The following is a 230686-nucleotide window of genomic DNA, read 5'->3' as shown; positions in this document are numbered from 1 at the left end:
TGGTGTTGCAGCGCACCCAGGTTCTGGACGCGATGCACTGCGCCCAGGAGAAGTCCCGCATGGTCTCGCTCGCGCAGCGACTCGGTGGCACCGCGCTGGGGTGGGACGCGCTACAGCCCCCGGCATCGCCTGACTAAGCTTCGCGGCGGAGGGCACACCGGTGCCCGGTAGGGAGCGGCATGCGGCGAGGTCAGGTGCGATGAACGCGACTCGAGTGGTGGACGGGACGGGGACCACCTGGTCGTCGGTCCTCGGTGTGCTGACTGCCGGGCACGATCTCTCGCGCGAACAAGCACAGTGGGCGATGGAGGAGATCTTCTCCGACAACGCGACCGCCGCGCAGATCGCCGCCTTCGGTGTCGCGCTGAAGATGAAGGGGGAAACCCCTGACGAGCTGCGCGCGCTCGCGGACACCATGCTCGGCTACGCCCGGCTCGTGCCCGTCGACAACGACGTGGTCGACGTCGTCGGCACCGGCGGTGACCGCGCCGACACCGTGAACATCTCGACGATGGCGGCGATCGTCGTCGCGGCGTCCGGCATCCGCGTCGTCAAGCACGGCAACCGGGCGGCATCGTCGAAGAGCGGTGGCGCCGACGTGCTCGAGGCACTGGGCGTCCACATCGACCTCGGGCCGGAGGCGGTGGCCCAGTCGGTCGCCGAGGCAGGCATCGGTTTCTGCTTCGCGCCGGTCTACCACCCCGCGCTCCGGTTCGCCGCGGCCCCGCGCAAGCAGATCGGCATCCCGACAGCGTTCAACGTGCTGGGGCCGCTGACCAACCCGGCGCGCCCGCGCGCGGGTCTGATCGGATGCGCTTTCGAGAACCTCGTCGGCACGGTCGCCGGTGTGCTCGCCCAGCGCGGGAACTCCGCGCTGGTGGTACGCGGCGACGACGGCCTCGACGAACTCACCACCTCGACCACATCCACCGTCCACATCGTGCGGGACGGCGAGGTCCGGGTCGTCACCCTCGACCCGACCGATCTCGGCATCACCCGGGTACCGCTCGAGGCGCTACGCGGCGGAGACGCAGAGAAGAATGCCGCCATCGCCCGCGCGGTCCTGGCGGGGGAGACCGGGCCGGTGCGCGACGCGGTCCTGCTGAACGCGGCCGGTGCGATCGCGGCGTTCCGGGGCATCGGCGACAGTCTCGAGGAGGCGCTCGCGGCCGGACTCGAGGCCGCTGCTGCCGCGATCGACACCGGCCGGGCCGAAGAAGTCCTGCGCACGTGGTCCGAGGTGACCACCCGGCTCGGTGCCGCGCCGGGAATATAAGGAGTACGCGAACGGAGTGTGGGCCCGGACTCTTCGGAGTCCGGGCCCACACTCGTCCGCCGGGCGGATCAGCTACCGATCGAGAAACCCGCGTCCACGTCCGCGCTGGAGTAGGACTGGAAAGCGATGTGCGTGACGGTCTTCGTCACGCCTTCGACCTTGTTGATGCCGCGCGTGACCACTTCGGCGATCTGCTCGTGGTCGCGGACGCGCACCAGGGCCACCAGGTCGACGTCCCCGGCGCACGAGTACACCTTGTCTACCCCGGCCAGGTCGGCCACCGCTTGCGCGGTCTCCGGAATGCGGTGCGCTTCGGCGTCGATCAGGACGATGGCGTTGATCATGAGGGCTCCTTGCCTTCCTCGGGTTCCATCAGACTAGGTGGTCGTCCGCTCGTCGGGCGCCACCGCCGATACCGCGCGGGCGTCACGTGCCTTCTCGGCCCACTCGTTCCAGCGACCGGCGCCGAGAGCCGGTTCGCACCACCCGTGGCTGGTGCGGACGATACGGACGCCCCCGGAGTCCAGCCAGCGTGCCACCAGACCCAGTTCTTCGGGTGAGGCGCCCCGGAACGGCCCCGGGATCGGTCGCACCGTCTCCGCAGACGCGACGATCGCGTCCACCACCGGCATCGGCGGCACCCCCCGAGGCGCCACCCCGGCGGAGGCGAGTCTTCCCGCCCGCACGACCGCGAACTCCCACCCGCCCTCGTCGCGTGGACGCGCCGCGACGAGTTCGTCCACCGCGGCGAGCGCGGCGAGTCGCTGGGTGCGTCGCAGGGCCAGCAGCGTGCCGGCCGCGCGGTCGCGCAGACGTGCCGCATTCTCGAACAGTTCGTCGAGAACGAGCCGGTCGAGCCGGCCGTGCAGGTCGCGGAGAACCTCGTCGTCGCTACCCCGGATCACGGCGCGGGCCCGTTCGACCTGCGTCGAGTAAGCGGCCGCGTCCTGAACTCCGAAGGTCGCGGCTGCACACGCACCCACGGCCTCGGGCAGGCACCGGTCCCCGTGCTTGCCGGTACGGCCGATCCGGCGCGTACAGGTGCGGATCCCGCACAGTTCGGCGAGGTGGGCCGCGACCTCGGACGCCGCTGTGCGCGCCGAGAACGGCCCGATCGCATCGGTCGCGGGGGTGCGGCTGACCGCGAAACGCGGGAACGGGTCGTCTGTGAGCACGATCCACCACCCGCGGGTGGGGTACTTCGAGCGGCGGTTGTAGGGCGGCGCATGCGCTGCGAGCAACCGGAGTTCGCGCACACCCGCTTCGAGGCCGTGGGCGCACTCGACGTGGTCGATGCGGGTGGTCACCGCGACCATTTCACGCAGTCGTGGACGCGTCTCCGACCCGGTGAAGTAGGAGCGGACCCGGCGGTGGAGATCGACGGCGGTGCCGACGTAGAGCACTTCGTCCGACGGTCCGCGGAACATGTAGACACCCGGTCGCCGGGGCAGGTGCGCGGCGAGCGTGCGCTTGGCCCGTTGTTCGCTGGTGACGGCCGGGATGTAGTCCCGGAGCTCGGTGAGACTGTGGACGCCGAGATTGCCGACGCGCTCGATGAGCGCGTGCAGGACGTCCACGGTGGCGCGGGCGTCGTCGAGCGCGCGGTGTGTCGGCTGCGTCGAGACGCGGAAGAGCTGGGCGAGCGCCGAGAGTTTCACCGAGGGTGCCTCGTCGCGGCCCAGGACGCGACGCGCCAGTTTGACTGTGCAGACCACGGGGAAACGCGGCCACGCCGCGCCGCAGTGGGCAGTCGCGGCCTTGAGGAAACCGACATCGAATCCGGCGTTGTGGGCGACGAGTACCGAACCCGCGGCGAACTCGAGAAACGCCGGCAGCACCTCGTCGATCTTCGGTGCGGCGTACACCATCGCGGTGGTGATGCCGGTGAGCTGCACGATGTGCGGTGGGATCGCACGCCCCGGGTCCACCAGCGTCGCGAACTCGCCGAGGACCTCTCCGCCCCGGATCTTGACCGCGCCGATCTCGGTGATCGCGTCGTCGCCTGCCCGGCCCCCGGTGGTTTCCAAGTCGACGACGACGAAGGTGGTGTCTCGGAGCGGGGTGTCCAATTCGTCGAAGCCGAGCTGGACTCCGCGCCCGGATTCGGTGAACCGTGGCGGCGACGTCATGCGGCGAGCCTAGGAATCGGCACCGACACGGCCTCCGGCCCCTCCGTCACGGCCCGTGCCCGGGCCGTGACATCACCTCGGAAAACGACGCCGGCAGGGGTGTGGACGGGCGCAAGAGACGAGCGTCACAGGGGTCTTTCGGTTTGGGACACAGGGCCGTTGGACTGCCTCGAAACATACCGATCGGCCCGCCCCCGCGGCCGCGCCGGCACGGGGCGGCCGCGAGGGCGCACCCGCCGGGAGAATGGGCCGGAGACCTGGGAAAGCGTCCGCACGGACGTCGTGGGAACCGGGGTGGACCCCGCCGCGGCGCGCGCGGCGCGCGAGGTAAAGCAGACCGGTCGTTATTGCTTCGTTACCGAAGGGGAGCGTCCGGCGTAAAAGTGACGAAAATTAAACCAAAAGGGACAATGCTCACGCGAGGCACTCGACTTCTCCGTTGCCGTTTCGTAATCTTCTCGAGACCAAGCGGAGAGTTTTCCGGCCCACTCCCGTGTCGGAGCCGCTCGGTCACCGCCTAATCGGAGGCTCCAGTCGCGGAGCATCCGAGCCGGGGACCCACTTAGTACCTGGGGTGAATCCCTTCAGCCGCTCGCCGGCGAAGGGTAGGGCTGACTTCCGGCCCGAACCCGTCAGCTAACTCGGTCGGCGGGTGAACGGAAGAAATGGAGCACCCCCCTCGTGGTTTCGCAGAACAACAAGCGCACCGTTCGGCGCGCGCTCGTCGCCGGAGCCATCGCGCTCGGCGCAGTTACCGTCTCGGCCGGCCCCGCCATGGCGGACACCGTCACCATCCCCGGTGTGGGATCCTTCGACCTCCCCGCCGGCGTCACCCTGCCGCCCGAGGTCGCCAACCTCATCCCCCAGCAGGCCGGAACCGCCCCCGCGCCTGCGGCATTCACCGCTCCGTACACCTCGGTCGGCCAGCGTGCGGCCGACGCCGCCCAGAGCAAGATCGGGTCCCCCTACGTGTACGGCGCCGCCGGCCCGAACTCGTTCGACTGCTCCGGTCTCGTGCAGTGGGCCTACCAGCAGGCCGGACTGAACGTTCCCCGCACCAGCTACGACCAGGCATCTGCCGGTCAGGCCGTGAACATCTCCGACCTGATGCCGGGCGATGTCGTGTCGTTCTACGGCGGAAGCCACACCGGGATCTACGTCGGTGGCGGCAACATCGTGCACGCGTCCACCTCGAGCCAGCCGGTGAAGATCGCGCCGCTCGACTCGATGCCGGTCGATGGAGCACGCCGCTTCTGATCCGTCGGTATGCAGCTACGTGAGGGTGGGTCCGGCTCAGGCCGGGCCCACCCTCACGTCGTAGTCCGGGTTGCGCCACCGGGTAGACACAAACGTATGCCGTTCCGTAACCTCATCGAGACCTTTGGAAAGGATGCGCCTTCGTGGTTTCCGATAGGACGAAGCAGGCAATTCGTGCGTTGCTGGCGGTTGCGGTCTTGATGGCACTGGCCGTCTCCACCTCGCCCGCGGGGGCGCAGCCGGTGGACGACAGCCCCACAGCAAAGCTCGAACACCTGGCGGACCTGTCCCGTCGGTCCGAACAGACCACCGAAGCCCTTCACAACGCCGGGCTGGACCTCGAGAAGAAGATCGCCGACCAGCAGTCCACCGAGGCGGTCGCCGCCGAGGACCGCGACGCGCTGGATCTGGCGCGCGCCGAGGTCGCCCGGTTCAAGCCCACCGTGGACAAACTCACGCAGGCGAACTACCGGGGTGCCCGCACCAACCGGCTCTTCGCCCTCATGGTCAGTGATTCCCCGCAGCAGATGCTCGACCAGATGGTGCTGCTCGACGTCCTCGGCGCCCAGACGGCCCGCGACGTCGAACGATTCAAGGTCGCCACGGCCGCGGCCGCCGAAGTGGCCGCCTCGTCACAGCGATCTGCGGAAGCCGCCGCCGTCGCCGCCGAGGAGGCACAGGTACTCCGGGACGATCTGCAACGCCGCAAGGCCGAACTCGAAGCCGATATCGCCGGCGTCCTCGACGCCTTCGACGCGCTGAGCGACCAGGAAAAGGAAGTGCTCGCGGGCACTCCCTTCCCGCCCGGTCTCGACGCCGACACGATCCTGCAGCACCTCGTCCCCGGCACCGGTGGGGGAGCGCTCCGCGCTGCCATGACCCGGATCGGCGACCCGTACGTGTGGGGCGCGACCGGACCGAACCAGTTCGACTGCTCGGGTCTCGTCGTGTGGGCGTACAACCAGGTGGGCAAGACCCTGCCGCGCTCGAGCCAGGCCCAGGCACAGGGTGGCATTCCCGTCTCGCGCGACAACCTTCAGCCCGGCGACGTGGTGATCTTCTACGACGACGCCTCCCACGTGGGCCTCTACGCGGGCGACGGCAACATCGTGCACGCGTCCACGTTCGGTGTGCCGGTGAAGGTGCAGTCGATGGCAAGCTTCCCTTTCCACAGCGCACGCCGCTACTGACCGGGCGGGCGGCCCCTTACACTGGCCGCCGTGCCTGCGCCTGCGTCGACAAACCGTCATCGGCGGTGGGAACGTCTCGGCTTGGCCGGGCTCGTCCTCGCCGTCGTCACTGCCGGTGTGCTGCTCGTCGTCGCACCCGCGGACTCGGCCGACACCGATCAGACGACCCGCACCGAACTGCAGTCGCTGGTCGATCGCTGGGCGGATGCGGTGCGCCGCGCCGACCGCGACGCGCTGGCGTCGGTGATCGACCCGGCCGCCACAGCGCTGCTCGAGTCCGAAACGCTGCGCGCGGAGTCGCTCCGGGCGGTGCCCCTCGCCGATTTCGGATACGAGATGGGACCCGAACCGGACCTCGACGTACCCACGACGCTCACCGCCGCGTTCGGCGCGGACCCGGTGCGCGCGCACATCGTCTATCTCCGCTACGCGGTCGACGGCGTAGACGAGGAACCGACCCGCCGTCCCGTCACGGCGTTGTTCGTCGAGCGGTCCGGCGGATGGCTGCTCGCAGACGATGCACCCGTGATCCCCGGCGCGGTCACGTGGCGCGGCCCCTGGGACCACGGACCCCTCCACGTCGCGGAGGTCGCGACCGCCGGAGGCCGCTCGCTGGTGATAGGACCCACCGACCGCCACGACCTCATCGAGGCGACGGCGACCGAACTCGACTCCGCCGTCGACGCCGTCTCCGAAGTATGGGGAGAGGAATGGTCACGGCGCGCCCTCGTCGTCGCGACGGGATCGCGGGAGGAATTCACACACCAGGTGGGAACCCGCCACGACGGCGAGGAAATCGCGGCCGTCGCCGTCTCGGACGCCGTCCGGCCGGGGACGGACACCGCGACCGGGCAGCGGATCGTCTTCGCTCCGGATGCCGGGGAACGCCTCACCCGTCAGGGTCTGCGCGCACTGCTGCGGCACGAGATGGTGCACATCGCCACCCGGACCGAGACGGTCGACGGCTCCCCGCTGTGGGTCCTCGAGGGATATGCCGACTACATCGGGTACCGCGGAACGGGCACGGACCCCGCGGGCGGCGTCACCGCGAACGACCTTCGCCGGATCGCACCGACCCTCGTCCAGGATTCCCTCCGCAACGGCCTGCCCCGTGCGCTACCCGACGATGCCGAGTTCACCGCCGGTCAGGGCGCACGCAGCGCCTACGAGAAGGCGTGGTCGGTCGCGGCATTCACCGCCGAGGAGTTCGGCGTCGACAGTTTGACGTCGCTGTACCGGGCGCTCTCGACGGGACCGGCCGAGCCGGACGAGGTCGACGACGCGCTCCGGGAGGTCGTGGGACTCGGGACCGGCGACTACGTCGGCCGGTGGGGCGACTGGGTCTCCGAACGACTCACCGTGGGCTGAGCCGACCCGTCCATCCGGACCCGGTCCGGACATCGCTACGGTGTAGCCATGTCGCGAACTCTGCTGGTCACGAATGACTTTCCGCCCCGACCCGGCGGTATCCAGTCGTACCTGCAGGCGTTCGCCGGCCAGTTGCGTGCCGAGGATCTCGTTGTCTATGCGCCTCGCTGGCGCGGGGACAGTCACGTGACGTTCGACGCGCAGCAGCCGTACGAGGTGGTGCGGCATCCCACGACACTGATGCTCCCCACCCCGGACGTCGCTCGACGCGCCGCGCGGCTCGTGTCCGAGTACGGCTGCGACAGCGTGTGGTTCGGAGCATCCGCACCGCTGGCGCTGATGGCTCCCGCCATGCGACGCGCCGGGGCGCAGCGCGTGATCGCGAGTACCCACGGTCACGAGGTCGGCTGGTCGATGGTGCCGGGCGGACGTCAGGCGCTACGCCGGATCGGCGACCACACCGACACCATCACCTATGTGAGCCGCTACACGCGCAGCCGATTCGCGTCGGCTTTCGGCCCGCATGCCGCGCTCGAGCATCTCCCGTCGGGGGTGGACACCGACGTCTTCTGCCCGGACCCGGTCGCACGCGCCGAGTTGCGGGCCCGGTACCGGCTCGGCGACCGCCCGACGGTGCTGTGCCTGTCGCGGCTCGTCCCGCGCAAAGGCCAGGACATGCTGATCCGCGCGCTGCCCGAGATCCGGCGCCGGATCGACGGCGCGGTCCTCGTCATCGTCGGCGGTGGCCCCTACGAGGACCGGCTCCGCGACCTCGCGCACCGCACCGGTGTCACCGACCACGTCGTCTTCACCGGTGGCGTTCCCGCCGCCGAACTCGCGGCGCATCACACCATCGCCGACGTGTTCGCCATGCCGTGCCGGACCCGGGGTGGGGGACTCGATGTCGAAGGACTCGGCATCGTGTATCTCGAAGCGTCCGCGACGGGTGTCCCCGTGGTCGCGGGGCGGTCCGGGGGCGCGCCCGAAACCGTGCGGGACGGGGAGACCGGGTTCGTCGTCGACGGCACGTCCGTGACCGCGATCGCGACAGCCGTCAGCGGGATCCTCGCCGACCGGGACCGGGCCGCGGCGATGGGTGCGGCGGGACGCGAATGGGTCTCGACAGAGTGGCGATGGGACGTCCTGGGCGCAAAGCTGCGCCGGCTCCTCGAGGTGGACCCCGCGCCTTCGGCGACGGATCCCGATCGGCGGGGCGACGGACGGACACCGTCGGCGGATATGTGAAGCTGTCCCCGTGAGCAGCATTCAGGTGGCGGACCAAACCTTCATCGCCGCACCCCCGGAACGGATCGCGACCGCCCTGGCGTCGCCCGCGCGATGGCGCGAGTGGTGGCCCGAGCTCGCGCTCACGGTCCGGGAGGACCGAGCCGAGAAGGGCATCCGGTGGGCCGTCGCAGGCCCGCTGAACGGCACGATGGAAGTGTGGATCGAACCGGTTCTCGACGGAGCCGTCGTCCACTACTTCCTGCACTGTGAACCGACGGGTGTCGCGCCGTCGCGCATCGCATCGCTGAACATCGCCGGCATCACCCGCGAGCGGCGCGTCGCGGGAAAGAAGATGGCGTTCGAGGTGAAGGCACGCCTCGAGGCGGGTCGTCCGGCGGGCGAATCCCCGCGCCTGTGAGGTCGTAGCCGCCGGATACGGTGTGTGGTAGACAACGGCGACGGCGCCGAGCGCGCCGTGTCGGGTGGACGGACGAAAGGGAGCATTCATCGCATGGCCGATAAGACCAAGAGGTCGATCACCATCGATGCGCCGGCCGATCGGGTCATGGCTGTCATCGCCGACTTCGCCGCCTACCCGACATGGGTCGAAGCCGCCAAAACCGTCGAGGTACTGAGCACCGGGCCGGACGGTCTCGCCGACCGGGTCCGCTTCGTGCTCGACGCCGGAATCGTGAAGGACACGTACGTCCTGCGATACCAGTGGGCCGAAGACGGCCGCGCCGTGAGCTGGGAACTCGAATCCGGAGAGATCCAGAAGGCGCAGTCCGGCTCGTACGTTCTCAACGACACCCCGGACGGCGGAACGGTCGTCGACTACCAGCTCACCGTGGACGTCAACATCCCGATGATCGGACTGTTCAAGCGCAAGGCGGAGAAGGTCATCACCGACACCGCGCTCAAGGAACTGAAGAAGCAGGTGGAGGGCTGAGCACCTCGAGCGAGGCCACCCCCGCGCGCGTGCGTGTGTTCTTCGGCAAGGGCGGAGCAGGCAAGACCACGCTGGCCGCGGCGACGGCGCTCGGCATCGCCCGCACCGGCGCACCGGTGCTCATCGCCTCGATCGACCAGGCGCATTCGCTGTCCGGCGTCCTCGACGTCGCCCCCGGTGAAGGTGTGCGCTCGGCAGGCGACGGAGTCGACCTGATCGAGGTCGATTCGCTCGCGTTGCTCGAGCAACGCTTCGCGAGCCTGGCGTCGCTGGCGTCCATCGCCGCGGGCCACGAGCACGGCGACCGCTTCGCTCTGCCCGCGCCCGAAGAACTCACCGGCCTTCCCGGGGTGGAGGAACTGCTCGCCCTCTCGGAAGTGGCGCGATTGGCCGACAGCGGACGCTGGCACACCGTGATCGTCGACGCCCCCGCATCGGCCGACGCGGTGCGCATGCTCGCGGCGCCGCGCACGATCTCGGATTACATGGACCGCATCTGGCCGCAGCACAGCCGCGTCGAGGCGGCGATCGGACCGGACCCGCGCCTGACGGTCGTCGTGGCGTTGTTCGACCGGATTCTCTCCGGGATCGGGGCCACCCGCGACCTGTTCGAGAACCCGGACAGGACCACCGCCGTGCTCGTCTCCACTCCCGACCGTGCGGGTCGTGCGGAGATGGTCCGGCTCCGCTCGTGGGCCGCTCTGATCGGCCTGACACTCGAGGCCGTCGTCGCCAACGGGATCGTGCCGGCATTCGACGGCGACGGTCCGGCAGCCGGGTGGCTCGCGCGCCGGCGTGCCGACCAACTGGCGGTGCTCGACGAGATGACCTCGATCGTCACCGAGGTGCCGGTGGTCGGGTGTGAGCAACGCGACGAAGAACCGGTAGGGTGGGCGTCTCTCGGAGACCTGGCGACCGATATCCGGGATCTCTGCGATCCGGCCACCCTTCGCGACGGCGTGGAACGGGTTCGCGTACAGCACGAATCGGGGACGGGGGTGGACGCGGTGTATGCGATGCGGATGTATCTGCCGCTGGCGGACCCGGCGTCGCTGACATTGGGACGAGTCGACGACCACCTGGTGGTCGGTGCCGACGGCATCCGCCGCCGGGTGCACCTCGCCTCGGTGCTGCGCAGATGCACGGTGTCCGACGCGGAGTTCGACGGCACCGATCTGCTCGTGCGCTTCGTGCCCGACCCGGCGGTGTGGCCGCAGTGAGCAAGAACGACCACGACGCCCTCCTCGCCGACTTGCGGGTCCTGGCCGACACGGTTCTCGACTACATGGACGGCGTGGCCGAACAACTTGCCGGTCGCGGCGACGTCCCGGACCCGGTTCCGGAGAAGGCGGCAGCGCACGCCGACGCAGGCGAATCCGGGCGGCCGGCGACCACCGGATGCTCCTGGTGCCCGGTGTGTGCGGTGGCGGCGCTGGTCAACGGCGAGAACCACGAGTTGCTCACACGCCTCGCGTCCCAGCTCGCGGCGTTCATCGCGCTGGTACGCGAACTGCTCGCGCGGTATCTCCCACCGCGGCCCGACCCGTCGGCGCCCACGGATCCGACGCCCCCGGAGCCTCGCGACAACGGCGGGGGATTCGTGCCGATTTCCGTCACCATCCGCCCCTGACCCCGCAGGCTGTAGGTATGAACCTGGACCCGCGGCAGCGCGATTCATCCGACCGCCACACGATCGGAATCGATGTGGGCGGCACCAGCATCCGCGCTGCGGTGGTGAACCGTGGCGGCGAAGTGGTCGATTCGGTGCGAGCGCAGACTCCCGGGTCGGCCCCCGTACTCGAGGACGCCCTGCACCGCGTCGTACGGCAGCTCGCCGAACGTAACGATGTCGCTGCGGTCGGTCTTGCGGTCGCGGGATTCCTCACGGCCGACTGCACCACCGTGCGGTTCGCGCCGCATCTCCCGTGGGTCGGTGCCCCGGTCGGGGCGACGCTCACCGAGAGATTCGGGTTGCCCGTAGTGCTCGAGCACGACGCCAACGCCGCGGCGTGGGCCGAGTACCGGTTCGGGGCGGCGGCCGGGAGCAGAGTCGCGGTGGTCGTCGCACTCGGAACCGGAATCGGTGCCGCCCTGCTCATCGACGGCCGGCTGTACCGCGGGGCCTACGGCGTCGCGCCGGAACTCGGCCATCTCCAGGTGGTGCCGGACGGGCGGCCGTGCCCGTGCGGCAAGCGCGGGTGCTGGGAAAGATACTGCAGCGGAACAGCACTCGTCGATACCGCGGTCGAGATGCTTGCCGCGGACCCCGGCAGGTCTCAGCTCGCGGCACACGTCGCCGCCGATCCCGGTTCGCTCACCGGGCGCCGGATCGCCGGCGCCGCGCAGGACGGCGACCCACTCGCGGTGGCCGCGATCGCGGAGTTCGCCCGGTGGCTCGGGCTGGGACTGGCGATGGTGGCCGACATCTACGACCCCGAAATCATCGTGGTGGGAGGCGGGGTGTCCGGCTCGGCGTCGTTGTTCCTCGACGACGCCCGAGAGCACTACGCCGCCGCGACCACCGGTGCCGGGCATCGGCCTCTCGCGCGGGTCCGCGTGACCCAACTCGGCGACGCGGCTGGGCTCGTCGGGGCGGCGGACCTCGCCCGCGCGGCGATCGAGGGGTGAGATCCTCGTCACCTCGGCGGCGTATGCGTGGGGCCGGGCACGTTGCCGATGTGCGTGTGGTGGGCGCATCGTCGTAGAGTCGACCGACGGGCCGGTTGTGCTGCCCGCACCGATCTATGTCGGGGACCGATCTATGTCGGGGAAGGATGCCATGTGGTACTGGCTGTTGAAGTACGTTCTGCTGGGCCCGCTGCTCTTGCTGATGGGACGCCCGAAATTCGAAGGCGGCGAGCATATTCCCGTCAACGGTCCGGCCATCCTGGCGAGTAATCACCGCGCGGTCCTCGACTCGTTCTACCTTCCCCTCCTGGTGCGGCGGCGGATCACCTTCCTCGCCAAGAGCGAGTACTTCACCGGCACGGGCCTCAAGGGTCGCTTCCAGCGCTGGTTCTTCTCCGCGGCCGGCCAGGTGCCCATCGACCGCACCAGCGCCGATGCCGCGCAGGACGCTCTCGCGGCCGGCATCCGCGTCCTCGGTCAGCAGAAACTCCTCGGCATCTACCCGGAGGGCACCCGCTCGCCCGACGGGCGTCTGTACAAGGGCAAGACCGGCCTCGCCCGGCTCGCGCTCGAGACCGGCGTCCCCGTCATTCCGGTTGCGATGATCGGGACCGACCAGATGAACCCCATCGGATCCAAGATGTGGCGTCCGGCGAAGGTCACCGTACGCATCGGCAAGCCCATCGACTTCTCGCGTTTCGAAGGGATGGGCGGCAACCGGTTCGTCGAGCGCACCGTCACCGACGAAGTCATGTACGCGCTCATGCAGTTGTCGGGCCAGGAGTACGTCGACATCTATGCGGCCTCCCTCAAGGAGCCGAAGCCCCAGGACATCGCGGAAGGGAAGGCTGCCGTCGAGCCTCCCGCGGCGGATCGCCTGCCCGACACCCAAGCGGGCTGATCGCGCCGCGACCCCGCGGGCACGCTCGCCGGTCCCACCGGCATAATGTGAGTACGTGCGCTACTTCTACGACTGCGAGTTCATCGAGGACGGTCGAACCATCGAACTCGTATCGATCGGTGTCGCCTGCGAAGACGGACGCGAGTTCTACGCGGTGTCAACGGAGTTCGATCCCGACCGGGCCGGGGAGTGGGTGCGCCGCAATGTTCTCCCGAAGCTGCCTCCTCGGTCGCATCCCGCGTGGCGTTCGCGCGAGCGGATCCGCGACGACCTGCTGAAGTTCCTCGTTCCCAGGCCGGGCGTCCAGCCGGAACTCTGGGCGTGGATCGGCGCATACGACCACGTCGTCCTGGTGCAATTGTGGGGAACCATGCCGGAACTGCCGGAGGTACTCCCGAGGTACACGCGCGAACTGCGCCAGCACTGGGAATACGCAGGCCGGCCCCCGCTGCCCCGGGTCCCGGACGACAACCACGACGCGCTCGCCGACGCCCGCCACAACCTCGCGAAGTTCGAGGCGATCGAGGTCGCGCGCCGCTCCCGGTGACACCGCGATACGGGGTGATCGCACGGCAGAGCGCGCCGGGTCATATCCTGGTTCTGTGAACTGGACTGTGGACGTGCCGATCGACCGCTTGCCCGAACTGCCTCCACTTCCGGCGGAGCTGCGCGACCAACTCGACGCGGCGCTCGCCAAGCCGGCGTTGCAACAGCCGAGCTGGCCGGAAGATCAGGCGGCCGCGATGCGGACCGTGCTCGAGAGCGTGCCCCCGATCACCGTGCCGAGCGAGGTCGAGGAGCTGCAGCGACAGCTCGCGTCCGTCGCCCGCGGTGAGGCCTTCCTCCTGCAGGGAGGCGACTGCGCGGAGACGTTCGCCGACAACACCGAACCGCATATCAAGGGCAACATCCGCACACTGCTGCAGATGGCCGTCGTCCTCACCTACGGCGCGTCGACGCCGGTGGTCAAGGTCGCGCGGATCGCCGGTCAGTACGCCAAGCCCCGCTCGTCCGACACGGATGCGCTGGGCCTGAAGTCCTACCGCGGCGACATGATCAACTCCCTCGTCGCCGAGGAGAGTGTGCGCGCACACGACCCGTCGCGGCTGATACGCGCCTACGCCAACGCGAGTGCCGCGATGAACCTCGTGCGCGCCGCCACCGCCGCCGGTGAGGCCGACCTGCACCGCGTGCACGACTGGAACCGCGCCTTCGTGGCGTCGTCGCCGGCCGGTGCGCGGTACGAGGCGCTCGCCTCCGAGATCGACCGCGGCCTGCGCTTCATGGATGCCTGCGGCGTGGTCGACCCCAACCTGCGGGCCGCGACCATCTTCGCCAGCCACGAGGCACTCGTCCTCGACTACGAGCGCGCGATGTTGCGTCTCGACACCTCCGGTGACGAACCGCGTCTGTACGACCTGTCGGCGCACTTCCTGTGGATCGGCGACCGCACCCGTCAGCTCGACGGAGCGCACATCGCGTTCGCCGAACTGCTGTCGAACCCGATCGGCCTGAAGATCGGCCCGTCGACGACACCGGAGATGGCCGCCGAATACGTCGAGCGCCTCGACCCCACCAACAAGCCCGGTCGCCTGACGCTGATCTCCCGTATGGGTCACGGGAAGGTCCGGGACGTGCTGCCCGGTATCGTCGCGGCCGTCGAGGCCACCGGCCACAAGGTGATCTGGCAGTGCGATCCGATGCACGGCAACACCCACGAGGCATCGACCGGGTACAAGACCCGCCACTTCGACCGCATCGTCGACGAGGTCCAGGGCTTCTTCGAGGTGCATCGTGCGCTCGGCACCCACCCCGGCGGCATCCACATCGAACTCACCGGCGAGAACGTCACCGAGTGCCTCGGCGGCGCTCAGGACATCTCCGACCTCGACCTGCACGGTCGGTACGAAACGGCGTGCGACCCCCGGCTCAACACCCAGCAGTCGATCGAACTGGCGTTCCTCGTCGCCGAGATGCTGCGGGGCTAGCACTCCACCCCGGATACGGCTCCGCCCCGGATATCACTACCCCCGGTGGCGGAACCGATCAGGGCAGCGCGGTCAGAGTGATCGTGCTGCCCTCTTCGGCGCGACCGTTCGCACCCGGGCTCTGAGCGATCACCACCGAACGGTCGGAGTCGGCGACCTGCCGCACCGACACGTCGAACCCCAGTTCCTGCAGTTCGTCCCGTGCCGAGCCGACGGACCGTCCGAGCATCGACGGCACCTTGACCGCGTTGGACACCAGCAAAGTCAGAGTGCTGCCCGCGCGGACTTCGGTACCCGCCTCCGGATCGGTGCCCGCGACCCGACCGCCGTCGACCTCGGGATCGAACACCTCCCGCACGTCCTGCACCGTCAGGCCGGCTTCGTCCAGGATGCGCCGGGCCTCGTCGACGGTCCGCCCGGCGAGGTCGGGCAGGTCCACCGGCGGGGAACCCTTGCTCACCACCACTTTGACCTGCGATCCGACGGGCAGGACTGTCCCCGGCGCCGGATCGAGCGCCGCGACACCACCCTCGGGGACTGTCGTGCTGAATGCGCTTCCGCCGTCCACGGGCTCGAACGTGCGCCGGCGCAATTCGTCCTCGACGACCGACAGCTCCCCTGATCCGGCGACATTCGGAACCGTGGGCGGCCCCAGCGAGACCAGTAGCGCGACGGAGTTGCCGTCCGGGACACGGGAGCCCGTCGGGGGATCGGTGCCCAGCACCGTCTCGGGCGGGATGTCGTCGGAATACTCGCCGCGTACCTCGGCCGTCAGCCCGGCCGCTTCGATCGCGGAGACCGCGGCCGCGCGGTCCAGGCCGTTGACCGTCGGTACGTCCGTGAGCCGGCCGGCGCCGAGCCACCATCCCGCAACGCCCATGAACAGGGCCAGTACGAGAATTGCCGCGATCCACCCCACCACCGAGCGCCGGTGCCGATGATGCTCGTGCGCGTAGTCGGGCTGCGGCGCGGGCTGCTCCGGGTCGGAGCGAGGGTGCGGCTGCGTGACGACCTTGGTGTGCATCGTGCGGGTGGGATGCAGATCGGCCTGCGGCACCGCGCCGGGATCCGCGGGGGCGCCCTGCTCGGGTACGGCCGGGTGGACGGCGGTGGGAGCGTGCGACGACGTCGACTCCGGTGACGAGATCACCGTCGTGGCAGGTTCTGCCCGGGACGCCGCACCTCCCGCAGCAGCAGCAGGAGCTGCGGCAGCGGGCGCAGCGCTGGTCGCGAGAGCCGACCGGCGCGGAGCCGGTACACGGTAACGGGGAAGATCGAGCGCTTCACACGCCTCGTTGAGCGCGCGGGCCATCGCTTCGGCGTCGTCGAACCGTTCGCCGGGCTCGCGTTCGGTGGCGCGCCGCACCAACTCGTCGAATTCCTCGGGCACCCCGTCGATCCAGGACCCCGGATCGGGCACGTCCTTCTCGACGCGCTGGTACGCCACGGACAGTGACGTGTCGCCGGAGAAGGGCGTGCGGCCGGTGAGCATCTCGAACACGAGGACACCGGCGGAGTAGACGTCGCTCCGGGCGTCCGCACTCCCGGCGGTGACCTGCTCGGGAGACAGGTACGCCGCCGTGCCGAGGATGACGCTGCGCGAGGTGGTGGTGGCCGCCGCGACCGCCCGGACCAGACCGAAGTCGGCGATCTTGACCTCTCCGGCCTCGGAGATGAGAACGTTCTCGGGTTTGACGTCGCGGTGCACGAGACCCGCGCGGTGGGCGACAGCCAGCGCTCCGAGGACGGGCGCGGCGACGGCAGCGGCGGCGTGCGGCGGCATCGGCCCGCGTTCGCGGAGCAGTTCGCGCAGCGTGCCGCCTTCGACCAGTTCCATGACCAGGAAAACGTGGTCACCATCCTGGCCTTGGTCGTATACGGCGACGAGACCGGGATGGTTGAGTCGTGCGACGGCGCGTGCCTCGAACTCGAAGCGGGCAAGGAACTGCGGATCGGCCGCGAACTGCGGATCCATGACCTTCACCGCGACCGGACGATCGAGACGCAGATCTGTCGCGCGGTAGACCGTGGACATCCCGCCGCGCGCAATCCGCGATTCGATGCGATAGCGCCGATCGAGCACGACGCCGACCATTCGGTCGCCTCCAGCGGTCACCCGGTGTACTCCCGTCTCTGGTGTGGAACATCGGTGTGGAGCATTGATGTGGAACATCGACAACCGGCACCGGACGCGACTGCCGTGGTACCGGCGAGACGGAGTACGTCGTCGCCTGCGCGGAAGCCGATCTCGTCCTCTGTAGATGGTAGCCAGCCCACAAAAGCGGCAGCCGCGTAGATGGCTGCGGGTGGGCGACGATACCGTGGAGCAGTGAGTTCGATTCCCTATTGCGACGACGTCCTCGACCCCTCCATATCGGTCTATCAGCTCGTCGACGTGGCAAAACGCCTCGACGTCCCGATTGTCCGCGTGCACCAGATGCTGCGCGACCGGCAGTTGCTCGCCTTCAAGCGCAACCGTGTCCCCGTGGTACCCAAGGCATTCTTCGGCGACGACGGGCAGGTACTCCGCCAGCTTCGCGGCCTTCTCGCCCTGCTCCACGACGGTGGATTCCGCGACGAAGAGATCCTCGAGTGGCTCTTCCAGGAAGACGACACGCTGCCGGGTGACTGCCCGATCGCCGCGCTGCACACCGACTCGGCGCGCGAGGTCATGCGGCGCGCTCAGGCTGCCGCCATCTGACGGACGCCCCGACCGATCCCGCGACGAACTGCGTGAGCACGACCGCGGCGCGGGTGCGCCGCGGGACCGTCACTCGCCGGTCCAGAACCCGGAAGCCGCTCGCCTCGACCTCGTCGAGGATTCGCCCGTAGAGCACGAACGCGGCACGGATGCCCGGTCGCACCCGGTCGGGTAGCAGATCCAGACCCGGTTCGGCCTTGCGGTATTCGGCGCGGGCCAGCGCGACCGCGTGGGCCAGAGCCCGCCGGACACGGGGATGCACCGTGCCGGTGCGGCGGCCTTCCCGCAGCAGTTCGACATCGACCCCGAACGACGCCCACAGCTCGACCGGAAGGTAGAGACGGTCGCGGTCGAGATCCTCACCGACGTCGCGGATGAAGTTCGTGAGCTGGAATGCCGTGCCCAGCGCGGAGGCGTGCGGCACCGCGTCCGGGTCGTCGACGCCGAACACCGGGAGCAGTTCGAGACCGATCACCACGGCGGAGCCGTACATGTAGTCGTACAACTCGGCCATGTCGCGGTAGTGGCTGTGGTGCTCGGGCGTACCGGGCACATCCATGCGCATCGATCGGAGGAACGCCTCGAAATAGGCGATCGGAACATCGTATCGGCGCACCGTCTCGGCGAGAGCACGCAGTACGAGGCCCAGTTCGTCCGGCCGGCCCGGTTCTCCGGCGAGAGCGGCCCGGAACCGGCGCTCTGTGGCGGCGAGCCCGCGGGCGGCCTCGACGGGATCGTCGACCGCGGTCACGTCGACGAGGTCGTCGACCACCCGCGCGAACCCGTACAGGGCGTGGACCGCGCGTCGCTGCGAGGCCGGGAGCAGCCGCGCCGCGAGGTGGTACGTGCGCCCGTGCTCCGCGGTGAGACGAGCACAGTGTGCGAACGCCGCGTCGAGGTCGTCGGGGCGTGGTCGGGGAGCCTGCGGATCGAACACTCCGGTGATCAGGCCCCGCCGACAGGTGCGGAGCCCGGACCCTCGACCTGTGCGGTGCGGGACCGCGAACTCAGGCGCAGCGGGTCGCGGGTGGTCAGCGACCGAGCGGCGATGACGGCTGCCACCACAGCGAGCGCCACGTGCGCGATGTTGTACATGCCGATCGAACCGTCGGGATTGAAGACCAGCATGAGCCATGTGGACAGGGCGACCAGGATCATCAGGGTGCGATCCGACATGGCGAAGGCCGCGGCCACCGCGAGCGGCCACGAGTAGTACCAGGGCAGCGCTGCCGGGGACAGCAACGTCACGGCGGTGAGAGCCACGACGATGCCCAGCACGGCGTCGCGTTCGGTGCGGCGGAATCGCCACCATGCCCACACGAGGATCACCACGAGCGCGACCGCACACAGCATGCGGGTGACATCGAGGATCGATCCGAGTCGCCACGGCGTGATCCAGGTGCCCACGTGCGCCACCATGGTGGGGAGCGAGAGCCAGTTGATGATCTTCGAAGATCCGGACAGCGCCGTGAGCCAGCCGATACCCACGCCGGCGAGGAGCGAGGCACCGCCGAAGACCGCCACGAACACCGCGAATCCGGCGGCCGCCGCCTTGAAGAACAACCGCACCGGGGCCGCCGGTTCGCGCCCCTCGGCGAGCGCCCGGTCGCGTTCGTGGATCATCCACACCCAGACCAGGAACGGCAGCGCGATCCCGGCGGTGGCCTTGATCGCAGCACCCGCCGACACCAGGGCGATGCCGCCGACATGGCGGCCCTGGAGGACGAGCACGATGCCCGCCGTCATCAGACCGACCATGAGCAGTTCGTTGTGGACGCCACCGACGAGGTGGATGAGCACGAGGGGATTGAGCACCGCGAGCCACAGGGCGATCGCCGGGTTGCCGCCCATGCGGCGTGCGAGGCGGGGCACGGCCCAGGCCATGAGGAACAGGCCCGGCAGCATCGTCACCCGCCACAACCAGGTGCCCGACACGACATTGTCGCCGGTGACGGCCGTGATGCCGGAACCGAGCAGCAGGTGCACCGGACCGTACGGCGTGGTCGTGGTGGTCCATACGTTGCTCACGTTGTCGAGCAGGACGCCGGGGTTGACCACCGGGCCGTCGGTGTAAGGATCGAAACCGGCCCGCAGCATCGCACCCTGCGCCAGATACGAATATGCGTCGCGACTGAACATCGGCGTGGCGACGAGGAGCGGCGCGGTCCAGGCGGGCAGCACGGTCCACAGGTCGCGGAGGCCGACCGTGCCGGCGAGCGTCGCGCGCCCCACGCGGACCCACGCGCCGATCATGATCAGCACGCCCACCCAGAGGATGATCATCGACAGCAGTTGACCGTGACCGAACCGCAGCCACGACAGGAACATCTCTTCGAGAAGCGGGTCCTGCCGCCGGACGCTACCGGCGCCGAAGCTGCCGAACGTCATCAGCACCGAACCGCAGGTCCCGAGGAGGGCTGCGTTGCCGGCGGGGCTCCGCAGAAAGGCTGTGACCCTGCCGGCCGACGTTCCGCCGTCCGGCGCCCGGTTCTTCGAGACAGGGAGGTCAGAGGGTGGGGACGCTGCCGAATCCGCCGCCGATCGGTCCTGCGGGTCGGCGTCGGGGGCGGCGGGGGACGACATGGGTGTGGGTTCCTCCCCGGAAGCGGTGCCGGCGCGGAGCGCAGGGTCTGGCGAACGATGTTGACGAACAGGTGCTGACGAACGGTGACAGTTTAGTGGAGGCGTGATGTCCCCGGCTCCCTAGTCCGTCGGGTCCGCGGGACCCCGAGCCGTTCGGCGGCCAGCCGTCCCGACATGAGCACAGTGGGGACACCGACTCCGGGAACCGTATCCGACCCCGCGAGCACAACATTCGGGAACCGCGGATCGACATTGCGACGACGGAACGGCCCCGTCTGGCGGAACACGTGCGCCGCGGCGAACGGGCTTCCGGCGATCATGCCCCGGGCGTGCCACGTGGCCGGCGTGTCGACGTGGTCGACCCGGAACTCGTTCGCGACGCCGCGGTAGCCGCGCGACTCCAGCACCGCGAGCAGTTCCCGGCGGTACGGGCCGGACAGCGCGGACCAGTCGAACGGCGCGCTGTCGAGACTCGGGCACGGTGCGAGCACCGAGAGCGGTTCGTGTTCTCTGCCGTCACGCTCGAGCAACTGTCCCGGATCGGACAGAGCGGGCCGGGTGATGAGCAGAGACGGATCCGACATCAGCCGTCCACGGCCTCGCCGCCGGGTGATCTCGGCGAACGTGCGTTCCCACGCGCCACCGAAATCGATGACGTGGTGATGCCGGGCGCTCCATGCGCCCGAGACCGCGGTGGGGACGGTGCCGTGCAGCACGACCGCCGACGGTGCGGCGAGCGTCCGGCGACGCCGGCGCGCGGGCAGCAGGCTGTCCACCACGGGCGAGCCCGGCGTGAGCACCACGGCGTCGCATGCGTAACGGTCACCCCCCGCCGTGGATACCGCTGTGACACGCCCCGTGTCGACATCGAGCGCCGTGACCTCGCTGCCGAGGTGCAGGCGCCCGCCCGCACCGACGAACGCTGCGGCCATGGTCCGGGCGATCTGGCGCATCCCACCCTCGACGGTGTACACACCGAGTGTGGTGTCCATGTGCGCGATCGCCCCGTACACCGCGAGTGCCTGCGCGGGAGCGACCCCCGCGTAGAGCGCCTGGAACGTGAAGACCCGCCGCAGCCGCGGGTCGGTGACCCGGCGGCCCACCTGAGTGCCGAGTCGGCCGAACCCGCCGATCCGGAGCAGACGCAGCAGGTCGCGGACGGCGGCCGGAGAGGAGACGAGGTCGAGCGGCGAATCGAAATTCGCGTCCATGAAGCGGTCGTACTCCGCGTCGAAGATGTCCGCGAGCCACGCGCGCAGGCGCAGATACCGCTTCGCTTCCTCGGCTCCGCACACTCGCGTGATCTCGGCGGTCATCGCGTCCGGGTCCGAGTGGACGTCGAGGGTGCTGCCGTCGTCGAACCGGGCGTGATAGGCGGGGGAGAGCCGGCTCGTACGCAGTGGCGGATCCACGGAACCGGCATCGGCACCCACTGCGGCGAGTGCGTCGGCGATCAGTTCCGGCATCGTCAGCACCGTCGCGCCGTTGTCGATCTCGTAACCCGGGCCGGTGTACGTCCCGACGCAGCCCCCGACGGTGTCGGCGCGCTCGAGGACGGTGACCTCTTTCCCGGCGCCACGGAGGTGCAGGGCGGCGGCGAGGCCGGCGAGGCCCGCACCGACCACGACCACCCGGTGGGCTCCGGGCACGACGCGCGTGCCGGTCATCAGGCGGCGCGGCGCGTCGCGGCGACCGCCGACGCACGTAACCGCGCTTTGCCCTCCTCGGTGGCGCCGGACGCGTCGAGAGCCTCGAACGCGCTGTCGGTGAGGGCCGTGATCCGCTGCTCGACCTTGTCGACTGCGCCGAGGTCGACGAGCACGCCGCGGATCTCCTCGACCTGATCGTCCGTGAGGTCGGCGCCGATCGCCTCGCGCAGCGCTCGCGCGACAGCCGGGTCGGTCGCGTCCGCGGACTCGAGCGCAAGTGCGAGCAGTACGGTGCGCTTGCCGGACCGGAGGTCGTCTCCGGACGGCTTACCGGTGACGGCGGGGTCGCCGAAAACTCCCAGTAGGTCGTCGCGAAGCTGGAATGCGAGACCGATGTCGGTGCCGAACCGGCGATAGGCGGCGATCAGGTCGTCGTCGGCGCCGGCGAGCACCGCACCGATGTGCAGCGGGCGCTCGATCGTGTACGCCGCGGTCTTGTACCGGTTCACGCGCGTCGCGGACTCGACCGTCTCGTCCGACGCGACCTCACCGACGATGTCGAGGTACTGGCCACCGAGGACTTCGGTCCGCATCGCCGACCACACCGGCGTCACCCGTGCGAGTTGCTCGGCGGACAATCCCGATTCCCGCAGCATGTCGTCGGCCCAGACGAGAGCGAGGTCGCCGACCAGGATGGCAGCGGCCTCACCGAACTGCTCCGCCGAACCCTGCCACCCGGCGTTGCGGTGCCCGCTCGCGAACTCGACGTGCACGGTCGGAAAGCCCCGGCGGGTGGTCGACGCGTCGATGATGTCGTCGTGGACGAGCGCACCGGCCTGCACCAATTCGAGGGCCGAGCAGGCGCGCAGCACGGCGTCGGCGTCAGGTCCGGCCGGATCGCCGCCGGCGCCGAGCCAGCCGGTCCAGGCGAACGACGGCCGGACCCGCTTTCCGCCGCGCAGCACGAACGACTGGAGTGTCGCGACGGCGTCGCGGTATCCACCGCCGACCGAGTCGACCAGTTCGGCGCGGGTGGCGAAGAACTGCCGCAGGGCGTCCTCGACGAGTCCGGGGAGTGAGGGGGCGGGCACGGGATCGGCTCCGGTGGACAGGACAAACCTCCTGGTCGATGTGCACGGCACCGTCGGACGACCACGGTCCCGGCACCGCGGTCCACCCTATCCGGCCCCCGCAGGGGTCGCCGCGGACCGGACGCGAATGCCCGCGCCTTATGCTGAACGCGTGGAAAACGATCTGGTCAGGGCGACCGAGGACAGCGGAGAGTCCCGCACCCCATCCATCGTGGACCGTCTCGGTGCCACACGGTCCGGCAGGATTCCGTTCTCGGTCGAGTTCTCCCCGCCCCGGGACGCCGACGCCGAGGCGCGACTGTGGCGAGCCGTGCGCGCGTTCGAGCGCCTCGGCCCCGCCTTCGTGTCCATGACGTACGGCGCCGGTGGATCGACCCGGGACCGTACCGTTCGCGTCACCGGCGACCTCGCCGAAGAAACCACGATGCTCCCCGTCGCCCACCTCACCGCGGTGGGGCACAGCGTCGACGAGATCCGCGCGATGGTCGGTGCCTATGCCGACCGCGGCATCACCAATATTCTCGCGCTCCGTGGCGACCCGCCGGGAAATCCGCTCGGCGAATGGGAGAAGCACCCCGACGGTCTCGAGCACGCCGACGAACTCGTGCGACTGGTGCGCGACCTCGGCGACTTCCACGTCGGAGTGGCCTCGTTCCCGGAGGGGCACCACCGCTCGCCGGACCTCGACCACGACACCCGCTACCTCGTACAGAAGTTGCGTGCGGGTGCCGAGTACTCGATCACGCAGATGTTCTTCGATGTCGAGCACTACCTGCGACTGCGCGACCGGGTCGCCGCGTGCGATCCCGAACAGGCGGCCAAGCCGATCATTCCGGAGATCATGCCGATCACCTCGCTGCGCTCGGCGCGCCGGAGCCTCGAGCTGTCCGGTTCGAAGCTGCCCGCCGCGCTCGAGGAGCGGTTGGTCCGCGCAGCCGGAGACGGGCCCGAAGAGAATCGCGCCGCTGTGCGCGAGGTGGGCATCGAGGTCGCGACCGAGATGTGCGAGCGGCTGATCGCGGAAGGCGCGCCCTGCCTGCACTTCATCACGCTGAATTTCGCCCGCGCGACCAGCGAGGTGCTCTCGCGGCTCGGGATCGAGGTCCGTTCCTCCGTGCCGGCCGGGCAGCCGGTCTGAGACCCGGCCCGCCCGATCCCCGGGTCACGGCAGCAGGCGGTCCTTCCATACCGCGCGACCCGCGCTGCGGGCCCGCACGGATGCGGCGGTCAGCCACCCGAAGATGACGACGGACACCGGATGCGCGGCGATACCGAGGGCGTCCGCCGCGTCCAGGCGCTCGCCCCGCTCCGTCGATCGCGCGACCGCGCGGGACAACAGCGCCGCGCCGGCGCCGAGCACCCCCCAGCGGCGAGTGCGGCCACGCCCCGCCACCGCGGCGACGCCGGGAACGACGTAGGCGACTGCGTATGCCGTCACGACGGCTGCCGCGCCTGCCGGTGATCCGAACGCCGACCACAACCACCGCGTGTAGCCGCCGGTCAGCGCATGTCGGCCCTCGTACATCCGGCACGACACGAGCGGCCCGCCCGCCGCGACGACGGTGGTGCGCCCGGACCGCCGCAACGTCCGCGCCAGGTCGAGGTCCTCGGTCGGACTCGCCGCGACCGCGGAATGGCCCCCGATCGCGCGGTAGTCGGCCGTATCGAACGCGAGGAACTGACCACAGGCGACGGCCATCGACGGACGACGGGTGCGATGGGCGACCGCGACCGGCAGTATCGAGAACCAGGACCAGAACAGCAACGGCTGCACGAGACGCTCGGTCACGGTGCCGGCAACCTGGTACGGCCACGGCGACACCAGTGCCGCCGATCGTGACCGGAGAAGTGTGACCGCCGCGGCGATCGCGCCCGGCCGTAGCCGGACATCGGCGTCGATGAAGACCACGACACCGGTCTCGTCCGGGTGGGACTCGGAGAAGGCGCGCTCGCACGCCGCGGCTTTTCCGGTCCAGCCGTCCGGGGGCGGCGTGCTCGATCGCACCACCGTGATCCGCGGATCGCTGTCCGCCGCGCGTCGTGCGATCTCGAAGGTGCCGTCGGAGGAGTCGTCGTCGAGCACGAGCACCCGCAGCCGCGGAACACCGCGCTGTTCCCGGAGGTCGGCGATCACGGATGCGATCCGGGGTGCCTCGTCGCGGGCCGGGACCACCACGGTCACCGATTCGGTGACGGCGGCTCCCTCGCGCAGGCGAGGCAGAGCGAACCGGTTGGCGGCCGCGACGACCGCTCCGTAGAGAGCGGCACCGGCGCCCAGCGCGACCACTCGGCGGGGGAGGCGGACCCGGCTCAGGATCGGTCCTCGTCGTCGGGCACCGTGGTGCGCCGGCGTACCGGGTCGCGGGTCCACCAGGCGAGTACGCCGACCAGGAGCGCGACACCGAATGTTGCACCCGCCATGATTCCGGCCCATCCGGCCAGGCCCCGGGTGTTCGGGTCGGAGTAGCGCACCTCGGCCCGCAGGGTGCTCACCTCTCCGGCGGGCAGCTTCCACGTCACGATGGAGTCGGATTCACGCGTGCCGTTGGTGGTCGCGACCCGGGCGGGGAAGGCGAGCGTGAACTGCACGTCGGTGCCCAGCGACGGGGCCGATTCGAGGTCGACCCGGCCGTTGAGCGAGACCAGGTCCCCGTTGCGCTGGAGGTTGAGCTGGAGCATCCCCGCACCCTGCTCGGACATCGTCATCAGCTGTTGCACATCGCCGAACGTCAGACCGCTGAAGTAGACCTGGCTGCCCACATAGCCGTCCTGCTCGTATTGCTGGACCTGGACCTTGCCCTCCAGCGACGGGGGTGCCACGAGCTGTGGGCCGGCGTCTTCCTCGTCGGCGGGAATGGTCGCGGCGACGATCTGCCCCGACACACGGTCGTCGGACGAGATACCCATCGACGCCTGGACCCGCAGACAACCGGTGAGGAACGGAAGGGCGAGAAGGACGAGGCCCGCGACCGCGAGGGCGCGGCGGACAGACATGGTGGACTGCTGCACGGGGAATATGGTGCCAGGCGCGGTCACGGTCGGCGGGCCATCCGGGTCGTTGCGGCGAGTCGCACCTCGGAGTCGTCCGGTGGCGTGGACACGAGGGACCGCAGTAGCGGAACGCCGAGAATCCCCATGACGACGAGACCGTAGATCGCGGAAAAGCGGAGTTCGGACGCCTGGAGGAACACGGTGTGGGCAAGGGCGGAGCCGAGCCACGTCCACAGGAACAACGCGATCGGGACGGTGTCGTGCCGGGGTGAGAGGCGTCTCGAGCGGGAGTCGAACACCAGAAGGACTGTGGCCATCGCCGCGGCGACCACCACCCAGCCCGCGTAGTTGGTGGGGGGAATGTGCGCGATGCCCGGCAGACCACCGCCGTTGCACCACACCCACTGGCCGTCCGCGACCATCTGGGGATCGAGGTACAGGTCCCAGCCCACCATCCCGACGGTGACCGCGGCGACGCGGCCCGGGGCCGTACGGGTGATGCGCGTGGCGACACACCACACGGGGTAGAGGCCGGCGGTCCAGGCGAGGGGAACCACGAGCGGTACGTCCGCCACGGCCGGACCGATCCGGTCGACCGCGTAGGCATAGCAGCCGTACGGGTAGCCGGTGGCGGTCCCGATCACCTCGGAGGCGAAACCCCCGCCCGCGGAGACCACGAACAGCACCGCGGCCCACCCGAGGCCGCGGCGCGCGGCGGCATGGGTGAGGGACGCTGCGGCGAGCAGGAGTACCACCGCGACCGTGACCCGGTCCCGCGCGGTTCCCTCGGTGAGCGGATAGGCGATCTGGGCGGCCACAGCGCCCGCGGCCAGTGCGACCGGCACGGCCGTCTGCCACGCCGGGACCCTCCGCCCGGTGCCGGCATCGGTCACCGGGAGATCCGGTTCCAGGTCCGCCGCAGTACACCGCCCCGTGCATCCGCGAGCACCGTGCGCGCGGCACTGCGGCCACTGGCGCCGGAGACCCCGCCGCCCGGGTGGGTCGACGCGCCCGTGAGATACATACCGGGAGCGTCGGGCACCCGGTAGCCGGACAGTTCGGGCAGCGGACGCCACAGGAACATCTGGTCGAGCGACATCTCGACGTGCATCACGTTGCCGCCCAGCAGTCCCAGTTCGCTCTCGATCGAGGCGGGAGTCTGCACGTACCGGTGCCGGACACTGTCGGTGAAACCGGGTGCGCGCAATTCCATCTCCGCGAGGATCCGGTCCGTCTCGCTCTCGGCGACCTCGTCCCAGGTGCGTCCACCGCTGAGCCGGTACGGATGCCACTGCGACCACAGGGTCACCTGGTGCTCGCCCTCGGGGGCGATCGTGGGGTCGATCGCGGAGAAGCTCATCCCGAGCACGGCGGGGCGCGGCGGCAGTTCTCCTGCCATCGCAGCACCGTGTGCGAGGCGAAGGTGTGCGCGATCGTCGACGAGCAGTTGCAGGCCGGTGGTGGTGTCGGCGGGTTCGTCGGCGCCGAGGTAGCGGGGAAGAGCATCGGTGCCGAGGCGGAGCACCATTCCGATGCCCGGTCCCACCCGTACCGCGCGGCGCCAGCGTGTCAGTGTGTCGGGGTCGTAGCCGCCCTGCCCGAGCAGTTCGAGGGTGGTGAGGATGTGGCAGCCGGCGATCACGGTGCGAGCGGTGAAGGTGCTCCCCGACGCGGTGCGCACCGTCCACGTCGACCCGGTCCGGCGGATCTCGGTGACGGCATCTCCGCAGGTGACCGATCCGCCGTCCGATTCGAGGCGGGACAGGAGCGCCTGGGTCAAGGCGCCGCTCCCGCCGATCGCGCGGCCCGGTGGAAGCGTGTGCATCAGCGCGGCGAAGCCGACCATGGCGGCGGTGCCGGGTTCGGACATCGGCGGCCCGGACTGTGCGCCGAACCAGGCGAGCGCGGCCTTGAGCGGTTCGTCGTCGAAGTACTCGTCGAGGAGGGTGTCGCCCGTGGTCAGGAAGCGGCGCGACAGTGCGCTGCCGCCGTCCTTCGCGTCGAGACCCCAGAACGACGACAGCAGATGCCGGCCGGTCGGGGGGTTCGCAAACGACTTCATGACGGCGGCGCTGCGCGGTCCCCAGTCGGTCACGAAGCGGCGGTAGGCGTCGGCCTCCCGTTTGCCGGCTGCCTTTTCGATCGACACGCACGTCCGGTCGAGGTCGCGGTGGAACACGATCCCGGGACGGTCGGTGTTCGGAGGCGGCGGCGCGAAGGCCCAGGGATCACAGTCCAGATACCTCAGCCCGTGTGCGGCGAGGTCGAGTTCCTCCACGATGCCGGAGTGCCGCACCATGATGTGCGCCGACGACCCGCGGTCCACCGCGTAGCCGGGAAATCGTTCGACGGTGGACACGGCCCCGCCCGGCACGGTGTCACGTTCGAGCACGTGGACCGACCAGCCCTCCCGGGCCAGATAACACGCCGATACCAGCGCGTTGTGTCCCGAGCCGACGACGAGGGTATCCAGAACTGGCGTCATGAGGGTCCTGTCGAAGCGGGAGGGGCGAGATGTGGTTCGAGCGGAAGCGTGCGGCCGAGGACGGCGAAGGGCCGCGCGTCGCCGGTGAAGACGAATCTACGTACGACGTCCACGAAACCGAAGCTCCGGTACAGCCGCCACGCACGATTGTCCTCGCCCGGGACCTCCGGGGTGGAGAGCAGCACGGTGCGTTCGGTGCGGTCGCGGAGAAGTCGGTACAGCAGGGACCGGCCGAGGCCGAGGCCCTGGATATCGGGTCGCACGTGCAGTTCGGTGAGTTCGAAATAGTCACCGAGGATCGACTCTATGTAGTCCTGCGTCCGGCCCGTGTGCCGCATCCCCGTGCGGACCTGCTGGTTCCACCACTGGTGCGGGTCGCCGCGGTATCCGTAGGCGATGCCGACGAAGGTTCCGGGGTCCTCGGGAAGCGCGACCGCGACGGCCTGCCATCCGGCGCGCCCGGCATGTTCGGACCACATCGGTGCGCGATGCTGCTCCGTCCCGCGCGGGTATCTCATCGCGGCTACGTAGACCGCCAGCAATTGGGGCAGGTGTGCCCGGAACGCCGCGGGGGACAGGTCGACGAAGATCGGTGCGCCGCGAGAGGGCTCGGGACGACGGTCGTTGCCCGTCTCGGCGGGCGGTTCGTTCGATGGGTTCACAGAGGATCGATGCTCGTCTGGGATCGGGGGCCGCCTTCTCTTGACGGGTTGTCGGTGGGTCCGGTTATCATTCAATACGTCGAACGCATGTTCGATACCGGTGATCCGGTGATGTTCGAGGGAAGCGAACATCCCCGGATCACTCCGGGCTACTACCGGAACACCGGTAATACCACCATCGAGACCACGGTGGTGGGTGGCACTACCGGACACCGGTGGTGAGGTCGAGGAGGTGCACGGCATGTCCACCATAGATTTCGGCATACGAGGACCACGCCACGTTCCGGGCGAGTCGTCCCGCGGCGCCGCGCGATGCACCGGGCATTCGACATCCGCCCGCGCGGCCACGCTGCTCCGCAAGGCGGACGCACTTCTGTCCGCGGCTGCCGGTGCGGACGCCCCTCCCGAGCGCTTCCGGCTCGCCTATCTCGCTGCGCTGCGAGGTGCGGGCGCGGTGGTGGCGGCGGCGGAGCTGCGCGCCCCGGCTCGTCCGCTGCGGCGGCCCGGCACACGCAACGCGTGGGTCCTGATGGCGCGCGCCGACGAGTCGTTCGCGGTCTGGGCGGACTACTTCGCCGATCGCTCCGCCACGCGCACCGCGGTCGAAGCCGGGGTGGCGCGAGCGGTGGATGTCGACGACGCCGGCGAGTTCTACGACGAGGTGGGCCGCTTCCTCCACGACGTCGAGGACTATCTCGCCAGTGAAGAAGGTGCCGAAATCGCCTCTACGCGGTGACTTTTGTCCCCATCCGCCTCCCATTTTCGTGAGCCGTCCGGGAACTCGGCCACAGAGTTGGTGGTCCCGGGAGAGATGTACTCGTATTATCAACACCAGGCGGCCGTCAAAGTCGGCCCCCCGTCGGATTCACCCAGAATTCGGTGGCCACCGTTTAGTGCCGGGGGAGGTACCGTGCCACTCTCCGAGCACGAGCAGCGCATGCTCGATCAGATCGAGAGCGCGCTCTATGCTGAGGACCCCAAGTTCGCCTCGACCGTCCGCGGGAAGCGGCTGGGGATGGCGTCGAACCGACATCGGCTACAGGCCGGTGTGCTGTTCGTCTTGGGATTGACACTGTTGATCGCTGGAGTCGCGTTGCCGGTCAAGCCCGGTGGATTCCCGGTCATCAGTTTGCTCGGGTTTCTGGTGATGTTCGCGGCTGGTGTTCTGCTCCTGGTAGGCGGTCGTCGACGATCGAATACGGGAGACGCACCCACCCGGCCTGCTTCCGGGAGGACCGGCGGTACCGGACCTCGGGGCGGAAAGAAATCCGGCGGAGGGTTCACCCACCGGATGGAGGAGCGCTTCCGAAGGCGCTTCGAACAAGACTGACGCATCACCGCTTCACACGTATTACGGCGCGACCCGACGGGTCGCGCCGTAGTCGTGTCCGGGGAGGTCAGCGGCCTGCGGGCGGCCTGGTGCGGCCGTATCTCCACGACGCCCCACCTTCCGGCTCGGTGTCCTCGACGGTCGTCCGACGTTGTCGCGCCACCAGGGCTTTTGTCCGGCTGCGTGTGATGGAGATCGCACTGGAACGTCGGCGTGTTCGGGGCCGCCGGCCGGGTGACGAAATCGCCCCCACTTTCCGCCACTACGGGTGAGCTGGAACTTTTGCCGCAACACACGCGAAACGGGTGCGGTAATCGGGCTGCGGTGGGGGAAAGTGGGGTACTGTGGGTCGCGGCGGGAGGCAGGCTGAGCCCGTCATAGACGAAAGATCCGTCCGACCAAGGCGGGAGGTGCCGAGTGTTCCTCGGTACCTACACGCCGAAGCTGGACGACAAGGGCCGGCTCACGCTGCCGGCCAAATACCGAGACGAGCTGGCGGGAGGGCTGATGATCACCAAGGGGCAGGATCACAGCCTCACCGTGTTCCCTCGGGAAGAGTTCGCTGCCTTGGCGGAGCGCGCTGCGGGTGCTTCTCGCAGCAACCCCCAGGCTCGCGCGTTCCTTCGGAGCCTCGCTTCGGGAACGGACGAGCAGCGTCCGGACGGTCAGGGCCGCATCACGTTGTCCTCGGCGCACCGCAAGTACGCGGGGCTCACCAAGGACTGTGTGGTGATCGGCTCGGTCAAGTATCTGGAGATCTGGGACGCCGAGGCGTGGGACAGCTACTTGGCCGAACACGAAGAGGACTTCTCCGAAGCGAGAGACGAGGCACTGCGCGACATCCTGTGACCGCGACATCTCGTGACGGAGCCACGGCTGCGCGGCGAATGCCGCGAGGTCTCTGCCCGACGCCGGCCCTGACGCACTTCCCCAGCGCCAGGTCCGGACAGGGAAGCCCTGACGCACTTCCCCAGCGTCAGGTCTCCCTCGCTCGGACAGAGACCTCGAGGCATTCGCCGTCGCCGTATCCGGAACCGGTGCGACACCGAGCATCTCGAACGAGTAACCGACAGACCGTATGCGGCCCGAGCAGGATTCCGGAGGAGACATGGTGGACGGCGAGGACGAGTCGACCGCGGACGAGCACGGAGAATTCGGGCATGTCCCCGTCCTTCTCGGCCGGGCCGTCGAGATCCTCGGCCCCGCGATCGAAGCGGTGGGCCCCGGTGGCGAAGGTGCGGTCTACGTCGACGCCACGCTCGGTCTCGGTGGGCACGCCGAGCACTTTCTGAGAACCTATCCGGGTCTTCGCCTCGTCGGACTCGACCGCGACCCGGATGCGCTGTCGATCGCGCAGAACCGGCTTGCTGAGTTCGCCGATCGCACCGACTTCGTGCACACGCGATACGACGGCTTCGCCGACGCGCTCGAGCAGTGCGGCCTCGACAGCGTCGGGTCCGTGCACGCCGTTCTGTTCGACCTCGGAGTCTCGTCGATGCAACTCGACGAGGCGGAACGCGGTTTCGCGTACTCCAAGGACGCTCCCCTCGACATGCGGATGGATCCCACCACGGGCATCACGGCCGCGGACGTGCTCAATACCTACAGTCACGGCGACCTCGCGAGGATCCTCCACACGTACGGGGAGGAACGCTTCGCGGGCAAGATCGCCTCCGACATCGTCCGTACCCGGGAGAAGACCCCGTTCCGCACCAGCGGCGAACTCGTCGAACTGCTCTACCGGGCGATCCCTGCTGCGGCGCGACGTACCGGCGGCCACCCCGCCAAGCGGACGTTCCAGGCGCTACGCGTCGAGGTCAACAGCGAACTCGACTCGCTGCGTGACGCGATTCCCGAGGCTCTCGACGCGTTGGCGGTGGGCGGCAGGATCGTCTTCATGTCGTACCAGTCCCTCGAAGACCGAGTGGTGAAGCAGGAACTCGCTCCTCGCGCGAAATCGCGCAGCCCCGAGGGACTCCCGGTGGAACTGCCGGGGATGGGACCCGAGCTTCGCATGTTGACCCGTGGCGCCGAACGCGCCTCGGACGACGAGATCGAGATCAACCCACGTTCGGCTCCCGTCCGCCTGCGTGCTGCAGAACGAATCGCCAGGAGGTAACCGATGACCGTACAGGTGGCGTCGTCGCCCCACCGCGGGCCGGCTCGATCCACGGCGGCGCAACGCGCATATCAGCGCCGGAACCAGCGCGCCGCGCAACTCGGTGTGCCTGTGGCGCAGACGCGCGGACGTACCACCGGAGGCGGTCGTGTCCGGACCCGAATCCCGTTCGTGGCTACCATTCTGGCCCTGCTCGGGGTGGGTATGGCCGCGACGCTCCTGCTCACGAGCGGTGCCGCGGAGGACACCTACCACCTGAGTACCGCGCGCGCCCACAACGAGACTTTGATTCAGCAACGAGCAGTGCTGCAGCGCGACGTCGAGGCAGGAAACTCCGCACCGGTACTCGCCGTGGAAGCCGCGAAGCTCGGCATGATCCCCAGTTCGCAGGTGGCGCGGATCGTCGTCGCCGAGGACGGATCCGTCCGCGTCGTGGGAGAAGCCGTCCCTGCGCAGGGCGCTCCTCCGGCTCCGCTCAACCGCGGGCGGGCGAGCACCGAGACACGTGGGCAAGCGCCCCTGTCGGGTAGTGCCGGCGTCGAAAACCCGCGCCCGCTGTCCGAGGTCGGTGAAGAACCGACCCCGCGCCCGAGCGGAACGGACGCGCTGGCCGAGAACGCTGCGCCCCGCCCGGCGAACCCGCAGACCGCCACGCCGGAGCTCCCGAATGCCGGGGCCCCCGGAGTGGAAGCGGAACAATTGGTTCCCGTGAGCGAGATGCCCCGACCCGAGGACGCCGCGCCGCAGGCCGCCGAGGCTCTGGGCGCCGGGCAACCGGCGGAGCCCGAGGACGGGCGCCGGTGACGCGAGGCTCCACCTCTCGCCGTGTACCGCCGGGTCGTGCGACACCGGCAGCACGCGGCGGCGCCCGACGCGCTCGACAGGCTCCGGCTCGTGGTGGCTCCACCGGCTTCGAGTTCCGGAACCGGATCGGGCGCGGGGTCATGTTCTTGGCGTTGGCCGCCGTCGCCGTGCAGTTGCTGGTGGTCCAGGTGTTCCAAGCGCCGACGCTGTCGGCCGAGGCTGCGAGCCAGCGGACCACCCGTCTCGTCGAACCTGCGACCCGGGGGACGATCGGCGACCGCAACGGGAACCCGATCGCCTACACGATGGAAGCGAAAGCGCTGACTTTTCAACCGGTCCGCGTCCGAAAAGAACTGGAAGAAGCACGCGAGAAGGACCCGTCGGCGCCTGCGACCGACGAATACCTCGAGGGCGTCGCCAAGGCAGTGCACAAGGCACTCGGTACGGCGGCACCCGAGAAGGACGTGCTGGAGAAACTCGAAAGCGACGAGAGTTTCGTCTATCTCGCGCGCGGGGTCGACCCGGGTGTCGCAGCCGAGATCGTCGAGGAATACGACATGGTCGGTCTCGAACGGCAGGACATCCGGCTGTATCCGGGCGGTTCCCTCGCCGCGAACATCGTGGGCGCGACGGGCTGGGACGGACACGGTCTCATCGGCCTCGAAGCCTCGATGGATTCGATGCTGGCCGGTACGGACGGTTCGTCGACGTACGACCGGGGTTCCGACGGTGCGGTGATCCCGGGCAGTTGGCGTGACCGGCAACCCGCCGTGAACGGATCGTCCGTCGAACTCACCATCGACAACGACATCCAGTACTACGTCCAGCAGCAGGTGCAACGTGCCCGCGACCTGTCGGGTGCGAAGAACGCGTCGGCCGTCGTCCTGGACGCGCACACCGGCCAGGTGCTCGCGATGTCCAACGACAACACGTTCGACCCGTCGATCGGCGTGGCCAACAACCCGCCCGACGCGGAGCAGGGCAACCTCGCGGTGAGTTCCCCGTTCGAGCCCGGGTCGGTGAACAAGATCATCACTGCTGCCGCGGCCATCGAGGACGGCCTCACCACCCCCGCCGAGGTACTCCAGGTGCCCGGCACCATCACCATGTCCGGTGCCACGGTCAAGGACGCGTGGGACCACGGGGTGGTCCCGTACACCACGACCGGCGTGTTCGGAAAGTCCTCGAACGTGGGCACACTGATGCTCGCGGAGCGGGTCGGTGAGGACCGCTACGCCGAAATGCTGAACCTGTTCGGACTCGGGCAGCGCACCGAGGTGGGCCTGCCGGGCGAATCCGCCGGCCTGGTACCCAGCCGCGAGCAGTGGTCCGGTGGCACCTTCGCGAACCTGCCCATCGGGCAGGGCCTGTCGATGACGTTGTTGCAGATGACGAGCATCTACCAGGCGATTGCGAACGACGGCGAACGCGTACCTCCGCGGATCGTCCGGGCGACGATCGGACCGGACGGGTCTCGCGAGGAGACACCGCGGCCGGACCCGGTGCGTGTCGTGAGCCCGCAGACCGCCGCGACCGTGCGCGACATGTTCCGGTCGGTGGTGCAGGACGACACCGGTAACCAGCGCGGGACGGGCACCGGAGCCGCGATCGAGGGTTACCAGATTTCGGGTAAGACGGGCACCGCCCAGCAGATCGACCAGAACTGCAAGTGCTACTCGAATTCGGACTACTGGATCACCTTCGCCGGTATCGCCCCGGCGGACGATCCTCGGTACGTCGTCGGGATCATGCTCGACGCACCGACGCGCAGTGCCGACGGGTCCGGCGGTCAATCGGCCGCGCCGCTGTTCCGCGACATCGCGTCGTGGTTGCTGCAGCGCACCGGAGTGCCGCTGTCCACCGATCCGGGGAGCAAGTTGATCCTGCAGATCGACTGATCGTCCGACCGCCTGCTGCCCTTGCCCCGGCACGTCGGTAACGTGATACGCCGGAACGAACGCAACCGTTGAGCCCGGCAGCGAGACGCTGCGGCGATAGTGAGAGGAACCTGGTGCCTGTGTCATCGAGTCCGGATCCGACGCCTCCGGAGGAGGGCCGTCGGCCCGAACATCCACCGGTGACGCGGATCGAGGATCTCGCCGCCGCGATCGGCGCCGAGCTGACCGCGGTGGGGAACGAAGCGCCGGCCGGGGACACCTCGGTGACCGGCATCGATCTCCGGGCACAGGGCATCCGACCCGGCGATATCTTCGCGGCCCTGCCCGGTGCACGCGCGCACGGCGCGTCCTTCGCAGCCGAGGCCCTCGACCGGGGTGCCGTCGCCGTCCTCACCGATGCGGAGGGATGCGACCTCGTCGCTGCGGTCGCGTCCGGCCCCGTCGCGGTCCTGGTGCATCCTGATCCTCGTTCGGTACTGGGCGCTGCCTCGGCGACGGTGTACGGACATCCGTCCCGCCGGATGCGCGTCGTCGGCATCACCGGCACCTCCGGCAAGACGACCACCGCCTATCTCGTCGAAGCGGGGCTGTCCGCGGCCGGGCATGTCGCCGGTCTGGTGGGCACCGTCGAGACCCGCATCGACGGCATCCGGATACCCAGCGCCCTGACGACGCCGGAAGCTCCCCAACTCCACGCTCTGTTCGCCGTCATGCTCGAACGCGGTGTCGACACCGTGGTGATGGAGGTGTCGAGCCATGCGCTGGCGCTCGGACGCGTCGACGCCACGGACTTCGACGTCGGTGCGTTCACCAATCTGTCGCAGGATCACCTCGACTTCCACAAGGACTTCGAGGATTACTTCGGCGCGAAAGCGCGACTGTTCGCGCACGACTCCCCGGTGCGAGCCGCCCGCGCGGTGGTATGCGTGGACGATCCCTGGGGCGAGCGGATGGCCGAGGTCGCCGCGACCGGCCGCGCCGGCGAGGACGCGGTGTGGACGCTCGGCACCGCACCGGGGACCCCGGCCGATTGGACGGTTTCCGACCCGACCACCGACCCCGACGGAGCGCAGGACTTCACGCTGACCGGACCCGCCGGCGACGGGCACCGCATGTCGGTCGCTCTGCCCGGGCGGTACAACGTCACCAACGCCGCCCTGGCGGCAGCGATCTGCGCTGCCGTGGGCGCCGACCTCGACGCCGCGATCCGCGGCATCGCCACCGTCTCGGTTCCCGGCCGGGTCGAACGTGTCGAGCGAGGACAGGACTTTCTCGCGATCGTGGACTACGCCCACAAACCCGCGGCTCTCTCGGCGGTGGTGGACACTCTGCGCGGCAGCGCCACCGGCCGGATCGCGGTCGTCGTCGGGGCCGGAGGAGACCGCGACCGCGGTAAGCGACCGCTCATGGGCGAGGTCGCCGCTCGCGGAGCCGATCTGCTCATCGTCACCGACGACAACCCCCGCAGCGAGAACGCCGCCGCGATCCGCGCGGCGGTGCTCGACGGGGCATGGGCCGTCCCCGACACCGAACGCGGTGACATCCTCGAGATCGGCGACCGTGCGGCCGCCATCGATGCCGCCGTGCAGTGGGCCCGCCCGGGGGATGTCGTCCTCGTCGCCGGTAAAGGCCACGAGACCGGTCAGGAAATAGACGGCACGAAGCATCCTTTCGACGACCGAGAGGTGCTGGCCGCGTCCATCGACCGCCGCGGCACCTCCGGGTACGACGGTCACATCCCGCCCGCTGTGGGCGGTCCGCATCACGGAGGCACTGCATGATCCCGATGACACTCGAACGCATCGCGGAGGTGGTCGGGGGAACGCTCTACGACACCGATGATCCGTCCGCCGAGGTGACCGGCACGGTGGAGTTCGATTCCCGGAAGATCGGCCCCGGGGGCCTGTTCCTCGCGCTGCCCGGCGCCCGGTCGGACGGCCACGACCACGCGGCCGCAGCGATCGAGGCCGGGGCGGTCGCGGTGCTTGCGGCGCGACCGGTCGGTGTTCCCGCGATCGTGGTGCCGGCGCTCGCCCCCACCGACACCAACGCGCTCGCCCTCGAGCACGACGCCGACGGTTCGGGCGCTGCGGTCCTCGCGGCGCTGGCCGCTCTGGCACGGTCGGTCGTCGACACCCTCACCGCACGCGGGCTGACGGTCGTCGGCGTCACCGGATCTGCCGGCAAGACGTCGACCAAGGATCTGCTCGCGGCGGTGCTCTCACCCCTCGGCCCGGTGATCGCCCCGCCCGGATCGTTCAACAATGAACTGGGTCATCCGTGGACGGCGTTGCGCGCCACCGAGGACACCCGGTTCCTCGTGCTGGAGATGTCCGCGCGTGGTCGCGGGCACATCGCGACACTCGCCGCCATCGCACCGCCGAAGATCGGCGTGGTGCTCAACGTCGGCACCGCGCACCTCGGCGAGTTCGGGTCGCAGGAAGTCATCGCCCAAACAAAGGGCGAACTGGTCGAGGCACTGCCCGACGCCTCGGAGGGTGGCGTCGCGGTGCTCAACGCAGACGATCTCCTCGTGGCGCAGATGGCAGCGCGGACAACGGCACGCGTGGTGTGGGTCGGCAGCGGAGACACTGCCCATATCCGCGCCGAGGACGTGCGCCTCGACGACGAGGCGAGGGCGTCGTTCACCGCCGTCTTCCGCGAGGACGCGGGGGAGCGCCGCGTACCGGTGACCCTCGCGGTGCACGGTGAGCACCAGGTCTCCAACGCCCTGTCGGCCCTCGCCGTCGCGGTCGAGTGCGGTGCGACCCCCGAGCAGGCCGCCGGCGCTCTCGCCGCCGCATCGCCCGTATCGGCGCACCGTATGGCGGTGCGCACGCGCGCCGACGGCGTCACGATCATCGACGACGCCTACAACGCCAACCCGGATTCGATGCGGGCGGGTATCAAAGCACTGGTGACGATGGCGCGAGCCGGAAACACCCGTCGCCGCACCTTCGCGGTGCTCGGCGAGATGGCAGAACTCGGCGACGACTCCGTCGTCCAGCACGACGCGATCGGCCGCCTCGCGGTCCGGCTCGACGTCAGCCGCGTCATCGCGGTCGGACCCACGAGACAGGTCCGTGGCCTCTACCAGGGCGCTGTGATGGAAGGATCCTGGGGCGAGGAAGCCTGCCACGTGCCCGACGCGGACGCGGCGATCGCTCTCCTCCGTGAAGAACTGGAGCCGGGCGACATCGTTCTCGTCAAGGCGTCACAATCGGTCGGACTGTGGGCGGTGGCCGATGCGCTGCTCGGCGACCCCGCCGACAACACCGCTGCTACGGGGACGGAGGACGCCCGGTGAGACAGATTCTCTTTGCCGCAGGTATCGCACTTGCGGTGTCGATCCTGCTCACCCCGGTCCTCATCAAAGCCTTCTCCCGGCAGGGCTTCGGCCAGGAGATCCGGGTGGAGGGCCCGCAGAGCCATCAGGCCAAGCGCGGCACGCCCACGATGGGCGGCGTCGCGATTCTCGCCGGCCTGTGGGCCGGATACTGGGGGTCGCACCTGATCGGCCTGGGCTACGACGCTCAGGGACCCACGGCGTCGGGCCTGCTCGTCCTCGGCCTGACCACCGCATTGGGCGGCGTCGGTTTCCTCGACGACTTCATCAAGATCCGCAAGCAGCGCAACCTGGGTCTGAACAAGACGGCCAAGCTCGTCGGCCAGCTGGTCGCAGCCGTGGCCTTCGGCATCCTCGCGCTGCAGTTCCGCAACAGTGACGGACTGACGCCCGCCAGCACCGACCTGTCGTACGTGCGCGACATCGCCACGGTGTCGATGGGTTCGATCGTGTTCATTCTCTTCGTCTATCTGCTGGTCAGCGCGTGGTCGAACGCGGTGAACCTCACGGACGGGCTCGACGGGCTCGCCGCGGGATCGATGGCGCTCGTGCTCGGTGCGTACGTGATCATCACGTTCTGGCAGTACCGCAACGCGTGCGTGGTCGAACCGACCGCCGGGTGCTACGACGTCCGCGACCCGCTCGACCTCGCGCTGCTGTGCGCGGCCGCAGCGGCCGCGTGCATCGGCTTCCTGTGGTGGAACGCCGCTCCCGCGAAGATCTTCATGGGCGACACCGGTTCGCTCGCGCTCGGCGGGATGCTCGCCGGTCTGTCGGTCACCACCCGTACCGAACTGCTCATGGTCGTCATCGGCGCGCTGTTCGTCGCCGAAGCCGCATCGGTGGTCATCCAGGTGGCGGTGTTCCGCTCCAGCCGACGGCGCGTGTTCCGCATGGCGCCGTTCCACCACCACTTCGAACTCGGCGGATGGGCGGAAACCACGGTCATCATCCGGTTCTGGTTGCTCGCCGCCATCGCCTCGGCGATCGGCCTCGCCCTGTTCTACAGCGAGTACCTCGCGGCGATCGGGGACTGACGCCATGACCTACGATCTCGAGCGACTGCGCGGAGCCCGCGTCCTCGTCGCGGGTGCCGGGGTGTCGGGCCGGGCGACGATCGCGCCGCTGTCCCATCTCGGCGCCCACGTCACCGTCACGGACCGCAACGCCGATGCGCTGGCACGGTGCGCCGAACTGGGAGCCGACACGGTCGAGCTGGACCGCCTGCTCGAAGACAACACGTCGCTGCGTGATTTCGCCCTGGTCGTCACGAGCCCCGGTTTTCCGCCGAGCGCACCGCTGTTGTCGCGGGCGGCCGGTGCCGCCCTTCCCATCTGGGGCGATATCGAGTTGTCGTGGCGCATCGACCGGGCGGAGATCTACGGTCCTGCCCGCAGGTGGCTGGTGGTGACGGGCACCAACGGCAAGACCACCACGACGACGATGCTGCACGCGATCCTCGAGGCTGCCGGGATCCCCAGCGCGGCCTGCGGCAACATCGGTCTGCCGGTGCTCGACGTGCTTCGCCGCAGTGAGCCCCGCGCGGACGTGCTGGCCGTCGAACTGTCGTCGTTCCAGCTGCATTGGGCTCCGTCGGTGCGGCCCGACGCCGGCGTGATCCTCAACATCGCCGAAGACCATCTCGACTGGCACGGCGGCATCGAGAACTACATCGAGGCGAAGCTTCGCGCGCTGACCGGGACCGTCGGGGTGCTCGGACTCGACGACCCCATCGCAGGGTCGCTGCGCGACCGATCGCGCGCCGTCTTCACCGTCGGATTCACGCTCGGCTATCCCGATGCCGGCGAACTCGGGATCAGCGGCGACGTTCTCGTCGACCGCGCATTCGCGGACTCCGCGGTGCTCGCGTCCGTCGACGACGTCACACCGCCGGGGCCCGCGGGCCTGTCCGATGCGCTGGCGGCAGCGGCGCTCGCCCGTGCCATCGACGTCCCGGAATCGGCCGTGCACGACGGACTGCTGCGGCACCGGGTCGGGCCGCATCGCGCCGCACCCGTCGGGGTCGTCGACCAGGTCCACTACATCGACGACTCGAAGGCCACCAACCCGCACGCCGCGCGCAGTTCACTTCTCGCCCACGATCGCGTGGTGTGGATCGCTGGAGGCCTCCTCAAAGGCGCCCGCGTCGACGATCTCGTGGTCGAAGTGGCACCGCGGCTCTCCGCGGTGGTGCTGCTCGGACGTGACGCCGGGGAGATTGCCGACGCACTCACGCGACACGCACCCGAGGTCCCCGTGGTGCTGGTGGACACGCGCGACGATGGTGCGATGACCAGTGAGCTCGCCGGAGAGGCGCGTGGGCAGGCCGGACCGAGACGAGTCGCCGTGCCCGGCGCCGACGCCCCCACGGCGATGCGTGTCGCCGTGCAGGAGGCCGCCGCGCTCGCCCGGCCCGGTGAGGCGGTGTTGCTGGCACCGGCCGCCGCGTCGCTCGACATGTTCGCCGACTACGCGCAACGCGGTCGCAGTTTCGTCGCCGCTGTGGAAGAACTCCGCCGGGGCGGGACCGAGCGGTGATCTCGAAGCCAGGCCGAGCGTCCCGACGTCCGGCCGTGGAGGCCCGTGGCGGGCGGCTCGGCGCGTGGATGGCCCGGCCACTCGCATCGTTCCACCTCGTGGTGACGATCGCCGTGCTGCTCACCGTGCTCGGCCTGGTGATGGTGCTGTCGTCGTCCAGCGTCGGGGCCGTGGTGTCGGTGGGGTCCGCCTACGGGCTGTTCACCTCCCAGCTGGTCTTCGCCGCGATCGGCATGGTCATCTTCTATATCGCGTTGCAGATACCGGTCCGGTTGCTGCGCAAGTACTCGTTCGTCGCATTCGCAGCGTCGGTCGCCGCGCTCGTCCTGGTGCTCATCCCCGGCATCGGCACCCTCTCGCAGGGCACACGAGGCTGGTTCGTCGTCTTCGGAGTGTCCCTGCAGCCGTCCGAGGTCGCCAAGATCACGCTCGCATTGTGGGGCGCCCACCTGCTGGCATCGCGACGCGCAGAGAACTCCACGCTCAAGGAGATGCTCGTCCCGCTCCTCCCCGCCGCGCTGGTCGTGACGGGGCTGATCGTGTTGCAGCCCGACCTCGGTACCACGGTGTCGCTGGTCATCATCGTGCTGGCGCTGCTGTGGTTCGCCGGGTTGCCGCTCAAGGTGTACCTCGGGATGCTCGGGACCGCGGTCGCGCTCGCGGCGATCCTCGCGGTCACCGCCGGTTACCGCTCACAGCGCGTGCGCGCCTTCTTCAATCCGGGCGACGACCCCCAGGGCATCGGATATCAGGCACGCCAGGCCAAGTTCTCGCTGGCGGACGGGGGGCTGTGGGGCCGCGGCCTCGGCCAGAGCCGCGCGAAGTGGAGCTACCTTCCGAACGCGCACAACGACTTCATCTTCGCGATCATCGGCGAAGAACTCGGTTTTCTCGGCGGCGCCGCGGTCATCGGCCTGTTCGGCCTGTTCGCCTTCGTCGGGCTCCGCATCGCGATGCGGTCGGTCGACCCGTTCCTGCGTCTGTTCACCGCCACGGCGACCACCTGGATCATCGGCCAGGCCTTCATCAACATCGGCTACGTCGTCGGTGTGCTCCCCGTGACGGGTCTCCAGTTGCCGCTGGTGTCCGCCGGTGGCACCTCGACCGCGACGACACTTCTCATGTTCGGGCTGATCGCCAATGCTGCCCGCCACGAACCGGAGGCCATCGCCGCACTCCAGGCGGGCCAGGACGGCCGGTTCGCGCGGCTGATCCGGTTGCGGCAACCGGAACCGTACCTGCCGCCCCGGGGCGGAACGCGTACCGTCACAGCACGGGCAGCCCAGCGCCGTGGAGACCCGCGGGCCGCCGGCCGCGACGACCGTGGCCGTTCTGCCGGTGCCGGTACCCGGACGCGCCGCGCGCCCGCCCGGGTGGACGGCGCACCCACGCGCAGAGCCGAACCCGCACGGGAATCGGCCCGTGCCGCCCGTCAGAAGACCGCCCGCACCACACGCGGTGCGAATGGACGAACCGGAGAGCGAGGGAATCGTAGGTGAGTGGGGAGAAGTCTGCCCTGTCCGTGGTGGTGGCCGGAGGTGGGACCGCCGGCCACATCGAACCGGCACTCGCCGTGGCCGATGCCGTCCGGGAACTCGTGCCCGATGCGAGGATCACCGCGCTCGGCACCGCGCGCGGATTGGAGACGACGCTCGTGCCGCGGCGCGGGTATCCCCTCGAGCTGATCCCGCCGGTGCCCCTGCCCCGCAAGCCGACCCTCGACCTGGCGAAGCTGCCCGCCCGTGTGGTGGCCTCGGTGCGCCGCACCCGCGAAATCCTCGACGAGGTCGATGCCGACATCGTCGTCGGGTTCGGTGGATACGTCGCGTTGCCCGCCTATCTCGCCGCCGGCGCCGGACCGCTCCGGAGGCGGCGTCGCATCCCCGTGATCGTGCACGAGGCCAACGCGAGCGCCGGTATTGCGAATCGGATCGGCGCGCTGCGCGCCGAACGGGTACTCGCGGCAGTGCCGGGATCGGGGATCCTCCGCCGCGGTGACGCGCAGATCGTCGGTATTCCGGTGCGCTCGTCCATCACCCGTCTCGACCGTCGTGCGCTGCGGGCTGAGGCGCGCCGCCACTTCGGGCTGCCCGACGACGTGCCGGTACTGCTCGTCTTCGGCGGATCCCAGGGCGCACGCTCGATCAACGAGGCAGTCGTCGGGGCATCCGGCGCGCTGGCCGAGGCGGGGATCGCCGTGCTGCATGCGCACGGTCCGAAGAACACCGTGAGCGTTCCTTCCCATCCCGGCCATGCGACCGCGCCGTACGTCGCGGTGCCGTACCTCGAGCGCATGGACCTCGCCTACTCGGCGGCCGACGCCGTCGTGTGCCGTTCGGGTGCGATGACCGTCGCGGAGGTGTCGGCCGTGGGACTGCCCGCGGTATACGTGCCGCTTCCACACGGAAACGGGGAACAGGCACTCAACGCCCGTCCCGTCGCCGCCGCCGGGGGTGCGATGATTGTCGCGGACGGCGATCTGACGCCCGAGTACATCGCCGGCACTGTGGTCCCGCTCCTGCGCGACCGGCAGCGAATCGACGAGATGGGCCGGCGTGCGGGCGCGGCCGGACACCGCAGTGCCGCCGACGAAGTGGCACGAATCGTGCTGGACGTGGCCGGTACGGAACCGAACAGGAGCGAACGATGAGTGCGCAGTTGCCCGCAGAACTCCAGCGGGTGCACATGGTCGGGATCGGCGGCGCCGGAATGTCCGGTATCGCACGCATCCTCCTGGCTCGCGGCGGACAGGTATCCGGGTCGGATGCGAAGGAGAGCCGCGGCGTGCTCGCACTGCGAGCGCGCGGCGCCCAGGTTCGCATCGGGCACGACGCCGGTGCCCTCGACCTGCTCGAGGGCGGTCCGACCGCGGTGGTGACCACGTTCGCCGCGATCCCGCAGAACAATCCCGAACTGGTCGCGGCACGGCAGCGCGGTATCCCGATCCTGCTGCGGCCTACGGTCCTCGCATCGTTGATGCGCGGGCACCGGACCTTCCTCGTCTCCGGTACGCACGGCAAGACCTCGACCACGTCGATGCTGGTGGTCGCGCTGCAGCACTGCGGGTTCGACCCGTCCTTCGCGGTCGGCGGTGAACTCAACGAATCCGGCACCAACGCCCATCACGGCAGTGGGGACGTCTTCGTCGCCGAGGCCGACGAGAGCGACGGCTCGCTCCTGCAGTACGACCCCGACACCATCATCGTCACGAACATCGAGCCCGACCATCTGGACTACTTCGGCACTCCCGAGGCCTACACCCGCGTGTTCGACGACTTCGTCGCGCGCCTGCCCGAAGGTGGGCTGCTCGTGGTGTGTCTCGACGACCCGGGTTCGGCCGCGCTCGCCGAGCGTGTCGTCGCGTCGGGCCGCCGCGACCTGCGGATCCTCGGGTACGGCACGTCCGATGTCATCGGCACGGATCCCGAATACCGTGGCGTGCCTGTGGGCGTGCGACTGCTGGACTGGGAAGCCAAGGACATCGGCGGTGTCGCCGAGTTCCATCTCACCGGTGAAGAGGGTCCGCGCACGGTGCGCCTGTCGGTGCCCGGCCGGCACATGGCGCTCAACGCTCTCGCGGCGTTGCTCGGGGCACTCGACGCCGGTGCCCAGGTCGACGAAGCGATCGAGGGTCTCGCGGGATTCGGTGGGGTACACCGCCGTTTCCAGTACACCGGCCGCGAACACGGCGTGCGGGTGTTCGACGACTACGCGCACCATCCCACCGAGGTCCGGGCCGTTCTGGCCGCAGCCGCCGAACTGGTCGCGGGGGAACCGCTGCGGTACACCGAATCCGGGACGGAACGTCCCCGGGTGATCGTGGTGTTCCAGCCCCATCTGTATTCGCGGACAGAGACGTTCGCCACCGAGTTCGGTGCCGCGCTCGATCTCGCGGACGAGGTGGTCGTCCTCGACGTGTACGGAGCCCGTGAGGAACCGATTCCGGGGGTGAGCGGCGCACTGGTCGCGCGGGCGGTGACCAAACCGGTGCACTATCAACCGGATCTGTCCGCGGTGCCCCGTCAGGTGGCGAACCTCAGCCGACCCGGTGACATCGTGATCACCATGGGCGCGGGCGATGTCACGATGCTCGGCCGGCAGATTCTCGACGCCCTGCACAGCCGGCCCAGCCGGTTCCGGTCCACCGCTTCCGGACCGGAGTCGGCAGGCTCGTGACGCCCTCCTCCACCCGAACGCGGGATCGACGCGACCGCAACACCGCCCGGCGCCCGTCGGGTCGTTCCGTGCGGGTGCGAACGGTGTTCCTCGGCGCCGGTGTCGTGGTGGCATTGCTCGCCGCGATCGCCGTCGCCTGGTTCTCGCCGCTGTTGTCGGTGCGCACCATCGACGTCGAAGGAATCGGCGTCGTGACACGGGAAGAGGTGCTCGACGCGCTCGCGGTCGCAGAAGGCACACCGCTGCTCCAGGTCGATACCGCCGCGGCAGCGCAGCGCGTCGCGACTCTCCCGCGTGCGGCGTCCGTCCGGGTGCAGCGTGAGTACCCGTCGTCGGTGCGGGTGACAGTCACCGAGCGTCAAGCGGTCCTGTATTTCGAGGCGTCCGACGGCACCCACTCGGTCGACGCCGAGGGCGTCGATTTCGCGGTCGAACCACCGCCGCTCCTGACTCCCCGTCTCGTCACCGCGACACCGGGCACCGGCGATCCCGCGACGGTGGCCGCGGTGCGCGTGCTCGACGTGCTGCCACCGGAACTCGGTGTGCAGGTCGACGCCGTGGAAGCCCGCTCGGAGACGGATATCTCGCTCGTTCTGGCGGACGGCCGGGTGGTGGTGTGGGGGAGTGTGGAAAGATCGGAACGCAAGGCAGCGGTGATTCTTCCGTTGCTCACCCAGCCAGGTCAGCAGTTCGATGTCGCCAGCCCGGACCTCCCGACGGTCCGCTGAGGAGATCGCCGCGAAATTCGTGCGCTCTCTCCGGCGAGTCCACTAGCAAATCCCCGTTGTGGTGCCATAGCGTTTCGAACCAGTCGCGCACTTGACATCACCTTCAAGCTATGGTTGAGGGTTTTCACGGTGGCGGCGACATCGATTGATCGAAGCGTGACCCGAAAACCCAGGAAGGCGAGAGCCCATGACGCCCCCGCACAACTACCTCGCCGTAATCAAGGTCGTCGGTATCGGCGGTGGCGGCGTGAACGCGGTCAACCGCATGATCGAGCAGGGACTCAAAGGAGTCGAGTTCATTGCCGTCAACACCGACGCGCAGGCTCTGCTGATGTCCGACGCCGACGTCAAACTCGACGTCGGCCGTGAACTGACCCGCGGACTCGGCGCCGGCGCCGACCCCGAGGTGGGCCGCAAGGCCGCCGAGGACCACAAGGACGAGATCGAAGAGGTGCTCAAGGGCGCCGACATGGTCTTCGTGACTGCCGGCGAGGGCGGCGGAACCGGCACCGGTGGCGCACCCGTCGTCGCGAGCATCGCCCGCAAACTCGGCGCCCTCACCGTCGGCGTCGTCACGCGTCCCTTCTCGTTCGAAGGCAAGCGGCGCGGGAGCCAGGCAGACAACGGCATCCAGTCGCTGCGCGAATCCTGCGACACGCTCATCGTGATCCCCAACGACCGGCTGCTCCAGCTCGGGGACGCCGCGGTGAGCCTCATGGACGCCTTCCGTTCCGCCGACGAGGTGCTCCTCAACGGCGTTCAGGGCATCACCGACCTCATCACCACCCCGGGTCTGATCAACGTCGACTTCGCCGACGTGAAGGGCGTGATGTCCGGCGCGGGATCCGCACTCATGGGTATCGGCTCGTCGCGGGGTGAGGGTCGCGCGATCAAGGCCGCCGAGGCCGCGATCAATTCGCCGCTGCTCGAAGCGTCGATGGAAGGCGCACGGGGCGTGCTGCTCTCCATCGCCGGCGGTTCGGATCTCGGCCTGTTCGAGATCAACGAAGCGGCATCGCTCGTGCAGGAAGCCGCGCACATCGACGCCAACATCATCTTCGGCACGGTCATCGACGACTCGCTCGGAGACGAGGTGCGGGTCACCGTAATCGCCGCCGGCTTCGATGCCGGCACTCCCGCCCGCCGACCGGTGGAATCCGCTCAGCCGGCACAGACCACCACCCGCTCCGCGGGCATCGGGGCCGGTCGGGCCGGTGAACTCGGCCGTTCCGAGCGTGAGAACGCGGACGCGGTCTCGTCCCGGGAACCCGCTTCCACGCCGGTGGGCGGCGGTCTTCCGCCGACGACCGGTGGCGCTCAGCCGCGTCCCGTCGACGACGAGGACGACGGCGACGACGTGGACGTGCCGATCTTCATGCGCCGTTGACCGATTCGCACACCGGGTTGCGTTCTCGCCGGGTCGTGACCACACGAGCCGGCGGGATCTCGGCCCCGCCCTACGACAGTTTCAACCTCGCCGGCCATGTCGGCGACGATCCCGCGGCTGTGGCCGCCAATCGTCGCCGGCTGGCATCGGTGATCGGCTTGCCCGAAGAACGCTTCGTCTGGATGGAGCAGATCCACAGCCGGAACGTGACGGTGGTGGACGGCCCGGTGCAGGGGGAGGTTCCCGCAACCGACGCCCTCGTGACACGGGCGACGGATCTTGCCCTCGTTGCCCTCAGCGCCGACTGTGTGTCGATTCTGCTGTCGGACGACGAGGCGGGGGTCATCGCGGCGGTGCACGCGGGGCGTGTCGGTGCCCGGATCGGGATCCTCCCGCGCGTACTCGACGTGATGCGCGATCTCGGCGCACGACCGGAACGCATTGCCGCGCTGCTCGGTCCGGCCGCCAGTGGGGCCAACTACGAGGTTCCGGCCGCGATGCGTGACGACGTGGAGGCGCATCTCCCCGGCAGCGCCACCCGAACAGCCCGTGGCACACCCGGTCTCGACCTCCGCGCGGGACTGAGGAGGCAACTCCTCGACCACGGTGTCACCTCGGTCGCCGAGGACCCGCGGTGCACGATCGAGGATCCGATGTTGTTCAGCCACCGGCGCAGTGCGCCCACCGGCCGGTTCGCCTCGGTGATCTGGCTCGAGGACACCACCGCGGGCGGTGCGAAGGAGGACCCGGCGTGAACTCGGCCGAACAATCCCCGCAGGATCGCCGCGTGGAGCTTTCCGGCCGATTGCAGGCGGTGCGAGAGCGTCTCGCTGCTGCAGCCCGCGCGGCAGGACGCGATCCGTCGGAGGTCTCACTGTTGGTGGTGACCAAATATTTTCCCGTCACCGATGCGGTTTTGCTCCACGAACTGGGTTGCCGCGCTTTCGGGGAGTCCCGGGAGCAGGAGGCGGCGGCGAAGATCGCGCAGTTCCGCGAGAGGGTGCCGGACGAGGTCGAGTGGCACATGATCGGCCGACTCCAACGGAACAAGGCGCGTGCCGTCGCACGCTGGGCGCACACGGTCCATTCGGTCGACAGTCTTCGGCTCGCCGGCGCTCTCGCCAAAGGTGCTGCCGCCGCGCAAGATTCAGGGGAACGCTCCACGCCGGTCCGGGTGCTGCTCCAGATCAGCCTCGACGGCGACCGCGAGCGCGGTGGGGTGGTCGCCGACGAACTGGACTCCCTTGCCGATGCCGTCGCCGATTCCGGTGAGCTCGAACTCGGGGGAGTGATGGGTGTCCCGCCACTCGGGTGGGAACCGGACGCGGCCTTCGAACGCCTGGCGGAACTGCACGCGCGGTTGCTCCAGCGATATCCCGGCGCGACGGAGCTGTCGGCGGGCATGTCGGGTGATCTTGAACACGCGGTGCGATGGGGATCCACTTGTGTGCGTGTCGGAACGGCTGTGCTGGGTATACGGCCGTTAGCCTGATGGGAACCGCCACGTGAGGGAAGGGCGATCGATGAGCACGCTCCACAAGTTCAAGGCCTACTTCGGAATGGTGCCGCTCGAGGATTACGAGGACGATTACCTCGATGATCCGTCGAGTGCGCGCCGTGAGCGGGATCGCGACTACGGCGAACCGCCGTACTCCTCGTACGCCCCGTCGCACCGCGACGAGTACCCGCCCGTCCGGCGTGACGACAGCGTCCGTGAATTCGCGGACGACGACTTCGATCGCTACGAACCGCCGGCCCGGGCTCCCCGGGTCGAGCCGATCACGGCGCGGGCACCCCGATCCGTAGCGCCGGCACGTGTGCCGGCCCGTTCGGCGCTCGGCGCCGAAGCTCGACTCGACCGCGTGGAACCCCGCCGCGGCGCTCTGTTCGACGAAGGTGGACCGTTGTCGAAGATCACCACCCTGCGACCCCGGGATTACGGGGAGGCACGCACCATCGGCGAGCGGTTCCGCGATGGCACGCCGGTGATCATGGATCTGGTGGAGATGAGCAACGCCGACGCCAAGCGACTCGTCGACTTCGCGGCCGGCCTCGCCTTCGCCTTGCGGGGTTCTTTCGACAAGGTCGCGACGAAAGTGTTCCTTCTCTCGCCCGCAGATATCGACGTCTCCGCCGAAGAACGCAAGCGCATCGCGGAGACCGGCTTCTACAACCAGCAGTAACCGACGCGCGCCGTCACCCTCACGGCTCGCGAACACGCCCGGCCATGATGCAGATCACTGCAGGCCGGGCGTTTCGGTTTGGCTAGCTTGTGTTCGTCGGGCATTGTGGAAACGTGGCCGTATTCGAGGTGCTCTGGTTCCTGCTCTTCATCTTCTGGCTTCTGCTGATCGGGCGGATCATCGTCGAGTTCATCAGGACTTTCGCTCGGGACTGGAAGCCCTCGGGTTTCGTCGTGGTGGTGCTCGAGGCAATCTTCACCGTCACCGATCCGCCGGTGAAGTTGTTGCGGCGGTTGATTCCGCCGCTCAATCTCGGCGGTGTCCGGCTCGACCTTTCGATCATGGTCCTGCTGTTCATCGTGTACTTCCTCATGGCGTTCCTGCCGCGTGGCGGGGTTGTATGACGCGCCGTCCCGGCGCGGCCACGAGGCTCGTGACGACCGCGATGTGCCAGAATGGGAAGCCGGATACAGTGAGTTTTGATACGCGTGACGCACTGTCGATAACACCGAACGCCTGCTTGACCGCTTATTTGACGCGTGAAGGGACCCTTCCATGCCGCTGACACCAGCTGATGTGCACAATGTCGCGTTCAGCAAGCCCCCTATCGGGAAGCGCGGATACAACGAGGACGAGGTCGACGCATTCCTCGATCTCGTCGAGCAGGAATTGACCTCCCTGATCGAGGAGAACGCCGACCTCCGTCAGCGCGTGGCCGAACTCGACCAGGAACTGGCCGAGGCCAAGAAGGCCCCGCGCTCGGCCTCCTCCGCTCCGGCAGCCCAGGCCAAGCCCGAGCCGGCACGGGTGGTCGAGACTGCGAAGCCGGAACCCGCACCGACGCCGGCGCCCGTGGCGGCTGCCGCGCCGACGAGCGGTGACGCCAGCATGCAGGCCGCCAAGGTGCTCGGACTTGCCCAGGAGATGGCCGACCGGCTCACCGGCGACGCCAAGACCGAGGCCGAAGAGCTCGTACGCAACGCGCGGACGAACTCGGAGCAGCTCGTCTCCGACGCGCGGACGCGCAGCGAAGCGATGATTGCCGACGCACGCCAGAAGTCCGACGCGATGCTGTCGGATGCGCGTACCCGGTCCGAGACGCAACTGCGTCAGGCCAAGGAGAAGGCCGATGCCCTCCAAGCCGACGCGGAGAAGAAGCACACCGAGATCATGGCGACGATCAACCAGCAGCGTTCGGTGCTGGAAGGACGAATCGAGCAGCTCAAGACGTTCGAGCGCGAGTACCGCGTCCGCCTGAAGTCGTACCTCGAATCGCAGCTCGAGGAACTCGAGCAGCGTGGCTCCGCGGTGCCCGTCGACGGCGGCCAGGATGCGTTCAATCAGTCCAATTCCTCGTCCTTCGGTTCCACGTCCTTCGCGAAGGGCACCAACTGACCGAGCTCTACGGTCGCTGTTGCCCCGCGGTTGAGGAGGAGCGTCGTGCTGGTCGTGACGCTGGTGCTCGCAGCAATCGGATTCGGTCTTCTCGTCATTGCGCTGATGACCGGTTCGGTGGTGTGGGCGTGGGGCTGCATCGCGGTGTGCGTGGTGGGGGCGGTGCTCCTGCTGGTCAGCGCACTCGGCGCGCGTAACGCGTCGGCAGGCGATCGCGCCGCCCGAACGGGCCGCTCGACGTCTCGCACGCCGAAGAAGGCCCCGGAAGACCAGGGTTCCTCGGACGAGTGATCGCTCCCTACAATGGGAAGCGCACAATCGTCGAAGATGAGCAGTACCCCCGCACAGCGGGGCGGCGTCGATCCGGCCATCACCGGGGAGCCTTCGGAAGAACAGCGATGCACCGCTCGTGTGGGCACCGCTCAGTAGAACCGAACGGGTGGGCCCGTCACAGCCCGAAGAACGAGTGGCTCGTTCCGCAGGAGCGAGCAAGCGGGGTGGTACCGCGGTGACCGTGCGAAGGGCACGGTGATCGTCCCCGTGCCGGAAGACACAGGCACGGAGGTATCAACGCTGTGACCGACAATCACGCTGCATCGGATCGCACCCCGGAACCCACGGCGACGCCGGTGGAAGGCAGCGGGTATCCCCGAGTGGACTACGGGCTCCCGCGCGATTCCGGCGTCGACTTTCCCGACCTCGAGGAACGGGTCCTCGCACACTGGGCGAAGGACGACACGTTCCGGGCGTCGCTCGAGCACCGCGCCGGCGCCGAGGACTACGTGTTCTACGACGGCCCGCCGTTCGCGAACGGTCTGCCGCACTACGGCCATCTCCTCACCGGGTACGTCAAGGACCTCGTGCCGCGGTTCCAGACCATGCGCGGCAAGAGGGTCGATCGCCGATTCGGGTGGGACTGCCACGGACTTCCCGCCGAGCTCGAGGCGGAGAAGCAACTCGGCATCACCGACAAGTCGCAGATCGACACGATGGGTCTGGCGGAGTTCAACGAGTACTGCAAGCAGTCGGTGCTGCGGTACACGGGCGAGTGGCGCGACTATGTCACCCGGCAGGCCCGGTGGGTCGACTTCGACAACGACTACAAGACGCTGGACCTGGACTTCATGGAGTCGGTCATGTGGGCGTTCAAGTCGTTGTACGACAAGGGCCTGATCTACCAGGGTTTCCGCGTGCTGCCCTACAGCTGGTACGAGCAGACTCCCTTGTCCAACCAGGAGACCCGTCTCGACGACGCGTACAAGATGCGTCAGGACCCGGCCGTCACCGTGGACATGGTGCTGCGGGCACCGGGCAGCGAGCTCGACGGGGCGAACGCGCTGATCTGGACCACGACGCCGTGGACGCTGCCGTCCAACCTCGCGATCGCGGTACACCCCGACATCACCTATGTCGCGGTGCGGGCGGGCAGCGGTGACGAGGCCAAGACCTATCTGCTCGCGAAGGACCGGCTCGGCCATTACAGCCGCGAGCTCGGAGACGAGCCGGAGGTGCTCGCCGAGTACACCGGAGCGGATCTGGTCGGTCTCGCGTACGAGCCGCCGTTCGATTTCTTCGTCGGCCGGGACAACGCGCACCAGGTGATCGCCGCCGACTACGTCACCACCGACTCCGGTACCGGAATCGTCCACCTCGCACCGGCTTTCGGTGAAGAGGACATGGAGTACTGCCAGCGCAACGGCATCGAACTGGTGCAGCCGCTCGACCCGGGTGGCAAGTTCACCTCGATGGTGCCGCCGTACGAGGGCCTCCAGGTCTTCGACGCCAACCCGGTCATCATCAAGGACCTCAAGGCCGCCGGAAAACTCTTGCGCCACGAGACGATCGAGCACTCGTACCCGCATTCCTGGCGTTCGGGCCAGCCACTGATCTACATGGCGGTGCCGTCGTGGTTCGTCGCGGTCACCGAGTTCCGCGACCGCATGGTCGAGCTGAACAAGCAGATCACCTGGGTGCCCGAACACATCCGCGACGGACAGTTCGGTAAGTGGCTCGAGGGTGCACGCGACTGGAACATCAGCCGGAACCGCTACTGGGGCAGCCCGATCCCGGTCTGGGTGTCGGACAACCCGGAGTATCCCCGAGTGGACGTCTACGGCTCGCTCGACGAACTCGAGCGTGACTTCGGCGTGCGGCCCGACGATCTGCACCGGCCCATGATCGACCTGCTCACCCGGCCCAATCCCGACGATCCCACCGGGGCGTCGACGATGCGCCGGGTTCCCGAGGTGCTCGACTGCTGGTTCGAATCGGGCTCGATGCCGTTCGCGCAGGTGCACTACCCGTTCGAGAACACCGACTGGTTCGACTCGCACTTCCCCGGCGATTTCATCGTCGAGTACAACGGGCAGACGCGCGGCTGGTTCTACACGCTGCACGTCCTCGCGACCGCGCTGTTCGACCGTCCGGCGTTCAAAACCGTTGCTGCCCATGGCATCGTCCTCGGCGAGGACGGCCTCAAGATGAGCAAGTCGAAGGGCAACTACCCCGACGTCAACGAGGTGTTCTCCCGCGACGGCTCCGACGCCATGCGGTGGTTCCTCATGTCGTCGCCCATCCTGCGCGGCGGCAACCTGGTCGTCACCGAGCAGGGCATCCGCGAGGGCGTGCGACAGGCGCTGCTGCCGCTGTGGAACGCATGGAGCTTCCTGCAGCTGTACGCGTCGACCCCCGGAACGTGGCGCACCGACTCGTCGAACGTCCTCGACCGGTACATCCTGGCCAAGCTGGCCGAGACCCGCGACGTCATCACCGACGCGCTCGAGGCCGTGGACATCGCCGGTGCCTGCGACGAGTTGCGCACATTCTGTGACGCACTGACCAACTGGTACGTGCGACGGTCCCGCTCGCGGTTCTGGGACGAGGACCGCGACGCGATCGACACCCTGCACACGGTCCTCGAAGTCGTGACGCGGCTCGCGGCGCCGCTCCTGCCGCTGGCCACCGAAGTGATCTGGCGTGGGCTGACCGGCGAGCGCTCGGTGCATCTCGCCGACTGGCCCACCGCGGAGGAACTGCCCGCCGATCCCGCGCTCGTCACCGCGATGGACGAGGTTCGCGGTGTCTGCTCGACGGTGCTGTCGCTGCGCAAGGCACAGCATCTCCGCGTGCGGCTGCCGTTGCCGCTCGTCACGGTCGCGACCCCGGGCTCGGCGCACCTCGAACCGTTCGTCGACCTGATCAAGGACGAGGTCAACGTCAAGAAGGTCGTGACCACCGACGACGTGGAAGCGCACGGCCGCTTCGAGATCGCGGTGAACGCACGGGTCGCCGGACCGCGCCTCGGTAAGGACGTCCAGAAGGTCATCAAGGCAGTCAAGGCAGGGGACTGGACCGAGTCCGAGGACGGCGTCGTCACCGCAGCCGGCATCGAGTTGCTGCCGGAGGAGTACACGAGCAGGCTCGTCGCGGCGGAACCGGAATCGACCGCCGCACTGCCCGACGGCAACGGGCTCGTCGTCCTCGACACGGCCGTGTCCGAGGAACTCGAGGCCGAGGGCTGGGCCAAGGACCGCATCCGGGAGCTGCAGGACGCGCGCCGCAACCTGGGTCTGGATGTGTCCGACCGGATCTCGGTGCAGTTCGAGGTTCCCGCAGACCGCGCCGAGTGGGCGGCCCGGCACCGTGATCTGATCGCCGGTGAAGTCCTCGCGACGACGTTCGACCTCGGCCCCGCCGGACCGGACTCGATCGAGCTGGGTGAAGGAGTCCGCGCGTCCATCACCAAGGCGTGAATGCGCGGGCGGGCAGGCGTGAGCGCGTCGGTGTGGGGCTCTAACCTGGAGATGTGCCCGCCTCCGTGAGTCGGCGCTGGGTTCTGCACCTGGACCTCGACGCGTTCTTCGCGTCCGCCGAGCAACTGACCCGGCCGACCCTTCGGGGTCGGCCGGTGCTCGTCGGTGGGCTCGGTGCCCGCGGCGTCGTCGCGGGCGCGAGTTACGAGGCTCGTGTGTACGGCGCGGGCTCCGCCATGCCGATGAGCCGCGCACGCCGGCTCATCGGAGCGTCGGCAGTGGTGCTGCCACCGCGGGGGGTGGTCTACCACCACCTGAGTTCGGTCGTGTTCGAGACCTTGCGTGCCCACGTGCCGGTGCTCGAGACCCTGTCCCTCGACGAAGCGTTCGCCGAACCGACCGGGCTCGCGGGAGCGTCCGCCGCCGAGGTCGAGCGGTTCTGCACGGAACTGCGCGCACACGTGCTCGAGCGCACCGGACTGGTTGCCTCCATCGGGGCGGGTTCGGGAAAGCAGATCGCCAAGATCGGGTCGGGTCTCGCGAAGCCCGACGGACTTCTCGTCGTTCCGCCCGACGAGGAATTGGCGCTGCTGCACGGTCTTCCGGTCCGCAAGCTGTGGGGTATCGGACCGGTCTCGGAAGAGCGGCTGCGCAAGCTCGGAATCGACACCATCGGCGATCTCGCATCGATGCCGGTCGCGGAAGCCGCGTCCATCCTCGGGCCCACCGTGGGCCCGGGGCTGCACCGGCTCGCCAACGGGCACGACGACCGGCCCGTCGCGGAGCGGGCCGAAGCCAAACAGATCAGCGCCGAAACCACCTACGCCACCGACATCGTCGCGCTCCCGGACCTGCGACGCGCCATCTCGGCGAGTGCGCTCGCGGCGCACACCCGGCTGTGCAAAGACGGTCGTGCCGCGCGCACGGTGGTGCTCAAGCTGCGGAAATCCGACATGTCGGTGCTGACCCGGTCCTCGACGCTGCCGTACGCCACCGAAGACCTGCAGGTGCTCACCGCGGCCGCGCAACGGCTCTCCCTCGACCCGCTCGACATCGGCCCGATCCGCCTCGTAGGGGTCGGCTTCGCCGGATTGTCGGCGTCGGTGCAGGACACCTTGTTCCCGGAACTGGACCGGTCGGACGGCGATGCGCCGGACACCGTCGCCGATGACGCGGATCTCCCGGCGATCGCGCCGGTGCTCGCGGACCGGTGGCGTCCGGGAACGGATGTGTTCCATCCCGAATACGGGCACGGGTGGGTGCAGGGAGCGGGCCACGGGGTCGTCACCGTGCGATTCGAGACCCGCTCGACGGGACCGGGACCTGCTCGTACACTCCCTGAAGACGACTCGCGTCTCGAGATGGCCGATCCGCTGGCGAGCTTGAACTGACACGGGTTCTCACTACCCTCACGGTGTTCTTACTACCGCCGGGTACTGTTGCGGACGATCGCAACCGGATGAACCGGGCACGAATACTCGTGCACGACCGAGAAACGAGAAGGACGACAAGTTGAAGCTTCGCAAGATCACCGTGGCCACGGTGGCGCTCGCCGCCGCCCTCACGATGTCCGCCTGCAGCTCGGATGACGGAGGTAGCACCGAGACCACCGCGAAGACCACGACGGCAACCACGACGACCGAGGTCGTTGCGGACTACCCGCCCGTCCCGACCCCGGAGGAACTGCAGGCCTCGCTCGACCGCGCGTTCGACGAGACCGTGCCCGCCGAGGAGAAGACCGACCTGGTGCAGGGCGCCGAGCTCGATCCCACCCTGATCGACCAGGTCGCCATCGCTGCGAAGCAGGCCGGTGCGGTGATCACCATCATCGACGTCAACGACAACGAGAACGGCACCGCCACCGCCGGCATCGAAACCCAGCTCGGCGACCAGGTCGCCACCGGCACCGTCGATTTCGTCGCGGAGGACGGTGTCTGGAAGCTGTCGAAGAACAACGCCTGCGGCATCGTCGCGGCCGCGCAGCTGCAGACCCCTGCCTGCCCCTGATATCCCTGCCCGACCCTGATACAAGGGTTAGGCACAGAACGGTGCCCTACGCGGATTTCCGCGTAGGGCACCGTTTTTCGCTGTTCGGACCCGCTCAGTTCTCGGGGGAGTGCCATTCCACGCGGTCGACCTGCGACTGCGCGAGCCGGGTGGTGACGTCGGGGTCGACGTAGACCTGGTCGCCCGACAGCACGAGTGTCCCCTCGACGGGCAACGGAAGCATCGGATCGAATGTCATGCTGCCTTCCCCGGCCATCGTGTAGTGCTCGATGTCGAGTTGGCCCTGTCCGTTGGGCAGCATCCACACCGAGCCCTGCGGTGTCTGCTCGACCCGGACGTCGACGGTGACGCGCTCGTCGTCGTCGGAGACCAGCGTGGCGGTGCTCACCTGGTCGATCGTGACGCCGGCGCTCATCACCTGCTGACGGATCTGCCACACCGCGCCCACGCCGATCTCGGCGTCCGGGAACGAGACCATGCGGTACACGGACTGATAGAACGCCTGCTCGATCGCGGAGCGGGCGACGTTCGCCGTTTCCACCGTCGGCGCCAATCGGAGTGCACTGATCGCACCGGTCGGGGCGACCGTCAGCCCGGCCCGGGAGCCGGCAGCGTCGGCGAGCGCCGACGCGAGCATCGGATCGGGCGACGTCCCTTCGCCGAGAACGATGTCGACGAGCGTGCTCGGCTGGGTGTCGGAGACCGCCTGCGTCACCGACGCGGCGAGGGGAAGGTTGAGTTCGGGAGTGGAGAAGTCCTGACGTGGCTCTTTGTCGATCTGCTGGAACACCTCCGAGCGGGTGGTCAGCACGACGTTCTGCTCGACGTCGGCCGGAGGTGCGAGCCGCACCACCGCGCGGGGCTCGCTGCCCGCCTCCAACACCGTGGTCGTCACCGCGGATACGGGCACCGTCACCTCGGAGGATGTCGCCGCGGATGTAGCAGGGGCGCCCTCCGAAGAATCGCCGCATCCGGTGACGAACGCGGCGAGGGAGAGAACGGCGGCGAGGGCACACGGCCTCGGGTGAGGGAATCTGGACAGCACAGGCACATCACCAGGGTAGCCACGGCGGGAGGGGTGACCGCTCACTCGTGCGGGTAGGGGATGATGTAAAGGTGACTGACGAAGCTTCCCGCCCCGATCCCGCGGGCGATCCCGCTGTGCCGAGGGCGGTGGAGACGCCCACGCCCGACGCGGTAGCGGCACCCCTGCCCGAGGCGGTAGCGGCCCCCCTGCCCGAGGCGGTAGCGGCACCCCTGCCCGACGCGGCAGAGGAACCCTTGGACGGCGCGGTGAAGTCCCCGGTCGGTCGTCGGGCGACCCGCGCCCTCTTCGTCCTCGCGTTCCTGATCTACGTGGCGGACCTCGTGACGAAGGTGCTCGCCGTCCGCTTCATCGATCCTGCCGATCCGGTGTCCATCGTCGGCGACACGGTGACGCTCACGCTCGTCCGTAATCCCGGTGCCGCGTTCTCCATGGCCACGGGCATGACCTGGCTGCTGACCATCGTCGCGATCGGCGTGGTCATCGGCGTGATCAAGATCGGGAGGACACTGCAGTCGCGCTGGTGGGCGCTGGGCCTCGGCCTGGTACTCGGCGGGGCGCTGGGCAACCTCACCGACCGCCTCTTCCGTTCCCCCGGCCCGCTGCAGGGTCACGTGGTGGACTTCGTGTCGGTCGGATGGTGGCCGGTGTTCAACGTCGCCGACTCCGCGATCGTGTGCGGAGCGATCCTCCTCGTCGCGCTGACCGTGTTCGGTATCGAGCCGAACGGCAGCAGGTCCACGAAATCCGACACCACCGGAAAGGAAAGCCGCCAGTGAGGGAAACCCGGTCGATGCCTGTACCCGACGGGCTCGACGGGATGCGTGTCGACGCCGGCCTCGCCCGCCTGCTCGGTTTGTCCCGTACCGCCGTCGCCGCACTCACCGAGGAGGGCGCCGTCCTCGTGGACGGGACGCCCGTCGGCAAGTCCGATCGTCTCTCGGCCGGGTCGTGGCTCGAGGTCGAACTCCCCGAGCCGCCGCGTCCGCTGACCATCGAGCCACAGCCCGTCGAGGGCATGGAAATCCTGTACGCCGACGACGACATCGTCGCGGTCGACAAGCCCGTCGGGGTGGCGGCGCACGCGAGCGTGGGGTGGACCGGGCCGACCGTCATCGGCGGTCTCGCAGCCGCAGGGTTCCGCATCTCCACGTCCGGTCTGCACGAACGGCAGGGCATCGTGCACCGTCTCGACGTCGGGACTTCGGGGGTGATGGTCGTGGCGACCTCCGAGCGGGCCTACACCGTGCTCAAACGCGCCTTCAAGCAGCGCACCATCGACAAGCGGTACCACGCGCTGGTGCAGGGCCACCCGGATCCGAGCAGCGGCACCATCGACGCACCCATCGGCCGGCACCGCAGCAGCGACTGGAAATTCACCGTGGCCGCGGACGGCAAGCCCAGCGTCACCCACTACGACACCATCGAAGCGTTCCAGGCCGCGAGCCTGCTCGACGTCCACCTCGAGACCGGCCGCACGCACCAGATCCGGGTGCACTTCTCGGCGTTGCGGCACCCGTGCTGCGGCGACCTCACCTACGGTGCCGACCCGCGCCTCGCGGCCAGGCTCGGTCTCGAGCGCCAGTGGCTGCACGCAAAGTCGCTGGGGTTCGCGCACCCGACCCAGGGGCAGTGGATCGAGATCGAGAGCAAGTACCCGGCCGATCTGGAACACGCACTCGACGTGCTCCGCAGCGCCTGACCGATGAGGCGCGCGCTCCCGTGGGCGGCTGTCGCCGTCCTCGTTCTCGCCGTGCTCGTCGCAGGGTGGCTCTCGCCCGTGCGGCCCGCCTCGGTACGGAGCGACGGCCTCGGTCCGGACAGCGGTGAACTCGTCGCCGACTATCTCGCACGCGCCGACGCGAGCCTTGCCGACGCGGAACGCGAACCGGACGCCCCGCACTGGGGCCTGATCTCGTTCGAGCGGGAGGTCGACACGGCCGCCGTCGCGGCTCTGCCCGGGCAACTGCGGATCGCGCAGGTGTTGTTTCGCGTTCCGATCGACCGAGTGCAGACGCCGCTCGTCCCGGTGGCCGTGTCGGCGCATCCGGAGGCGCTGCGCAAGGCTCCGCTCGTGGCGGCGGGACGGTTGCGTCTCCAGTCGTCCGGTCCCGACCGGGCCGCGCGGATCGCGGCGGTGTCGGCGGACCGGCTGGCCGCGGGCTGTGCCTGCGTCGTCGGCGTCGCGGTGCGGGGCACCGCCGCACAGTTGCGTGCCGCCGCCGACGACCCGGCAGTACGCGCGGTGGAAGTACTCCCGTCCGATGCCGTCGCGGGACGTTTCTCCCTGATCCCGCTGCTGCCCGAGCATGCCGAGACCGTCGTGCCCGGCCCGGACGACGCCGAACCCTGAGATCGTCCGCCCTCGGCGTGAGCCGGGATCGTCGCAGCCGTACGGTGTCCTCGTGAACCGCCCGACCGCTCCCGTTCTGCGCACAGGCGTGCTGTGCGGCCTCGGCGCATACCTGTCCTGGGGGCTTTTTCCCGCCTTCTTCGGGCTTCTCGCGCCGGCCGGTGCCATCGAGATCCTCGCGCACCGGGTGCTGTGGACGCTCGTGCTCATGGTCGTCGTGCTCGCCGTGATGGGCAGGCTCGGTTCGCTGCGCGGCCTGTCCCTGCGCACCTGGGCACTCGTCGCGGCGGCCTCGGCGGCGATCGCGGTCAACTGGGGCACCTACATCTACGGGGTCACGTCGGGGCGCGTCGTCGAAACCGCACTGGGGTACTTCATCAATCCGCTCGTGAGCGTGCTGTTCGGCGTGCTGTTCTTCCGCGAGCGGCTGCGGCCGGCCCAGATCGCTGCGCTCGTGCTCGCGGTGTGTGCGGTCCTGGTCATCACCGTCGATTACGGGCGGCCCCCGGTCCTGGCGCTGACGCTGGCGCTGTCGTTCGCGTTGTACGGAGTGATCAAGAAGGTCGTGCCACTCGACCCGAGGACATCGCTGGCGGGGGAGGGCGTGGTCGCGGCTCCGTTCGCGCTGGGATACGTGATCTTTCTCGCTGTGACGGGGACCGGCACCTTCATCGGTTTCGGCGCGGGTCACACCGCTTTGCTGATGTCCGCCGGGGTGGTCACCGCCGTGCCGTTGCTGTTGTTCGGGGCTGCCGCCCAACGCGTTCCGCTGGCTACGCTGGGGATGTTGCAGTACCTGACGCCCAGCCTGCAGATGGCGTGGGGGGTACTCGTGCTCCACGAGGACATGCCGGCGTCGCGGTGGATCGGTTTCGTCCTGATCTGGGTGGCCCTTGTGGTGTACAGCACCGACGCGCTGATCCGGTCGCGTCGTGGGCGCGCCGCGGTCAAGGCTGTCGGTAGCTCGGCTTAGACTCGTCGGTGCCCACAGACATCCCGGGAGAGGCACGCGTGGCTGACTCGTTCGTTCATCTGCACAACCACACCGAGTACTCGATGCTCGACGGCGCCGCCAAGGTCGGCCCGTTGTTCGCCGAGGCGCAGCGGCTGGGGATGACGGCCGTCGGCATGACCGACCACGGAAACATGTACGGCGCCAGCGAGTTCTACAACGTCGCCAAGAAGTACGACATCAAGCCCATCATCGGTATCGAGGCATACGTCGCGCCCGGCTCCCGCTTCGACACCAAGCGTGTCAAGTGGGGCGACCCGAGCCAGAAGTCCGACGACGTCTCCGGCTCGGGTGCCTATACCCACATGACGATGGTCGCGGAGAACGCCACCGGCCTGCGGAACCTGTTCAAGTTGTCCTCCCTGGCCTCGATCGAGGGCCAGTTGGGCAAGTGGGCGCGCATGGACGAAGAACTCATCGCGTCGCACGCCGAGGGCATCATCGCCACCACCGGCTGTCCGTCGGGCGAGATCCAGACCCGCCTGCGGCTCGGCCACGACCGCGAGGCCCTCGAGGCCGCAGCGAAGTGGCAGGAGATCTGGGGCAAGGACAACTTCTTCCTCGAACTGATGGATCACGGTCTGTCCATCGAACGCCGGGTCCGTGAGGGCCTGCTCGAGATCGGCAACAAGCTCGGTATCCCGCCGCTGGCCACCAACGACTGCCACTACGTGACCAAGGACGCCGCGGAGAACCACGAAGCGCTGCTGTGCATCCAGACCGGCAAGACGCTCTCCGATCCCACCCGGTTCAAGTTCGACGGTGACGGCTACTACCTCAAGTCCGCCGACGAGATGCGCGCCATCTGGGACGCCGAGGTGCCCGGCGCGTGCGACAACTCGGTGCTGATCGGCGAACGCGTGCAGCCGTACGACGACGTGTGGACCCACCGCGACCGCATGCCGATCTTCCCGGTGCCCGAAGGCCACACCCAGGAGAGCTTCCTGCGCCACGAGGTGATGCGCGGACTCGACCGCAGGTTCCCGTCCGGCCCGCCGCAGGAGTACCTCGCACGCGCCGACTACGAGATCGGCGTCATCAACGAGATGGGCTTCCCGGCCTACTTCCTCGTCGTCGGCGACCTGATCAATCACGCTCGGGAGGTCGGTATCCGGGTCGGACCCGGTCGTGGTTCGGCCGCGGGTTCGCTCGTCGCCTACGCGATGGGCATCACCAACATCGATCCCATCCCGCACGGACTGCTCTTCGAGCGATTCCTCAACCCCGAGCGCGTGTCGATGCCCGATATCGATATCGACTTCGACGACCGCCGCCGCGGCGAGATGGTGCGGTACGCCTCGGAGAAGTGGGGCACCGACAAGGTGGCGCAGGTCATCACGTTCGGCACCATCAAGACCAAAGCTGCGATCAAGGACTCCGCCCGAGTGCAGTTCGGGCAGCCCGGTTTCGCCATCGCGGACCAGATCACCAAGGCGCTGCCGCCGCCGATCATGGCAAAGGACATCTCGGTGTCCGGCATCACCGATCCGAGCCACGAGCGGTACAAGGAAGCCGTCGAGGTGCGCGCGCTGATCGACTCGAACCCCGACGTGCGGAAGATCTACGAGACCGCGAAAGGTCTCGAAGGCCTGATCCGTAACGCGGGCGTGCACGCCTGCGCGGTGATCATGTCGTCCGAGCCGCTGATGGACGCGATCCCGCTGTGGAAGCGTGCGCAGGACGGCGCGATCATCACCGGCTGGGACTACCCGTCGTGCGAGGCCATCGGCCTGCTCAAGATGGACTTCCTCGGGCTGCGCAACCTCACCGTGATCGGTGACGCGATCGAGAACATCAAGGTCAACCGCGGGATCGATCTCGATCTCGACACTCTTCCGCTCGAAGACCCGGCGACCTACGAACTCCTCGCGCGCGGCGACACCCTCGGCGTGTTCCAGCTCGACGGCAGCGCCATGCGCGATCTGCTGCGCCGGATGCAGCCCACCGGCTTCGAGGACATCGTCGCCGTCCTGGCGTTGTATCGCCCCGGCCCGATGGGCATGAACGCCCACAACGACTACGCCGACCGTAAGAACGGCCGGCAGCAGGTCACCCCGATTCATCCCGAGCTAGAGGAACCGCTCAAGGAGATCCTCTCCGACACCTACGGTCTGATCGTCTACCAGGAGCAGATCATGCAGATCGCTCAGAAGGTGGCCGGTTATTCGCTCGGGCAGGCCGACATCCTCCGGCGCGCCATGGGTAAGAAGAAGCTCTCGGTGCTCGAGGAAGCGTATGCGGGCTTCCGGGAAGGCATGCTGAAGAACGGCTTCTCCGAGCCGGCGATCAAGGCCCTGTGGGACACGATCCTCCCGTTCGCGGGTTACGCGTTCAACAAGTCGCACGCAGCCGGCTACGGTCTCGTCTCCTTCTGGACGGCGTACCTGAAGGCGAACTACCCCGCCGAGTACATGGCGGGTCTGCTCACCTCGGTCGGCGACGACAAGGACAAGGCCGCGATCTACCTGTCCGACTGCCGCAAGATGGGCATCACCGTGCTGCCCCCCGACGTCAACGAGTCGCACACCAACTTCATGTCGGTGGGTGAGGACATCCGGTTCGGGCTCGGCGCGGTGCGCAACGTGGGCACCAACGTCGTGGCATCGATCATCAAGGCCCGTGAGGAGAAGGGGAGGTTCACCGACTTCTCCGACTACCTCGACAAGATCGACACGGTCGCCTGCTCGAAGAAGGTCACCGAATCTCTCATCAAGGCAGGCGGTTTCGATTCGCTCGGGCATCCCCGTAAGGGATTGATGCTCGTGCACGCCGACGCGATCGACGCGGTGATGAGCACCAAGAAGGCCGAGGCCATCGGCCAGTTCGACCTGTTCGGCGGCGCCGACGCCGACGAGTCGGTCGCGTCGGTGTTCAACGTGAAGATCCCCGACGAGGAGTGGGACAGCAAGCATCGTCTCGCGCTCGAACGCGAGATGCTCGGTCTCTACGTCTCGGGGCATCCCCTCAACGGTGTCGAGCACGTACTCGCCGCCCAATCCGACACGCACATTCCGGCGATCCTCGAGGGCGGGTTCAAGGACGGTACGCAGGTCACCGTCGGCGGCATCCTCGCGTCGGTGAACCGGCGCATCAACAAGAACGGTCTCGCGTGGGCGTCGGCTCAGCTCGAAGACCTCACCGGCGGCATCGAGGTGCTCTTCTTCCCGCAGGCCTACGCCGTCTACGGCATGGACGTCGTCGAGGACTCGGTTGTGCTCGTCAAGGCGCGGGTCTCCGTCCGCGACGACCGCATCTCGTTGATCGCCAACGACCTCGCCGTACCCGACCTGTCCCAGATCGGGGTCGCGAAACCGGTGTCGGTGTCGATGCCGACACGGCTGTGCACTCCCGACAAGGTCGGGGCGCTGAAGAATGTGCTCACGAGGCATCCGGGGACGGCCGATGTGAACGTGCGACTGATCACGGGGAGCAAGGTCACGGTGCTCCGACTCGACGACAGCCTGCGCGTCGAACCGTCGTCCGCACTGATGGGTGACCTGAAGGCGCTGCTCGGTCCCAGCTGTCTGGCGACCTGACCGGGGTGGGGGCGCGGTACCGGGGCAGTCCCGTCCGGACAGTTACGAGCGCCGGTGATACGCCCGGCGGACCCACCAGACGAGCGTGGTGGCTGCTGCGGCAGTGAGCACCGCGGTCTGTGCGGTGCCGGTGAGGACGAGCAGCGCCACGAGTACCAGGAACCCGACTGCGAGGGCCTCGAGTTTGTACATCGGCCATGCGGAACCGGCGATGTCGATGTGGCTGTCGCGCGCAGCGTCACGGGTCGGCGACTCGAGTGTCGTCATCGCACCTCCTGCGGGTCGGGAAAGCCTTCTGTCAGGGTAGTCGCATCCGAGAATTCGGGTCAACGAACTTTCGGACGGACGTGTGGCGGATCACGGGAACGTGTTCACTGGGTGCATGCCCCTTACCGGAGAATATGAACCCAGCCCCTCGTCCTGGGCGGCCGATCAGGTCGCGACCTACGAGTCGTCGGGCGGTACCGAGGGCACCACCCTCGGCGGCAGGCCTGTGGTGATCCTGACAACTCGCGGTGCCAAGACCGGCAAGCTGCGCAAGACCCCGTTGATGCGGGTCGAACACGACGGCACGTATGCCGTCGTCGCCTCGCTCGGGGGCGCTCCCAAGAATCCGGTGTGGTACTACAACGTCGTCGCAGATCCGCACGTCGAATTGCGCGACGGCACCGAGGTCTACGACATGATCGCCCGCGAAGTGCACGGTGACGAGAAGGCGCTGTGGTGGGAGCGGGCGGTCGAGGCGTACCCCGACTACGCCGACTATCAGACCAAGACGGAGCGTGCCATCCCCGTTTTCGTCCTCGAGCGGACCTAGCACGATGGCCGGGCGCACCGTCGCGGACCAGCTTGTGGCTCAGCTCGTCGATGCCGGCGTCCGCCGGATCTACGGCATTGTGGGCGACAGCCTCAATCCGGTCGTCGATGCGGTGCGCCGCACCGGCGGCGCCGCCCGGGGTGGCATCGACTGGATCCACGTGCGCCACGAGGAGGCGGCCGCGTTCGCGGCGTCGGCCGACGCGCAGATCACCGGTGAACTGGCTGTGTGCGCAGGTTCCTGCGGTCCGGGAAACCTCCACCTGATCAACGGGCTGTACGACGCCCACCGGTCGGGCGCCCCTGTCCTGGCGATCGCGTCCCACATCCCGTCGACGCAGATCGGAACGGCCTATTTCCAGGAGACCCACCCTGACCGGTTGTTCGTCGAATGCTCGGCCTATACCGAATTGATCGGCGCGGCCGCGCAAGCGCCGCGCGTCGTGCACAGCGCGATGGCGCATGCCCTGGCAGCCCCGGGTGTGGCGGTGGCGATCCTGCCCGGCGACATCGCCGCGCTGCCTGCGGCTGGTACGGCACCGCGCCTCGTCCGCACGGGCGCACCCACGCTCGTTCCCGATCCCGCCGACGTCCATGCGCTCGCCGAGGCCGTCAACGCAGCGGACAAGATCGCGATCTTTGCCGGCGAAGGGGTGCGGGGAGCGCGCGAGGAGTTGCTCGCGCTCGCCGATACGGTCGCGGCGCCGATCGGGCACAGCCTGCGCGGTAAGGAATGGATTCAGTACGAGAACCCGTTCGACGTGGGAATGACCGGCCTGCTCGGATACGGCGCCGCACACGACGGTATGCACGGTGCGGATCTGCTGCTGCTCATCGGTACCGATTTCCCGTACGACCAGTTCCTTCCCGATGTCCGGACCGCCCAGATCGACATCGATGCCGCGAGGCTGGGCCGCCGCACCGAGCTTTCGCTCGCGGTGCACGGGGACGCGGCCGCAACCATGCGTGCCCTGCAACCCCTGATCCAGCGCAAGACCGACCGGGGATTTCTGGAACACACCCTCCAGCGGCATCGCGATCTGATGGAGAAAGTCGTCGGGGCGTACACGACACCGGTGGGCCAGCGAAAGCCCATCCATCCCGAGTATGCGGCCTCGATCCTCGACGACGTCGCAGCGGACGACGCGGTGTTCACAGCGGACACCGGGATGTGCAACGTGTGGTCCGCCCGGTACCTGAACCCGAACGGCCGACGGCGATTTCTGGCGTCGGCCCTGCACGGTTCGATGGCCAACGCATTGCCGCACGCGATCGGCGCACAGATCGCCGCACCCGGACGGCAGGTCGTGTCCGTGAGCGGCGACGGCGGACTGGCGATGCTGCTCGGGGAACTGATAACGGTGGCGATGCACCGGCTTCCCATCAAGATCGTCTTGTTCGACAATTCGACCCTCGGGATGGTCAAACTCGAAATGCTGGTCGACGGTCTCGCGGACTTCGGGGTCGACGTCCCGGCGGTGGACTATGCGAAGGTGGCCGACGCGCTGGGGTTCTTCACCCGCCGCGTGGAAGATCCGGGCGACGTGGAGCACGCGCTGCGGGATGCGTTCGCCCAGCCGGGACCGGCGCTGATCGATGTGGTCACCGACCCACGAGCGTTGTCGCTCCCGCCGACGATCACCGGAGAACAGGTCAAGGGCTTCGCCCTGGCCATGTCGAAAGTCGTCATGAACGGGGGAGTGGGCGAAGCCGTGCAGATGGCGAAGTCGAACCTTCGCAACGTGCCGAGGCCGTCGCAGTTCGGCTCCTGACCGGGGCGTCCCGTGGCGTCCGAGAGGCGCGGGTGGGGGTCCCGCGTTGTCGCGCAACCACAGGTAGTGGCAGCATTGACCGGTGACCTCCACCGCGCGAACAGCAGAACCGACACACGAGACGACCGTGCCCAGCGCGGCTGACATCGATGCGGCTGCCGAGCGAATTTCCGCGGTCGTCGCCCCGACCCCCCTCGAACCGAACCCCCGTCTGTCCGCGCTGACCGGCGCCCACGTCTACCTCAAACGCGAGGACCTCACGCGGGTGCGGTCGTTCAAGTTGCGCGGCGCCTACAACGCAATGGCTCAACTCGACGCCAGCGAGCGTGCGGCCGGGGTGGTCACCGCGAGCGCCGGCAACCATGCGCAGGGTGTGGCATACGCCTGCCGCGCGATGGGAATCACCGGCCGTATCTACGTTCCGACGCGCACCCCGAAGCAGAAGCGCGACCGTATCCGTGCGCACGGTGGTGATTTCGTCGAGCTCATCGGTGTCGGCGACACCTTCGACGCGGCGGCCGCCGCGGCCGCCGCAGATGTCGCGCGGACCGGCGCGACGATGATCCCGCCGTTCGACGACGCGCGTACCGCAGCCGGGCAGGGCACCATCGCCCGCGAAATCCTGGAACAGTTGCACGGAGACCTCGACGTGCTCATCGTGCCGGTCGGCGGAGGCGGACTCATCGCCGGACTCGCGGCGTACCTGCGCGAACGATCGCCGCACACATCCATCGTCGGTGTCGAGCCTGCCGGTGCGGCGTCGATGACCGCTGCGCTGGTCGCGGGTGGTCCGGTGACGTTGCCGGAGGTCGAACCGTTCGTGGACGGCGCCGCGGTCAAACGGATCGGTGATCTTCCGTACGCCGTGGTCTCCCGTCTCGGCGCGGAGGTCGTCACCCACTCGAACCTTCCGCTCGTGGCCGCGCTGCGCCGGGAGGGTCTCGGCAGCGGGCCGTTCGGGTTGGCGCAGGTCGACGAGGGAGCGATCTGCACCGCCATGCTCGAGCTGTACCAGAACGAAGGAGTCATCGCGGAGCCTGCCGGCGCGCTGGCAGTGACCGCGCTCGAGTCACTCGCGGTGCAGCCGGGAGCCAATGTCGTGTGCCTGGTGTCCGGTGGCAACAACGACGTCTCGCGCTACGGCGAGATCATCGAGAGGTCGCTCGTGCACCGTGGTCTCAAGCACTACTTCCTCGTGGATTTCCCGCAGGAGCCCGGATCGTTGCGCCGGTTCCTCGACGAGGTGCTCGGCCCCGACGACGACATCACCCTGTTCGAGTACGTCAAGCGCAACAACCGCGAGACGGGTGCGGCGCTGGTCGGTATCGAACTCGGTGCGGCAGAGAATCTTTCGTCTCTGCTTCATCGGATGGACGCGTCGCCTGTCGAGGCGCAGCGGCTCGAGCCCGGGTCGCCGGCCTACCGTTATCTGACGTAGGCCGGCGTCCCCGCCGACGGAGATTTCTCGTCAGACGAGCGGTTCCGATCGGGTCGCGCCGGTACGGGATTCGAGAATCACGAAGGAATGTCCCGGCACGAGCACTGCGGATTCGGTGCGATTGACGGTCGGTTCGTCCCACCACAGGATGGGGCGCCCTCCGACCGGTACCGTCACCGGATCCGGTCCGAGATTGCACACCACTCGTAATGCCCCACGGTACAAGGTGATCCAGCGTTCCTCTTCGTCGTAGGTGACGTGGAGATGCTCGAGCCACGGATCGCTGACTTCTGCCCGCGCGCGGCGCAGCGCGATCAGCTCCCGGTAACAGTCCAGCAGTCGTGCGTGCTCGGGTGCGGTGCGCTCGTCCCAGTTCAGTTTCGAGACCTCGAAGGTGGCCGGATCCTGCGGATTGGGAACGTCCTCGGTGTTCCACCCGTGTTCACCGAACTCCCGGCGCCGGCCCTCCACGACCGCCGCGGCGAGTTCCGGTTCGGGATGCGAGGTGAAGTAGCGGAACGGTGTACCGGCACCCCATTCTTCGCCCATGAACAGCATCGGCGTATACGGCGAGGTGAGGACGAGAGCAGCCCGAACGGCGAGCTGCCCCGCGTCGAGATAGGCACCGGGCCGGTCGCCGAGCGCCCGGTTGCCGATCTGGTCGTGGGTGCACGTGTAGGCGACCAGTGAACTCGCGGGCGTGCGGCGGATATCGAGGGGCCGACCGTGTATCCGCCCGCGGAACGTCGAATACGTTCCGGCATGGAAGAACCCGTGTCCCAGTGTCTGCGCCAGGCATTCGAGAGTCCCGAAATCGCCGTAGTAGCCCTGACGTTCCCCCGACACGGCGGTGTGGATCGCATGGTGGATGTCGTCGGCCCACTGTGCTTGCAACCCGTACCCGCCACCGGAGCGCGGGGTGATCATGCGGGGATCGTTGAGGTCGCTCTCGGCGATGAGGCTCAGTGGGCGTCCGAGATGCGTGGAGAGACGGAATGTTTCGACCGCCAGTTCCTCCAGAAGGTGGGTCGCGGTGTGGTCGAGGAGGGCGTGAACCGCGTCGAGCCGGAGCGCGTCGATGTGGAAGTCCCGGAACCAGCGGAGTGCGTTGTCGAGGATGTACCTGCGGACCTCGCCGGAGTCCGTGCCGTCGAGATTGATGCTGTCGCCCCAGATGCCCGGGGCGGGCGCCACATACGGGCCGAACCTGCCGAGATAGTTGCCCGACGGGCCGAGATGGTTGTAGACCACGTCCAGCGCCACCGCGATACCTCGCGCGTGCGCAGCGTCGACGAAACGTTGCAGTGCGGCCGGGCCGCCGTAGGGCTCGTGCACCGCGTACCACAACACACCGTCGTAGCCCCATCCATGGGGACCGTTGAAGGCGTTGACCGGCATGAGTTCGACGAAGCCGACACCGAGATCGGCGAGTTCGTCGAGCCGGCCGATCGCCGCGTCGAGCGTGCCCTCCTCGGTGAACGTGCCGATGTGAAGTTCGTAGAGGACGCTGCCCGGGAGTTGCCGGCCGGTCCACAACCGGTCGGACCACCCGCCGGGGTCGACGGCATGGAGTTGTGACAGACCGTGCACCCCGTCGGGTTGCCTCGGAGAGCGGGGGTCCGGGAGCACCGTGTCGGTGTCGCCGTCGAGGACGAAGCCGTATCGGGCGTCGGGAGGGACGTCGACTTCGGCACGCCACCACCCTCGCCTGTCACGCTCCATGGGATGAAGAGCCTCGTCGGCGTACAACTGCACTGATGATGGGATCGGGGCCCAGACCTCGAAGGTATGCACCACACCAGCATGCCGTGTGTTCGCCTGCGGTGCAGCGTGTCACCTACGCCGGGACCGATTTCGGCGCGTCGGCGCTGCACCCGGTGCTGCTAGGGTGATCGTGATGTCCGAGCCCGTCCGAAGAACCTACAGCTCGCCGCTCAGAGAAGAAGCGGCGCGCCGGACCAGGGCCGCGATCCGCGGTGCAGCGGCGCGCCTCTTCGTTCGCGACGGATACGTGAGCACCACGGTGCGGCACATCGCCGAAGAGGCAGGTGTCGCGGTGCGGACCGTCTTCACCGCCTACCCCGGTGGAAAGGCAGATCTGTTTCGCGAAGCCCTCGACGAAGCCGTCGCAGGCCCCGGCGACACGTCGGCAACTCAGGGGCGTCCCACCGTGCGGCGACCCGGTGACCGCCCGATGACCGAGGCCGACCTGATCGTCGAGCGGGTCGTCGACTACGGCGCCGAGATGCTCGAACGTGCCGGCGGGCTCCTCATGACTTCCGTCGAGTCGTCGGGGGCCGACCCCGATATGCGCCGGTTCGCGGAAGAAGACGCACGTGCGACCGCCGACAACGCGCGCACCATCGCGGAAGGCCTGTACGAGGGCGGCTGGCTGCGTCCCGACATCACCGCCGAGCACGCCGCCGACGTGCTGTACACACTCATCTCGCCGCAGGTGCACTCGCTGTTACGCCGTGATTGTGGATGGGACATCGCGCATTACCGCTCGTGGCTCGCGTCGACGCTCCGTGCGACACTTCTCCGCTGACCGGGTCTACCGGCCACCGTCGGCGTCGAGGTAGAGCCAGTCGCCGTTCTCCCGCACGAACCGGCTGTGCTCGTGCATCGAGTCGGACACTCCTGCGTGCGTCCAGTGGGCGCGGAACTCGACGGTGCCTTCCGCGTGGAGGAAACCCCCGCCGGTAGTGTGCAGGATTTCCAGACCGGTCCAGTGTTGTCCGGGATCCAGGTCGAGGCGTGCGGGCCGGGTGGACGGGTGCCAGGTGCGACGGAGATAGTCGACATCGCCGAGGACGAACGCGGTGTACCGCGACCGCATCAGTTGTTCGGCGGTCGGTGCGCTGCGCCCGGCGAGAAATACTCCGCAGCATTCGCCCAGGGGGATACCGCGCCCGCACGGGCACGCGGTGTCGGCGGAATGCACAGAATTCTGACGGCGTCGGACCATCGCGCCATTGTCCCACTGCCGCAGATCCCTCACCGAGGGGCGTGTGGTGGTGCAGAATGCCGACCATGCACGCTCAGCGATACGTCGGGGTGGTCGGACCGGGTGAGGCCACGCCCGAGCAGCGACGGATCGCCCGCACGCTGGGCGGTCTGCTCGCGGGGCGCCGCGCGATCGTGGTGACCGGGGGATTGGGCGGGGTGATGGCCGCGGCGTCCCGGGGCGCGATCGAGGCGGGCGGCACCACCGTCGGATTCCTCCCCGGTGACGATCGTGCCGACGGCAATCCGTATCTGACGGTGGCGATCCCCACCGGACTGGGCGAGATGCGTAACGCGCTTCTCGTCCGCAGTTGTGACGCTCTCGTGGTCGTCGGCGGCAGTTGGGGGACGATGAGTGAAATCGCGCTCGCGGTGCGAACGGGTGTGCCTGTCTTCTCCGTCGGCGGATGGAAGATGCCCGCTGGTGGCGTGCTCGACGTCGAATCTCCGGCCGAGGCGGTGGAGTGCGTGCACGCGCTGCTGTGGCGCCAAGAACCCCGGTAAGGCGCGCAGCACCGGCCATCCGATGGGATGGCCGGTGCTGCAACGGATGCCGAGAGGAGACGGCGCCGTGTTTCCTGGTCCGGTACGGACGTCTACGAGTTCGCGAGTTCGTAACGCCGGCGGTACTCGCTCTTGGACGTCTCGCTGATGTCGACGTCCGTGGCCCGGGCGCGCAGAGCACCGACCGTCGCCTGCTCACGAGGGATGTGGGCGAACGGGTCCCAATCGAAGAACCGCGCGGCGTTACCGAAGGTGATCTTGTCGATCTCCTCGTCGGTGCACTCGGAGGCGACCAGTTCCTCCATGAGCATCTCGGGGGAGTTCGGCCACGTCGAGTCCGAGTGCGGGTAGTCGCATTCCCACGCGATGGTGTCGATGCCCAAGTGGTTGCGGTTGTTCAGGCCGCTCGGCTCGGTGATGTAGCACGCCAGGAAGTTCTTGCGCCACACGTCCGTCGGGGTCATACCCGTGGGCAGGAAGCTCACTCCCGTCCACGACTGGTTGACGATGTGCCGCTCGAGACGGTCGAGCCACGGAGCCACCCAGCCCACGCCGCCCTCGCTCATGGCGAATTTGAGGTCCGGGAACTTCCGGAAGACCCCGCTCAGCATGACGTCGTTCGCGGCGATCGTGGAGATGAGCGGCGTCAGCACCATCATGTCGTCGATGTTGAAGCCTTCGGGCCGCTTGACCAGGCTGAAGCCGCCACCGATGTGCAGGCTGAGCACGATGTTGTGGTCGACGCAGGCCTTGAAGATCGGGTCCCAGTAGCCGGACTTGAAGTCCGGGTAACCTTCGCCGACACCGTAGGGAGTTTCGGGGATGCTGATCGAGCGGCAGCCCATGGCGGCGAGTCGCGCGATCTCCTTGACGGATTCGTCGACGTCGAAGAACGGGATGATGCCGAGCGGGATGAATCGTCCCGGGTGGGCGTTGGGGACCTCACCGACGACCCAGTCGTTGAACGCCTTACAGGCGGCGAGGGACAGTTTCTTGTCGGGAAGGCTCGCCAGGTGGGTGCCGGCGAAGCCGGGGAAGGTGGCGAACAGTGTGGCGGCGAGGGTGCCGTTGGCATCCATATCGCGGACGCGCATGTCCATGTCGTAGACGCCGGGACGCATTTCGGCGTATCCGGTGGGGTCCATGCCCCATTCGCTCTTGGGCCAGGAGACGACGGCGTTGAGGCCGGAGCTTCCCACGACCTTGTCCTGGAACAGCCAGGCTTGCACGTTGGGATTGCGCGGATGGGCGGTCAGGCGCGGTGCCTGGTCCATCAGGCTCTTGGGGAAATACTTTTCGAAGATGTCAGCCGGTTCCACGACGTGGTCGTCGATGCTGATCATCACCATGTCATCAATGTTCATTTGGGTCCGTTCCTCTCCTGTCCTGCGCGGTGAGCGCTCGCAGCGATCCCGGTCACACAAGAGAATATCGCTTCCATGCACGAGAATCGGGTTCAACACTACTGAAAATGGTGCTTCTTGGGAATCCTCGGCCGCCGGAGGTCGGGTTGGCCGTCGTTCCGGTAGGGGAGGTGGGTCCGGGGGAATGTCCGGCGCCCGCTCACCGCGCTGTCCCGTGCCGATAGGTTCCCCTTCGATGAATTCGCTGAAATGCCAGTTCAGCGACAGTTTTCGGGGCCGAAGACGCTAGGATCGGCCGCATGGTCCGGCACCGTCGACGAGGATGTTCCGCGGTGCGGCAGAGGAGGTCGTGGGGCAGACGAGGTCACCCGGCGAGAGGCAGCCGGTTCCGGGGGTCAGGGAGGACGTAGTGGTGGCGCAGAGCGGAAGAGTTCCCCCTGCCGGTCGAGGACAGCGATCCGGCGACGGGGGCCGAGCGGTGGGCCGACTGGACAGCGGAGCAGAAGTGGGAGACGGCTCGGACGGTGCGGGACCCGGATCGGTGGCGGACGCAGAACGTCCGGCCGAACCCGATTGCGGTGCGTTGCTGAGAACGCCTCGGCGACCGAGCAGCTCTGTGGTCTCGACGGTGACGACCGGCCTGACGCCGCGGATCTCGTCTCCCTCGGCGAGCGCCTGACCGGCCTCCGCGTGCAGTGGCGTGAGCTGCACGACCTGGAAGCTCGACTCCGCAGCGAATTACACGCCTCGGGCATCGAGCCGGAGGTTGTGCCGAAGCGGGCGGTGCGTGACATCGCAACGGCCCGACCTTCCTGGCGGGAGCACCCGGTCACCGCCCGTCAATTGCAGATCCTCGAACGGCTCGAAGCCGAGACGGATGCGACGTTTCCGGCTGGGGCGACCAGCACCCGTGGCCAGGCCTACGACCTGATCGCCTCGTTGCTGGCCGGCAACATCCCGCAGGCGCAGATCAGGGACCGGCTCGCAGGACCGCTGTTCATGTTCGGCCCCGAGCCACTCCCGACCGCACCTCCGACCAGGACACCCGCGCCGGTAGCAACCGTGCCGAGGTCGAAAGCCGTGCCGGGGCGCCGTTACGACACCGCACGGTACGTGCTGACACGCCCGCTGACAGCGCGCAGCCCGCTCGACTGCCTCGACGAACCGGACGCGGAGGCCGACGCCGTAGCGAAGTCCGAAGTCGACCGCCCCGACCGGTTCTTCTCATGGGCGGACGGGCAGTTCAAGGTCATGCTGTTGGTCGCCCTGGCCGACCTGATGACCGATCGTGCATTCCGCGACGACACGTTCGTCGTCTTCAGGGCGATGCTCGAAGACCCGAGAGCCTGGGGGGAACTCGGCCACTACGCCGCCGAGGCGTTGTGGGAATCCCGCACCGGCCGGCCGGTGCAGAGCCCGGTCACCGCTGAGGTGACCGACACGATCGTCGAGGCGCGCACCGGTCCGGCACGAGCCGTCGAAGAGCACTTCCTCGACACCGTCCGCCGCGCACTCGACGCGCGGGCGTCTGCACTTCTCGACACCGTCGAGCAGCGCAGCCGACACATCGACGCGATTCAGGACGGTATCGACCAGGCCGCAATCGTCGAGGTCGAGAAGTGGTCGACGAGGGGCCGCACCGCTTACGACCCGGCCGACCCGCTGATGCTGCCGCAACCCGACGTCGACCCGCAGGTCGCCGCCACGATCTCGAAGGTGCGCAACCGCACGGCACGCCAAGCGATCCGCGACCAGTGGTTCCACGGCGTCGAGCTGGCGCGATTCGAATACACCACCGAGGCGCGGCACGCTCTCATCGCCGATGTCGCAGTCGACCCTCGGCTCGTCGATCGGGTCGGGGGACGTCGTCCGGATTATCTGTCGGCCGTCGTCGGTGACTACGCCAGAGTCTTGATCGCCGAAGCTGCCCGCGGTGCATCGCCCTTGCGGCAGTCCGCGGCGAAGGCTCTGCTCGGGGACCATCATCCGCTGCCGATCGAAATGTTCGAACTGGCCTATGCCCAATGGGACCGCATCCACGGACCGGAACCGACCTGGGACGAGGCTGTCGCCGGTGAGTGGACGGCCTGGATGACGATGCAGTTGCGGCGTGATCCGCTGATCGGCTCGTGGGCGGGGCTGCCGATGTCGCCGCGCGCGCCGATGATCGAGATCGGCGTCGAGACCGCCTTTGCGGTCGTCGCCGAAGAACGCCCCGATCTGGTCGATGCGACCTCGGACATTCCGCGTGCGCGTCTGGCTGCCGAGCTGCGCGGGAACATCATCCCGAATCTGCCTGCACCCGACAGGCCGGATACCTCCGCATCGTTCACCGATGCCGGTGGATACTGTGCGTTGCGCTTGATCGACCATGTGGAGTCCGAGCGCCGCTACTTCCCGGTCCTCGGATGGGACTACACGCTCGACGGCGGTGCCTCGTTCACACAATGCGGCCACAATGCTCGGGTGGCGCTCGGCGCGATACTCGAGGCACGCGACAAGCCGGTGCCGGACTGGATCGAGCGCGTCTACCGCCCCTACGCCCAGGCTGATCCCACCTCATGACCGGGGTTACCGATTACGCCCGGAACGACGAATCGCAACGCGATCGCGGAATTGGTTGAAGAAGAGGGGCTTTCACCGATCGCAGGCACGGGCACGGCAGTGCTTGCGCGGAACCGGATTGCACTGCGCCGCAGTAGGATTCCTCCGGTAGATTCACTATCCCTTCGTGAAGAATGACGTTCTGTAATGAGAGAACATTAGTATTACGCCCACGTATCCGCAAGGATTTCCGGGGAGTTACTTTCCGAGTCGCCGAATTGCTTGGTGCCGTTGACAAATGGCCGATGCTCCATGACAGTGGGCGTGCACCGGGCGGCTTTGCTCCTCGAACCCGGTGCGATGTCATCTGTTTTGTCGGGCGCGCAGCGCTCGAATCGAGTTCTGTCGATCCGTTGCACTGCGCATGGGTGGATGTGTGCGCGTGTGGTTCGGGTCGCCCCTTGTTCCTCACGTCGAGAGGTCCCCATGTTCCGACCCCACCGCTTCCTACCCGCGATCGCGGCGGCCTGCGCCGCTGCCCTTCTGCTGACCTCCTGTGGCGGCGCCGAATCCGGCAACGTCGCCTCCGCGGCAGGCGCCGATGCCGGCGACCCTGTAGCGGGCGGCACCCTCCGCACGATCCAGATGGGCGAGCCGCGCAGCCTGGATCCCGCCGCACTCTCCAATACCTGGGCGCACCAGCCCGTGCTCGGCAACGCGCTCTACGGAACGCTGATGATCAACAATCTCGACACCCTCGACATCGAGTACAAGATGGCGACCGACTTCGCCACCACGGACGGGGGAGCGACCTTCGACCTCGTCCTGCGCCCCGGGCTGACGTTCACGGACGGCACACCGCTCGACGCGGCTGCGGTCAAGTTCAACTGGGACCGGCTGCGCGACCCCGCGCTCGGATCGACCGCGATCCGGCAGGCCGCACAGGTGGCGTCTTCGGAGGTCGTCGATCCGACCACACTGAGGATTGCTCTGGCGGCACCCAATCCGCATTTTCCGCAGGGCATGCTCACTACCTCGATGAACTGGATCGCCTCGCCGGCCGCACTGCAGAAGGGAGCGGCGGAGTTCGACCGTGAGCCTGTGGGCGCCGGGCCGTTCTCCTTGGAGAACTGGGTGCGGGGTGACTCGATCGATCTGGTGAAGAACCCGGACTTCTGGGACGCTCCCAAGCCGTACCTCGACAAGCTCACCGTCCGCACCGTGGCCGACAACTCCCAGCGGTTCAACATGATCTCCACCGGCGGCGCCGATCTGTCTCTCGAAGCGAGCTGGGGAACTCTGGCCAAGGCGGACGCAGCGGGTATCCCCGCCGAGGTCGTACCCGCAGGTGGCGGTCAGATCATGATCATGAACTCGGCGCGCGCGCCCTTCGACGATGTGCGGGCCCGCCGGGCGGTATCCCTGGCAGCAGACCTCGACGCCCTCAACAGCGTCGTCTTCAACGGCGAGGGTGAGATCCCCGAGACCCTGTTCCCCGAGGGCTCCCCGTACTTCGCCGACATCCCGCTCGCGACGAGCGACAAGGAGACCGCGCAGCAACTGTTCGACGAACTGGCAGCAGAAGGCAAGCCGGTTTCGTTCACCTTCATGTCCTACCCCACGCAGGAAACGAAGGCGGCCGCCGAGTCGCTGCAGGCGCAACTCGGTGCGTTCGACAACGTCGAGGTCAAGGTCGAGGTGGTGGACTACGCCGCGGCGACGGCCCGCGCCGGCTCGCGCGACTTCGACATGGTGATCTCCTCTGCGATCACTCAGGATCCGGACTACGCGCTGTGGACCGCATTCCACGGTGACTCTCCCGGAAACTTCTCGGGTCTCGACGACCCGGAACTCAACGACGCCTTGGATGCCGGCCGCGTCGCCGAAGGGGCGGACGAGCGCAAGGCAGCGTACGAGACAGCACAGAAGCGGCTCGTCGACTTGGTGCCCGGTATCTGGTACACCAAGGCCGCGCCCGCGGTGGTCTACAACGAGAACGTCCACGGCGTCCGGATGTTCACCCTCGGCTCACCGATGCCCGAAGAAATGTGGATGACGAACTGATCCGGTTCGTCACGGGAAAGGTGAAGCGATGGAACTGTCTTCGGCACGGCATGCATTCGTCACCGGCGGGGCCAGCGGGATCGGGCTCGGAATCGTCGACGCGCTGACGCAGCACGGGATCTCCGTGACGATCGCCGATATCGATCGGCAGGCTGTCGAGGCGGTGACGGCCGAGCGGGGGCCCGCGATCTGCGGAGTCGGTCTGGATGTTCGCGATCGCGACTCCTGGGCGCAGGCGAAGGCCGACGCCGAATCGGTGTTCGGACCGGTGGACATTCTCGTCAACAACGCCGGGATCGGGTTCAACGGCCGCGACGTGGTGGATACGGACGCGGACGTTTTCGACCTGCTCGTTGCGATCGATCTGGCGGGAGTGTTCCACGGCGTCACCGCATTCGGTGCACAGATGCGGGATGCGGGGCACGGGCACATCGTCAACACGGCGTCGGTCATGGGGCTCACGGCGGGTGCTCCGGGCCGCGGTGCCTACAGCGCGGTGAAGAGTGCCGTCGTCTCCCTGTCGGAGGCGCTCCGTGCCGAGATGGCGTCACACGGCGTGGGCGTGTCCGTGCTGTGCCCGGGACTCGTGAGGTCGAACCTCGATGCGAACACCACCCGGTTGGGAGGGCATGTGGAGGATGCTTCACACATCAAAGGCGCGGGAGATGTAGGGATGACACCGGCCGCGGCAGGGGCCTGCGTAGTGCGGGGGATCGCCGAGGATCTGCCCTACATCGTCACGCACCCGGAATATCTCGGGTACATCGAGAAGCGAATGGACGCCATCAGAGCCGCGGTGGAGGCAGTGGCCGCGGTGGAGATCGGGAGCGGAGCAGGGCCGGTGGCCTGACCTGGCCGGCCGGTGCGCTGCTGAGTGGGAACAGTTCGAAAGACAAGTATTCTTGACATGAAATGACAAGCAGGCTTTACTTCTGGCATGCCGGAGACATCGAGAGGCAACAAGGTCCGCGAGCTGCGCAAGCAGGCGCGCCTCACGCAGGCCGAACTCGGTACGGCAGTCGGGGTAAGCCGTCAGAGCATCGTCTCGACCGAGAAGGGTGATTACGCACCGAGTGTCTACCTCGCTCTGCGACTCGCTCGCACCCTCGGTACCACTGTCGAAGAACTGTTCCCACTCAACCCGGAGGGGCTCCCATGACCGCGTTTCTCAAGGCTGCTCGTGTCGTCGCCGACCTCGACGACGACTTCTACCACGACGAACGGCAACGCGATGTCTGGAACGAGGCCTCCGCGGTGGGGTTCCAGCTGTTCCAGTGGTGTGCCCTTGTGGTCGGGGCCGTCCTGCCGTGGGTCGCGGGCCGGGCCGGTGCCCACATCGCGATCGGTGTTCTGGCCACGTGGTTCGTCCTCTCGATGGTGACCATCGCCTATGCCCGCGCTCGAGATGTCGACGTCTACGCCACCGCGAAAACGCTACGTCCGCGAACCGTTTTCGCGGTCGTGCTCTACCTGGCCGGTGTCGCCGGCATCTACGTGGAACTCGCGAACCCCGTCGGCTACGACAGCGCGACCTGGGCAGGTATGGCCGTGGGGGCGTTCGTCGGCGCCGGTGCGGTGGCGGCTGTTCTGGTGTGGGTCCGCCGCCGCGACCGGCGCCGCGAAGCCGAGGAAGCAGCGCGGGACGAAACCGAGGTGTGAGCACGGAGCCCGCAAGTTTCGGTTAGTTTTTGCCCGCTGTGCGGGCATTTAACCACCAAGGTCAACAGACATCATCTCAGTCGCGCACCAGCGCCGCCACCGGCAGCGCTGCGAAAAGATCTGCGGGCCGGACGGTTCCGGAGAATTGCCGTCCCGAGATCGCATCTGTCCAGGATCCGGGCGGGAGGTGGAACACCGTGTCGCCCCAGCCCGTCGCAGCGAGAGCCGCGGTATGCCGCATCGACAAGGCGAGCACATCGACGTCGTCGGCCGTCGGGCCACGGCCGAATGCCAGGACGTGCTCGGCTCCGGGCCCCGCCGCGAACAACGGGACGTACGCGCCGTCCACGAAACTCTCCGACTTCTCCCGGCGCAGCCGCAGCGCACTCTTCACGACCGTGAACTTCGCGGGCACCGAACCGGATTCGCCGAGCAAGCCCTTGCGGATCGCGAAATCGACCGGACGCCGGTTGTCTGGGTCGACGAGGGAGTCGTCCCACAGTTCCGTCCCCTGGTAGACATCGGGAACGCCCGGCCCGAGAAGCTGCAGGAGCTTCTGCCCGAGGGATGCCGCGGCGACATGCTGCTCGAGTTCGGCGACCAGTCCGGTGAGAGCCACACCGACGGGTCCGCCGCACACGGCATCGAGCCAGTCCGTGACGGCGCCCTCGAACTCCGCGTCGACCTCTGTCCACGTGGAGCGGGTGCCGTTCTCGCGCAGCGCTTTCGTGGCGTAATTGTGGAGCCGCTCGCGCAGTTCCCCGGTGACAACACCGTCGGCCGGCCACACCCCGAACAGTGTCTGCCAGAGGAACAGCCCGATGGCGGCGTCGGGCGGCGGCGCGATCGCATTCCATTCGCCGAGCCGCTGTGACCACAGGTCGGAGACCTGGGACAGCACTCCGATACGAGCGCGCACGTCCTCGCTGCGTTTGGTGTCATGTGTCGACAACGTCGTCATCGCGCGGGGAAGACGACGTGCACGTTGGGTCCAGGAAAGGTGGAATTCGGCTGCGCCGAGGGAGAAGCGGCCCGGCTGCCCGCCGACTTCCTGCAGGGACACGAGCCGGGCAGCCCGGTAGAACAGGCAGTCCTCCACCGCTTTCGCGGTTGCCGCGCCACAGACCTGGCCGAAGCGTGCGGCTGCTTCGCCTCCGGTCGCGAGCGCCGTTGTGAGCATCCGGAGGGCGGGCTCGAGGTCCGGCTTCTCCCGGGCGACCTCGCCGACGATGCGGGGGAGCATCGTGGCGAGCGGAGCATAGTCGGCGCGGTAGACGGGCACCCGCGCCGCGACCGTGGTCACCGCATCGCGCAGGACTGCGTCCGAGAGTTCCTGTGCGGAGCCGGCCGCGCCGTATCCGGCGGTGTCCTTCCGGATCGCGCGGACGAGCCGGGCCACCTCCGGAGCAAGTCCGGACCGCAGCACCGAGCACTTGAGGTCGCGTTCCTGGGAATGCAACCACGCGGCGTCCCCGTCGGAGCCGGTGTAGGTCCGGGACACCGCGGTGAGCGCCTTGTCGCCGCGGGGGTCGACGAACACCGCGGCGAGTTCGTCGAGTGCGTCGTACCCCGTGGTGCCGTCGACCGGCAACGTCATGTCGAGGGGCTCACCCTCGGCGAGGATCTTTTCGATCACCAGCCAGCGCTGCGGTCCGATCAAGGAGCGCAGGCGCTCGAGGTACGCCGACGGATCGGCGAGACCGTCGGGATGGTCGACCCGCAGGCCGTCGACGAGGTCGTCGTCGATCCACGACGCGACCTGGGCGTGCACCGCGTCGAACACCCGCGGATCCTCGACCCGCACCGCGGCCAGGTCGTCCACGGTGAAGAAGCGCCGGTATCCGATCAACCCCGAATCCCAGGGCACCAGCCGGTACGCCTGGCGTGCATGGATTTCGGCCGGGGTTCCGTCGTCGGTTCCCGGTGCGATCGGGAATCGCTTGTCGTAGTACGCGAGTACGGGTTCGTCACCCGTGCGATCCACCGTCAGTTCCTGCACCGCGTCGGCGGAACCCAGCACCGGAAGGGCGATCCGGCCGTCGGCGCCGTTGTCCTCCGACCAGTCGATGTCGAAGAACGACGCGTACGCCGAGTCGCGGCCTCGCCGCAGCACGTCCCACCACCAGGCGTTCTGGCGCGGGTCGCCTACGCCCACATGGTTGGGGACGATGTCGACGATCACGCCCATTCCGCGCGAGCGCACCTCTCGTACGAGGTGTTCGAAACCCGCACGCCCCCCGAGTGCCGGCGACACCGTGGACGGATCGACGACGTCGTATCCGTGATTCGATCCGGTGGTGGCAGTGAGCAGGGGAGACAGGTACACATGCGAGATCCCGAGGCCGTCGAGATAGTCGACGATGGAGACGGCGTCGGCGAACGTGAACGCGTCACCTCGCATCTGCAGCCGGTAGGTGGACAGCAACGGGAGTGAGGTCATGCGGTCCTCCGCAGCACCACCATCGAACGTGCTTCGACCAGGATCGGCTTTCCTGCGGTGACGCTGAACTCCCGCACGCCGTCCGCGACATCGGTATCGATTGCCACGGACCATTCGTCCGCGTGCGCGCCGTCGGGAGTCACGAACTCGATCGGTTCGTGGTGGGCGTTGAAGCACAACAGGAACGAAGTGTCGACGACGCGTTGCCCGCGCTGGTCCGGTTCGGGGATGCCCTCTCCGTTGAGGAACACCGCGAGCGACTTGCCGAAACCGCTGTCCCAGTGCTCTGGGGTCATCTCTTCCCCGGAGGGAGTGAGCCACGCGATGTCGCGGGACTGGTCGCCGCTGCGGATCGGCCGGCCCTCGAAGAAGCGACGACGCCGGAACACCGGATGCTCGGTTCGCAGCGCGATGACATTGCGGGTGAACGCCACCAGATCGGCATTGGCCTCCGCGAGAGACCAATCCATCCACGACAATTCGTTGTCCTGGCAGTACACGTTGTTGTTGCCGCGCTGGCTGCGCCCCATCTCGTCGCCGTGCGCGAGCATCGGGGTGCCCTGCGACAGCACCAGCGTGGCGAGGATGTTGCGCTGCTGTCGCGCCCGCAGAGTCAGGACCTCGGGATCGTCGGTCGGACCTTCGACGCCGCAGTTCCACGACCGATTGTGCGACTCGCCGTCCCGGTTGTCCTCACCGTTGGCGTCGTTGTGCTTGTCGTTGTAGGACACCAGATCCGCGAGTGTGAAGCCGTCGTGCGCGGTCACGAAGTTGATGGACGCGCCGGGACGCCGGCCGGTGTCCTCGTACAGGTCGGACGAGCCGGTCAGGCGGGAGGCGAATTCCCCGAGGGTCGACGGCTCGCTGCGCCAGTAATCGCGCACCGTGTCGCGGTACTTGCCGTTCCACTCGGTCCACAGGCTGGGGAAGTTGCCCACCTGGTAACCGCCTTCGCCGATGTCCCACGGCTCGGCGATGAGCTTTACCTGCGAGACCACCGGATCCTGTTGTACCAGATCGAAGAACGCCGACAGCCGGTCCACATCGTGCAGTTCGCGGGCGAGCGTGGATGCGAGGTCGAACCGGAAACCGTCGACGTGCATCTCCGTGACCCAGTACCGCAACGAATCCATGATCAGCTGGAGAGTGTGGGGATGCCGGGCGTTGAGGCTGTTGCCGGTCCCGGTGTAGTCCATGTAATGGGTCTTGTCGTCGTCCACGAGACGGTAGTACGCGGCATTGTCGATTCCCCGGAAGCTGATGGTCGGCCCGAGGTGGTTGCCCTCGGCGGTGTGGTTGTACACGACATCGAGGATCACCTCGATTCCCGCTTCGTGGAACGCGCGGACCATAGCCTTGAACTCGGCAACCGCCTCGCTCGGCTTCGACGACGACGAGTACTCCGTGTGCGGGGCGAAGAACCCGAAGGTGTTGTAGCCCCAGTAGTTGCGCAGACCCTGGTCCAGGAGCACCTGGTCGTGCATGAACTGGTGCACGGGCATCAGTTCGATCGCGGTGACCCCGAGGTCGAGCAGGTGGTCGATGACGGCGGGATGGGCGAGACCCGCGTAGGTGCCGCGCAGGTATTCGGGGACGTCGGGATGCGTGGCCGTCATCCCCTTGACGTGTGCCTCGTAGATCACCGTCTCGTTGTAGGGGCGCCGGGGATGCCGGTCGTTCGCCCAGTCGAAGAACGGGTTGATCACCACCGTCGTCATGGTGTGGCCGAGGGAGTCGAGCTGGGGGAAGTCGGCGTCCGGCGCGCCCGATTCCGCGCTCTCGTCGCTGTCGGACTCTGCGTCCGTGTCCGAGGGCAGCGCGTACGAGAACAACGACGCGTCCCCGTCGAAGTCACCGTCGAAGGCCTTGCCGTAGGGGTCGAGCAGCAGCTTGCTCGGATCGCACCGGTGGCCGTTCTCGGGGTCGTAGGGGCCGTGGACCCGGTATCCGTACCGCTGGCCCGGCGAGACCGTGGGCAGATATGCGTGCCACACGTAGCCGTCGACCTCTTCGAGCGGAATGCGGGTCTCGGTGCCCTCACGCGAGATCAGGCACAGTTCGACTTTTTCGGCGATTTCGGAGAACAGTGCGAAGTTCGTTCCGGCGCCGTCGTACGTCGCACCGAGGGGGTAGGCACTACCGGGCCACACAGGGATCGGCTCCGGTGTTTCTTCGCTGGTATCCGTGGGGCTGGGCTGCATGACTGCACAGTAGCCGCACCCGGGCACATGAACTCGCCGGGCGTTCACCACCAGCCGGTAGCGGGACCCAGTTGCGCCTCGAGATCGGGTGTCATCGTGCGCACGTACGTCGTCGTGAGGTGGTTCTCGTCACGGTAGATCAGCACATTGCCCTCGACGACGCGGCAGAGCTCGGGCCGGCACAGGGAATCCGACAGGTCGATCAAGCTCACGTTGGGGGAGAAGGCCGAGGCCTCGATCGCCGGGTCGACCGGGTCGAGGGCGTCGGCGCGCGCCACCGCACACGAGTCGGAGTTACCGCCACCTGCAAGGCAATCGGCAGCCCGGTAGCTCATGTCGTCGTGGAACAACCACGGGTTGTCGCGGATCGCGACGACGGGGATGCCGTACTCGTCGAGTGTGCGCCACAGGTCGACGTACCAGAACGGGGTGAAATCGCCGGGCCCCTCGCCTTCGTCCTTCGTCCGCGTCGATGTGGTGAACAGGTAGTCGGGAGGATCGGCCTGGAGTTCTGCCAGCACCTTCACCGACCATGTGTCGCACTCCACCGTCGGAGATTCCTCCGTGAGCTCCGCGAGCGGGTCCGAGAGCGGGCACCCCACCTTGAGATAGGTGTCGAGCCGGAAGCCGTGTTTCTTGCCGAGGGTGTCGAGTGCCGCGAGCCAGTGCTCGGAGTGGGAGCCTCCGGCGAGCACCATTCTCCGGGTCGACAACGGGTCGCCGTAGGTGCACGTCAGCGGTTCGCGGTTGGTGTGCTGGGCGATGCAGTGGTCGAGCGTCGCCGGCGGCAGATCCCGGTGTGCGACGAGCAGCGGGGGCTGGACGGGCTGCGGCTCGACGTCGACGAAGCCCTTCAGCGCAGCAGCACCGGGATACAGGTCGGGTGACAGTGCCACCACGCGCTCGAGGACATCGTCCTGACGGGCAACGTGGGTTGTCCAGCTTGCGGTCGCGGCCACGAGTGCGACACCGGCCACTGTGACGGACGCCACGAGAACCTTGCGGGTGCGGCCGGACTCGGACCGGCGGATCGGGTTCTCCAGCCATCGCGTGGTGGCCTCCGCGAGCGCGAGAGACACGGCGATCACGCCGAGGCCGCCGAGCAACCCGACCGAGGGCCTGTCCCGGAGCACCAGGTAGCCGATGAGTACCGGCCAGTGCCATAGATAGAGGGCGTAGGCGACGGCTCCGAGCCGTACCAGCGGGACGCTCGACAGCACCCGCGCGGTCGGTGTGTCGGCAACGCTGTCCCCGGCCCGGGTGTTACCGGCCACGACCAGCGCCATGGCCGCGCCGACCGGCACGAGCGCCCACGGTCCCGGGAAGAGACTGTTGCCGTCGAGGACGACACCACAGGCACACAGCACCGCCAGACCCACGACGCCCAGAACGATCCGCGCCGGACGGGGGACCCGCAGCCACGGGGCCACACAGGCGAGCACTCCGCCGAGTGTGAGCTCCCACATCCGGGCGGCGCTGTCGTAGTAGAGCCACGACTGGGGCACGTCAGCCAGGACGGCGTATGTGAGGGAGGCGACGGTGAGAATCGTGAGCAGCGCCGCGAGGGGAGCGCGGGCGGGTATCGATCTGCGTCGCAGGAACCACGTCGCGCCGAACACCACGATCAGTGCGCCGATGTAGAACTGGCCCTGGACCGAGATCGACCACAGGTGCTGCAGCGGGCTGACCATCGGGTCGGCCGCCAGGTAATCACTCGCTGTGCGCGCGAGATGCCAGTTCTGCATGAACAGCAGCGACGCACCGGTCTGCTCGGCGACGCGGAACCACTGCGTATACGGCAGCAGCGCCACAGCCGCGACGGTCGTCCCCAGCAGCACGAGCACCAGCGGCGGGAGCAGTCGCCTGCCCACCCGCCGCAACACCGGTCGCGGGTCCAGCGGGGCGTGCGACTCGGCAACCCGGAGCAGGGTGCCGACGAAGAAGAAACCGGAGAGCGCGAGGAAGACGTCGACACCGCCCGACACGCGTCCGAACCAGACGTGGAAGACCACGACGAGGGCGATCGCAAGGCCCCGCACGCCGTCGAGATCGGCGCGATACCCGAGACGGGTGCCCGGTGCCGCAGTGGCCTCCGGGGCCCGGTCCGAGGTGCGGACTGGCATACGTGTACTCCTCAGCGTCGTGGACTCGGCGGTGCCTCGGGCGGGACGCCGTGGAACACGCGAGCAGTTCTCCTGTGACCTTGGTACCCAGGAACTTGGGCAGACTACGTCCAATGCACCCGCCGATTCCAACCGCCTACAGTCGTGCCGTGGTTTCTCCCCGCATGTCCGCCGACCGGATCCGCACGCTCGACGCCGATCATCTGTGGCACCCGTACGGCGCGTTTCCGGCCTGCACGGAACCCCTGGTGGTGGACCGTGCGGCCGGTACGAGGCTGGTGCTCGCGGACGGACGCGAGCTTGTCGACGGCATGAGTTCGTGGTGGGCGGCGGTGCACGGTTACCGGCATCCGGTGCTCGACGCCGCGGTGACCGATCAGCTCGCGAAGATGAGTCACGTCATGTTCGGCGGACTCACCCACGCTCCGGCGGCGAGGCTCGCGGAGTTGCTCGTCGACATCTCGCCGGAGGGCCTGGACAAAGTGTTTCTCGCCGACTCCGGATCGGTGTCGGTCGAGGTGGCCGTGAAGATCGCGTTGCAGTATCAGCGGGCTGTCGGCCGTCCCGAGCGACATCGCCTCCTCACGTGGCGGGGTGGGTACCACGGGGACACGCTCGCCCCCATGAGCGTGTGCGACCCGGAGGGCGGCATGCACGCGATGTGGACGGACGTGCTGGCCAGGCAGGTTTTCGCGCCGGCGCCTCCCCGCGCGTTCGATCCCGGTTACGTCGCTGCCTTCGAGTCGGTCCTGACCGAGCACGCGCACGAACTCGCCGGGGTGATCGTCGAACCTGTCGTGCAGGGGGCGGGAGGTATGCGCTTCCACGACCCGGCGTACCTGCGCGAGTTGCGGCGCATGTGCGACGAACACGGATTGGTACTGATCTTCGACGAGATCGCGACCGGGTTCGGGCGGACCGGGGAGATGTTCGCCGCCGACCACGCCGGCGTCGCGCCCGACCTGATGTGTGTGGGGAAGGCGCTGACGGGCGGCTACCTGACCCTGGCGGCAGTGCTTTGCACGACGCACGTCGCAGAAACGATCAGTGCCGGGGAGGGCGGCGGTGTCATGCACGGGCCCACCTTCATGGCGAATCCACTCGCGTGCGCCGTCGCGGTCGCGTCGACCGAGCTTCTGTTGTCGCGGGACTGGCGGGCCGAGGTGGCCGATCTCACTGCCGGGCTCGTGTCCGGGCTGGCGACGGCGCGCGATCTTCCGGGAGTGACCGACGTGCGGGTGCTCGGCGGAATCGGGGTGGTCGAAACCCGGGAACCGGTCGACATGCGGGCGGCGACCGCGGCGGCGGTGGAGGCGGGCGTCTGGCTGCGGCCGTTCCGGAATCTCGTCTACACGATGCCGCCGTACGTGTGCACGCCGGAGGATGTCGCCGCGATCACCGCGGGTGTGGTCGCTGCGGCTGCCACGGTGCGGGGCTGAACACCCGGGGCTGAACACCCGGGGCTTCCGTACTTGAACACTGTTCAAGTACGGTGTGGCCATGTCCACACCCGCCGGTCTCGCCTGGCTCGACCACGCCGCGGAACGGCGACGGGTCGCCGGTCTGCACCGAGAACTCGTTCCCCGCACCGTCGCCGCACCGATCGTCGATCTCGCATCCAACGACTACCTCGGGCTCGTCCGCCATCCGGAGGTGCTGGCCGCGGCGACGGCCGCGCTACGCCGCTGGGGCGGCGGTGCCACCGGATCGCGACTGGTTACGGGCACCACCGCCGAACACGAGTTGCTCGAACGCGAACTCGCCGAGTTCACCGGCGCAGAAACCGGATTGGTGTTCTCGAGCGGATACGCCGCCAACCTCGGCGCTGTCACCGCGCTGGCGGGCAGGGACACCGTCGTCGTCTCCGACGCGGGATGCCACGCATCGCTCGTCGACGCGTGCCGGCTGTCCCGGTCGAGGATCGTCGTCACCCCGCACGGTGACGTCCGGGCGGTCGCCGGCGCCCTCGCCGCACGCACCGAACCGCGGGCGCTGGTCCTCACCGATTCGGTGTTCAGCACCGACGGCGACCTTGCCCCGCTGCGCGACCTGCACGAAGCGTGCCGCACCCACGGCGCACTCCTCCTCGTCGACGAAGCTCACGGGATCGGGGTCCGGGGAGCGGGCGGCCGCGGGCTCGTCCACGAGACTGGCCTGGCCGGGCAGCCGGACGTGATCGTCACCGCCACCCTGTCGAAATCGCTGGCCTCCCAAGGGGGTGTGGTTCTCGCGGACGCCCGGGTGCGTGAACACCTGATCGACACCGCCCGCACGTTCATCTTCGACACCGGACTCGCTCCCGCCGCGGTCGGTGCCGCGCGCGGAGCCCTGAAGGTGCTGCGCGCCGAGCCCGGACTCGCCGGCGCGGTCCTCGAGCAGGCGGCGCATCTCGCCCGGGTGACGGGTGTACTGCCGCCACCCTCCGCGGTGGTGTCGGTGATCCTCGGCGACCCGCACGTCGCGGCACGTGCGGCCCGGCGATGCCGCGAGCGCGGCGTGCATGTGGGCTGTTTCCGCCCGCCCTCGGTGCCCGAGGGAACCTCCCGCCTGCGCCTGACCGCACGGGCGAATCTCTCCGAGCACGAACGCTCGCTGGTGGACTCCGTACTCGCCGAGGTAGTGGCCGAGGCCCGCACGTGACCACGCTGTGTATCACCGGCACATCCACCGGAGTCGGAAAAACCGTCGTGACCGCCGCGCTCGCGTCACTCGCCACGAACCGGGGACTGCGGGTCGCGGTGTGCAAGCCGGCGCAGACCGGGGTCGGCGACGGCGAACCCGGCGACCTCGCCGAGATCGTCCGGCTCACCGGAACCGATATCGAGACCGTCGAACTCGCCCGATACCCCGACCCACTCGCGCCCGACACCGCAGCCCGGCGCTCGGGACGGCCGTTGCTCGATCTCGACCGAACCGTCGACGCGGTGCGTGCGCTCGAGGACACCGCCGACCTCGTCCTCGTCGAAGGCGCCGGCGGCGTGCTGGTCCGTCTCGGTGCCGCCGGGTTCACACTCGTCGATCTCGCCGGGGCGCTCGGCGCACCGACGGTGGTGGTCGTGGCCGCGGGCCTCGGAACCCTCAATCACAGCGCGCTGACCGTCGGGGCGCTGCGCGCGGCCGCCGTGGAATGCCGCGGACTCGTCATCGGCAGCAGTCCTGCCACACCGGATCTGGCGGAGCGCTGCAACGTCGGTGACCTGCCCGCGGTCACGGGTGTTCCACTGCTCGGTTCCGTACCCGAAGGGGCGGCCGCCCTCACGTCCGCGGAGTTCGCGCGCGCTGCGCCCCGCTGGTTGCGTGACGTTCCGGTCTAGGACGGCGAGTGCGCCACCACCCGGATACCGACTCCCGCGAACCCGGTGCGTCGCACCTCGTCGATCACGAATCCGGCCCGTTGCAGGTAGACGACGGGGTCGCGGGTGAGGTGATCTGCTCCGAACCGAATCGACACAGGTTCGAGCACGCGCATCGCCGCTGTCACCGCTCTGCTGGTGGAAGGGCCGTGCTCGGCGAGCACGACCTTGCCGCCGGGCACGAGTACACGCATCGCTTCACGCGCGGCCGACTCCGGATCGGGGATGGTGCAGAACGTGAGCGTCGACAGCACGGTGTCGACCGATGTGTCCGGGACGGAGAGCGACTGCACGTCGCCGCGGACCACGGCGCAGTGGTCGAGCCCGTATTCCTCGATGCGCCGCCGCGCCAGCCGCAACATGCCCTCGGAGAGGTCCACCCCGAGGACTTCGGTGACATCCGGCCCGTACAGGGGCAGATTGAGCCCCGTACCGACGGCGATGTCGAGCACTCGGCCACGGGCCTGCTCGACCGCCCATTGCCGGGGACGGCCGAGCAGGCGTCGCTCGACGACACCGATCTGCGAGTCGTATCGATCGGCCATGGCGTCGAAGACCTGCGCAATTCGTGCGTTGTCCGGCTGCGCCACGAGCCCTCCGTTCCGGGTGCCGGTGTGCGAGGGAAGGCAACCGCTCTTCGCAAACCGGAAACGGCTCGGGAGTACGCACACCTGTCGTAGTGTGAATGCAATCACATGGAGTCGGCGGGCGTCGGCGTGCCGACCGTTTTCCTCGGAGGTACGGATGTCCACCACCGATATGCACGAGCTGCAGAACGCGATCGGCCAGCTACGCCGATGCGTCGGGTCGCTACGGTCGCGCTACGGCGACGCCGCGCCGGTCCGCAGGCTCACCAACGACCTCGACCGGCTCGACATCGACGCGCGTGACTTCCAGGAGACACCGCCGCGTTCGCTGTGGGCGGCATCCGAGGACCGCATCCCGATTCCGGATTCGCCCTACGACGAGTCGTTGTTCCGCGGAGTCGACGCCGACGACGAAGGACTCGGCGGATTGCACGGGGAGCGGTGAGCGCCCCTGCCGGCGCCGGGGTCCGAAGTGCGGCCCGGGCGCGCATCGCCGCGCGCACATTACGGACCGATCGGTGGTGGCAGACACCTGCGCTGACCGTTCTCGGTCTGGCCGCGTTCATCGTCTACGCCACCGTGCGGTCGTTCACGCGCTCTGCCTACTGGGTCGACGAGTACCACTACCTCACGCCGTTCTATTCACCGTGTGTCAGCGCCTCGTGTTTGCCGGGTTCGTCGCACTTCGGCGTGTGGGTCGGCGAACTCCCGCGGTGGATTCCGCTGGCGTTCGTCTCGCTGCCGTTCCTGCTGCTGTTCCGGCTCACCTGCTACTACTACCGCAAGGCGTACTACCGGTCGTTCTGGTTGTCGCCACCGGCCTGCGGTGTTGCGGAACCGCACCGGACGTATACCGGCGAAACCCGATTCCCCCTCATCGTGCAGAACTCGCACCGCTACTTCTTCTACATCGGGTTCGTCATCTCGCTGGTCAACACGTACGACGCGATACTCGCGTTCCACAGTCCGAGCGGCTTCGGGTTCGGACTCGGGAACGTGATCCTGGTCGTGAACGTGATCTTGTTGTGGGGGTACACGCTCTCTTGTCACTCCTGCCGGCACGTCACCGGTGGCAGGCTCAAGCATTTTTCGAAACACCCTGTGCGCTACAAGATCTGGACGTTCGTCTCGAAGATCAATGCGCGGCACATGCAGTTCGCGTGGATCACTCTGGGCACGCTGGTCCTCACCGACTTCTACATCATGCTCGTCGCGAGCGGCACCATCTCCGACCTCCGATTCATCGGCTGACAGACCGGTACGACCGGCACCACACGAGGCACGACGCGATACGGAAAGGCACTACACATGGGGGAAGTCGAGCGGCACGACTACGACGTGGTCGTGATCGGAGCGGGGGGAGCCGGACTGCGGGCGGTCATCGAGGCTCGGCAACGCGGACTGAGGGTCGCGGTCGTCTGCAAGTCGCTCTTCGGCAAGGCCCACACCGTGATGGCGGAAGGCGGGTGCGCCGCCGCGATGGGCAACGCCAACTCGCGCGACTCCTGGCAGGTCCACTTCAAGGACACGATGCGCGGCGGAAAGTTCCTCAACAACTGGCGCATGGCAGAACTGCACGCCCGTGAGGCGCCGGACCGGGTCTGGGAACTCGAAACCTACGGGGCGCTGTTCGACCGCACCCCGGACGGGCGGATCAGCCAGCGCAACTTCGGCGGGCACACCTATCCGCGACTCGCCCACGTCGGCGACCGGACCGGCCTCGAACTGATCCGCACGATGCAGCAGAAGATCGTCTCGCTGCAACAGGAGGACTTCGCCGCGACCGGCGACTACGAGGCGAAGGTGAGGGTGTTCTCCGAATGCACCATCACCGAACTCCTTCTCGACGGGCAGGGCCGCGTCGCGGGCGCCTTCGGATACTGGCGGGAATCGGGCAGGTTCGTCCAGTTCACGGCGCCGGCCGTCGTCATCGCGACCGGGGGAATCGGCAAATCCTGGAAGGTGACCTCCAACTCGTGGGAGTACACCGGGGACGGGCACGCCCTCGCGCTGCGTGCCGGTGCCTCACTGATCAACATGGAATTCGTCCAGTTCCACCCCACGGGCATGATCTGGCCGCCGAGCGTGAAGGGCATCCTCGTCACCGAAGGGGTCCGCGGTGACGGCGGTGTCCTGAAGAACTCCGAAGGGGAGCGGTTCATGTTCTCCTACGTCCCGCCGGTGTTCAAAGGGCAGTACGCGGAGACGCCCGAGGAGGCGGACCGCTGGTACGAGGATCAGGAGAACAATCTCCGCACGCCCGACCTGTTGCCGCGCGACGAAGTGGCACGGGCCATCAACTCCGAGGTCAAAGCGGGTCGCGCCACCCCGCACGGAGGCGTATTCCTCGATATCGCGTCGCGGATGCCCAGCGCGGAGATCATCCGGCGATTGCCGTCCATGCATCACCAGTTCCTCGAACTCGCGGACGTCGACATCACCCGGGAGGCGATGGAGGTCGGCCCGACATGCCACTACGTGATGGGCGGCATCGAGGTCGATCCCGACACCGGCGCGGCGTCGGTACCGGGCCTGTTCGCGGCAGGGGAGTGCTCGGGAGGGATGCACGGATCCAATCGTCTCGGCGGTAACTCGCTGTCGGATCTGCTGGTATTCGGCCGTCGTGCAGGGCTCGGTGCCGCCGACTACGTGCACGGTCTCACCACCCGGCCCGAAGTAGCCGACGAGGCGGTGGAAGAGGCGGCCCGCACAGTGCTCTCACCGTTCGATCCCGCCGACCACGACGAGGTGGAGAACCCGTACACGCTGCACCAGCGGCTGCAGGGCGTGATGCACGACCTCGTGGGCATCATCCGCACAGCCGACGAGGTGGAACGCGCGCTCGCGGAACTCGACGACCTGCGCGCGCGGATCCCCAACATTGCGGTGGAGGGGAACCGGCAGTACAACCCGGGCTGGCACCTCGCGCTGGATCTGCGGAACATGCTGCTCGTGTGTGAGTGCGTGGCGCGGGCGGCGTTGCTGCGCACCGAGAGTCGCGGCGGTCACACGCGCGACGACCATCCCTCGATGGACGCGAACTGGCGGCGGACACTGCTGGTGTGCCGCAAGTCCGGAGAGGACCGCATCATCCCGCAGGTGTCCGTCGAACGGGAAGAGCAGACCCCGATGGATCCGGAACTGCTCGAACTCTTCGATATCGAGGAACTCGCCAAGTACTACACCGACGAGGAACTCGCCGGTCACCCCGGACGGAGGCACTGAGATGGCCGACAGTGAGGGCTACACCGCCGAGTTCAGGATCTGGCGCGGCGACCGCGACGGCGGGGAACTGCAGGAGTATTCGGTGCGGGTCAACGAGGGTGAGGTGGTCCTCGACATCCTCCACCGACTCCAGGCCACCCAGGTGCCCGACCTCGCGGTGCGATGGAACTGCAAGGCCGGCAAGTGCGGGTCGTGCTCGGCGGAGATCAACGGGCGCCCGCGTCTGACGTGCATGACCCGTATGTCGCTCTTCGAGACGGACGATCCGATCGTCGTCACGCCCTTACGGGGTTTCCCGGTCATCCGTGACCTCGTCACCGACGTGTCGGGCAACTACGCCAAGGCCCGGGAGGTTCCGGCGTTCGCGCCTCCCCCGGACCTCGCGCCGGGGGAGTACCGCATGCAGCAGATCGATGTGGAACGCTCGCAGGAATTCCGCAAATGCATCGAATGCTTCTTGTGTCAGAACGTATGTCACGTGACGCGCGACCACGAGGAGAACCGGCCCGCGTTCGCGGGACCCCGGTTCTTCATCCGCCTCGCCGAACTCGACATGCATCCGCTCGACGTCGCGGACCGGCGCGACCTCGCTCAGGACGAAGCCGGACTCGGCCTCTGCAACATCACCAAATGCTGCACCGAGGTCTGCCCCGAATACATCCACATCACCGACAACGCCATCATCCCGATGAAGGAACGGGTGGCCGGTCGCCGGTACGACCCGGTCGTGTGGCTGGGCAACAAGCTGTTCCGGCGCTGACCTACCCGCGCGGTCGTCAGCTGACGCGCTCGCTCAGAAGCGGCACCAACTGCTCGAGCGCGAACGGAATCGACAGGGCCGAGTTCAGCGAGATGGCGTTGGCGATGTCGCTGCCGCTGTCGAGGACGAGGAAACGGCCGTCCCGCACGGCAGGAAGCTGCTGGAACAAGGGGTTGTCGGTGACCTCGGAGGTCTCGACGAAGATCGGCAGCACGACGAGCAGGTCGGCGTCGAGCATGCCCAGGTTCTCCTCCGAGACCGGGATGAAGAAGCTGTCCGTCTCCACGGCCTCCACGGCCGGGTTGTTGACGAACCCGAGGTCCTGCAGGAACTGCACGCGCGCGTCGCCGGAGACGTACGCACCCCATCCGTCCGAGGTGTAGGCGGCGACGGTGACGGTCTTGCCGGCGAACTCCGGATGCTCCGCCGCCGCGGTGGCGAACTGTTCGTCGATGTCCGCGACCACTTCGGCACCCTTGTCGGGGACGCCGAGCGCGGAGGCCACCATCGAGATCTGCTCGTCGCGCGGCGTCAGATATGCCGTGGCGCCCTTCGGGGGACCGACCGTGGTGGCGATCGCCGAGAGCGTGTCGTACCGGCCCTGATCGCCCGAACTGGCGGTGTCGAGGATGAGATCGGGTGCCAATGCGGCGATCTGCTCGAAGGACGGGTCGACGGTACCGATGATCTCCGGAGACTCCGAGTAGCCGTTCTCGACCCACGGGCCGACTCCGTCGCCACCGAAGGCCAGCCAGTCGCTCGCGCCGACGGGCTGGACGCCGAGCGCCAGTGCGGTCTCCGCGTCGCCCCATCCGAGGGCGGCGACGCGCTCGGGCTGTGATTCGACGGTCACATCACCGAACATGGTGGCGATGGTGGCGGGAAACGCTCCGGATCCGTTGTTGCTCGTCTCGTCGGCCGAATCGCTGTCGGTCGAGCCGCACGCTCCCACGGCGAGCGTGGTGGCCGCCATCAGCGCCACAAGTCGGAGTTTCACAGGTGTCCTCGTTTCACTTGCCGGTGCACGTCGTATGTGCGTTAGGTGATCCTAACCCCCGGTGGGGGCGGCACGGTATCTCGGCGGCCGAGTTACATCGACTGTGCCCATCGACCGATATCGCCACGTTCGAGCGCGAGTGCGAGCAGGTCCGGGAAACGGTCCGGGGTGCACGCGAACGCCGGCACGCCCAGAGCGCCGAGCGCCGCCGCATTGTCCCGGTCGAACGCCGGAGCGCCGTCGTCCGACAGCGCGAGCAACACCACCACCTGGACCCCGGCGGCGAGCATCTCGCGCACCCGGGAGAGCATTTCGGCCCGGATGCCGCCCTCGTACAAGTCGGAGATCAGCACGAACAGCGAGTCCGTGGGGCGCGTGATGAGGGTCCGGCTGTAGGCGATCGCCCGGTTGATGTCGGTGCCCCCACCCAGTTGCGTGCCGAACAGCACGTCGACAGGGTCGGTGAGCTTGCCCGTGAGGTCCACCACGGCGGTGTCGAAGACGACGAGGGAGGTACGCAGCGCCTGCATCGAGGCGAGCACCGCAGCGAAGACCGCCGCGTACACCACGCTCGACGCCATCGATCCCGACTGGTCCACGGCGAGCACCACGTCCCGCTGCACCGCCTGGGAGCGTCGTCCGAAGCCGACGAGACGCTGCGGAACCACGGTGCGATAGTCGGGTTGGTAGTGCGCCAGATTGGCGCGGATCGTGCGGTGCCAGTCGATGTCGCGAGTTTTCGGATTCGAGGTCCGGGACGATCGGTCGAGCGCTCCCGACACCGCGGTCCGGGTGCGCTGGGCGATGCGTTCCTCGACCTCACGGACGACTTTTCCGACGACTGCTCGTGCTGTCGCCCTGGTGGTCTCGGGCATCACTTTGTTGAGGCTCAGCAGGGTGCCGACGAGATGCACGTCGGGTTCGACGGCGTCGAGCAGTTCCGGTTCGAGCAGCAGCCTGTCGAGTCCGAGGCGGTCGACCGCGTCGCGCTGCATCACCTGCACGACCGTCGTCGGAAAATACGTGCGGATGTCGCCGAGCCAGCGTGCGACCTTCGGGGCCGAGGCGCCCAGCCCGCCGCTGCGCGGTCCGCCGGTCCCGTCCGCGTCGGTGTCGTACAGCGCGGCGAGGGCCGCGTCCATCGCCGAATCGGTTCCCGCGCCCAGCGCGGTGGTGGATTCTTCCGCGGCATCGCCGAGCAGAAGTCGCCAGCGCCGCATTCGCTCGTCGAATTCCGTTGTCATGCCGGGACCCCCAGAATCAAGGCGGTTGCCGCGACTGCGCGACGGCCGCGTTCGGCGTCGAGTGCCGCAGAGGTGCGGTGCTCGGGGCCCCCTCGCACAGCCCGGCCGAGCAGGCTGCGTTCCCCGTGCGCGAACGAACCGAACGTGCGTCGCAGCACGGGCAGGACGTCGACGAATTCCTCGGAGCGCAGACCCGACACCCACGTGTCGATCAGGGACAGCAGATCGCGGTCGTGCACGAGCAGCAGCCCTCCACCGCCGACGAATCCGTCGATCCAGCGTGCCTTCGCGGCCGCCGCGGACCCGACCGACAAGGCGCGGGCGACCCGCACCGCGGTCGCGCGTTCGTCCAATCTCCCCACATCGCGAAGCATCCGGACCGTCCGGCCGGTGAGCACGCCGTCGACATCGTCGCGGTCGCACACCGAAGCGAGCGTGTCGAGCCAGCGGTCCGTCGCGCCGGGATCGTCGCGCAGCGCCAGCGCCGTGTGCACCTCGTCGACGGCGTTTCGTACCGCGTCGGCGGCGTCGGTGTCGAGCCCGGTGACGGCGGACGGCAGGCCCGCGCAGACGCGAGCGAGGACCGCATCGGCGACATGCACCAGCGAGGACAGATCGGTCCCGCGCACATCGCCGTAGCGGACCGTACGGATCAGCGACGGGAGTGCCGACATCAGATGCAGCACATCGTGATCGAGCGCGGCGGCCGCGTCGATCGCAGTGACCAGTTGGGGCACCGCGTCGCGCAGATCCGCGAGCAATGCCTGTTCGAGCAGGTCGGTGACCTCGCCGAGCGTGGTGCCCGCGGTCCGGGCGCGGTCGAGCACCGTGGCTGATGCGGCGGCCTCGACGGTGGTGCCCCACCGGGACGCCTCCACGATGGCGACCGCCAGTTCCGGATCCCATTGCAGCGACCAGGTCTCGCGAAACGTTCCCGTCGAACGCACCGCGCTCTCGGCCGGTAGCGCCCACTCGATCCCGAGCAGCGACAACTTGTGCAACAGGCGGGATCGTTGCAGATCGAGATCTTTGCGGAGGTCGAGGTCCAGCTTCTTGGCGATCGGGGCGCGTTTGAGCCGAAGGCTTTTCGAGCGCGCCTGCAGGTCGGCGTCCAGCGGAACCGTCGGGGTGTCCTCGGGAACCGCGCCGAGTGCTTCTCCGATCACGAGTGTGCGCGCCACGAAGTCGAGCAGCACCTCGTCGCCGTCGCACAGGACCGCACGGGTGGCCTCGACGGCCTCCGCCAAACCGGGCACTGCACGGCCGCGCAGCGCCGCGAGCGTATCGGCGAGGCGGGTCGCTTCGATGACATGCGCGCTCGAGACCGGGAGGTCTTCCTCGCGCAACACCCGCGCGACGCGGGTGAACCAGCGTGCGGTCGTGTCGTCCGGGTAGCGGAAGAGGTGGTCGTACCAGCCGGGCGAGGTGATGCCGGCGCCGTAGCCGGACGCGGCAGAGAGCCGCGAATGGGTCCACGGCACCCACGTGAGCGCCGCTTTCACCTTCGGAAGACCTCTGAGCACGCGCGCGTCCGGCGCCGCCGGACCGAGCGGGCCGCTCAGGGCGGGCGCGTGCATCGCCCCGCACACGACGGCAATGTTGCGGGCACCGGCCTTGACGGCCGTGCGCAACACCTGCCGCATGTGGGCTTCGCGGCGCGCCGTGTGCTCGTCGAGTTCCACGTCGGCGCGCAAGGCCGCCATCGCCGCAGTGATCTCGTCGAACGCTCCGGCCCCCGACTCCTCCTCCGCCGAGGCATGCTCGATCACGGCATCCCACCACTGCTCGAAGTCGTCGTAACCCGCCGCGGACGCCAGCGCCGCGAGCGGGTCGGTGCGCTCCGCAGATTCCGGAGAACGGTCCGCGGCCAACGATACTGCCGCCGGAAGGTCGCAGAAGCGCACGTCGGCGTCGTGCAGGATCGCCCAGCGCAATGCCTGCCACTCCGGCGAGAACGCCGCGAACGGCCAGAACGCCGCGCGCGCGGGTTCGTCGCGCACGTAGGCGAGCAGCGCGACCGGCGGTTGCATCTCGTCGGATGCGGCAAGGGCGAGGAACGGATCGGCGTCGGCCGGTCCCTCGATCAGGACGGTGTCGGGCTCGAACTCCGCGAGGGCGCGCAGCACCGCCCGCGCCGACCCCGGCCCGTGGTGCCGGATGCCGAAGACCCGGATTTCGGCGCCGTCGCTCACCCGGTGATCTCCCGGCATGCGCGATAGAAGTCCGCCCACTCGGGACGCTCCCGCACGACCGCCTCGAGATATTCGCTCCACACCACGCGGTCGGCCACCGGGTCCTTCACCACCGACCCGAGGATGCCCGCGGCGATGTCGGTGGAGCGCAGCACTCCGTCACCGAAGTGCGCCGAGAGCGCCAGCCCGCCGGTGACCACGGAGATCGCTTCGGCGGTCGACAAGGTGCCGGACGGCGACTTGAGTTTGGTGCGTCCGTCGGTGGTCACACCCTGGCGCAGTTCCCGGAACACAGTGACCACGCGCCGGATCTCCTCGGCCGCAGCAGGGATCTTCGGAAGCTCGAGCGAGGTTCCGAGTTGTTCGACGCGACTGGTCACGATCGCGACCTCGTCCTCTTCGCTGGCGGGCAGGGGGAGCACCACGGTGTTGAATCGTCGTCGCAGCGCCGAGGACAGTTCGTTGACGCCCCGATCGCGATCGTTGGCGGTGGCGATCACGTTGAAGCCCTTGCTCGCCTGCACTTCGATGCCGAGTTCGGCGACGGGCAGCGTCTTTTCCGACAGGATCGTGATGAGGGCGTCCTGCACGTCCGCGGGGATGCGGGTGAGTTCCTCGATGCGGGCGATGGCACCGTCGCGCATCGCCGTCATGATCGGCGACGGGACGAGCGCGTCCGCAGACGGTCCTTCGGCGAGCAGTCGCGCGTAGTTCCAGCCGTAGCGGACCGAGTCCTCGGACGTGCCGGCCGTGCCCTGGACCAGTCGAGTCGACGACCCGCTGATCGCAGCGGAAAGATGTTCGGACACCCACGTTTTGGCGGTACCCGGGACACCGAGCAGCAACAAGGCGCGGTCGGTGGCGAGGGTGGCCACCGCGACCTCCATCAGACGTCGCGGGCCCACATACTTGGGGCTGACGACGGTGCCGTCGGACAGTTCGCCGCCCAGCAGGTACGTCACCACCGCCCACGGCGACAGGTGCCAGGACGGCGGGCGGGGCCGGTCGTCGAGCCGCGCCAGCGCCGCGAGTTCGTGCGCGTACTGCTGCTCCGCATGGGGGCGCAACAGCGTTGGTTCGGAAACGGCGTCGGTCAACTCAGCTCCTCGTGAAGGGTCTTGCGCAGGGTCAAGGTGTCGGCGGCCGTCGCGAACAGGTTCAGCCGGTCGAGGTGGTCGGTGCGGTTCGCGGCGTCGGCGAGCAGTTCGGTGAGCTCGAACGGTGCGCGATGCGCGATCAGCGCGAGGATCGTCCGGAACGAGCGGACGCCGGTTCCCTCATCGCCGTACAGCGCGATGAGTACCTTCTCCGCCAGATCCCGGGGCCACGGCGCGGGGAGAGCGCCGAGCAGGTCGGGGTCGAGCAGGGCGCGGCCGGCCGAGTCGTGCAGATGCGCCACCAGTACGGGGCGGGGCAGCGCCTGCGCGACGTCGGCACCGACCGTGCCGTCGCGGCGCAGCAGTGCGGCGGCCCATTCTCCGTTGCGATGCAGAGCAGTGGCCGCGGCCCAGCCCGCGTCGAGCGCCTCGCGTGCGGGTTCGCCGACGCGGTACCCGAGTACCTGCCGGGCGGTCGGAGCGATGTGCTGCCACGCGGACGGAGGAGCGGAGGACACGACCGTCGTCAGCCGGCGCATCGCGACACCACCCGGCCGGGAGGCGCCCTCGTCCACGCCGTCGCGCAGCGCTTCCGCGTCGAGTCGGTCCGGGACCTCGACCACGAGATCGCCGTCGTCGACGCGTGTCCACTCCCGCACCCGCCGGGACATCCGCTCGGCAAAAGCGGAGTGGGGAAGGCGGCGCAGCAACCCGAGGGCGGTCGCGCGGACCTTGCGGCTGCGGTCGTCGAGCGCGTGCTCGAGCAAGGCTTCGTCGTGCTCGCCGAGGCCGGTCGTCAGCAGTTCGAGCAGGGCAGCCCGCTGCGCCGCCGTCTCCGACGACCACGACGCCGTCAGTCGCGCTGCGGCGGCGTGGGGGTCGGCGGCCCGCGCCACCGCGAACCATCGGCGGCGCTGCGCAGGCGAGCCGTGCAGCCAGAGTCGTTCGTCGGCCGGGTCGGGTGTGACGAGGTGGGACCACTCCGGGTTGAGTGCTGCCACCCATTGGCCGCGGGCGCCGGCGAGGCGCAGCAGGTGCTCGCGGTGTGGGGTGTCGGGCGCGGCGAACCACAGCAGATCCACCACGATCTCGTGCGGTGCCCGGAACCGCTCGGCGAGCGCGAACCATTCCGGAAGAAGGGGCGAGCGGACGACGAGCAGTCCACGCAACCGCTCGGCTGCCGCCGGTGGGAGCGTGAGGCGGTCGTCGTCCGGGGCAGGGCTCGGCAGTGTGCGCACCGTGGGGAGGGTCGCGGCGGTGAGGAACGCGGACTCGAGGGCGGCGGCCGCGAGCAGACGCGAAGCCGGATCGCCGGTCAGCGCCGTCGCCGCGTCGGCGGTGTGCAGCGTCGACGTTGCCGGTGCCGAGCGGGCTGTGCCGAGCAGCGCCGCGGTCGACAGGGTTTCGAAGGTCTCCGTCACAGTGACAACTCCTGTCCTGCCGTGAACAACGACGCCGGTGCCAGGCGGGTACCGTCCCAGTCTCCGCATACCGTCAGCGGGTGGCCACCCGCGACCGTGAGTAGTCGCCACCGCGTGTCGTCGTCACCGCCGAGCGGCAGCGCGCGACCGTGCCGGTCGACGAGGTGCCAGGACCCGTCCGATCCGACCGGAACGACGCTGTCGAGCAGCATCGGCCACGAGCGGATCCACGGGTCGGCGCCCAGCACACGGGCGTACTCGTCGAGTGCCGCATCGAAATCCGGTGCGGTCCCGGGCAAGGAGGCAGGCAGCGTGGTGAACGGTTCGGGATCGGCGTACCGCTCGCCGACGAGCGCGCGGAGCGGTGCGGCACCGGGATAGAAATGCAGGTCGGCGTCGACGAGCATGCCCGGCGGGGGAGTCGCGTCGGGGAACCGGGCGGTGCCGTGGGAGAAATCCAGAAGGATCGCCCAGCGTCCGGTGTCGCGGCCACGTAACCACACCTTGCGGGTGAACAGTCGGCTGTCCTCGGAGATGCGGGTCGCGAGTACCTGCCATCGGTCGCGGACGGGCGGCTCGGAACGCACGTCGTCGGCGCGGGTGGGGAATCCGAGGTGGGTGCGCACCGACCGCGCGAGAGGGTCGGGCAGGTCGTCGATCTGCCGGTACGCGACCACCAGCAGATGCAGACGCGCGTACTCGGTGAGCACCCGGGCGGGCCAGTCCACCTCGGTCGCGACGACCCCGGCGAGAGCGCGCAGTGTCGAGGCGACGCCGGGGACCTGCGCATCGACCATGCGAGCCGCGATGTCGTCGTAGGTGGAGTACCCGTGGTCGACGGCACCGAGACCGCTGCGGATCCGGTCGGTCAGCCAGCGGTCGAGTTCGTCGAGCCCGGCGGCCGCGCGCTCGGCGCGGCGCTGGACGGTCGCCGGATCGGGAGCCTTTGCGGGTTCGTCGCCCGGCTCATCCGGGGGAGTGGTCTGCGCGGCGCGTGACGCGAGCCATTCGGTGACCGAGCCGGGTGGGTCAGCCTTCGGCACCATGCCGTCGGACCAGCGCATGAGCAGGGCGAGTGCGTGCTTGCACGGGAGTTTCCGGCTCGGGCACGTGCATGTGTAGGCGGGGCCGTCGAGGTCGATCGCGGTGCGGTAGACAGCGGTGCCCCGGCCGCGGCATTCGCCCCAGAGCGCGCCGTCCTGCCGCCCCGTATCGATCCACCCCGACACCAGTCCGCGCGCAGCGGTCAGCGAGGACGGATCAGGTGCGGCGGCAGCGATCCGATCGGGGGGCCAGGGGCTTGTCACGTCCTGAGAACGTACGGCAGGGTTCCGACAGCGACCGAATCGTCAGGATGTGGCACGGGTGTTCAAACGCCTCCGGATGCCGTCGACGAAGAGTGTCAGGCCGAAGTCGAAACGGATGGCGGGATCACCGTCGAGGAGATCGTCGTCCGAGGTCGGCGCCGTCTCCGTCGCGACATCGGGCGATACCGGCCCCCGCGTCAGCGCGCCGAGTTCGGCGAGTTGCGCGCGGGACTGCTCGTCGACGGTGTGGCCGAGTACATAGTGCAGCAGCGCGTAACCGGCGAGTTCGGCGTGCGCGCGGGAAAGCCCTCCGCGCTGCGCCGCGGCGACGAACGCATCGCGGGCGCGGGAAGTGGTCAGCCGCGACGCGTAGGTGGATGCGACGAGTTCGGCGCCGTCGCGATGGGCGAGCAGAGCGGAGCGCAACCGGTGGGCGAGTTCGGTGAGCGCATCGTCCCAGTCGGGGGAGTCCGGTTCCGCGTCGACGCCGTCGAGGATGCGGTCGGCCATCGCGCCGAGAAGAGTCTGTTTGTTGGGGAAATGCCAGTACAGCGCGCCGGGCTGAACGCCGAGCGAGGTGGCGAGCTTGCGCATTGTGAGGTCGCCGAGCCCGTATTCGTCGAGGATCGCCATGGCGCCGTCGAGAACGTCGCCGCGTCGCAACTGCACCGTGTCCGCTCCTGTCCGTCCCGCTGTGTCTGGGCCTCCCGTTGACAGTATCGGACCCCCCACCTAACCTGAACGCCGTTCAATTGAACACCGTTCAAGTTTTCTCATGTCAGGAGACGCAGTGACCCAGGCGCCCGCTCGCACCGACATCCTCGACCTCGCTCGCGACCAGGTACTCCGGGGCGGGGTCGGGTTCGACCGCGACCGGATGCTCGACGTGCTCCGCCTGCCCGACTCCCGGCTCGAGGAACTACTCGACGTCGCGCACGACGTCCGCATGGCGTGGTGCGGACCGGAGGTGGAGGTCGAAGGCATCGTCAGCCTCAAGACCGGCGGCTGCCCCGAGGACTGCCACTTCTGCTCCCAGTCCGGCCTGTTCGCCTCACCGGTGCGCGCCGCGCGCCTCGACATCCCGTCGCTCGTGGAAGCCGCCAAGCAGACTGCCAAGACCGGCGCCACCGAGTTCTGCATCGTCGCCGCCGTGCGCGGCCCCGACGAGCGGTTGATGGCCCAGGTCGCCGCCGGCGTCGAGGCGATTCGCAACGAGGTCGACATCCAGGTCGCGTGTTCCCTCGGCATGCTCACCCAGGACCAGGTCGACCAACTCGCGGCCATGGGCGTCCACCGCTACAACCACAACCTCGAAACCGCGCGCTCGTACTTCAACCACGTCGTCACCACCCACACCTGGGAGGAACGATTCGAGACACTCCGCATGGTGAAAGAGGCCGGCATGGAGGTGTGCTGCGGCGGCATTCTCGGGATGGGCGAAACCTTGGAGCAGCGAGCAGAATTCGCGGCTGACCTCGCGTCGGTCGAACCCGACGAGGTGCCGCTGAACTTCCTCGATCCGCGGCCCGGCACGCCGTTCGCAGATCGGGAGGTGCTCCCGGCCACCGAGGCACTCAAGGCGATTGCGGCATTCCGGCTCGCCCTGCCGCGCACCATCCTCCGGTTCGCCGGCGGCCGCGAAATCACCCTCGGTGATCTCGGTGCGAAGCAGGGCATGCTCGGCGGCGTCAACGCCGTCATCGTCGGCAACTACCTCACCACCCTCGGGCGTCGTGCCGAAACCGACCTCGACCTGCTCGTCGATCTGCGGATGCCGATCAAGGCACTCGGCGAAAGTATCTGACGTGTTCGACGCGTACACCGGTGCCGAACTCGTCGACGGTCTCGAGGTCGAGAGCCGCCGGGGAGTTCGGCTGGGTCTCGAACCACCCCGGTACTGCACGCTGTGTGGTCGGCGGATGGTCGTGCAGGTCATCCCCGACGGATGGTGGGCGCGGTGTTCACGCCACGGCATCATCGATTCGTCCCGCAACGAGCAACGCTGACCGGAAGGCGATCAGAGGTCCGAATCCGGCGAGGAAGGTGGTACCTGCCGGACGACGCGGGCGGGCACGCCCGCAGCCACCACGTTCGGCGGCAGATCGCGCGTCACCACCGCTCCGGCCCCGACAACAGTGTTCTCGCCGATCGTCACTCCGGGACAGACGATCACGCCGCCCCCCAGCCACACGTTGTCGCCGATGGTGATCGGTTCGGCAGCTTCCCATTTCGCGCGCCGCAGTTCGGCATCGAGAGGGTGGGTGGGTGTGAGCAACTGGACGTTGGGTCCGATCTGCACATCGGCGCCGATCGAGATCCGCGCGACGTCCAGCATGACCGCTCCGAAGTTGACGAAGGTTCGCGGCCCGATCGTGATGTTGTATCCGTAGTCCACATACAGCGGGGCGCGCACTTCGGCACCCTCGCCCAATGATCCGACCAGGGCCGCCAAGATCGCTCGCCGGGCTGCGGGATCCGTGACGCTTAGATAAGGGAATTGAGGTCATCGAACCCACTCGCTCGAGTCGAACCGTATGAATGTTATGACGACCGGTTCAACTCCTGCGACGCCTTCGTTGCTTCCGTTGTCCAGGAATCACAACAGCCAGGCGGTCCCGTCATTCAATGGGGCCGTTGGGATGTGTACATCACATTGATGATGAGAGTGCAGGCACGTCAGCCGACCGGAGTGATGTTTGTGGACACCGAGGTCGTCAAGGTTCTGCCAGATTCCGTGGCCGGTACGTTGACGCTCAACTTGCGACAGTTCCCGCCTGGCGTGACTGCGGGAAACCAGATCGGAAGCTGGCAGATTCCGGTTGCAGAAGGACAACCCGGATTCAACGAACAAGTTGATATCGACTCGCCCTACGCAGGGTATTACCAGGAAGTATCCGATTTCGCGACGGACTGGGTTCTGGACACGCCGGTTCCTGGCATGGCGCAATCCACTGGAACGCAATACACAGATATCGTATTGCGCTGCGACAACGCGGTCGGCGCTTTCCCGGGATGTGTGAATCCTGACTACACTCCCACCCTCACATTCACCGGTCTTTCTTATATCAATATGAATATCGGTAATCATCAATCCAACACTGGGGTGGGGGCGACATGGGGAACGCCTTTGCACCGAGGGGAATCTCCTCTCGCGGCTGTCGCCAACAGGGATGCCGCCTGCAATACCAATCGGGACGAAGCACTCGGGGAGCCGCCGGACGGAATGGTCGACCCGTCCTGTGATGAGTATCCCTTTGCTTCTTCGGTCGAGGGCGGTGGAGCCGCAAGCGTCCTGTGGGTTCCTCTGGCGGAAAACCTTTCGCAGGGTGGGCAGACAAGCACTTTCTACCAGAACAACAGGGTTATGCCTGGGGATGCGTTCTTCGTGGATTACACGTAGAAGTGCACTGATACCGACAGCTTTCCGATAGGGACTGTTCCGCAGCAAATACCACCAAGGAGTCAAGCGGAGATGAAAACGTTCAAGAGAAGAATGTCTATGGTCGCGGCAGCGGCGGCCGCGTTCGGAATGCTCGGAGCTGGCACCGCCCATGCCGACACACTGACTGGATGGGTGGGCCCGGCCGGATCCAATAGTGCTGGGGTGATATTTCTGAATACCTCGACGATCATCAATTCCCCGAACCTGAGGGCAGAATCGAAGATCTACTCATCATTCGGCCAGACCGTCCCCAGTGGCGAGATCGGTGTACGGGCGCGGTTGTTCAGTAGCGGAGCGTTGTGTGAAGCGACCACCTACAGGTACAACACCGGGCCGGTCGCTCAGTTCACATACGGCACGACGAACACCTGTGGAGCTGGTTGGTACAACAGCCATGGATTCACCGCAGTGTGGGACGGCACCAGCACCTACAAGGAAGCACTGACGTTCCCGACCGATCCGCTGTGGTGGGAACCCGCGGCAGCCCGCAGCTCGACCACTGAACCCGAAGTCACCCCGGCGTCGATCCCCAGCGGCACGAACGCGGATGGCCTCACCTATGGATCTGGTGCGTCAGCCACGACGGAGGCGGACTTTCCGGACCTGGTAGCGGCGATCGGAGATGACGGGACGACACTGGGTTTCGTTCGCAAGTCCGATTTGGTCGAGGCTCCTGCTGCGAATCCAGAGGAAGCCAGCGCCGGTGCGAACGCTGGACGAACTGTTCCGCTTTTCGACGAGGACGGGCAAACGCAGGTGGGATCGTTCACACTGAGCTGATATTCACTGCGGCTTGATGCAGATGCCGTTCGTGGTGACCGAGGATTAATAATTGTCGCCACGAACGGCATCGTGTTTTGTGGTCCGTGTGATGCCCTTGCAGAATGGAGAGTGCTGTGTCCTTCCCCGACGTTGAGTTTCCCTTGTTCCGGCTCGAGTACAGCAACGACGAAGTGTGGACCGAGATCGTGCAGGGGGCACTGGGTGTCGGGTCTGAGCGCACCGATCCGCTGACTGTCGTCGAAGGCCCGGAGTTCGATGGTGTGGATGTGGACGAGCTGTTGGCCCGCCTCAACGAGGACGATCCGGGCTATCTGTTCGTTGCCGTGGCGGACGAGCGGACCATCGAGGACCTGGAGCATCCGTTTCTGATCATCGCCGCCGCTAAACCATCGAGCAGACTGCGGGTCTCCGCGGACGCGGTGGCCTCTGTCGCCTCCAACCTGTTGCTAGGCAATCTGAGTCTCAAGGACTTCACGGCGGCCTCGGACTCGACCGGGACCTATCGGGCACCGGAGCGCGCCGAGGAGCCCCAGGAGCGGACCGTTCAGGTGGACGAGATCGTCGAGGTGATGGGACAGGGGCCGTGGCCGGGCCCGCTCGAAGCGTTTCGCATAGATCTGCTCGACTACCGTGCGCGGGCCGGATTCCGGGTGTTCACAACGCTCATCGACGCACAGAGCGCGCGGGAACGAAAGTCCAAACGCCCGGTGTCGTACTACGCGAAGTACTGGGATGTGTACGGACATAACGAATATCTCGACGCGTTGCGTGAGTCCGGTCGGGTGCTGGCCTTCTCGATCCACCTTCCGACCGGATTCAGCGGGAGCCGGTGGGACGCGATACTCGACCCGTCCACCCTTCGGGTGCTTGGTGCCGAGCGGTGGTTGAAGCACAGCATGTAAAGCTGATCGATGAGAGAACCAGCTGGCGAACCGACTGCGGCGACACGCAGGGACGTGTCATCAATGCAGTTCAACGCCCTGTTCTCTTCCCAGCTCTCGGGAGCCGTCGGTGGTCACGACTAGCGTTTGTGGTGTACCTGCGAGGGCGGAGGTCTGATCGTGTGTGGACGATATGCAAGTCCCACCCCGATATCTGCCTTCCCCCAGCACTGGAGGTGATCTGCTCGCGGTGTATGACGCGGCCGCGGCGGTGGGGGAGGAGCTGCCGCCGTCGTACAACGTCGCCCCGACACAGCAGGTGAACGTGGTGCTCGAACGCGCGCCCCGCGACGAACCCGGTGCCTAACCTGTCCGAATGGTCAACTCCCAGGTCACATGGGGTTTGCCGTCGTGGGCGAAGGATCCGAAGATCGGGTCGCGGATGATCAACGCCCGGTCGGAGACGATCACGAGCATTATCTGCCCGTGACTCGTCGATTGGCGATGTGGGTAGGCTTCTGAGCTGCCAAGCGTGCCCACAAGCGGTTCGGAGCCGATTCGAGGTACCTTCGGCACGAGTTTGCAGGTGCATCCACTGCCGGCCGGATGCTTGAAGTGCTCGAGCATCATGTCGGCGTCGTCGCTGATCTTCCGACCGCCTTCGGATACTTGGCCGCCAACCTGGCTGCAGCGCAACCGCTCGACCGGGTGTGAGGTGACGGCGAAAGTCGCGTCGGCCGGCGTTCAGTCCCGAGTCGCTGACCGGCGATTCGACGTATCGGACGTTGCGGCGGATTCGTCATCACGACGGGTCAGCATTGTGCGCATCCGGGTCGGTTCGTCGACGTACACGCTGATGCGACTGATCTTTTCGGTTTTTCGCCGGGAGGGTAGGAGAGCGGGGAGTCGAGCGGGGACCGGGCGGGCAAGAGTCAGATCGACGTTCGTCCCGTCGGGGTTGGGGAGGTACAGGCGATCGTCCTTGATTGCCGGCGCGGTCTCGGTGAAGCGGCGGCCGACGGTGACCGATTCGATGTCGACCCGATCGACAACAGCCACCACCGAGCCGGATTGACGGAGAACAAGCGACGTGTCGGTCAGGTAGTGCGGGTTGGTGCGATGAATCGCCAAGTAGCCGAACAGCGCGAGCATCGACCAGACCGAGACGACCGCGAGGCTCACTCGAAGCCACATCCACGGCAGAAGCAGATGCAGCACCACGATCTCGACGACGGTTGCGACCGCGAAGGCCACCGGCAGCACGAGCGTTCCTTTGTGCGCACCGAGAACGATCGCGCCCGGTTCGACTCCGGAATGACGTCCACGGATCCACAGCCACAGCGCTCGGTACGCCCTGATCTCGGCGCGGATGAACAACCGGATCGGAGAATGGCCGAGCGCGGCCGCGACCGCGTCCCGAAGCCCGGCACCGTCGCGGCACTGGATCACGATCGCAAGGAGAAACGCGATGATCACCGCGCACCCGAGAGGAACCTCCACTGCCACGAACAACAGCACCGCCTGACGCGTACTGATCACACCGGCCACCAACAAGGTGGCGTCGACAACGAGAACGACCGCCGTCACCACTTGCGTCACTCGTTCGAATCGTCGAATCCGGTCGATCACCATCAGATGTCCTCAGGATTGGAGGACCGGGTGAACAGTTCTCGCTGCACCCGGAGAATGACCTCACGTTGTGCGGGGTCGGGAATCAGTTCGTCGAGCGCCAAAGTCCCGGCAACCCCGCCACCCTCCTCGTCGGCACCGTCGGAGGGCTCGATGATCCCCATCTGTTGTTGATCGAAGAACTCGAGAAGTCGCGCTGCGAGTGCATCGATCTCCGACTCGACCGAGTCCGGGCTGCACCCTTCGAGTTGTGACCACTGCGCAAGTAGCTTCAGGTACCGCTCGCGCCGGAGGTCGTCGATCATCGTTGCCTCGTAGCCCGTGAGCAGGAACTCGGGCGCGCTCCCCGACATCGAGAGGACTTCGACGAGGTCCCGGTCCAGCCGAAGAGCCGAACCGACCTCGACGGACGGAGCGCCGTCGATGGCGTCGGACAAGGCCGTGGCCAGTCCCGCGGGCAGCGCTGAGATCGGATTGCCGCGATCAACCTCGGCGAGCATCGCGGTGAGCTGCATCTTCTTGCGTGCGAGGATGTTCTGTTCCTTCTCGATGCCGGCGATCAAAGCCCGAAGGTCCGCGGCGACGTCGCGTTCGTCTTCACTCGATCTTTCGTCGGAGAGGATGGCGGCGACCGACCCGAGAGGAACTCCACTGGTCGCCAGCCAGCGGATTCGCATCAAGCGGACAGCGTCGGTGAGGGTGTATTCACGGTAGCCGTTGGATCGACGCCGCGGCTCGTTCAGCAGGCCGAGTCGGTGGTAGTGCCGCACGGTTCGCGTCGTTGTGCCGGCAAATCCGGCGAGCTGGCCTATTCGCATGAATCAAGTCTCAACCATGACGCAAGGTCAAGGTCAAGGGTTCCCCTGCCCACACCGGCGCTTTCGAGGAGTCGCCCGGCACGACGACCTCGCACCCAGCTGCGGGGACTGTCGCTGTTCTCTTCTCTTTGTTTCAAACCTGTTGGCCCGTAAACAACCCCGCGTGTTCTGTGAACCGGGCTGCAATGGGGACGAAACATCGCCTCGGTAGCTTGGGCGGTCCAACACCGACCGGAGGCTCATTGTGCCCGAACAGTTCTCACGAAATGCGGCAGAACTTCTCACGAGGGGTCTCGGCCGTCGCCGGTTCATTCAGAGCGTGGTAGCGGTCGGCGCCGGTGTGGGTGTGGCCGGGGCCGCCGCGGCATGCTCGGACGCATCAGCGGGACCGACAGTCTCCTCACCTGCTCTGCCGTATGCCGGCGGGGTTCCGATCCTGCAGCCGGGCCAAGGTGACCGGTCCGGCGACATATACCTGGGATCGCTCCCCGACGAAGTGCTCTGGGGCTACGTGCCGAATGTGCACACCAGTCCGGTGGTCCGGATGAGGTCGGGACAGACAATCACCATCGACACCGTCTCCCACGAGGGAATACTCGAAGACCAGGGCCGCAACCCCATCGACTACTTCGGTACGAAAGGTGTCGCCGCCGGCGACGTGCTCCAGGACGCTGCGGCGATCGCCGCCGAATACAACCGCACACCACGTGATTTCGGCAAGGATGGACCCCACGTAGTCACCGGACCGGTCTTCGTCGAAGGTGCCGAACCCGGCGATGTCCTCAAGATCGAGACATTGGAGATCATCCCCCGAGTCCCGTACGGTGTCGTCTCCAGTCGGCACGGCAAGGGTGCGCTTGCGAGGACCGGTGACGGTGGCGCACCCGCGGGTATAGACACAACCGAAGTGATGCCACCGGTCTCCACAGACGGGCGAGCCGGTGCCGATCCCACCTCGCACGGCAACGTATCGGTCTTCACGACCATCGAAAACGGGCTGGGGGTCATGCCCTTCGGGCAGAACTCTCGCGTCCAGTTTCCGCTCCGCCCGTTCATGGGCATGATGGGCGTCGCATTTTCCACCGACGCCGATCCGACCTCACCCAACTCGAACTCGATTCCGCCGACACTGGGTGGTGGCAACATCGATATCCGGTTGCTGGGCGAAGGTTCTTCCTTCTACCTACCCGTCTTCGCCCCCGGCGCACTCTTCTACGTCGGTGACCCGCACATGGCGATGGGGGACGGTGAAGTGGCGCTCACCGCAATGGAAGGTTCACTGCGCGGGACCTTCCGACTGACCGTCTGCAAACCAGGATCGGGAGATGCACCGAGTGTCGCCTACGGCTACCCGTTCGCGGAAACAACCGAGTCTTGGATCCCCATCGGGCTGTCCGACCCCGACGGCGCGATCGACGGTCAGGGCAGTGACCTCAATGTTGCGATGCGGAGGGCTGTCGTCAATGCTCTGGACTTCCTCGAAAAGGACCAGGGCATGGCCCGCGCGACCGCGTACGCATATCTCTCGGCAGCGGCCGACTTCACGGTGTCGCAGGTGGTCGACCGGACCGTGGGCGTTCACGGCCAAATCTACAAGGATCATTTCAGCTGATCATTGCGTGCGGCGGACGGCGCCGTTCGCGTGCAGAAGGGCGAGCTTCCTCACTTGTTCGCGCCTGGTCGAGGAGTGCAGTGACCAGCCTTGCAGTGCGCCGCGAACCGACCAACCAATCGTCGAGATCTGCCGCGACGAGATGCCGATCCTGCTCTCGACCGGTTGTCAGCGGCGTGTCACCCACTTGTTGGCCAACCGGTTGAGCCTTGCGGGTGAGCACTGCGCGACTGCGGCGAGCACTCGCGCCTGCCATCCCACCGTACGGTGCACCCCGCCCCAGGCGCGCCCCGCATTGTGGCGGCCGAGGATTGTGCCCGTGACGTCGACGTAAATGATCAGGCGGTGCCGTTTTCCCGGGGTTTCCTCGAACGGACCCGTCGACAGGATTGCAGTCCCTGATCATCGCGTTGGTTGCCAGGTGTGATGATCCTGGCAACCAACGCGCATAGTGGCGAAGGCTCGATCGAGGGCGAAATGCGCGACTTCTAGCGGCGCCGCCGAACGGACTCGCGCTGTAGAGCGGATTCCCTCATCGGAGCTTTCATACGCTCGGACGCGACCCGCCGACAATGCCTTCCGCTTCGATCTCAACCTTGAGTCCGGGTTCGACCAACGCGCACACCTGCACGAGAGTGGAACACGGGAAATCGCCGACGAACATTTCCGCGCGAGCGCGACCAACGGCAACCTTGTCGGCGATATCGGTGAGGTACACCCGTAGGACGAGGATGTCGTCGACGACCGCCCCGCAGGCTTCGGTCAATTCCTGTACACGTCGGAAGGCCTCGACCGCCTGTGCATAGGCGTCCTCACGGCCCACCACACCCTCGGGCGAACCGGCATGCATGCCGGAGATGAAAAATCTGTCGCCAACGACCCGCGCGTTGGAGAACATGCCGGGCCGGGGAGCGTCCGGGACGCCGATAGCGGAAATGCGAGTCATGTCGTGGCCGTCCGTGCATCCGATTCGCGGGTCAAACGTTCCCGGACGGGAACGAAGTCGTAAGTCGGGTAAAACTCGGTGGTGAACACGCCCCATGCGCGTCGTTCGAGTTCCACGTTCACCGAATTCAACTTCGATGCCGGAAGCCGGAGCGTGACGATCTGGCCCAGGCCCATCGCGACCACCCATGACACGATCTCGCAACCTTCGGGCGGGAATCCGTGCCACCAGTCGGCTTCGTCGAGTTTGCCCTGCAGTTCGCCCATGTTCTGCGACTGGTCGTGCCGTAGGAACACCGTCAGCATCAAGGTGCCCGAACCGGAGGTATTCATGTCCGCCGGAATAGTCGCGGTTTCAGTAGTGGTCATACGAGCTCACCGGCCAGGATCGCGGCCTGCTTCTTCGCATCCGCCCGGTAGATGCGCCGGATGCGCGACACCCCGAGGTCGTGCTGGTAGAGGTGTTCGTCGACATCGGCGTCGTCGGCGAGTACTTCGAGCACGACACGATCCTGCTCGAGAACCTCCCAGTGTTTTGCCTCGAGGCGCGTGCGATACAGGAAGCGCCACACCTCTCGCTCCCATCCCTGCACTTTGCGGGTGCGCCAGTGGAAGATCGCCGAGTTGTGCTCGTCGACGGGGCAGGACATACCCACGATTCCGAAGACTCCTCCGGGGCCGGCATTTTCGGCGTATGGAATCTCCAGGTCGACGTAGTCCATGGATCCGCGGACGTACTCGACCCAGTCGAAGTTCTTGCCACGCTGGTCGGTCTTCTCGAAGAAGAAGCCGCGGTCGGTTTCACGGATTCGGAAGCGTGCAGAGGTGTCTCCTGCAAACATCGAGTGCGAATCGCGATGCAGGAACGCACCATGCATGGGGTCGAGAACATTGTCCATGTAGAACCGCCACGGGCCCGCCCACTCGGCGTAGTTGGGAAACCACGAGTGTTCAGGTGACGCGAGGCGGTCAGGCAGAATGAATGGAGTCGGTTCGGAGTCGGCGGTGAGCGGGACGAACGCGAAGATGGTGTCGGCGGCTTCGACAACCTTCAGCGACACTGTGGCCTGCTTGCCTTCGAGAGCGCAACCCGGCATGCCGGGGACCGAAACGACCTTGCCGGTGCCGTCGACCTGGACGCCGTGGTACGCGCACGCGACCCGATCGCCGAGGTGCTGTCCGACGGACAGCGGGGCGCTGCGATGGGGACACCGATCTTCGAGCATGTGAACGACGCCCTGCGCGTCACGGAACAGCAGCCAGTCGATATTGAGTCGCTTGACCTTCTTCATCTCCCCGGACCCGACCATGCGAGAGGGAAGAATGGGGTACCAGCGGTCGCGCAGGCCGTACTTTGCCAGATCGTCGGCAGTCATCTCGCCGCGGATACCCACTGCGCGGCGGGAGCCGCCTCCGGTGCCGGTCGTTGAAGCGGTAGTGGTTGTAATCGTGGTCATGTCACTCTCCCAAACGTCGCATCTCGGCACGGAAGTTCTCTTCGGTCCAGTCCCCTCCATCGGGTGCGTGCAGACCAAGACCATTCAGGCTGGCAACGAGACCGGGTAGGTCATGGATGCCCTTGCCGAAGACCTCCATGATCGAACCGGAGAGCTTCATTTCGTAAGGGGTGAATGGCTCGAGGTGTGTCTGGTGCGCATCGAGGTACTGAGTAGTCGAGTCAGGCACGTGGGTTCTCCTGTCGGTTCGAGCTGTAAGCGGGTGGAGCACCGGAGTCTGCGAGACCCTCGGCGATGATGGTGAACGAGGTGACCCATTCGTTGAACGACGTCGGCCGCTCTTGATGGGCAGGGACGCGGCAACCGTCGATGACCACGAAGACGCCGTTGTCGATGCCACCGGCGATGGTTTGGGGCTGTTCGAGACAGGTCTCGTCACCGGCCTCGGGTACCGATGCGATGACGAGGGTCGGTGCAACGACCGTCCGTAGGAGATCCCGGTAGTCCTCGGATTCCGATGGCACAGCGGGATCGCCGAGAAGAAGACTGAGAACGAGTTCGGGCCGGCGGGTCGCGAACACGATCGCACCGTAGGCTGCGGGCCCGGTGGCCAGCAGATGAGACCGGCCATGCTCGACGAATCCTCCTGTCACTTCGTCCAGCCACCGTTCCAAGGAGTCGGTCTCGGCGATATCGAGCACCGTTTGGGTGCCGATGGGGAGCGCAGCGAGTGCGCGGATCTGGTCGGCGAAGTGGTCGGTCACTCCGGGGCCGTCGTGGACGCAGAGGATAGGTTCCCGCCGTTCGTCGTCGACGACGTTCCGCCCCGGGACAATGGTGCTTGCACCCACGCTGCTCACCTTCGGTCCTCTGCGACAGGGATGTGGACCGGCGGAGTGAACGCGCCCGGCGTAGGTGTCACTGCGGCGACATCGACCTCGATCAGTGCGGGACCGTGGGTTTCGATCGCCTCGCGCAGCGCCTTCTCGAAATGTCCTGGGCCTTGGACGATTTCGTAGGGCAGATCCATCGAAGCAGCGAGCAGATCGAACCGAGGTGTGTAGAGGTCGACGCCTGCGCGATCGAAGCCATTGGATTCCTGCATGTTTCGCAGCACTCCGTAACCGCCGTCGTTGAAGACGACGACTGTGCACCACGCGCCGCTGCCCGCCAGCGAGGCGAGCTCACCGAGATGAACGGCGAGACCACCGTCGCCGGCGATCACGACGGTGGGCACATGTGGACGTGCGAGAGCAGCTCCGATACCCATAGCCAGCCCCTGGCCGATTCCGCCGCCTAGCGGGAAGATGTTGGTGCCTCGTTCGTAGAAGGGAAGTAGCCTGTTTCCCCATTGACTGGACGGAATGGTCACGTCGCGTGCGACGACGGATTCACGAGGCAGCACCGTGCGGAGACCTTCGCAGATTTCGGCGTAACCACCGATGAAAGCTTTCAGACTCGAGCGCACCCCGTGTCGGGTGTCCGTCACCTTCTCCGCCCAGTTGGCTTCGGCTGCTGTGTGGGTGATCGAGGCATCGATGGCGGCGAGCGTCCGGGCGGCGTCGCCGATGATGCCGACGGTTGCCGGGTACACGCGTCCGACAGCTTCAGGATCGATGTCGATCTGAATCTGCGTTGCAGGCAGTTTCAGGTGGTAACTTCTGGTCTCGTTGGAACGGAAGTGCGTTCCGATGGCCAGGAGAAGATCCGATTCCTCGAGCAGCGACGCGGCGTCCGCATGTGTGGCGAAGTTGCCGATGACCAGCTCGTCGTCCTCCGGCACGATGGCGCGCCCGGAGTTGCTGGTGAACAGGCCCGCACCGAGTTTGTGGAGCAGTGAGGACAATTCGTCGCGTGCACCTGCGGCTCCGCCGCCGACCCAGATGAGGGGACGCTTCGCCTGTGCGAGCAGAGCCACGGCCGCGGCGATACCGGTATGGTCCAACGCGGGGAATGGGGCCGGCTCGAACTCGTACGGACGTTGTTCATCGGGTCGTGCGAGGTACTGCAGATCGGAAGGCCATTCGACGCTGGCCGGCCCGTATGGGGCACTGTCGATCGCTGAGATGGCTTCTTCGAGAACTGCTTCGACTTCCTTCGCATCGAGGATAGTTTTGGCGAACTTGGATACTGCGTCGAGCATCTGGAGTTGCTTGGGAACTTCGTGGATGACGCCTCGACACGTGCCGAGATACTCGCTCTCGATCTGTCCGGTGACATGGAGGACCCGGCTTCCGGCGGTCAACGCTTCTACCATCGATCCCGCGGCGTTGCCTGCTCCGGTACCGGTGCTGGTTATCGCGACTCCGATCTTGCCGGACGCGCGCGCGTATCCGTCGGCTGCGTTGACGACGGCGGCTTCGTGGCGCATCTCGACGAAGTTGAGTTCACGAGCCACGGCCTCGACGAGGGGAAGGTTGTGGATGCTTATCACGCCGAATGCGGTGTCGACGCCGTGCCGACGCATGACCTCGACCAGTACGTCACCGCCCGTGGGCTTCTTCCCCTCGGTGCTTTTGCTGGGTGTCATGGTGTCCTCCGTAGTACTCGATGGTTGTGAACGCTCGTCAGAGGTAGCGGCTGACGCCTCCGCCGACGTCGATCGACGCGCCGGTCGTGTAACTGCTCAGGGGCGACAGCAAAGTCACGATGTGGAAGGCAACCTCTTCGGCCCGGCCGAATCGGCCGAGTGCAATGCCCCGGTCGGCCGCGATCTCGGCGCTCCAGGCGTCGTAATCGAGATCGGTCTCGGAGTCCTCGAAGCGGCGTCGCCACTGTCCGGTGTCGATCAAACCGAGCAGTACCGAATTCACTCGCGTCCCGTCCTGAGCGAGTTCTCCGGCCATCGTATGCGTCAAGTTGAGGAGCGCGGCACGTGCCGCGGATGTGACGGCGAGCCGTTCTTCCGGTTGACGGGACAGTATGGCGTTGACGTTCACGACGGCGCCGGCGGTGGACGCGGCGAGTGCCTCACGCGCTGCGCGTACGACATTCCAGGTGCCGAAGATCTTGAGGTCGAACTCTTCCCGGATTTGATCATCGGCCGTGTCCGGCAACCGAGCCATGAGCGAGCGCCCAGCGTTGCAGACCACCCCGTCGATCCGACCGAAGTGCCCCACGGCGTCGCCGACGAACGTTTCGACGGCTGCGCGATCGGTGACGTCACAGCTTCCGGTGAAAACGCGATCGGAGTCGAGTCCCACGATGGTGGAAAGGGCATCGACCAATCGGTCCGCATCGCGGGCACAGGAAACGATATTCGCGCCTTCATCAGCGAGGTACCGGACGGTGGCAAGCCCGATACCCGAGCTGGCACCCGTTACGAGCACTGTGCGACCCGCTAGACCCAAGTCCATGATCGGCTCCTTCTCAGTTCATTACGAATCCACCGTCGACCACGATGGTCTGGCCGGTGATGTAGGCGGCGGCGTCGGACAACAGGAACTCGACGGTGCCGGCGACATCGTCGGGTGTCTGTTCGCGAGTTAGCGATCGGTTGTTCTCGTAGAGTGCGTATCTCGATGCCGGCACGGTCTCGGTCGCTTCGACGCGCGTAAGGCCGGGGGCCACGGCATTGACCCGAAGGCCGTGCGGTCCACCGTCTCGCGCCATCGTGCGGGTCATCGCCATAACTGCTCCCTTGGAACTCGTGTAGTGCACGAGGCGAGGTGAGCCGTAGAGCGCGGCGTCCGAGGCAACGTTGACGATCGCCGATTGCTCCCGCTCGGCCATCTGGGCGAAAAAGTGCTTGCTGACGAGCCAGGTGCCATAACTGTTCACGGTCATCACCCGCAGGAAGAAGTCTTCGTCGAGCTCCCAGAACGCGTCTCCACCCACGCCGTCGGCCAGGGCGGCATTGTTAACCAGGCCGTCGGCGCCTCCCAATTGGGCCACACGCTCCGTAAGGGCAATCACGGAATCGCGGTCTGCGATGTCGGTGACGATCCCCGCGACGTCGTATCCTCGACCGCGCAGATTCTTCTCCGCCGACTCGACGAGGTCGGGACGCTTTTCGGCGATCACGATCCGATTTCCCGAAGCGGCAAGCCGTTCGGCGATGGAGAACCCGAGACCACGTCCGCCTCCGGTTACGACGATCAATTTGCTCACTGCTGCACTCCTTCGTGGAAGGTGGTGATGTGGGCAGCCATCGCGTCGGGCTGTTCCTGCAGGGCGGCGTGTCCCGCCTCGAGGATCAGTCCGAAGCGGGCTCCGGGAATGGCGTCGGCGAGCAGTCGCGATTCGGCGACCCCCGTGATGACATCGTGTTCTCCGACGAGGACGAGGGTCGGTGCAGAGATGCGATGCAGATCCGGCCCGACATTCGAGGACGCCATGAATTGGGCTGCCGCCCGGTATCCGGGAATGCGGACAGTGGCCATGTCCTCCCGCACCGCTGCTTCGACGGACGGGTGATGACTGGGGGAGAGGAGTCGCTCCGCCCGACATTCTGCGAAGTGCTCGGCTCCGAATTGTTCGAGTTCGGTCACGCGGGAGAGCATTGCGGAGGATTTCTCCACCGATGTGCCCGATCCTCGGGTGCTGTCGGCGAGGATCAGGGAGCGAAACCGGGCAGGGTTCCGGAGGGCTGCACGCATGGCAATCACGCCGCCCCATGAGGTTCCGAACAGGTGAGCAGACTCGATGCCGAGATCGTCCAGGACGTTCTCGAGCACCACGCTGTGGTCGAGAACCTCATCGGCCGGGTCGAGCGAACGCCCGTAGCCCGGTGCGTCCCAGCAGATGGTGCGATAGCCGTGGCGTGTCAGACGAACGGCGAGCTCGGCACTCGAGCGGGCGCTGCCCCCGATTCCGTGCATCAGGACTATCGGTTCTGCGTCGTGGGCCCCGCGGATATCGAGTGCGACACCATGTCGGGTGACGTGTGTGTCCGCAGCACTCGCGTGTTCGGTCGCGATCATGAGGAACTCACTCTGAACCGATGAAGTAGTCGTCGATACCTGTGACCACTTCATCCCGGTGTCCCAGGTCGGCGAGGCCGGCCATCGCGGTTCGGACGCCCGTCGTGGGCGGGCCGGCGGTACCCCACTGGTCGGACAGTTCGGGGACACGACGCCATGTGCGGCAAAGCCACGAGTCCTCGTCGACCTGGGCGACTTCCGACGTGTATTCGCACACCAATCCGGCCGGGTCGGTGAAGTAGGAGAAGGTGTTGTCTCCCGGTCCGTGACGTCCCGGGCCCCACTGGGGTTCGATACCGTGGTGTTTGAGACTTCCGAGTCCGCGCATGAAGTGGTCGACACTGTGCATCTCGTAGGCGACGTGGTTGACGGACGGCCACGGTGCTTGGTTGAGGGCGATGACGTGGTGATCGGCATTGCATCGCAGAAAGGTCATCTGATGCTCGGACCAGTCAGAGATGCGCATCCCGAGGACTTCGACGTAGAAATCGGCCATGAGGTCGATATCGGTGGTGTTGAGCACCACGTGTGCGACCTTTCGGGGGATCGCCCTTCGTCCGGCGGGTTCCTGCTGCGGGACTGCATGCGTGTCGGCCGAGAGTTGGATGGCTCGGCCTTCAGGGTCCACGAGCGTCATCCCGTAGCCACCGGCGGCATCCTCGAGTCGCCCCGGTGGTCGAAGAATCGGAATGCCGATCTGCTCCAATCGTCGTGCAGCTTCGTCGATCGCCCGCGGTGTCTCGACGGCGAAGCTGATCTGATCGAGCCGATTCTGTTCAGCCGTAACCAATCGCAGTACATGATGCTCGTCGCCTGTGGCGCGCAACCAGAAGCGCCCTGCGTCGGCTTCGACCGTCGAGAGTCCCCAGACCTCGTGATAGAAGTCCCGCGAAGCCTGCGGATCGGGGACTCCGAGCGAAACCGATCGCAGTGCGCGCATGCGGACCACGGGTTCCTCGCTGTAGCGCATGTTTCCTCTTTCCGGTGGTGGAGCGTGTCTAGAGGTCGATGACGAGTTCTGCCGATCGGCATCGTGAAACGCACGGAAGCATGGTCGTTCCGGATGCGTGTTCGTCGGGACTGAGCACGAAGTCCCGATGGTCGACGTCGCCTTTGACAACGCCGATTTCACAGCTTCCGCAAATGCCCTCGGTGCACGATGAAGGCACGGGGAGGCCGGCCGACATGAGTGCATCGAGAACGGAGGTATTCGCATCGACGGTGATGCGCTGCCCGTTCGAGGAAATGACCACATCGAATGCGGTGTCGTCGCCGTCCGGGTTCACTGGCTGCTCGGGAGCCTTGAAACGCTCGATCCGAAGTCGCGCCGGGTCGTCCAACGCTTCTGCGCACGCATTCATCAACGGCTCCGGTCCGCAGCAGTACACGGTCGCGGTGGCCGGATGAGACGCCATCAGTGCACCAAGGTCGGGAAACGATCCGTTCGCCTCGTCGTCGGCGTGAATGGTGACCCGATCCACGGGAAAACCGGCGATCTCCTCGAGGTACGCCATGGTGGTACGCGACCGGCCAGTGTAGAGCAGGTGCCACTCTTTGTTTTGCTGCTGGAGGCGGCGGGTCATCGCAAGGATCGGAGTGATGCCGATACCGCCGGCGACGAGAACGTGATGCTCGGCGCGCTCGTCCAATCCGAAGGCATTGCGCGGGACGTCCACCTGGAGTGTCGCGCCCACGGGAAGTGCGTCGTGGACGGCGACACTCCCGCCGCGGGAGTCGGGCTTACGGAGGACGGCGACCGTCCAACGTCCCCGGTCCGATGGATCGGAGCACAAGGAGTACTCCCGGAGAAGCCCGTTCGGCAGGTGCAGGGCGATGTGTGCGCCCGGTTCCCAGCTCGGTAGGTCGTTGCCGGTCGGGTCGACCAGCGTGACACTCGTGACTCCTTCGGCTTCGTAGGTCTTCTGGTGGACCCGCAGAATTCTGTTCTCGGACATCAGGTTCTCCGTCCTTCGATAGCCCGCCGCCGGTCTCAGCGAGTGATACCGTGCATCGGCGAGCTCGGCGGGTAGGTCGGGAGCTGCGGCTTCGCGGTGCCGATGATGACGCAGAAGAGAGCGTCGGTGTCGCCGACGTTCTTCAGGCTGCGAGGCACTCCGGCGGGAACGCGGATCAGGTCGCGGTAACCGAGTGTCCGCTTCGCTGTCTTGGTGCCGTCTTCCACGTCGTGAACGGCGACCTCGAGATTTCCCTCCAGTACGAAGAAGACCTCTTCGACGTCGTGGTGGGTGTGCTCGGGACCGATGGCACCGACGGGCAGGCGCATGTTCGAGAAGGTGAAGTGGTCGGCCTTGATGGTGCGCGAATCGCCTTCGTGGTTTCCTGTGGCACCGGATCCGATGTAGCGGATCTGCGCGCGACGGAACTCTTCGCCGCCCTTCTCTGCCTGGAAGGCCAAGGTGTTCCAATCCTCGTAACGGGACGAAGCCGTGGCGATGCACGAGTCGATCAGCTCGTCGAGATCGGTTACCTGGTTCGAAGATTCAGTGGTAGTCATGGAATTTCACCTTTCGTGGAGAGTTTCAGGTCAGGCAGCGGTGTTCTTGTGCGCGATCGCTTCGATCTCAACGGTCGCTCCGTAGGGCAGCGCCGCGACCTGGACGAAGGACCGCGCGGGGCGAGGCTCGGAGAAAACGGTCTCGTAGTGGGCGTTCGCTTCGTCGCGCAGGGAGACGTCGGTGACGAAATAGGTGGTCTTGACGACGTCTTCGAGCGTCATGTGGACCGTGGCGAGACGCTCGCTCAATCGGTCGACCGCAGCCTGAAGCGCCTCCCGTCGTCCCTCCACGGCAACACCGTCGGTGTCGATGGACAGTGCGCCCGAGACGAATCCGAAACCCGCTTTTTCGAAAGCCGGGCTGTAAGGATGTGCGTTCACAGCAGTTCCTTCCTTTACTCGCTCTTCGGCGCGGCCCACGGAAGAGCACGACCGGAGAGATCGAGGTAGATGCTCTTCTGGTTCATGTACGAGCGGATTCCGTCGCGGCCCTTCTCGGTTCCGATGCCGCTGTCCTTGAGTCCGCTGAACGGCGTCGATATGGAGAATTGCTTGTAGGTATTGATCCAAACGGTCCCGGCCTGCACCGCCTTGGCGACCCGCCAGGCGCGCCGGTAGTCTGCGGTCCAGATGCCGCAGGCGAGTCCGAACACAGTGTCATTGGCTTGTTCGACCAGGTCGGCCTCGTCATCGAAAGGAAGGACGACGGCAACCGGTCCGAAGACCTCCTCTTGGCAAATGGTCGAGGTGTTCTCGACTCCCGTGAGGACGGTCGGCAAGTAGTAGGCACCGCGGGCCAGTCGGGGATCATCGGGAATTGCACCACCACACAACACCTGTGCTCCGTCGGCGACTGCTTTCTCGACCATTTCGGCGACGCTGTCGCGGTGGGAGAAGTTGATCAGCGGTGCGACCTGCGTGTCGGCTTCGGTCCCCGGCCCGACACGTAGTGTTCGGGTGGCGGCCACGAGCCGTTCGATGAACACATCATACTTGTTGCGCTGCACGAATACTCGGGAGCCGGCGATGCAGCTCTGCCCGGAGGATGAGAAAACGCCGAACAGGATCCCCGCGATCGCCTGGTCGATATCGGCGTCGTCGAAAACGATGGTGGGAGATTTTCCGCCGAGTTCGAGGGTGACCGGCATCAATTTTTCGGCGGCAACGTGAGCGAGTGCTCGTCCGGTGGTAGTGCCGCCGGTAAACGAAAGCCTGCCGACTCGCGGATGGCGAGCGAGAGCGGCGCCGACGGTATGGCCCGCTCCGGGAAGGACGGACATCACACCGGCGGGTAGACCGGCACGTTCACAGATGCGTGCCAGCAACAGTGTCACCCAGGGCGCCCATACGGGGGGTTTCGCGATCACAGCGTTGCCGGCTGCGAGTGCCGGGGCGATCTTCTGTGCGTCGGATGCGATGGGGGAGTTCCACGGCGTGATTGCGGCGATGACGCCGATGGGTTCGTGGGTTGCGAAGGTCAGGTAAGAGCCGCGGGAGGGTGTGATGGCATCCTCCATGGTTTCGAGTGCGGCAGCCATATAGCGGAACGTGCCGGCGGCGCTGCGTGCGAGTGCGGCGGTTTCGGCGAGTGTCTTGCCGGTGTCGATGGTCTGCAGGCGGGAGATCCGGCCGATCTCGTTGTCGATCTCATCTCCGATGCGATGCAGGATGAGTGCTCGCTCATGCGGAAGGGCGTTCGCCCAGCCGGATTCACGAATTGCGCGATGTCCTGCGTCGACGGCGAGGTCGACATCGTCGGCGGTCGCGGCGTGCAAGGTGGCGAAGATTTCGCCGGTCGCGGGATCGACCGACTCGATCAGTTGACCGGTCCCTCGGGTCCACTGTCCTGCCACGAAGATCTCGTCGATGGTGTCGGCAGCGAAGGTGCCCGGACGACCGGAGGTCGTGACGGGAGTATGTGTCGGTGCATTCATGGTCGGTAATCCGTTCTTGTCGGAAGCTGCACTGCCGAGAGGTTCGCTGCTCTTCCCTCCCTGTAGTTCACTACCAAGAGTCTGAGCTAAAAGATATTTTCCGTCAAGGTAATACGGTTAAATCGCGGTAAAGAGATCCGGCCGAAGACGTCATGGAACCCGTTCTCAGCCAATCAGGTTGGGGCGGCGAGTACGAGCAGCGAGTGTGCGGAGAATCGAGTAGGGCACCACTGCGCTCGTCCGGGGGTTGCCCTCTGACGGCAGATTCTCGATCCGTATGGAATAGCGCCCTACCGGGCCCGCGGCTTCCACTTCGTGCCGAGTCAGCGTCGCCGCGGGGTCGGCGTACAACTCGACGGTCACGTTGGTGCCGGCGCGCCGGCCACCCACCGCGAAAGCGACTGCAGCTGCGACGTTGAGCGACGCCGGGAACAGTCTGGCGGCGTCGGCGGGTGTGCCGGAGAAGACCAGTACCGGTCCGTCCGTGTGGACGATGCGCGCCACCTCAGCGTCGCCCATCCACGGTTGGATCAGAGCGCCGGGGCTCTTGGTGGACCGCACGAGAACGGAGTCGAACGGTGCTGCGTCGGCCGCGGCAGCCAGCACGTCGAGGCCGCCGATCGCCCCGTTCGTGCATACGAGCGTCCCGGGATGGGGTCGTTCCAGCATCGACGCGAGTTCGGCGTCGTACAGGGCACCCACCGACGAGACGATGAGGTCGCACCCCGAATCCAGAATCCGTTCCGCGTTCGCGCGCAATGCATCTCTACCTGCGCATTCCACCACGACCTCGGCGGATTGCAGCGCGTCGTCGAGGTCCATCACGAGTGCCGGAGCATCCACGACGGGTGACCGGCTGGTGACGGCCACCAGTTCGGCGCCGGCAACGGCCCCTTCGGCAAGGCGTTGTGCGACGATCCTTCCGATCGTCCCGTAGCCCATCACGGCGACCTTCATTCGGCCGGTGTTGGTCCCGGGTGCCTGTCCCGGGCGCACCGGCATCATCGTCCGGATCATTTCCGTCCTGCCTCGACGATCGCGGCGTGCACCCGTGCCGGAGTCATCGGGAGAGCGGTCAGCTGTGCTCCGCACGCGTCGGCGATCGCCTGCGCGATCGCGGGAGCAACCGGAAGCATGCCACCTTCTCCCATGCCCTTGGCCCCGAACGGCCCAGCGCCGTGGCCTTGTTCCTGAGTGATGGAGACGAATCGCTCGGGAATGTCCTCGGCCAGTGGCACCCGGTAGAGGAGTGCCTCGGCGTTGAGGAACTCCCCGGTGTCGCTGTAGCGCATCTCCTCGAACATCGCCTGAGCGAGACCGAACACCGCGGCTCCCTCGTCCTGACCCCGGCATCCGATCTTGTTCACGATCTTTCCGGCGTCACCACTGACCACGAGTTGTAGTACGTCGACCCTGCCGGTTTCGGTGTCGACCTCGACCTCTGCAGCGGCCCAACCGATCTCCCAGAACACGCACTGAGCTTCCAACGGGGCGCGATGGGAATTGCGTGCCTTGAAGAAGCCTTCTGAAGAGAACTCGAAGCCGGTGCCCCCGAACACCGCAACAATTGCAGGTGCGAGTGGGTGTACTTCCCCGTCCGGGGTATGGACGGCCCAGTCCTTCAGGAATGCAGTACCGGGATCGATATCGAGGTGCTCACCCGCCCAGGCGAGTACTTGATCGCGGAGTCTTCTTGCCGCGTCCTCCACGGCCTGGCCCATCACCGCGATACCGGACGAGGCATTGGTGCCCTGATCGAACGGCGCGGTGTCGGTATCGATTTTCGTATAGTGGACGCGCAGTGGGTCGGTACCGAGAACCTCCGCCACGATCTGGCACAAGGCGGAATGGCCACCCTGCCCCATCTCGGTGAGCGCACAGTTGAGCAGCACGTCGCCGCGAGTGGTGACCTTGACGCGCGCCGTCGCGGGCTTGTTGACGCCGCCGCCGTCCTTGACGCCGACGGCGACACCCATTCCACGTCGCTTTGTACCGGTCCGGGGAGACCGGTCGCGTTCGTGGTAGCCGACAGCTCCCGCGACGAGGCGCAATCCCGCGGCAAGATCGGAATCGATGTGCGACTCGCCGGGTACGAACTCCTCACCCAGCATTTTGACATTCTTGAGTCGAAGTTCGTACGGATCGATGCCAAGGCGTTCGGCTATGAGATCGACCTGTCGTTCGCTGGCCCATGTCGCCTGCGTGCCGCCGAAGCCGCGCATCGCGCCGGCAGGAACGGTGTTGGTGGTGACCACCTGACACACCGAGTCGATGTGCTTCCAACGGTAAGCGCCGGGCATCCGGTAGCCGGCCTTCTCCGCGACGAGTGGACTGTGCTCCGTGTGGGCACCGCCGTTGAGCAGGACCAGCGATTTCCGGGCGACGAAGGTGCCGTCTGCTTTCACTCCGGAGCGCACCGTAAGCGTCGCGGCGTGCTGAGACACCGTGAAAAACACCTCTTCGGTCGTCATCGCGAATCGCACCGCCCGCCCGCCACACAATTGCGACAACCGGATTGCGACAGGATCGGCCTTCGGCCCGTTCTTGGCACCGAATCCACCTCCGATAAACGGGACGTGCACGCGGACCCGATTCTCCGGAATGGTGAAGATCCGGGCGAGTTCCTTCCGCAGGTTGAAGGGCGACTGGGTGCTGGTCCACACTTCGATCTCTTCGGCGTTGGCCTCGGCGATCGTGACGAACGGTTCGAGATGCATGTGGTTCATCCGCGAGTAGTGGAAAGTGTCTTCGAAGATGTGGTCGCACTCGTCCCAGACATCAGGATCGCCGGTGCGGTAGCAGAATTCGTAAGGGACATTGCGTGAAGGGCGGAGGGATGCGGATGCCCCGTCGCCGTAGACGGGGAGAGCCCCGAACGGTACCTCCGGGTGAATCACCGGAGCGGATTCGTCCAATGCCTCGTGGACGTCGAACACAGCCGGTAGTGGCTCGTACTCCACCTCGATGAGATCGAGGGCAGCAAACGCGGTGCGTTCGTCGTCGGCGGCGACCGCGGCCACGATGTCACCGACGTAGCGTACTGCGTCCATGGCGACGGTCGGCTGATCCTTGACCATCGTGCCGTACGGCTGGAGGTCGGCCGCCTCCGTCCGGGTCAGAACGGCCCGGACACCCGGCAATGCTCGTGCCGCCGACGCGTCGATGGTAAGAATCCTGGCGTGTGCATGGGGGCTTCGCAGTACCTTGGCGTGCAACATGCCCGGACGGACGAGGTCGGCGCCGAAAACGGCTTTGCCGGTGACTTTGGCGCGAGCATCCATGCGGGGGCGGTCCCGGCCGATCAACTCGTGCGCGGCCGGGACGGTGGGAAGAGACCGAACCCGGTAACCGCCGATCGAGTCCGGATCGACAACGTGCTCGAAGGATTCGATGGAGGTCATGCCTCCTCCCCTCGGCCACAACCGCGGGCAGTGAGTTCGGCAGCGCGTTCCACGGACTCGAGGATCATCTCGTATCCGGTGCAACGACACGTATTGGACGAGATCCACTCTCGGATGATCCCGCGATCCGGCTTCGGTTCATGTCGGAGCAAACCGGTGGCGACCATCAGCATGCCGGATGTGCAGTAACCACACTGGCATCCGCCACACTCCGCAAAAGCCTGCTGCTGTGGTGACAAAGTGCCGTCAGGGGCTGCGAGGCCTTCGACGGTCTCGACCACCTTGCCGTCGACGGCGAAGGCGAATGTCGAACACGATGCGACCGGTACGTCATCGACGAGGACCGTGCAGGCTCCGCACACGCCGCGCTCGCACGACGCACGCACACCGTGGCAGTCGAAGTCATTGCGAAGCACGCCCAACAGCGTCATGTTCGACGCCACCGCGACGGAGCGCTTCTCACCGTTGAGTGTGAAGTCGAGGGTTGCGCTCGTCTCACCTTCGTCGAGTTCGGTCATCACGTGTTCCTTCGTTTCGTCACATTCTCCAGAAGCCTGCGCACCAGCACGGACACCAAGTGACGCCGATACTCGGCGGATCCGGTGTAGTCGGCGCACTCGTCCGGAAGCTGTTCGGCGAGCAGTTGCCCGGTAGCAAACGCATCGATCATGGCGAGGTCGTCGACCAGGGTGTGGAGGACGTAACCGGACCGGTATTCGGATCCGGCGACCGCCCGCACGGCCAGTCCACCGGCCACGCGCCGTACCGCGAGAGCGACGGTCGCGGTGGGCCGCATCGAACGCTCGTATCCGAACCACACGAGGTCGGAAGTGTCGATCTCTACTACCTCGAGGAGTCGTCCGGTTGGGTCGCATACACGCCGAGCGTCGAGCGCACTCAACATGAGGTGCATCTCGTACCGTGTCCGTCCGGCCATGAGGTTTCCACCGATGGTGCCGGTGTACCGGATCCGGATCGTGGCAATCGAAGACCACGCGGTAGCGAAATTCGGGATTGCTTGGATCACCGTAGGATTCGACGATCCCTGGTGGTGGCTGACAGTAGAGCCGATCTTCAGGACCCCGTCGGTGTTCATGCTGATCCGCCGCAATTCATCCACCTGCTGCAACGAGATCAAACGTTCGATGCGCTCACCCTCACGGATTCGGGCGAACAGGTCGCTGCATCCAGCGGCGAGGGTCGACTCGGGATGGCGGGCGACGAGTTGCCTGGCGGTCGCGAGGTCGGACGGCTGGTGCAGAACGAACGGCGGCATCCCGGACTGGTTCTGGGCGATCAAGCCGGCGCCCGCCATCTGCATTCGCATCAGACTTCCTCGGCTCGGCGGAGCAGGCGGGTCACGTGTGCCCTGATCTCGACGAAGCGCGGATCTTCCTTGGTTTCGATCTGGTCGCGCGGGCGGGGGAGGTCCACTTCGATGGTTTCCGCGACGACGCTCGGCGGCTTGGACAACACGATGATGTGGTCTGCCAGGTAGACGCTTTCGTCGATGTCGTGCGTGACCACGAGAACTGTGACCCCGAGCTTTGCCTGGATCGAGAGCAGCAGGTCTTCGAGGTCGGCTCGGGTCTGTGCATCCACCGATGCGTACGGCTCATCCATCAGCAGCAATGTGGGATGGCACGCGAGAGCACGGGCGATCGCGACGCGTTGCTGCATGCCACCGGACATCTGCCAGGGGTAGAGCTTCTCTTTACCGGAGAGACCGACGGCATCGATCGCCTCCTGCACGCGAACTTTGCGTTCGGCGGCGGGCAGATGCTTGAGGGGGAATGCGATGTTCTTGTCGACGTGCATCCACGGGAAGAGGGAGCGCGAGTAGTCCTGGAACACCATTGCCAGTCCGTCCGGCACTCCGTCGACGTATTCCCCGTTGAAGGTCACCGTGCCGTCGGACGGGACATCCAATCCGCTGATGATGCGCAATAGGGTCGACTTGCCGCAACCGGAGGGCCCGACGATGACACTGACCTTGCCGGCCGGTACGTCGGCGGTGATCGACCGGACCGCGAGGTTGGTGCCGTAGGTCTTCGATACTCCGACGAGAGCGAGTTCGGCGGACGCAGTTCGGTTGAGTTCGGTGCTAGTCATTTTGTTCGGTCACTCCTCGATGCCAGGCCAAGGCACGTCGTTCGACGGCCACGAATACGAGATTCATGAAGACACCGAGGGCAGCGAGCACGATGAGCACGGACCAGAACCCGGTGTAGTCGAAATTGCGCTGGGTCATCACAAGTTGGTAACCCAGTCCGTTCTCCGCCTTCTGCAGTTCGGAGATGATCATGATGATGAGAGAAAGCGACATGGCGGTGCGCACCCCGGCGAAAATTTTGGGGGCTGCGCCGGGAAGCACGATCTTGGTGAGGACATCCCATCGGGAGATCTTGAAGATTGCCGCTGCTTGCGTACGACCGGTGCCGATGGACTGAACACCGTCGATGGTGTTGAAGAGGATCGGCCACACCACCGAGAATGCGATCAGAAAGATCTTCGGGCTGTCACCCGTGCCGAAGAGCAAGAAGAACACTCCGAGGAGGGCGGGTGAGGGGAGTGAGCGCCCGAGATGGATGAGCGGCGCGAAAAGTGCTGTGAGCACGGGATTGATACCGAGTGCGATACCCAGGCCGACACCGATCGTCACGGCGAGTGCCAGGCCCGCCAGCGCTCGGTAGACGCTGGGAAACAGGTGCTCGATGGTGGCGTCGCCGAGGAACAGGTGCCCGGCGTCGGTGCTCAAGAAATCGGTGAACACCCGCGTGAAGGCGTCGAAGGGATTGGCGACGAAAAGCGAGCCGATCTCCGACTCGGACAATCCATACCACGCGGCGAGGAGAAGGACCGGGACGATGATACGAATTCCTGCTCGCCCGGCAAGACGAGTCGCTACCTGGGAAGCGCGTCGAGGTGCGCTGGTCACCGGCGAAAGGCGCACCTCTATCGGTAGGTCGTTGTCGTGAAGGTCGTTGATCACCACGTCAGATGCTTTCGTGACTGTCACTGTGCCAGCCCCTTCTTCCAAGCAAAGAGTCGGTTGTCGACGAGGGCGAGGGCGCCGCTGACGAGCACACCGAGCACACCCGCGACAAGTGTTGCGGCATAAACGATGTCGAGATTGGTGGCATTGGCGCTGTTCACCAGGATGAATCCGCCGATTCCCTCACCGTTGCCGATGAGCAGTTCGGCGCTCACCGCGACGATCAAACCGATGGAGGCCGCGACCCGTATTCCGGTGAAGGCAAAAGGAAGCGCGCTGGGAATCTTGATCCGGAACAGGATGCCCAGCTGGGTCAGCCCCAGTGTCCGTGCGGTCTGTACAGCTGTGGCATCCGCGCCACGCACCCCGTACAGAGTATTGAGCAGAACCGGCCAGACGCAGGCCAGGGCGACCGTTACGGAGAGCGGAAACATACCTGCGCCGAACAGCAGCACGAGGATCGGACCCACTGCGACGGAGGGCAGTACGCGGAAGACCTCAACGGGGAATTCGAACGCCCGGAAGACGGTGCCGAAGGCCCCCATCATGCTGCCCAGGAGAACGCCGACAACCGTTGCCATCACCACACCCAGCAGCCACTCCTGGAGCGTGAAAGATACTGCGATCCAGAAGTTTGTGTCGCCGAAGAGAGCTCCGACTCCGCTCAGCACGTTGGAGGGGATAGGAAGCCCCGCCTTGTCCGTCACCCCACTTCGGAGTACGAGCTCAGCGAGGACACACAACCCCACGGTGCCGATGACTCCGTAGGTGAATTGTTTGCTGCGGTCGAGTGGTTCGTTGAGCAGCTTCATCTGGGATCAGTCCTCCGAAGAGTCGGGGAGGATGTAGGTGTGTTCGACGATGTCGTAGTCGTCCGGGACAAGCCCCTGTTCCTTCAGCATGCTCGCGACGTGCTCGAGGCCGTCGAGATCGGGCGTGGACCGGAAGTCGGGCAGGACCATCGTCTCGGCGACGTCGTCGGAGACCCGTGTGACGGCGGGGAGCCAACTCCTGAACCCTTTTTCGTCCTCGGACATCTCGGCGCCTGCGGCATAGATCGCGCGGGCGAATGCAGCGGTGGTATCGGGGTTTTCGGAAACAAACTTGTCGCCGGCGACGAACGTTGACGCGGCGAGGTGTTCGTTGGGGCCGGACGTAACGTCGGCGATGACGCGCATCCCGGCGTTCTTCGCGGCGGAAGCGAACGGTTCTGGCGCGTACCCGGCATCGATCGATCCTGCCTGGACGCCCGGGATCATCTCGGGAAAGGGTACCTCGATGAAGGAGGGCTCGATGTCCTTGCCCAGGCTCCTCACCAGATTGTTGAAGGTGACGTCGCCGATGTTGCGAGTCGTGTTGGTACCTAACGTCTTGCCGTGAAGATCATCGATCGTGTCGATGGGTGAGTTCGGATTGACGAAAACGATGCCACTACCCAGCCCGAGCGACGAGGTGTGCGTGACGTTGGTGACCGGCGCGCCCTGTGCCTGCATGATCGAAGCGGAAATCGAGTTCGAGATCGCGAAGTCGAGTTCACCGGTGGCGACCTTCTGGATACCGATCGGACCGCCCTGGATGGGCTCGAGGGTAACCTTCAGTCCTTCTGCCTCGAACAATCCTTTTTCCTCCGCCCAGTAGACCGCCGCGTAATCGGCGAGAGGGAGGACGCCGACGGTCAAGTCGGTTTTCTCGAGCTCACCATCGGCGGTGCCTGCTGGGGCTCCGCTGGTGGAGCACGCACTGAGAAGCAATGCGCTGCAGGCTGCGAAGGCGGTGATGCCAAGGCGGAACTTCGTCATCGGGTCTCTCCAATTCGAGGGCGGAGAACTCTGAGCGAGAAACTCCTAAGCGCCAAAATGCTTGTTGGAAAGATTCCTACTTTGCTTAGGGCTAAGAGGCAAGGGGTCGACGGTGTTTTGCCTACTCTTTTACGTGTTGGTTACCCAGCGCGGTCGCCGCAAGTCCCTCAGCCCGACCCCTGGCCCCCCGGGCATCACCCGTGGTCAGGGGGTGTTCTGCGACGATTCACCCCGACACGCTGCAGTCCGGATTCAAATATCGCCCGGATCGGTCGCGACTTGAAGGGAGTCTTCGAGTTCGGAGAGGAGATCTGCGAGACGGGCTCTCGTGTCCGCGTCCAGGGGTGCCAGCATCCTCTGCAACTTTGTGAAGTGAGCATCTGCGATCTCGTCCACGAGTTTGCGACCGGCTTCGGTCAGGGCAACGTAGACAACGCGAGCGTCGTCGGCATCCCGCACGCGCGTGACCAGCCCTGCTGCCTCGAGGCGATTGACCCGGAGGGTGAGGCCGCCAGTCGTGACGAGAGTCTGTCTGGCAAGCTCACCGGCGGTGCATCGGTGGTCGGGTTCCGACCGCCGAAGGGCAGCGAGCACGTCGAAACCTGCCTCGTGGATACCGAATGCTTCGAATCCGGCATTGATCTCCTGGCGGTACAACAGGTAGCTACGGTGCAGACGACCGAACACCTCCAAGGCGGAGACGTCGAGTTCGGGGCGTACATGCGCCCATCCTCGGATGATGTCCTTGACGCCGTCGGGAGTTTCTCCAGCTTGGGCCACGTTCGCTCCTGTTCGTTGAGAGTGTCGGGTCGCCGCGGTGCGCATCGGTGGGGCACCAGGTATGGTCGCGACCTTGGGGAGCTCGGCAACTTCGATATCCAGTCTGCGGCGTCGTCGTTGAAGGTTCGGCGCCGGTGCGTTCGACGCGCCCCGGCGCTTAACTTAGCGGAAAGTTACTACAATGACGATGTCCACAGGGCATGCGGACCACCTTCAATCAATCGGACCATTCGGTGGTCTGATCGCCACCATGATTGATGTAGGTGCGTGGCAGCCGATCGCGGACTCCGTCACCGGCTCATGTTTCATGACGCCCTGGCTGGCTCAGCGCCACGGTACGTGCCTAACCCGCAGTTGGGTCCCGGGCTGATCAGGAGAAAGCTGTGCTCGAGTGACGCCGGGACGAGATCGTGCTCGACACCAACAATTACATGCCCTGTCGCGACGGCCACTTTCCCACCGTCGATTCGGGCGAGAAGGCGGCGCACGAACTTCGGCAGGAGCAGCTACCGCTTTCGAAGGTGGCCAAGGCGTTCATTCACATCCAAGCGCCCCGCCTCCTCACGTCCGCGAAGCCGGCGGGTAGCCCTGACCGTCACGCGCTCTCGGTCTCGGGCGACTTCCCCGGTGCCGTCGAATTGGTCACCAGGTTGTACGACGACTTCGGGTTCGACACCGTCGACAACAGCCCGCTCAGCGAGTCGTGGCGCAGCGGTCCCGGCCGACCGGCGTGGCTCGCACACGAAGACCAGACGCGAGAACAGTTGGCCGCCAACCTTGCCGGAGCGCAGCGACCCGGGCACACGTGAGTCGCGCTTTTCCGAGAACTCTCCGCAGTAATTCCCGCCCTGCCGTGAGCCGGTTGTCAGCGGCGTGTCACCCACTGGTTGGCCAGTCGATTTAGCCTTGCCGGTGAGCACTGCGCGACCGCAGCGAGCACTCGCGCCTGCCATCCCACCGCCCGGTGCACCCGCCCCCAAGTACGCCCCGGGCGGGTTGCCTCGTAGATCTCGGCGGCGACATCGTCGGGAGTGAGGTGGATGCCCAGCGTGCGGACGGCACCGACGTTCATGTCGTGCGTCATCGCGGTGTCGACGAACAGCGGCCACAACGCGAACACCCGGATGTCGTACCGGCTCCATTCGAGTTCGAGAGCTTCCGTCAGGCCGCGTACCGCGAACTTCGTCGCGCTGTACGTGGCGAGGTCACGTTGCCCGTAGATCGCCGACGCCGAACAGAGGTTGACCACCTGCGCGCCCGGCGTGCGGCGCAAGTATTCGAACGCAGTGTGGCAGCCGAGGATTGCGCCCGTGACGTTCACGTCGACGATCCGGCGGTGCCGTTCGGCGGGGGTGTCCTCGAACGGCCCGGACGAGAGGATGCCGGCGTTGTTGACGAGGATGTCGAGCCGACCGTCCGGGCAGAACTCCGACAGGGCACGGGCCCAGGCGTCGGCGTCGGTGACGTCGAGAATGCCTGTGACGATGTCGGGCTGCGCGTCGGCGAGGCTGTGCAGCCCCGATGCGTCGACGTCGAAGGCGCCGACGCGGTAGCCGTGTCGCGCGAACTGCAGTGCGGTGGCCCGGCCGATTCCGGATGCGGCGCCGGTGACGAACACGCTGGGTTTGCTCATGGGAGGAGCCTAGACACCGCGACTCGGTTTACGCGCCGGCTGAGTACCCTTCGTCGACGCTGGTTTTGAACGAAGCCCGCGCATCCGCTCGGCCATAAAGTTTTGACGACCGCCTCCGGCGGCTCGGTCTTTCCTGGACCGGTGTCGAACTGATCGAGTGGGAGACGCACGCGATCCTCGGTTCGTAGTTTGTGATCTTCTCCGAGAACGAAATTCTGCGGCCGGCAGCGTGATGGACTCCGCCCGACCGAAGTCCCCCACGAAGGGTGAGAATTCATGTCTACTCCGATCCGTCGACGCATCGTCGCAGCTGGATTCGCGGCCGCGGCTGTAATAGCAGGAGTGACGACGGGAACCGGCACGGCGGCAGGGGAAACGAAAGTGCCGCTTACTCAGCCTTGTTTCAGCCTGAGTCCCTACATTCTCGATCAGCCGTACGTACAGACCAGCGTCACCGTCGACCAACGGGTGTCGGGGAGTGTCGTCGTGACCCTCGGGACGGCATCGTCCTTCTGGTTCCTCGCGGGCGGTTACAACACGGATATCCGCCTCGACTGGCACAACACCGACACCGGCGCCCGGGGAACGGAAAACACATCGATCCGCTCCACTGTCCCTGCCGGTACGGCGACTTTCTTCTTGGGCACGGGACCTGGCCGGGTCGAATTCACGTTCCGTGCAGTCAACAGCCTTCCGTTGTGGAGCATCCCGACCAACACGTGCCGCGGCGTGATCGACGTGTGGTGAGCGTTCCGCACCCGCATCGGCGCAGCCATGATCACAACCATCGCGGGGGTCCGATCCCGGCGTTGTCGACGTAACGGCTGCCCGCGCCTTAGATGACAGGCAGTCTGCCTTGTACTTCGACCGGGGACACTGCTGATCGGGTGCGGGCGTCAACGATTCAGATGCTGCATGATCTCTCGATGATCGCGATCCGTGTGGGCTGGATTCTCATGGCCGCCATAGTTGTGCTGCTCGGAATCGGTGCAGCTACCGGCCCGATGCTGCAGATTACGGATTGCGAGTTGGACATGTACTCGCCGGAAGTCCCGAATCGTGAGGTCTGCAACGCTTCGATCCAAAGTTACTTCGGGAATGTGATCGTGCCTGTGCTTGCGCTGCCGGTTTTCGTGTGCCTGATACCTGTGTTCATGCCGCGCCAGCGTGTTGCCCGGCTGACCACGGCCGCATTTTTCGTTTTTCCAGCCGTGGGGGTTTTCGCTCTCGTCTTCTCATGGAAGCCGACCTTGCTCGATCTGTTCGGTTTCTTCTGGCCTGCCGGGTTCCTGGCGGTGCTCGTGACCAGCCTCGCTCAACTGGTGAACCTTCGACGGAACGGCCCCGGCCCTCTGCAACTTCTACCGTGACTCGTCGCCGAGCATCGGAAGCGGCACGCCGGGGTCAGTTTTCATTCGCCGCCACGGGTCAACCGCCAGTCGCCGTCGACACACCCCACTCATCGTCGGGGGTTGCCCCGGCACTCATCGGTGGCCTTATTCGCGGCATGCGGTGAGGGCGGCGCAATCGGCTGAGGAGGTGGCAGTGCCGGTCTCGCTGTGGGATCGATAGGGAAGGAGTCGGTTACACGAGTTAACCATGATGAAACCGCCATCGCGTTTCTTGCCACTATCGTGTGTTTCACGCCAGCGATCGGCGCGCTTCCCCCGACACGGCCGGATCACCGGCCTCGTTCGAAGGACTCCTCATGGTCGAAACACGCATCGTGCCAACTTTCCTGGTTACAGCAGATTTCTGGAAGTCGCTGCCGCAGATGTCCACCGACGAGTTTCCCGGCACACAGGGATACATCGACGACGTCTACCCGAACCCCGGAGGGTCGGACATGGCCGCCGGTTACTTCGCCCTGCAGCCCACCGATGCACCGCTCGACTACCTGTACGAATACGACGAGATGAAGGTCGTGCTGGAAGGAGAGTTCCGGCTCGAGAACCTCGACACCGGCCAGGTGGCCACCGCACGCGCCAGGGACGCGATCTTCTTCCCGAAGGGTTCCCGGATCCGCTTCACAACCCCGGAAGGCGCGCTCGCCTTCTATGTCGGCCAACGCACCTTCGCGCCGTAGGGATACGTCATGAGCGTGTGTATGGAAACCACGAGCGTGCCGCGCTGGCACGAGGAGCAGCACATCGCCGAAGGCGGGCGGGCCGTGACCATCCTTTCCTTCGGTGACGCTGCAACCGAGCATGCGCGAAAAGTTCTGCCCGCCTTCCCTGGTCGCCGAGTGGACTGGTTACGGCTTGCGACGAACTGGAACGGCGCGTCGGCGGACACACTCCGCCGCCGGCTCTCGGCGGCGCGCGTGGGATTCCGACTCGTGCTCGTCGGTGGAGAAGCGCCGGTGCTTTCCGCCCGCGCGGAGGCTGTAGCTGCGGGATTGCTCGATGACGAGATCCTGCCGATCACGATCGGCAGCGAAGCACGCACCGTCTATTGCGCGCATTGCCACTCCACCCACCTCGCCTCGGTCGGGATCGGACAGGTCACCGCCTGCCCGACCTGCACGGTGGAACTGGTTGTCTATCACCATGTGTCGCGTCATCACGGCGCTTATCTGGGTTACATGTTCGATGCGGAGGAGCGTTGATGACACTGGCAGCAGGGACCGACGTCCGATCCTCGGTCGACGAGACGAGCCTCGTGCTCACCGTTGCCGAGGTCGTACCGCTTACGCAGGGGGTCCGGCACGTGCGCTGCGCCGACGCCGCGGGACGCACGCTTCCATCGTTCACGCCAGGCAGCCACCTGGTGCTCTCGTGCGGCACCGGCGTCGACGGGCGTCCACGCCGCAACGCGTATTCGCTCACGGGTCCCGAGTTCGAACCCGACCACTATTCGATTTCTGTGCGCCTCGACGAGCACGGCCGGGGCGGATCTCGATGGGTCCACGAACTCGGGGTCGGGCAAGTGGTGCGGGCGGGGATGCCCCGCAGCGCTTTCGCCCCGGTCCTCACCGCGCGCCACCACGTGCTCGTCGCGGGCGGTATCGGTGTGACACCGATCCTGTCGCACGTGCGTGCCGCGCGAAAATGGGGACGGTCCTTCGAGGTGCACTACATCTTCCGCGAGGGCGACGGGCCGTACCTCGAGGACCTGCGCGAACTCTGCCGTGACCGGTTGCATATCTACAACACGCCGGAGAGTTTCTGGGCGCACATGGAACCGGCGTTGCTCGACCAGCCGCTCGGCACCCACCTGTACGTGTGCGGCCCGCCCGGCCTGATCGACGCGCTCACCGGCAGGGCTCGCCAAGACGGGTGGCCAGACGCGCGCGTGCACTACGAACACTTCGGTGTCGGCGATCTCGACCCCGGAAACCCGTTCACCGCCCATTTGGGCCGCACCGGTGTGGACGTCACCGTCGATTCGGGAGTCAGCCTCCTCGAAGCTCTCGAATCGGAAGGACTGGCGGTGCCCAGCCTCTGCCGTCAGGGAGTGTGCGGCGAGTGCCGTCTACCGGTGAGGGGCGGCGGGGTCGACCACCGTGACATGTACCTGAGCGAAGCCGAGAAGGCCGTCGGCGACTGCATGATGCCGTGTGTTTCCCGCGCTCGCGGTGAGCGATTGGAGCTGGACCTGTGAGCGCGATAGCAGACCGCGGGATTCTTCCGGAGCGGATTGTGCGGTTCCCCTTCCCATTTCCACGAGACACCTACCGGTACAGCACCAACGTCGAACCGGCCGGAATTCCGGTGACCACGCCGGCGGGACGGTGGGGGGAGCACCCCGTCGACGTCGACGGCTTCTACCTCGACGACCTCGCCGAACGCGACCGCATCCTCGACACGGACCCGACGCGGTTCCAGTCGTTACCGCACATGGAGATCGCACAGTGGGACGCGATGCTCACGCTGATGAAGATGCTCGAGGAGGCATACCCCCAGACGTTCTCCCTCGTACGCGACGGCAAGCTGTGGCGCTGGTGCAATCGGGCGCTCGACGTCGAGCAGGCCTTTGTCTTCGGTGAACGCACCACTCTTCCGGAGCCGCCGTTGCGCTACGTCGGCCGGCACATCCAGGAAGATGTCGTGCTGCTCGATCAACGGAACGGCGAGTTGTGGGGCGACGCCGGTTTGGTGACGTTCGCCGCCGACTGGTCGCTGCGTTTCGACGTCGGCATGAGTTTCCTGCAGATTCACGGGCCGGTTCCGCGCGTTCACACCGAAGGCGTGATTCCCCGCGCACAACAGTTCCTCATGAAACTCGAAGCAGGACAACGGTATCGACGCACGAACTGGTCGCTGAGCGTGGATCGGCGGCTGGACCAGTCCACCGAGACGTACCCGGTGTGGGGTCACGACCGTCGCACGCTCGGTGAGGGACCACTCGGCGAAGTGGGACGCAGGCTGCACCTCCGTGTGGAGGTGCAGCACCTCGTCCGGCTCGGGGTGTCGGGGACGATCATGTTCCTGATCCGCACGCACCTGCTCCCGCTCGAGGACATTGCCCTGGTACCCGAATGGGCCGATCGCCTGTACCGGGTGCTCGAGGAACTGCCCGAGGACATGGCCGAGTACAAGGGCATCGCGCGTACCCGGGGTCCGGGCATGCGCTGGCTGACGGAGTACGCGGGGGTGCAGCCGTGAGAATATCCGGATTCGTTCGACGACCGAGTGATGATCGCCGGAACCGCGCCGGACGCGATAGCGCCCTACATCACCGAGTCCACAACAGGTTCACGAACGCACGTGCATCCGTTCGCCCTGGGGACCGAAGATCGCCAATGCCTCGCATGCGGCGGGCCCGGGATTGCCGATCCAGTGTGGCGTGCGGGTATCGAATTCGACGACCTCTCCCGGTGAGAGCACCATGTCGCGGTTACCGAGGATCAGGCGCAAGCGCCCACTGAGGACGTAGAGCCACTCGTAGCCCTCGTGCGTCTGCAACGTCGGCTGAGTCACGTCGTCGACCGTGGGAAGCACCATCTTGAAGGACTGAAGGCCGCCCGGACGCCGGGTCAGCGAGAGGAAGGTCCGGCCGTGCCGGGTCACCGCCTTCGGCCGGATTCTGGGGTCGCCGGTTTCCGGGGCGTCGACGAGTTCGTCGAGTGCGACGCGGTAGGCGCGGGCCAGCGGCAGCAGAAGTTCGAGGGTGGGCCTGCGCTGTCCCGATTCGAGCCGGGACAGGGTGCTGACGGAGATGCCGGTCTCCGCGGCGAGGTCGCCGAGGGTGGCCTCCCGCTCGAGCCTGAGCTGTCGAAGTCTCGGGCCCACGCCCTTCAGCACGTCTTCGTCTTCCATGGCATCCAGTATGCCCGACTTCTTTGCTGACTCGGCAAGAATGTTTGCCAATTCCGGTTTCGGGTCTGCACCCTGGGAACATGACGGATAACGAGAACTTCGATGTGGTGATCATCGGCGGCGGCGCTGCCGGCCTGAGCGGCGCGATGGCGCTGGGCCGGTCCCGTCGCCGGGTGCTGGTGATCGACGCCGGAGAACCCCGCAATGCCCCCGCCGAGCATGCGCACAACTACCTCGGCCGGGAAGGCGTCGCTCCGTTCGACCTGCTGGCCGACGGCAGAGCCGAGGTGGAAGCGTACGGCGTCGAAGTCACCGGCGATCGGGTGCAAGCCGTGACCCGAACAGAGCACGGCTTTGCCGTGGGCACCGGAAACGGACGCGAGGTGACAGCCCGGCGCGTGCTGATCGCGACCGGCGCGGTTGACGAGTTGCCCGACGTTCCCGGACTGGCAGCACGATGGGGCCGCGACGTGCTGCACTGCCCCTACTGCCATGGCTGGGAGGTGCGCGATCGAGCGATTGCGGTGCTGGCGACTACCCCTATGGCAGGACATCAGGGTCTGCTCTTCCGTCAACTGACCGACGACGTCGTGATCGTCGTCGCCGACGGGGTGGAACTGCCGCACGACGATGTGGAACGGATGGCCGCCATCGGTGTGCGGATCGAGCACGGCACTCCGAAGGAGGTCGTCACCGATGGTGATCGACTGGTGGGGTTGCGGCTCGCCGACGGTTCGGTCCTCGAACGGGAGGCGATCGTGGTCGGGGCGCGGCCGCAGGTACATCTCGAGTTCCTCGCGCCTCTGGGACTGGAGCCGCAAGAGGTCGAGTTCGGTGGGGTGCCGATGGGCACCGTGATCCCGGTCGACGCGATGGGAGCAACCACTGTTCCCGGTCTCTACGTAGCCGGCAACGCGACCGACATCAGCATGACCCTGATCGGCTCGGCCGCACACGGAAATCGGGTGGGCGCCTTCATCAATGCGGACCTGGCTGCCGAGGACGCCGACCGTGCGGTCGCCGAGCGCAGGGCCGAGATGTTCGAGCAACCCGCGTGGGAGGATCGCTACTCCGGGGATCGCGTCTGGAGCGGAAACGTCAACCCGCAACTCGAGGCCGAGGCATCCGCCCTCGCACCCGGGCGGGCACTCGACGTGGGCTGCGGCGAGGGTGCCGACGCGATCTGGCTGGCCGGCCGCGGCTGGTCGGTGACTGCCCTCGACTTCGCCGTCGCGGCATTGGACAAGACCGCCGCACACGCAGCCCAGGCCGGAGTCGGTGACCGCGTCACGACCCGCCAGGCAGACATCCGCAGTTGGGAGCCCGGTGAGGAGCGCTGGGACCTGGTCTCGTCGCAGTTCATGCACCTGCCCGACGGCGGAATGGTCGACGTCACCCGGCGTCTCGGCTCCGCGGTCGCCCCCGGCGGCACTCTGCTCGTGGTGGGCCACCATCCCGACGACATGGCCACCGGGCTCCGGCACGGCCACCACTCGTTCCTCTTCACTCCCGAATCGCTCGTGAAGGCGCTCGAGGACGGCAAGTGGGAGATCGAAGTCTGTGAGGCCCGATCCCGCACGGCCACCCACCCGCACACCGGCGAGGAGATCACCGTCCGCGACTCGGTGCTGCGCGCGCGACGACTCGGCTGAGTTCGCAGCGGTGTGACGTGAAGAGTGCATGCTTTTTCGCTTGACCTTCTCGCTACGGCAACTTCTACGGTCGGAGCCGAGACCGGACCGACCGGTCTCGCGGAACGATGGGAACGGATATGAGCTGGTCGATCGCGGATGTGGCGAGGATGTCGGGAGTCACCGCCCGCACTCTTCGGCATTACGACGACATCGGACTGCTCGAGCCTGCCTATGTGGGCGCCAACGGCTACCGCTACTACGAGGAGGAACAACTGCTGCGCCTGCAGCAGATTCTCGTACTGCGTGAAATCGGACTGAGCCTCGCCGAGATCGCACACGCGGTCGACTCCGAGCCGGACACGCTCGCCGCCCTCAAACGGCAGCACGACCGTCTGCTGACGGAACGGAACCGACTGGGACGGATGGCCGACACGGTGGCGCGCACCATCGCCGAAATCGAAGGGACAACGGCAATGACCGGAAAGATCAACCGCCCGGAGAACCTGTTCGAGGGCTTCGATTACAAGCAGTACGACGACGAGGCCCGCGAGCGCTGGCCGGAGGAGTTCGAGCAGTCCCGGCGCAAGACCGCCACGCTGACCACCGACGACGTCGAGAACATGCAGCGTGAGGTCACCGCGGCGATGATCCGTATGGCAGAGTTCATGGCCGCCGGAACCCAGGTCGGAGACCCGGCCGTGCAAGCGGAAATCCACACGCAGTACCAGGGCATCTGCCGCATGTGGACCCCGAACCGGGACGCGTACAAGTGCCTGGGGCAGATGTACGTGGACGACGAGCGGTTCAAGGCGAACTACGAGAAGATCGCCGAGGGCCTGGCCGAGTATCAGCGAGACGCCATGGTCGTCTACGCAGACGAGAGGCTCGGCGACTAGCAACCATCGTCTGAACCGGTACCCCTGAGCCGACCGACTCGGGGGTACCGGCAGCTGTGAAGTAGCGTTCGCTCTCCGCTCCCGAATCCGGTGCAGCGATCAGGACTGCTCAGGCATTTGCCTGCGCGGACCGAATCTCCGACCGGGTGATACGCAACAGTTCGTCGAGTGCATGCCGACTGCGGGTGAAGCAGGCGATTCGGCGGTCGAGGTCCTCGATCTCGGTGCTCAGCCGCTCGGCGAAAACCCGATCGCAGTTGCTCGTCCACCTGCCTTCCCGGTCGTCGCGTTGGTCGATGACGATCGAGATCAGACGAGTGGGTACACCGGACGTGACCAGGTCGCGAATCCACTTCGCGCGATCGACGTCATCCTCTGTGTACTCGCGGTAGCCGTTCGCGCCCCTCGTCGGGTGGAGCAGACCCTCCTGCTCGTAGTAGCGCAACATCCGGGAGCTGAGTCCGGTGTGACGGGACAGGTCGCCGATCCGCATAGGTTCCCTCGATTTCGGGCTTGACCTTGACACTGATGTCAAAGTTTAGCGTCGGGCCATGACCGACATCGACGGATCGAACACATCCGAAAGCACGACGAACGAATCCACCGCGGGGATCCAACCGAACGCTGCCGCACTGCCGTGGCCGAAGTTGCTCGCATTGGCCTGCGCGGCATTCGCAACGGTGACGATGGAGATGCTTCCTTCGGGGCTTCTCCCGCAGATCGGGCGCGGTCTGGGGGTCGATCCGGCCGTGGTGGGAATGTTGGTCACGGCGTGGGCACTCACGATCGTGGTCACCGGTATCCCACTCGTCCGGATCACCAGAAAGGCCCGCCGGGCGCGGCTGATCCCCGCAGCCCTCGGTGTGGTCGCGGCGGCGGGGGCGGCCACGGCATTCGCGCCGACCTTCGAGACGGCTTTGCTCGGGCGAGTGATCGCTGCAGCCGGACACGGTGTGTTGGTGGCGGTGATCGTCGTGTATGTCGCCGACATCGTGGCACCCGAGCGCATCGGCCGTGCGATGGCCATCGTGCTCGCCGGGCCCACGATCGCCGGTTTCGTCGGGCTGCCCCTCGGAACCGCGCTCGCGGACGTGGTCGGGTGGCGTGCGATATTCGCGGGAGCGTCGGTGGTTCTCGCCGTCATCGCCGTCGCCCTCGTGCCGCTCCTCGCCGATACCGGCGAGTCGGTGGGAACAGCCGATCGTGCCTCGGCGGCGCGATGGGATCGCAGTGCGATCCCCTCCGTCGGGACCGCAGTGGCCGGGGCGCTCGTGCTGGTCGGACACTTCGTGGTCTTCACCTACGTCTCGCTGGTGGTCACCGATGTCGCGCAGTACGAACCCACTGGGCTCGCGTGGTTCCTGGCACTGTTCGGCGCGGCCGGGGCGGTCGGTTTGGTGCTGTCGGCCTGGCTCTCGGATCGCTGGCCGAGAGCGACCCTGCCCGCGGTTGCCCTGGCGATGCTCGCCGCGTTCGCCCTGGTGACGATCGCACCCACGACGCCCGCGGTGTTCGTGACCGCGATCGTGGTGTGGGGGACTGCCATCGGGTTGCTTCCACCCGTATTCCAAGTCCGCGTCGTCCGGCTCGCGTCCGCGCAGTTCCGTTCCCTCGCGGGAGCGGTGGTGATCACGCTCCTCAACCTCGGCGTCGCCGCGGGGGCTGCACTCGGAAGCCTGGTGGCCGGTTCGGGTACTGGTGCGTTGGCGCCGGTCGCGATGGCCGTGACAGCCGTCGGCACGATAGGCCTGCTGCTTCTCGGGCGGGTCGGCGAGCCGACCGAGGGAGATACGTCCACCCCGAACTCCGCGGTAGCCGACGAGGTGGTGGTGGGCACCGCGTCCACCACCACCCCGGTGCCGGATTCCCTACGCCCCGACAGCGTTCGACAGCGCGGTGAGGCGGTCGCGTTCGAGGTCGGTGAGCGTGAGACGTGTGGCGTCGAGCAGTGCCGGTAGCTGCTCGATCCCGCTGACACTGGCGAGCGGGGCGACGACACCGGGGCGGGTGAGCAGCCAGGCCAGCGCGACCGTGGAGATCTCGACCGCGTGGGCGGTCGCGATCTCACCGAGTGCGTCGACCACGGCGAGGCCGGCATCGGTGAGGTAGCGCGAGGCCATCCGCTCGCGGACCCGGCCGGTGAAGTCGTCCTGCGACCGGTATTTGCCGGTCAGGAACCCCGAGGCGAGGGAGTAGTACGGCAGCACACCCAGGTTGTGCTCGAGAGCGATGGGGGCGTAGCCGGTCTCGTACTCCGCCCGGTGGACGAGGTTGTAGTGCGGTTGCAGCGATACGGGAGCGTCGAACCCGTGCGCGTCCGCGATCTCGAGCCATTCGGAGACCCGGGCGGGGGAGAAGTTGGACAGGCCCACGTAGCGCACCTTGCCGTCGCGGACGAGTTCGTCGAACGCGGCCACCGTCTCGGCGAGCGGCGTGTCGGGGTCGTCGGAATGCGCGTAGTACAAGTCGATGTGGTCGGACTGCAACCGCTTCAGGGAGGCGTCGGCGGCGGCGCGGACGTTCGCGGGGGCGAGGCCGGGGTGTTCGGGATGGTGCCCGACCTTGGTTGCGATCATCACCTCGTCGCGATTGCCGCGCGCTGCCGCCCAGTTGCCGAGGATCGTCTCGGATTCGCCACCCGAGTTGCCGGGCGCGAAGGCGGAGTAGGAGTCCGCGGTATCGATGAGGTTGCCTCCCGCGGCGCGAAACGCGTCGAGGATCTCGAAGGATGCGGTTTCGTCGGCTGTCCAGCCGAAGGTGTTGCCGCCGAGGGCGAGAGGGAAGATGTCGAGCCGGGAATTGCCGATCGTGGTCACGATGCTCCTGGGTAGGCCGATGTCGAGTACGTGCGCACCCTAACCACACTTCGCCGTACCCGTGTTCGATCGGGTCGTCAGCTGGGCGGACGCAACGCGGCGAATTCGTCGGTCACGCGCAGCCGCGATTCCGTGAACCGGTACAGCGCGGGCGGGCGGCCACCGGCGGGGCCGGGCGGTGCGGTGTTTCCGGTCGCCGTGAGCACGCGGCGCCGCGCCAGTACGCGCTGCAGGTTCGTCGCATCCACCTGGTATCCCAGTGCGGCACAGTAGATGTCGCGCAATGTCGACATCGAGAACTCTGCGGGCGCGAGTCCGTACGCAATGTTGGTGTAGGAGAGCTTCGCCGCGAGGCGGGTTCTCGCGTTGCCGACCATCCGTCCGTGATCGAACGACATCGCGGGCAGTTGCGAGACGGGATGCCACGACGTGTCCGCCGGTAGTTGCGGGTCGGACGTGATCGGCACCAGGCCCAGATACGTCGACGCGATGGTGCGTTCGCCGGGCACCCGGTGGGGATCGGAGTACACCGACAACTGCTCGAGATGGGCGACCTCGCGCACATCCACCTTCTCGGCCAGTTGGCGACGCGCGGACGAGGTGAGGTCCTCGTCGTCGCGGAGCGTGCCTCCCGGCAGCGACCACGTTCCGGCTTCGGGATCGAGGGCGCGTTGCCACAGCAGGACCCCGAGTTCGGGGTCGCCGCCCGGGTTCCGTGACGAGGGCGGGAAGGTGCGAACCTGGAACACCACGATGAGCACTTCGTGACGAGTGTTACTATGTGGCATGTTTTCGATTCTAAGTCGAAAACCCCTGAAAGCGGAAATCCGAGCGCAGCCCGCCCGGAATCCCCTTCCCGAAGGAGCAAGGCCATGACCACGACCGAGTGGGCGGGAGCCGCCGCCATCGTCGACGGCCCCGGTGGTTACACGGGCATCGAGGCAACACCGGAATGGGCCGACGAGGTCCGCCGGCTCGCCCGAGCGCGCAACGCGACGGTGCTGGCGCACAACTATCAGCTGCCCGCGATCCAGGACGTCGCAGACCACGTCGGCGACTCTCTCGCCCTCTCGCGCATCGCGGCGGAGGCCGAAGAAGGCACCATCGTCTTCTGCGGCGTCCACTTCATGGCGGAGACCGCGAAGATCCTCAGCCCGGACAAGACCGTCCTGATCCCCGACGAACGCGCGGGTTGCTCGCTGGCCGACTCCATCAACGCCGACCAGCTCCGCGAGTGGAAGGCCGAACACCCCGACGCGGTGGTCGTCTCCTACGTCAACACGACCGCCGAGGTCAAAGGCCTGACCGACATCTGCTGCACGTCGTCCAACGCGGTCGACGTGGTCGCGTCGATCGACCCGGACCGCGAAGTGCTGTTCCTGCCCGACCAGTTCCTCGGCGCGCACGTCAAGCGCGTCACCGGGCGCGAGAACATCCACATCTGGGCCGGTGAGTGCCACGTACACGCGGGGATCAACGGTGACGAACTCACCGCCAAGGCCAAGGCACATCCCGACGCCGACCTCTTCGTTCACCCCGAGTGCGGTTGCGCGACGTCGGCGCTCTACCTCGCGGGAGAGGGATTCGTCCCCGACGACAAGGTCAAGATCCTGTCGACCGGCGGCATGATCGACGCCGCCCGTGAAACCGGCGCGAAGCAGGTTCTCGTCGCCACCGAGGTCGGGATGCTGCACCAACTCCGTAAGGCCGCGCCGGGCATCGACTTCCAGGCCGTCAACGATCGCGCCTCCTGCCCGTACATGAAGATGATCACCCCTGCCGCTCTGCTGCGGTGCCTCCAGGAAGGCAAGGACGAGGTGCACGTCGCGCCCGACGTCGCCGAGCGTGCCCGCCTGTCGGTGCAGCGAATGATCGCCATCGGAAACCCGGGTGGCGGCGAGTGACGACCCGCACGAGCGCGGTGGTGTGGGAAGACCACACCGACCTCGTCGTGATCGGCGGTGGGGTCGCCGGCCTCACCGCCGCGCGGGCCGCGTCCCGGCGCGGGATGCGGGTGCTCACCGTGAGCAAGGGTGGGCCCACCGACACCTCCACCCAGTACGCGCAGGGCGGTATCGCCGTGGTCGCGCCGCAGGGTGACACCGTCGACGCGCACGTCGCCGACACCGTCGCCGCCGGTGGTGGGCTGTGCGACGACGACGCCGTGCGATCGATCGTGTCGGCGGGTCCCGACGCGGTCGCCGCACTGCGCGACCTCGGCGCGGTGTTCGACACCGGCCGGGACGGCGACGTCGCCCGCACCCGGGAAGGCGGGCACAGCATCCGCCGCATCATCCACGCCGGCGGCGACGCGACCGGCGCCGAAATCCAGCGTGCGCTCGGTGCCGCGGGCCTGCCCGTGCTGTTCGGTGCCGCCGCAGCACGGATCCTCACCGACGACGCCGGCGTGACCGGCGTACTGGTGTTCGACGAGCACGGCGCCGGTGTCGTCCACGCTCCCGCGGTGCTGCTCGCCACCGGCGGGCTGGGACAGCTCTATGCGTGCAGTACCAACCCGCCCGGGGCGACGGCCGACGGCATCGCGCTCGCCTTCGCGGCAGGTGCGGGGATCGCCGATCTCGAGTTCGTCCAGTTCCACCCCACGGTGCTGTTCGCCGCCGGTGGCATGGGACGGCGACCGCTCATCAGCGAGGCGGTCCGCGGCGAGGGCGCTCGCCTCGTCGATTCGCGGGGCGAATCGGTCACCGGCGGTGTCCATCCGCTCGGCGACCTGGCACCTCGTGACGTGGTCTCCCGCGCGATCGCGAGGCGCCTCGCCGATCTCGGTGAGGATCACGTCTTCCTCGATGCACGCCACCTCGACGGTTTTGCGACGCGGTTCCCGACCATCACGGCTCTGTGCGCCGACGCGGGGCTCGATCCTGCCCACGACCTGCTGCCGGTCGCCCCGGCCGCGCACTACTCGTGTGGCGGTGTCGTCACCGACATCCACGGGCGCACCCGGATTCCGGGGCTGTACGCGGCCGGGGAAGTCGCCCGCACCGGGCTGCACGGGGCGAACCGTCTCGCGTCCAACAGCCTGCTGGAAGGGCTGGTGCTCGGCGAACGCGCCGGCATCGCCGCCGCTGTGGAACGCACCGGTCTGCGGGTCGAAGCGACCGACGCGTTGCCGCCCGTCCTGCCCCGACTCGACCGGGACGTCCTGCAACGGTTGATGACACGGCACGCGTCGGTCGTCCGGGATGCGGACGGACTCGCGGCGGCGTCGGCCACGCTCGGCGCGGCCCCGAACAGCACGTGCATCGACCTGCCGCTGCTCGAAGACGCCGCGCTCACCGTCACGGCGCGGGCACTCGTCGCCGCGGCGGAGCGGCGCACCGAGTCACGCGGCTGTCATACCCGAAGCGACCACCCCGAGCCCCATCCCGGCCAGGCACACAGCCTCGAAATGCGTCTCGGCCTCGCTGGCGACACCGTCGTCACCACCCCGCAACTGACAGGAGCGAACTGATATGGCCACCGCCCTGCCCGCCGGCCTCGATCTCGAGGAGACGCGCGCGCTGGTCGTGCGCGCCCTCGACGAGGACCTGCGCTACGGACCCGACATCACCTCGGACGCCACCGTGCCCGCAGACGCGACCACCACCGCGTCGGTCGTCGCCCGGCAGGCCGGGACCGTCGCCGGACTCGATGTCGGACTTCTCGTCCTCGACCAGGTGATCGGACCGGATCACTACCGGGTGGTCGACCGCGCCGATGACGGCCACCGCGTCGTGCCGGGGGAGGCCGTGCTCACCGTCGACGCCCCGACCCGCGGGTTGCTCACCGCCGAACGGACGATGCTCAACATTCTCTGCCACCTGTCGGGTATCGCGACCGCCACGTCGCATTGGGTCGACGCGGTGCAGGGCACCGAGGCGAAGATCCGCGACAGCCGCAAGACGCTGCCCGGCCTCCGCGCACTGCAGAAGTACGCGGTGCGCGTCGGCGGCGGTGTCAACCACCGCATGGGTCTCGGCGACGAGGCTCTCATCAAGGACAACCACGTCGCGGCCGCAGGGTCGGTGCTCGCCGCGCTGCGTGCGGTTCGTGCGCACGCACCCGGCGTCCCGTGCGAGGTCGAGGTCGACACCCTCGAGCAGTTCGACGAGGTGCTCGCCGAGAACGTCGAACTGATCCTCCTGGACAACTTTCCGCTGTGGCAGACACAGATCGCGGTGCAACGGCGCAACACCCACGCCCCGCAGACCCGGCTCGAGTCGTCGGGAGGCCTGTCGCTCGAGGTCGCCGCGGAGTACGCCCGCACCGGAGTGGACTTCCTCGCGGTCGGTGCCCTCACCCATTCGGTGACGGTGCTCGACCTCGGCCTCGACATGTAGGCGTCATCGCCCGGTCATCGCCCGGATCAGCGGCCCCGCGGGGAGGGATGCGAACAACCCGGCTTCGTCGCGCAACGACGAATCCTCGTCGAGGAACCGCAGGACGGGTTCGGCCGACGGGCGCGAGAACAACGCCGCGAACATCTCCTCGAGGAAACCGGGGTGTTCGGTAACGGCGGTGAGCAACGCGCGGTCGTAGCGGGCGAACCGTCCGGGGCGCTTGGGCAGGTCGTACGGATGTCCGTGCTGCTCGAACGACCGCGCGATCGCCTCGCAGTCCCGTTGGATGCGTTCGTAGGCGTAACCGCTGCTCGCCTTCATCATCCCGGCGGCGGCCCCGATCCGGAGGATACGTCCTTCGCTGCGTTCGGCGATCTGCGCGACGAGAGGCAGACGCGCGTGCTCGGAGCGTCCGAGCTCGTAGGCGTTCTCCGGTACGCCGAGGACCTGCGTCAGATAGACGCGCAGCGCCGCGAGATGCACCTCTGGGGCTACATCAGGGGTTCCCGGCGCCACGAAACAGGTGTGCTCGACGAGCGCGTGATGGGCATCGCTCGGAAGCACGTACACGAAGGACGCCCGCTCGGCCTGATCGGTGCGGAAGTCGAACAGCACCGGAACGTGGGGGTCGAAGAGCGGCGCTTCGGCGCGCACGCGCACGCCGAGGAAATCCAGGGCGGCGTCTTCTCCGGCGGTCGTAGCGGCGGGACCGCGCGCGTCGAACACCCAGTCGGGGCGTAGTTCTCGCCCGTCGTCGAGTGTCACCAGTGGCCGGTCGGCATCGTCGACGTCGACGACGTGCCCGGTCACCGATCCCACGTCCGGCACCGGATCGGTGAGGCGGCGAACCGCCGCCACCAGCGCGGCACCGTGCACCACGCGGTAGCGATAGTGCCCGAGCGCCAGGGTCCGGTCGTGCCCGCCCGCATATACACGCATCCGGTCGAACATCTCGGTGGCCGCCGAGTCGAGCAGCGCGGTACGCCGCGTCCACGACGCCCACGAGGCGGCGGTGATGTCGCGGGCGGCGTCGTCGACCACCAGAACCGGGCCCGGCCGAGCACGTGTCGCCGCGAGATGCGCGGCGAGCGAGAGCCCGCTCAGGCCACCGCCGAGAATGACGATGCCGCCGTGAAGCGGCCCGGTCCAGGTTCGAAGACTCACGAGATCTCCGTTCGTCGCGACTGGCGCCCATTCTGCGGCACCGGAACTTCCGGTGCAGTGCTATTTGCCTACGGGCAATTTGCCTACGGGGCGATCTTCGGCGTGTCCCGGAACTGCGTCGTTCCGAGGTCGGGGCCGATCGATCTGGGGTACAACTGTTCATCTGAGTACCAGTGATGTCGGATCGCGGGGTGGGGCGGCCCCGCGCGGAGAACAGTTCTCGTCAGCGGGGGCGGAGAGATTGACGATGCGGCTACCCATGGCACCGACCGATTCGATGTTCCTGCTCGGCGAATCGCCCGACCATCCGATGCACGTCGGCGGCCTGCTGCTCCTGCAACCGCCGGAGAATTCCGATGCCACCGAACTGCGCGAAAGGTTCGACGAGGCGCTGCGCCGCGACGCTCCGGCAGCACCACTGTGGCGCAAGCGGCCCGTTCGGTCGGTGACGACCCTGGGACAGTGGGCGTGGGAAGAAGATCCGAGATTCGACATCGAGTATCACGTGCGGTTCAACGCCCTGCCCGCGCCGGGAAACACCGAGGTCTTGTGGGACCTGGTCTCCCGGCTGCATGCCTCGTTGCTCGATCGCACGCGGCCGCTGTGGGAGATGCACCTCATCGAGGGCCTGTCCGACGGCCGGTACGCGCTCTACGTCAAGATCCACCACTCCTTGGCCGACGGGATCGGCGCCATGCGGTTGCTGCGACGCGCGCTCGGCACCGATCCGAGCGAGGTCGGGATGCCCGCGCCGTGGGCAGCGACCGACGGGGCACCGCCCGCACGCTCGACGGTGGCCGCGGCCATCGGCTTCCCCGGCCACGCCGTGCGCGCCGTCCGAGGTGCGGTGTCGGAGGCGCTGACGGTCGCCTCCGGTGCAGCCTCCCTGGTTCCGGCGCTGGTCGGTACGGTCGATCGTGCCCTCCACGACCGCGGGGGTCCGCTGTCGCTCGGTGCACCGCACACCATGTTCAACGAGCAGATCTCGGGTTCGCGACGGTTCGCCGCCCGGTCGTGGCCGCTCGAGCGTCTCCGGCTGGTGGCGAAGCTCACCGACAGCACGATCAACGACGTGGTGCTCGCGCTGTCCTCCGGAGCGCTGCGGACCTACCTCCTCGAACGCGACGCGCTTCCCGACCGGTCCCTTGTGGCGATGGTCCCGGTCTCGTTGCGCAGCAAAGAGTCCGGCAACGACATCGCCGTCCTGATGTGCGATCTCGGCACCCGGCACGCCGATCCGGCGCACCGGCTCGAGCGGGTACGGAACTCGATGACCGAGGGCAAACGTGCGATGCGCGGAATGAGCAAGGTGGGCCGTCTCGCGACAAGCGCAGTCGGTGTCGCCCCCGTCGCGGTCGGTGTACTGACCGGCAACCGGGCAGTGCCGTGGACGCCGTTCAACGTGATCGTCTCCAACGTTCCCGGGCCGGAGGAGCCGTTGTACTGGAACGGCGCGCGCGTCGACGCGTTGTATCCCCTGTCGGTTCCGGTGGACGGTCAGGCTCTCAACATCACGTGCACGAGCACCGACGACGAGATCGCCTTCGGGCTCACGGCATGTGGGCGCACCGTGCCGGATCTGCACTGTCTGCTCGACCATCTCGACGCGGAACTCCTCGCACTCGAAGCCGTCGTGACCGTGGGTGCGGTCGACGAGGCCCGGTGAGACCCAGCCGGTGAGACCCACGGCGGCGGGTCGTTGGCTAGGCTCCACGCCCGTGACCGAATTCGAACCCGATGTGGTGGCGGCGGTAACCGCTCATATGAACGACGACCACGCCGACGACAGTCTGCTCATCGTGCGGGCGTTCGCCGAACCGCGCGCGGCGCACACCCGGATGACCGGCGTGAGCAGCGAGGCGGGCGTGTGGGTGATCGTGATCGACGGCCAGGAACAGACCGTCCGGATTCCGTGGCTCGAGCCGGTCACGGACCGTTCCGGTTTGCGTACCGCGGTGGTCGCGCTCTACCAGGCGGCGTGTGCGCGACTCGGCGTCGATCCCGCACGGCACTGATCCGCTACCCGGCACGGGTCTCCGCGATGATCGTCCGGTAGGTCTCCACCCCCTCGGTGGGCCGCCGGAGGAGTGCGGGATCGGTCCGGACGTCGACCGAATACAAGCCGAAACGCGGCTCGTACGAACCCCATTCGTAGTTGTCGGTGATCGACCAGTAGTTGTACCCGAACACCGGCGCGCCGTCGTCGACCGCACGCATCATCTGGTCCACGTGCTCGCGCAGGTGCCGCGATCTGGTCCAGCCGTCCGGGCGGGGAGCGCCGTCCGCGGTCGCCATTCCGTTTTCGACGACATACAGAGGCATCCCGGGAAAGCGCCGGGTGTAATCCATCAGTGCGTCGTACATCCCGGGCGGGTGCGGGGTCACCGAAGCCGGCTCCCCGGTGGCCGCACGAATCGCGGTGAGATTGCCGGGGGCCACCCCGTAGTAGTAGTCGACGCCGACGAAGTCGAGATGGTCGCGGACGCGATCGAGGAACCAGGTGTCGAGGTAGGGCGCCGCACCGGGAACATAGGCGGCGTTCGAGGTGACCTGCGCCCGGGGGTCGTACCGGTGGATCGTCTCGTAGGCCCCGCGGTGCGCGTCCACGAGACGGTCGAACATCATCGGTGCGTCACCGGGGGAGAGGGCACCGTTGGACACCTCGTGCCACACGTAGACGCTGGGCTCGTTGATTGTGACCCACAGCGCGCCGTGTCCGGCGTAGCGTGCCGCCACCGTGTCCGCGTGGGCGAGCCACGCGTCGACTGTCCCCGGGTGGGCCCAGCCGCCCCGGTCGGCGATCCAGCCCGGGTACACCCAGTGGTCGAGCGTGATCATCGGAGTCATGCCGTGCCCGCGGATCGTCGCGATCACGTCGTCGTAGTAGGCGAGTTCGGTGTCGTCCCACCGCTCCGGTTCCGGCTGGATGCGGGCCCACTCCACCGAGAGGCGGTACACCCCGACGCCCAGGTCGGCGGCGCGCGCGATGTCCTCGCGGTAGCGATGCCGGAAGTCCACGGCAGTACCCACCGGCTCGTGGCGACCACTCGCTGCGTACCGCGACCAGTTGCTGTCCGGGCTCGACCCCTCGGACTGGAAACCGGAACTCGACACGCCCCACAGAAAGGCGCCGGTGTCGGCGTGGGCAGGGCCGCCCGACACGGCCGCCGTCAGCGCCACGACAGTGACGAGCACCACGCGCAGTGCCGCGCGAGCGGGTGCGACGGACATCCGAGCACGCCACGCGGCAGCCATGTATCGCACGGTAGAGGGCCTGCGACGCACCCGCGGCACTTCGAGACCGATTCGCCGGGCGTGCCGTCGGTCTATGGTCGACGAGGGCACACAACGCCCACTACGGGGAGTGGATGACAGACCACTCCGGTTCATCGCGGATAATGGGGGTCGATCCCTGTTCTGCGAGAGAGGACACCTCATGCTTGCCCGCACCGACCTGCGTGGTCGTACACCCACCACCGCGGAGCTGAGGGGCGCGCTGCCCCGCGGCGGAGTGGACGTGGACGCGGTGCTCCATCAGGTCCGTCCCGTCGTCGACGACATCCGCGAGCGCGGCGCCGACGCCGCCCTCGACTACTGCGAGAAGTTCGACGGCGTGCGCCCCGCCTCGGTGCGCGTTCCGCAGGCCGAACTCGACCGCGCGCTCGCCGAACTCGACCCCGCTGTGCGCGCCGCACTCGAGGTCGCCATCGAACGGACCCGCAAGGTCCACGCCGAGCAGCGTCGCACCGACACCGTCACCGAGGTCGTCCCCGGCGGCACCGTCACCGAACGCTGGGTGCCGGTCGACCGTGTCGGCCTGTACGTGCCAGGCGGCAACGCCGTGTACCCCTCGTCGGTGGTGATGAACGTCGTGCCCGCGCAGGCCGCGGAAGTCGAGTCCCTCGTCATCGCCTCGCCGCCGCAGAAGAACTTCGGCGGTCTCCCGCACCCGACCATCCTCGCTGCTGCCGCGCTGCTCGGCGTCGACGAGGTGTGGGCGGTCGGCGGCGCGCAGGGCGTGGCCCTGCTGTCCTACGGCGGCACCGACACCGACGGCGGCGAACTCGCCCCGGTCGACATGATCACCGGCCCCGGCAACATCTACGTCACGGCCGCCAAACGGCTGTGCCGCTCGGTGGTCGGCATCGACGCCGAAGCCGGCCCCACCGAGATCGCGATCCTCGCCGACCACACAGCCGACGCCGTGCACGTCGCCGCCGATCTGGTCAGCCAGGCCGAGCACGACGTCATGGCCGCCTCCGTCCTGGTGACCACCAGCCCCGAGCTCGCCGACGCCGTCGATGCCGCGCTCGCCGCGCAACTCGAGCTGACCAAGCACCGCGAACGGGTCGCCACCGCACTGTCCGGAAGCCAGTCGGGCATCGTGCTGGTCGACGACATCGATCAGGGCCTGGCAGTGGTCAACGCCTACGCGGCCGAGCACCTCGAGATCCAGACGGAGAACGCGTCCGCTGTCGCCGCGCGGGTCCGCGCGGCGGGAGCGATCTTCGTCGGCCCGTGGGCGCCGGTCTCCCTCGGCGACTACTGCGCCGGCTCGAATCACGTCCTGCCTACGGCGGGTTGCGCGCGGCACCAGTCCGGACTGAGTGTGCAGACCTTCCTGCGCGGCATCCACGTCGTCGAATACTCCGAAGCCGCACTGAAAGACGTGGCCGGTCACGTGATCACCCTCGCGAACGCCGAGGATCTGCCCGCACACGGCGAAGCAGTGCGACTGCGATTCGAGGCACTCCGGTGACAGGCACGTCGATTCCCGGCTCGCGCATCACGCTCGAGGACCTGCCGCTTCGCGAGAACCTGCGCGGCAAGTCGCCGTACGGCGCACCGCAGCTGTCGGTGCCCGTGCAGCTCAACACCAACGAGAACCCGCACCCGCCCACGCAGGCCCTCGTCGACGACGTCGCCGAGTCGGTCCGCGAGGCCGCGACACAGCTGCACCGGTACCCGGATCGGGACGCCGTCGCGTTGCGCGCCGACCTCGCCGCGTATCTCACGCGGCAGACCGGTGTCACGCTCGGCGTCGAAAACCTCTGGGCTGCAAACGGGTCCAACGAGGTCCTGCAGCAGCTCTCGCAGGCGTTCGGTGGACCGGGCCGCTCCGCGATGGGATTCGTGCCGTCGTACTCGATGCACCCGATCATCGCGGACGGCACCCAGACCGAGTGGGTGCCTGCGTACCGCCGCTCCGACTTCACTCTCGATATCGAGTCCTCGGTCGCTGCCATCCGCGACCGGCGTCCCGACGTGGTGTTCGTCACCAGCCCCAACAACCCGACCGGGCACAGCGTCCCGCTCGACGGGATCCGCGAGATCCTCGACGCCGCTCCCGGCATCGTGATCGTCGACGAGGCGTACGCGGAGTTCTCGAGCGCGCCCAGCGCAGTCGCCCTGATCGACGAGTATCCGGCCAAGGTCGTCGTCTCGCGCACCATGAGCAAGGCATTCGCTTTCGCCGGTGGCCGTCTCGGTTATCTCGCCGCCGCGCCCGCGATGATCGACGCGCTGCTGCTGGTCCGGTTGCCGTACCACCTGTCGGTGATCACCCAGGCCGCAGCGCGCGCCGCACTGCGTCACGCCGACGACACCCTCGGCTCCGTCGCGGAACTGTCCGCCGAGCGCGACCGCGTCGCAGCCGAACTCGCCGGATTCGGATACGACGTCATCCCGTCCGACGCCAACTTCATCCTCTTCGGCCGTTTCGCCGATTCGGCCACCACCTGGCAGCATTACCTCGACGAAGGTGTCCTGATCCGGGACGTCGGCATCCCCGGATATCTGCGCACCACGATCGGCCTGGCACACGAGAACGACGAGTTGCTGCGGGTCAGTGAGAAACTCGCCGCTACGGAAATCGAGGCAACCCGATGAGCGACCCCATCACCACGAACGATCGCACCGCCCGGGTCGAGCGCACTACGCGGGAATCGTCCATCACCGTCGAGTTGAACCTCGACGGCACCGGCCGCACCGACATCTCCACGGGCATCCCGTTCTACGACCACATGCTCACGGCGCTCGGCCAGCACGGCAGCTTCGACCTCACCGTGCATGCGAAGGGTGATGTCGAGATCGACGCGCACCACACCGTCGAAGACACCGCGATCGTTCTCGGGCAGGCGTTCCACCAGGCCATCGGCGACAAGCGCGGCATCCGGCGCTTCGGCGACTCGTTCATCCCGATGGACGAAACGCTCGCCCACGCGTCGGTCGACGTGTCGGGACGTCCGTACTTCGTCCACACCGGCGAACCGGATTACCTGGTGCACTCGGTGATCGGTGGCTACCCGGGCGTGCCCTACGCCACCGTGATCAACAAGCACGTCTTCGAATCGTTCGCGTTCCACGCGCGGATCGCACTGCATGTGCGCGTGCTGTACGGGCGCGACCCGCACCACATCACCGAGGCCGAGTTCAAGGCAGTCGCACGCGCGCTGCGTGAAGCGGTCGAACCCGATCCGCGCGTCACCGGCGTGCCGTCCACCAAGGGAACGCTCTGACGGTATGGATGTCGTACTGACCTACCTGTGCTTCATCGCCGCCGGAATCCTCGCGGGCGGCACGTGGTCGATGTGGAAGGCCCGCAACACCCTCTTCGCGGGTATCCTCTTCGCCCTCGGACTGCTGGCAGCGATCGCCGGTGTCCTCCGGTTGATCTGACGTGGCCGAATCCGATGTGACGGACAACCCGAAATTGTTCGGAGTCCGGGGACTCGCCGCGGCGTGGTCGACATCCGCGGCAGCATTCGCGGGTTTCTCGCTGTTACTGCCCGTGGTGCCCTGGGCGATCGCGCAAGAGGGCGGCAGCGACACCGTCGCGGGCTCGGTCACCGCGGTGTTCATGTTCACCACGGTGCTGACCCAGATCGCGATGCCCAAGATGCTTCGCAGGTTCGGGCATCGCGCGACCCTCGTCGCCGGGTGCCTGTTCCTCGGTCCGCCGTCGCTGCTGTTCCTCGTGTCCATGGAGCCTGCCGCCGCGCTGGGAATTTCGGCGATACGGGGGATCGGCTTCGGAATGATCACCGTGGCCTCCGCTGCGCTGGTCGGTGAACTCGCACCCGCCCGTCTGCTCGGCCGCGCCACCGGCATGCTCGGTATCGCGATCGCCGCGTCGCAGATGATCGGGCTGCCCACGGGGCTCGCACTGGCCGAACGATTCTCGACCACACCGGTGTTCGTGCTGGGCGCCGTCCTGTCGTCGGCGGGACTGATCGCGGCGGCGCGGCTGCCGCGTCTCGAGGCTCGCACCGGCCCGCCCCCGGCGCGGATGCCGTTCGTGTTGCTCCTCCTGCCGACCGTGTCGGTGGGAGCCGGCGCAATCGCGTACGGCGGTCTGACGTCGCTGCTCGCCATCGCTGTGGCCGACCTTCCTGTCGCCGCAGCACTGGCGGTGCTCAGCGGTTCGACGCTGATCGGCCGGTTCGGTGCCGGAGCGATCGCCGACCGGCTCGGCGCGGGGCGGATGCTTCCCGTCGGCCTCGGACTCGCCGCGCTCGCCATGGTGCCGTTCGCGCTCGTGGCCGACGGCCGAGCCGGCGCCGTGGCTCTCATCGGGGCAGCAGTGTGCTTCGGCCTCGGGTTCGGCGTCGTGCAGAACGAGGCGCTGCTCATCGCGTTCCGCCGAGCGGGCTCCGAACATATCGGTTCGGCCAGCGCCGCGTGGAACATCGGGTTCGACGCCGGAACCGGAGCGGGCTCGTTCGCACTCGGTGCGATCGCGGCTTCCGCCGGCTATCCCACGGCGTTCACTGTCGTTGCGGTGCTCGTCCCGGTCCTCCCGCTCCTGGCTCGGCTCGCCGGTCCCTCGGAGCGTCCCGGCACCGAACAGGTCACCGAACGTCCCGGCGCGGACTAGACAGCACCCTGCCACCGCACAGTAAGTGTTGTTCGTGCCGACGCATAGAATCGACTCCATGAGCACAACCAAGGTCGCCGTCCTCGACTACGGCTCCGGCAATCTGCACTCCGCGACGCGGGCGATCGCCCGTACCGGCGTGGACGTGGAGGTCACCTCCGACCACAAGGTTGCGCTCGCCGCCGACGGACTGGTCGTGCCCGGCGTCGGGGCATTCGACGCGTGCATGCGCGGCCTTCGCAGCGTCGGTGGCGAGAAAATCATCGGTACTCGCCTCGCGGGCGGTCGCCCGGTGCTCGGCATCTGCGTCGGTATGCAGATCCTTTTCGAAGACGGCATCGAGCACGGCATCGAGACCGAGGGATGCGGCGAGTGGCCGGGAACCGTGGAGCGCCTCGACGCACCGGTGCTGCCGCACATGGGATGGAACACCGTCGAGGCCCCGGCAGATTCGGTGCTGTTCGCCGGCATGGACCCCGACACCCGCTTCTACTTCGTGCACTCGTACGCGGCACAGAAATGGGAACTGCCCGACCCGGAGCGGCTCGCCCCGCCGAAGCTGACCTGGGCCGAGCACGGAAGCCGCTTCCTCGCGGCCGTCGAGAACGGTCCGCTGTCGGCAACGCAGTTCCACCCCGAAAAGTCCGGGGATGCCGGGGCGCAGTTGCTGAGGAACTGGGTGAACTCGTTGTGACACGCGGCGGGGACGACGAGCCGGGTGCGAACTTCTCGCTGGCCCGGCTCGCCCTGTCCTCGCTCGGGTCCGCCGCAGCGGTGCTCGCGCTCGTCACCGTGGTCATCGTGGTGCTGAAGCCGAGTCCGGGACTGAGCCTCACGATCGCGCTGCTCGGTGTCGTGGGCGCTATCGCAGCGATGGGATTCGTGTCCGTTCGTACCACCCGCCGCGCCTTCGGACGCGGCGGGCAGAATCGGTAGCTGCGCTACTCGCTGAGCCACACTGCATCGAGCAACGCGGATCCCATCCCGTACATCCGTACACCCTGCACCTCCGGGCCCGAGACGACCGAGGGCGCCGACTGGACGTAGAACACTCCCGGAGCCAGATCGACCAGACGTTGCTGTGCCACGTCGTAAGCGGCCTTGCGCTCCTCGACCGTCGTGCCGATCCGTCCGGCGTCGAGCGCGTCGTTGAGTTCAGGGTCGTCGATACCCGTCGGGTTTCCCTGGGATCGGGCATGAAACGACGTCCACAGTGACGAGTCCGGGTCCTGGACGACGGCGGCAGCGATCGTCATGTCGAAGTCGCGGGCGGCGACCCTGGCCTGCGCTGCGGTGAAATCCATGATCTCGACGGCGATCTCGACGTTGTCGAACGCTGCGAGCTGTGCCTGGACGACTTCCGCCACCGATTTGATCTCGACGAGGGAGTACGCGAGGAACGTGAACTTCACCGGAGTGCCGTCGGCTGCCAGTTCGTCGAACAGTCGTTGTGCTTCGGCATCGTCGGAATTCGACAGTGCGATGTCTTCGAAGAACGGCGAGGTCTCGGGGAAGAGGGTCCGAGGGACGGTGCCGGTGCCCTCGAACACCGCGGTGTTGATCGCATCCAGGTCGAGCGCGAGGGAGACCGCGCGTCGCGCACGGGCGTCGTCGAACGGGCTCCGGCGAGTATTCATCGCGAGGTACTGACCGCCACCGAGCGGCACCACCGAGGTGGACAGTCCCGCGCTTTCCGCTTTGCTCAGGTTCGACCAACTGCTTTCGGACGCCAGTTGGGCGCTGCCGGAGGTGAGCGCGTTGAGACGCTGGTTCGCGTCGGGAACCGGGCGCAGCGTGATGCCGTCCAGGTACGGTCGCGGCGCGTCCCAGTAGCCCGGGTTGCGGGTCAGTTCGAGCACGTCCTGCCGAGCCCACTTGGTGAGGGTGAACGGCCCGGCGCCGACGGGATTCTCGTCGAACGCCTGCCGGCCCTTCGCCAGTGCGGTGGGGGAGGCGATCCAGTTGAGTCCGGAGAGCACCAGCGACGAGGCGAACACCGGGCTGGGGGCGACCATCGTGACCTTCAGTGTTTCGGCGTCGACGACTTCGGTGCCCGCGATCTGCGCGGCCTGCCGAATCGACTCCGATCCGTTGGCCGGGTCGCGCAGGCGATCCCAGTTGTACGCCACCGCGGCGGCGTCCAGGGGAGTGCCGTCGGTGAAGGTCAGTCCCGGTCGAAGTTTCAGGACGAACGTCCGGCCGCCGTCGTCGGTCGAGAAGTCCGTGGCCATCGAATACTCGATCTCCAGGGAGTCGATGTCGTTGGTCATCAACGTGCCGTACAGGGCGTTACCGAGCAAGCCGGAGTTGGTCCACACGTTCGGAAGCGCAACGGGGTCGAGGCTGACCGGCTCGCGGATCTGGATGGCCTGCAAGGTGCCACCGGAGACCGGGTCGCCGACGGGCGTCCCGGGTGCGGATGCAGCCGAGGTGTCGCCGCTGCTGCATGCGGTGAGCGCGAGGGCCGCGACACACAGCGCGGCGAGTGTCGAAGTGACGGAGCGTCGTCGTCGGAGCATCGGTGCCTCGTATCGGGTGGTGGACCGGAAGTTGCAGCGTTCCGCTCAGAGCTCCCGCCGAAAAGAACCTTCCTATCGGCAGAGTAAAACAACGTTCTCATGTGAGCGGAACGTAGTTCTGTCTACCTCACGCGGGGGTCGGTGGGAAGAGGTCGGCGGGAGCTTGCTCGATGGGAATCGCTCAACTCGTTGGCTCTGTGCCGAAATTGGCTCGATGCCGCTCCGCAGTCGAGGACCCGGGCACTTTGGGCTATCCGTTCGCTTGCCCCTCACTCCTGGGCTCGACGCTCGCTCGGCGAGAGGGCACGAGAACCGCCGGCTGGAGTAGCTGTTACGATACGAAACGTGTCGTATACAAATCAGGATCAGTTCGACGAGACTCGGCCGAGCGCTCGTCGTGGGCGCCCTCGTGATGATCAACGAGAGACCGAGATCCTCACGGCCGTGAACTCGCTGCTTTCTGAGGTCGGGTACGAGGGTGTCACCTTCGAAGAGGTCGCCCGCCGGGCGGGCGCATCCAAGGCCACTCTCTACCGACGGTGGAAGTCCAAGAGGGACATGGTGGTTGCCGCCCTGAAAGCGGGTCCCGCACGCCGCGACGGGCCCGACGAGGTCGACACCGGAAGCCTGCGCGGTGACCTTCTCGCCTTGGGTCGCCGCCTCGTGCAGTCCATGCGCTCTGCAGACGGGCAGACCGCAATGCTGCTGCTCCAAGCAGGTCTCGAGGACCCGGAACTGTGCGAGCAAATCGAACGATCGGTGGGCCCGACCGGGTCGCGGCTACCGCAGACCGTCATCCAGGCCGCGGTCGATCGTGGGGAACTGCCTCCGGGCATCGATCCGTTCCCGTTCGAGGAAGTCGCCGGCGCTGTCATCCTGCTTCGCCGACTCAACGGACTCGAGATCGACGACCGCTATCTCGAGTCCCTCGTCGACACCGTTCTGATCCCCGCACTCCGTGCCACACCGTCCGCGAGGCATTCACTACCCGCAGGAATCTTCTCGGGCCATCCTGCCGCCCAACCGACCGACATCATTGAGAAGGAAACATCATGACCCGCTTGACTATCGACGGATTCCGATACAAGACGCTACCCGGCGCCGAAGGAGTCGACCTCAACGTCGCCGTCGCCGGCGACGGTCCCGCGATCGTCCTCCTCCACGGGTTTCCTCAGACGCATTACATGTGGCGTCACGTCGCACGCGAACTCACTGCGCAGTACACCGTCATCGTCCCCGACCTGCGTGGGTACGGCGAGAGCGGTAAGCCGGCAGAGCGGGGCCCGGAAACCTACTCGAAGAGGACCATGGCCCGAGACATTCGGTTGATCGCCGAGGCGCTCGGCCACGACCGCTTCGGGCTGGTCGGTCATGACCGAGGCGCCCTCGTCGGTGTTCGCGCAGGCCTCGACCACCCGGACGCGGTGCAGTTTCTCGGGATCCTCGACGTACTGCCCACCTTGGACACCTGGGACGTCCTGCGGGGCGTAGACGCCAAAGTCGCTTGGCACCTCTATCTCATGGCGCAGCCCGTGGGTCTCCCCGAGAAGATGATCCGCGCCGTCGGACCCGAGTTCTTCGGCTCGTTCCTGGACGCCTGGGAGACCGATGCTTCGACATTCCCGCTCGAGGTCCGCCGGCATTACATCGACAGCTCGGTGAATGCCGTGGATTCCATCGTCGCCGACTACCGCGCCACGGCGAGTATCGACCTGGACATGGACCGAGACGACCGCGAGGTGGGCAAGCAGCTCACCATGCCCGTCGGAGTCATCTCTCAGGATTGGGGCTCCCAGTTGGGGTTCGATGCCGCGTCGCTCTGGCGGGCGTGGGCACCTGATCTGACCTATGAGCCCATCCAGGCCGGGCACTTCATGGCCGAAGAGAAGCCTGCCGAGATCGCACGCTTCATCCGCGACCTGTCTGCCCGCGCCCGCCCCTGACATCAAGCCGCCCCGTGTCGTCAGCTTCGAATGGGCTCGCCGGGCAGGACCTGGCATCAGTCTCGGAGAGCAGAAGACCGCCGCCGTCGACGGGTATGGATGCGTACGGTCGGAAGTGTTGGAGCCTGCCGCGGCAGCACGCGATCCACGACGGGCCTGTGATCGACTCGATGCAGAGGAGTACCGCATGAGGCTGACGGACAAGGTTGCCGTGGTGACCGGTGGTGCAGGCGGAATCGGGCGGGGAATCGTCCGGGCGTTCACCAAGGAAGGTGCCCGAGTGCTGTTCGTCGACATCGACGACGACGCCGGGCGGGCGCTCGAGGAGGAACTCGGCGGCGCGGGCAAGTTCATGAAGGCAGACATTTCCGTCGAGGAGAACGCCGCCGCGATCGTGGCGGCCGCGGTGGACGCGTTCGGACAACTCGACATTCTCGTCAACAACGCACACGCCTCCCGGCAGGCACCGCTGCTCGAGACCACCCAGGAGATGCTCGACCTGTCCTTCGGAACGGGCTTCTATCCGACGTTCTGGTTGATGAAAGCGGCACATCCGCAACTCGCCGCGCAGCGCGGATCGGTGATCAACTTCGCCTCCGGGGCCGGTATCGACGGTCTGGTGACGCAGGGGTCGTACGCGGCGGCCAAGGAAGCGATCCGCGCGATCAGCCGTGTCGCCGCCAACGAGTGGGCCGGTGACGACATCAATGTCAACATCATCTCGCCGCTCGCGCTGACGGAGGGCGTCGAGGCGTACATCCAGGCGAATCCCGGCATCGAGAAGGCCTTGCTGGCCAAGACACCGCTCGGCCGCTTCGGCGACCCGGAGGCGGACATCGGCGGGGTCGCCGTTTTCCTTGCGAGCAGGGACGCCGCCTATATGACAGGGCAGACCCTGATGGTCGACGGCGGCACCATCAAACTGCGGTGACCGCAGCGGGCGGCCTCCCGTCGAAGGCGCGTGGTGGCGTCCGTCGCGCAGGCACTAATGTAGGGACAGTGAGCCTGGTCCTTTTGCCTGCAGTCGACGTTGCCAACGGTGAAGCAGTTCGCCTCGTACAAGGAGAGGCAGGCAGCGAAACCGGTTACGGATCCCCCCGCGACGCCGCCCTCGAATGGCAGAACGCCGGTGCCGAATGGGTGCATCTCGTCGACCTCGACGCCGCCTTCGGCCGTGGTGACAACCGTGAACTACTCGCCGGTGTGGTCGGCGAACTCGATGTGAAGGTCGAACTCTCCGGTGGCATCCGCGACGACGCCACGTTGGCCGCGGCGCTCGCCACCGGGTGCGCACGCGTCAATCTCGGTACCGCCGCCATCGAGAACCCCGAGTGGTGTGCCCGCGCGATCGGTGAGTACGGCGACCGGATCGCCGTCGGCCTCGACGTCAAGCTGATCGACGGCGAGTGGCGGCTGCGCGGACGCGGCTGGGTGTCCGACGGCGGAGACATGTGGGAGGTGCTCGAGCGCCTCAACCGCGACGGCTGCTCGCGCTACGTCGTCACCGACGTGACGAAGGACGGCACCCTGACCGGACCCAATCTCGACCTGCTTCGTGAGGTGTGCGCCGCGACCGATGCACCGGTCGTCGCGTCGGGCGGTGTCTCGACGGTCGACGATCTGCGTGCCATCGCCACGCTCGTCGATGAGGGCGTCGAAGGCGCGATCATCGGCAAGGCGCTCTACGCAGGACGGTTCACGCTGACCGAGGCGCTCGACGCCGTGTCCCGTTGATCCCATGACCGCATCCGTCGATCTCGACCGTCTGCGCTCGATAGCGGGTGATGTGCTCGACGAGGTGTCGGAGCGCTTCGTCGCCGGGCACGGCGCGCCGCGTTCGGTGGACAAAGGACCCAACGACTTCGCCACCGACCTCGATCTCGAACTCGAACGGCGGATTTCGGCCGAGCTCGTCGACCGCACCGGAATCGCGGTGCACGGCGAGGAATTCGGTGGTCCGGCGGCCGGCGAGGGCACCGTCTGGTTGCTCGACCCGATCGACGGCACCGTCAACTATTCGGCGGGCCTGCCGATGGCGGGCATCCTGCTCGCTCTGGTCCAGGACGGGGTTCCCGTCATCGGACTGACCTGGCTACCCCTGACCGATCAGCGGTTCTCTGCGGTAGCCGAAGGCCCGCTGTGGTTCAACGGGAAGATCGCCGAGAAATTGAAGCCGCGCCGTCTCGAGGACGTGATGGTCGGGGTCGGCAGTTTCGACATCGACAGTCGTGGCCGCGTCCCGGGCACGCAACGGCTCGCGGTGATCACCGAGTTGAGCCGGCGCGTCTCGCGCCTGCGGATGCACGGATCGACCGGCGTCGACCTCGCCTACACCGCGGCGGGCTCGCTGGGCGGTGCCGTGGTCTTCGGCCACCATCCCTGGGACAACGCCGCCGGTGTCGCGCTCGTGCGCGCGGCAGGTGGGATCGCCACCGATTTCCACGGGAAGCCGTGGCGCATCGGCTCGGGGTCGGTGCTCGCCGCCGCACCCGGAATCCACGGTGAAATACTGGACATAGTGCAATCCGCGACGAATCCGCGTTTCGAAGGAGATCGATCATGACACTGGCCGTGCGGGTCATCCCGTGCCTCGACGTCGACGCCGGACGCGTCGTCAAGGGTGTCAATTTCGAGAACCTGCGCGACGCGGGCGACCCTGTCGAACTCGCCGCGCTCTACGACGCTCAAGGCGCCGACGAGCTCACGTTCCTCGACGTCACCGCCTCGAGCGGAGACCGCGGCACGATGCTCGACGTGGTCACACGCACCGCGGAGCAGGTATTCATTCCCCTCACGGTGGGTGGCGGCGTGCGCACCGTCGAGGACGTCGACCGCCTACTGCGCGCCGGTGCCGACAAGGTCTCGGTGAACACTGCGGCGATCGCGCGTCCCGAGGTGCTGAGGGAGATGTCCGAGCGCTTCGGGTCGCAGTGCATCGTGCTGTCGGTCGACGCCCGCACCGTCCCCGCCGATCAGCAGCCCACACCGTCGGGTTGGGAAGTCACGACCCACGGAGGTCGCCGGGGCACCGGGATCGACGCGGTGGAGTGGGCGCGCCGCGGCGCCGAACTGGGTGTCGGGGAGATCCTCCTCAACTCGATGGACGCCGACGGCACGAAGGCCGGATTCGATCTGAAGATGATTGCGTCGGTCCGCGAGACCGTCGACGTTCCGGTGATCGCCTCGGGCGGTGCCGGAGCCGTCGAACACTTCGCGCCTGCCGTCCACGCCGGCGCCGACGCGGTGCTCGCCGCCAGCGTCTTCCACTTCCGTGAGCTCACCATCGGCCAGGTCAAGGACGCGATGCGCGCGGAAGGGATCATCGTCCGATGAGCGACATCCTGAACCCGGAGATCGCCGCACGACTCAAGCGCAACGACGACGGACTCTTCGCCGCGGTCGTCCAGGAGAAGTCGACCGGCGACGTGCTCATGATGGCCTGGATGGACGACGAGGCACTGGCCCGAACACTCGCGACCCGCAAGGCCACGTACTACTCGCGGTCACGGCAGCAGTACTGGGTAAAGGGAGAGACCTCCGGGCACACGCAGTACGTGCACGAGGTGCGGCTGGACTGCGACGGCGACACCGTGCTGCTCGTCGTGGACCAGGTCGGGGCGGCGTGCCACACCGGCACCCACACCTGCTTCGACACCGACGTACTGCTGGGGGCGGAACAGCCCGGCTGATCACGACACGGTGAACACGAGATCGCCCCGCACCGAGGTGCGGGGCGATCGCTCACTGCGGCAGTTCGAAGTTGCCGAACAACACCGTTGCGAGACCGAGCGCTACGACGATGTTGACCACCGTCGCCGATCCGAACACCACTACCGGGCGCCATCCCGCGTCGCGCAGTCCCTTCGCGGAGAACTCCAGGCCGATCGAGACGAACGCGAAGATCAGGAACCACGTCCGCAGGTCGTTGATGGTGGAGATATCGGCCTTGCCGTCGTCGACGAATTTCACCCACAGCGTGCCGATGATCGACGCGGCGATGAAGCCGAGCACGAATTTCGGGAAGCGCTCCCAGAAGTCACCGATGCTCGGCCGTGCCGAGCCGGGACGACGCTCCACCTTCAGCGCGAAATAGGCCGTCAAGCCCACCGCCACGAAACCGATGAGGGCGTTCTGGGTCGTCTTGACGATCGTGGCGATCTGCAGGGCGTCGTCGCCGAGGATCGCGCCGGACGCCGCGACGGCGGCGGTGGTGTCGATGTTGCCGCCGATCCAGGCTCCGGCGACGACATCGGACAGTCCGAAGACACCGGCGAGCCAGGGCAACAGGAAGATCGAGGGCAACGCGAACACGATCACCAGCGACGCGGCGTACGCGAGCTGTTCCCGCTTGGCCTGCACGGCCCCGGCCGCGGCGATGGCGGCGCTCACCCCACAGATCGATACTGCGGCGGACAGCAGCGCCCGCAGCTTCTCGTCCAGTCCGAGTTTCCCGCCGAACCACCAGCTGAACGAGAACACGGCGGTGATCAGCAGCAGACCTTGCAGGATCGCCGGCCCGGCTGCCGTCGCGAGCACGGTCAGGTTGATGGATGCGCCGAGCAGAACCAGCCCGGTCTTGATGAAGAACTCGGTACGGAAACCACCGGAAAGCTTGTCGCGCACACCCGTGCGGGTCAGGACGAGATTCCCGAGCAGGCCGATCGCGATCGCGTAGACGGGGAACTCGATCGCTCCCGCCACCCGCTCGAAGGGTCCTCCCTCGGCCCAGTCCGGGACGTTCTGCTCGAGGAATCTGGTGAGGCCACCCAGCACGATGACGACGGCTACGCCCGCCGCGGCCCACGCAGGAGCGGAGGAACGCCGTGCGGGTGCCGCCTCGACCTTCGTTGCACCGTCTGCCCGGGGCGCGCTCTCGGTCTCGACGGCGGCGTTCCGCTCGTCGCTATCTCGCGTCGTCACGGGACCAGCCCCGACGGAATCACGCCGAGCAACACGGCGGCGATGAGGATCAGGCCCGCGACGACTGCGGCCCAGTCCTCGTTGAGCAAGGTGGTGCGCGCGGCATCCACACGCTGAGGTTCGTCTGTCATGAAGGCAGCCAACCAACGTGGTGGCGTCACGTCACGAATTAGGGTCGGCCCGAATAGAACCAGTGACTAATCGGCCGTCGTGTGCTGCACAACGTCGTTCGTCGTCCCGAACGACCCGATCCCGCCCACGGCGGCTACCGGGTCAGGTCGATGACGTGTGCCCCACCTTGGGCAGCGGCACAAAGCTTCTGGACCGAGTCGTCGTCGACGGAGTAGATCTCGCATCGGCACAGCGCCTGCGTACGGCCGCCGTTGAGGACGGTGGCGACCGCCCGCAGCAGCGGTCCCTTCGCCGGACGTAGGTAATCGAGGGCCATGCCTGTCGTCACGATCGATGGGCCGAGGACCGTACCGGCGGCGAAGGTGAGTGCGTTGTCGGCCGCATAGGCCAGAACCCCGCCGTGTGCGAAACCGAACTGTTGCAACAGGTCCGGTCTGAGCGGAATCTCCAGTTCGGCGCGGCCCCTCGTGTACACGACGAGTTGTGCTCCGATCAGAACACTGAACGGTTGAGACGCGAGCGTCTGCTGGGCTTCGGTGAGTGTGCTGATCCCGGTGACGTCGTCGGGCATAACCGGAACATACACGGGAAGCATCCGGCCGGAGGCCGTGTCGACGCGCACGAACCCAAAGTGGGGAGGGTCGGTCGCCCGTGTCTCCCGATCAGCGTCCGCGGGTCTCACGACCGGTTCGGGTCCTTCGAACACTGCGCTGCATCCGCTGCAGCGCGCGTTCCAGTTCTTCCCTGTCGTCGAACATCCGCACCGAGTCGCCCGAGACCAGGCGCTGCTCACTGCCCCGTCCCGCCACGACGAGAACATCCCCGGGCCTCGCGTGGGAGGCAGCGATCTCGAAAGCGCGGTGACGGTCGCCTTCGACGACCACGTGGGCGCTCTGCGCCGCATGCGCGCCTTCGGCGACCGCTTCCCTGAGGAGCCTGGGGTCGTCGTTGTACGGACTGTCGTCGGTGACGACCACGATGTCGGCGTAGGTCGCCGCGGTGTGGCCGATCGGAAAGCGCTTTCCGGGATCGCGCTCTCCGGTCGCGCTGATCACGAGAATCAGTCGGCGCTCGGCTGCCAGCGACCGCAGGAACGGCAGTAGTTCCTGCTGTCCGGAGGTGTTGTGCATGAAATCGACCAGGCCGAGGATGCCGTGGTCGGCCTCGACGCGCTCGAGTCGGCCGGGCACGCAGGCGAGAGTTTCCAAGCCCGCGGCGGCCTGCAGGACGTCGTGCCCTGCTGCGGCTATCGAGGTGAGCGCTGTCAGTGCATTGGCCACCTGGTGGGGGCCGAGAAGGGCCAGACGGACTCCGGCGTGACCGGTCGGAGTGTGCACGGTGAAGGTACTGCCGTGAACGTCGCACCGGATCGAGTCTGCGTACACGTCGGCGCCCGGGTCGCGCGTCGAATGCGTCCACACCGGTACGTCCGTTGTGGCGGCCAACCGTCTGCCGTACTCGTCGTCGATGTTCACCGCGGCCGCTTGCGCGCGGTCGGAGGTGAACAGCGCTGCCTTGGCGGCGAAATACTCCTCCATCGTGTGGTGGAAGTCGAGATGGTCCGGTCCGAGATTGGTGAAGGCGACCGTACGGAACCGCACGCCGTCGACGCGGCCGTGGCTGACGGCGTGCGACGACACTTCCAGTGTCACCGCCCTCGCGGCCTGGTCCCGGAACTCCGCGAGGGTCCGCTGGATCACCGCGGCTTCCGGCGTGGTGTGTGTGGCGGGCCGGGTGCTCTCCGGTCCCCGGACGACGACACCACCGATCAAGCCTGTGACGACACCGGTGGCAGCGAGGGCGGCGTCGAGGAGATAGGTCGCGCTCGTCTTGCCGTTGGTGCCGGTGACGCCGTGGACCTGCAGTTCGTGCGAGGGATGGCCGTAGATCCAGGACGCCAGCCCGCCGACCCGGTCGCGTGGCCGGTCGACGATCAAGGTGGGCAGGAGTCGAGAAGGCCGGTCGCTGAGCACGGCGACGGCGCCGCGGGCCGCGGCATCGGCATCGAAGTCGAGGCCGTGGAATCGGTGTCCGGGAAGAGCCACGTACAGATCGCCGGGCTGCACCGTTCGGGAATCGTCGCTGATGCCGGTAACTGTGCGGTCGCGCCCATCGGCAGGTCCGGCAGACAGAACAACACGGAGGTGTTCAGCAACGTCGCGGATCTGGATCCCACGGTCGGGACGGCGGCGATCGTCCGGGTCGAGGCGCACAGGAGCGAATACCCGGTACGTGAAAAAACTATGTCCTGCAGTTAAGGGCGCACGAACGAGGCGGGACATCTGCCGAAGGATCAACCGACTCGGTCATGGGGTGCAGGACCCAGGAGTGCGTCCAGCGACGGCAGCGCCGAATACCACGGCACGATCAGGCGCACACCAAGTCTTTTCGCGGCTGGCTGATCGGACCTCGTGCGGGACGTCCACGGGGGCGTTTGCGAGCGACGATCGCACCCTGGTTGATGATTTCGCCACCCCACACTCCCCACGGCTCTCGGCGGGCGAGCGCTGTCTCGAGGCAGCGCGCACGCACGGAACATCCGGTGCACAGGGATTTGGCCCGTTCCACGTCTGACGGGTCCTCGGCAAACCACAGGTCGGGGTCCTGACCGTCGCACGGCAGGGCGTCGGCGCCCGCGCGGATGACATTGTCGCCTCGACCTGAGGCGGTCGAAAAGTTTTCGCTCGGCATGAGGGCTCCTGGAGATTCGATCGAAGAGCGAATGCGATGCGAACTCGGCCGGAAACGCCAAGGGCCATGGTCCGCTGCGCGGTGTCCGTGGCCGGAATCGAAGGGCTCACGGGCGGAAAACCCGAAGAACCGTCCGCCACGGGGGAGGGGCTGCCGCGCACCGGCGTCCTGGGCGGCGCGCGCAGCGGCGGGGTGTGGCGGCCGCCTGAACATCGATGCCGGCGGCGGCCCACGCGTACGCTCACACGACCCCATGTCCGCAATATTCGCACATACATTCGAATAAAAACAGACTCGGGGCTCATCGGTGGGCCGATCACAATTCCGAGGTTCGCTCGGTGTGGTGTATGCCCGGGTGCCCGCGGAGTGCTGGGACGCCGAAGGTGTCAGCTCAGTGGAACGCCGCCCACGCCCCAGTTCTCGCCGGGAACCTCGGTGATCGTCACCCACACCTTGTCCGGATTCTTTCCGGCTGCTTCGGCGTACGCCGAGGTCACCGCTGCGATGGCTGCGCGCTTCTGCTCCGGCGTGAGACCTGGTGTCTGGCTGATCTGAATCAAGGGCACAGCGGCGACTCTGCCATACCCGGCACCTGGTCCGCCGGTGCCCGCCCGGCCCGGGCTGCTCGGCGTCCCGACGAATGTCACCCCGGACCTTTCGCATTGATAGAGAATAGTGTTCTCTGTATTGAGAGTTATATATACGTAAACTGAAAGTGGATAGGGGAGCGCATGTTGCTGGATCCGAGTCCGGATCAAGAGTTCTTCCGGGACACCACATCTCGGTTCCTCGCCGACCGGGTGCCCGTGGCCGAGATCCGTCGCCTCCGCCACGACCCGGCGGGGTTCGGCGCGGAATACTGGCGAAGCGGTGCCGAGCTCGGTTGGACCAGCCTGCTCGCGGGGGACGCCACAGGTGGCGGGTCGATCGGCGACCACGGCCTCGTCGATCTGACCTTGGTCGCATACGAGTTCGGTACGCATGCGGCTCCGGGCCCGCTGGTCCCCACCAACGTCGTCACCGACCTCCTGAGCCGGCACGCCGAGGCACACGGCGATGTTCTGACTTCACTCGTGGAAGGAACTGCCACCGCTGCATGGTGTTTCGAGGAGCCTCGTGCGGGCGGCGCAGTAGCCTCCGACGGTGTCGAGATCACGGTGGACGGCGACGAGGTCGTCGTGCGCGGAACGAAGCGTCCCGTCGAGGCGGCGGTCTCGGCCGACTTCCTGCTCGTGACCGGCCGTACCGGTGACGGCCTCACCCACGTGCTCGTGCCGCGTGACGCCCCCGGTGTGCGGATCGTTCCCCTGAAGTCCATCGACATCACCCGGCGCTACGCCGCCGTCGAGTTCACCGAGGTACGCCTACCCGCCACCGCGCTCGTCGGTGCCGCGGGCGGCGCCGCAGCCGACACCGAACGTGCGCTGCGAGTCGGCGCCGTGCTGGGCTGCGCAGAATCCGTCGGCGCGCTTCAGGCCGCCTTCGACCTCACGGTGGCATGGGCGTTCGACAGGTACTCGTTCGGTCGCCCCCTGGCCTCCTACCAAGAACTCAAGCACCGGTTCGCCGACATGAAGATGTGGCTCGAGGCCAGCCACGGCATCAGCGACAGCGCAGCATACGCCGTGGCGACGCAGGCAGCGGACGCGCCCGAACTCGTCTCGGCCGCAAAGGCGTACATCGGTCACTACGGCGGAGAACTGTTCCAGGACTGCATGCAGATCCACGGCGGTATCGGCATCACGTTCGAGCACGACCTGCATCTGTTCGCGCGCCGCGGCGCCGCCAACCGGTCGAACTACGGGACGCCCGCCGAGCATCGCGCCCGCATCGCCGACATCGTCGAATACCAGGAGGCCAACCGATGACCGTCGAGAGTTCGGCGACCGACCGGGATGTGGAATCGCTCGACGATTTCCGTGCCCGCGCCCGCACATGGATCAGCGCCAATCTGCAACGGTCCGACTTCGCGTCCCACATCGGGGTGCTGCGCGAGGAAAGCTCCGACGAGGAAGAACTCGCCGCGGTCCAACGGGAACGCGACCTTCAGCGCGCACTCTTCGACGCCGGACTCGCAGGAATCTGCGTGCCCCGCGAATACGGCGGGCAGGGGCTCACGCGGCCGTACCAGCAGGTACTCAACGAGGAACTCCGCGGCTACGAATACCCGTCGCGGCTACAGGTGCCCACCTTCGTGCCGTGCACCGCGGTCCTGCTCGAGTTCGGTACCGAAGAGCAGAAGCGGCGCCACATCCCCGCCATCCTCAAGGGCGAGGAACTGTGGATGCAGATGCTGTCCGAACCGAGCGGGGGATCCGATGTCGCGGGCGCGGTGACCACTGCGGTGCGCGACGGCGAAGACTGGATTCTCAACGGCTCGAAGATCTGGACCACCGGGGCATGGTGGTCGGACTGGGCGCTGTGCCTGGTGCGCACCAACTGGGATGTGCCCAAGAACCGCGGCCTGACCGTGTTCATGCTGCCGCTCAAGCAACCGTCCATCGAAGTGCACCGCATCGAAATGCTCAGTGGCTCCAGCGAATTCTGCCAGGAGTACCTCACGGATGTGCGTGTGCCCGACAGCGATCGCATCGGCGAGGTCGACGACGGCTGGACCGTGGGAACGCGGTGGATGTTCCACGAGCGGATGTATCAGAACTCGCCGTACACCACGATTCCGGCGGGTTCGGTGCGCGGCGGATCCCGTATCTCGGAATTGTTCGCGGTCGCCCGCGACGCGGGTCGGCTCGACGACCCGGTCGCACGCGATCTTCTCGGCGAGGCCCGCGCGCTCGAACTGGCCAAACAGGCACTGAACAAACGCGTCGGGCAAGGGATGGCGGCGAGGACGATCTCGGACCAGTCCGCGAGTATCTCCCGGTTGATGTCCGGCGTGGTCGAATCCCGCCTGGTCACCATCGGATACGAGTTCACGGGCGCGGACGGCGCCGCGTGGGACGAGGACGACGGCGCGGTTGCCGAGCGCGGAGTCGACTATTTGCTGCGCCAGGTGTGGTGCATCGCCGGCGGCACCACCGAGATGGCGCGCAACGCGATCAGTGAGCGGGTGCTCGGCATGCCGCGCGAGCGCAGCCACGATCCCAATCTCGCATTCCGCGACGTGCCGAAGGGCCGCGCTGCGGGATAGGCGAGATCAGGCCTTGCCGGTGCCGGAGGCGATCCCCTTGTCGATCTGCTCGACGAGCACCGTGCCGAGGCGGGTGAGTTCACGCACCTGAGAGTCGTCGAGTCCGTCGAACACCAAGCGCTGGACAGTGTCCACGTGCGCGGGGGCGGACTCGACGACTTTCGCGTGCCCGGCGTCGGTGAGCACCGCGTAGGACCCGCGGGCCCCGGTGACCGGTTCGCGCCGCAGCCACCCGCGTTTGCCGAGTCGGGTCACGACATGGGACAGGCGCGAGAGCGACGCGTTGGCCTCGGTGGCGAGCGTGCTCAGCTGCAACCGGCGCCCGGGAGCCTCCGACAGCACGGCGAGCACGAAGTACTCGAAGTGCGTCATGTCCGAGTCGCGCTGCATCTGGGTGTCGAGGGCCGCGGGTAGCCGGGTGATCACCGAGACCAGCACGCGCCACGCCGCCTGCTGGTCCGCATCGAGCCACCTCGGGTCGCTGTTCATTGCCGGTGTCCTCGTTTCCGTAGTCCTGTGTCCAGCCTGTCAAAGCCGTGGTGGGTGTATCCGGCGGGGGAGTCGGTTCGGCAAACCGGCCCGCACGCGCTACGATACTTGAAGCTTCAACTTAAGGAGTTTCATGAGCGAGATGCCTGCCCTCTACCTCAGCCACGGGGCACCGCCCCTGGTCGACAGCGACCTGTGGGTGAAGCAGCTCCGCACCTGGGCCGCGGGTCTGCCGCGCCCGACGGCGATCCTCGTGGTCTCGGCGCACTGGGAATCCGCACCCCTCACGATCGGGTCGACCACCACGGGGACACCACTCGTCTACGACTTCGGTGGCTTCCCACGCCGCTTCTACGAGGTCACCTACGCCTCGCCGGGAGCACCGGACCTCGCGCGCCGGGTCGCGATGCTGATGCCCGACGGGGAGCCCGTCGTACAACAACCGCACCGGGGCCTCGACCACGGCGCCTACGTGCCGCTGACCGTGATGTATCCCGACGCGGACGTCCCGGTCCTGCAAATATCGCTGCCGAGCCTGGACCCGCAGCGCCTGCTGCTCCTCGGTGAGCGGTTGCGGCCGCTGCGTGACGAAGGAGTGCTCATCGTCGGCTCCGGTTTCACCACCCACGGACTCCCGTTCCTGCGCGACCCGCGGCCCGAAGCCCCGGCGCCGGGGTGGTCCGCGGAGTTCGACCAGTGGACGGGCGAACAACTGGCGCGCGGGGATGTCGACGCACTGCTGGATTTCCGCAACCGCGCACCCGGCATGCCGTACGCGCATCCGACCACCGAGCACTTCGCTCCGCTGTTCGTCACCCTCGGCGCATCCCGCGACCCGGCGCAGCCGCCCGAACAGGTCATCGACGGATTCTGGATGGGACTGGCGAAGCGGTCGATCCAGGTCGCCTGAGACACGTGGCCGTTCCGGAGGCGGCGCACGTCCGGTTGCGGACGACCGCGCCTGCGCCGCCCCGGATGATCCCTGGGATGATGTCCTCATGTCCGGCGAGCCCACCACCATTCCCGCAGCCACCACCGATTCCCCCGCAGGTGGCTGGTCCGATTCGACCACGACGCGAGAGCAGTTCCGGCAACTGGCGCGCGAGCATCGCGTGGTCCCCGTGACCCGCAAGGTGCTCGCCGACGCGGAGACACCGCTCTCGGCGTACCGCAAGCTCGCCGACGACCGTCCCGGCACGTTCCTGCTCGAGTCCGCCGAGAACGGCCGGTCGTGGTCCCGGTGGTCGTTCATCGGCGCGGGCAGCCCCGCGGCGCTGACCGTGGTCGACGGCGAAGCCGCGTGGTACGGGCACGTCCCCGCCGGCACACCCACCGGGGGCAACCCGCTCGACGTGCTCAGGGACACCCTCGAACTGCTCCACACCGACCGCATCCACGGTTTGCCGCCCCTGACGAGCGGCATGGTCGGGTATCTCGGCTACGACACCGTGCGCTATCTCGAAAAGCTGCCGAACCTCTCCGACAACGACCTCGAGATTCCCGAACTCGTGATGATGCTCGCGACCGATCTCGCCGCCGTGGACCACCACGAAGGCACCATCTGGCTCATCGCCAACGCGGTGAACTGGGACGGGACCGATCAGCGCGCGGACGAGGCCTACGACGACGCGGTCGCACGCCTCGACCGGATGACGGCCGCGCTCGCCGCACCGGCACCGGCCACCGTCGCGACGTTCTCGCGCCCCGAACCGGCATACCGTCGTCAGCGCACCACCGAGTCGTTCGGCACCGACGTCCGCAAGCTCATCGGCGACATCGAAGCCGGCGAAGCGTTCCAGGTCGTGCTCTCGCAACGTTTCGAAATCGACTGCGACGCTGCGCCCATCGACGTCTACCGCATGCTCCGCGCGTCGAACCCGAGCCCGTACATGTTCCTGCTGCACATTCCGGGACCGGACGGCGACACGGCGTTCTCCATCGTCGGCTCGAGTCCGGAGGCGCTGGTGACCGTCGCGGACGGCACGGCCACCACACATCCGATCGCCGGGACGCGGTGGCGAGGCGCCGACGAGGAAGAGGACACCCTGCTCGAGAAGGATCTCCTGCACGACGAGAAGGAGAACGCCGAGCACCTCATGCTCGTCGACCTCGGGCGCAACGATCTCGGCCGGGTGTGCGCGCCAGGCACCGTGAAGGTGCACGACTACCGGCACATCGAGCGGTACAGCCACGTGATGCATCTCGTGTCCACCGTCACCGGGCGGCTGGCCGAGGGCAAGCGCGCGCTCGACGCCGTCACCGCGTGCTTCCCGGCGGGAACCCTCTCGGGCGCTCCCAAGGTGCGGGCGATGGAATTGATCGAAGAACTCGAACCCACCCGCCGCGGCATCTACGGCGGCATCGTGGGCTATCTCGACTTCACCGGTGACGCAGATACCGCCATCGCGATCAGATCGGCGCTCATCAAGGACAAGGTCGCGTACGTGCAGGCCGGCGCGGGCATCGTCGCCGACTCGGTACCCGACGCGGAGGACACCGAAGCCCGCAACAAGGCGATGTCCGCGCTCGCAGCGGTCGCTGCGGCCGCGACCGTCACCAACTACAGCGGGGACGCGCGGTGACCGCCCCGGACCCGCAGACCGGCGACCATGCCCGCCCGCGCACAGGCGTGAGCAGGCGCCCCACGGTCGTGGCGGCGGGGCTTCTCGCCCTCGGCGCGGCCGCACTGTGGGGTTCGAGCCGGATGACCTGGGTGCGGGCCGAATCGTCGGACGGGCTCGGTGCCGATCGTGTCACCGACCTCGAAGGTGCGAGATGGGCCGCAGCCACCACACCCCTCGCGCTGGCCTTGCTGGCCGCCATCGCCGCGGCGTTCGCGGTCCGGGGACGGGCCCTGCGTGTCGTCGCGGTCGCGGTCGCGGCGGTTGCGGTGGCGGCTGCTGTTCCCGCGGTGCAGCTGCTTGCCGGCGGCGGAGATCCGGAGACGGCGGCCAGGATCGCCGAACTTCCGGGCCGTGCCACGGTCACCGCGGTGACCGTGTCGCCGTTGCCGGCGGTCCTGGCGCTGCTGGGCGCGGTCCTGGCGCTCGGCGCCGCGTTCGCACTGTGGCGGACCCCGCGCGAGCAGGCAGGGTTGTCGTCGAAGTACGACAGCCCCGCAGTACGCCGTGACGCGGCGGTGCGACGGGCCGACACCGACGAACCGATGACCGAACGGACGCTGTGGGACGCAATGGATGCGGGGGAGGATCCGACCGTCGACCACGGTGACGAGGGGCACGACGACGAGGGCCCGTCGGATTCGGGTACCCGGCGATGAGCGCCGTGGGCACGCGCACTAGGCTCTGAGGAAATCCGATGAGCTTAATCACATCGGGATTGACAAGGGTGGGAAAGGACTCGAGCCACGATGACAGTTCTCGACTCGATTCTCGAAGGTGTGCGAGCCGACGTCGCCGCCCGTGAGGCAGTTGTCGACTTCGCTTCCGTCAAGGCCGCCGGTGCTGCCGCGCCCGCGCCGATCGACGCGAAGGCCGCTCTCCGCGAGCCCGGCATCGCAGTGATCGCCGAAGTCAAGCGCGCCAGCCCGTCCAAGGGTGCGCTCGCCGACATCGCCGATCCCGCCGAGCTGGCCAAGGCCTACGAAGCAGGCGGTGCACGCGCGATCAGTGTGCTCACCGAGGAGCGTCGCTTCCACGGCAGTCTCGCCGACCTCGATGCCGTGCGGCGCGCGGTGCGGATCCCGGTGCTCCGCAAGGACTTCGTCGTGGGTCCGTACCAGATCCACGAGGCGCGTGCCCACGGTGCAGACATCGTGCTGCTCATCGTGGCGGCCCTCGAGCAGACCGTGCTGACGGCGTTGATCGACCGCACGGAATCGCTCGGGATGACCGCCCTGGTGGAAGCCCACACCGAGGAAGAAGCCGACCGCGCGCTCGAGGCCGGCGCGACCGTGATCGGCATCAACGCCCGCAACCTCAAGACTCTCGAGGTCGACAAGAACACCTTCGGCCGCATCGCGCCCGGACTGCCCAGCCACGTCATCAAGATCGCCGAATCGGGTGTGCGGGGACCGGCCGACCTGCTCGCCTACGCCGGAGCAGGAGCCGATGCGGTGCTGGTCGGCGAGGGTCTGGTGACCAGTGGCGACCCGCGTCAGGCCGTCGCCGAACTGGTGACCGTGGGCACACATCCGTCGTGCCCCAAGCCTGCACGCTGAACCGTCGCCGGGGCCGGACCCGGGCACGATCCGCGTCGCCACGTGGGGCAGACTGAAGACGTGACTGCAGACGATTCCGCACTTTTCGCCAAGGGACACGGCCTTCCCTCGATGAGTGACGCCGTATCCACCCCCACCGCCCACGAGCCGGACGTTCGTGGCCACTACGGGGTGTTCGGTGGACGCTACGTCCCCGAGGCGCTCATGGCGGTCATCGAAGAGGTCACCGCCGCGTACGAGAAGGAACGGACCGACCCCGGATTTCTCGCCGAACTCGACCGGCTGCAGCGTGACTACACCGGCCGGCCGTCCCCGGTGTTCGAAGCGACCAGACTGAGCGAGCACGCGGGCGGGGCCCGCATCCTCCTCAAGCGGGAAGATCTGAACCACACCGGTTCCCACAAGATCAACAATGTGCTGGGGCAGGTCCTGCTCGCCAAGCGCATGGGAAAGACCCGCGTCATCGCTGAGACCGGTGCGGGGCAGCACGGTGTCGCCACGGCCACCGCCTGCGCTCTGCTCGGGCTCGAGTGCCGCGTCTACATGGGCGAGGTCGACACCGAGCGCCAAGCCCTCAACGTCGCGCGGATGCGCCTGCTGGGATCCGAGGTCGTCGCCGCCAAGACCGGGTCGCGCACCCTCAAGGACGCGATCAACGAAGCGATGCGCGACTGGGTGACCAACGCCGACAACACGTACTACTGCTTCGGCACCGCCGCCGGACCGCACCCGTTCCCCGCCATGGTGCGCGACTTCCAGCGCATCATCGGACTCGAATCGCGTGTGCAGGTGCGGGCGATGACCGGTCGCCTGCCCGACGCGGTCGTCGCGTGCGTCGGCGGCGGCTCGAATGCCATCGGCATCTTCCATCCGTTCATCGACGACCCGTCGGTCAAGCTGATCGGCTGCGAAGCCGGCGGCGACGGCGTCGACACCGGCCGGCACGCCGCGACCATCGGGGGCGGCACCCACGGCGCACTGCACGGTGCCTACTCGTACCTGCTGCAGGACGAAGACGGACAGACCATCGAATCGCATTCCATTTCGGCAGGTCTGGATTATCCGGGTGTCGGTCCCGAGCATTCGTGGCTCGCCGACATCGGTCGCGCGGAGTACCGGGCGATCACCGACAGCGAGGCGATGGATGCGTTCGGCCTGCTGTGCCGGACCGAAGGCATCATTCCCGCGATCGAGTCCGCGCACGCCGTGGCCGGAGCCCTGAAACTCGGACCCGAGCTGGGGGAGGGCGCGATCATCCTCGTGAGCCTGTCCGGCCGGGGCGACAAGGACGTCGACACCGCAGCCAAGTGGTTCGGCTACCTCCCGGACAACGCCAGCGACAGCACCCAAGGAGCCGCGCAGTGAGCGCCCCGCACGAACGCCTCACCCAGATATTCGACACCTGCCGGGCGGAGAACCGCGCCGCGCTCATCGGATATCTCCCCGTCGGCTATCCGACCGTCGAACGCTCGCTCGAAGCCATGACCACCCTGGTCGAGGGCGGGTGCGATCTCATCGAGGTCGGCATCCCGTACAGCGACCCGGTGATGGACGGCACCACCATCCAGGAAGCGGCCTTCGAGGCGATCGCCAACGGCGTCAAGGTGCGCGACGTGTTCCGGGCGATCGAAGCGGTGAACGCCGCCGGCGGCGCAGCGGTCGTCATGACGTACTGGAACCTCGTGATGCGCTACGGCGTCGACAACTTCGCCCGTGACCTCGCCGCTGCCGGCGGACTAGGGATGATCACCCCCGACCTCATTCCCGACGAGGCCGAAGAGTGGATCGCCGCCGCGGAGAAGTACGGCCTGGGCCGGACGTTCCTCGTCGCCCCGTCGTCCACCAACGAGCGCCTCGCCAAGACGCTCGACCAGTGTGTGGGCTTCGTCTACGCGACGTCGACGATGGGTGTCACCGGCGCCCGCGACAAGGTCGACAACCGTGCACCCGAGATCGTCGCCCGGGTGCGCACCCACAGCGACATCCCGGTCGGCGTCGGACTCGGCGTCCGCAACGGCGCGCAGGCCGCCGAGATCGCCGGGTACGCGGACGGCGTGATCGTCGGCTCGGCGCTGGTGACGGCGGCGGCCCAGGGCCGCGACGCGCTGCTCGCCCTGACGCAGGATCTCGCGAGGGGCGTGCGCTCGGCTACCGTGGCCTCGTGACATCGACTGCGTCTGTTCTGGCTTATCTGCCGAGCCCCTCACAGGGCGTCTGGTACGTCGGGCCCCTGGCTCTGCGCGCCTACGCCCTCTGCATCATCGTCGGCATCGTCGTCGCCATCTGGTGGGGCGATCGTCGCTGGGTCGCCCGCGGCGGCAAGCCCGGCACGGTTCTCGACATCGCCGTGTGGGCCGTGCCGTTCGGTCTCATCGGCGGCCGTCTCTACCACGTCCTCACCGACTGGCAGACATACTTCGGGGAGGGCGCGAACCCTGCGGATGCCCTGAAGATCTGGGAAGGCGGCCTCGGAATCTGGGGGGCCGTCGCGCTCGGCGCCGTCGGAGCCTGGATCGGCTGCCGCCGCCGCGGCATCCCGTTGCCCGCGTTCGGCGACGCGCTGGCACCCGCCATTCTGCTGGCCCAGGCCATCGGGCGACTCGGCAACTGGTTCAACCAGGAACTCTACGGGCGGGAAACGACCGTCGCGTGGGGCCTCGAGATCTACCAGCGCAGCGACGACGCCGGTCGCGTATCGCCGGCATTGATCGACGGCGTCTCCACCGGCGAAGTGGCCTTCGTCGTCCACCCGACCTTCCTGTACGAGTTGCTGTGGAACGTCGCCGTGGTGATTCTGCTGGTGCTGATCGACCGCCGATTCACCATCGGGCACGGACGACTGTTCGCGCTCTACGTCGCGGGCTATTGCGCCGGACGGTTCTGGATCGAGCTGATGCGTGCCGATGCGGCAACCGAGATCGCCGGAATCCGCGTCAACACCTTCACCTCGGGCATCGTGTTCGTGCTGGCGGTCGCCTACGTGATCTTCGCGCGTAAGGGCCGTGAAGATCCGGCCACGCTCGGCGGCACGCCTGCCGACCCACAGGTCGCGCCGGGCGACAAGGACTCCGCAGCCGAGACGGCCGAGGGCGAATCGACTGCCCCCGAGACGCCCCGCGCAGCGGACGACGACGGGACCGAAGTCGCAGCTAAACTAGATGGTTCACGGCCAGGCAAGAGCAAGGGAGACAACTCGTGACCGCACCGGACCCGGGCGCGTCCGACTCGCGCGACGCCGAACCTGCCAAGCCGGACCTGCGCAAACACTCCGATACCGGGACACCGGGCGGAGACACCGCGCACCACGACGAGCCGACCCGGGATTTCGGCCGGACCTTCGACTACGACGCGACCGCGCAGGCCTCGCTCTCCGAGCAGCAGCCCCCGGCGGAGTCCTTCGGCGGTCACACCGGAACCCCCGGCCCCGGCTGGGATACCTACTCCGGGATCGGCAACGGTCCCGGCTGGGGCACCACGCCGAGTTACCCTCCGCCGGCGGCGCACCAGTCCGACTATCCGCCCCCGAGCGGCTATCCCTACCCCGGTCCGAACCAGGGGCAGGAATCGGCGTCGCCGGGTCCCGTCTACGGCACTCCCGACCCGGGCTATCCGACTTCCGCCCCCGGCTTTCCCGCGCAGGATGTCCCGCAGCCGGGATACGGCACTCCGCCTGCCTACGGACCTCCGCCGGCCTACGGCAGCCCCCAGGGCTACGGCGCGCCCCAGGGATACGGCACCGATCCTTCCGCCCCGTTCGGACGCGACCCCTATACCGGCGAGGCGTACTCGGACAAGTCGAAGGTCACGGCCGGCGTACTCGAAATCCTGCTCGGCGCCTTCGGTGCAGGACGCTTCTACCTCGGCCAGCCCGGCACGGCGGTGGCGCAGATCGCCGTCACATGGTTGACCTGCGGTATCGGGGGGATCTGGCCGCTCATCGACGGCATCTTGATGCTCACCGGCAAGGTGCGCGACGAGCACGGGCGGCCGCTCCGCCCGTAACGGCCGGCACCGACCGGTGACGGGTTCACCCGTGCGGCGAACCTCCGGCCCGGACCGGACGGCCAGGATTGAACCCGACCGCACCGGGTATACGCGGTCCGTGTCGCCCCTCGATCTTTCCAGCCGCACCCGATCCGCAGGACCCCTGCGTTCGGCCGTGTCCGGAGTGTTCCGGGCCGCCTCGGCGCTGCGGGGTGCGCGAGCGTTCCACCCCGAAGGCGCGTTGTTCCGCGGCCACCTGGACGTACGGGTGGACGGCGGGCCCGTGCCTCCGGGGCGCTATGCCGTCACCGGCCGGCTTTCCCGGGGCATCGGGCTGCCCGCCGGCGTTCCCGACATTCTCGGTCTCGCGCTGCGGGTCTCCCTGGAATCGGGTCCCTGGGATCTGCTGCTCGCGACCTCGTATCTCCCGGCGCGGGCGGTACTGCTCCCGGTGCGCGGCTGGGGGAGCGCGCGCTACAGCAGCCTCGCCGCGTACCGCAGATACGGGGACGACCGGGTGCGATGGGTCCTCGCGACGCCCGTGGGACGGCAGCCGAACACCACATCGGCGGACGATCTCCGGCCCGAGGTGGCACCGCTCGTCTTCTCGCTCGGCTGGGCGCCGGCGCGGGGCGCGGCACTCCCGTTCGGGAATGTCACCCTCACCTCGCGACTCGCGGTGGACGATTCCGAGATGACCTCGTTCGACCCGGTGGTGCACTGTCCCCCTACGTTGCGGATGTGGCCCGACTTCGTCGCAGAGATTCGCCGGGACGCGTATCGCGGCAGCCGCGCGGGACGGGCAGCCTCCCTCGATGCGTGAGGTTCTCGACGCGTGAGACCGACGGTGTCCATGTATCCGGTAGATGAGGAGACGACGTGATGGCAGAGAAGAAGAATCGTTCGGACGGCCCCGGCAAGACGACCGACGAGAGCGCGTCGCACGCCCGCGAACCCAAGGGCGGCCGGCCCGGACCCGCCGACGAAGGCGGGACCGGCGGGATGGCGACCAGGGAGAACGCACCCGAAATAGCAGAGGACCAGAAGGACTGACACACCGGGCTGCCGCTCCGGGTGCGCGCGTGCGGGTTACGGACTCCGATGGTGGGCGCGCACCATGGGGGCTAGGCTCGAGGCGTGACCCGACGTACCAAGATCGTATGCACAATGGGCCCGGCTACCTCGGACCCCGACGTCCTCCGGGAACTCGTCGACGCCGGCATGGATGTGGCGCGGCTGAACTTCAGCCACGGAGATCACGCCGATCACGAGCTCCAGTACAACCACGTTCGTGCCGCCGCCGAGTCGTCCGGCAAGGCGGTCGGCGTGCTCGCCGACCTCCAGGGACCCAAGATTCGTCTGGGCCGATTCGCCGACGGCCCCACCGTCTGGAACAACGGTGAACTCGTCCGCATCACCGTCGACGACGTCGAAGGCACCCACGACCGCGTCTCGACCACGTACAAGGAACTCGCGCAGGACGCGGTCGCCGGCGACCGGTTGCTCGTCGACGACGGCAAGGTCGGCCTCGTGGTCGAATCCGTCGAAGGAAACGACGTGGTCTGCCGCGTGACCGAGGGCGGCCCGGTCAGCAACAACAAGGGCGTCTCCCTGCCCGGGATGAACGTCTCCGTTCCGGCGCTGTCCGAAAAGGACATCGCCGACCTCGAATTCGCGCTGCAGCTCGGTGTCGACTTCATCGCTCTGTCGTTCGTGCGTTCCCCGGCCGACATCGAACTCGTGCACGAGATCATGGATCGTGTCGGCCGGCGTGTCCCGGTCATCGCCAAGCTCGAGAAGCCCGAAGCGATCGAGAACCTCGAAGCGGTCGTGCTGGCATTCGACGCGGTGATGGTCGCTCGCGGCGACCTCGGTGTGGAACTGCCGCTCGAAGAGGTCCCGCTGGTGCAGAAGCGCGCGATCCAGATCGCCCGGGAGAACGCCAAGCCCGTGATCGTCGCGACGCAGATGCTCGAGTCGATGATCGAGAATTCCCGCCCGACCCGCGCGGAGGCATCCGACGTCGCGAACGCCGTACTCGACGGCGCCGACGCCGTCATGCTGTCCGGCGAGACCTCGGTGGGCAAGTTCCCGATCGAGACCGTCAAGACGATGGCGCGCATCATCGCGGCCGTCGAATCGGATTCGACCGACGTTCCCGCGCTGACCCACGTGCCCCGCACGAAACGCGGCGTGATCTCGTATGCGGCCCGCGACATCGGCGAGCGGCTCGATGCGAGCGCACTCGTCGCGTTCACGCAATCGGGCGACACGGTGCGCCGACTCGCGCGGCTGCACACAAGGCTCCCGCTGCTCGCCTTCACGCCCGCGCCGAGTATTCGCAATCAGCTGGCACTGACGTGGGGCACCGAAACGTTCTCCGTGCCGCCGGTGGACACCACCGACCAGATGGTCGAGCAGGTCGACGCGGCGCTGCTCTCGCTCGGGCGTTACCAGCGTGGCGATCTCGTGGTGATCGTCGCAGGTGCCCCTCCGGGACGGACGGGTTCGACCAACCTGATCCACGTACACCGGCTGGGGGAGAAGGACACCCGGTGACGGGTGTCGACACGTCGGATCTCCACGTCCTCCTCGGACTGTTCGATCTCGAGCAGACCGGGGAAGACGTGTTCCGCGGCGAACATCCCCCGCAGGTCGGTGCCCGGACGTTCGGAGGGCAGCTCGTCGCGCAGGCGCTCGTCGCGGCGGGACGCACGGTCGGAGACCGGCCGGTACACGCGATCAACGCGCACTTCATCCGGGGTGGAAACGTCAAGGCGCCCATCGAGTACCGGGTCGCGCGGCACCGTGACGGTCGTGACTTCGCGAACCGGATGGTGACCGCCTACCAGGACGGGCAGGAACTGTTCGTCATGCTCGCGGCGTTCCAGCGCTGGGGGAAGGGACTCGAGCATTCCGTCGGGGTTCCGGAAGTTCCTCTGCCGGAAACACTTCCATCCATCGGGGAGCGGTTGCAGGGGTTCGAGGCACAGTTGCCGTACTTCGCGGGGGCACTCAAGCCCATCGACATGCGGTACGCGAACGACCCCGCATGGGTGCTGCGGGGCACCGGCGAGAAGCTCAACCACAACCGTGTCTGGATGCGTCCCGACGGTGAGATGCCCGGCGATGCGCTGCTGCACGCGGCGACTCTGGCCTACAGTTCCGACACCACGGTCCTCGACTCGATTCTGACCACGCACGGATTGTCGTGGGGTCTCGACCGGATCGTCGCGGCCACCGTCAATCATTCGATCTGGTTCCACCGCCCGCTCCGATTCGACGACTGGCATCTCTACGCCACCGAGTCGCCGGTCGCGGCCGGGTCGCGCGGGATGGCGACGGGCCGGTACTTCGACCTCGACGGGCAACTCGTCGCGACGGTTGTGCAGGAAGGTCTGGTGCGGCACTTCCCGTCCCGCCGCTGAGCGACGCTCACGCCCGGTCGCCGGAATCGCCGGTCATCCGCTCGAGCGCCGCCGACAACCGTCGCAGTGCCGACACGGCCTCCTCGAAGTCGTCGCAGCCCATCTCGTCGCACAGACGGCGCGCGGCCGTCGCGTGCGCGGGGCCGATCTGTGCGACCGCCTCGAGACCCGCCGGCGTCGCGGCGACCAGCTTCGCGCGGCGATGCGCCGGGTTCGGCCGGTATTCCGCGAGACCCTGCTCGACGAGCAGATCCGCGATGCGCTGCACGCTCTGGCGGGTGATACCCATCTCGCGTGCGATCCCCGCGACGGGCAGCGGCGTGGTGAGTACGGCGCCGAGTACCTGCCAGCGCGAGGCGGTCAGACCCGCGGGTGCGGCGAGGGTGTCCGCGAGGTCCAGGAACTGGCCGTTGAGGCGGAACGACGTCAACGCGGCGGCGCTGAGCAGTTCCGGAATCGAGGTTTCGGTCGTGCTCATCCCTCGTGTGCCGTCAGTTCGTAGTATCCCGACGGGTCGTGCTCGCCGTACAGCTTGTACCAGGCGGTGAGCACCTCGGGTGTGTACAGATCCAGACGCTCGAAGATGGCGCGGGCGAACTCGACCGGCGCTATCCCGCTCGCGGTGAGGAGGTCCCGGTCGGTGACGGCCAGGTCGTCGCGATAGAGGTGCGCGCCGCCGTATCCGACGCTCTCCAAGAATTCCCTCGCATTGCTCGTGTGGGCGTGGTCGTCGAGCAGCCCCGCCCGCGCGAGTCCGCCGGTCGCTCCGCACATCGCGGCGACCGGGACGCCCGCGTCGAGGAACTCTCTCGCTTTGTCGGTGAACGGAGTGAACGCCTCGGTGGGCCAGATGTTGTTGCCGGCGAGCACGAGCATTGCGGAGAAGGCCGGATCCACCTCGTCGAGTGTGACGTCCGGCACGATGCGGAGGCCGCCCATGGTGGTGACCGGGTCGCGTCCGGTCGAGACGGTGCGGACGCTGTAGCGCCCCGGCTGACGTTGGAAGTCGGGATCTGCGATGCCCGACATCGCGTATCCGATCTCCCAGTCGGCGAGCGTGTCGTACACGGCGAAGTACACGATGCCATCCATGACAGTATGCTGTCTGCATGACAGCGTGCTGTCAATGGTGTGCCGCCGATGGACGATTTGCCCGACCGCAGCGTCGACGATTAGCCTCGTATCGACCACTCGGTGGTTTTGCTGTCGTCTAGGGTCGAGCCCGACCCATCGGAGGGGACATGTTCGGCATGAATCGAGCACAGGACATGCACACACGTGCGGGCGTCGCCGCCCCGTCGTGTTGTTGCGCCTGCCGCTGATACCCCCGACCGGGGCATAGGTCCCCCTCGGGAGCCGTGCCCGAAATCCGTCCCCCGAACCGTGCGCTGTTGGCCTCGTCACCCGAGCCCGCGACGGTTCGAAAGGATCCTCCGCATGTCCGATTCGACGGCACTTCCCGTCATCGATCTCGCCGACTTCGATGCACCCGAAACACGCGATGCTGCGCTCGACCGTCTTCGCACCGTCACGCACGAGATCGGCTTCTTCCACCTCGCCGGCCACGGAATCGGTCCCGCGGCGGCCGATCGCCTGATTGCTGCCTCCCGCGAGTTCTTCGCGCTTCCCGACGCCGCCAAACTCGAGGTCGAGAACAGCCACTCACCACACTTCCGCGGTTACACCCGGGTCGGCGGTGAGCGCACCCAGGGCCACGTCGACTGGCGCGAACAACTCGACATCGGGCCGGAACGCGACGCCGTCGCCGAGTTCGATCCGGCGCGTCCCTGGGAGGTGCTCCACGGACCGAACCTGTGGCCCGCGCAGGTTCCGCAGTTGCGCCCGGCAGCAGTGGAGTGGATGGACCGACTCCAGGTGGTCGGTCTCCGCTTGCTGCGCGCCTGGGCCGAATCCCTGGGGGCCCCCGCAGATTTCTTCGACGAGGCCTTCGCCCACCCGGACCCGTTGCTCAAGATCGTGCGCTATCCCGGCCACGATCGATCGGTGACCGACCAGGGAGTGGGCAGCCACAAGGATGTCGGCGCGCTGACCCTTCTGTACCCCGAACCCGGGAGCACCGGCTTTCAGGTGCAGCGCGACGGCGCATGGTTCGAGGTCGATCCGCTCCCGGGGCACCTTCTCGTCAACATCGGCGAACTGCTCGAGGTGGCCACCGGCGGATATCTCACGGCGACCGTCCACCGCGTCGAACCGCCGGCGACAGGAACGGATCGGGTGTCCCTGCCGTTCTTCCTCAATCCCGCACTCGACAAAGCGCTGCCCACCCTCCCGCTGCCGGATCATCTGGCGGCCGCGGCGCGGGGCGTGGGACACGACGCGCACGGCGGAGCGCTGCACGCGGTGTACGGACTGAACGCGCTCAAATCCCGGTTGCGTGCTCATCCCAATGTCACCGATCGGTACCACGCGGAGTTGCTCCGCTCGTTCGAACTCGGCCGATGACCGCGTCGTCGCCTGCCGCCCCCGCACCGCCGGATTCGTCCGGCCCGACCACACGTCCGCCGTAGCCTGAGAGCCGACCCGTCCGGACTGCGTGATCCCGCGTCGTCCGGGGCGCTCCCACAGTTCCACCCTGCCGAGCACCGGCAGTTCCACAACGGAAGGTAGTACCCGATGTTCCTGCGTCGTACCGTCGTCGCGACCACCGCTTTCACCCTCGCCCTCGGCCTGGCAGCCTGCTCGTCGTCCGGAGGAGACGAGAACACCCTGCGGATCTCGGCCTCGTCCACGCCGCACGTCGAGATCCTCGATCACCTCGTGAGCACCGGTGCGCTCGGCGACTACCAGCTCGACATCCTCGACATCACCGGTGAGGTCGATCCCAACGAGTTGCTCGAAGCCGGTGACGTGGACGCGAACTTCTTCCAGCACGAGCCGTACCTGATCGACTGGCAGAAGCAGAACGGTGTCGACGATCTCGTCGCCGTTGCAGACGTGCACCTCGAGCCGCTGAGCCTGTACTCGAACAAGATCGGGTCGCTCGACGAGTTGAAGGACGGCGACACCATCGCGGTGCCGCGTGACACCACCAACTACGCCCGCGCGCTGTACCTGCTCGAATCGGCCGGGCTGATCGAGATGGACGTGCCGTTCGACCAGGCAGATCTGTCGGTGGTCACCGAATCGAACATCACCGCGAATCCGAAGAACCTGAAGTTCCTGGCGATCGAGCGGCCCCAGCTCGCGCGTCAGCTCGACGACGCGCAGGTCACCGCCGCCGTCATCAACTCCAACTACGCCCTCGAGGCCGGACTCACCCCGGCCGAGGACGGCATCGTCACCGAGCAGGTCGACGGCAACCCCTTCTCCAACCTGCTCGTCGTGCGCGCCGAGAACGAGAACGACCCCGCGGTGGTCGCACTCGCGGACGCTCTCGAGTCGCCGGAAACCGCTGCGTGGATCGAGGAGACCTACTCGGGTTCCGTCGTTCCGGTCCAGCCCACGAACTGATGATCGTCGTCGACAATCTCGTCAAGACCTTCCCCGGCGCCGGTGGCGCCGGGGAGGTCGCGGCGTTGCGAGGGGTTTCTCTCGACATCCCGGACGGAGAGATCTTCGGCATCGTGGGTCCGTCCGGATCGGGTAAATCCACTCTTCTCCGGTGCCTGAACCTCCTCGAAAAGCCCACGTCGGGTCGTATCCTTCTCGGCGGGGACGACCTGTCGACTCTCTCCGGGGCCGAACTGCGCTCCGCCCGGCGCCGGATCGGCACCGTCTTCCAGCAGTTCAACCTGCTGCATTCGCGCACCGTCCTCCGCAACATCGAGTTGCCACTCGAGCTCGCCGGCTTGGGCAAGGACGAGCGGCGCGCCCGCGCGGCGTCGCTGATCGACCTCGTCGGCCTGTCCGGCAAGGAGAAGAGCTACCCGTCCCAGTTGTCGGGCGGCCAGCAGCAACGCGTCGGCATTGCGCGCGCGCTCGCCGCAGAACCCGAGGTGCTGCTGTGCGACGAAGCGACCAGCGCCCTCGACCCCGACACCACCGAGCAGGTTCTCGACCTCGTCGCCGAGGTGAACCGCACCCTGGGCGTGACGGTTGTGGTGATCACCCACGAACTCGGGGTGCTACGCAGAATCTGCACGTCGGCGGCGCGACTCGAAGCCGGCCGGATCGTGGAGACCGGGCGCATCACCGACCTCGTCGCCTCACCCGACTCTGCGCTCGGTGCCGCGATGCTGCCGGTCGGTGACGACCCCTCTCTGGGGTCGAGCGCCGACACCGCAGTGGTCACGGCGATCGGAGACGCGGCGCACGGGCCGTGGCTGTCCCAGATGATCCGGGCTGCGGACGCCGATATCGCCGTCGTCGGCGGGCGCGTCGAGCAGGTGGGCGACGTGACCGTCGGCCGGATGCGTTTGCGATTCACGACGGACACCGACCACGCCCGGGTCGAACGATTCGTGGACCAGCACCCGCACCTGACCCTGTCGTGGGGCGCGGGGACCGAACTGGAGGGACTCACCGAATGAGGTCACATCCGCGATGAACAAGCTCACGTGGTACGACTCCTTGCCCGAAGTGTGGGAGGCGACCCTCGAAACGCTGTACATGGTCACGGTGTCGTTCGTGCTCACGGTGATCGGGGGAGTGCTGGTGGGCATCGTCCTGCAGGTCACCTCCCCGTCGGGCCTCCTGCCGCGGCGGACACTCAATACGGTGCTCGGTGTGATCGTGAACCTGTTCCGGTCGTTGCCGTTCCTGATCCTGCTCATCGCGCTGATCGGAGTCACCCGGGCGATCGTCGGTACAGCGATCGGCCCGACGGCGGCGATCGTCCCGCTCACCATCGGGGCCATCCCGTTCTTCGCGCGGATCGTCGAATCCGCGCTGCGGGAGGTGCCGCGCGGCCGGGTCGAAGCAGCCCAGGCGATGGGAGCGTCGACCGGGCAGATCGTGCGGAAGGTTCTCCTGCCCGAAGCCGTCTCGCCTCTCGTGGCCGGTGCGACGCTCACCCTGGTCCTTCTCGTCGGGTACTCCGCCATGGCCGGTGTCATCGGCGGCGGCGGACTCGGCGACTTCGCGATCGTGTACGGCTACCAGCGGTTCAACACGCCGGTGCTTCTGGTTGCCGTGGTCGTGCTGATCGTGATGGTGCAGATCATGCAATCGGTCGGCGACGGCATCATCCGGGCCTACGCGCACCGGCGGTGATCGTCGACAGATACAGGCCGGTGACGAGCCACTAATCGATTGCGAGACGTATGTCACAGTTGATAGTATTTCCGTTACCAAACCCGCTCTCTTCGAGCGGAAGGGAAGCAGAACGCCGAATCCGTTGACAGCGGAGGTGCACACCGTCGTACCGAGAAGGGCATCGGTCGGCAGGGGTGCGGACGTGGGGGCGTCCGGCAACTGTTCTCCAGGGAGGGAACGGAGAGATCGTGATGGCTGCACACCGTCGAAAGGCATCCGAGAACGCGCCGTCGTCGCAGCGGAGGATACTCGCCATACTTGTTCTTTCCGGCATGCTCACCATCGGCTTCGTCGCTGCCGCACTCACCGGTTCGTACTCGGTGGGGCTGATCTCGTCGCTGCTCATCGGAGCGTGCATCATCGTGGCGCACCTGATGATCGCGCCCGGCGCGATCATCGGACGGGGGACTGTCCATGGTCCCGCTCGGCACGAAATCGCACCTCCGCCACGAGTATTCGAGATCCGTCACGGCTGATTAGTGCCTCCGTATCCGGAGCGCGTCCGCAACACCCGGGGCGCTCCGGATCGTTCTGCACGGTGACGGTCACGGCCGGTGTGGCACCGGGGCGCCGCCGTGAGTCGCCGGGACGGACACCGGCCGAACCGAAAAGGGACAGATCCGCTCCAGGAGTTTGGGCGCGTTGTGCGGTGGTACGACACCGCTACTGCACGCACTGTGCGCCGACCTCCTGAAAGGTGAAACCCTTGTTCCGTCACACAGATCACCTCCAGTTCGACGTCAAACCCGAGAAGCCGGACCCCGTCTACGCCCGCAAACTCCAAGAACTCATCGGCGGCGCATACGGCGAAATGACCGTCACCATGCAGTACCTGTTCCAGGGATGGAACTGCCGGATGCCCGGCAAGTACAAAGACATGATCATGGACGTCGCCACCGAAGAAATCGGCCACGTCGAAATGATCGCCACCATGGTCGCCCGGCTCCTCGAAGGCGCACCGGCCACCGAATCGACCAAGAACGCCGCCGCCGACCCCGTCGTCGCCGCCGTACTCGGCGGGATGGACCCGCAACAGGCCATCGTCTCCGGCGGCGGACCGACACTCGCCGACAGCAACGGTGTGCCCTGGAACGGACGGTTCATCGTCGCGAGCGGCAACCTGCTCGCCGACTTCCGGGCCAACGTCGCCGCCGAAGCCCAAGGCCGGGTACAAACCGCGCGTTTGTATCACATGACCGACGATCCGGGTGTCAAGGACATGCTCGAGTTCAACCTGGCGCGCGATACGTACCACCAGAATCTGTGGCTCGCGGCGATCGAGGAACTGCAGGCCGACGGAATCGAGCCGTCCCCGATCGCACCGAACGCGTTGTTCGACGAGGAGCATTCCGAACATGCCACGAGCCTGTGGCATCTGTCGGACGGTGTCGCCTCCGATCAGGGCCGGTGGGCGCACGGTACCGGTCCCGACGGGTCGACGCCGATGTCGTTCCTGGCCGATCCGGTTCCGCTCGGTGATGTGGCCAGTGCGCCGCCGCCGGATCCGAAGCTGTACGCGACCTATGACGGGTCGCAGGGTGAGCCGCGTTCTGCTGCGCTGGGCACGGAGAAGGGATTGATGGGCAAGATGAAGGACGCAGTCAACACCGAACCCTGAGCAGGTGAGGGAGACGGCCGCCGGTGCCCGGCGGCCACGGACACCACGGAGTGGTTCGGGTCCGCAGTGGAAACGCACAGCGGCGCTCGGGCGCAGGAACCAAGGAGGGGCCGACATACGTCGGCCCCTCCCGTCGCATGTTTGGTGCTCCCGTACCGCGGGTACAAGTCCGGTACCGATAGGTCGGTCCAGCAGTGCGCCGCCCTCGCATCGAATGCACCGCGTGCCGCGCTTGGCACCGGCGAGGCGAAAGCGACACTGCTGATGGATCCGACGTATTTCGAACGGCTCATCGCCGCACTCTGGACGAGGTGTTCTCCACGCCCCCGATGGGCTCCCGCCCTCGGTGACGGGTGGATGAAAGCCCCGAGCCCCGTGCCTGCCGACCGTGTCGTCAGCATGCGCGCTCCGGAGTCACCGCGCGAATCAGCGCAGGTCGCCGGCTCGTCTTCAGCTCGGCATCGGATGCACACAACGCTCGCGCAGTGGGAGGCGGCGCCCCTCCGCTGTCGAGAGCACCGGCGCTACGGCCGCGGTCGGCAGCAGTAGCCGACTCCGACCGGCCACCGGAATACGCGAAAGAAGAAAGAGGAAGATCATGCGAATCGCGATGGTATCCGACGACATCAGCCCGCTCGCCACCTGCGGGCGTGCGGACACGGACCGCCGGAAAGCGCATAGTGCCGAGTTGTTCGCCGCTCTCGCCCGTGCGGGCCACGACGTGACCGTCTACACCCGGCGCGACAATCCTGATCTCCCCGAACGCGTCACCACAGCTCACGGATACACAGTGGTCCATGTACCCGCGGGCCCGGCAGCCCCGCTGGTGGAAGACGAAGTGCTGCCGACGATGGGCACGTTCGCAGGCTTCCTGGAAGCGGACTGGATGCGGCACCGTCCCGACGTCGCGCATGCGCATTCGTGGACATCGGGAATCGCCACCCAACTCGCCGCCCGAGCGCTCTCCCTCCCTACCGTGCAGACCTTCGCCACCCTCAGCGTTGCCGAATCCGCGCTGCAATCCGGTGGGGAGATGGACCTTTCGAGCCGGATGCGGCTCGAACGTGTGCTGGCGAAGGGAGCACATCATGTGGTCGCGACGTGCTCGGAACAAGTCTTCGAGTTGTCTCGGATGGGTCTGCCACGAACGCGGGCATCGGTAGTCCCGTCCGGCGTCGACGTCGACCACTTCACCGTCGCCGGATTCGGCACGGTCCCGTCGTCCCGTGGACGGTACCGGCTCGTGGCGGCGGGGCGGCCGGCGCCGGAGGACGGGTTCGACACCGCCGTCACGGCGTTGTCGCTGCTGCCCGACACCGAACTCGTCATCGCCGGGGGAGCCGCGCACGACGACGCGGCGGCGGACGAAACGGACCGATTGCTCGCGCTCGCCGACGAACTCGGGGTGCGCGAGCGAGTGCACATGGAGGGGCACGTCACGCGAGACAGGATGCCCGCATTGTTGCGTTCGGCCGACGTGGTGCTGTGCCCGTCGCGGTACGAACCGTTCGGGATCGTGGCGCTCGAGGCCATGGCGTGCGGACGCCCGGTGGTGGCGACCGCAGTCGCGAGCCTGCGCGACATCGTGGTCGACGGGGTGACCGGGCTCCTCGTACCACCGCGCTCCCCGCACGCCGTCGCTACGGCCGTACGGGAACTGATCGCTGATCCGGTGCAGCACGCGCTTTCGGTGTCGCGGGGCGCGATCGTGCCGAAACGCGCTATTCCTGGGGACGGGCCGTCGTCGACCTTGTCGGTGCCTACGAACGCGCTGTCCGGCAGTCCCTCGCCGAACCCGTCACGGTCCGCGCCGGCGCCTCCCGGTCGGGAGCACTGTGAGACCGGCGGCAGCGAGCGCTTCGGACCGGCCTCCGGCGACACGCGTCCCGACGCCCGCCGGATACGCCCCGCTCGCCCGGTGAGCCTCTAGCATCGGGCGCGTGACCGCCGCGCCCGACAGCACCAGCCCCTCCGCGCCGCTGCGGATACTCCTCTACAGCGACGACGCGGGTGTGCGCGCGCAGTTGAGGTCGGCGCTCGGAGACCGGGTGCACCCCGACCTGCCCCGGTTCGAGTACCTCGAAGTGGCCACCGCGCCGGTGGTGATCGCACATATGGACGCGGGCGACGTCGACCTCGCGATACTCGACGGTGAGACGGCGCCCGCGGGCGGACTCGGCATCGCGAAACAGCTCAAGGACGAGATCGATCCGTGCCCACCGATCGTGGTGCTCACGGGCAGAGCCGATGACGCGTGGCTCGCGTCCTGGTCACGTGCCGAGGCGGTCGTCACGCGCCCGATCGATCCACTGACGCTCGCCCGTGAAGTGGTACGACTGCTGCGTCCGGCCGGCCGCTGAACCGCCCGCGGGCCGATACCGAACCGACCGCTCCGTACCGAACGGCGCGCACGAACCTACCCCATCCGTACCTCGCTCCCGAGCGGACACGCGCGACGGAATTCTGCATCCGAAATCGCTGACAACTGCGGCACGAACGCTACTAGTGTGTGTGCGGTAGCTCACATGTGACCGAGTTGTCCCGGATTGCCGGGCTCGGGCACCGGGGACCGAGGTTCTGTGACTACGGCACGACCGGGAGACGTCAGCGGAACCGGAGGTGGCGATGAACGTCTATGTACCGATCCTGGTGCTGGGAGCGATCGCTGTCGCGTTCGCGGTGTTCTCGGTGGTCGTCGCTTCGATAGCCGGGCCGAGTCGCTACAACCGTGCCAAGCTCGAAGCCTACGAATGCGGCATCGATCCGACACCGCAGCCCGTCGGAGGCGGACGTTTTCCCGTCAAGTACTACCTCACGGCCATGCTGTTCATCATTTTCGATATCGAAATCGTCTTCCTGTATCCGTGGGCGGTGAATTTCGACGCGCTGGGCGTGTTCGGACTGCTCGCGATGGGGTTGTTCATGGTCAATGTGTTCGTCGCGTACGCCTACGAATGGAAACGCGGAGGACTCGCCTGGGAGTAGCCCGCGTGACGCACCGGCCGAGGGCGGTGTCGTCGAAGTGGCTGCGCGAGAAAGTGATCCACACCAACGACGCAAGTGGTAGGAGTCGAACATGGGTCTCGAGGAGAAGGTGCCGAGCGGATTTCTGCTGAGCACGGTCGAAACCCTCGCAGGATTCGCACGCAAGGGTTCGCTGTGGCCGGCGTCCTTCGGCCTCGCGTGCTGCGCGATCGAAATGATGTCCACCGCGGGAGGCCGCTACGACCTCGCACGATTCGGGATGGAAGCCTTCCGGGCGTCCCCCCGGCAGGCCGACGTCATGATCGTCGCCGGCCGGGTGAGCCAGAAGATGGCGCCGGCGCTGCGCCAGGTCTACGACCAGATGGTCGAGCCCAAATGGGTGCTCTCCATGGGGGTGTGCGCATCGTCGGGCGGCATGTTCAACAATTACGCCATCGTCCAGGGCGTCGACCATGTGGTGCCGGTCGATATCTACCTACCCGGGTGCCCCCCGCGCCCGGAAATGCTGATCCACGCGATTCTGGCGCTGCACGAGAAGATCGCGCACATGCCCCTCGGTGCCAACCGCGCCGACGCTGTGCGCGCAGCCGAGGAGGCCGCACTCTCGGCACGCCCGCTCATCGAGTTGACGGTGCCTCGGCGATGACGGGCGAACACCCCACTGAGGCCGGCCGGGAACAGATCGGCCCCGAGACCGGCAGGGAGCAGATCGATGTCCGGCGCGGCATGTTCGGTGCCCGCGACAGCGGCGACACCTCCGGGTACGGGCGCCTCGTACGGAGGATCACCCTGCCCGGCAGTTCGCCCCGGCCCTACGGCGGCTATTTCGACGACGTGGCCGACGCCCTCGACGATGCGCTCGCGCCCACCGCGGGGGAGGAATTCGCCGACGCGGTCGAGAAGATCGTCGTCTTCCGCGACGAAATGACGATCCATGTCCGCCGAGAGCATCTGCCGCACGTCGCCCTCGCCCTGCGCAACGACGCCGCGTTGCGGTTCGAACTGTGCCTGGGAGTCAGCGGGGTGCACTATCCGGAGGAGACCGGCCGCGAACTCCACGCGGTGTACGCCCTCATGTCCATCACACACAACCGGCGCGTGCGACTCGAAGTCACTGCGCCCGAGTCCGATCCGCACATCCCGTCGCTCTACGCCATCTATCCGACCAACGACTGGCACGAGCGTGAAACGTACGACTTCTTCGGGATCAGGTTCGACGGTCACCCCGCGCTGACCCGGATCGAGATGCCCGACGACTGGTCCGGGCATCCCCAGCGCAAGGACTACCCGCTCGGCGGGATCCCCGTGGAGTACAAGGGCGCCACCATCGCGCCTCCGGACGAACGGAGGGCATACAGCTGATGAGCGACACAGCAGCCACGTCCGGCGGCGCGCGTGACGACACCACCATCCTCACCGCATCCGGCCAGGACTGGGACGAGGTCGTCACGGCCGCCGCGGCGGCGGGCGAAGACCACATCGTGGTCAACATGGGCCCGCAGCACCCGTCCACGCACGGCGTCCTTCGGCTCGTCCTCGAGATCGACGGCGAAACCATCACCGAAGCGCGATGCAGTATCGGCTATCTGCACACCGGTATCGAGAAGAACGTCGAATACCGCAACTGGACGCAGGGCGTCACGTTCGTCACCCGCATGGACTATCTCGCGCCGTTCTTCAACGAGGCTGCGTACTGCCTCGGCGTGGAGAAACTGCTCGACATCACCCACCTCGTGCCCGAGCGGGCCGACGTCATCCGGGTGATGCTCATGGAACTCAATCGGATTTCCTCGCACATGGTCGCCCTCGCGACCGGAGGCATGGAACTCGGCGCCACCACGCCGATGCTGTTCGGCTTCCGCGAGCGCGAACTGATCCTCGACGTCTTCGAAACCATCACCGGACTTCGGATGAACCACGCGTACATCCGGCCGGGCGGGCTGGTCCAGGACCTCCCCTCCGACGCGGTCCCGAAGATTCGCGATCTGCTGGCGATCCTGCCCTCGAGGATCCGCGACATGGAAATGCTTCTCGACGACAACCCGATCTTCATCTCGCGCACCCGGGGTATCGGCTACCTCGACCTGACCGGGTGCATGGCGCTGGGGGTCACCGGGCCGATCCTGCGGTCGACCGGACTGCCGCACGACCTGCGCAAGGCGCAGCCGTACTGCGGATACGAGAACTACGAATTCGACGTGGTCACCGACACCGGCAGCGACTGTTACGGCAGGTACCGGATCCGGATCGGTGAAATGAAGGAGTCGCTGAAGATCGTCGAACAGTGCCTCGACCGGCTGCGCCCGGGCCCGGTGATGGTGGAGGACAGGAAGATCGCGTGGCCGTCGCAACTCACCCGCGGCAGCGACGGTCTCGGCAATTCCTTCGAGCACATCCGCCGGATCATGGGCACGTCCATGGAGGGACTGATCCACCATTTCAAGCTCGTCACCGAAGGACTGCGGGTGCCCGCGGGCCAGGTGTACGTCTCGGTCGAGTCGCCTCGCGGCGAATTGGGGGTCCACATGGTCAGCGACGGCGGCACACGGCCCTACCGGGTGCACTACCGCGACCCGTCGTTCACGAACCTCCAGGCGGTGGCCGCGATGTGTGAGGGCGGCATGGTGTCCGACGTGATCGCCTCGCTCGCGAGCATCGATCCGGTGATGGGTGGGGTGGACCGATGAGCACCGAATACGTCCACAAGGGAGACACACCCGTTCCCACCGGAGGGCAGGAACCGGTCTTCCTTCCGCTCGGGCCGCGACCGGAGGAAGACGCCGCGATCGTGCGCCCCGGTGCACGCCGGAGCTATCCCGACGACGTGCTCGCCCGGCTCGAGAAGGATGCCGCCGAGATCATCGGCCGCTACCCCCACGGCCGCTCCGCCCTGCTTCCGCTGCTGCACCTCGTCCAGGCCGAGGACAGCTACATCACGCCCGCAGGACTCGAATTCTGCGCCCGGCAGCTGGGATTGTCCGGCGCGGAGGTCGCTGCGGTTGCCACTTTCTACACCATGTACCGGCGCAAGCCCACCGGCACCTATCACGTCGGAGTGTGCACGAACGCGCTCTGCGCGGTCATGGGCGGTGACGAGATCTTCGAAGCGGTGCGGGATCATCTCGGCGTCGCCAACGGCGAGACCACCGAGGACGGTGCGGTCACGCTCGAGCACATCGAATGCAACGCCGCCTGCGATTTCGCCCCCGCGATGACCGTCAACTGGGAACTGTTCGACAACGCGTCCGTGGAGTCCGCGGTCGACCTCGTCGGCGACCTCCGTGCGGGGCGGCCGCCTCAGCCCACCCGCGGCGCCGCGCTCACGACGTTCCGCGACACCTCCCGGTTGCTCGCCGGATTCCCCGACGAACGCGACGGCGCGCTCGAAGCCGGCGGCACCGCAGGTGGCGCCTCGCTGGCCGGTCTGCGCGTCGCTCGCGATCGCGGTATGGCCGCCCCGCCGGCGCCACGCGACGGTGATGCCCGCGCCGACAGCGATCTCGGGAACGTGGGGACGGCTCTGACGCCCGTGCTCACGCGGTCCTGGGGCGACGACGAGGCGTGGACACTCGACGCGTACCGCCGTCAGCACGGTTACGAGGCGTTGCCGATCGCCCTCGGCATGGAACCCGACGCCGTGGTGTCGGCGGTCAAGGACGCGGGCCTGCGCGGGCGTGGGGGCGCGGGGTTCTCCACCGGCACCAAATGGTCGTTCATTCCGCAGGGTGACGACAAGCCCCACTACCTCGTCGTCAACGCCGACGAATCCGAGCCCGGAACCTGCAAGGACATCCCGCTCCTGTTCGCCACTCCACACGCCCTCCTCGAAGGAGCGATCATCGCGGCCTACGCGATCCGCGCGCGGCACGCGTTCGTGTACCTCCGCGGTGAGGCCGTTCCGGTACTGCGGCGGTTGCAGGCCGCTGTCGCCGACGCGTACGCCGCCGGGTACCTCGGCAACGACATCCTCGGCTCCGGATACGACCTCGATCTCGTCGTGCACGCCGGCGCCGGCGCCTACATCTGCGGTGAGGAAACCGCGCTGCTCGACTCGCTCGAAGGTCGCCGCGGGCAGCCGCGACTGCGGCCGCCGTTCCCGGCGGTCGCGGGTCTGTACGCGTGCCCCACCGTGGTCAACAACGTCGAATCCATCGCCAACGTGCCGCCGATCATCCGCAACGGAGTCGAGTGGTATCGGTCGATGGGCACCGAGAAGTCTCCGGGCTTCGCCCTGTTCTCCTTGTCCGGGCACGTCACGACCCCGGGTCAGTACGAGGCTCCGCTCGGGATCACGCTGCGCGAACTGCTCGAGTACGCGGGCGGTGTCCGTTCCGGTCACGAGCTGAAGTTCTGGACTCCGGGCGGATCGTCCACACCGATCTTCACCGCCGAGCATCTCGACACACCGCTCGACTACGAAAGTGTCGGCGCCGCAGGGTCGATGCTCGGGACACGCGCCCTGCAGATCTTCGACGACACGACGTGCGTGGTCCGGACGGTGTTGCGCTGGAGCGAGTTCTACGCCCACGAGTCGTGCGGGAAGTGCACCCCGTGCCGCGAAGGCACGTGGTGGCTCGTGCAGATCCTCGAGCGGCTCGAGGCGGGCCGGGGCACCGAAGAGGACCTCGCCACCTTGCTCGACATCTCCGACAACATCCTGGGCCGGGCGTTCTGCGCACTCGGCGACGGCGCGACGAGTCCGATCACCTCGTCGATCGGATACTTCCGCGACGAGTACCGCGCGCACGTCGAACAGGGCTGCTGCCCCTTCGATCCGCACAGCGCCACACTCGCCGCCGGCGCAGTACGCGAGGAGACTTCATGAGTTCAGCTCCAGGAACGGACCCGGTCGGCGCCGCCCCGGCGGACGATCAGGTCACCGTCACCATCGACGACATCGAAATCCGCGTTCCCAAGGGAACATTGGTGATCCGCGCGGCCGAACTCGTCGGCGTGCAGATCCCTCGCTTCTGCGACCACCCGTTGCTCGACCCGGTCGGAGCGTGCCGGCAGTGCCTGGTGGACGTCGAAGGGCAGCGCAAACCGCTCGCCTCGTGCACCACCGTGGTGACCGACGGCATGGTCGTCCGGAGCCAGGCCACCTCGCCGGTGGCGGACAAAGCGCAGCGCGGTGTCATGGAGTTGCTGCTCATCAACCATCCGCTCGACTGCCCGGTGTGCGACAAGGGTGGTGAATGCCCGTTGCAGAACCAGGCATTGAGCAACGGTCGCGCCGAATCTCGGTACATCGAAGAAAAGCGCACCTACCCCAAACCGATCGCGATCTCGTCGCAGGTGCTGCTCGACCGGGAACGCTGCGTCCTGTGCGCGCGCTGCACCCGCTTCTCGGACCAGATCGCCGGCGATCCCTTCGTCGACATGCTCGAGCGTGGGGCACGGCAACAGGTCGGCATCTACACCGAAGAACCGTTCGAATCGTACTTCTCGGGAAATACCGTGCAGATCTGTCCTGTCGGAGCGCTCACCGGCGCCGCCTACCGGTTCCGGGCGAGGCCGTTCGATCTCGTGTCCAGCCCGAGCGTGTGCGAACACTGCGCCAGCGGATGCGCACAGCGCACCGACCATCGTCGCGGCGTGGTACTCCGGCGACTCGCCGGCGACGATCCGGAGGTCAACGAGGAGTGGAACTGCGACAAGGGCCGGTGGGCGTTCGCGTACGCCACGCTGCCCGACCGGCTCACCGGTCCGCTCGTCCGCGACGAGTCGGGTGAACTCGTCCCCGCCTCCTGGCCCATGGCACTGGCGGTCGCGGCGCGCGGCCTGAAAGCCGCCCGGGGCAAGGCCGGGGTACTGGCCGGCGGGCGGCTCACCCGGGAGGACGCCTACACGTACGCGAAATTCGCCCGCGTCGCGCTCCGGACCAACGACATCGACTTCCGGTCCCGGGTCCACTCCGCGGAGGAGACCCGGTTCCTCGCCACCCGCGTCGCGGGACGCGGCATCGGTGTCACCTATCGCGACCTCGAGAACGCGCCGGTCGTGCTTCTGGTCGGTGTCGAACCCGAAGAGGAATCGCCCATCGTGTTCCTCCGGTTGCGCAAAGCCGTCCGGGCCGGGCGCACCGCGGTCTGGACCGTCGCGCCGTATGCCGGTGCGGGCGCGAAGAAAATGCAGGCCCGCGTGCTCGGCTGCGTCCCCGGCACCGAGGCGGAACTGCTCGACGCGCTGCGCTCGGGTGACCGGCAGGATGTCGACACCGACCTCCTGCGCCGCGACGGAGCACTCGTTCTCGTAGGGGAGCGTCTTGCCGGTGCCCCGGGCGGACTCACCGCCGCCGCCCGACTCGCCGACGCCACGGGTGCGCGCCTGGCGTGGATCCCGCGGCGCGCCGGGGAACGCGGCGCACTCGATGCGGGCGCGTTCCCGGCGTTGCTTCCCGGTGGCCGTGCCGTCACCGACGCCGACGCGCGGCGCGAGGTCGCGACGGCATGGAATCTGCCTTCGGCGGAAGATCTTCCGGACGTTCCCGGCCGCGACACCGCCGCGATGCTCGAGGCCACGGCAGCGGGCGATCTCGGCGCTCTGGTCGTCGCCGGGGTGGAGATCGCCGATCTGCCCGACCCGGACGCGGCGCGGGCGGCGCTCGTCGCCGCGCCGTTCGTCGTCAGTCTCGAAATGCGCCGCAGTGAGGTCACCGACCGTGCCGATGTCGTATTTCCCGTCGCGTCCGTGGCCGAAAAGTCCGGCACGTTCGTCGACTGGGAGGGCAGGGCACGACCCTTCGGAATCGCACTGCGCGAGGCCGACTCGATGCCCGACCAGCGTGTACTGCACGCGATCGCCGACGCCATGGACATCGATCTCGGTGCGTCCGACACCGCCTCGGCGCGAACCGAACTCGGCCGTGTGGGTGACCGTCCGGCACCGGACGCACCGCTTCCCGACGTCGTCCCCACCGAACGCGAACGCCCCGGACCGGGCGAAGCGGTTCTGGCCACCTGGCGGATGCTGCTCGACGCGGGACGGCTCCAGGACGGCGAGCCGAATCTCGCCGGGACCGCGCGGGTACCGGTCGTGCGGCTGTCGGAGCCGACGGCCGCCGAGATCGGTGCCCGCGACGGCGAATCGATCACGGTGTTCACCGAACGCGGTGAGATCACATTGCCGCTCGTGATCGACGCGCTCCCCGAGCGGGTGGTCTGGCTCCCGACGGCCTCGCCCGGTGCGGGCGTCCACGAACACCTCGCCGCGACGGCCGGTGACGTGGTGGGTATCCGTGCCGCGCTTCCGGATACGGAGGTACCGCAATGATCATCTCCGCCGACCGGTCCGTGCCCACAGCGCGGGAGGTCGACCTGTCGATGTTCGGGATCGACCCCTGGTGGCTCGTGATCGTCAAAGCCCTGCTGGTCTTCGCGTTCCTGGTGCTCACCACGCTCGTGCTGATCCTCGCGGAACGCAAGGTCATGGCATGGATGCAGATGCGGGTCGGACCGGACCGGGTCGGACCGAAGGGACTGCTGCAAACCGTCGCGGACGGCATCAAACTCGGTCTCAAGGAAGGCATCACCCCGAGCGGGGTGGACAAACCCCTCTACCTGCTTGCGCCCGTGCTCGCGACCGCCCCCGCGCTCATGGCCTTCGCGGTCATCCCGTTCGGTCCCGTGGTGTCCGTGTTCGGAGAACGCACGCCGCTGCAGCTGACCGACCTTCCCGTCGCCGTGCTCTACATCCTCGCCGTCACCTCGATCGGTGTGTACGGGATCGTGCTCGCCGGATGGGCGTCGGGATCGACGTACCCGCTGCTGGGCGGATTGCGTTCGACGGCGCAGGTCATTTCGTACGAGATCGCGATGGGACTGTGTTTCGCCGCCGTCTTCCTGCTCGCCGGCACCATGTCGACGTCGGGGATCGTCGCCGAGCAGACGGGGATCTGGTTCGCTCTGCTGCTGTTGCCCGCATTCCTCATCTACTGCGTGTCGATGGTCGGTGAGACGAACCGGGCGCCGTTCGACCTTCCCGAAGCCGAGGGCGAACTCGTCGGCGGGTTCCACACCGAATACTCCTCGCTCCGGTTCGCGATGTTCATGCTCGCCGAGTACGTCAACATGATCACCGTCTCGGGGCTGGCCACCACGCTGTTCCTCGGTGGCTGGCGCGCGCCGTGGCCGCTGAGCATCTGGGACGGAGCGAACACCGGATGGTGGCCGCTGCTGTGGTTCGTCGTGAAGATCTGGCTGGTGCTGTTCGTGTTCGTGTGGCTCCGGGCCACGCTGCCCCGCCTGCGATACGACCAGTTCATGGCACTGGGATGGAAGGTGCTCATCCCGATCGCCGTGGTGTGGGTGATGGTGGTCGCCGTCATCGTTCTTCTCGCCGGCGAAGGACGCCTGCCCGGCACCGCATCGCTCGTCGTCGCGGGCATCGTCGTCTCGGCGGTGTCGTTCTGGTACCTCGGGTACCGCTGGCGTCGTGCGGCCGACCCCCGAAACGACCCCGGCACCGGCACAGCCGGGCCGCCCGTCCGGCACGACCCCACGATGGGCGGATACCCGGTGCCTCCCTTGCCCGGGCAACTGCCCGCGAGTGCGCCGGCCACAACCCAGGAGGAGAGCAATGTCTGAATTCCTCGGCCCGCTCGCCGGTTTCGGCGTGACCTTTTCGACCATGTTCAAAAAGCCCAACACCGAGTTCTATCCGGAAGAAAAGAATCCGACCGCCGAGCGTTACCACGGTCGCCACCAGCTCAATCGGTACGCGGACGGACTCGAGAAGTGCATCGGGTGCGAACTCTGCGCGTGGGCGTGCCCGGCCGACGCCATCTACGTCGAGGGAGCGGACAACACCGAGAGCGAACGGTATTCGCCGGGTGAGCGATACGGACGCGTCTACCAGATCAACTACCTGCGCTGTATCGGCTGCGGACTGTGCATCGAGGCGTGCCCCACCCGCGCCCTGACGATGACCAACGACTACGAGATGGTCGACGACAACCGCACCGATCTGATCTACGACAAGGATCGCCTTCTCGCGCCGCTCCAGGACGGAATGCAGCCGGCGCCGCATCCCATGTCGCCGGGCGCCACGGACGAGGACTACTACCGCGGCACCGTCCCGCCGGTGGACGATAGCGATGCGTCGGCTCCGACGGAAGGGCAACCGTGATGGGTGCGCCGGGAACAATGCTGCTCGCCCAGGAACTCACCCGCACCTCTACCGGGGAAGGGGTGCAGTTCTGGATTCTCGCGACCGTCGCGGTGATCGGTGCACTCGGCGTCGTCGGCGCGGCGAAGGCCGTCTATTCGGCGATCTTCCTCGCGATGACCATGGTGGTGCTCGCCGTGTTCTACATCGCCCAGGGAGCGTTGTTCCTCGGTGTCGTGCAGGTGGTCGTGTACACCGGTGCCGTCATGATGTTGTTCCTGTTCGTGCTCATGCTCGTGGGCATCGACTCGTCGGACTCGCTGGTCGAGACACTGCGCGCACAGCGCGTTCTCGCCATCGCGGTGGGAATCGGCTTCGGGGTGCTGCTGATCGGCGGACTCGGAAACGCGGCGGTGACGGGCTTTGTCGGCTTCGACTCCGCCGACGCAGCCGGAAATGTCGAAGAACTCTCGGTACTGCTGTTCCTGGACTACGTCTGGGCCTTCGAACTCACCGGCGCTCTGCTGATCACCGCGACCATCGGCGCGATGGTGCTCGCGCACCGGGAACGGCTCGGGCCGCGGCGCACCCAGCGTGAACTCTCCGAGGAACGGTTCCGCAACGGCGGCCGGGTGACTCCGCTGCCCGGACCGGGCGTCTATGCCCGGCACAACGCCGCCGACGTTCCGGCGATGCTTCCCGACGGTTCGTTCGCGGACAGTTCCGTCGGTCCGCTGTTGCGGCGGATCGGGCGCGGCTGGGGGCCTGCCGATCTCGGCATCCCGGGCCCCGCGGAGCAAGGGGAGGCCCGGCCTGACCGTGACGAGGGGGAACGGCCGTGAATCCGGAGAACTATCTCTACCTGTCGGCATTGCTGTTCACGATCGGCGCCTCCGGAGTGCTGTTGCGGCGCAACGCGATCGTCGTCTTCATGTGCATCGAACTCATGCTGAACGCTGCGAATCTCGCCTTCGTCACGTTCGCGAGAATGCACGGCAACCTGCACGGTCAGGTCTTCGCCTTCTTCACGATGGTGGTCGCTGCAGCCGAAGTGGTGGTGGGACTCGCGATCATCGTCACCATCTTCCGGACTCGTCGCTCCGCCTCGGTGGACAACGCGGATCTTCTCAAATACTGACGGTCGCCCCCAAAGGACGGTGAGAGTGACGAACCACGACGCGCCGAGAGGACACAGGACATGAACTCGTTCCCCTCGTCGGCACTCTGGTTGATCCCCGCGATCCCACTGTTCGGGGCAGCGGTACTACTACTCGCGGGGCACCGCAGCGACAGGTGGGGTCACCTGCTCGGCTGCGGCACCGCACTCGTGTCGTTCGTGCTCGGCGCGGTGGTGTTCGCGCAGATGCTCGGCACGGACGCCGACGCACGCAGCACCGGGCAGACCCTGTTCGAGTGGGTGTCCGTCGGCGGGCTGCAGGTCGACTTCGGGCTCCGGATCGACCAGCTGTCGGTGTGTTTCGTGCTGCTGATCACCGGGGTGGGGGCGCTGATCCACCTCTACTCGGTCGGATACATGGCTCACGACGCCGCCCGGCGGAAGTTCTTCGCGTACCTCAACCTGTTCCTCGCGGCGATGCTGGTGCTCGTTCTCGCCGACAACTTCCTCGTCCTGTACCTCGGCTGGGAGGGCGTGGGTCTCGCGTCGTACCTGCTGATCGGTTTCTGGCAGCACAAGCCCTCCGCGGCGACGGCCGCGAAGAAGGCGTTCGTGGTCAACCGCGTGGGAGACATGGGACTGCTCGTCGCGCTCATGATCATGTTCGCCACCTTCGGCTCCCTGGACTACGACACGGTGTTCGCTGCCGTACCGGACGCGAGCGAGGGGATCGTCACCGCGCTGGGCTTGATGCTGCTGCTCGCCGCATGCGCGAAATCGGCACAGCTGCCGCTGCAATCGTGGCTCGGCGACGCGATGGAAGGCCCGACTCCCGTCTCGGCGCTCATCCACGCGGCGACGATGGTCACCGCCGGCGTCTATCTCATCGTCCGGGCGAACACGGTCTTCGAGGCCGCGCCCGCCGCGCGGCTCGCCGTGGTGATCGTCGGCGCTGCCACGTTGTTGTTCGGCGCGATCATCGGCTGCGCGAAGGACGACATCAAGAAAGCGCTCGCCGCGTCCACGATGAGCCAGATCGGATACATGGTGCTCGCCGCCGGGCTGGGACCCGCCGGATGCGTCTTCGCGATCCTGCATCTGCTCACCCACGGATTCTTCAAGGCGGGGTTGTTCCTCGGCGCAGGCTCGGTGATGCACGCGATGAACGACGAGACCGACATGCGACGATTCGGCGGGCTGCGGACGGTCATGCCCATCACCTTCGCCACGTTCGGACTCGGATACCTCGCGATCATCGGGGTTCCGCCGTTCTCCGGGTTCTTCTCCAAGGACAAGATCATCGAGGTCGCCTTCGCCGAGGGCGGTGTGGGGGGAGCCGTACTGGGGAGTGCGGCGCTGCTCGGCGCGGGGCTGACCGCGTTCTACATGAGCCGCGTCATGATCATGACGTTCTTCGGAGAACGGCGGTGGGAGGAACCCGTCGAACCGCACGAAGCACCGCGGATCATGACGTGGCCGATGATCGTGCTTGCGATCGGATCGGTGGCCGCGGGCGGTGCGCTGGTCGCCGGCGGGGCGCTCGAGCACTGGCTCGAACCGGTGGTGGGGGTCGCACCGCACGGCGGCGGGTTGCCGGTGTGGCTGGTCACGACGCTCACTCTCGCTGTGGTCGCGATCGGAGTCGCCGTGGCGTACCGGCAGTACGCGACGCGGCCGGTGCCGGAATCCGCCCCGGTCGACGTGTCGTCGTTCACGACTGCCGCCCGCCGGGACCTCTACGGCGACACCGTGAACGAAGAGGTCTTCATGCGACCCGGGCAGGTGGCGGTGAGTGCGCTCGGTGAGGTCGAAAGCCGCGGAATCGACGGCACGATCGACGGAACGGCCGCCGTCGTCGGTGGTGTGTCCCGCCGGTTGCGTCGTCTTCAGACCGGGTTCGTCCGGTCGTACGCCCTCTACATGTTCGCGGGCGCGACGATCGTCGTCGGCGCCCTGATGCTGGTGAGACTGTGATGGGGGTGAAGCGCTCGTGACCACCGTGCCCTGGCTGACGATCCTGTGGGTCCTCCCGCTGATCGGCGCAGTGCTCGTCTTTTCTCTGCCTGCCCGGATGGCCGCCGGGGCGAGGATGCTCGGGCTCGGGGTGGCTGTCGCGGTCCTGCTCGTCGGTATCGGGCTGGCTGCCGGCTTCGATCCGTCCGGTGACCGTTTCCAGTTCGTCGAATCACAGCCGTGGATACCGTCTTTCGGTTCCGGATACCGGCTCGGCATCGACGGCATCGCCCTCGTGCTCGTCCTGCTCACAGCAGCCCTGGTGCCACTGCTCATGATGGCGGGGTGGAACGACGGCCGTGACTCCGACGAACGGGACGCCGACGAACGGGATGCCCACGCTCGTGAGTCCGGCGACCGCGCAGAACGGTCACGGCCCCGCTCCGCGCACACCTATGTCGCGCTGATACTGCTCGTCGAATCGATGGTGCTGGTCTCGTTCACGGCACTGGACGTGCTGCTGTTCTACGTGTTCTTCGAGGCCATGCTCATCCCGATGTACTTCCTCATCGCGGGTTTCGGAGGCCGGGGCAGCGACCGTGGTACCCGGTCGCGCGCCGCCGTGAAATTCCTGCTCTACAACCTGCTCGGTGGTCTCGTCATGCTCGCCGCCGTGGTCGGCCTCTACGTGGTGACCGCGCGGGCGGGACTGGGCAGCGACCCCGGGTTCGGCACCTTCGACATCCGGGTGATCACCGAGGCCGCAGCGGCCGGGGACCTCGGTGTCGCACCGGTCGTACTCAACTTCCTGTTCCTCGGTTTCATGGTTGCTTTCGCGGTCAAGGCGCCGCTGTGGCCTCTGCACGGATGGCTTCCCGACGCGGCGGTGCAGGCCACCCCGGCGGCCGCGGTGCTCATGATGGCGGTGGTCGACAAGGTCGGCACCTTCGGCATGCTGCGGTACTGCCTGCAATTGTTTCCGGAAGCGTCGGTGTATTTCGCGCCCGTGGTGGTCACGCTGGCGGTCGTGGGAATCGTCTACGGCGCGATGCTCGCGATCGGCCAGACGGACGTGATGCGGCTGATCGCCTACACCTCCATCTCGCACTTCGGTTTCATCGTGCTCGGCATCTTCGCGATGACAGCGCAAGGCCAGACCGGGTCGACGCTGTACATGGTCAACCATGGCGTCTCGACCGCAGCATTGTTCCTCATCGCGGGATTCCTGGTCTCGCGCAGAGGTTCCCGTGCGATCGCCGCCTACGGCGGGGTGCAGAAGGTGGCTCCCGTCCTGGCCGGCACGTTCCTGGTCGCGGGCCTGGCGACGCTCTCGCTTCCCGGTCTGGCACCGTTCGTGAGCGAGTTCCTCGTCTTCGTCGGCACGTATCCCCGCTACCAGGCCGCCGCCGTGATCGCGACCGTGGCGCTGGTCCTCTCCGCCCTCTACATCCTGTGGCTGTACCAGCGCATGATGGGTGGCCCGGTCCGCGGCGACACGTCCGGTGACGCCGCACCGCACGGCACCCGCGTCACCGACCTGGTGCCGCGCGAAATCGCCGTGGTGGCACCGCTCATCGCTGTACTGCTGTTCCTCGGTCTCTACCCCCAGCCGGTACTCGACGTGATCACACCCGCGGTCGACGCCACGCTGATCTCCATCGACCTGGACCAACCCGAGCCGACCGTTCCGTCGGACAGTCCCGTAGCCGAGCACGGCTCGGGTGACGGCACCGAGGAAGGGGCCCACGAGTGATACTTCCCGACAGCGGAGCCGCGCTCGCACAGTCGTTGCCGGCGCCCGACATCGACTACGGCATGCTCGCGCCGATGCTGTTCGTATTCGCGGCTGCGGTCCTCGGAGTGCTCGTCGAGGCCTTCGTTCCGTCCCGGGCGCGATACGTCACGCACGTCGTACTGAGTCTCGGTGCACTGATCGCCGCACTCGTAGCGGTCGTGCTGCTGATCGGCACCCGAGGGTGGACGGTGGGCGGGGCAGTCGTGATCGACGGCGTCACGCTCTTCCTGCAGGGCTCGATCCTGGTGGTGTCGGTGCTGTCGATCGGGCTCGTCGCGGAACGCGGCGTCGAGACCGCGCCTCTCCCGGAACCCGACGGCGGGGGAGCGCCCCGGCGCACCGACGCATTCGCACCCCAAGCCGCCGCGCTGCCCGGCAGTGTCGCCGAGCGTGAGGCGACCGCGGCGGGAATCACCCGTACCGAGGTGTTTCCCCTGGCACTGTTCGCGATCGGCGGCATGCTGCTCTTTCCCGCGTCGGGCGACCTGCTCACCATGTTCGTCGCGCTCGAGGTCCTGTCGTTGCCGCTGTACCTGCTGTGCGGACTCGCCCGCCGGCGTCGGCTGCTCTCGCAGGAAGCGGCACTGAAATACTTTCTGCTCGGGGCGTTCTCGTCGGCGTTCTTCGTCTACGGAATCGCCCTCCTGTACGGCTACGCGGGCACGGTGCAACTGCCCGGGATCGCCTACGCGGTCACCGCGGGAATCGGAGACGAGACGGTCGCGCTGATCGGCGTCGGCCTGCTGTCGGTCGGGTTGCTGTTCAAAATCGGTGCGGTGCCGTTCCATTCGTGGACCCCGGACGTCTATCAGGGAGCGCCCACACCGATCACCGCCTTCATGGCCGCCGCGACGAAGATCGCCGCATTCGGTGCCCTCATGCGAGTGCTGTACGTCGCGGTGCCGGGCCTGAGCGACGACTGGCGTCCCATCCTCTGGGCCGTCGCCATCGCGACGATGCTCGTCGGGGCGGTGCTGGCGGTGACCCAAACCGACGTCAAGCGCATGCTCGCGTACTCGGCCATCAGCCATACGGGATTCGTGCTCACCGGCGTCGTGGCCTCGAACGCGGTCGGGGTGGCGGCCACCCTGTTCTATCTGTTCGTCTACGCCGTGGGTGCCGTCGGCGTGTTCGCGGTGGTCAGCCTGGTCCGCGACCCGGACGGCGAGGCGTGGGATCTGTCCCGGTGGGCCGGTCTGGGCAGGAGGTATCCCGCCCTCGGCGCGGTGTTCGCGTTGTTCCTGCTCTCGCTCGCAGGTATCCCGCTCACCAGCGGGTTCATCGCGAAGTTCGCCGTGTTCGGTGCTGCGGTCGCGGGCGGCGCGGTCCCGTTGGTGATCGTCGGTGTACTGGCCAGTGCCATCGCCGCGTACTTCTACGTCAAGGTTATCGTGCTGATGTTCTTCAACGATCCACCCGAGTCGCCACCGGAGTTCGCGGCGACGAGCACGTCCACAGGTGCGGTGGTGGCGTTCGCGGCGGTCATCACCGTTCTGCTGGGCATCATGCCTTCCCCGGTGCTCTCCCTTGCGGAGCAAGCCGTCGGATTCCTGCAATAGCGGTCCGAACGATCACCCCTGCGGCGGGTCGTGAGCCCGACGATCAGAGCCGGTGCACGCGCTCCGACGACAGGTGATGCGACACCGGTGTGCCGGTGCGAGCGAGGTGCACAGGGTCCAGGTCGAGGCGGCGCAGCAACTGGGCGTTGAGGGCCACCACGATGGTGGAGATCGACATCAGGATGGCGGCGACCGCGGGTGAGATTGCGATCCCGGCGAAGGCCAGTACCCCGGCGGCGAGCGGCACGGCGACGACGTTGTAGCCGGCCGCCCAGACCAGGTTCTGCCACATCTTCCGGTAACTGGCGTGGGAGAGTTCGATGATCGACAGCACCGCCCGGGGGTCGTCGGCCGCGAGGACCACCCCGGCGGATTCGATGGCCACGTCGGTGCCGGCGCCGATGGCGACGCCGACGTCGGCGCGCGCCAGAGCGGGTGCGTCGTTGACGCCGTCGCCGACCATCGCGACGGTGCGGCCGCGCTGCTGTAGTTCGGCGACCTCGGCGTCCTTGTTCTCGGGCAATACCTCGGCGAACACCTCGTCGATGCCGAGGTCTGCGGCCACGGCTTCCGCGACCTGCCGGGCGTCGCCCGTGATCATCGCGACATCGATTCCGCGGGCGTGCAGAGCGTCGATCGCCTGCCGGGATTCGTCGCGGACCGCATCTTCGAGCGCCACGGCGCCGAGCACGCGGCCTGCGAGCACGACGTGCAGGACCGCTGCGCCGCGCCGGACCCAGCCACGGGTGACTCCGGCGACGTCGTCGGGCACCGACAACCGCAGGTCCGAGAGCATCGCCGGGCCACCGACGATCACTTCCGTGCCGTCGACGAGCGCGCGCACCCCGCGCCCCGGCAAGGAACGGAAATCCGTGGCGCCCAGACGGTCGGGCGCGGCGACCCGGTCGTCGGCCGCAGCCACGATCGCACGGGCCACGGGATGTTCACTGTCCGCTTCGACTGCGGCGGCCAGGGCGAGCAGGTACGCGTCACCGGTGTCCGCCGTGGCGGCGACCCCCGTGACGCGCGGGCGGCCTTCGGTCAGCGTGCCGGTCTTGTCGAACAGAACCACATCGACGGTGCGCATGCGTTCCAGCGCGAGCCGGTCCTTGACCAGCACCCCGGCCTGCGCGGCCCGCGTGGTGGAAATGGCGATCACGAGTGGAATGGCAAGACCCAGAGCATGAGGACAGGCGATGACGAGAACGGTGACGGTGCGGACCACGGCCTCGTCGAAGTTCCCCAGCAGCGACCAGATCAGGAACGTCAGCACGCCCGCGCCGGCAGCGAAGTAGAACAGGAACGCAGCAGCCTTGTCCGCGAGCGCTTGGGCACGGGAAGAGGAGGCCTGGGCGTCGGCAACCAGACGCTGGATACCGGCCAGTGCGGTGTCGTCGCCGACCGCGGTGACCCGCAATCGCAGGGCGCTGTCGGTGGTGACGGTACCCGCGACCACCGTGTCGCCGGCGCTTCGGGCGACAGTCTTGGATTCGCCGGTGATCATCGACTCGTCGACCTCTGCACGCCCCTCGACGACGGTGCCGTCGGCGGGCACGCGGGCTCCGGCGCGCACCAGCACCAGATCGCCGGTGGACAACTCGGTGAGGGGGACTTCGCGGGTCCCCTCGTCGGTGATCTTCTCCGCGGTGTCCGGGAGCATCGCCGCCAACGCTTCGAGGGCTCCGGACGCCGATCCCAGGGCGCGCATCTCCAGCCAGTGCCCCAGCAGCATGATCACGATCAGCAGGGCCAGTTCCCACCAGAAGTCCAGTTCGAACCCACCGATTCCGAGCGTGGTGACCCACGATGCGACGAACGCGACGGTGATCGCCATGGCGATCAGCAGCATCATTCCCGGCCGGCGGGAGCGCAGTTCGGCCCAGCCCCCGGTGAGGAAGGGCATACCCCCGTAGAAGAAGATCACCGTGCCCAGAACGGGCGGAATCCACGAGGCGCCCGGGAAATCCGGCAGGTGGTAGCCGAGCAGGTCGGCGACCATGTGGCTGAATGCGACCACGGGCACAGACAGGACGAGGCTGATCCAGAATCGGCGGCGGAACATCGCGGCGTGACCGGCATGTCCCATATGCCCGCCGTGGTCGGCGTGTCCGGTGTGACCGCCCTGTTCCGCGTGGGCCGGATGCTCGCCGTGGGTGACGTGCTCGGCGTGCGTGGCCGTGGCCGAGTCCGGATGAGAGTGACCGGGTTCCGGATGCGACATGAGTCTCCTCCCGACCTGCGGATCGATCTGCCGCCGCGCGGACCGCCACCGAAAGTCCCGGCGGATGTGCACGGGCGCTCCGATCGATTGTGCGCCCGGAGCGCCGACCTCGGGACGGGTTGGGCGACTCCGTCGGCTGCGGGTCGTTGCACCGACCCCGGGTGGGGTGCTGTCATCGAACACACGGATCTACGGGAGGGGCAGAGGTGACTGCCGTCGAGGAGTTCGAAGACCTGCGTCCACTGCTCTTCGCCATCGCCTACCGCATCCTCGGGAGCGTCGCGGAGGCCGAGGACGCCGTCCAGGAAACCTGGGTGCGATACGACGCATCCGGAACACTGCCGGAGTCGCCTCGAGCGTTCCTGTCCACGGTCGTCACGAGGGTGTCGATCAACGTGCTCGAATCGGCCCGCGCGCGCCGCGAACAGTATGTGGGGGAGTGGCTTCCGGAGCCGATACTCGACGAGCCCTACGACGATCCGCAGCGCTCGGCAGAGCTGACGGAATCGGTGTCGATGGCGGCGCTCGTCCTGCTCGAGCGCCTGACCCCCCTCGAGCGCGCCGTCTTCGTGTTACGTGAAGCATTCGGATTCGGTTTTGCCGAGATCGCCGACATCGTCGACCGATCGGAGGCGGCGTGCAGGCAGCTTGCGGTGCGAGCACGCCGTCACGTCGACCGCGGCGCGGCACGATTCGATGCCGATCCGCATGCCCACGAACAGCTCACCGCGCGATTTCTCACGGCGTTTCAGGACGGTGACGTCGACGGCATGCGCGACCTGCTGGCCGCCGACGTGCACCTTGTGGCCGACAGCGGCGGCAACGCGCCGGCGGTGCGGAGGGTTGTCGTCGGCGACGACAAGGTCATGCGTTTGCTCGCCTCGTATGTGGCGCCCATGGCGCAGATCGGCATGGTGCTCGAGCCTCGAAACATCAACCGGCATCCAGGTGTGATCGTGCGCGACAACAGCGGTGCCATCGTGCAGGTCATGTCTTTCGACATCGCCGACGGAAAGATCGGCGCAGTCCGGGTCGTGATCAACCCGGACAAACTCGTGCACCTCGGGCGGGTCGCGGACGTACGCGCGCTCGCGCAGCAGCTCCGCGACCTGCAACGACCGTGAACCCGCCGGGCCCGATTCTCTGCAACCGTGTCACACACACCGATCCTGTCTTGTCTTCGATGACGAGGGCTCGACACAGAGCCACGTAGGGATCGGAGAAATCATGTCTCAGCCACGCCCCCGCGTCGTCGTGATCGGCGGCGGATACGCCGGAGCTGCCGCAGCCGGTCGCATGAGCCGGAAGGCGGCGGTCACCGTGATCAATCCTCGGCCGCACTTCGTCGAACGGACCCGGCTCCATCAGTTCGCAGTCGGAAACCATCATGCTTCCGGCGACTACCGCACACTCCTGGGGAAAGGAACAGAACTGCTGGTCGATACCGTGACACGCATCGAATCCCGCACGCGGACAGTTCATCTCGCCACCGACGACTCCGTCGGGTACGACTACCTGATCTACGCCGTGGGGAGCACCGCGACACGGCGGGCCACCGTGCCGGGGGTCGAAGAATTCGCCTACCCGGTAGCGGAATTCGAGCACGCAGAGCGCCTTCGGCACGCCCTGAACACGCTCGACGCCGAGGCGGTGATCACGGTGGTCGGCGCAGGGCTCACCGGTCTCGAAACAGCCGGGGAACTCGCCGAGCAAGGCCGTCGGGTCCGTCTCGTGTGCAGCGGTGTCATCGGCCCGGTGCTGACCGGGAGAGCACGCCGCGCCACGCACGAACGTCTGTCGAACCTGCACGTCGAGGTCCACGAGAATGCACGTGTGGTCCGGGTCGGCCCGGATGAGTTGGCGCTCGGGGACGGTACGGTTCTGCCCAGCGCGGTCACCGTCTGGACCGCCGGATTCGGGGTTCCCCAACTCGCCCGCGCGAGCGGGTTCCGCACGGATACGCTCGGCCGGATCCTCACCGACGAGACACTGACGAGCATCGACGACGATCGTGTGATCGCCGCAGGAGATTGCGCAGCCCCCTCGGGCGACCCGGTGCGGATGGCATGCCAGTCTGCACTTCCGATGGGACTCACCGCGGCCGATACGGTTCTCAGCCGTATCGCGGGCGAGGAACCCGCGACGCTCGACCTCGGATTCAACGGCATCGGTATCAGCCTGGGACGACGCTCGGGCGTCGTCCAGTTCCACGAGCGGGACGACACCCCGAAGGATCGAGCATTTGCCGGCCGGATTGCCCTGTCGATCAAGGATCTCGGGCTGAAAGCCGCCATGGCGGGCCTTCGCGTGGAGGCACTACGTCCGGGCACCGTTGCCTTGCCGGGAGGCGGCCGGCATCCCTCCGATACCCAGGCGCGTACCGCTGACCCTGCTCACGCTGCCACCGAGGACAGCGCTCCGTTCTCCGACACGCGCTGACAAAAGGGTCGCCGGCGCGCGGCGCGTTGCGTGACCGGACGACGGTGAGGGCCCGGGGTGCCATGGCACGGCCCGGGCAGGGGAGTCAGCGCATCCACAGTCGCGGCTCGCGGTACCGCCCGGCGCCCACCTGCGGCGCGACGATGTCGTCGAACGCGTCGATCAGGTGCTCGGGAAACCATCGGGGATCGGTGTCCGCGGTGGTCGCCACCACCGTCAGTTGACGCTCGCGTGCCGTGACCGCCAGGTCGGTGAGCGCGACACGGGATTGGGCGCCCAGCGCCGCGACCGTGGCTGCGAGGTCGGCCACGAGCAACAGGCGAGGCCGCACCACCACGCCGGCTGCGAGCTCGGTGACCACCCGGGACATCTGTGCGGGTGTCACGGCGGAAAGGCACGCAGCGGACTGCCGGGCATCGAGCCCCGTCAGCCAGCCGTGCCGACGGTGCGGATCGAGCACGACCACGTCGTGCGTGCCACACGACAGGGCGTTCATGGCCGCCAGGTCGAGGGCGACGCTGGGCGGGGCGAGTCGCTCGTCGCGCGCGATGAGGAGATTGCGCCCGGCCGACAGATCCCAGGACACCGGCATGCCCGCACTGTCGCGGCCGAACGGAATCAGGGTCCGGCGGGCGGGGGCGGCCGCAGTGCATGTAGATGCGCCGCGCGGCAGCCCGTCGCCCGGCGCTCGCGCCGGGCGTGCGGGGGCAGCGCCGGAACAAGCTCGGGGTGCGGGGGGAATGACCGGCGGCGTCATGGTGGGAGTCCGTTCCGTGTCGGTGAGGTGCGAGGCAATCTCCGATACGGCGCAACCCTAGACGGGACCTCCGACAGAATCCGGGCCCGCTCCCGTGAGCGGGACTGCCGCGATGCGTGCCATGCCCGGTGGCGAGCACACCGAGACGTGCGCTACTCCGGCGGTTCCGGCGGACCCAGTTCGAAAGCCGGATGCAGGTGTGCTTCGGCTTCGAAATCTTCCGCGGGCGCGTTCTTCTCGGCGTCGAAGTAATCCCGGGTAGCTGAGGCGACGGCGACATAGTGCTTCAGGACGGGTCCGGCCTCGTGTGCCGAGATTTCCCGCACGGAATAGTCGTGGCTGCGGAACCTGCGCGTCAGACGGACGTGGCCCGCGGCGCGGGCGTTGTGAACCCAGGGAACCGCGCCGTACGGCGCGACCAGCCAGCGCCGGCCGTCGTGCCGGACGACCGTCACCGGGTTGGTGCGAGGTCGGCCCGTGTGCCGGCCCCGGGTGGTCAGCAGGTGGGTGTGGGGCACGACGCCGGCGCGTACCAGCGCACTCATGACAGTGTTCTCGAGGCGATGCGCGCGACCCCGGCTGTAGGTCCGGATCTTCCGTGGTTGCCCGTCGGGAGCGGACGGGTCGCGCCGGTCTGCATTCATGGTGTGCCTCCTGCGCTTTCGAGCCGCGCACAGCCCGCCGGGGAGTGTAGGTGGGTCTATTCGTGTGGGGGTTCGCCGGTGACGACATGGTCGGCGTGGTTCATGCCTTCGCGGACCAGGCGGGCGAGGTGCCCGTCACGGATGCGGTAGATCACGCGCCGGCCTTCCTTGCGGGTGTCGACGAGGCCGGTGAAGCGCAGTTTGGCCAGGTGTTGACTGACTGCGGTGCGGGAGCCCCTGCACGCATCGGTCAGAGCGGTGACGTCGGCTTCGCCGTGCGTGAGCAGCCAGAGAATATGGAAGCGGGTCGGGTCGGCGAGCATCCGGAATGTAGAAGTTGCTGCGTCGAGCCGCTCCTGGTCCGGCGCGACCGGGTGGCTCAGGCTCGCGGACCGTTGCGGCGCTTCGATTCCCGGCTTCATCGCTCACGCCCTTCCTGCCGGCACCGGCTCGGTGATCGGTTCGGTGCGCGCCGGCCATGCCCGGGCAGCAACGAGTCCTGCGAGTGTAGCGAGAACGGCGAGGGTGATTGCCGCTATCGGCTGGCTTACGGTGGCCCCGACCCAGCCCGCGATCGTGTAGGTGAAGAAGAAGCAGGCGTGCGAGAGCGAGAACTGCGCGGTGAACACCGCACCCCGGTTCTCCGGCTCGGATTCGAACCGCAGCAGCCGCGCCGACGGCGTGTTGATCAACGACGTACCCATGCCCATGACCAGCCAGGTCCCTGCGAGCAACGCCCACCCGGCGCCGCGGCCCCCGTCGGCGACAAGCAGCGCGACCGTCGCCGTCAGTCCGATCGGCAGGAGGGCCGCGCCCGTGAGCATCACCCGCCGGTCCGGGATCCGGGCGAGCAGGCGGGGCAGCGTCAATGCCACCAGCATCGACCCGCCTCCGTAGATACCGAGTGCAATCGCAACCCCGGTGTTCGAGCCGCCGAGGAGTTCGCGGACGTAGACGACGGTGTTGACCAGGACCAGCCCGGTCGCTGCCGCGACCGACAGGTTCAGTGCGAGAAGGCCCCTCAGCCGCGGCCGGGAGAACATCACCCGCGCGCCGAGGGTGACCCGCTGCACCAGCGGGACCGAACGATCGGCGGGCGCGATCATCGGCAGAGTCGTGGAGACCACCAGCAGCGCAGAGGCGGCGAACCCGGCAACGGTACCGAGGAACAGATAGTTGTAGGTCACCACCGACAGCAGCGCCGCTGCGAGTATCGGGCTCAGCAGCGACTCGAGGTCGTAGGCCAGCCGCGAGAGGGAAAGCCCCCGGGTGTAGTCGTCCTCGTCGACGAGCACCGACGGGATCACCGACTGGAACGCGGGTGTGAACGTCGCCGACGCCGACTGCAACACGAAGATCAGCACGTAGATCTGCCACGGCTGATCGACGAACGGCAACGCCAGTGCGATCACCGCACGCACCACATCCGCACCCACCAGGAGCGCCCGCCGCGGCACGTGATCGGTCAGGGCCGAGATCACCGGTGCGATCACCACGTACGCGACCATCTTGATCGCCAGTGCCGTGCCCAATACCGCGCCGGCCTGGGTGCCGGCCAGGTCGTATGCGAGCAGACCGAGCGCGACGGTCAGCAGGCCGGTGCCGACGAGCGCGACCACCTGCGCGGCGAACAATCGGCGGAACGTGCGGTTCCGCAGGGTCGCGAGCACCCGGCTACCTCCTGAACCATTTTCCTACTGTCCACGATACGCCAACAGGTGCGCACCTACGCACATGTATAACGAGGGAAGTGCGCGAATGATCCAACCCCTACAGCTGTGGCCGATGAGTTCGCCGCAGGTTGCGAGTCCGTGTTGTCGAGACCCGGACGAAAGGCGACGACGATGCGCAAAGTAATTCTGTCTGTCATGACGACGCTCGACGGCTTCACGGCGGGACCGAACGGCGAACTCGAGTGGATCGACGTCGCGGACGACGAACTGGACTCTGGCATCGCCGAGTTGCTTGCCGGGATCGACGGCATGTTCTTCGGGCGCGTGGCCTATGAACTTCTGGCGCAGCATTGGCCCGCCGCCGAAAACTCGAACAGGGAAATCGAAGCCCAGCAGGCGCGGCTGATGAACTCGCTGCCGAAGTACGTGCTCTCGCGTTCGTCACTCGCCACCGACTGGGGTCCAGCCCGGCGGGTCGGCGACGACCTCCCACGGGAGGTCGCGCAGATGAAGGAACAGCCCGGTAAGGACTTGGCCCTCTTCGCCGGGGCGACCGCGATCTCCGCCTTCGCTTCCCACGATCTGATCGACGAATACCGGCTGATGGTCTTCCCGGTGCTGCTCGACAAGGGAATGCCGCTTCCGCCCCTGGGGCGCCGAAATCTGCGATTGGTGGAGTCGACGAAATTCCCGCAGTCCGGCGTCGTTCTGCTCCGCTATCTTCCTCGGGCGGAGGAGCCGACTGCGTAGGGGTTCTCCGACTTGTAGAAGCGGTGGTCTGTCGGCCCGGCGCGATTCGGGCGAATGAAGCGGATCGGCGGCGATGATTCGTACCTCGACAGCGGAGCTGACGGACTCACGGACTGTGCGATGTCCGCGGCGATCCTCCTCATGGAGCGCACTTCGGGGCGCGGCATCGTGCACCAGGGAGCGCTCCGAAGCGTGCAGTCCGAGAACATCTTCCGTCCCGGAGCCGTCACGGAACGGACTCCACGAGCAGGACCCGCGCCGCTTCCTTCGCATGGCGGGCAGGCTCGGGCGACCGCGTCCGGGTGTCATCCTCCGCGCGTATCCCGCCGCAACCATCGGTGCGCTCACCATCGCCGAACTGCTCGCCCCCTCGCAGACCGCTGCGGCGCTGTCGGCCGTGACTGCCGTCGCCGTCACGGTGTTTCTCCGCGCTCCTCACGTACCGGCGGCGCTGTGCGCTGGCGGAATAGGACTCGCCGATCCCGGTTTCGCATATTTGTGGCAGACCCTCGTGCCCGCGTTGGTGATCGTGCTGCTCGGTGCCGAAATGGCCGGGCGTATCGTGCCAGGATTTTCTTATCCACCCGAGGGAGCGCGCCGTTTATGGGGCCCGGTCGAATTGGACCGGATCCTTAGGTTCCGAATGCGCGCACAGTCGAAGTGAGCCCGACCGCCGCGCGACACCTCACTGTGCGGCGGGGCGGCCCGGCGCTCAAAGCCGCCGCATCACCGACACCACCTTGCCCAGCACGACCGCGTTGTCGCCGTCGATCACCGAGTATGCGGCGTTGCGGGGTTCGAGATAGACGTGACCGCTGCGGCGCCGGAAAACCTTCACGGTCGCCTCGCCGTCGATCATCGCCGCCACGATCTCTCCGGAGTGGGCCTCGTCCTGGCGACGGACGACGACGACATCGCCGTCGCAGATCGCGGCGTCGATCATCGATTCCCCGCGTACGCGCAAGCCGAACACGGTGCCGGTGCCGACGAGTTCGCGGGGGAGATCGAGCACCTCGTCGGGATGCTCCTCGGCGAGGATCGGTGTGCCGGCCGCGATGTCGCCGACGACGGGCACCGACACCCTGTTGTCGGACGATCGGCCCGCCGACGATCCGGCGAGGAAGGGTCGCACATCGAGTTGGCGTGCCATCGCGGAGCCACGGCGCAGGAAACCCGCATCCTCGAGGAGTCGCAGATGCTTCGACACCGTCGACGTCGATTTCAGGCCGACCGCATCGGCGATCTGCCGGGTGCTCGGGGCGGAACCGTGGGAGGCCACCCAATCCCTGATGGTCGCCAGAATCAGTTGCTGGCGATGGGGAAGGGCGGAGGCGTCGAGGCCGCCGAACATATCGAGATCGTCGTAACCGGTCACCCGGCGATCCTAGGGGAGTGGCCGGACTCCTGAAACGGGCGATGGTGCGGGACCACGCAGGTGGTGCCGCACCATCATTCGTCGACCGGTGTGGTGGTGCCCTCGGTGAGACTCGAACTCACACTGCACGGGTTTTGAATCCGTTTCCTCTGCCAATTGGGATACGAGGGCGTGCTTGCGGAGACCACTGTAAGGGATCAGGCGTGGCGGTCAAACACCGGTACCCTTCAATCGTTCCACCCCTTCGCGGGGGCCGCCAGAGCACGATGGGAAGGGCCGATCATGACAACCGCGCCGCACGACAGCACCGCAACCCCCCGGAGGGTCGTCGTTGCGGAAGACGAGACGCTGATCAGGCTCGACCTGGTGGAAATGCTGCGCGAAGAAGGGTACGACGTCGTCGGGGAGGCGGGCGACGGCCAGCGGGCGGTGGAACTGGCAGAGGAACTCTCGCCCGACCTCGTGATCATGGACGTGAAGATGCCCCGCCGGGACGGGATCGACGCAGCGTCGGAGATCGCGCAGCGCCGCATCGCGCCTGTGGTTATTCTCACAGCCTTCAGTCAGCGCGACCTCGTCGAACGTGCTCGCGATGCGGGAGCGATGGCATATCTGGTCAAGCCGTTCTCCAAAAGCGACCTCGTTCCCGCGATCGAGGTGGCGGTGAGCCGGTTCGCCGAATTGCGCGAACTCGAACGTGAAGTCGCCGGGCTGTCGGAACGGTTCGAGGCCCGCAAACTCATCGACCGGGCCAAAGGCCTGCTCATGGCGAAGCACGCGATGACCGAACCGGAGGCGTTCCGCTGGATCCAGCGTGCCGCCATGGACCGCCGTACCACCATGAAGCAGGTCGCCGAGGTCATCGTCGACACCCTTGGTTCCGAAGCGGCCGGCTGAGCCTCGGCTCGTTACGTCCGGATCAATTCTCCTGCCCGAAATATAACGGTCAGGTCACAACGATTTCGGCTGTGTTCGAATCGTCACTTCTCCGGCTATGTTTCGACGACATCCGGCGCATCAGCCGGGGGGACAGGCGATTGAAGGAGAGTTGGATGGCAAAACGGACCTATGTCCGCGCCGCTGCGGTTCTCGGTGCTGTGACACTCGCACTCGCGGGTTGTAGCTCGGACAGCGACGATTCCACGAGTGGTTCTGCCGAGGGCGGTGGTTCCGCGACTGCCACGACTGTCGACACCGACTGCGAACCCGAACAGGCCACGCCCGGGGCGACCCCGGCGACCGGCCCGCTGAAGATCGGCACCCTGCTCCCCGAGACGGGCAGCCTCGCGTTCCTCGGTCCGCCCGAGGTCGCGGCGGTGCGCCTGGCAGTGGACGAGATCAATGCTGCCGGCGGCGTCCTGAACCAGCCCGTGGAGCTGATCCCGGGCGACTCGGGCGACACCACCACCGATACGGCGAACGCCACCGTCGACCGGGAACTCGCCGCGGGTACCCAGGTGATCATCGGTGCGGCGTCGTCGTCGGTCTCGCTCAAGGTCATCGACAAGATCGCCAGCGCGGGCGTGGTCATGTTCTCTCCTGCCAACACGTCCGATCAGTTCGTGTGTTACGCCGACGGCGGCATGTACTTCCGTACCGCGCCCACGGACTCCCTGCAGGCGCAGGCACTTGCTCAGCTCATCGCCGAGGACGGCGCTCAGCGCGTCTCGATCCTCGCGCTGAACGATCCGTACGGCACGGGCCTGGCCGAGAACACCGTGACGAACCTCGTCGACGCCGGTATCCCGGAAGACCAGATCCAGAAGATCATCTACGACCCCAACGCGCAGTCCTTCAACGCCGAGGTCGACCAGGTCGCCAACTTCAGTCCTGACGCCGTGGCGCTCATCGGGTTCGAGGAATCGGCCAAGATCATCACGCGTATGCACGAGGTCGGCATCGGCCCGTCCGACGGCATGGCGGTCTTCGGTGTCGACGGGAACATGGGCAACGCGCTCGGCGACAGTGTCGCCGACGGCCTGCTCGCGGGCATGGCGGGTACGACCCCTCTCACCGACACCGGTGAGGCCTTCCAGCAGCGCCTGCTCGAGGTCGATCCCGCGCTGATCGACTTCAACTACGCCGGAGAGTCTTACGACGCAGCTGTCGTGTCGGCGCTCGCCGCCGAGGTGGCCGGCTCCACCGCCGGCGTCGACATCGCGGCGAACATCAACGCGGTCACGAAGGACGGCGAGAAGTGCACGACCTTCCAGCAGTGCAAGGACCTCCTCGCATCGGGACAGGACATCGACTACGACGGCGCGACCGGCGAGCTGTCGTTCGTGGATGCCGGTGAGCCCGGAGTCGGTTCGTACGGCCGTCTCGTCTTCGGACCCGACAACACCTTGACGACCGAGGATTACATCGTCGTGGGTGGCTGACAGACGCAGGAAACATACGACGGGGCCGGTCATCCGATGGATGACCGGCCCCGTCGTATGTTCGGGCGAGCGCGTCAGGGAGTCTTCTTCTCCTTGCTGCCCGCGAGAGTCCCGAGATACAACTCGATGACCTTGGGGTCGTGCATGAGGTTGGACCCGGTGTCGGTGTAGGCGTTACGGCCCTGATCGAGCACGTACCCGCGGTCACAGATCTGCAGACACCGCCGCGCGTTCTGCTCGACCATGATGATCGACACGCCCGCGGCATTGATCTTCTTGCAGCGGATGAACACCTCGTCCTGGAACATCGGCGACAAGCCCGCCGACGGTTCGTCGAGAAGCAGGACCGACGGATCCATCATCAGTGCGCGGCCCATCGCCACCATCTGCCGCTCACCACCGGACAACGCTCCTGCCTTGACCTTGCGGCGTTCCCCGAGAAGGGGGAACAGGGTCGAGACCCGGTCGAACTGCTCACTGAACTGCTTGGGCCGCAGGTAGATTCCCATCTCGAGATTTTCCTCGATGGTCAGCGACGGAAAGACGTTCTGCGTCTGCGGGACGTACCCCACGCCCTTGCGCACGAGGACGTGCGCGGGCTCCGAGGTGATCGATTCGCCCCGGAGCGTGACTTCGCCCCGCCGCACCGGGATCAGGCCGAAGAGCGCTTTGAGCAGAGTGGATTTACCGGCACCGTTCGGGCCGATGATCCCGACGATCTCACCCTCGCGGAGAAAGAAGTTGCAGCCACGCAGGATGTCGACGCCGGGGAAGTAGCCGGCGACGACGTCGTCCGCGCGCACGAGCGCACCCTCGGCCAACCGCGCGTGTTCGCCGGGAGTCGCGGCCGATTCGGCCGGGGTCATGGACCCGGTGGGTGGGGTGTCGCTCATGACTTCTCCTGGGATCCTGGTAGATCGGTGGGGCGTACCGCGTCGGGGTCGGACAGGTCGGCTCCGGACTCGAGAACCTGGGCCTCCGCCTCGGCGAGCACCTCCGCCAACTCCGCGGTCGCGCCGACGGGATTGCCCTCGTCGTCGAATTCGAGTGCCTGGTCGTGGTGGCTGCCGAGGTAGGCGTCGACGACCGCATTGTTGTTCGCGAGTTCGTCCGGCGGTGCTTCGGCGATCACCGATCCCTGGGCCATCACCACCACCCAATCGGAGATGTCGCGGATGACATCCATGTCGTGCTCGACGAACACCACGGTCATGCCGTCGTCGCACAGCGATTTGATGTGCCCGAGAAGGCTTTGCGTCAGTGCAGGATTCACGCCGGCCATCGGCTCGTCGAGCATCACGATCGTGGGGTCGGTCATCAGTGCGCGTGCCATCTCGAGCAGTTTGCGCTGTCCGCCGGACAATGACCCGGCGAGATCGTCGGCCTTCTGCTCGAGGTTGAACCGGGCGAGCAGCGCGTGGGCGCGTTCGGTGATGGCGCGTTCCTGCGCGTGCCACGTCCAGGGGAGCAGCGCGCCGGCCATCCGCTCACCCGTCTGGTGACGTGCTCCCAGACGGACGTTGTCGAGCACCGTCATCTTCGACAGCGCCTTGGTGAGCTGGAACGTGCGCACGATGCCGTGCCGCGCGACACGGTGCGGAGCCATGCGGCCGAGTGAGTGGCCGTCCATGCTCCACGTTCCGGTATCCGCGTGGTCGAACCCGGTGAGCAGATTGAACAGGGTCGTCTTGCCTGCTCCGTTCGGCCCGATCAGGCCGGTGATGCAGCCGCGCTGGATCTCGAGGTGAGCGACGTCCACGGCTTTGAGCCCACCGAAGGTCCGGGAGACGTCGTCCACGACGAGGATCGGATCAACCTTCGGGCTTCCCGGATCGTGCGGGACATCCGCGAACACGGCGACTCGTTGTTCGCGCGACAGAGGCGTGCGGATGGTGGTGTCAGGCATCGAGTTGTACCTCCCGCTTGCTGCCCAGGATTCCTTGTGGACGGAACACCATCATCACCGCGATGAGGATGCCGAGGAGGACGAATCGCATCGCCCCGACCTGCTGTTCGGTGAGGGAGATCAGCGGATCGGGTCCGGAGATCGCCTGGCGCAGGAATGCGTCCGGGAGCGTGAGGATGAACCAGAACAGCATCGCCCCGAGGACCGGGCCGAACACGGTGGCCGCGCCGCCGAGGATCAACGCGCCGAACGCGAAGAACGTCTGCGCAGTGGAATAGAAGTCCGGGTTGATGGACTTGGTCTGCAGCGCGTTGAAGATGCCGCCGAGGCCGCCGATCATGCCGCCCAATACGAGAGCCTGCATCTTGTAGACGAACACGTTCTTGCCGAGGGCGCGGGCGGCGTCCTCGTCCTCTCGGACCGCTTTGAGGACGCGTCCCCACGGGCTGTGGGACAGCAGGTAGACGACGCCGCACAGGACGAGCACGAGCGTCCAGCCGACCACCATCGCCCACAGGTCGTCGCCGTAGAAGCGCATCCCGAGCAGGTTGTACTGCTTACCGGAATCGAAGGGGCTCCACGCCGTGAACGGACCTGCGAATCCCCACAGGCCGCGGGTCGACCCGGTGACGGAGTCGGAGGCGGTGGACCGGAACACCAACCGCAGGATCTCGGCTGCGGCAATCGTTGCGATCGCCAGATAGTCGGCTCGGAGACGGAGCGTCGGGATACCGAGCAGGAGGGCGAGCAGTGCAGGGAGCGCGAGCCCGACGAGTACACCCATCCACAGCGGCTGGCCGTAGGTGACCGTCATGATGCCCACTCCGTACCCGCCGAGCAGCGCGAAGCCGATCTGGCCGAAGTTGAGCAGACCCGCGTAACCGAAGTGGAGGTTGAGGCCGATTGCGAGAAGCGCATAGAAGATGGCCGACGGGCCGATCATCTGCGCGAAGGACACTTGGAGAACAGCGAGGAGGTCCATGTGTCACCCGATCCTTGTTCTGCTGCCGAGGATGCCCTGAGGGCGGATGACCAGAATCACGATGAGTACCAGCAGGCCGCCGATGTACTTCAGGTCGGGATTGATCACCAGTGTGGACAACTGCACGAGCAGCCCGACCACGACGCAGCCGAGTAGCGCGCCGTACGCCGTTCCGAGTCCGCCGAGGATGATTCCGGCGAACATCAGCAGGAGCAGCTTGAAGCCCATCTCCCACTGGACGCGTCCTCCGAGCTCGGAGAGACCGAACAACACACCGCCGAGCGCGGCGAGTCCGCCGCCGAGGCCCCACACGAAGCGGATCACCTTCTCGACGTCGATGCCCGACGACGCGGCGAGATCGCGATTGTCGGCGACCGCGCGCATCGCTTTGCCGATCCGGGTGCGCTGGAGCAGCAAGGCCACCCCGACGAGCACCACCAGGCTGATCATGATGCACGCGAGATTGACCGGGGTGATCGCGAGCGGACCCCACTGGAGCTGACGCTGTGCTTGGTAGTCGCTGTAGGGCTGAGCGCGGTCGGAGAAGAAGATGAGGATCAGGTATCGCAACGCGATGGCGAGACCGATCGACACCACGAGCTGTGCGATCAGGCCGGTGCGCCGCCGCCGTAGGGGAGCCCAGACCAGCGCGTTGTTGAGCCAGCCGATGATGACGCCGACGATGATCGCGAGGATCGTCGCCGGTATCAGGTGGATGCCGAAGCTGACGTTGAAGACCCAGGCCGCGACCGCGCCCAACGTCACCAACTCGCCGTGCGCGAAGTTCGTCAGGCCGGTCGTCCCGAAGATCAGGCTCAGACCGACGCCTGCGATGGCGATGATCAGGCCGAACCGTAAGCCGTCGACAATCGTGCGGATCAGTGTCTCCGCGAACGCCACATTCGATCCGGACCTTGCCTCACCGAACGAGAAGATCACGGTGTTGGGCTGGCCGGCGGCGACATCGCGGGTCACGGTCGACTGCACGGTCACGTCGTCGGGGAGGCTCTCACCGATGACCTCGAAGACGTATGTCCCCGGCGGCACCGCGAGTTCCCACCGGCCACCGTCCGCGGACTCCGTTTCGCCGACGACCTCGCCGGCCGCGTCCGACGCACGGACCGTCACGCCGTCCAGTCGTTCTCCCGCATTGTTGAGCGTGCCGCGAACCGTGACGGCATCGTCCGCAACCGGTGGTGCGTCGGCGGGAGGTGCTGTGGTGCCTGTCGGCGAGGGCTCCGGAGGGTCTTGGGCGGCGGCGGTGCCGGCTCCTATCACTAAGCCGAAAACCGCCGCCAGGAGCAATAGCACGATTTGGAATCCGGACGCCCATCGACGTCTCCGGAGTCTCACCGTAGGGGCCACGCAGGTCCTCCCGAATCAGGTGCAATGTTGTCGAGCGCGACGCCTGGGGCGGTGTCGTGAGTGGGCACTTTAGCGTCTGTAACGGAAATGCACCGACATCCCCGGTTTCCCACGTGTTTCGTTCCCGTATCTCACGAAAACACCTGTGTTTCGGAGCCGGCGACCCCGTGTCACCGCACTTGCGGCTTCGACGGGTGTCGGGACCGGTCCCTAGACTGAGCGCGTGACCCGTGCATCCTCCTCGACTACGCCCACTGCGGACGCCGACGCCCGCCCGACCCTTCTTCTTCTCGACGGACACTCTCTGGCTTTCCGTGCCTTCTATGCGCTGCCGGCAGAGAACTTCAAGACCCACAGCGGGCAGACCACCAACGCGGTGTACGGGTTCACCTCCATGCTCATCAACCTGCTGCGCGACGAGCAGCCCACGCACGTGGCGGCGGCCTTCGACGTCAGCCGCAAGACCTTCCGGGCAGAGCTGTTCGCCGCCTACAAGGCCCAGCGCAGCGCCGCACCCGACGAGTTCAAGGGTCAGATCGAACTCACCAAGGATGTGCTCGGCGCGATGGGCATTCCCGTGATGGCGATCGAGGGGTACGAAGCCGACGACCTCATCGCCACACTCGCGACGCAGGCCAACGCCCTGGGCTACAAGGTGCTGGTGGTGACCGGCGACCGCGACGCGCTCCAACTCGTCAACGACGACATCACCGTGCTGTATCCACGTCGCGGGGTCTCCGACCTGACTCGCTTCACCCCCGAGGCGGTCGAGGAGAAGTACGGCCTGACACCGGCGCAGTATCCCGACTTCGCGGCGTTGCGCGGTGATCCGAGCGACAATCTGCCGGGCATCCCGGGCGTGGGGGAGAAGACCGCCGCGAAGTGGATCAGGGAGTACGGCAGCCTCAGCGGTCTCGTCGACAGGGTCGACGAGGTGCGTGGCAAGACGGGCGACGCGCTCCGCGAGAACCTGTCCAACGTCCTGCTCAACCGGCAGCTCACCGAGATGGTGCGCGACGTGGCGCTGCCCTACTCTCCGGATCAGCTCGCGCTCGCGCCCTGGGATCGCGACCGCATCCACCGCTTGTTCGACGACCTCGAGTTCCGGGTGCTGCGAGATCGCCTCTTCGAGACGCTCGCCTCGTCCGCGCCCGAAGCCGAAGAGGGTTTCGAGGTGCGCGGCGGGATCGTCGAGCCCGGTGCGCTCGGCGACTGGCTCGCCACGCACGCTGTGGCGGGCCACCGCCACGGATTGTCGGTGGTCGGATCCGGAACGCCGTACGGCGGCGAGGCCACTGCTGTGGCGATCGCGGCAGCCGACGGTGAAGGCGCCTACGTCACGACGATCGCTCTCACTCCCGAGGACGACGCCGCGCTCGCCGCGTGGCTCGCCGACCCGGCCGTCGAAAAGGCTTTGCACGAAGCGAAATCGGCGATCCACGCCTTGCGTGGCAGAGGCTGGACACTCGCGGGCCTCACCAGCGACACCGCGCTCGCCGCGTACCTCGTCCGGCCGGGACAGCGCAGCTTCAAGCTCGACGACCTGTCGTTGCGTTACCTCAAGCGGGAACTGCGGGCGGAAAGCAACGGCGACGGTCAGTTGTCCCTGCTCGACGATGCAGACGCCGTCGACGAGGAGGCCGCACAGACTCAGATCCTCGCTGCCCGCGCGGTGGTCGACCTGGCCACGGCGCTCGACGCCGAACTGGCCGACATCGAGTCGGTGGCGTTGCTGTCCGAGATGGAACTGCCGCTGCTCGAAGTGCTGGCAGACATCGAGGCCACCGGCATCGCCGTGGATGCGGACCACCTGCACGACCTTCAGTCCGGTTTCGCCGCCGACGTCGCCGCCGCCGCGAATGCCGCATACGAGGTCATCGGAAAGCAGATCAATCTCGGCTCGCCGAAGCAGTTGCAGGTCGTGCTGTTCGACGAACTGGACATGCCGAAGACGAAGAAGACCAAGACCGGGTACACCACCGACGCGGACGCACTGCAGGGCCTGTTCGACAAGACCGGCCACCCGTTCCTCGAACATCTTCTCGCACACCGTGAGTCGACCAAGATGAAGACGACGGTCGACGGGCTCATCAAATCGGTGGCCGACGACGGCAGGATCCACACCACGTTCAACCAGACGGTCGCGGCAACCGGCCGGCTGTCGTCGACCGAGCCGAACCTGCAGAACATTCCCGTACGAACCGATGCGGGACGGCAGATCCGCGAGGGTTTCGTCGTCGGCAACGGCTTCGACATGCTCCTCACCGCCGACTACAGCCAGATCGAGATGCGCATCATGGCGCACCTCTCGGGCGACGAAGGACTGATCGAAGCCTTCCGCACCGGGGAAGATCTCCACACGTTCGTCGCGTCGCGGGCGTTCGGGGTGCCGCTCGAGGAGGTCACTCCGGAATTGCGACGCCGGGTCAAGGCCATGTCCTACGGTTTGGCCTACGGGCTGAGCGCCTATGGTCTCGCGCAACAGCTCAAGATCTCCGCGGACGAGGCGCGTGCGCAGATGGAGGCGTACTTCACCCGGTTCGGTGGGGTGCGCGACTACCTCCACAATGTGGTCGAGGAGGCCCGCAAGGTCGGTTACACCTCGACGCTGTACGGGCGACGCCGCTACCTGCCGGACCTCAACAGCGACAATCGTCAACGCCGGGAGGTGGCCGAGCGCGCGGCGCTGAATGCCCCGATTCAGGGCACGGCTGCCGACATCATCAAGGTGGCCATGATCGATGTGCAGCGCGCGCTGCGGGCCGCGGACCTGCGGTCCCGGATGCTGCTCCAGGTGCACGACGAACTCGTTCTCGAGGTCGTCGACGAGGAACGCGAGCAGGTCGAGGCGATCGTGCGGGAGAAGATGGACTCCGTGATCGACTTGTCGGTGCCGCTCGATGTCTCGGTCGGCTACGGCCGCAGCTGGGACGCCGCCGCCCACTGACGGGCCGCACCCACCGGATACCGGGCAAAGACGACAACGTCCTCCCTACCCGCGCGGGGTGGGGAGGACGTTGTCGTGACGGGGAGGCACGGCCGCGACGGACCGTGGTCCGGGTCGGTCAGTTCTGGGCGTTCT

The 230686-nt window shown here is 67.4% G+C and carries 221 protein-coding genes, 1 tRNA gene, 2 pseudogenes and 1 riboswitch (2 of these 225 only partly in view); of the genes and pseudogenes, 141 read left to right on the top strand and 83 right to left on the bottom strand.

The genetic code is table 11. The features are described from left to right. Both ACLQ3J_RS18960 and trpD read left to right on the top strand, forming a co-directional pair. A protein-coding gene (locus tag ACLQ3J_RS18960) for a hypothetical protein (RefSeq protein ID WP_425904146.1) crosses the window boundary here: on the top strand, positions 1-137 show its final stretch. Its footprint begins 319 nt before the window's first position; 137 of the gene's 456 nt are visible here — the last part of the coding sequence; the start codon falls outside the window, past its left edge; the stop codon is at positions 135-137. Positions 138-199: 62 nt separating this feature from the next. Further along, a complete protein-coding gene (gene trpD, locus ACLQ3J_RS18955) occupies positions 200-1276 on the top strand; it encodes an anthranilate phosphoribosyltransferase (RefSeq protein WP_422425331.1) in 1077 nt (358 codons plus the stop codon). Positions 1277-1344: 68 nt separating this feature from the next. Here the strand turns inward: trpD and ACLQ3J_RS18950 are convergent, their stop codons facing one another. After that, on the bottom strand, positions 1345-1620 hold the full coding sequence (locus ACLQ3J_RS18950; protein WP_072699135.1) for an Lrp/AsnC family transcriptional regulator: 276 nt from the start codon (positions 1618-1620) through the stop codon (positions 1345-1347). 33 nt (positions 1621-1653) lie between these two features. Then, the gene (locus ACLQ3J_RS18945) at positions 1654-3405 is read right to left on the bottom strand and encodes a DEDD exonuclease domain-containing protein (RefSeq protein ID WP_296550455.1); all 1752 of its coding nucleotides are present in this window, start codon (positions 3403-3405) and stop codon (positions 1654-1656) included. A 504-nt stretch (positions 3406-3909) separates the two neighbouring features. Further along, positions 3910-4072, top strand: a riboswitch (cyclic di-AMP (ydaO/yuaA leader). A gap of 14 nt (positions 4073-4086) precedes the next feature. Between ACLQ3J_RS18945 and ACLQ3J_RS18940 the strand changes: the two genes are divergently transcribed. The 12 genes from ACLQ3J_RS18940 to ACLQ3J_RS18885 all read left to right on the top strand — a co-directional run bounded on the left by ACLQ3J_RS18940 (position 4087) and on the right by ACLQ3J_RS18885 (position 14913). After that, the gene (locus ACLQ3J_RS18940; RefSeq protein ID WP_169620191.1) at positions 4087-4662 is read left to right on the top strand and encodes a C40 family peptidase; all 576 of its coding nucleotides are present in this window, start codon (positions 4087-4089) and stop codon (positions 4660-4662) included. A 143-nt stretch (positions 4663-4805) separates the two neighbouring features. Beyond that, positions 4806-5852: an NlpC/P60 family protein gene (locus ACLQ3J_RS18935; RefSeq protein WP_378527467.1), complete on the top strand. Its 1047-nt coding sequence runs from the start codon at positions 4806-4808 to the stop codon at positions 5850-5852. A 30-nt stretch (positions 5853-5882) separates the two neighbouring features. Then, positions 5883-7220, top strand: coding sequence for a hypothetical protein (locus ACLQ3J_RS18930; protein ID WP_169653054.1), 1338 nt, complete (start codon positions 5883-5885; stop codon positions 7218-7220). A gap of 48 nt (positions 7221-7268) precedes the next feature. Beyond that, positions 7269-8465, top strand: coding sequence for a glycosyltransferase family 4 protein (locus ACLQ3J_RS18925; protein WP_378527465.1), 1197 nt, complete (start codon positions 7269-7271; stop codon positions 8463-8465). Between the two features lie 10 nt (positions 8466-8475). Further along, positions 8476-8865, top strand: a complete 390-nt coding sequence (locus ACLQ3J_RS18920; RefSeq protein ID WP_169620188.1) for a polyketide cyclase / dehydrase and lipid transport — start codon at positions 8476-8478, stop codon at positions 8863-8865. Positions 8866-8958: 93 nt separating this feature from the next. Beyond that, a complete protein-coding gene (locus ACLQ3J_RS18915) occupies positions 8959-9396 on the top strand; it encodes an SRPBCC family protein (RefSeq protein WP_169620187.1) in 438 nt (145 codons plus the stop codon). Between the two features lie 29 nt (positions 9397-9425). Then, positions 9426-10616, top strand: coding sequence for an ArsA family ATPase (locus tag ACLQ3J_RS18910; RefSeq protein ID WP_425904145.1), 1191 nt, complete (start codon positions 9426-9428; stop codon positions 10614-10616). Beyond that, positions 10613-11026, top strand: a complete 414-nt coding sequence (locus ACLQ3J_RS18905; protein ID WP_169620185.1) for a hypothetical protein — start codon at positions 10613-10615, stop codon at positions 11024-11026. The genes ACLQ3J_RS18910 and ACLQ3J_RS18905 overlap by 4 nt, the downstream gene beginning before the upstream one ends. Before the next feature lie 17 nt (positions 11027-11043). Continuing rightward, positions 11044-12024: an ROK family protein gene (locus tag ACLQ3J_RS18900; protein WP_425904143.1), complete on the top strand. Its 981-nt coding sequence runs from the start codon at positions 11044-11046 to the stop codon at positions 12022-12024. A gap of 151 nt (positions 12025-12175) precedes the next feature. Beyond that, the gene (locus ACLQ3J_RS18895; RefSeq protein WP_169620382.1) at positions 12176-12925 is read left to right on the top strand and encodes a lysophospholipid acyltransferase family protein; all 750 of its coding nucleotides are present in this window, start codon (positions 12176-12178) and stop codon (positions 12923-12925) included. 55 nt (positions 12926-12980) lie between these two features. Continuing rightward, positions 12981-13472: a polyadenylate-specific 3'-exoribonuclease AS gene (locus tag ACLQ3J_RS18890; protein ID WP_169620183.1), complete on the top strand. Its 492-nt coding sequence runs from the start codon at positions 12981-12983 to the stop codon at positions 13470-13472. Between the two features lie 55 nt (positions 13473-13527). Continuing rightward, positions 13528-14913 carry a class II 3-deoxy-7-phosphoheptulonate synthase gene (locus tag ACLQ3J_RS18885; protein ID WP_169620182.1) on the top strand — a complete coding sequence of 462 codons (1386 nt, stop codon included), beginning with the start codon at positions 13528-13530 and terminating at the stop codon, positions 14911-14913. 58 nt (positions 14914-14971) lie between these two features. Here ACLQ3J_RS18885 and pknB read toward each other — a convergent pair whose 3' ends face one another. Continuing rightward, positions 14972-17029 (bottom strand): Stk1 family PASTA domain-containing Ser/Thr kinase, encoded by a 2058-nt coding sequence (pknB, locus tag ACLQ3J_RS18880; protein WP_425904141.1) that lies wholly within the window; start codon positions 17027-17029, stop codon positions 14972-14974. 213 nt (positions 17030-17242) lie between these two features. Here pknB and ACLQ3J_RS18875 point away from each other — a divergent pair, with 213 nt between their 5' ends. Then, complete coding sequence (locus tag ACLQ3J_RS18875; protein ID WP_296549052.1) at positions 17243-17614, top strand: Rv2175c family DNA-binding protein; 372 nt, start codon at positions 17243-17245, stop codon at positions 17612-17614. Here the strand turns inward: ACLQ3J_RS18875 and ACLQ3J_RS18870 are convergent. The 4 genes from ACLQ3J_RS18870 to ACLQ3J_RS18855 all read right to left on the bottom strand — a co-directional run bounded on the left by ACLQ3J_RS18870 (position 17583) and on the right by ACLQ3J_RS18855 (position 22937). After that, positions 17583-18551 (bottom strand): phytoene/squalene synthase family protein, encoded by a 969-nt coding sequence (locus ACLQ3J_RS18870; protein WP_425904140.1) that lies wholly within the window; start codon positions 18549-18551, stop codon positions 17583-17585. The genes ACLQ3J_RS18875 and ACLQ3J_RS18870 overlap by 32 nt on opposite strands. Before the next feature lie 8 nt (positions 18552-18559). Further along, positions 18560-20197 carry an alpha-(1->6)-mannopyranosyltransferase A gene (locus ACLQ3J_RS18865; protein ID WP_425904139.1) on the bottom strand — a complete coding sequence of 546 codons (1638 nt, stop codon included), beginning with the start codon at positions 20195-20197 and terminating at the stop codon, positions 18560-18562. Between the two features lie 92 nt (positions 20198-20289). Beyond that, positions 20290-21864, bottom strand: coding sequence for a phytoene desaturase family protein (gene crtI / locus ACLQ3J_RS18860; protein WP_425904138.1), 1575 nt, complete (start codon positions 21862-21864; stop codon positions 20290-20292). Then, positions 21864-22937 (bottom strand): polyprenyl synthetase family protein, encoded by a 1074-nt coding sequence (locus ACLQ3J_RS18855; protein ID WP_425904137.1) that lies wholly within the window; start codon positions 22935-22937, stop codon positions 21864-21866. Before ACLQ3J_RS18855 ends, crtI begins: the two co-directional genes overlap by 1 nt. 211 nt (positions 22938-23148) lie before the next feature. Here ACLQ3J_RS18855 and metF point away from each other — a divergent pair, with 211 nt between their 5' ends. Next, entirely contained in the window at positions 23149-24075 is a 927-nt protein-coding gene (gene metF / locus ACLQ3J_RS18850) for a methylenetetrahydrofolate reductase [NAD(P)H] (protein ID WP_169620381.1), read from the top strand. A 24-nt stretch (positions 24076-24099) separates the two neighbouring features. Here metF and ACLQ3J_RS18845 read toward each other — a convergent pair whose 3' ends face one another. Genes ACLQ3J_RS18845 through ACLQ3J_RS18825 form a run of 5 tightly spaced genes read right to left on the bottom strand, consistent with a single transcriptional unit; the run spans position 24100 to position 29075 of the window. Then, positions 24100-25224: a glycosyltransferase gene (locus ACLQ3J_RS18845; RefSeq protein ID WP_425904136.1), complete on the bottom strand. Its 1125-nt coding sequence runs from the start codon at positions 25222-25224 to the stop codon at positions 24100-24102. A 23-nt stretch (positions 25225-25247) separates the two neighbouring features. Further along, positions 25248-25931 carry an LppM family (lipo)protein gene (locus ACLQ3J_RS18840; protein WP_169653122.1) on the bottom strand — a complete coding sequence of 228 codons (684 nt, stop codon included), beginning with the start codon at positions 25929-25931 and terminating at the stop codon, positions 25248-25250. Positions 25932-25969: 38 nt separating this feature from the next. Continuing rightward, positions 25970-26821 (bottom strand): carotenoid biosynthesis protein, encoded by an 852-nt coding sequence (locus ACLQ3J_RS18835; RefSeq protein ID WP_169653063.1) that lies wholly within the window; start codon positions 26819-26821, stop codon positions 25970-25972. Then, entirely contained in the window at positions 26818-28413 is a 1596-nt protein-coding gene (locus ACLQ3J_RS18830) for a phytoene desaturase family protein (protein ID WP_425904135.1), read from the bottom strand. Before ACLQ3J_RS18830 ends, ACLQ3J_RS18835 begins: the two co-directional genes overlap by 4 nt. After that, positions 28410-29075, bottom strand: coding sequence for a GNAT family N-acetyltransferase (locus tag ACLQ3J_RS18825; protein WP_425904134.1), 666 nt, complete (start codon positions 29073-29075; stop codon positions 28410-28412). Before ACLQ3J_RS18825 ends, ACLQ3J_RS18830 begins: the two co-directional genes overlap by 4 nt. Before the next feature lie 9 nt (positions 29076-29084). Here ACLQ3J_RS18825 and ACLQ3J_RS18820 point away from each other — a divergent pair, with 9 nt between their 5' ends. From ACLQ3J_RS18820 to ACLQ3J_RS18700, 25 genes are all read left to right on the top strand, one after another. Then, positions 29085-29297, top strand: a complete 213-nt coding sequence (locus ACLQ3J_RS18820) for a hypothetical protein (RefSeq protein ID WP_425904133.1) — start codon at positions 29085-29087, stop codon at positions 29295-29297. Between the two features lie 19 nt (positions 29298-29316). Next, positions 29317-29811, top strand: coding sequence for an SAV_6107 family HEPN domain-containing protein (locus tag ACLQ3J_RS18815; protein ID WP_425904132.1), 495 nt, complete (start codon positions 29317-29319; stop codon positions 29809-29811). 174 nt (positions 29812-29985) lie between these two features. Further along, a complete protein-coding gene (locus ACLQ3J_RS18810) occupies positions 29986-30405 on the top strand; it encodes a DUF3040 domain-containing protein (RefSeq protein ID WP_296549060.1) in 420 nt (139 codons plus the stop codon). 417 nt (positions 30406-30822) lie between these two features. After that, on the top strand, positions 30823-31254 hold the full coding sequence (gene mraZ, locus ACLQ3J_RS18805; RefSeq protein ID WP_169653065.1) for a division/cell wall cluster transcriptional repressor MraZ: 432 nt from the start codon (positions 30823-30825) through the stop codon (positions 31252-31254). A 259-nt stretch (positions 31255-31513) separates the two neighbouring features. Then, complete coding sequence (rsmH, locus tag ACLQ3J_RS18800) at positions 31514-32524, top strand: 16S rRNA (cytosine(1402)-N(4))-methyltransferase RsmH (protein WP_169620169.1); 1011 nt, start codon at positions 31514-31516, stop codon at positions 32522-32524. A 3-nt stretch (positions 32525-32527) separates the two neighbouring features. Beyond that, complete coding sequence (locus ACLQ3J_RS18795) at positions 32528-33328, top strand: hypothetical protein (RefSeq protein WP_240952031.1); 801 nt, start codon at positions 32528-32530, stop codon at positions 33326-33328. 125 nt (positions 33329-33453) lie between these two features. Continuing rightward, positions 33454-35226, top strand: coding sequence for a peptidoglycan D,D-transpeptidase FtsI family protein (locus tag ACLQ3J_RS18790; protein WP_296549103.1), 1773 nt, complete (start codon positions 33454-33456; stop codon positions 35224-35226). A 119-nt stretch (positions 35227-35345) separates the two neighbouring features. Continuing rightward, entirely contained in the window at positions 35346-37007 is a 1662-nt protein-coding gene (locus tag ACLQ3J_RS18785) for a UDP-N-acetylmuramoyl-L-alanyl-D-glutamate--2,6-diaminopimelate ligase (RefSeq protein ID WP_425904131.1), read from the top strand. Further along, positions 37004-38533 carry a UDP-N-acetylmuramoyl-tripeptide--D-alanyl-D-alanine ligase gene (locus tag ACLQ3J_RS18780; RefSeq protein ID WP_296549068.1) on the top strand — a complete coding sequence of 510 codons (1530 nt, stop codon included), beginning with the start codon at positions 37004-37006 and terminating at the stop codon, positions 38531-38533. Before ACLQ3J_RS18785 ends, ACLQ3J_RS18780 begins: the two co-directional genes overlap by 4 nt. Further along, complete coding sequence (mraY, locus tag ACLQ3J_RS18775; RefSeq protein WP_169620165.1) at positions 38530-39609, top strand: phospho-N-acetylmuramoyl-pentapeptide-transferase; 1080 nt, start codon at positions 38530-38532, stop codon at positions 39607-39609. The genes ACLQ3J_RS18780 and mraY overlap by 4 nt, the downstream gene beginning before the upstream one ends. Positions 39610-39613: 4 nt before the next feature. After that, positions 39614-41110, top strand: coding sequence for a UDP-N-acetylmuramoyl-L-alanine--D-glutamate ligase (gene murD / locus ACLQ3J_RS18770; RefSeq protein WP_169653069.1), 1497 nt, complete (start codon positions 39614-39616; stop codon positions 41108-41110). 68 nt (positions 41111-41178) lie between these two features. Next, a complete protein-coding gene (gene ftsW / locus ACLQ3J_RS18765; RefSeq protein WP_169620379.1) occupies positions 41179-42609 on the top strand; it encodes a putative lipid II flippase FtsW in 1431 nt (476 codons plus the stop codon). Then, positions 42606-43760 carry an undecaprenyldiphospho-muramoylpentapeptide beta-N-acetylglucosaminyltransferase gene (gene murG, locus ACLQ3J_RS18760; protein WP_169620163.1) on the top strand — a complete coding sequence of 385 codons (1155 nt, stop codon included), beginning with the start codon at positions 42606-42608 and terminating at the stop codon, positions 43758-43760. The genes ftsW and murG overlap by 4 nt, the downstream gene beginning before the upstream one ends. Then, a complete protein-coding gene (murC, locus tag ACLQ3J_RS18755) occupies positions 43757-45286 on the top strand; it encodes a UDP-N-acetylmuramate--L-alanine ligase (protein WP_169620162.1) in 1530 nt (509 codons plus the stop codon). The genes murG and murC overlap by 4 nt, the downstream gene beginning before the upstream one ends. 68 nt (positions 45287-45354) lie before the next feature. Continuing rightward, the gene (locus tag ACLQ3J_RS18750; RefSeq protein WP_169620161.1) at positions 45355-46014 is read left to right on the top strand and encodes an FtsQ-type POTRA domain-containing protein; all 660 of its coding nucleotides are present in this window, start codon (positions 45355-45357) and stop codon (positions 46012-46014) included. Positions 46015-46201: 187 nt separating this feature from the next. Further along, a complete protein-coding gene (gene ftsZ, locus ACLQ3J_RS18745) occupies positions 46202-47401 on the top strand; it encodes a cell division protein FtsZ (protein WP_169620160.1) in 1200 nt (399 codons plus the stop codon). Between the two features lie 17 nt (positions 47402-47418). Then, the gene (gene pgeF / locus ACLQ3J_RS18740; protein WP_378527480.1) at positions 47419-48156 is read left to right on the top strand and encodes a peptidoglycan editing factor PgeF; all 738 of its coding nucleotides are present in this window, start codon (positions 47419-47421) and stop codon (positions 48154-48156) included. Then, positions 48153-48893 (top strand): YggS family pyridoxal phosphate-dependent enzyme, encoded by a 741-nt coding sequence (locus ACLQ3J_RS18735; protein ID WP_378527447.1) that lies wholly within the window; start codon positions 48153-48155, stop codon positions 48891-48893. The genes pgeF and ACLQ3J_RS18735 overlap by 4 nt, the downstream gene beginning before the upstream one ends. Before the next feature lie 31 nt (positions 48894-48924). Beyond that, positions 48925-49584: a cell division protein SepF gene (locus tag ACLQ3J_RS18730; RefSeq protein ID WP_169620157.1), complete on the top strand. Its 660-nt coding sequence runs from the start codon at positions 48925-48927 to the stop codon at positions 49582-49584. A 113-nt stretch (positions 49585-49697) separates the two neighbouring features. Then, complete coding sequence (locus tag ACLQ3J_RS18725) at positions 49698-49988, top strand: YggT family protein (RefSeq protein ID WP_169620156.1); 291 nt, start codon at positions 49698-49700, stop codon at positions 49986-49988. 151 nt (positions 49989-50139) lie between these two features. Beyond that, positions 50140-50979, top strand: coding sequence for a DivIVA-like cell division protein Wag31 (locus tag ACLQ3J_RS18720; RefSeq protein WP_169620155.1), 840 nt, complete (start codon positions 50140-50142; stop codon positions 50977-50979). A 45-nt stretch (positions 50980-51024) separates the two neighbouring features. Next, the gene (locus ACLQ3J_RS18715) at positions 51025-51270 is read left to right on the top strand and encodes a hypothetical protein (RefSeq protein WP_425904130.1); all 246 of its coding nucleotides are present in this window, start codon (positions 51025-51027) and stop codon (positions 51268-51270) included. A 284-nt stretch (positions 51271-51554) separates the two neighbouring features. Then, a complete protein-coding gene (ileS, locus tag ACLQ3J_RS18710) occupies positions 51555-54731 on the top strand; it encodes an isoleucine--tRNA ligase (protein WP_425904129.1) in 3177 nt (1058 codons plus the stop codon). A 53-nt stretch (positions 54732-54784) separates the two neighbouring features. Continuing rightward, positions 54785-56122 carry a DNA polymerase IV gene (locus tag ACLQ3J_RS18705; protein WP_296549080.1) on the top strand — a complete coding sequence of 446 codons (1338 nt, stop codon included), beginning with the start codon at positions 54785-54787 and terminating at the stop codon, positions 56120-56122. A gap of 121 nt (positions 56123-56243) precedes the next feature. Then, a complete protein-coding gene (locus ACLQ3J_RS18700) occupies positions 56244-56738 on the top strand; it encodes a hypothetical protein (protein ID WP_169620152.1) in 495 nt (164 codons plus the stop codon). 94 nt (positions 56739-56832) lie between these two features. On the opposite strand, the gene ACLQ3J_RS18695 is transcribed toward ACLQ3J_RS18700, so the two are convergent. Next, positions 56833-57789, bottom strand: coding sequence for a hypothetical protein (locus tag ACLQ3J_RS18695; RefSeq protein WP_378527444.1), 957 nt, complete (start codon positions 57787-57789; stop codon positions 56833-56835). Positions 57790-57995: 206 nt separating this feature from the next. On the opposite strand from ACLQ3J_RS18695, the gene lspA reads away from it, so the two are divergent. Genes lspA through dnaE form a run of 5 tightly spaced genes read left to right on the top strand, consistent with a single transcriptional unit; the run spans position 57996 to position 64684 of the window. Continuing rightward, positions 57996-58562 carry a signal peptidase II gene (gene lspA, locus ACLQ3J_RS18690; protein WP_425904155.1) on the top strand — a complete coding sequence of 189 codons (567 nt, stop codon included), beginning with the start codon at positions 57996-57998 and terminating at the stop codon, positions 58560-58562. Positions 58563-58576: 14 nt separating this feature from the next. Beyond that, positions 58577-59485, top strand: a complete 909-nt coding sequence (locus ACLQ3J_RS18685; RefSeq protein ID WP_206036640.1) for an RluA family pseudouridine synthase — start codon at positions 58577-58579, stop codon at positions 59483-59485. Positions 59486-59488: 3 nt separating this feature from the next. Then, a complete protein-coding gene (locus tag ACLQ3J_RS18680; protein WP_169620149.1) occupies positions 59489-60136 on the top strand; it encodes a hypothetical protein in 648 nt (215 codons plus the stop codon). 52 nt (positions 60137-60188) lie between these two features. Continuing rightward, complete coding sequence (gene rarD, locus ACLQ3J_RS18675) at positions 60189-61109, top strand: EamA family transporter RarD (protein WP_296549082.1); 921 nt, start codon at positions 60189-60191, stop codon at positions 61107-61109. 38 nt (positions 61110-61147) lie between these two features. Continuing rightward, positions 61148-64684, top strand: a complete 3537-nt coding sequence (dnaE, locus tag ACLQ3J_RS18670; RefSeq protein WP_378527443.1) for a DNA polymerase III subunit alpha — start codon at positions 61148-61150, stop codon at positions 64682-64684. 42 nt (positions 64685-64726) lie between these two features. Here the strand turns inward: dnaE and ACLQ3J_RS18665 are convergent, their stop codons facing one another. Continuing rightward, positions 64727-64951 carry a hypothetical protein gene (locus ACLQ3J_RS18665; protein ID WP_425904128.1) on the bottom strand — a complete coding sequence of 75 codons (225 nt, stop codon included), beginning with the start codon at positions 64949-64951 and terminating at the stop codon, positions 64727-64729. Between the two features lie 115 nt (positions 64952-65066). On the opposite strand from ACLQ3J_RS18665, the gene ACLQ3J_RS18660 reads away from it, so the two are divergent. The 3 genes from ACLQ3J_RS18660 to ilvA all read left to right on the top strand — a co-directional run bounded on the left by ACLQ3J_RS18660 (position 65067) and on the right by ilvA (position 68710). Then, positions 65067-65501: a nitroreductase family deazaflavin-dependent oxidoreductase gene (locus ACLQ3J_RS18660; protein WP_169620138.1), complete on the top strand. Its 435-nt coding sequence runs from the start codon at positions 65067-65069 to the stop codon at positions 65499-65501. Between the two features lie 4 nt (positions 65502-65505). Further along, on the top strand, positions 65506-67272 hold the full coding sequence (locus ACLQ3J_RS18655; protein WP_425904127.1) for a pyruvate dehydrogenase: 1767 nt from the start codon (positions 65506-65508) through the stop codon (positions 67270-67272). A 127-nt stretch (positions 67273-67399) separates the two neighbouring features. After that, the gene (gene ilvA, locus ACLQ3J_RS18650; RefSeq protein ID WP_296549093.1) at positions 67400-68710 is read left to right on the top strand and encodes a threonine ammonia-lyase IlvA; all 1311 of its coding nucleotides are present in this window, start codon (positions 67400-67402) and stop codon (positions 68708-68710) included. 30 nt (positions 68711-68740) lie between these two features. Here the strand turns inward: ilvA and treZ are convergent, their stop codons facing one another. Then, positions 68741-70504 carry a malto-oligosyltrehalose trehalohydrolase gene (gene treZ / locus ACLQ3J_RS18645; RefSeq protein WP_425904126.1) on the bottom strand — a complete coding sequence of 588 codons (1764 nt, stop codon included), beginning with the start codon at positions 70502-70504 and terminating at the stop codon, positions 68741-68743. Between the two features lie 103 nt (positions 70505-70607). On the opposite strand from treZ, the gene ACLQ3J_RS18640 reads away from it, so the two are divergent. Further along, positions 70608-71258, top strand: a complete 651-nt coding sequence (locus ACLQ3J_RS18640; protein WP_169653081.1) for a TetR/AcrR family transcriptional regulator — start codon at positions 70608-70610, stop codon at positions 71256-71258. 6 nt (positions 71259-71264) lie between these two features. Here the strand turns inward: ACLQ3J_RS18640 and ACLQ3J_RS18635 are convergent, their stop codons facing one another. Beyond that, complete coding sequence (locus tag ACLQ3J_RS18635) at positions 71265-71678, bottom strand: YchJ family protein (protein WP_425904125.1); 414 nt, start codon at positions 71676-71678, stop codon at positions 71265-71267. A 56-nt stretch (positions 71679-71734) separates the two neighbouring features. On the opposite strand from ACLQ3J_RS18635, the gene ACLQ3J_RS18630 reads away from it, so the two are divergent. Then, positions 71735-72220 carry a TIGR00725 family protein gene (locus ACLQ3J_RS18630; protein WP_169620132.1) on the top strand — a complete coding sequence of 162 codons (486 nt, stop codon included), beginning with the start codon at positions 71735-71737 and terminating at the stop codon, positions 72218-72220. A gap of 92 nt (positions 72221-72312) precedes the next feature. On the opposite strand, the gene ACLQ3J_RS18625 is transcribed toward ACLQ3J_RS18630, so the two are convergent. After that, on the bottom strand, positions 72313-73584 hold the full coding sequence (locus ACLQ3J_RS18625; protein ID WP_169620131.1) for an amidohydrolase family protein: 1272 nt from the start codon (positions 73582-73584) through the stop codon (positions 72313-72315). A 573-nt stretch (positions 73585-74157) separates the two neighbouring features. Here ACLQ3J_RS18625 and ACLQ3J_RS18620 point away from each other — a divergent pair. The 5 genes from ACLQ3J_RS18620 (at position 74158) to ACLQ3J_RS18600 (ending at position 79851) form a co-directional block, all read left to right on the top strand. Then, on the top strand, positions 74158-76149 hold the full coding sequence (locus ACLQ3J_RS18620; protein WP_425904124.1) for a hypothetical protein: 1992 nt from the start codon (positions 74158-74160) through the stop codon (positions 76147-76149). Between the two features lie 465 nt (positions 76150-76614). Beyond that, on the top strand, positions 76615-78192 hold the full coding sequence (locus ACLQ3J_RS18615) for an ABC transporter substrate-binding protein (RefSeq protein ID WP_296550278.1): 1578 nt from the start codon (positions 76615-76617) through the stop codon (positions 78190-78192). Positions 78193-78220: 28 nt separating this feature from the next. Continuing rightward, entirely contained in the window at positions 78221-79042 is an 822-nt protein-coding gene (locus ACLQ3J_RS18610) for an SDR family oxidoreductase (protein WP_169620128.1), read from the top strand. Positions 79043-79129: 87 nt separating this feature from the next. Then, positions 79130-79351 carry a helix-turn-helix transcriptional regulator gene (locus tag ACLQ3J_RS18605; protein ID WP_425904123.1) on the top strand — a complete coding sequence of 74 codons (222 nt, stop codon included), beginning with the start codon at positions 79130-79132 and terminating at the stop codon, positions 79349-79351. Further along, on the top strand, positions 79348-79851 hold the full coding sequence (locus ACLQ3J_RS18600; RefSeq protein WP_169620126.1) for a DUF2029 domain-containing protein: 504 nt from the start codon (positions 79348-79350) through the stop codon (positions 79849-79851). Before ACLQ3J_RS18605 ends, ACLQ3J_RS18600 begins: the two co-directional genes overlap by 4 nt. Positions 79852-79927: 76 nt before the next feature. On the opposite strand, the gene treY is transcribed toward ACLQ3J_RS18600, so the two are convergent. The 3 genes from treY to ACLQ3J_RS18585 are packed head-to-tail and all read right to left on the bottom strand — an operon-like array spanning position 79928 to position 86615. Continuing rightward, positions 79928-82291, bottom strand: coding sequence for a malto-oligosyltrehalose synthase (treY, locus tag ACLQ3J_RS18595; protein WP_425904122.1), 2364 nt, complete (start codon positions 82289-82291; stop codon positions 79928-79930). Continuing rightward, on the bottom strand, positions 82288-84492 hold the full coding sequence (gene glgX / locus ACLQ3J_RS18590; protein WP_169620124.1) for a glycogen debranching protein GlgX: 2205 nt from the start codon (positions 84490-84492) through the stop codon (positions 82288-82290). Before glgX ends, treY begins: the two co-directional genes overlap by 4 nt. A 44-nt stretch (positions 84493-84536) precedes the next feature. Further along, the gene (locus tag ACLQ3J_RS18585; RefSeq protein WP_425904120.1) at positions 84537-86615 is read right to left on the bottom strand and encodes an SGNH hydrolase domain-containing protein; all 2079 of its coding nucleotides are present in this window, start codon (positions 86613-86615) and stop codon (positions 84537-84539) included. 149 nt (positions 86616-86764) lie between these two features. Between ACLQ3J_RS18585 and ACLQ3J_RS18580 the strand changes: the two genes are divergently transcribed. From ACLQ3J_RS18580 to bioD, 3 genes are all read left to right on the top strand, one after another. After that, a complete protein-coding gene (locus ACLQ3J_RS18580; RefSeq protein WP_378527430.1) occupies positions 86765-88054 on the top strand; it encodes an adenosylmethionine--8-amino-7-oxononanoate transaminase in 1290 nt (429 codons plus the stop codon). A gap of 61 nt (positions 88055-88115) precedes the next feature. Beyond that, on the top strand, positions 88116-89255 hold the full coding sequence (locus ACLQ3J_RS18575; protein ID WP_296550268.1) for an 8-amino-7-oxononanoate synthase: 1140 nt from the start codon (positions 88116-88118) through the stop codon (positions 89253-89255). Next, positions 89252-89929: a dethiobiotin synthase gene (gene bioD / locus ACLQ3J_RS18570; RefSeq protein ID WP_169653089.1), complete on the top strand. Its 678-nt coding sequence runs from the start codon at positions 89252-89254 to the stop codon at positions 89927-89929. The genes ACLQ3J_RS18575 and bioD overlap by 4 nt, the downstream gene beginning before the upstream one ends. Here the strand turns inward: bioD and ACLQ3J_RS18565 are convergent. Beyond that, the gene (locus ACLQ3J_RS18565; RefSeq protein WP_169620119.1) at positions 89926-90558 is read right to left on the bottom strand and encodes a class I SAM-dependent methyltransferase; all 633 of its coding nucleotides are present in this window, start codon (positions 90556-90558) and stop codon (positions 89926-89928) included. The genes bioD and ACLQ3J_RS18565 overlap by 4 nt on opposite strands. A 154-nt stretch (positions 90559-90712) precedes the next feature. Between ACLQ3J_RS18565 and ACLQ3J_RS18560 the strand changes: the two genes are divergently transcribed. The 4 genes from ACLQ3J_RS18560 to ACLQ3J_RS18545 are packed head-to-tail and all read left to right on the top strand — an operon-like array spanning position 90713 to position 94540. Beyond that, positions 90713-91000 (top strand): hypothetical protein, encoded by a 288-nt coding sequence (locus ACLQ3J_RS18560; RefSeq protein ID WP_169620118.1) that lies wholly within the window; start codon positions 90713-90715, stop codon positions 90998-91000. Next, entirely contained in the window at positions 90997-91806 is an 810-nt protein-coding gene (locus ACLQ3J_RS18555; protein ID WP_169620117.1) for a hypothetical protein, read from the top strand. The genes ACLQ3J_RS18560 and ACLQ3J_RS18555 overlap by 4 nt, the downstream gene beginning before the upstream one ends. A gap of 57 nt (positions 91807-91863) precedes the next feature. Further along, entirely contained in the window at positions 91864-93780 is a 1917-nt protein-coding gene (locus tag ACLQ3J_RS18550; RefSeq protein WP_169620116.1) for a fumarate reductase/succinate dehydrogenase flavoprotein subunit, read from the top strand. A 1-nt stretch (position 93781) separates the two neighbouring features. Continuing rightward, positions 93782-94540, top strand: coding sequence for a succinate dehydrogenase/fumarate reductase iron-sulfur subunit (locus ACLQ3J_RS18545; protein WP_425904119.1), 759 nt, complete (start codon positions 93782-93784; stop codon positions 94538-94540). Between the two features lie 16 nt (positions 94541-94556). On the opposite strand, the gene ACLQ3J_RS18540 is transcribed toward ACLQ3J_RS18545, so the two are convergent. From ACLQ3J_RS18540 to ACLQ3J_RS18510, 7 genes are all read right to left on the bottom strand, one after another. Next, positions 94557-95513: an iron-siderophore ABC transporter substrate-binding protein gene (locus tag ACLQ3J_RS18540; RefSeq protein ID WP_425904154.1), complete on the bottom strand. Its 957-nt coding sequence runs from the start codon at positions 95511-95513 to the stop codon at positions 94557-94559. 116 nt (positions 95514-95629) lie between these two features. Beyond that, positions 95630-96781, bottom strand: a complete 1152-nt coding sequence (locus ACLQ3J_RS18535) for a VWA domain-containing protein (RefSeq protein WP_425904117.1) — start codon at positions 96779-96781, stop codon at positions 95630-95632. Next, positions 96778-98991: a DUF5682 family protein gene (locus ACLQ3J_RS18530; RefSeq protein WP_425904116.1), complete on the bottom strand. Its 2214-nt coding sequence runs from the start codon at positions 98989-98991 to the stop codon at positions 96778-96780. The genes ACLQ3J_RS18535 and ACLQ3J_RS18530 overlap by 4 nt, the downstream gene beginning before the upstream one ends. Then, positions 98970-100070, bottom strand: coding sequence for an ATP-binding protein (locus tag ACLQ3J_RS18525; RefSeq protein ID WP_425904115.1), 1101 nt, complete (start codon positions 100068-100070; stop codon positions 98970-98972). The genes ACLQ3J_RS18530 and ACLQ3J_RS18525 overlap by 22 nt, the downstream gene beginning before the upstream one ends. Continuing rightward, positions 100067-101491 (bottom strand): DUF5691 domain-containing protein, encoded by a 1425-nt coding sequence (locus ACLQ3J_RS18520; protein WP_425904114.1) that lies wholly within the window; start codon positions 101489-101491, stop codon positions 100067-100069. The genes ACLQ3J_RS18525 and ACLQ3J_RS18520 overlap by 4 nt, the downstream gene beginning before the upstream one ends. Next, the gene (locus tag ACLQ3J_RS18515) at positions 101488-102798 is read right to left on the bottom strand and encodes an SWIM zinc finger family protein (RefSeq protein ID WP_169620110.1); all 1311 of its coding nucleotides are present in this window, start codon (positions 102796-102798) and stop codon (positions 101488-101490) included. The genes ACLQ3J_RS18520 and ACLQ3J_RS18515 overlap by 4 nt, the downstream gene beginning before the upstream one ends. Before the next feature lie 42 nt (positions 102799-102840). Next, on the bottom strand, positions 102841-103467 hold the full coding sequence (locus ACLQ3J_RS18510) for a TetR/AcrR family transcriptional regulator C-terminal domain-containing protein (protein ID WP_169620109.1): 627 nt from the start codon (positions 103465-103467) through the stop codon (positions 102841-102843). A gap of 121 nt (positions 103468-103588) precedes the next feature. Between ACLQ3J_RS18510 and bioB the strand changes: the two genes are divergently transcribed. Both bioB and ACLQ3J_RS18500 read left to right on the top strand, forming a co-directional pair. Beyond that, on the top strand, positions 103589-104602 hold the full coding sequence (gene bioB / locus ACLQ3J_RS18505; RefSeq protein ID WP_169653095.1) for a biotin synthase BioB: 1014 nt from the start codon (positions 103589-103591) through the stop codon (positions 104600-104602). 1 nt (position 104603) lies between these two features. After that, positions 104604-104804: a hypothetical protein gene (locus tag ACLQ3J_RS18500; protein ID WP_206036753.1), complete on the top strand. Its 201-nt coding sequence runs from the start codon at positions 104604-104606 to the stop codon at positions 104802-104804. A gap of 11 nt (positions 104805-104815) precedes the next feature. On the opposite strand, the gene ACLQ3J_RS18495 is transcribed toward ACLQ3J_RS18500, so the two are convergent. Beyond that, positions 104816-105250: a sugar O-acetyltransferase gene (locus ACLQ3J_RS18495; RefSeq protein WP_425904113.1), complete on the bottom strand. Its 435-nt coding sequence runs from the start codon at positions 105248-105250 to the stop codon at positions 104816-104818. 213 nt (positions 105251-105463) lie between these two features. On the opposite strand from ACLQ3J_RS18495, the gene ACLQ3J_RS18490 reads away from it, so the two are divergent. From ACLQ3J_RS18490 to ACLQ3J_RS18475, 4 genes and pseudogenes are all read left to right on the top strand, one after another. Then, positions 105464-106198, top strand: coding sequence for a NucA/NucB deoxyribonuclease domain-containing protein (locus ACLQ3J_RS18490; protein ID WP_425904111.1), 735 nt, complete (start codon positions 105464-105466; stop codon positions 106196-106198). A gap of 72 nt (positions 106199-106270) precedes the next feature. Next, positions 106271-107020, top strand: a complete 750-nt coding sequence (locus ACLQ3J_RS18485) for a hypothetical protein (RefSeq protein WP_425904110.1) — start codon at positions 106271-106273, stop codon at positions 107018-107020. Between the two features lie 116 nt (positions 107021-107136). After that, positions 107137-107925: a DUF6924 domain-containing protein gene (locus ACLQ3J_RS18480; protein WP_169653096.1), complete on the top strand. Its 789-nt coding sequence runs from the start codon at positions 107137-107139 to the stop codon at positions 107923-107925. A 172-nt stretch (positions 107926-108097) separates the two neighbouring features. Continuing rightward, positions 108098-108376: pseudogene (locus ACLQ3J_RS18475) on the top strand (SOS response-associated peptidase family protein); the annotation flags it as partial. 272 nt (positions 108377-108648) lie between these two features. On the opposite strand, the gene ACLQ3J_RS18470 reads toward ACLQ3J_RS18475, so the two are convergent. Both ACLQ3J_RS18470 and ACLQ3J_RS18465 read right to left on the bottom strand, forming a co-directional pair. Then, positions 108649-109503: a hypothetical protein gene (locus tag ACLQ3J_RS18470; RefSeq protein ID WP_425904109.1), complete on the bottom strand. Its 855-nt coding sequence runs from the start codon at positions 109501-109503 to the stop codon at positions 108649-108651. A gap of 32 nt (positions 109504-109535) precedes the next feature. Continuing rightward, entirely contained in the window at positions 109536-110351 is an 816-nt protein-coding gene (locus ACLQ3J_RS18465; RefSeq protein WP_425904107.1) for a MerR family transcriptional regulator, read from the bottom strand. 244 nt (positions 110352-110595) lie between these two features. Between ACLQ3J_RS18465 and ACLQ3J_RS18460 the strand changes: the two genes are divergently transcribed. Next, complete coding sequence (locus ACLQ3J_RS18460; protein WP_425904106.1) at positions 110596-111963, top strand: acetamidase/formamidase family protein; 1368 nt, start codon at positions 110596-110598, stop codon at positions 111961-111963. Positions 111964-112507: 544 nt separating this feature from the next. Here ACLQ3J_RS18460 and ACLQ3J_RS18455 read toward each other — a convergent pair. The 23 genes from ACLQ3J_RS18455 to ACLQ3J_RS18345 all read right to left on the bottom strand — a co-directional run bounded on the left by ACLQ3J_RS18455 (position 112508) and on the right by ACLQ3J_RS18345 (position 132711). Beyond that, positions 112508-112909, bottom strand: coding sequence for a RidA family protein (locus tag ACLQ3J_RS18455; protein WP_169653098.1), 402 nt, complete (start codon positions 112907-112909; stop codon positions 112508-112510). Then, positions 112906-113277, bottom strand: coding sequence for a hypothetical protein (locus ACLQ3J_RS18450; RefSeq protein WP_425904105.1), 372 nt, complete (start codon positions 113275-113277; stop codon positions 112906-112908). The genes ACLQ3J_RS18455 and ACLQ3J_RS18450 overlap by 4 nt, the downstream gene beginning before the upstream one ends. Next, entirely contained in the window at positions 113274-114365 is a 1092-nt protein-coding gene (locus tag ACLQ3J_RS18445; RefSeq protein ID WP_169653099.1) for a Rieske 2Fe-2S domain-containing protein, read from the bottom strand. The genes ACLQ3J_RS18450 and ACLQ3J_RS18445 overlap by 4 nt, the downstream gene beginning before the upstream one ends. 1 nt (position 114366) lies before the next feature. After that, positions 114367-114594, bottom strand: a complete 228-nt coding sequence (locus tag ACLQ3J_RS18440; protein ID WP_169653100.1) for a recombinase-like helix-turn-helix domain-containing protein — start codon at positions 114592-114594, stop codon at positions 114367-114369. Next, positions 114587-115216, bottom strand: coding sequence for an alpha/beta fold hydrolase (locus ACLQ3J_RS18435; RefSeq protein WP_169653101.1), 630 nt, complete (start codon positions 115214-115216; stop codon positions 114587-114589). Before ACLQ3J_RS18435 ends, ACLQ3J_RS18440 begins: the two co-directional genes overlap by 8 nt. Positions 115217-115221: 5 nt before the next feature. After that, entirely contained in the window at positions 115222-116895 is a 1674-nt protein-coding gene (locus ACLQ3J_RS18430; RefSeq protein WP_169653102.1) for a thiamine pyrophosphate-binding protein, read from the bottom strand. 37 nt (positions 116896-116932) lie between these two features. After that, the gene (locus ACLQ3J_RS18425; RefSeq protein ID WP_169653103.1) at positions 116933-117721 is read right to left on the bottom strand and encodes an SDR family oxidoreductase; all 789 of its coding nucleotides are present in this window, start codon (positions 117719-117721) and stop codon (positions 116933-116935) included. Positions 117722-117734: 13 nt separating this feature from the next. Continuing rightward, the gene (locus tag ACLQ3J_RS18420) at positions 117735-118475 is read right to left on the bottom strand and encodes an SDR family oxidoreductase (protein ID WP_425904104.1); all 741 of its coding nucleotides are present in this window, start codon (positions 118473-118475) and stop codon (positions 117735-117737) included. Continuing rightward, positions 118472-119287, bottom strand: a complete 816-nt coding sequence (locus ACLQ3J_RS18415; protein ID WP_169653105.1) for an alpha/beta fold hydrolase — start codon at positions 119285-119287, stop codon at positions 118472-118474. The genes ACLQ3J_RS18420 and ACLQ3J_RS18415 overlap by 4 nt, the downstream gene beginning before the upstream one ends. Before the next feature lie 7 nt (positions 119288-119294). Continuing rightward, the gene (locus ACLQ3J_RS18410) at positions 119295-120257 is read right to left on the bottom strand and encodes a VOC family protein (RefSeq protein ID WP_169653106.1); all 963 of its coding nucleotides are present in this window, start codon (positions 120255-120257) and stop codon (positions 119295-119297) included. 28 nt (positions 120258-120285) lie between these two features. Next, complete coding sequence (locus tag ACLQ3J_RS18405; protein WP_425904103.1) at positions 120286-121242, bottom strand: PDR/VanB family oxidoreductase; 957 nt, start codon at positions 121240-121242, stop codon at positions 120286-120288. Between the two features lie 35 nt (positions 121243-121277). Continuing rightward, a complete protein-coding gene (locus ACLQ3J_RS18400) occupies positions 121278-121802 on the bottom strand; it encodes a cupin domain-containing protein (protein ID WP_169653108.1) in 525 nt (174 codons plus the stop codon). A 30-nt stretch (positions 121803-121832) separates the two neighbouring features. Next, positions 121833-122183, bottom strand: coding sequence for a Rid family hydrolase (locus ACLQ3J_RS18395; RefSeq protein ID WP_169653109.1), 351 nt, complete (start codon positions 122181-122183; stop codon positions 121833-121835). Positions 122184-122197: 14 nt separating this feature from the next. After that, complete coding sequence (locus ACLQ3J_RS18390) at positions 122198-123736, bottom strand: aldehyde dehydrogenase (RefSeq protein WP_425904102.1); 1539 nt, start codon at positions 123734-123736, stop codon at positions 122198-122200. 165 nt (positions 123737-123901) lie between these two features. Further along, positions 123902-124753 carry an aspartate dehydrogenase domain-containing protein gene (locus tag ACLQ3J_RS18385; RefSeq protein WP_425904101.1) on the bottom strand — a complete coding sequence of 284 codons (852 nt, stop codon included), beginning with the start codon at positions 124751-124753 and terminating at the stop codon, positions 123902-123904. Next, positions 124750-127137 carry a xanthine dehydrogenase family protein molybdopterin-binding subunit gene (locus ACLQ3J_RS18380; RefSeq protein ID WP_169653112.1) on the bottom strand — a complete coding sequence of 796 codons (2388 nt, stop codon included), beginning with the start codon at positions 127135-127137 and terminating at the stop codon, positions 124750-124752. The genes ACLQ3J_RS18385 and ACLQ3J_RS18380 overlap by 4 nt, the downstream gene beginning before the upstream one ends. Then, positions 127134-127655, bottom strand: a complete 522-nt coding sequence (locus ACLQ3J_RS18375) for a (2Fe-2S)-binding protein (RefSeq protein ID WP_169653113.1) — start codon at positions 127653-127655, stop codon at positions 127134-127136. Before ACLQ3J_RS18375 ends, ACLQ3J_RS18380 begins: the two co-directional genes overlap by 4 nt. Then, positions 127655-128464: an FAD binding domain-containing protein gene (locus ACLQ3J_RS18370; RefSeq protein ID WP_169653114.1), complete on the bottom strand. Its 810-nt coding sequence runs from the start codon at positions 128462-128464 to the stop codon at positions 127655-127657. Before ACLQ3J_RS18370 ends, ACLQ3J_RS18375 begins: the two co-directional genes overlap by 1 nt. Next, a complete protein-coding gene (locus tag ACLQ3J_RS18365; RefSeq protein WP_169653115.1) occupies positions 128464-129249 on the bottom strand; it encodes an ABC transporter ATP-binding protein in 786 nt (261 codons plus the stop codon). The genes ACLQ3J_RS18370 and ACLQ3J_RS18365 overlap by 1 nt, the downstream gene beginning before the upstream one ends. Further along, positions 129242-130075: an ABC transporter permease gene (locus tag ACLQ3J_RS18360; RefSeq protein WP_425904100.1), complete on the bottom strand. Its 834-nt coding sequence runs from the start codon at positions 130073-130075 to the stop codon at positions 129242-129244. The genes ACLQ3J_RS18365 and ACLQ3J_RS18360 overlap by 8 nt, the downstream gene beginning before the upstream one ends. Before the next feature lie 77 nt (positions 130076-130152). Beyond that, entirely contained in the window at positions 130153-130944 is a 792-nt protein-coding gene (locus ACLQ3J_RS18355) for an ABC transporter permease (RefSeq protein WP_169653116.1), read from the bottom strand. Positions 130945-130950: 6 nt separating this feature from the next. Next, complete coding sequence (locus ACLQ3J_RS18350) at positions 130951-131931, bottom strand: ABC transporter substrate-binding protein (protein WP_169653129.1); 981 nt, start codon at positions 131929-131931, stop codon at positions 130951-130953. 252 nt (positions 131932-132183) lie between these two features. After that, entirely contained in the window at positions 132184-132711 is a 528-nt protein-coding gene (locus tag ACLQ3J_RS18345; RefSeq protein WP_346765408.1) for a MarR family transcriptional regulator, read from the bottom strand. Between the two features lie 410 nt (positions 132712-133121). Here ACLQ3J_RS18345 and ACLQ3J_RS18340 point away from each other — a divergent pair, with 410 nt between their 5' ends. Next, the gene (locus ACLQ3J_RS18340; protein WP_206038915.1) at positions 133122-133520 is read left to right on the top strand and encodes an NADPH-dependent F420 reductase; all 399 of its coding nucleotides are present in this window, start codon (positions 133122-133124) and stop codon (positions 133518-133520) included. A gap of 56 nt (positions 133521-133576) precedes the next feature. Here the strand turns inward: ACLQ3J_RS18340 and ACLQ3J_RS18335 are convergent, their stop codons facing one another. After that, positions 133577-134344, bottom strand: a complete 768-nt coding sequence (locus ACLQ3J_RS18335) for an SDR family oxidoreductase (RefSeq protein WP_169653118.1) — start codon at positions 134342-134344, stop codon at positions 133577-133579. A gap of 342 nt (positions 134345-134686) precedes the next feature. Between ACLQ3J_RS18335 and ACLQ3J_RS18330 the strand changes: the two genes are divergently transcribed. The 6 genes from ACLQ3J_RS18330 (at position 134687) to ACLQ3J_RS18305 (ending at position 138951) form a co-directional block, all read left to right on the top strand. Beyond that, complete coding sequence (locus tag ACLQ3J_RS18330) at positions 134687-135091, top strand: hypothetical protein (protein ID WP_169652953.1); 405 nt, start codon at positions 134687-134689, stop codon at positions 135089-135091. A gap of 179 nt (positions 135092-135270) precedes the next feature. Next, entirely contained in the window at positions 135271-135714 is a 444-nt protein-coding gene (locus ACLQ3J_RS18325; protein WP_169652952.1) for a hypothetical protein, read from the top strand. A 338-nt stretch (positions 135715-136052) separates the two neighbouring features. Next, positions 136053-136430, top strand: coding sequence for a cupin domain-containing protein (locus tag ACLQ3J_RS18320; RefSeq protein WP_169652951.1), 378 nt, complete (start codon positions 136053-136055; stop codon positions 136428-136430). A 21-nt stretch (positions 136431-136451) separates the two neighbouring features. Continuing rightward, complete coding sequence (locus ACLQ3J_RS18315) at positions 136452-136952, top strand: dimethylamine monooxygenase subunit DmmA family protein (protein ID WP_169652968.1); 501 nt, start codon at positions 136452-136454, stop codon at positions 136950-136952. Further along, positions 136952-137947 (top strand): PDR/VanB family oxidoreductase, encoded by a 996-nt coding sequence (locus ACLQ3J_RS18310; RefSeq protein ID WP_169652950.1) that lies wholly within the window; start codon positions 136952-136954, stop codon positions 137945-137947. The genes ACLQ3J_RS18315 and ACLQ3J_RS18310 overlap by 1 nt, the downstream gene beginning before the upstream one ends. Beyond that, complete coding sequence (locus ACLQ3J_RS18305; RefSeq protein ID WP_169652949.1) at positions 137944-138951, top strand: heme-dependent oxidative N-demethylase subunit alpha family protein; 1008 nt, start codon at positions 137944-137946, stop codon at positions 138949-138951. The genes ACLQ3J_RS18310 and ACLQ3J_RS18305 overlap by 4 nt, the downstream gene beginning before the upstream one ends. 90 nt (positions 138952-139041) lie before the next feature. Here ACLQ3J_RS18305 and ACLQ3J_RS18300 read toward each other — a convergent pair whose 3' ends face one another. After that, positions 139042-139605, bottom strand: a complete 564-nt coding sequence (locus tag ACLQ3J_RS18300; protein ID WP_425904099.1) for a helix-turn-helix domain-containing protein — start codon at positions 139603-139605, stop codon at positions 139042-139044. Between the two features lie 80 nt (positions 139606-139685). Here ACLQ3J_RS18300 and ACLQ3J_RS18295 point away from each other — a divergent pair, with 80 nt between their 5' ends. Next, positions 139686-141257, top strand: coding sequence for a bifunctional NAD(P)/FAD-dependent oxidoreductase/class I SAM-dependent methyltransferase (locus ACLQ3J_RS18295; RefSeq protein ID WP_296549770.1), 1572 nt, complete (start codon positions 139686-139688; stop codon positions 141255-141257). 119 nt (positions 141258-141376) lie between these two features. Next, positions 141377-142135: a MerR family transcriptional regulator gene (locus ACLQ3J_RS18290; RefSeq protein WP_425904098.1), complete on the top strand. Its 759-nt coding sequence runs from the start codon at positions 141377-141379 to the stop codon at positions 142133-142135. A gap of 109 nt (positions 142136-142244) precedes the next feature. Here ACLQ3J_RS18290 and ACLQ3J_RS18285 read toward each other — a convergent pair whose 3' ends face one another. After that, a complete protein-coding gene (locus ACLQ3J_RS18285; protein WP_296549767.1) occupies positions 142245-142628 on the bottom strand; it encodes a MerR family transcriptional regulator in 384 nt (127 codons plus the stop codon). Positions 142629-142686: 58 nt separating this feature from the next. On the opposite strand from ACLQ3J_RS18285, the gene ACLQ3J_RS18280 reads away from it, so the two are divergent. After that, a complete protein-coding gene (locus tag ACLQ3J_RS18280; RefSeq protein WP_425904097.1) occupies positions 142687-144093 on the top strand; it encodes an MFS transporter in 1407 nt (468 codons plus the stop codon). Here the strand turns inward: ACLQ3J_RS18280 and ACLQ3J_RS18275 are convergent. Further along, positions 144004-144951: an aldo/keto reductase gene (locus ACLQ3J_RS18275; protein ID WP_296549763.1), complete on the bottom strand. Its 948-nt coding sequence runs from the start codon at positions 144949-144951 to the stop codon at positions 144004-144006. The genes ACLQ3J_RS18280 and ACLQ3J_RS18275 overlap by 90 nt on opposite strands. A gap of 77 nt (positions 144952-145028) precedes the next feature. Further along, a complete protein-coding gene (locus ACLQ3J_RS18270; protein ID WP_169652942.1) occupies positions 145029-145739 on the bottom strand; it encodes an NUDIX hydrolase in 711 nt (236 codons plus the stop codon). A gap of 84 nt (positions 145740-145823) precedes the next feature. On the opposite strand from ACLQ3J_RS18270, the gene nadA reads away from it, so the two are divergent. The 3 genes from nadA to nadC are packed head-to-tail and all read left to right on the top strand — an operon-like array spanning position 145824 to position 149291. After that, positions 145824-146855 carry a quinolinate synthase NadA gene (gene nadA / locus ACLQ3J_RS18265; RefSeq protein WP_169620092.1) on the top strand — a complete coding sequence of 344 codons (1032 nt, stop codon included), beginning with the start codon at positions 145824-145826 and terminating at the stop codon, positions 146853-146855. Continuing rightward, the gene (locus ACLQ3J_RS18260) at positions 146852-148423 is read left to right on the top strand and encodes an L-aspartate oxidase (protein ID WP_425904096.1); all 1572 of its coding nucleotides are present in this window, start codon (positions 146852-146854) and stop codon (positions 148421-148423) included. The genes nadA and ACLQ3J_RS18260 overlap by 4 nt, the downstream gene beginning before the upstream one ends. A 1-nt stretch (position 148424) precedes the next feature. Next, the gene (gene nadC, locus ACLQ3J_RS18255; protein ID WP_169620090.1) at positions 148425-149291 is read left to right on the top strand and encodes a carboxylating nicotinate-nucleotide diphosphorylase; all 867 of its coding nucleotides are present in this window, start codon (positions 148425-148427) and stop codon (positions 149289-149291) included. Between the two features lie 3 nt (positions 149292-149294). Here nadC and ACLQ3J_RS18250 read toward each other — a convergent pair whose 3' ends face one another. Then, on the bottom strand, positions 149295-150455 hold the full coding sequence (locus tag ACLQ3J_RS18250) for a lycopene cyclase family protein (protein WP_425904095.1): 1161 nt from the start codon (positions 150453-150455) through the stop codon (positions 149295-149297). A gap of 247 nt (positions 150456-150702) precedes the next feature. Here ACLQ3J_RS18250 and ACLQ3J_RS18245 point away from each other — a divergent pair, with 247 nt between their 5' ends. Together ACLQ3J_RS18245 and ACLQ3J_RS18240 are read left to right on the top strand one after the other, a co-directional pair. After that, entirely contained in the window at positions 150703-152121 is a 1419-nt protein-coding gene (locus ACLQ3J_RS18245; RefSeq protein WP_206036636.1) for a WS/DGAT/MGAT family O-acyltransferase, read from the top strand. Positions 152122-152173: 52 nt separating this feature from the next. After that, positions 152174-152470 carry a DUF2470 domain-containing protein gene (locus tag ACLQ3J_RS18240; RefSeq protein WP_296549755.1) on the top strand — a complete coding sequence of 99 codons (297 nt, stop codon included), beginning with the start codon at positions 152174-152176 and terminating at the stop codon, positions 152468-152470. A 4-nt stretch (positions 152471-152474) separates the two neighbouring features. Here the strand turns inward: ACLQ3J_RS18240 and ACLQ3J_RS18235 are convergent, their stop codons facing one another. Next, the gene (locus tag ACLQ3J_RS18235) at positions 152475-153710 is read right to left on the bottom strand and encodes a family 1 glycosylhydrolase (protein WP_296549754.1); all 1236 of its coding nucleotides are present in this window, start codon (positions 153708-153710) and stop codon (positions 152475-152477) included. A 181-nt stretch (positions 153711-153891) separates the two neighbouring features. On the opposite strand from ACLQ3J_RS18235, the gene hisD reads away from it, so the two are divergent. Genes hisD through ACLQ3J_RS18200 form a run of 7 tightly spaced genes read left to right on the top strand, consistent with a single transcriptional unit; the run spans position 153892 to position 159267 of the window. Next, on the top strand, positions 153892-155214 hold the full coding sequence (hisD, locus tag ACLQ3J_RS18230) for a histidinol dehydrogenase (RefSeq protein ID WP_169652938.1): 1323 nt from the start codon (positions 153892-153894) through the stop codon (positions 155212-155214). Next, entirely contained in the window at positions 155211-156344 is a 1134-nt protein-coding gene (locus ACLQ3J_RS18225; protein ID WP_378527414.1) for a histidinol-phosphate transaminase, read from the top strand. The genes hisD and ACLQ3J_RS18225 overlap by 4 nt, the downstream gene beginning before the upstream one ends. Further along, positions 156341-156973, top strand: coding sequence for an imidazoleglycerol-phosphate dehydratase HisB (gene hisB, locus ACLQ3J_RS18220; protein ID WP_169620085.1), 633 nt, complete (start codon positions 156341-156343; stop codon positions 156971-156973). Before ACLQ3J_RS18225 ends, hisB begins: the two co-directional genes overlap by 4 nt. A 4-nt stretch (positions 156974-156977) precedes the next feature. Next, positions 156978-157133: a hypothetical protein gene (locus ACLQ3J_RS18215; RefSeq protein ID WP_169620084.1), complete on the top strand. Its 156-nt coding sequence runs from the start codon at positions 156978-156980 to the stop codon at positions 157131-157133. 1 nt (position 157134) lies between these two features. Beyond that, positions 157135-158331, top strand: coding sequence for an MFS transporter (locus ACLQ3J_RS18210; RefSeq protein WP_425904092.1), 1197 nt, complete (start codon positions 157135-157137; stop codon positions 158329-158331). Between the two features lie 58 nt (positions 158332-158389). After that, positions 158390-159025 (top strand): imidazole glycerol phosphate synthase subunit HisH, encoded by a 636-nt coding sequence (hisH, locus tag ACLQ3J_RS18205; protein WP_169620083.1) that lies wholly within the window; start codon positions 158390-158392, stop codon positions 159023-159025. Next, the gene (locus tag ACLQ3J_RS18200; protein WP_169620082.1) at positions 159022-159267 is read left to right on the top strand and encodes a hypothetical protein; all 246 of its coding nucleotides are present in this window, start codon (positions 159022-159024) and stop codon (positions 159265-159267) included. The genes hisH and ACLQ3J_RS18200 overlap by 4 nt, the downstream gene beginning before the upstream one ends. 5 nt (positions 159268-159272) lie before the next feature. Here ACLQ3J_RS18200 and ACLQ3J_RS18195 read toward each other — a convergent pair whose 3' ends face one another. Then, on the bottom strand, positions 159273-160850 hold the full coding sequence (locus ACLQ3J_RS18195; protein ID WP_425904090.1) for an ABC transporter substrate-binding protein: 1578 nt from the start codon (positions 160848-160850) through the stop codon (positions 159273-159275). A gap of 444 nt (positions 160851-161294) precedes the next feature. Between ACLQ3J_RS18195 and ACLQ3J_RS18190 the strand changes: the two genes are divergently transcribed. From ACLQ3J_RS18190 to hisI, 7 genes are all read left to right on the top strand, one after another. After that, the gene (locus tag ACLQ3J_RS18190) at positions 161295-161906 is read left to right on the top strand and encodes a TetR/AcrR family transcriptional regulator (protein ID WP_296549746.1); all 612 of its coding nucleotides are present in this window, start codon (positions 161295-161297) and stop codon (positions 161904-161906) included. Continuing rightward, the gene (locus ACLQ3J_RS18185; protein WP_169652936.1) at positions 161903-162793 is read left to right on the top strand and encodes an alpha/beta fold hydrolase; all 891 of its coding nucleotides are present in this window, start codon (positions 161903-161905) and stop codon (positions 162791-162793) included. Before ACLQ3J_RS18190 ends, ACLQ3J_RS18185 begins: the two co-directional genes overlap by 4 nt. Positions 162794-162980: 187 nt before the next feature. Beyond that, entirely contained in the window at positions 162981-163724 is a 744-nt protein-coding gene (locus tag ACLQ3J_RS18180; RefSeq protein WP_169652935.1) for an SDR family NAD(P)-dependent oxidoreductase, read from the top strand. Positions 163725-163792: 68 nt separating this feature from the next. Then, complete coding sequence (gene priA, locus ACLQ3J_RS18175; protein WP_169620077.1) at positions 163793-164527, top strand: bifunctional 1-(5-phosphoribosyl)-5-((5-phosphoribosylamino)methylideneamino)imidazole-4-carboxamide isomerase/phosphoribosylanthranilate isomerase PriA; 735 nt, start codon at positions 163793-163795, stop codon at positions 164525-164527. Positions 164528-164531: 4 nt separating this feature from the next. Continuing rightward, entirely contained in the window at positions 164532-165356 is an 825-nt protein-coding gene (locus ACLQ3J_RS18170) for an inositol monophosphatase family protein (protein WP_169620076.1), read from the top strand. Continuing rightward, entirely contained in the window at positions 165353-166126 is a 774-nt protein-coding gene (gene hisF, locus ACLQ3J_RS18165) for an imidazole glycerol phosphate synthase subunit HisF (RefSeq protein WP_169620075.1), read from the top strand. The genes ACLQ3J_RS18170 and hisF overlap by 4 nt, the downstream gene beginning before the upstream one ends. Next, the gene (gene hisI, locus ACLQ3J_RS18160) at positions 166123-166482 is read left to right on the top strand and encodes a phosphoribosyl-AMP cyclohydrolase (RefSeq protein ID WP_169620074.1); all 360 of its coding nucleotides are present in this window, start codon (positions 166123-166125) and stop codon (positions 166480-166482) included. The genes hisF and hisI overlap by 4 nt, the downstream gene beginning before the upstream one ends. 52 nt (positions 166483-166534) lie before the next feature. On the opposite strand, the gene ACLQ3J_RS18155 is transcribed toward hisI, so the two are convergent. From ACLQ3J_RS18155 to ACLQ3J_RS18130, 6 genes are all read right to left on the bottom strand, one after another. Then, positions 166535-167713, bottom strand: coding sequence for a putative sulfate exporter family transporter (locus tag ACLQ3J_RS18155; RefSeq protein WP_169652934.1), 1179 nt, complete (start codon positions 167711-167713; stop codon positions 166535-166537). Next, positions 167710-167844, bottom strand: coding sequence for a hypothetical protein (locus ACLQ3J_RS18150; protein ID WP_277351054.1), 135 nt, complete (start codon positions 167842-167844; stop codon positions 167710-167712). Before ACLQ3J_RS18150 ends, ACLQ3J_RS18155 begins: the two co-directional genes overlap by 4 nt. Positions 167845-167978: 134 nt before the next feature. Next, on the bottom strand, positions 167979-168416 hold the full coding sequence (locus ACLQ3J_RS18145) for a PaaI family thioesterase (RefSeq protein ID WP_425904085.1): 438 nt from the start codon (positions 168414-168416) through the stop codon (positions 167979-167981). A gap of 91 nt (positions 168417-168507) precedes the next feature. Next, positions 168508-169890 carry a Mur ligase family protein gene (locus ACLQ3J_RS18140; protein WP_378527404.1) on the bottom strand — a complete coding sequence of 461 codons (1383 nt, stop codon included), beginning with the start codon at positions 169888-169890 and terminating at the stop codon, positions 168508-168510. 322 nt (positions 169891-170212) lie between these two features. Next, positions 170213-170536 carry a WhiB family transcriptional regulator gene (locus ACLQ3J_RS18135; protein WP_425904083.1) on the bottom strand — a complete coding sequence of 108 codons (324 nt, stop codon included), beginning with the start codon at positions 170534-170536 and terminating at the stop codon, positions 170213-170215. Between the two features lie 386 nt (positions 170537-170922). Then, on the bottom strand, positions 170923-171183 hold the full coding sequence (locus ACLQ3J_RS18130) for a tautomerase family protein (protein ID WP_425904082.1): 261 nt from the start codon (positions 171181-171183) through the stop codon (positions 170923-170925). 84 nt (positions 171184-171267) lie between these two features. On the opposite strand from ACLQ3J_RS18130, the gene ACLQ3J_RS18125 reads away from it, so the two are divergent. Beyond that, positions 171268-172404 carry an acyl-CoA dehydrogenase family protein gene (locus ACLQ3J_RS18125; protein ID WP_378527400.1) on the top strand — a complete coding sequence of 379 codons (1137 nt, stop codon included), beginning with the start codon at positions 171268-171270 and terminating at the stop codon, positions 172402-172404. Continuing rightward, positions 172401-173684: an acyl-CoA dehydrogenase family protein gene (locus ACLQ3J_RS18120; RefSeq protein ID WP_169620067.1), complete on the top strand. Its 1284-nt coding sequence runs from the start codon at positions 172401-172403 to the stop codon at positions 173682-173684. Before ACLQ3J_RS18125 ends, ACLQ3J_RS18120 begins: the two co-directional genes overlap by 4 nt. 6 nt (positions 173685-173690) lie before the next feature. Here the strand turns inward: ACLQ3J_RS18120 and ACLQ3J_RS18115 are convergent, their stop codons facing one another. After that, a complete protein-coding gene (locus ACLQ3J_RS18115) occupies positions 173691-174173 on the bottom strand; it encodes a MarR family winged helix-turn-helix transcriptional regulator (RefSeq protein ID WP_169620066.1) in 483 nt (160 codons plus the stop codon). Between the two features lie 142 nt (positions 174174-174315). Between ACLQ3J_RS18115 and ACLQ3J_RS18110 the strand changes: the two genes are divergently transcribed. The 12 genes from ACLQ3J_RS18110 (at position 174316) to ACLQ3J_RS18055 (ending at position 185765) form a co-directional block, all read left to right on the top strand. Then, positions 174316-175083: a dioxygenase family protein gene (locus tag ACLQ3J_RS18110; RefSeq protein WP_169620371.1), complete on the top strand. Its 768-nt coding sequence runs from the start codon at positions 174316-174318 to the stop codon at positions 175081-175083. Positions 175084-175171: 88 nt separating this feature from the next. Next, positions 175172-176755, top strand: coding sequence for an anthranilate synthase component I (locus ACLQ3J_RS18105; protein ID WP_425904080.1), 1584 nt, complete (start codon positions 175172-175174; stop codon positions 176753-176755). Then, entirely contained in the window at positions 176752-177453 is a 702-nt protein-coding gene (locus ACLQ3J_RS18100; RefSeq protein WP_425904079.1) for a TIGR02234 family membrane protein, read from the top strand. The genes ACLQ3J_RS18105 and ACLQ3J_RS18100 overlap by 4 nt, the downstream gene beginning before the upstream one ends. A gap of 90 nt (positions 177454-177543) precedes the next feature. Then, complete coding sequence (gene trpC / locus ACLQ3J_RS18095) at positions 177544-178353, top strand: indole-3-glycerol phosphate synthase TrpC (protein WP_169652927.1); 810 nt, start codon at positions 177544-177546, stop codon at positions 178351-178353. A 111-nt stretch (positions 178354-178464) separates the two neighbouring features. Further along, positions 178465-179718 (top strand): tryptophan synthase subunit beta, encoded by a 1254-nt coding sequence (gene trpB, locus ACLQ3J_RS18090; RefSeq protein ID WP_169620370.1) that lies wholly within the window; start codon positions 178465-178467, stop codon positions 179716-179718. Then, the gene (trpA, locus tag ACLQ3J_RS18085; protein ID WP_296550590.1) at positions 179715-180518 is read left to right on the top strand and encodes a tryptophan synthase subunit alpha; all 804 of its coding nucleotides are present in this window, start codon (positions 179715-179717) and stop codon (positions 180516-180518) included. The genes trpB and trpA overlap by 4 nt, the downstream gene beginning before the upstream one ends. Next, positions 180515-181552 carry a prolipoprotein diacylglyceryl transferase gene (gene lgt / locus ACLQ3J_RS18080; RefSeq protein ID WP_378527398.1) on the top strand — a complete coding sequence of 346 codons (1038 nt, stop codon included), beginning with the start codon at positions 180515-180517 and terminating at the stop codon, positions 181550-181552. The genes trpA and lgt overlap by 4 nt, the downstream gene beginning before the upstream one ends. Beyond that, positions 181549-182355 carry a TM2 domain-containing protein gene (locus tag ACLQ3J_RS18075; RefSeq protein WP_346765063.1) on the top strand — a complete coding sequence of 269 codons (807 nt, stop codon included), beginning with the start codon at positions 181549-181551 and terminating at the stop codon, positions 182353-182355. Before lgt ends, ACLQ3J_RS18075 begins: the two co-directional genes overlap by 4 nt. A gap of 157 nt (positions 182356-182512) precedes the next feature. Continuing rightward, positions 182513-183160, top strand: coding sequence for a phosphodiesterase (locus ACLQ3J_RS18070; protein WP_296550593.1), 648 nt, complete (start codon positions 182513-182515; stop codon positions 183158-183160). Between the two features lie 59 nt (positions 183161-183219). Continuing rightward, the gene (locus tag ACLQ3J_RS18065; protein ID WP_296550594.1) at positions 183220-183390 is read left to right on the top strand and encodes a hypothetical protein; all 171 of its coding nucleotides are present in this window, start codon (positions 183220-183222) and stop codon (positions 183388-183390) included. Between the two features lie 84 nt (positions 183391-183474). Beyond that, positions 183475-184896 carry a pyruvate kinase gene (gene pyk / locus ACLQ3J_RS18060; RefSeq protein WP_169652924.1) on the top strand — a complete coding sequence of 474 codons (1422 nt, stop codon included), beginning with the start codon at positions 183475-183477 and terminating at the stop codon, positions 184894-184896. After that, positions 184893-185765 (top strand): acyl-CoA thioesterase, encoded by an 873-nt coding sequence (locus ACLQ3J_RS18055; RefSeq protein WP_169620059.1) that lies wholly within the window; start codon positions 184893-184895, stop codon positions 185763-185765. The genes pyk and ACLQ3J_RS18055 overlap by 4 nt, the downstream gene beginning before the upstream one ends. Before the next feature lie 7 nt (positions 185766-185772). On the opposite strand, the gene ACLQ3J_RS18050 is transcribed toward ACLQ3J_RS18055, so the two are convergent. Together ACLQ3J_RS18050 and ACLQ3J_RS18045 are read right to left on the bottom strand one after the other, a co-directional pair. Beyond that, positions 185773-186243, bottom strand: a complete 471-nt coding sequence (locus ACLQ3J_RS18050; protein ID WP_169652922.1) for a MarR family winged helix-turn-helix transcriptional regulator — start codon at positions 186241-186243, stop codon at positions 185773-185775. After that, positions 186240-186857 carry a DJ-1/PfpI family protein gene (locus ACLQ3J_RS18045; RefSeq protein ID WP_425904077.1) on the bottom strand — a complete coding sequence of 206 codons (618 nt, stop codon included), beginning with the start codon at positions 186855-186857 and terminating at the stop codon, positions 186240-186242. Before ACLQ3J_RS18045 ends, ACLQ3J_RS18050 begins: the two co-directional genes overlap by 4 nt. Before the next feature lie 345 nt (positions 186858-187202). Between ACLQ3J_RS18045 and ACLQ3J_RS18040 the strand changes: the two genes are divergently transcribed. The 21 genes and pseudogenes from ACLQ3J_RS18040 to nuoN all read left to right on the top strand — a co-directional run bounded on the left by ACLQ3J_RS18040 (position 187203) and on the right by nuoN (position 211111). After that, entirely contained in the window at positions 187203-188228 is a 1026-nt protein-coding gene (locus ACLQ3J_RS18040; protein WP_425904075.1) for an isopenicillin N synthase family dioxygenase, read from the top strand. Between the two features lie 171 nt (positions 188229-188399). Next, positions 188400-189236, top strand: a complete 837-nt coding sequence (locus tag ACLQ3J_RS18035) for a MetQ/NlpA family ABC transporter substrate-binding protein (RefSeq protein WP_169620055.1) — start codon at positions 188400-188402, stop codon at positions 189234-189236. Further along, the gene (locus tag ACLQ3J_RS18030; protein WP_378527475.1) at positions 189236-190255 is read left to right on the top strand and encodes a methionine ABC transporter ATP-binding protein; all 1020 of its coding nucleotides are present in this window, start codon (positions 189236-189238) and stop codon (positions 190253-190255) included. The genes ACLQ3J_RS18035 and ACLQ3J_RS18030 overlap by 1 nt, the downstream gene beginning before the upstream one ends. A gap of 13 nt (positions 190256-190268) precedes the next feature. Further along, positions 190269-190937: a methionine ABC transporter permease gene (locus ACLQ3J_RS18025; RefSeq protein ID WP_169652918.1), complete on the top strand. Its 669-nt coding sequence runs from the start codon at positions 190269-190271 to the stop codon at positions 190935-190937. Positions 190938-191170: 233 nt separating this feature from the next. Next, a complete protein-coding gene (locus ACLQ3J_RS18020; protein ID WP_425904073.1) occupies positions 191171-191455 on the top strand; it encodes a hypothetical protein in 285 nt (94 codons plus the stop codon). A gap of 230 nt (positions 191456-191685) precedes the next feature. Continuing rightward, entirely contained in the window at positions 191686-192597 is a 912-nt protein-coding gene (locus ACLQ3J_RS18015; RefSeq protein WP_425904071.1) for a manganese catalase family protein, read from the top strand. Positions 192598-193195: 598 nt separating this feature from the next. Continuing rightward, positions 193196-194436: pseudogene (locus ACLQ3J_RS18010) on the top strand (glycosyltransferase). Between the two features lie 92 nt (positions 194437-194528). Continuing rightward, entirely contained in the window at positions 194529-194957 is a 429-nt protein-coding gene (locus ACLQ3J_RS18005) for a response regulator transcription factor (RefSeq protein WP_169620366.1), read from the top strand. 265 nt (positions 194958-195222) lie between these two features. Further along, complete coding sequence (locus ACLQ3J_RS18000) at positions 195223-195582, top strand: NADH-quinone oxidoreductase subunit A (protein ID WP_169620050.1); 360 nt, start codon at positions 195223-195225, stop codon at positions 195580-195582. 91 nt (positions 195583-195673) lie between these two features. Next, complete coding sequence (locus ACLQ3J_RS17995) at positions 195674-196228, top strand: NuoB/complex I 20 kDa subunit family protein (protein WP_169620049.1); 555 nt, start codon at positions 195674-195676, stop codon at positions 196226-196228. After that, complete coding sequence (locus ACLQ3J_RS17990; protein WP_422424412.1) at positions 196225-196944, top strand: NADH-quinone oxidoreductase subunit C; 720 nt, start codon at positions 196225-196227, stop codon at positions 196942-196944. The genes ACLQ3J_RS17995 and ACLQ3J_RS17990 overlap by 4 nt, the downstream gene beginning before the upstream one ends. Next, a complete protein-coding gene (gene nuoD / locus ACLQ3J_RS17985) occupies positions 196944-198269 on the top strand; it encodes an NADH dehydrogenase (quinone) subunit D (protein ID WP_425904068.1) in 1326 nt (441 codons plus the stop codon). Before ACLQ3J_RS17990 ends, nuoD begins: the two co-directional genes overlap by 1 nt. After that, entirely contained in the window at positions 198266-200407 is a 2142-nt protein-coding gene (gene nuoF, locus ACLQ3J_RS17980) for an NADH-quinone oxidoreductase subunit NuoF (RefSeq protein WP_425904067.1), read from the top strand. Before nuoD ends, nuoF begins: the two co-directional genes overlap by 4 nt. Continuing rightward, positions 200404-202854 (top strand): NADH-quinone oxidoreductase subunit G, encoded by a 2451-nt coding sequence (locus ACLQ3J_RS17975; protein ID WP_425904065.1) that lies wholly within the window; start codon positions 200404-200406, stop codon positions 202852-202854. Before nuoF ends, ACLQ3J_RS17975 begins: the two co-directional genes overlap by 4 nt. Continuing rightward, on the top strand, positions 202851-204167 hold the full coding sequence (gene nuoH / locus ACLQ3J_RS17970; RefSeq protein WP_425904064.1) for an NADH-quinone oxidoreductase subunit NuoH: 1317 nt from the start codon (positions 202851-202853) through the stop codon (positions 204165-204167). The genes ACLQ3J_RS17975 and nuoH overlap by 4 nt, the downstream gene beginning before the upstream one ends. After that, positions 204160-204708, top strand: coding sequence for an NADH-quinone oxidoreductase subunit NuoI (gene nuoI / locus ACLQ3J_RS17965; RefSeq protein ID WP_296549699.1), 549 nt, complete (start codon positions 204160-204162; stop codon positions 204706-204708). Before nuoH ends, nuoI begins: the two co-directional genes overlap by 8 nt. Further along, positions 204708-205529 carry an NADH-quinone oxidoreductase subunit J gene (locus ACLQ3J_RS17960; RefSeq protein ID WP_169620042.1) on the top strand — a complete coding sequence of 274 codons (822 nt, stop codon included), beginning with the start codon at positions 204708-204710 and terminating at the stop codon, positions 205527-205529. The genes nuoI and ACLQ3J_RS17960 overlap by 1 nt, the downstream gene beginning before the upstream one ends. Further along, complete coding sequence (gene nuoK / locus ACLQ3J_RS17955) at positions 205526-205825, top strand: NADH-quinone oxidoreductase subunit NuoK (RefSeq protein ID WP_169620041.1); 300 nt, start codon at positions 205526-205528, stop codon at positions 205823-205825. The genes ACLQ3J_RS17960 and nuoK overlap by 4 nt, the downstream gene beginning before the upstream one ends. 60 nt (positions 205826-205885) lie before the next feature. After that, on the top strand, positions 205886-207778 hold the full coding sequence (gene nuoL / locus ACLQ3J_RS17950; RefSeq protein ID WP_296549701.1) for an NADH-quinone oxidoreductase subunit L: 1893 nt from the start codon (positions 205886-205888) through the stop codon (positions 207776-207778). 16 nt (positions 207779-207794) lie between these two features. Then, on the top strand, positions 207795-209510 hold the full coding sequence (locus ACLQ3J_RS17945) for an NADH-quinone oxidoreductase subunit M (RefSeq protein ID WP_425904062.1): 1716 nt from the start codon (positions 207795-207797) through the stop codon (positions 209508-209510). Beyond that, positions 209510-211111, top strand: coding sequence for an NADH-quinone oxidoreductase subunit NuoN (gene nuoN / locus ACLQ3J_RS17940; protein ID WP_296549721.1), 1602 nt, complete (start codon positions 209510-209512; stop codon positions 211109-211111). The genes ACLQ3J_RS17945 and nuoN overlap by 1 nt, the downstream gene beginning before the upstream one ends. A 43-nt stretch (positions 211112-211154) precedes the next feature. On the opposite strand, the gene ACLQ3J_RS17935 is transcribed toward nuoN, so the two are convergent. After that, entirely contained in the window at positions 211155-213197 is a 2043-nt protein-coding gene (locus ACLQ3J_RS17935) for a heavy metal translocating P-type ATPase (RefSeq protein WP_296549722.1), read from the bottom strand. 341 nt (positions 213198-213538) lie between these two features. On the opposite strand from ACLQ3J_RS17935, the gene ACLQ3J_RS17930 reads away from it, so the two are divergent. Next, complete coding sequence (locus ACLQ3J_RS17930) at positions 213539-214456, top strand: RNA polymerase sigma-70 factor (RefSeq protein ID WP_169652906.1); 918 nt, start codon at positions 213539-213541, stop codon at positions 214454-214456. 103 nt (positions 214457-214559) lie between these two features. Then, positions 214560-215771 (top strand): NAD(P)/FAD-dependent oxidoreductase, encoded by a 1212-nt coding sequence (locus ACLQ3J_RS17925; protein WP_422424421.1) that lies wholly within the window; start codon positions 214560-214562, stop codon positions 215769-215771. 85 nt (positions 215772-215856) lie between these two features. On the opposite strand, the gene ACLQ3J_RS17920 is transcribed toward ACLQ3J_RS17925, so the two are convergent. The 4 genes from ACLQ3J_RS17920 to ACLQ3J_RS17905 all read right to left on the bottom strand — a co-directional run bounded on the left by ACLQ3J_RS17920 (position 215857) and on the right by ACLQ3J_RS17905 (position 218842). Continuing rightward, the gene (locus tag ACLQ3J_RS17920; protein ID WP_425904060.1) at positions 215857-216363 is read right to left on the bottom strand and encodes a hypothetical protein; all 507 of its coding nucleotides are present in this window, start codon (positions 216361-216363) and stop codon (positions 215857-215859) included. A gap of 317 nt (positions 216364-216680) precedes the next feature. Continuing rightward, positions 216681-217172: a nitroreductase family deazaflavin-dependent oxidoreductase gene (locus ACLQ3J_RS17915; RefSeq protein ID WP_425904059.1), complete on the bottom strand. Its 492-nt coding sequence runs from the start codon at positions 217170-217172 to the stop codon at positions 216681-216683. Between the two features lie 56 nt (positions 217173-217228). After that, on the bottom strand, positions 217229-217594 hold the full coding sequence (locus ACLQ3J_RS17910; protein WP_169620036.1) for an ArsR/SmtB family transcription factor: 366 nt from the start codon (positions 217592-217594) through the stop codon (positions 217229-217231). A 3-nt stretch (positions 217595-217597) separates the two neighbouring features. Continuing rightward, on the bottom strand, positions 217598-218842 hold the full coding sequence (locus ACLQ3J_RS17905; protein ID WP_425904058.1) for an MFS transporter: 1245 nt from the start codon (positions 218840-218842) through the stop codon (positions 217598-217600). A 174-nt stretch (positions 218843-219016) separates the two neighbouring features. Between ACLQ3J_RS17905 and ACLQ3J_RS17900 the strand changes: the two genes are divergently transcribed. Both ACLQ3J_RS17900 and ACLQ3J_RS17895 read left to right on the top strand, forming a co-directional pair. Further along, on the top strand, positions 219017-219595 hold the full coding sequence (locus ACLQ3J_RS17900) for a dihydrofolate reductase family protein (protein WP_425904056.1): 579 nt from the start codon (positions 219017-219019) through the stop codon (positions 219593-219595). Between the two features lie 271 nt (positions 219596-219866). Next, complete coding sequence (locus tag ACLQ3J_RS17895) at positions 219867-220259, top strand: hypothetical protein (RefSeq protein ID WP_169620033.1); 393 nt, start codon at positions 219867-219869, stop codon at positions 220257-220259. 48 nt (positions 220260-220307) lie between these two features. On the opposite strand, the gene lexA is transcribed toward ACLQ3J_RS17895, so the two are convergent. After that, positions 220308-220946, bottom strand: a complete 639-nt coding sequence (gene lexA, locus ACLQ3J_RS17890) for a transcriptional repressor LexA (protein WP_206036664.1) — start codon at positions 220944-220946, stop codon at positions 220308-220310. 118 nt (positions 220947-221064) lie between these two features. Next, a tRNA-Leu gene (locus ACLQ3J_RS17885) sits at positions 221065-221141 on the bottom strand. 111 nt (positions 221142-221252) lie between these two features. On the opposite strand from ACLQ3J_RS17885, the gene ACLQ3J_RS17880 reads away from it, so the two are divergent. Then, positions 221253-221867, top strand: a complete 615-nt coding sequence (locus ACLQ3J_RS17880) for an ANTAR domain-containing response regulator (protein WP_169620031.1) — start codon at positions 221253-221255, stop codon at positions 221865-221867. A 155-nt stretch (positions 221868-222022) separates the two neighbouring features. Beyond that, positions 222023-223351 carry an ABC transporter substrate-binding protein gene (locus tag ACLQ3J_RS17875; protein ID WP_169620030.1) on the top strand — a complete coding sequence of 443 codons (1329 nt, stop codon included), beginning with the start codon at positions 222023-222025 and terminating at the stop codon, positions 223349-223351. A 74-nt stretch (positions 223352-223425) separates the two neighbouring features. Here the strand turns inward: ACLQ3J_RS17875 and ACLQ3J_RS17870 are convergent, their stop codons facing one another. The 4 genes from ACLQ3J_RS17870 to ACLQ3J_RS17855 are packed head-to-tail and all read right to left on the bottom strand — an operon-like array spanning position 223426 to position 227553. Then, the gene (locus ACLQ3J_RS17870) at positions 223426-224244 is read right to left on the bottom strand and encodes an ABC transporter ATP-binding protein (RefSeq protein ID WP_169620029.1); all 819 of its coding nucleotides are present in this window, start codon (positions 224242-224244) and stop codon (positions 223426-223428) included. Beyond that, positions 224241-225257: an ABC transporter ATP-binding protein gene (locus ACLQ3J_RS17865; protein ID WP_169620028.1), complete on the bottom strand. Its 1017-nt coding sequence runs from the start codon at positions 225255-225257 to the stop codon at positions 224241-224243. Before ACLQ3J_RS17865 ends, ACLQ3J_RS17870 begins: the two co-directional genes overlap by 4 nt. Then, entirely contained in the window at positions 225250-226239 is a 990-nt protein-coding gene (locus tag ACLQ3J_RS17860; protein WP_169620027.1) for a branched-chain amino acid ABC transporter permease, read from the bottom strand. The genes ACLQ3J_RS17865 and ACLQ3J_RS17860 overlap by 8 nt, the downstream gene beginning before the upstream one ends. 3 nt (positions 226240-226242) lie before the next feature. Further along, positions 226243-227553 carry an ABC transporter permease subunit gene (locus ACLQ3J_RS17855; RefSeq protein WP_425904152.1) on the bottom strand — a complete coding sequence of 437 codons (1311 nt, stop codon included), beginning with the start codon at positions 227551-227553 and terminating at the stop codon, positions 226243-226245. Positions 227554-227827: 274 nt separating this feature from the next. On the opposite strand from ACLQ3J_RS17855, the gene polA reads away from it, so the two are divergent. After that, positions 227828-230551 (top strand): DNA polymerase I, encoded by a 2724-nt coding sequence (gene polA, locus ACLQ3J_RS17850; RefSeq protein WP_169620025.1) that lies wholly within the window; start codon positions 227828-227830, stop codon positions 230549-230551. Positions 230552-230669: 118 nt separating this feature from the next. Here polA and trxA read toward each other — a convergent pair whose 3' ends face one another. After that, positions 230670-230686: the 3' end of a thioredoxin gene (gene trxA, locus ACLQ3J_RS17845; protein ID WP_169652900.1), read on the bottom strand. The gene runs 355 nt beyond the window's last position; the window shows 17 of its 372 coding nt (coding positions 356-372); the start codon falls outside the window, past its right edge; the stop codon is at positions 230670-230672.

The organism is Rhodococcus sp. DT1 (assembly GCF_049844875.1).
Lineage (GTDB): Bacteria > Actinomycetota > Actinomycetes > Mycobacteriales > Mycobacteriaceae > Rhodococcus.
This window is presented reverse-complemented; position numbering and strand designations above follow the sequence as displayed.

Excerpts from the sequence above, each read along its gene's own strand:
- trpD (WP_422425331.1), top strand. The coding sequence starts at position 200 with ATGAACGCGACTCGAGTGGTGGACGGGACGGGGACCACCTGGTCGTCG.
- ACLQ3J_RS18950 (WP_072699135.1), bottom strand. The coding sequence starts at position 1,620 with ATGATCAACGCCATCGTCCTGATCGACGCCGAAGCGCACCGCATTCCG.
- ACLQ3J_RS18945 (WP_296550455.1), bottom strand. The coding sequence starts at position 3,405 with ATGACGTCGCCGCCACGGTTCACCGAATCCGGGCGCGGAGTCCAGCTC.
- ACLQ3J_RS18925 (WP_378527465.1), top strand. The coding sequence starts at position 7,269 with ATGTCGCGAACTCTGCTGGTCACGAATGACTTTCCGCCCCGACCCGGC.
- ACLQ3J_RS18915 (WP_169620187.1), top strand. The coding sequence starts at position 8,959 with ATGGCCGATAAGACCAAGAGGTCGATCACCATCGATGCGCCGGCCGAT.
- ACLQ3J_RS18900 (WP_425904143.1), top strand. The coding sequence starts at position 11,044 with ATGAACCTGGACCCGCGGCAGCGCGATTCATCCGACCGCCACACGATC.
- ACLQ3J_RS18895 (WP_169620382.1), top strand. The coding sequence starts at position 12,176 with ATGTGGTACTGGCTGTTGAAGTACGTTCTGCTGGGCCCGCTGCTCTTG.
- ACLQ3J_RS18865 (WP_425904139.1), bottom strand. The coding sequence starts at position 20,197 with ATGTCGTCCCCCGCCGCCCCCGACGCCGACCCGCAGGACCGATCGGCG.
- crtI (WP_425904138.1), bottom strand. The coding sequence starts at position 21,864 with ATGACCGGCACGCGCGTCGTGCCCGGAGCCCACCGGGTGGTCGTGGTC.
- ACLQ3J_RS18840 (WP_169653122.1), bottom strand. The coding sequence starts at position 25,931 with ATGTCTGTCCGCCGCGCCCTCGCGGTCGCGGGCCTCGTCCTTCTCGCC.
- ACLQ3J_RS18830 (WP_425904135.1), bottom strand. The coding sequence starts at position 28,413 with ATGACGCCAGTTCTGGATACCCTCGTCGTCGGCTCGGGACACAACGCG.
- ACLQ3J_RS18820 (WP_425904133.1), top strand. The coding sequence starts at position 29,085 with ATGCTCGTCTGGGATCGGGGGCCGCCTTCTCTTGACGGGTTGTCGGTG.
- ACLQ3J_RS18815 (WP_425904132.1), top strand. The coding sequence starts at position 29,317 with ATGTCCACCATAGATTTCGGCATACGAGGACCACGCCACGTTCCGGGC.
- rsmH (WP_169620169.1), top strand. The coding sequence starts at position 31,514 with ATGGTGGACGGCGAGGACGAGTCGACCGCGGACGAGCACGGAGAATTC.
- ACLQ3J_RS18795 (WP_240952031.1), top strand. The coding sequence starts at position 32,528 with ATGACCGTACAGGTGGCGTCGTCGCCCCACCGCGGGCCGGCTCGATCC.
- ACLQ3J_RS18780 (WP_296549068.1), top strand. The coding sequence starts at position 37,004 with ATGATCCCGATGACACTCGAACGCATCGCGGAGGTGGTCGGGGGAACG.
- murD (WP_169653069.1), top strand. The coding sequence starts at position 39,614 with ATGACCTACGATCTCGAGCGACTGCGCGGAGCCCGCGTCCTCGTCGCG.
- ftsW (WP_169620379.1), top strand. The coding sequence starts at position 41,179 with ATGGCCCGGCCACTCGCATCGTTCCACCTCGTGGTGACGATCGCCGTG.
- murC (WP_169620162.1), top strand. The coding sequence starts at position 43,757 with ATGAGTGCGCAGTTGCCCGCAGAACTCCAGCGGGTGCACATGGTCGGG.
- ftsZ (WP_169620160.1), top strand. The coding sequence starts at position 46,202 with ATGACGCCCCCGCACAACTACCTCGCCGTAATCAAGGTCGTCGGTATC.
- ACLQ3J_RS18730 (WP_169620157.1), top strand. The coding sequence starts at position 48,925 with ATGAGCACGCTCCACAAGTTCAAGGCCTACTTCGGAATGGTGCCGCTC.
- ACLQ3J_RS18720 (WP_169620155.1), top strand. The coding sequence starts at position 50,140 with ATGCCGCTGACACCAGCTGATGTGCACAATGTCGCGTTCAGCAAGCCC.
- ACLQ3J_RS18685 (WP_206036640.1), top strand. The coding sequence starts at position 58,577 with ATGCCTGTACCCGACGGGCTCGACGGGATGCGTGTCGACGCCGGCCTC.
- ACLQ3J_RS18680 (WP_169620149.1), top strand. The coding sequence starts at position 59,489 with ATGAGGCGCGCGCTCCCGTGGGCGGCTGTCGCCGTCCTCGTTCTCGCC.
- ACLQ3J_RS18665 (WP_425904128.1), bottom strand. The coding sequence starts at position 64,951 with ATGACGACACTCGAGTCGCCGACCCGTGACGCTGCGCGCGACAGCCAC.
- ACLQ3J_RS18660 (WP_169620138.1), top strand. The coding sequence starts at position 65,067 with ATGCCCCTTACCGGAGAATATGAACCCAGCCCCTCGTCCTGGGCGGCC.
- ACLQ3J_RS18655 (WP_425904127.1), top strand. The coding sequence starts at position 65,506 with ATGGCCGGGCGCACCGTCGCGGACCAGCTTGTGGCTCAGCTCGTCGAT.
- ACLQ3J_RS18640 (WP_169653081.1), top strand. The coding sequence starts at position 70,608 with ATGTCCGAGCCCGTCCGAAGAACCTACAGCTCGCCGCTCAGAGAAGAA.
- ACLQ3J_RS18635 (WP_425904125.1), bottom strand. The coding sequence starts at position 71,678 with ATGGTCCGACGCCGTCAGAATTCTGTGCATTCCGCCGACACCGCGTGC.
- ACLQ3J_RS18630 (WP_169620132.1), top strand. The coding sequence starts at position 71,735 with ATGCCGACCATGCACGCTCAGCGATACGTCGGGGTGGTCGGACCGGGT.
- ACLQ3J_RS18625 (WP_169620131.1), bottom strand. The coding sequence starts at position 73,584 with ATGAACATTGATGACATGGTGATGATCAGCATCGACGACCACGTCGTG.
- ACLQ3J_RS18615 (WP_296550278.1), top strand. The coding sequence starts at position 76,615 with ATGTTCCGACCCCACCGCTTCCTACCCGCGATCGCGGCGGCCTGCGCC.
- ACLQ3J_RS18610 (WP_169620128.1), top strand. The coding sequence starts at position 78,221 with ATGGAACTGTCTTCGGCACGGCATGCATTCGTCACCGGCGGGGCCAGC.
- ACLQ3J_RS18605 (WP_425904123.1), top strand. The coding sequence starts at position 79,130 with ATGCCGGAGACATCGAGAGGCAACAAGGTCCGCGAGCTGCGCAAGCAG.
- ACLQ3J_RS18600 (WP_169620126.1), top strand. The coding sequence starts at position 79,348 with ATGACCGCGTTTCTCAAGGCTGCTCGTGTCGTCGCCGACCTCGACGAC.
- treY (WP_425904122.1), bottom strand. The coding sequence starts at position 82,291 with ATGACCTCACTCCCGTTGCTGTCCACCTACCGGCTGCAGATGCGAGGT.
- glgX (WP_169620124.1), bottom strand. The coding sequence starts at position 84,492 with ATGCAGCCCAGCCCCACGGATACCAGCGAAGAAACACCGGAGCCGATC.
- ACLQ3J_RS18585 (WP_425904120.1), bottom strand. The coding sequence starts at position 86,615 with ATGCCAGTCCGCACCTCGGACCGGGCCCCGGAGGCCACTGCGGCACCG.
- ACLQ3J_RS18575 (WP_296550268.1), top strand. The coding sequence starts at position 88,116 with ATGTCCACACCCGCCGGTCTCGCCTGGCTCGACCACGCCGCGGAACGG.
- ACLQ3J_RS18560 (WP_169620118.1), top strand. The coding sequence starts at position 90,713 with ATGTCCACCACCGATATGCACGAGCTGCAGAACGCGATCGGCCAGCTA.
- ACLQ3J_RS18550 (WP_169620116.1), top strand. The coding sequence starts at position 91,864 with ATGGGGGAAGTCGAGCGGCACGACTACGACGTGGTCGTGATCGGAGCG.
- ACLQ3J_RS18545 (WP_425904119.1), top strand. The coding sequence starts at position 93,782 with ATGGCCGACAGTGAGGGCTACACCGCCGAGTTCAGGATCTGGCGCGGC.
- ACLQ3J_RS18540 (WP_425904154.1), bottom strand. The coding sequence starts at position 95,513 with ATGGCGGCCACCACGCTCGCCGTGGGAGCGTGCGGCTCGACCGACAGC.
- ACLQ3J_RS18535 (WP_425904117.1), bottom strand. The coding sequence starts at position 96,781 with ATGACAACGGAATTCGACGAGCGAATGCGGCGCTGGCGACTTCTGCTC.
- ACLQ3J_RS18530 (WP_425904116.1), bottom strand. The coding sequence starts at position 98,991 with ATGCCGGGAGATCACCGGGTGAGCGACGGCGCCGAAATCCGGGTCTTC.
- ACLQ3J_RS18485 (WP_425904110.1), top strand. The coding sequence starts at position 106,271 with ATGAAAACGTTCAAGAGAAGAATGTCTATGGTCGCGGCAGCGGCGGCC.
- ACLQ3J_RS18465 (WP_425904107.1), bottom strand. The coding sequence starts at position 110,351 with ATGCGAATAGGCCAGCTCGCCGGATTTGCCGGCACAACGACGCGAACC.
- ACLQ3J_RS18455 (WP_169653098.1), bottom strand. The coding sequence starts at position 112,909 with ATGACTCGCATTTCCGCTATCGGCGTCCCGGACGCTCCCCGGCCCGGC.
- ACLQ3J_RS18450 (WP_425904105.1), bottom strand. The coding sequence starts at position 113,277 with ATGACCACTACTGAAACCGCGACTATTCCGGCGGACATGAATACCTCC.
- ACLQ3J_RS18445 (WP_169653099.1), bottom strand. The coding sequence starts at position 114,365 with ATGACCACGATTACAACCACTACCGCTTCAACGACCGGCACCGGAGGC.
- ACLQ3J_RS18430 (WP_169653102.1), bottom strand. The coding sequence starts at position 116,895 with ATGACACCCAGCAAAAGCACCGAGGGGAAGAAGCCCACGGGCGGTGAC.
- ACLQ3J_RS18425 (WP_169653103.1), bottom strand. The coding sequence starts at position 117,721 with ATGGACTTGGGTCTAGCGGGTCGCACAGTGCTCGTAACGGGTGCCAGC.
- ACLQ3J_RS18415 (WP_169653105.1), bottom strand. The coding sequence starts at position 119,287 with ATGATCGCGACCGAACACGCGAGTGCTGCGGACACACACGTCACCCGA.
- ACLQ3J_RS18410 (WP_169653106.1), bottom strand. The coding sequence starts at position 120,257 with ATGCGCTACAGCGAGGAACCCGTGGTCCGCATGCGCGCACTGCGATCG.
- ACLQ3J_RS18405 (WP_425904103.1), bottom strand. The coding sequence starts at position 121,242 with ATGTCCGAGAACAGAATTCTGCGGGTCCACCAGAAGACCTACGAAGCC.
- ACLQ3J_RS18400 (WP_169653108.1), bottom strand. The coding sequence starts at position 121,802 with ATGACTACCACTGAATCTTCGAACCAGGTAACCGATCTCGACGAGCTG.
- ACLQ3J_RS18390 (WP_425904102.1), bottom strand. The coding sequence starts at position 123,736 with ATGAATGCACCGACACATACTCCCGTCACGACCTCCGGTCGTCCGGGC.
- ACLQ3J_RS18385 (WP_425904101.1), bottom strand. The coding sequence starts at position 124,753 with ATGATCCGGACGATGATGCCGGTGCGCCCGGGACAGGCACCCGGGACC.
- ACLQ3J_RS18380 (WP_169653112.1), bottom strand. The coding sequence starts at position 127,137 with ATGACCTCCATCGAATCCTTCGAGCACGTTGTCGATCCGGACTCGATC.
- ACLQ3J_RS18375 (WP_169653113.1), bottom strand. The coding sequence starts at position 127,655 with ATGACCGAACTCGACGAAGGTGAGACGAGCGCAACCCTCGACTTCACA.
- ACLQ3J_RS18370 (WP_169653114.1), bottom strand. The coding sequence starts at position 128,464 with ATGCGAATGCAGATGGCGGGCGCCGGCTTGATCGCCCAGAACCAGTCC.
- ACLQ3J_RS18365 (WP_169653115.1), bottom strand. The coding sequence starts at position 129,249 with ATGACTAGCACCGAACTCAACCGAACTGCGTCCGCCGAACTCGCTCTC.
- ACLQ3J_RS18355 (WP_169653116.1), bottom strand. The coding sequence starts at position 130,944 with ATGAAGCTGCTCAACGAACCACTCGACCGCAGCAAACAATTCACCTAC.
- ACLQ3J_RS18350 (WP_169653129.1), bottom strand. The coding sequence starts at position 131,931 with ATGACGAAGTTCCGCCTTGGCATCACCGCCTTCGCAGCCTGCAGCGCA.
- ACLQ3J_RS18335 (WP_169653118.1), bottom strand. The coding sequence starts at position 134,344 with ATGAGCAAACCCAGCGTGTTCGTCACCGGCGCCGCATCCGGAATCGGC.
- ACLQ3J_RS18325 (WP_169652952.1), top strand. The coding sequence starts at position 135,271 with ATGATCGCGATCCGTGTGGGCTGGATTCTCATGGCCGCCATAGTTGTG.
- ACLQ3J_RS18320 (WP_169652951.1), top strand. The coding sequence starts at position 136,053 with ATGGTCGAAACACGCATCGTGCCAACTTTCCTGGTTACAGCAGATTTC.
- ACLQ3J_RS18315 (WP_169652968.1), top strand. The coding sequence starts at position 136,452 with ATGGAAACCACGAGCGTGCCGCGCTGGCACGAGGAGCAGCACATCGCC.
- ACLQ3J_RS18310 (WP_169652950.1), top strand. The coding sequence starts at position 136,952 with ATGACACTGGCAGCAGGGACCGACGTCCGATCCTCGGTCGACGAGACG.
- ACLQ3J_RS18300 (WP_425904099.1), bottom strand. The coding sequence starts at position 139,605 with ATGGAAGACGAAGACGTGCTGAAGGGCGTGGGCCCGAGACTTCGACAG.
- ACLQ3J_RS18295 (WP_296549770.1), top strand. The coding sequence starts at position 139,686 with ATGACGGATAACGAGAACTTCGATGTGGTGATCATCGGCGGCGGCGCT.
- ACLQ3J_RS18290 (WP_425904098.1), top strand. The coding sequence starts at position 141,377 with ATGAGCTGGTCGATCGCGGATGTGGCGAGGATGTCGGGAGTCACCGCC.
- ACLQ3J_RS18285 (WP_296549767.1), bottom strand. The coding sequence starts at position 142,628 with ATGCGGATCGGCGACCTGTCCCGTCACACCGGACTCAGCTCCCGGATG.
- ACLQ3J_RS18280 (WP_425904097.1), top strand. The coding sequence starts at position 142,687 with ATGACCGACATCGACGGATCGAACACATCCGAAAGCACGACGAACGAA.
- ACLQ3J_RS18270 (WP_169652942.1), bottom strand. The coding sequence starts at position 145,739 with ATGCCACATAGTAACACTCGTCACGAAGTGCTCATCGTGGTGTTCCAG.
- nadA (WP_169620092.1), top strand. The coding sequence starts at position 145,824 with ATGACCACGACCGAGTGGGCGGGAGCCGCCGCCATCGTCGACGGCCCC.
- nadC (WP_169620090.1), top strand. The coding sequence starts at position 148,425 with ATGGCCACCGCCCTGCCCGCCGGCCTCGATCTCGAGGAGACGCGCGCG.
- ACLQ3J_RS18245 (WP_206036636.1), top strand. The coding sequence starts at position 150,703 with ATGCGGCTACCCATGGCACCGACCGATTCGATGTTCCTGCTCGGCGAA.
- ACLQ3J_RS18235 (WP_296549754.1), bottom strand. The coding sequence starts at position 153,710 with ATGGCTGCCGCGTGGCGTGCTCGGATGTCCGTCGCACCCGCTCGCGCG.
- hisD (WP_169652938.1), top strand. The coding sequence starts at position 153,892 with ATGCTTGCCCGCACCGACCTGCGTGGTCGTACACCCACCACCGCGGAG.
- hisB (WP_169620085.1), top strand. The coding sequence starts at position 156,341 with ATGAGCGACCCCATCACCACGAACGATCGCACCGCCCGGGTCGAGCGC.
- ACLQ3J_RS18215 (WP_169620084.1), top strand. The coding sequence starts at position 156,978 with ATGGATGTCGTACTGACCTACCTGTGCTTCATCGCCGCCGGAATCCTC.
- hisH (WP_169620083.1), top strand. The coding sequence starts at position 158,390 with ATGAGCACAACCAAGGTCGCCGTCCTCGACTACGGCTCCGGCAATCTG.
- ACLQ3J_RS18195 (WP_425904090.1), bottom strand. The coding sequence starts at position 160,850 with ATGCTCCGACGACGACGCTCCGTCACTTCGACACTCGCCGCGCTGTGT.
- ACLQ3J_RS18185 (WP_169652936.1), top strand. The coding sequence starts at position 161,903 with ATGACCCGCTTGACTATCGACGGATTCCGATACAAGACGCTACCCGGC.
- ACLQ3J_RS18180 (WP_169652935.1), top strand. The coding sequence starts at position 162,981 with ATGAGGCTGACGGACAAGGTTGCCGTGGTGACCGGTGGTGCAGGCGGA.
- ACLQ3J_RS18170 (WP_169620076.1), top strand. The coding sequence starts at position 164,532 with ATGACCGCATCCGTCGATCTCGACCGTCTGCGCTCGATAGCGGGTGAT.
- hisF (WP_169620075.1), top strand. The coding sequence starts at position 165,353 with ATGACACTGGCCGTGCGGGTCATCCCGTGCCTCGACGTCGACGCCGGA.
- hisI (WP_169620074.1), top strand. The coding sequence starts at position 166,123 with ATGAGCGACATCCTGAACCCGGAGATCGCCGCACGACTCAAGCGCAAC.
- ACLQ3J_RS18150 (WP_277351054.1), bottom strand. The coding sequence starts at position 167,844 with ATGACAGACGAACCTCAGCGTGTGGATGCCGCGCGCACCACCTTGCTC.
- ACLQ3J_RS18145 (WP_425904085.1), bottom strand. The coding sequence starts at position 168,416 with ATGCCCGACGACGTCACCGGGATCAGCACACTCACCGAAGCCCAGCAG.
- ACLQ3J_RS18135 (WP_425904083.1), bottom strand. The coding sequence starts at position 170,536 with ATGCCGAGCGAAAACTTTTCGACCGCCTCAGGTCGAGGCGACAATGTC.
- ACLQ3J_RS18125 (WP_378527400.1), top strand. The coding sequence starts at position 171,268 with ATGTTGCTGGATCCGAGTCCGGATCAAGAGTTCTTCCGGGACACCACA.
- ACLQ3J_RS18120 (WP_169620067.1), top strand. The coding sequence starts at position 172,401 with ATGACCGTCGAGAGTTCGGCGACCGACCGGGATGTGGAATCGCTCGAC.
- ACLQ3J_RS18115 (WP_169620066.1), bottom strand. The coding sequence starts at position 174,173 with ATGAACAGCGACCCGAGGTGGCTCGATGCGGACCAGCAGGCGGCGTGG.
- ACLQ3J_RS18110 (WP_169620371.1), top strand. The coding sequence starts at position 174,316 with ATGCCTGCCCTCTACCTCAGCCACGGGGCACCGCCCCTGGTCGACAGC.
- ACLQ3J_RS18105 (WP_425904080.1), top strand. The coding sequence starts at position 175,172 with ATGTCCGGCGAGCCCACCACCATTCCCGCAGCCACCACCGATTCCCCC.
- trpC (WP_169652927.1), top strand. The coding sequence starts at position 177,544 with ATGACAGTTCTCGACTCGATTCTCGAAGGTGTGCGAGCCGACGTCGCC.
- trpB (WP_169620370.1), top strand. The coding sequence starts at position 178,465 with ATGAGTGACGCCGTATCCACCCCCACCGCCCACGAGCCGGACGTTCGT.
- ACLQ3J_RS18065 (WP_296550594.1), top strand. The coding sequence starts at position 183,220 with ATGGCAGAGAAGAAGAATCGTTCGGACGGCCCCGGCAAGACGACCGAC.
- ACLQ3J_RS18050 (WP_169652922.1), bottom strand. The coding sequence starts at position 186,243 with ATGAGCACGACCGAAACCTCGATTCCGGAACTGCTCAGCGCCGCCGCG.
- ACLQ3J_RS18045 (WP_425904077.1), bottom strand. The coding sequence starts at position 186,857 with ATGGATGGCATCGTGTACTTCGCCGTGTACGACACGCTCGCCGACTGG.
- ACLQ3J_RS18040 (WP_425904075.1), top strand. The coding sequence starts at position 187,203 with ATGTCCGATTCGACGGCACTTCCCGTCATCGATCTCGCCGACTTCGAT.
- ACLQ3J_RS18035 (WP_169620055.1), top strand. The coding sequence starts at position 188,400 with ATGTTCCTGCGTCGTACCGTCGTCGCGACCACCGCTTTCACCCTCGCC.
- ACLQ3J_RS18030 (WP_378527475.1), top strand. The coding sequence starts at position 189,236 with ATGATCGTCGTCGACAATCTCGTCAAGACCTTCCCCGGCGCCGGTGGC.
- ACLQ3J_RS18025 (WP_169652918.1), top strand. The coding sequence starts at position 190,269 with ATGAACAAGCTCACGTGGTACGACTCCTTGCCCGAAGTGTGGGAGGCG.
- ACLQ3J_RS18020 (WP_425904073.1), top strand. The coding sequence starts at position 191,171 with ATGGCTGCACACCGTCGAAAGGCATCCGAGAACGCGCCGTCGTCGCAG.
- ACLQ3J_RS18000 (WP_169620050.1), top strand. The coding sequence starts at position 195,223 with ATGAACGTCTATGTACCGATCCTGGTGCTGGGAGCGATCGCTGTCGCG.
- ACLQ3J_RS17995 (WP_169620049.1), top strand. The coding sequence starts at position 195,674 with ATGGGTCTCGAGGAGAAGGTGCCGAGCGGATTTCTGCTGAGCACGGTC.
- ACLQ3J_RS17990 (WP_422424412.1), top strand. The coding sequence starts at position 196,225 with ATGACGGGCGAACACCCCACTGAGGCCGGCCGGGAACAGATCGGCCCC.
- nuoD (WP_425904068.1), top strand. The coding sequence starts at position 196,944 with ATGAGCGACACAGCAGCCACGTCCGGCGGCGCGCGTGACGACACCACC.
- nuoF (WP_425904067.1), top strand. The coding sequence starts at position 198,266 with ATGAGCACCGAATACGTCCACAAGGGAGACACACCCGTTCCCACCGGA.
- ACLQ3J_RS17975 (WP_425904065.1), top strand. The coding sequence starts at position 200,404 with ATGAGTTCAGCTCCAGGAACGGACCCGGTCGGCGCCGCCCCGGCGGAC.
- nuoH (WP_425904064.1), top strand. The coding sequence starts at position 202,851 with ATGATCATCTCCGCCGACCGGTCCGTGCCCACAGCGCGGGAGGTCGAC.
- nuoI (WP_296549699.1), top strand. The coding sequence starts at position 204,160 with ATGTCTGAATTCCTCGGCCCGCTCGCCGGTTTCGGCGTGACCTTTTCG.
- ACLQ3J_RS17960 (WP_169620042.1), top strand. The coding sequence starts at position 204,708 with ATGGGTGCGCCGGGAACAATGCTGCTCGCCCAGGAACTCACCCGCACC.
- nuoL (WP_296549701.1), top strand. The coding sequence starts at position 205,886 with ATGAACTCGTTCCCCTCGTCGGCACTCTGGTTGATCCCCGCGATCCCA.
- ACLQ3J_RS17935 (WP_296549722.1), bottom strand. The coding sequence starts at position 213,197 with ATGGGACATGCCGGTCACGCCGCGATGTTCCGCCGCCGATTCTGGATC.
- ACLQ3J_RS17925 (WP_422424421.1), top strand. The coding sequence starts at position 214,560 with ATGTCTCAGCCACGCCCCCGCGTCGTCGTGATCGGCGGCGGATACGCC.
- ACLQ3J_RS17920 (WP_425904060.1), bottom strand. The coding sequence starts at position 216,363 with ATGCCGGTGTCCTGGGATCTGTCGGCCGGGCGCAATCTCCTCATCGCG.
- ACLQ3J_RS17915 (WP_425904059.1), bottom strand. The coding sequence starts at position 217,172 with ATGAATGCAGACCGGCGCGACCCGTCCGCTCCCGACGGGCAACCACGG.
- ACLQ3J_RS17910 (WP_169620036.1), bottom strand. The coding sequence starts at position 217,594 with ATGAAGCCGGGAATCGAAGCGCCGCAACGGTCCGCGAGCCTGAGCCAC.
- ACLQ3J_RS17900 (WP_425904056.1), top strand. The coding sequence starts at position 219,017 with ATGCGCAAAGTAATTCTGTCTGTCATGACGACGCTCGACGGCTTCACG.
- ACLQ3J_RS17895 (WP_169620033.1), top strand. The coding sequence starts at position 219,867 with ATGGCGGGCAGGCTCGGGCGACCGCGTCCGGGTGTCATCCTCCGCGCG.
- lexA (WP_206036664.1), bottom strand. The coding sequence starts at position 220,946 with ATGTTCGGCGGCCTCGACGCCTCCGCCCTTCCCCATCGCCAGCAACTG.
- ACLQ3J_RS17880 (WP_169620031.1), top strand. The coding sequence starts at position 221,253 with ATGACAACCGCGCCGCACGACAGCACCGCAACCCCCCGGAGGGTCGTC.
- ACLQ3J_RS17875 (WP_169620030.1), top strand. The coding sequence starts at position 222,023 with ATGGCAAAACGGACCTATGTCCGCGCCGCTGCGGTTCTCGGTGCTGTG.
- ACLQ3J_RS17870 (WP_169620029.1), bottom strand. The coding sequence starts at position 224,244 with ATGAGCGACACCCCACCCACCGGGTCCATGACCCCGGCCGAATCGGCC.
- ACLQ3J_RS17865 (WP_169620028.1), bottom strand. The coding sequence starts at position 225,257 with ATGCCTGACACCACCATCCGCACGCCTCTGTCGCGCGAACAACGAGTC.
- ACLQ3J_RS17860 (WP_169620027.1), bottom strand. The coding sequence starts at position 226,239 with ATGGACCTCCTCGCTGTTCTCCAAGTGTCCTTCGCGCAGATGATCGGC.